The sequence below is a fragment of the Mesorhizobium sp. WSM4848 genome (assembly GCF_055811375.1).
In genome coordinates this window covers 1-195,181 of record NZ_JBVVPX010000007.1, presented here as the reverse complement: position 1 = coordinate 195,181, position 195,181 = coordinate 1, and the positions used below count along the sequence as shown (strand labels likewise).

At 62.7% G+C, this 195,181-nt stretch carries 198 protein-coding genes, 1 tRNA gene, 9 pseudogenes and 1 riboswitch; of the genes and pseudogenes, 71 read left to right on the top strand and 137 right to left on the bottom strand.

Annotation, left to right across the window (positions count from 1 at the left end; genetic code table 11):
• Positions 1-201 precede the first annotated feature (201 nt).
• The 14 genes from AC0L16_RS10150 to AC0L16_RS10085 form a co-directional block, all read right to left on the bottom strand.
• Positions 202-1,002: a 3-methyl-2-oxobutanoate hydroxymethyltransferase gene (locus AC0L16_RS10150; protein WP_473620552.1), complete on the bottom strand. Its 801-nt coding sequence runs from the start codon at positions 1,000-1,002 to the stop codon at positions 202-204.
• 38 nt (positions 1,003-1,040) lie between these two features.
• Entirely contained in the window at positions 1,041-1,355 is a 315-nt protein-coding gene (locus tag AC0L16_RS10145) for a MocE family 2Fe-2S type ferredoxin (protein WP_023798633.1), read from the bottom strand.
• Positions 1,356-1,398: 43 nt separating this feature from the next.
• On the bottom strand, positions 1,399-2,487 hold the full coding sequence (locus AC0L16_RS10140) for a fatty acid desaturase family protein (protein WP_473620550.1): 1,089 nt from the start codon (positions 2,485-2,487) through the stop codon (positions 1,399-1,401).
• A 91-nt stretch (positions 2,488-2,578) separates the two neighbouring features.
• Positions 2,579-3,760 (bottom strand): aldose 1-epimerase family protein, encoded by a 1,182-nt coding sequence (locus AC0L16_RS10135; protein ID WP_473620549.1) that lies wholly within the window; start codon positions 3,758-3,760, stop codon positions 2,579-2,581.
• A 16-nt stretch (positions 3,761-3,776) separates the two neighbouring features.
• On the bottom strand, positions 3,777-4,559 hold the full coding sequence (locus AC0L16_RS10130) for an ATP-binding cassette domain-containing protein (protein WP_167378918.1): 783 nt from the start codon (positions 4,557-4,559) through the stop codon (positions 3,777-3,779).
• Positions 4,556-5,560, bottom strand: coding sequence for an ABC transporter permease (locus AC0L16_RS10125; RefSeq protein ID WP_473620548.1), 1,005 nt, complete (start codon positions 5,558-5,560; stop codon positions 4,556-4,558). The genes AC0L16_RS10130 and AC0L16_RS10125 overlap by 4 nt, the downstream gene beginning before the upstream one ends.
• Before the next feature lie 61 nt (positions 5,561-5,621).
• Entirely contained in the window at positions 5,622-6,563 is a 942-nt protein-coding gene (locus AC0L16_RS10120; RefSeq protein WP_473620546.1) for a sugar ABC transporter substrate-binding protein, read from the bottom strand.
• 25 nt (positions 6,564-6,588) lie between these two features.
• A complete protein-coding gene (locus AC0L16_RS10115) occupies positions 6,589-7,503 on the bottom strand; it encodes a sugar phosphate isomerase/epimerase family protein (protein ID WP_473620544.1) in 915 nt (304 codons plus the stop codon).
• Positions 7,504-7,529: 26 nt separating this feature from the next.
• The gene (locus AC0L16_RS10110; RefSeq protein WP_473620542.1) at positions 7,530-8,642 is read right to left on the bottom strand and encodes a Gfo/Idh/MocA family protein; all 1,113 of its coding nucleotides are present in this window, start codon (positions 8,640-8,642) and stop codon (positions 7,530-7,532) included.
• Positions 8,643-8,677: 35 nt separating this feature from the next.
• Positions 8,678-9,757, bottom strand: coding sequence for an ABC transporter ATP-binding protein (locus tag AC0L16_RS10105; protein ID WP_473620541.1), 1,080 nt, complete (start codon positions 9,755-9,757; stop codon positions 8,678-8,680).
• Positions 9,758-9,957: 200 nt separating this feature from the next.
• Positions 9,958-11,046 carry an ABC transporter ATP-binding protein gene (locus tag AC0L16_RS10100; protein WP_473620539.1) on the bottom strand — a complete coding sequence of 363 codons (1,089 nt, stop codon included), beginning with the start codon at positions 11,044-11,046 and terminating at the stop codon, positions 9,958-9,960.
• Positions 11,043-12,011 (bottom strand): carbohydrate ABC transporter permease, encoded by a 969-nt coding sequence (locus AC0L16_RS10095; protein ID WP_473620537.1) that lies wholly within the window; start codon positions 12,009-12,011, stop codon positions 11,043-11,045. Before AC0L16_RS10095 ends, AC0L16_RS10100 begins: the two co-directional genes overlap by 4 nt.
• Entirely contained in the window at positions 12,008-12,868 is an 861-nt protein-coding gene (locus AC0L16_RS10090; RefSeq protein ID WP_473620536.1) for a carbohydrate ABC transporter permease, read from the bottom strand. Before AC0L16_RS10090 ends, AC0L16_RS10095 begins: the two co-directional genes overlap by 4 nt.
• 78 nt (positions 12,869-12,946) lie before the next feature.
• Positions 12,947-14,560: an extracellular solute-binding protein gene (locus AC0L16_RS10085; RefSeq protein WP_473620534.1), complete on the bottom strand. Its 1,614-nt coding sequence runs from the start codon at positions 14,558-14,560 to the stop codon at positions 12,947-12,949.
• Positions 14,561-14,929: 369 nt separating this feature from the next.
• Here AC0L16_RS10085 and AC0L16_RS10080 point away from each other — a divergent pair, with 369 nt between their 5' ends.
• The gene (locus AC0L16_RS10080) at positions 14,930-15,961 is read left to right on the top strand and encodes a LacI family DNA-binding transcriptional regulator (RefSeq protein ID WP_473620532.1); all 1,032 of its coding nucleotides are present in this window, start codon (positions 14,930-14,932) and stop codon (positions 15,959-15,961) included.
• A gap of 27 nt (positions 15,962-15,988) precedes the next feature.
• Here the strand turns inward: AC0L16_RS10080 and AC0L16_RS10075 are convergent, their stop codons facing one another.
• The 9 genes from AC0L16_RS10075 to AC0L16_RS10035 form a co-directional block, all read right to left on the bottom strand.
• Positions 15,989-16,420 carry an aconitase X swivel domain-containing protein gene (locus tag AC0L16_RS10075; RefSeq protein ID WP_473620530.1) on the bottom strand — a complete coding sequence of 144 codons (432 nt, stop codon included), beginning with the start codon at positions 16,418-16,420 and terminating at the stop codon, positions 15,989-15,991.
• Complete coding sequence (locus tag AC0L16_RS10070) at positions 16,417-17,664, bottom strand: aconitase X (protein WP_473620529.1); 1,248 nt, start codon at positions 17,662-17,664, stop codon at positions 16,417-16,419. Before AC0L16_RS10070 ends, AC0L16_RS10075 begins: the two co-directional genes overlap by 4 nt.
• Before the next feature lie 69 nt (positions 17,665-17,733).
• Positions 17,734-18,798: an ABC transporter ATP-binding protein gene (locus AC0L16_RS10065; protein WP_473620528.1), complete on the bottom strand. Its 1,065-nt coding sequence runs from the start codon at positions 18,796-18,798 to the stop codon at positions 17,734-17,736.
• Complete coding sequence (locus tag AC0L16_RS10060) at positions 18,798-19,586, bottom strand: ABC transporter permease (RefSeq protein WP_473620570.1); 789 nt, start codon at positions 19,584-19,586, stop codon at positions 18,798-18,800. The genes AC0L16_RS10065 and AC0L16_RS10060 overlap by 1 nt, the downstream gene beginning before the upstream one ends.
• The gene (locus AC0L16_RS10055) at positions 19,586-20,455 is read right to left on the bottom strand and encodes an ABC transporter permease (RefSeq protein WP_473620527.1); all 870 of its coding nucleotides are present in this window, start codon (positions 20,453-20,455) and stop codon (positions 19,586-19,588) included. The genes AC0L16_RS10060 and AC0L16_RS10055 overlap by 1 nt, the downstream gene beginning before the upstream one ends.
• 72 nt (positions 20,456-20,527) lie before the next feature.
• Positions 20,528-21,583, bottom strand: a complete 1,056-nt coding sequence (locus AC0L16_RS10050; protein ID WP_473620526.1) for an ABC transporter substrate-binding protein — start codon at positions 21,581-21,583, stop codon at positions 20,528-20,530.
• 44 nt (positions 21,584-21,627) lie between these two features.
• The gene (locus AC0L16_RS10045; RefSeq protein WP_473620525.1) at positions 21,628-22,578 is read right to left on the bottom strand and encodes a PfkB family carbohydrate kinase; all 951 of its coding nucleotides are present in this window, start codon (positions 22,576-22,578) and stop codon (positions 21,628-21,630) included.
• A 38-nt stretch (positions 22,579-22,616) separates the two neighbouring features.
• Positions 22,617-23,669, bottom strand: a complete 1,053-nt coding sequence (locus tag AC0L16_RS10040; protein ID WP_473620524.1) for an ADP-ribosylglycohydrolase family protein — start codon at positions 23,667-23,669, stop codon at positions 22,617-22,619.
• Between the two features lie 2 nt (positions 23,670-23,671).
• The gene (locus tag AC0L16_RS10035) at positions 23,672-24,391 is read right to left on the bottom strand and encodes a GntR family transcriptional regulator (RefSeq protein ID WP_473620522.1); all 720 of its coding nucleotides are present in this window, start codon (positions 24,389-24,391) and stop codon (positions 23,672-23,674) included.
• 229 nt (positions 24,392-24,620) lie between these two features.
• Between AC0L16_RS10035 and AC0L16_RS10030 the strand changes: the two genes are divergently transcribed.
• A complete protein-coding gene (locus AC0L16_RS10030; RefSeq protein ID WP_473620520.1) occupies positions 24,621-24,965 on the top strand; it encodes a hypothetical protein in 345 nt (114 codons plus the stop codon).
• 228 nt (positions 24,966-25,193) lie between these two features.
• Here the strand turns inward: AC0L16_RS10030 and AC0L16_RS10025 are convergent, their stop codons facing one another.
• The 4 genes from AC0L16_RS10025 to AC0L16_RS10010 form a co-directional block, all read right to left on the bottom strand.
• Positions 25,194-25,472 (bottom strand): DUF2934 domain-containing protein, encoded by a 279-nt coding sequence (locus AC0L16_RS10025; RefSeq protein WP_473620519.1) that lies wholly within the window; start codon positions 25,470-25,472, stop codon positions 25,194-25,196.
• 37 nt (positions 25,473-25,509) lie between these two features.
• The gene (locus tag AC0L16_RS10020) at positions 25,510-25,776 is read right to left on the bottom strand and encodes a hypothetical protein (RefSeq protein ID WP_244555166.1); all 267 of its coding nucleotides are present in this window, start codon (positions 25,774-25,776) and stop codon (positions 25,510-25,512) included.
• Between the two features lie 102 nt (positions 25,777-25,878).
• Positions 25,879-26,178 (bottom strand): DUF1236 domain-containing protein, encoded by a 300-nt coding sequence (locus AC0L16_RS10015; protein ID WP_473620517.1) that lies wholly within the window; start codon positions 26,176-26,178, stop codon positions 25,879-25,881.
• A 354-nt stretch (positions 26,179-26,532) separates the two neighbouring features.
• Entirely contained in the window at positions 26,533-26,853 is a 321-nt protein-coding gene (locus AC0L16_RS10010) for a hypothetical protein (protein WP_473620515.1), read from the bottom strand.
• Positions 26,854-27,005: 152 nt separating this feature from the next.
• Here AC0L16_RS10010 and AC0L16_RS10005 point away from each other — a divergent pair, with 152 nt between their 5' ends.
• A complete protein-coding gene (locus AC0L16_RS10005; RefSeq protein ID WP_077382845.1) occupies positions 27,006-27,152 on the top strand; it encodes a hypothetical protein in 147 nt (48 codons plus the stop codon).
• Between the two features lie 296 nt (positions 27,153-27,448).
• Here the strand turns inward: AC0L16_RS10005 and AC0L16_RS10000 are convergent, their stop codons facing one another.
• The 8 genes and pseudogenes from AC0L16_RS10000 to AC0L16_RS09965 form a co-directional block, all read right to left on the bottom strand.
• On the bottom strand, positions 27,449-27,742 hold the full coding sequence (locus AC0L16_RS10000) for a hypothetical protein (RefSeq protein ID WP_473620513.1): 294 nt from the start codon (positions 27,740-27,742) through the stop codon (positions 27,449-27,451).
• Between the two features lie 165 nt (positions 27,743-27,907).
• Positions 27,908-28,248, bottom strand: a pseudogene (locus AC0L16_RS09995) (hypothetical protein).
• Positions 28,249-28,564: 316 nt separating this feature from the next.
• Complete coding sequence (locus AC0L16_RS09990) at positions 28,565-28,855, bottom strand: hypothetical protein (protein ID WP_473620512.1); 291 nt, start codon at positions 28,853-28,855, stop codon at positions 28,565-28,567.
• Between the two features lie 164 nt (positions 28,856-29,019).
• A pseudogene (locus tag AC0L16_RS09985) lies at positions 29,020-29,360 on the bottom strand (hypothetical protein).
• Complete coding sequence (locus AC0L16_RS09980; RefSeq protein WP_473620511.1) at positions 29,339-29,560, bottom strand: hypothetical protein; 222 nt, start codon at positions 29,558-29,560, stop codon at positions 29,339-29,341. Before AC0L16_RS09980 ends, AC0L16_RS09985 begins: the two are co-directional and overlap by 22 nt.
• The gene (locus tag AC0L16_RS09975; RefSeq protein WP_473620509.1) at positions 29,545-29,757 is read right to left on the bottom strand and encodes a hypothetical protein; all 213 of its coding nucleotides are present in this window, start codon (positions 29,755-29,757) and stop codon (positions 29,545-29,547) included. The genes AC0L16_RS09980 and AC0L16_RS09975 overlap by 16 nt, the downstream gene beginning before the upstream one ends.
• Before the next feature lie 38 nt (positions 29,758-29,795).
• Positions 29,796-30,014 (bottom strand): hypothetical protein, encoded by a 219-nt coding sequence (locus AC0L16_RS09970; RefSeq protein ID WP_473620508.1) that lies wholly within the window; start codon positions 30,012-30,014, stop codon positions 29,796-29,798.
• Positions 30,011-30,802, bottom strand: a complete 792-nt coding sequence (locus tag AC0L16_RS09965; protein ID WP_473620506.1) for an N-acetylmuramidase family protein — start codon at positions 30,800-30,802, stop codon at positions 30,011-30,013. The genes AC0L16_RS09970 and AC0L16_RS09965 overlap by 4 nt, the downstream gene beginning before the upstream one ends.
• 114 nt (positions 30,803-30,916) lie before the next feature.
• On the opposite strand from AC0L16_RS09965, the gene AC0L16_RS09960 reads away from it, so the two are divergent.
• The 4 genes from AC0L16_RS09960 (at position 30,917) to AC0L16_RS09945 (ending at position 33,015) form a co-directional block, all read left to right on the top strand.
• Positions 30,917-31,096, top strand: a complete 180-nt coding sequence (locus tag AC0L16_RS09960) for a hypothetical protein (protein ID WP_473620504.1) — start codon at positions 30,917-30,919, stop codon at positions 31,094-31,096.
• Positions 31,097-31,511: 415 nt separating this feature from the next.
• Entirely contained in the window at positions 31,512-31,676 is a 165-nt protein-coding gene (locus AC0L16_RS09955) for a hypothetical protein (protein WP_473620503.1), read from the top strand.
• 168 nt (positions 31,677-31,844) lie between these two features.
• A complete protein-coding gene (locus AC0L16_RS09950; RefSeq protein WP_292555098.1) occupies positions 31,845-32,015 on the top strand; it encodes a hypothetical protein in 171 nt (56 codons plus the stop codon).
• A 448-nt stretch (positions 32,016-32,463) separates the two neighbouring features.
• On the top strand, positions 32,464-33,015 hold the full coding sequence (locus tag AC0L16_RS09945; RefSeq protein ID WP_473620502.1) for an acyltransferase: 552 nt from the start codon (positions 32,464-32,466) through the stop codon (positions 33,013-33,015).
• On the opposite strand, the gene AC0L16_RS09940 is transcribed toward AC0L16_RS09945, so the two are convergent.
• A complete protein-coding gene (locus AC0L16_RS09940; protein ID WP_473620501.1) occupies positions 33,004-33,717 on the bottom strand; it encodes a class I SAM-dependent methyltransferase in 714 nt (237 codons plus the stop codon). The two genes, AC0L16_RS09945 and AC0L16_RS09940, sit on opposite strands and share 12 nt — an antisense overlap.
• 71 nt (positions 33,718-33,788) lie before the next feature.
• Positions 33,789-36,320, bottom strand: coding sequence for an SGNH/GDSL hydrolase family protein (locus AC0L16_RS09935; protein ID WP_473620499.1), 2,532 nt, complete (start codon positions 36,318-36,320; stop codon positions 33,789-33,791).
• Positions 36,321-36,386: 66 nt separating this feature from the next.
• On the opposite strand from AC0L16_RS09935, the gene AC0L16_RS09930 reads away from it, so the two are divergent.
• Positions 36,387-36,635 carry a hypothetical protein gene (locus AC0L16_RS09930; protein ID WP_473620497.1) on the top strand — a complete coding sequence of 83 codons (249 nt, stop codon included), beginning with the start codon at positions 36,387-36,389 and terminating at the stop codon, positions 36,633-36,635.
• A gap of 68 nt (positions 36,636-36,703) precedes the next feature.
• Here the strand turns inward: AC0L16_RS09930 and AC0L16_RS09925 are convergent, their stop codons facing one another.
• The 11 genes from AC0L16_RS09925 to AC0L16_RS09875 form a co-directional block, all read right to left on the bottom strand.
• On the bottom strand, positions 36,704-37,120 hold the full coding sequence (locus tag AC0L16_RS09925; protein ID WP_473620496.1) for a hypothetical protein: 417 nt from the start codon (positions 37,118-37,120) through the stop codon (positions 36,704-36,706).
• Between the two features lie 399 nt (positions 37,121-37,519).
• Positions 37,520-37,885, bottom strand: a complete 366-nt coding sequence (locus AC0L16_RS09920) for a VanZ family protein (protein ID WP_473620494.1) — start codon at positions 37,883-37,885, stop codon at positions 37,520-37,522.
• A 299-nt stretch (positions 37,886-38,184) separates the two neighbouring features.
• Complete coding sequence (locus AC0L16_RS09915) at positions 38,185-39,042, bottom strand: hypothetical protein (RefSeq protein ID WP_473620493.1); 858 nt, start codon at positions 39,040-39,042, stop codon at positions 38,185-38,187.
• On the bottom strand, positions 39,042-39,533 hold the full coding sequence (locus tag AC0L16_RS09910; RefSeq protein ID WP_473620491.1) for a hypothetical protein: 492 nt from the start codon (positions 39,531-39,533) through the stop codon (positions 39,042-39,044). The genes AC0L16_RS09915 and AC0L16_RS09910 overlap by 1 nt, the downstream gene beginning before the upstream one ends.
• A 2-nt stretch (positions 39,534-39,535) precedes the next feature.
• Positions 39,536-40,195, bottom strand: a complete 660-nt coding sequence (locus tag AC0L16_RS09905) for a hypothetical protein (RefSeq protein WP_473620489.1) — start codon at positions 40,193-40,195, stop codon at positions 39,536-39,538.
• Between the two features lie 129 nt (positions 40,196-40,324).
• Positions 40,325-42,766 carry a phage tail protein gene (locus AC0L16_RS09900; RefSeq protein ID WP_473620488.1) on the bottom strand — a complete coding sequence of 814 codons (2,442 nt, stop codon included), beginning with the start codon at positions 42,764-42,766 and terminating at the stop codon, positions 40,325-40,327.
• On the bottom strand, positions 42,766-43,125 hold the full coding sequence (locus AC0L16_RS09895) for a phage connector family protein (RefSeq protein WP_473620486.1): 360 nt from the start codon (positions 43,123-43,125) through the stop codon (positions 42,766-42,768). The genes AC0L16_RS09900 and AC0L16_RS09895 overlap by 1 nt, the downstream gene beginning before the upstream one ends.
• Complete coding sequence (locus AC0L16_RS09890) at positions 43,098-43,361, bottom strand: hypothetical protein (RefSeq protein WP_473620485.1); 264 nt, start codon at positions 43,359-43,361, stop codon at positions 43,098-43,100. Before AC0L16_RS09890 ends, AC0L16_RS09895 begins: the two co-directional genes overlap by 28 nt.
• A 520-nt stretch (positions 43,362-43,881) precedes the next feature.
• Positions 43,882-44,115, bottom strand: a complete 234-nt coding sequence (locus tag AC0L16_RS09885) for a hypothetical protein (RefSeq protein ID WP_473620483.1) — start codon at positions 44,113-44,115, stop codon at positions 43,882-43,884.
• 193 nt (positions 44,116-44,308) lie between these two features.
• A complete protein-coding gene (locus AC0L16_RS09880) occupies positions 44,309-45,298 on the bottom strand; it encodes a Coat protein (RefSeq protein ID WP_473620481.1) in 990 nt (329 codons plus the stop codon).
• A gap of 219 nt (positions 45,299-45,517) precedes the next feature.
• A complete protein-coding gene (locus tag AC0L16_RS09875; protein WP_473620480.1) occupies positions 45,518-46,450 on the bottom strand; it encodes a hypothetical protein in 933 nt (310 codons plus the stop codon).
• 326 nt (positions 46,451-46,776) lie between these two features.
• On the opposite strand from AC0L16_RS09875, the gene AC0L16_RS09870 reads away from it, so the two are divergent.
• Positions 46,777-47,091, top strand: coding sequence for a YMGG-like glycine zipper-containing protein (locus AC0L16_RS09870; RefSeq protein WP_077382798.1), 315 nt, complete (start codon positions 46,777-46,779; stop codon positions 47,089-47,091).
• 187 nt (positions 47,092-47,278) lie between these two features.
• On the opposite strand, the gene AC0L16_RS09865 is transcribed toward AC0L16_RS09870, so the two are convergent.
• The gene (locus AC0L16_RS09865) at positions 47,279-47,602 is read right to left on the bottom strand and encodes a Bbp19 family protein (RefSeq protein WP_473620478.1); all 324 of its coding nucleotides are present in this window, start codon (positions 47,600-47,602) and stop codon (positions 47,279-47,281) included.
• Positions 47,599-49,317, bottom strand: coding sequence for a portal protein (locus tag AC0L16_RS09860; protein WP_473620476.1), 1,719 nt, complete (start codon positions 49,315-49,317; stop codon positions 47,599-47,601). The genes AC0L16_RS09865 and AC0L16_RS09860 overlap by 4 nt, the downstream gene beginning before the upstream one ends.
• Before the next feature lie 126 nt (positions 49,318-49,443).
• Between AC0L16_RS09860 and AC0L16_RS09855 the strand changes: the two genes are divergently transcribed.
• A complete protein-coding gene (locus AC0L16_RS09855; protein WP_473620568.1) occupies positions 49,444-50,061 on the top strand; it encodes a class I SAM-dependent methyltransferase in 618 nt (205 codons plus the stop codon).
• Between the two features lie 370 nt (positions 50,062-50,431).
• On the opposite strand, the gene AC0L16_RS09850 is transcribed toward AC0L16_RS09855, so the two are convergent.
• The 8 genes from AC0L16_RS09850 to AC0L16_RS09815 form a co-directional block, all read right to left on the bottom strand.
• Complete coding sequence (locus AC0L16_RS09850) at positions 50,432-51,001, bottom strand: hypothetical protein (protein WP_473620474.1); 570 nt, start codon at positions 50,999-51,001, stop codon at positions 50,432-50,434.
• Positions 51,002-51,513: 512 nt separating this feature from the next.
• A complete protein-coding gene (locus AC0L16_RS09845; RefSeq protein WP_473620472.1) occupies positions 51,514-52,092 on the bottom strand; it encodes a hypothetical protein in 579 nt (192 codons plus the stop codon).
• Positions 52,079-52,672 (bottom strand): hypothetical protein, encoded by a 594-nt coding sequence (locus AC0L16_RS09840; RefSeq protein ID WP_473620470.1) that lies wholly within the window; start codon positions 52,670-52,672, stop codon positions 52,079-52,081. Before AC0L16_RS09840 ends, AC0L16_RS09845 begins: the two co-directional genes overlap by 14 nt.
• Complete coding sequence (locus tag AC0L16_RS09835; RefSeq protein WP_473620469.1) at positions 52,669-53,424, bottom strand: hypothetical protein; 756 nt, start codon at positions 53,422-53,424, stop codon at positions 52,669-52,671. The genes AC0L16_RS09840 and AC0L16_RS09835 overlap by 4 nt, the downstream gene beginning before the upstream one ends.
• 267 nt (positions 53,425-53,691) lie before the next feature.
• A complete protein-coding gene (locus AC0L16_RS09830; protein WP_091599009.1) occupies positions 53,692-54,447 on the bottom strand; it encodes a phage terminase large subunit family protein in 756 nt (251 codons plus the stop codon).
• Between the two features lie 69 nt (positions 54,448-54,516).
• Positions 54,517-54,852 (bottom strand): DUF3592 domain-containing protein, encoded by a 336-nt coding sequence (locus AC0L16_RS09825; protein WP_473620566.1) that lies wholly within the window; start codon positions 54,850-54,852, stop codon positions 54,517-54,519.
• A gap of 131 nt (positions 54,853-54,983) precedes the next feature.
• Complete coding sequence (locus tag AC0L16_RS09820; protein WP_473620467.1) at positions 54,984-55,538, bottom strand: terminase large subunit domain-containing protein; 555 nt, start codon at positions 55,536-55,538, stop codon at positions 54,984-54,986.
• Between the two features lie 79 nt (positions 55,539-55,617).
• On the bottom strand, positions 55,618-56,058 hold the full coding sequence (locus AC0L16_RS09815; RefSeq protein ID WP_473620465.1) for a hypothetical protein: 441 nt from the start codon (positions 56,056-56,058) through the stop codon (positions 55,618-55,620).
• 389 nt (positions 56,059-56,447) lie between these two features.
• Between AC0L16_RS09815 and AC0L16_RS09810 the strand changes: the two genes are divergently transcribed.
• Positions 56,448-57,047, top strand: coding sequence for an addiction module antidote protein (locus AC0L16_RS09810; protein WP_473620464.1), 600 nt, complete (start codon positions 56,448-56,450; stop codon positions 57,045-57,047).
• A gap of 285 nt (positions 57,048-57,332) precedes the next feature.
• Positions 57,333-57,638: a hypothetical protein gene (locus tag AC0L16_RS09805; RefSeq protein ID WP_023803842.1), complete on the top strand. Its 306-nt coding sequence runs from the start codon at positions 57,333-57,335 to the stop codon at positions 57,636-57,638.
• A gap of 53 nt (positions 57,639-57,691) precedes the next feature.
• Here the strand turns inward: AC0L16_RS09805 and AC0L16_RS09800 are convergent, their stop codons facing one another.
• From AC0L16_RS09800 to AC0L16_RS09790, 3 genes are all read right to left on the bottom strand, one after another.
• Complete coding sequence (locus AC0L16_RS09800; protein ID WP_473620462.1) at positions 57,692-58,126, bottom strand: DoxX family protein; 435 nt, start codon at positions 58,124-58,126, stop codon at positions 57,692-57,694.
• 346 nt (positions 58,127-58,472) lie between these two features.
• Positions 58,473-59,225: a tryptophan 2,3-dioxygenase family protein gene (locus tag AC0L16_RS09795; protein ID WP_473620460.1), complete on the bottom strand. Its 753-nt coding sequence runs from the start codon at positions 59,223-59,225 to the stop codon at positions 58,473-58,475.
• A gap of 396 nt (positions 59,226-59,621) precedes the next feature.
• Positions 59,622-60,008: an ester cyclase gene (locus AC0L16_RS09790; RefSeq protein WP_473620459.1), complete on the bottom strand. Its 387-nt coding sequence runs from the start codon at positions 60,006-60,008 to the stop codon at positions 59,622-59,624.
• 196 nt (positions 60,009-60,204) lie between these two features.
• Between AC0L16_RS09790 and AC0L16_RS09785 the strand changes: the two genes are divergently transcribed.
• The 3 genes from AC0L16_RS09785 (at position 60,205) to AC0L16_RS09775 (ending at position 61,726) form a co-directional block, all read left to right on the top strand.
• Positions 60,205-60,278, top strand: a tRNA-Gln gene (locus AC0L16_RS09785).
• A gap of 155 nt (positions 60,279-60,433) precedes the next feature.
• Positions 60,434-60,847 (top strand): hypothetical protein, encoded by a 414-nt coding sequence (locus AC0L16_RS09780; RefSeq protein ID WP_473620457.1) that lies wholly within the window; start codon positions 60,434-60,436, stop codon positions 60,845-60,847.
• Between the two features lie 528 nt (positions 60,848-61,375).
• Positions 61,376-61,726, top strand: coding sequence for a hypothetical protein (locus tag AC0L16_RS09775; protein WP_473620456.1), 351 nt, complete (start codon positions 61,376-61,378; stop codon positions 61,724-61,726).
• 262 nt (positions 61,727-61,988) lie between these two features.
• On the opposite strand, the gene AC0L16_RS09770 is transcribed toward AC0L16_RS09775, so the two are convergent.
• Complete coding sequence (locus AC0L16_RS09770) at positions 61,989-63,209, bottom strand: tetratricopeptide repeat protein (protein ID WP_473620454.1); 1,221 nt, start codon at positions 63,207-63,209, stop codon at positions 61,989-61,991.
• 31 nt (positions 63,210-63,240) lie between these two features.
• Between AC0L16_RS09770 and AC0L16_RS09765 the strand changes: the two genes are divergently transcribed.
• Positions 63,241-63,504: a helix-turn-helix domain-containing protein gene (locus tag AC0L16_RS09765; protein WP_473620564.1), complete on the top strand. Its 264-nt coding sequence runs from the start codon at positions 63,241-63,243 to the stop codon at positions 63,502-63,504.
• A gap of 211 nt (positions 63,505-63,715) precedes the next feature.
• On the opposite strand, the gene AC0L16_RS09760 is transcribed toward AC0L16_RS09765, so the two are convergent.
• Complete coding sequence (locus AC0L16_RS09760; RefSeq protein ID WP_473620453.1) at positions 63,716-64,009, bottom strand: hypothetical protein; 294 nt, start codon at positions 64,007-64,009, stop codon at positions 63,716-63,718.
• 266 nt (positions 64,010-64,275) lie between these two features.
• Here AC0L16_RS09760 and AC0L16_RS09755 point away from each other — a divergent pair, with 266 nt between their 5' ends.
• Positions 64,276-64,578, top strand: a complete 303-nt coding sequence (locus AC0L16_RS09755; RefSeq protein ID WP_473620452.1) for a hypothetical protein — start codon at positions 64,276-64,278, stop codon at positions 64,576-64,578.
• Between the two features lie 359 nt (positions 64,579-64,937).
• On the opposite strand, the gene AC0L16_RS09750 is transcribed toward AC0L16_RS09755, so the two are convergent.
• A complete protein-coding gene (locus AC0L16_RS09750; protein WP_473620451.1) occupies positions 64,938-65,801 on the bottom strand; it encodes an ATP-dependent DNA ligase in 864 nt (287 codons plus the stop codon).
• A gap of 322 nt (positions 65,802-66,123) precedes the next feature.
• Here AC0L16_RS09750 and AC0L16_RS09745 point away from each other — a divergent pair, with 322 nt between their 5' ends.
• Positions 66,124-66,318 (top strand): hypothetical protein, encoded by a 195-nt coding sequence (locus AC0L16_RS09745; protein WP_473620449.1) that lies wholly within the window; start codon positions 66,124-66,126, stop codon positions 66,316-66,318.
• Positions 66,319-66,557: 239 nt separating this feature from the next.
• Positions 66,558-67,706, top strand: a complete 1,149-nt coding sequence (locus AC0L16_RS09740; protein WP_473620447.1) for a thermonuclease family protein — start codon at positions 66,558-66,560, stop codon at positions 67,704-67,706.
• Between the two features lie 612 nt (positions 67,707-68,318).
• On the opposite strand, the gene AC0L16_RS09735 is transcribed toward AC0L16_RS09740, so the two are convergent.
• A complete protein-coding gene (locus AC0L16_RS09735) occupies positions 68,319-68,531 on the bottom strand; it encodes a KTSC domain-containing protein (protein ID WP_473620446.1) in 213 nt (70 codons plus the stop codon).
• A 247-nt stretch (positions 68,532-68,778) separates the two neighbouring features.
• Between AC0L16_RS09735 and AC0L16_RS09730 the strand changes: the two genes are divergently transcribed.
• Positions 68,779-69,147 (top strand): DUF2934 domain-containing protein, encoded by a 369-nt coding sequence (locus tag AC0L16_RS09730; RefSeq protein WP_473620444.1) that lies wholly within the window; start codon positions 68,779-68,781, stop codon positions 69,145-69,147.
• A 154-nt stretch (positions 69,148-69,301) separates the two neighbouring features.
• Here the strand turns inward: AC0L16_RS09730 and AC0L16_RS09725 are convergent, their stop codons facing one another.
• Positions 69,302-70,198, bottom strand: a complete 897-nt coding sequence (locus tag AC0L16_RS09725) for a hypothetical protein (protein WP_473620443.1) — start codon at positions 70,196-70,198, stop codon at positions 69,302-69,304.
• A gap of 1,421 nt (positions 70,199-71,619) precedes the next feature.
• On the opposite strand from AC0L16_RS09725, the gene AC0L16_RS09720 reads away from it, so the two are divergent.
• The gene (locus tag AC0L16_RS09720) at positions 71,620-74,241 is read left to right on the top strand and encodes a trypsin-like peptidase domain-containing protein (RefSeq protein ID WP_473620442.1); all 2,622 of its coding nucleotides are present in this window, start codon (positions 71,620-71,622) and stop codon (positions 74,239-74,241) included.
• Positions 74,242-74,631: 390 nt separating this feature from the next.
• Here the strand turns inward: AC0L16_RS09720 and AC0L16_RS09715 are convergent, their stop codons facing one another.
• On the bottom strand, positions 74,632-75,024 hold the full coding sequence (locus AC0L16_RS09715) for a hypothetical protein (RefSeq protein WP_473620440.1): 393 nt from the start codon (positions 75,022-75,024) through the stop codon (positions 74,632-74,634).
• A gap of 630 nt (positions 75,025-75,654) precedes the next feature.
• On the opposite strand from AC0L16_RS09715, the gene AC0L16_RS09710 reads away from it, so the two are divergent.
• Positions 75,655-75,972: a hypothetical protein gene (locus AC0L16_RS09710; RefSeq protein ID WP_473620439.1), complete on the top strand. Its 318-nt coding sequence runs from the start codon at positions 75,655-75,657 to the stop codon at positions 75,970-75,972.
• 234 nt (positions 75,973-76,206) lie between these two features.
• On the opposite strand, the gene AC0L16_RS09705 is transcribed toward AC0L16_RS09710, so the two are convergent.
• Positions 76,207-76,461, bottom strand: a complete 255-nt coding sequence (locus AC0L16_RS09705) for a hypothetical protein (RefSeq protein WP_473620438.1) — start codon at positions 76,459-76,461, stop codon at positions 76,207-76,209.
• A gap of 366 nt (positions 76,462-76,827) precedes the next feature.
• Here AC0L16_RS09705 and AC0L16_RS09700 point away from each other — a divergent pair, with 366 nt between their 5' ends.
• From AC0L16_RS09700 to AC0L16_RS09680, 5 genes are read left to right on the top strand one after another with little or no spacing between them, the layout of a single operon-like run.
• Positions 76,828-78,750, top strand: coding sequence for a trypsin-like serine protease (locus AC0L16_RS09700; RefSeq protein ID WP_473620436.1), 1,923 nt, complete (start codon positions 76,828-76,830; stop codon positions 78,748-78,750).
• On the top strand, positions 78,747-79,685 hold the full coding sequence (locus AC0L16_RS09695) for a S1 family peptidase (RefSeq protein WP_473620434.1): 939 nt from the start codon (positions 78,747-78,749) through the stop codon (positions 79,683-79,685). The genes AC0L16_RS09700 and AC0L16_RS09695 overlap by 4 nt, the downstream gene beginning before the upstream one ends.
• An 11-nt stretch (positions 79,686-79,696) precedes the next feature.
• Complete coding sequence (locus AC0L16_RS09690; RefSeq protein WP_473620433.1) at positions 79,697-80,857, top strand: trypsin-like peptidase domain-containing protein; 1,161 nt, start codon at positions 79,697-79,699, stop codon at positions 80,855-80,857.
• Positions 80,851-82,179, top strand: coding sequence for a hypothetical protein (locus AC0L16_RS09685; protein WP_473620432.1), 1,329 nt, complete (start codon positions 80,851-80,853; stop codon positions 82,177-82,179). Before AC0L16_RS09690 ends, AC0L16_RS09685 begins: the two co-directional genes overlap by 7 nt.
• Positions 82,170-84,053, top strand: coding sequence for a peptidoglycan-binding protein (locus AC0L16_RS09680; protein ID WP_473620430.1), 1,884 nt, complete (start codon positions 82,170-82,172; stop codon positions 84,051-84,053). Before AC0L16_RS09685 ends, AC0L16_RS09680 begins: the two co-directional genes overlap by 10 nt.
• A gap of 408 nt (positions 84,054-84,461) precedes the next feature.
• On the opposite strand, the gene AC0L16_RS09675 is transcribed toward AC0L16_RS09680, so the two are convergent.
• The 5 genes from AC0L16_RS09675 to AC0L16_RS09655 all read right to left on the bottom strand — a co-directional run bounded on the left by AC0L16_RS09675 (position 84,462) and on the right by AC0L16_RS09655 (position 91,129).
• The gene (locus AC0L16_RS09675; protein WP_473620428.1) at positions 84,462-84,749 is read right to left on the bottom strand and encodes a hypothetical protein; all 288 of its coding nucleotides are present in this window, start codon (positions 84,747-84,749) and stop codon (positions 84,462-84,464) included.
• Positions 84,746-85,345 (bottom strand): DNA/RNA non-specific endonuclease, encoded by a 600-nt coding sequence (locus AC0L16_RS09670; RefSeq protein WP_473620427.1) that lies wholly within the window; start codon positions 85,343-85,345, stop codon positions 84,746-84,748. The genes AC0L16_RS09675 and AC0L16_RS09670 overlap by 4 nt, the downstream gene beginning before the upstream one ends.
• A gap of 702 nt (positions 85,346-86,047) precedes the next feature.
• Positions 86,048-87,001 (bottom strand): PGAP1-like alpha/beta domain-containing protein, encoded by a 954-nt coding sequence (locus AC0L16_RS09665; RefSeq protein WP_473620425.1) that lies wholly within the window; start codon positions 86,999-87,001, stop codon positions 86,048-86,050.
• 7 nt (positions 87,002-87,008) lie between these two features.
• Positions 87,009-88,808 (bottom strand): caspase family protein, encoded by a 1,800-nt coding sequence (locus AC0L16_RS09660; protein WP_473620423.1) that lies wholly within the window; start codon positions 88,806-88,808, stop codon positions 87,009-87,011.
• 1,382 nt (positions 88,809-90,190) lie between these two features.
• The gene (locus AC0L16_RS09655; RefSeq protein WP_473620421.1) at positions 90,191-91,129 is read right to left on the bottom strand and encodes a hypothetical protein; all 939 of its coding nucleotides are present in this window, start codon (positions 91,127-91,129) and stop codon (positions 90,191-90,193) included.
• A 77-nt stretch (positions 91,130-91,206) separates the two neighbouring features.
• On the opposite strand from AC0L16_RS09655, the gene AC0L16_RS09650 reads away from it, so the two are divergent.
• Entirely contained in the window at positions 91,207-91,419 is a 213-nt protein-coding gene (locus AC0L16_RS09650; protein ID WP_473620419.1) for a helix-turn-helix domain-containing protein, read from the top strand.
• A gap of 786 nt (positions 91,420-92,205) precedes the next feature.
• Here AC0L16_RS09650 and AC0L16_RS09645 read toward each other — a convergent pair.
• Positions 92,206-92,550, bottom strand: coding sequence for a hypothetical protein (locus tag AC0L16_RS09645; RefSeq protein WP_473620418.1), 345 nt, complete (start codon positions 92,548-92,550; stop codon positions 92,206-92,208).
• Positions 92,550-92,640, bottom strand: a riboswitch (SAM-I-IV-variant riboswitch). (Overlaps the previous gene by 1 nt.)
• Positions 92,641-93,517: 877 nt before the next feature.
• On the opposite strand from AC0L16_RS09645, the gene AC0L16_RS09640 reads away from it, so the two are divergent.
• Positions 93,518-94,246, top strand: coding sequence for a hypothetical protein (locus tag AC0L16_RS09640; protein WP_473620416.1), 729 nt, complete (start codon positions 93,518-93,520; stop codon positions 94,244-94,246).
• A gap of 16 nt (positions 94,247-94,262) precedes the next feature.
• Here AC0L16_RS09640 and AC0L16_RS09635 read toward each other — a convergent pair whose 3' ends face one another.
• The 5 genes from AC0L16_RS09635 to AC0L16_RS09615 form a co-directional block, all read right to left on the bottom strand.
• Positions 94,263-94,883 carry a helix-turn-helix domain-containing protein gene (locus AC0L16_RS09635; protein WP_473620414.1) on the bottom strand — a complete coding sequence of 207 codons (621 nt, stop codon included), beginning with the start codon at positions 94,881-94,883 and terminating at the stop codon, positions 94,263-94,265.
• Between the two features lie 251 nt (positions 94,884-95,134).
• Positions 95,135-95,731: a hypothetical protein gene (locus AC0L16_RS09630; protein WP_473620413.1), complete on the bottom strand. Its 597-nt coding sequence runs from the start codon at positions 95,729-95,731 to the stop codon at positions 95,135-95,137.
• 298 nt (positions 95,732-96,029) lie between these two features.
• Complete coding sequence (locus AC0L16_RS09625) at positions 96,030-98,801, bottom strand: PriCT-2 domain-containing protein (RefSeq protein WP_473620411.1); 2,772 nt, start codon at positions 98,799-98,801, stop codon at positions 96,030-96,032.
• A gap of 744 nt (positions 98,802-99,545) precedes the next feature.
• Positions 99,546-99,761 carry a hypothetical protein gene (locus AC0L16_RS09620; protein WP_473620410.1) on the bottom strand — a complete coding sequence of 72 codons (216 nt, stop codon included), beginning with the start codon at positions 99,759-99,761 and terminating at the stop codon, positions 99,546-99,548.
• Positions 99,762-99,879: 118 nt separating this feature from the next.
• Complete coding sequence (locus AC0L16_RS09615) at positions 99,880-101,268, bottom strand: tyrosine-type recombinase/integrase (protein WP_473620408.1); 1,389 nt, start codon at positions 101,266-101,268, stop codon at positions 99,880-99,882.
• A gap of 333 nt (positions 101,269-101,601) precedes the next feature.
• On the opposite strand from AC0L16_RS09615, the gene AC0L16_RS09610 reads away from it, so the two are divergent.
• The 4 genes from AC0L16_RS09610 (at position 101,602) to AC0L16_RS09595 (ending at position 103,105) form a co-directional block, all read left to right on the top strand.
• The gene (locus AC0L16_RS09610; protein ID WP_473620406.1) at positions 101,602-101,784 is read left to right on the top strand and encodes a DUF3606 domain-containing protein; all 183 of its coding nucleotides are present in this window, start codon (positions 101,602-101,604) and stop codon (positions 101,782-101,784) included.
• 138 nt (positions 101,785-101,922) lie between these two features.
• Complete coding sequence (locus AC0L16_RS09605) at positions 101,923-102,219, top strand: type II toxin-antitoxin system HigB family toxin (RefSeq protein WP_473620562.1); 297 nt, start codon at positions 101,923-101,925, stop codon at positions 102,217-102,219.
• The gene (locus tag AC0L16_RS09600) at positions 102,219-102,638 is read left to right on the top strand and encodes a helix-turn-helix domain-containing protein (protein WP_473620404.1); all 420 of its coding nucleotides are present in this window, start codon (positions 102,219-102,221) and stop codon (positions 102,636-102,638) included. The genes AC0L16_RS09605 and AC0L16_RS09600 overlap by 1 nt, the downstream gene beginning before the upstream one ends.
• 137 nt (positions 102,639-102,775) lie before the next feature.
• Complete coding sequence (locus AC0L16_RS09595; protein WP_202366865.1) at positions 102,776-103,105, top strand: GYD domain-containing protein; 330 nt, start codon at positions 102,776-102,778, stop codon at positions 103,103-103,105.
• Positions 103,106-103,173: 68 nt separating this feature from the next.
• Here the strand turns inward: AC0L16_RS09595 and AC0L16_RS09590 are convergent, their stop codons facing one another.
• The 3 genes from AC0L16_RS09590 to AC0L16_RS09580 form a co-directional block, all read right to left on the bottom strand.
• On the bottom strand, positions 103,174-105,294 hold the full coding sequence (locus AC0L16_RS09590) for an EAL domain-containing protein (protein ID WP_473620403.1): 2,121 nt from the start codon (positions 105,292-105,294) through the stop codon (positions 103,174-103,176).
• A 195-nt stretch (positions 105,295-105,489) separates the two neighbouring features.
• Positions 105,490-106,089, bottom strand: coding sequence for a YdeI/OmpD-associated family protein (locus tag AC0L16_RS09585; RefSeq protein WP_473620401.1), 600 nt, complete (start codon positions 106,087-106,089; stop codon positions 105,490-105,492).
• A gap of 354 nt (positions 106,090-106,443) precedes the next feature.
• Complete coding sequence (locus tag AC0L16_RS09580; protein WP_473620399.1) at positions 106,444-107,346, bottom strand: S1C family serine protease; 903 nt, start codon at positions 107,344-107,346, stop codon at positions 106,444-106,446.
• Between the two features lie 219 nt (positions 107,347-107,565).
• Between AC0L16_RS09580 and yghU the strand changes: the two genes are divergently transcribed.
• Positions 107,566-108,432, top strand: a complete 867-nt coding sequence (gene yghU / locus AC0L16_RS09575) for a glutathione-dependent disulfide-bond oxidoreductase (RefSeq protein ID WP_473620397.1) — start codon at positions 107,566-107,568, stop codon at positions 108,430-108,432.
• Positions 108,433-108,685: 253 nt separating this feature from the next.
• On the opposite strand, the gene AC0L16_RS09570 is transcribed toward yghU, so the two are convergent.
• The 5 genes from AC0L16_RS09570 to AC0L16_RS09550 all read right to left on the bottom strand — a co-directional run bounded on the left by AC0L16_RS09570 (position 108,686) and on the right by AC0L16_RS09550 (position 111,666).
• Positions 108,686-108,850 carry an exopolysaccharide production repressor protein gene (locus AC0L16_RS09570; RefSeq protein WP_473620561.1) on the bottom strand — a complete coding sequence of 55 codons (165 nt, stop codon included), beginning with the start codon at positions 108,848-108,850 and terminating at the stop codon, positions 108,686-108,688.
• Between the two features lie 250 nt (positions 108,851-109,100).
• Complete coding sequence (gene minE, locus AC0L16_RS09565; RefSeq protein ID WP_023803855.1) at positions 109,101-109,373, bottom strand: cell division topological specificity factor MinE; 273 nt, start codon at positions 109,371-109,373, stop codon at positions 109,101-109,103.
• Positions 109,370-110,185 carry a septum site-determining protein MinD gene (gene minD, locus AC0L16_RS09560; RefSeq protein WP_023803856.1) on the bottom strand — a complete coding sequence of 272 codons (816 nt, stop codon included), beginning with the start codon at positions 110,183-110,185 and terminating at the stop codon, positions 109,370-109,372. Before minD ends, minE begins: the two co-directional genes overlap by 4 nt.
• Positions 110,186-110,290: 105 nt before the next feature.
• Positions 110,291-111,088 (bottom strand): septum site-determining protein MinC, encoded by a 798-nt coding sequence (gene minC / locus AC0L16_RS09555; RefSeq protein ID WP_473620395.1) that lies wholly within the window; start codon positions 111,086-111,088, stop codon positions 110,291-110,293.
• 140 nt (positions 111,089-111,228) lie between these two features.
• Entirely contained in the window at positions 111,229-111,666 is a 438-nt protein-coding gene (locus AC0L16_RS09550; protein ID WP_473620393.1) for a hypothetical protein, read from the bottom strand.
• 281 nt (positions 111,667-111,947) lie between these two features.
• On the opposite strand from AC0L16_RS09550, the gene AC0L16_RS09545 reads away from it, so the two are divergent.
• Entirely contained in the window at positions 111,948-112,661 is a 714-nt protein-coding gene (locus tag AC0L16_RS09545) for an SOS response-associated peptidase (RefSeq protein ID WP_473620391.1), read from the top strand.
• Here the strand turns inward: AC0L16_RS09545 and AC0L16_RS09540 are convergent.
• On the bottom strand, positions 112,658-112,918 hold the full coding sequence (locus AC0L16_RS09540; RefSeq protein ID WP_473620390.1) for a hypothetical protein: 261 nt from the start codon (positions 112,916-112,918) through the stop codon (positions 112,658-112,660). The genes AC0L16_RS09545 and AC0L16_RS09540 overlap by 4 nt on opposite strands.
• 3 nt (positions 112,919-112,921) lie before the next feature.
• Positions 112,922-113,320, bottom strand: a complete 399-nt coding sequence (locus AC0L16_RS09535) for a hypothetical protein (protein ID WP_473620388.1) — start codon at positions 113,318-113,320, stop codon at positions 112,922-112,924.
• Here AC0L16_RS09535 and AC0L16_RS09530 point away from each other — a divergent pair.
• Positions 113,319-113,498 (top strand): hypothetical protein, encoded by a 180-nt coding sequence (locus tag AC0L16_RS09530; RefSeq protein ID WP_473620387.1) that lies wholly within the window; start codon positions 113,319-113,321, stop codon positions 113,496-113,498. The genes AC0L16_RS09535 and AC0L16_RS09530 overlap by 2 nt on opposite strands.
• 322 nt (positions 113,499-113,820) lie before the next feature.
• Positions 113,821-114,963, top strand: a complete 1,143-nt coding sequence (locus AC0L16_RS09525) for an MFS transporter (RefSeq protein ID WP_473620559.1) — start codon at positions 113,821-113,823, stop codon at positions 114,961-114,963.
• Positions 114,964-115,214: 251 nt separating this feature from the next.
• Here the strand turns inward: AC0L16_RS09525 and AC0L16_RS09520 are convergent, their stop codons facing one another.
• Positions 115,215-115,886 carry a VOC family protein gene (locus AC0L16_RS09520; RefSeq protein ID WP_473620385.1) on the bottom strand — a complete coding sequence of 224 codons (672 nt, stop codon included), beginning with the start codon at positions 115,884-115,886 and terminating at the stop codon, positions 115,215-115,217.
• A 927-nt stretch (positions 115,887-116,813) separates the two neighbouring features.
• Here AC0L16_RS09520 and AC0L16_RS09515 point away from each other — a divergent pair.
• Both AC0L16_RS09515 and AC0L16_RS09510 read left to right on the top strand, forming a co-directional pair.
• On the top strand, positions 116,814-117,164 hold the full coding sequence (locus AC0L16_RS09515; RefSeq protein WP_023797731.1) for a YciI family protein: 351 nt from the start codon (positions 116,814-116,816) through the stop codon (positions 117,162-117,164).
• 31 nt (positions 117,165-117,195) lie between these two features.
• Positions 117,196-118,470: an RNA polymerase sigma factor gene (locus tag AC0L16_RS09510; RefSeq protein ID WP_473620384.1), complete on the top strand. Its 1,275-nt coding sequence runs from the start codon at positions 117,196-117,198 to the stop codon at positions 118,468-118,470.
• A 373-nt stretch (positions 118,471-118,843) separates the two neighbouring features.
• Here the strand turns inward: AC0L16_RS09510 and AC0L16_RS09505 are convergent, their stop codons facing one another.
• Positions 118,844-119,272 (bottom strand): YybH family protein, encoded by a 429-nt coding sequence (locus tag AC0L16_RS09505; RefSeq protein WP_473620382.1) that lies wholly within the window; start codon positions 119,270-119,272, stop codon positions 118,844-118,846.
• Between the two features lie 771 nt (positions 119,273-120,043).
• On the opposite strand from AC0L16_RS09505, the gene AC0L16_RS09500 reads away from it, so the two are divergent.
• The gene (locus AC0L16_RS09500; RefSeq protein ID WP_473620557.1) at positions 120,044-120,448 is read left to right on the top strand and encodes a tetratricopeptide repeat protein; all 405 of its coding nucleotides are present in this window, start codon (positions 120,044-120,046) and stop codon (positions 120,446-120,448) included.
• Positions 120,449-120,851: 403 nt separating this feature from the next.
• Here the strand turns inward: AC0L16_RS09500 and AC0L16_RS09495 are convergent.
• From AC0L16_RS09495 to AC0L16_RS09460, 8 genes and pseudogenes are all read right to left on the bottom strand, one after another.
• A pseudogene (locus AC0L16_RS09495) lies at positions 120,852-121,349 on the bottom strand (adenylate/guanylate cyclase domain-containing protein); the annotation flags it as partial.
• Positions 121,350-121,465: 116 nt separating this feature from the next.
• Positions 121,466-121,615, bottom strand: coding sequence for a hypothetical protein (locus AC0L16_RS09490; protein WP_473620381.1), 150 nt, complete (start codon positions 121,613-121,615; stop codon positions 121,466-121,468).
• A gap of 3 nt (positions 121,616-121,618) precedes the next feature.
• The gene (locus AC0L16_RS09485; protein WP_473620379.1) at positions 121,619-121,948 is read right to left on the bottom strand and encodes a DUF2934 domain-containing protein; all 330 of its coding nucleotides are present in this window, start codon (positions 121,946-121,948) and stop codon (positions 121,619-121,621) included.
• Positions 121,949-122,074: 126 nt separating this feature from the next.
• On the bottom strand, positions 122,075-122,818 hold the full coding sequence (locus AC0L16_RS09480) for a BA14K family protein (protein WP_473620377.1): 744 nt from the start codon (positions 122,816-122,818) through the stop codon (positions 122,075-122,077).
• Positions 122,819-122,979: 161 nt separating this feature from the next.
• Positions 122,980-124,098, bottom strand: a complete 1,119-nt coding sequence (locus AC0L16_RS09475; protein WP_473620376.1) for a KamA family radical SAM protein — start codon at positions 124,096-124,098, stop codon at positions 122,980-122,982.
• Positions 124,099-124,310: 212 nt separating this feature from the next.
• Entirely contained in the window at positions 124,311-125,615 is a 1,305-nt protein-coding gene (locus tag AC0L16_RS09470; RefSeq protein WP_473620375.1) for a mechanosensitive ion channel family protein, read from the bottom strand.
• Positions 125,616-125,998: 383 nt separating this feature from the next.
• Positions 125,999-127,621 carry an ABC-F family ATP-binding cassette domain-containing protein gene (locus AC0L16_RS09465; protein ID WP_473620373.1) on the bottom strand — a complete coding sequence of 541 codons (1,623 nt, stop codon included), beginning with the start codon at positions 127,619-127,621 and terminating at the stop codon, positions 125,999-126,001.
• A gap of 124 nt (positions 127,622-127,745) precedes the next feature.
• Positions 127,746-128,063 carry a hypothetical protein gene (locus AC0L16_RS09460; protein WP_473620372.1) on the bottom strand — a complete coding sequence of 106 codons (318 nt, stop codon included), beginning with the start codon at positions 128,061-128,063 and terminating at the stop codon, positions 127,746-127,748.
• A gap of 279 nt (positions 128,064-128,342) precedes the next feature.
• Between AC0L16_RS09460 and AC0L16_RS09455 the strand changes: the two genes are divergently transcribed.
• Positions 128,343-128,672 carry a hypothetical protein gene (locus tag AC0L16_RS09455; protein WP_473620370.1) on the top strand — a complete coding sequence of 110 codons (330 nt, stop codon included), beginning with the start codon at positions 128,343-128,345 and terminating at the stop codon, positions 128,670-128,672.
• A gap of 58 nt (positions 128,673-128,730) precedes the next feature.
• Here the strand turns inward: AC0L16_RS09455 and AC0L16_RS09450 are convergent, their stop codons facing one another.
• The 3 genes from AC0L16_RS09450 to AC0L16_RS09440 all read right to left on the bottom strand — a co-directional run bounded on the left by AC0L16_RS09450 (position 128,731) and on the right by AC0L16_RS09440 (position 133,613).
• The gene (locus AC0L16_RS09450; protein WP_473620369.1) at positions 128,731-130,740 is read right to left on the bottom strand and encodes an amidase; all 2,010 of its coding nucleotides are present in this window, start codon (positions 130,738-130,740) and stop codon (positions 128,731-128,733) included.
• 26 nt (positions 130,741-130,766) lie between these two features.
• Positions 130,767-132,041, bottom strand: coding sequence for a tetratricopeptide repeat protein (locus AC0L16_RS09445; RefSeq protein ID WP_473620367.1), 1,275 nt, complete (start codon positions 132,039-132,041; stop codon positions 130,767-130,769).
• Between the two features lie 81 nt (positions 132,042-132,122).
• Positions 132,123-133,613 (bottom strand): WD40 repeat domain-containing protein, encoded by a 1,491-nt coding sequence (locus AC0L16_RS09440; protein ID WP_473620365.1) that lies wholly within the window; start codon positions 133,611-133,613, stop codon positions 132,123-132,125.
• 221 nt (positions 133,614-133,834) lie between these two features.
• On the opposite strand from AC0L16_RS09440, the gene AC0L16_RS09435 reads away from it, so the two are divergent.
• Complete coding sequence (locus tag AC0L16_RS09435) at positions 133,835-134,299, top strand: GFA family protein (RefSeq protein ID WP_473620363.1); 465 nt, start codon at positions 133,835-133,837, stop codon at positions 134,297-134,299.
• 157 nt (positions 134,300-134,456) lie between these two features.
• On the opposite strand, the gene AC0L16_RS09430 is transcribed toward AC0L16_RS09435, so the two are convergent.
• The 6 genes from AC0L16_RS09430 to AC0L16_RS09405 form a co-directional block, all read right to left on the bottom strand.
• Positions 134,457-135,227, bottom strand: a complete 771-nt coding sequence (locus tag AC0L16_RS09430; RefSeq protein WP_473620360.1) for an exodeoxyribonuclease III — start codon at positions 135,225-135,227, stop codon at positions 134,457-134,459.
• Between the two features lie 9 nt (positions 135,228-135,236).
• Complete coding sequence (locus AC0L16_RS09425; protein ID WP_473620358.1) at positions 135,237-135,881, bottom strand: alpha/beta hydrolase family protein; 645 nt, start codon at positions 135,879-135,881, stop codon at positions 135,237-135,239.
• Positions 135,882-136,063: 182 nt separating this feature from the next.
• Positions 136,064-137,167: a tetratricopeptide repeat protein gene (locus AC0L16_RS09420; RefSeq protein ID WP_473620356.1), complete on the bottom strand. Its 1,104-nt coding sequence runs from the start codon at positions 137,165-137,167 to the stop codon at positions 136,064-136,066.
• Positions 137,164-138,078: a non-homologous end joining protein Ku gene (gene ku / locus AC0L16_RS09415; RefSeq protein WP_473620355.1), complete on the bottom strand. Its 915-nt coding sequence runs from the start codon at positions 138,076-138,078 to the stop codon at positions 137,164-137,166. Before ku ends, AC0L16_RS09420 begins: the two co-directional genes overlap by 4 nt.
• An 89-nt stretch (positions 138,079-138,167) precedes the next feature.
• Positions 138,168-140,654 carry a DNA ligase D gene (gene ligD / locus AC0L16_RS09410; RefSeq protein ID WP_473620354.1) on the bottom strand — a complete coding sequence of 829 codons (2,487 nt, stop codon included), beginning with the start codon at positions 140,652-140,654 and terminating at the stop codon, positions 138,168-138,170.
• Positions 140,655-141,026: 372 nt separating this feature from the next.
• The gene (locus AC0L16_RS09405; protein ID WP_473620352.1) at positions 141,027-141,251 is read right to left on the bottom strand and encodes a hypothetical protein; all 225 of its coding nucleotides are present in this window, start codon (positions 141,249-141,251) and stop codon (positions 141,027-141,029) included.
• Positions 141,252-141,480: 229 nt separating this feature from the next.
• Here AC0L16_RS09405 and AC0L16_RS09400 point away from each other — a divergent pair, with 229 nt between their 5' ends.
• Positions 141,481-142,488, top strand: a complete 1,008-nt coding sequence (locus tag AC0L16_RS09400) for an aldo/keto reductase (protein ID WP_473620351.1) — start codon at positions 141,481-141,483, stop codon at positions 142,486-142,488.
• 7 nt (positions 142,489-142,495) lie between these two features.
• Here the strand turns inward: AC0L16_RS09400 and AC0L16_RS09395 are convergent, their stop codons facing one another.
• Positions 142,496-143,935, bottom strand: a complete 1,440-nt coding sequence (locus AC0L16_RS09395; RefSeq protein WP_473620349.1) for a LuxR C-terminal-related transcriptional regulator — start codon at positions 143,933-143,935, stop codon at positions 142,496-142,498.
• Positions 143,936-144,167: 232 nt separating this feature from the next.
• On the opposite strand from AC0L16_RS09395, the gene AC0L16_RS09390 reads away from it, so the two are divergent.
• The 6 genes and pseudogenes from AC0L16_RS09390 to AC0L16_RS09365 form a co-directional block, all read left to right on the top strand.
• The gene (locus tag AC0L16_RS09390) at positions 144,168-144,374 is read left to right on the top strand and encodes a hypothetical protein (protein WP_128171069.1); all 207 of its coding nucleotides are present in this window, start codon (positions 144,168-144,170) and stop codon (positions 144,372-144,374) included.
• A 48-nt stretch (positions 144,375-144,422) separates the two neighbouring features.
• A complete protein-coding gene (locus AC0L16_RS09385; RefSeq protein WP_473620347.1) occupies positions 144,423-145,304 on the top strand; it encodes a DMT family transporter in 882 nt (293 codons plus the stop codon).
• Positions 145,305-145,590: 286 nt separating this feature from the next.
• Positions 145,591-146,541: a substrate-binding domain-containing protein gene (locus tag AC0L16_RS09380; RefSeq protein WP_473620555.1), complete on the top strand. Its 951-nt coding sequence runs from the start codon at positions 145,591-145,593 to the stop codon at positions 146,539-146,541.
• Positions 146,542-146,776: 235 nt separating this feature from the next.
• Complete coding sequence (locus AC0L16_RS09375) at positions 146,777-148,348, top strand: sugar ABC transporter ATP-binding protein (RefSeq protein ID WP_473620345.1); 1,572 nt, start codon at positions 146,777-146,779, stop codon at positions 148,346-148,348.
• Positions 148,345-149,361 (top strand): ABC transporter permease, encoded by a 1,017-nt coding sequence (locus AC0L16_RS09370; RefSeq protein ID WP_473620344.1) that lies wholly within the window; start codon positions 148,345-148,347, stop codon positions 149,359-149,361. Before AC0L16_RS09375 ends, AC0L16_RS09370 begins: the two co-directional genes overlap by 4 nt.
• A 147-nt stretch (positions 149,362-149,508) precedes the next feature.
• A pseudogene (locus AC0L16_RS09365) lies at positions 149,509-149,610 on the top strand (DUF559 domain-containing protein); the annotation flags it as partial.
• 118 nt (positions 149,611-149,728) lie between these two features.
• Here the strand turns inward: AC0L16_RS09365 and groL are convergent.
• On the bottom strand, positions 149,729-151,360 hold the full coding sequence (gene groL, locus AC0L16_RS09360) for a chaperonin GroEL (protein ID WP_473620342.1): 1,632 nt from the start codon (positions 151,358-151,360) through the stop codon (positions 149,729-149,731).
• A gap of 54 nt (positions 151,361-151,414) precedes the next feature.
• Complete coding sequence (locus AC0L16_RS09355) at positions 151,415-151,729, bottom strand: co-chaperone GroES (protein ID WP_473620340.1); 315 nt, start codon at positions 151,727-151,729, stop codon at positions 151,415-151,417.
• 367 nt (positions 151,730-152,096) lie between these two features.
• Between AC0L16_RS09355 and AC0L16_RS09350 the strand changes: the two genes are divergently transcribed.
• Complete coding sequence (locus tag AC0L16_RS09350) at positions 152,097-152,384, top strand: usg protein (RefSeq protein ID WP_473620338.1); 288 nt, start codon at positions 152,097-152,099, stop codon at positions 152,382-152,384.
• A gap of 113 nt (positions 152,385-152,497) precedes the next feature.
• Here AC0L16_RS09350 and AC0L16_RS09345 read toward each other — a convergent pair whose 3' ends face one another.
• Both AC0L16_RS09345 and AC0L16_RS09340 read right to left on the bottom strand, forming a co-directional pair.
• Entirely contained in the window at positions 152,498-152,755 is a 258-nt protein-coding gene (locus AC0L16_RS09345; RefSeq protein ID WP_258123241.1) for a DUF982 domain-containing protein, read from the bottom strand.
• Positions 152,756-152,887: 132 nt separating this feature from the next.
• Complete coding sequence (locus AC0L16_RS09340; protein WP_473620337.1) at positions 152,888-153,106, bottom strand: hypothetical protein; 219 nt, start codon at positions 153,104-153,106, stop codon at positions 152,888-152,890.
• A 232-nt stretch (positions 153,107-153,338) separates the two neighbouring features.
• On the opposite strand from AC0L16_RS09340, the gene AC0L16_RS09335 reads away from it, so the two are divergent.
• Together AC0L16_RS09335 and AC0L16_RS09330 are read left to right on the top strand one after the other, a co-directional pair.
• Positions 153,339-153,803 (top strand): Hsp20 family protein, encoded by a 465-nt coding sequence (locus AC0L16_RS09335; RefSeq protein WP_473620335.1) that lies wholly within the window; start codon positions 153,339-153,341, stop codon positions 153,801-153,803.
• A 58-nt stretch (positions 153,804-153,861) separates the two neighbouring features.
• Positions 153,862-154,398 carry an Hsp20/alpha crystallin family protein gene (locus AC0L16_RS09330; RefSeq protein WP_473620334.1) on the top strand — a complete coding sequence of 179 codons (537 nt, stop codon included), beginning with the start codon at positions 153,862-153,864 and terminating at the stop codon, positions 154,396-154,398.
• Between the two features lie 137 nt (positions 154,399-154,535).
• Here AC0L16_RS09330 and AC0L16_RS09325 read toward each other — a convergent pair whose 3' ends face one another.
• From AC0L16_RS09325 to AC0L16_RS09275, 11 genes are all read right to left on the bottom strand, one after another.
• Positions 154,536-154,940, bottom strand: a complete 405-nt coding sequence (locus AC0L16_RS09325; protein WP_473620333.1) for a periplasmic heavy metal sensor — start codon at positions 154,938-154,940, stop codon at positions 154,536-154,538.
• Complete coding sequence (locus tag AC0L16_RS09320) at positions 154,937-155,473, bottom strand: hypothetical protein (RefSeq protein WP_473620332.1); 537 nt, start codon at positions 155,471-155,473, stop codon at positions 154,937-154,939. Before AC0L16_RS09320 ends, AC0L16_RS09325 begins: the two co-directional genes overlap by 4 nt.
• The gene (locus tag AC0L16_RS09315) at positions 155,470-156,078 is read right to left on the bottom strand and encodes an RNA polymerase sigma factor (RefSeq protein ID WP_473620553.1); all 609 of its coding nucleotides are present in this window, start codon (positions 156,076-156,078) and stop codon (positions 155,470-155,472) included. Before AC0L16_RS09315 ends, AC0L16_RS09320 begins: the two co-directional genes overlap by 4 nt.
• Before the next feature lie 22 nt (positions 156,079-156,100).
• On the bottom strand, positions 156,101-156,484 hold the full coding sequence (locus AC0L16_RS09310) for a hypothetical protein (RefSeq protein ID WP_473620330.1): 384 nt from the start codon (positions 156,482-156,484) through the stop codon (positions 156,101-156,103).
• A 69-nt stretch (positions 156,485-156,553) separates the two neighbouring features.
• Positions 156,554-157,003: an EF-hand domain-containing protein gene (locus AC0L16_RS09305; protein ID WP_473620329.1), complete on the bottom strand. Its 450-nt coding sequence runs from the start codon at positions 157,001-157,003 to the stop codon at positions 156,554-156,556.
• Between the two features lie 432 nt (positions 157,004-157,435).
• On the bottom strand, positions 157,436-158,326 hold the full coding sequence (locus AC0L16_RS09300) for a ribokinase (RefSeq protein WP_473620328.1): 891 nt from the start codon (positions 158,324-158,326) through the stop codon (positions 157,436-157,438).
• Positions 158,323-159,198 (bottom strand): MurR/RpiR family transcriptional regulator, encoded by an 876-nt coding sequence (locus tag AC0L16_RS09295; RefSeq protein WP_473620327.1) that lies wholly within the window; start codon positions 159,196-159,198, stop codon positions 158,323-158,325. Before AC0L16_RS09295 ends, AC0L16_RS09300 begins: the two co-directional genes overlap by 4 nt.
• The gene (locus AC0L16_RS09290) at positions 159,195-160,172 is read right to left on the bottom strand and encodes an ABC transporter permease (RefSeq protein WP_473620325.1); all 978 of its coding nucleotides are present in this window, start codon (positions 160,170-160,172) and stop codon (positions 159,195-159,197) included. The genes AC0L16_RS09295 and AC0L16_RS09290 overlap by 4 nt, the downstream gene beginning before the upstream one ends.
• Positions 160,169-161,728 carry a sugar ABC transporter ATP-binding protein gene (locus tag AC0L16_RS09285; RefSeq protein ID WP_473620324.1) on the bottom strand — a complete coding sequence of 520 codons (1,560 nt, stop codon included), beginning with the start codon at positions 161,726-161,728 and terminating at the stop codon, positions 160,169-160,171. Before AC0L16_RS09285 ends, AC0L16_RS09290 begins: the two co-directional genes overlap by 4 nt.
• A gap of 47 nt (positions 161,729-161,775) precedes the next feature.
• Positions 161,776-162,834: a sugar ABC transporter substrate-binding protein gene (locus AC0L16_RS09280; RefSeq protein WP_473620323.1), complete on the bottom strand. Its 1,059-nt coding sequence runs from the start codon at positions 162,832-162,834 to the stop codon at positions 161,776-161,778.
• 39 nt (positions 162,835-162,873) lie between these two features.
• Positions 162,874-163,863, bottom strand: a complete 990-nt coding sequence (locus tag AC0L16_RS09275) for a TIM barrel protein (RefSeq protein ID WP_473620321.1) — start codon at positions 163,861-163,863, stop codon at positions 162,874-162,876.
• 147 nt (positions 163,864-164,010) lie between these two features.
• On the opposite strand from AC0L16_RS09275, the gene AC0L16_RS09270 reads away from it, so the two are divergent.
• From AC0L16_RS09270 to AC0L16_RS09235, 8 genes and pseudogenes are all read left to right on the top strand, one after another.
• On the top strand, positions 164,011-165,729 hold the full coding sequence (locus AC0L16_RS09270; RefSeq protein ID WP_473620320.1) for a bifunctional AfsR/SARP family transcriptional regulator/alpha/beta hydrolase: 1,719 nt from the start codon (positions 164,011-164,013) through the stop codon (positions 165,727-165,729).
• Between the two features lie 138 nt (positions 165,730-165,867).
• Positions 165,868-166,701, top strand: coding sequence for an alpha/beta fold hydrolase (locus AC0L16_RS09265; protein WP_473620318.1), 834 nt, complete (start codon positions 165,868-165,870; stop codon positions 166,699-166,701).
• 269 nt (positions 166,702-166,970) lie between these two features.
• On the top strand, positions 166,971-167,573 hold the full coding sequence (locus AC0L16_RS09260; RefSeq protein WP_473620317.1) for a CDP-alcohol phosphatidyltransferase family protein: 603 nt from the start codon (positions 166,971-166,973) through the stop codon (positions 167,571-167,573).
• A 30-nt stretch (positions 167,574-167,603) separates the two neighbouring features.
• A complete protein-coding gene (locus AC0L16_RS09255; RefSeq protein ID WP_473620316.1) occupies positions 167,604-169,385 on the top strand; it encodes a bifunctional alpha/beta hydrolase/class I SAM-dependent methyltransferase in 1,782 nt (593 codons plus the stop codon).
• A 2-nt stretch (positions 169,386-169,387) separates the two neighbouring features.
• Entirely contained in the window at positions 169,388-170,722 is a 1,335-nt protein-coding gene (locus AC0L16_RS09250) for a phosphatase PAP2/dual specificity phosphatase family protein (RefSeq protein ID WP_473620314.1), read from the top strand.
• Positions 170,719-171,147 carry a hypothetical protein gene (locus tag AC0L16_RS09245; protein ID WP_473620313.1) on the top strand — a complete coding sequence of 143 codons (429 nt, stop codon included), beginning with the start codon at positions 170,719-170,721 and terminating at the stop codon, positions 171,145-171,147. The genes AC0L16_RS09250 and AC0L16_RS09245 overlap by 4 nt, the downstream gene beginning before the upstream one ends.
• An 8-nt stretch (positions 171,148-171,155) precedes the next feature.
• A pseudogene (locus AC0L16_RS09240) lies at positions 171,156-171,815 on the top strand (lysophospholipid acyltransferase family protein); the annotation flags it as partial.
• 177 nt (positions 171,816-171,992) lie between these two features.
• Positions 171,993-172,922: a phosphatidate cytidylyltransferase gene (locus AC0L16_RS09235; RefSeq protein WP_473620312.1), complete on the top strand. Its 930-nt coding sequence runs from the start codon at positions 171,993-171,995 to the stop codon at positions 172,920-172,922.
• 23 nt (positions 172,923-172,945) lie between these two features.
• Here AC0L16_RS09235 and AC0L16_RS09230 read toward each other — a convergent pair whose 3' ends face one another.
• Together AC0L16_RS09230 and AC0L16_RS09225 are read right to left on the bottom strand one after the other, a co-directional pair.
• On the bottom strand, positions 172,946-174,943 hold the full coding sequence (locus tag AC0L16_RS09230) for an AI-2E family transporter (RefSeq protein ID WP_473620310.1): 1,998 nt from the start codon (positions 174,941-174,943) through the stop codon (positions 172,946-172,948).
• Positions 174,944-175,130: 187 nt separating this feature from the next.
• The gene (locus AC0L16_RS09225) at positions 175,131-176,066 is read right to left on the bottom strand and encodes a hypothetical protein (protein ID WP_473620308.1); all 936 of its coding nucleotides are present in this window, start codon (positions 176,064-176,066) and stop codon (positions 175,131-175,133) included.
• A 318-nt stretch (positions 176,067-176,384) separates the two neighbouring features.
• On the opposite strand from AC0L16_RS09225, the gene AC0L16_RS09220 reads away from it, so the two are divergent.
• On the top strand, positions 176,385-176,648 hold the full coding sequence (locus tag AC0L16_RS09220) for a hypothetical protein (protein ID WP_473620306.1): 264 nt from the start codon (positions 176,385-176,387) through the stop codon (positions 176,646-176,648).
• 259 nt (positions 176,649-176,907) lie between these two features.
• On the top strand, positions 176,908-177,138 hold the full coding sequence (locus AC0L16_RS09215) for a hypothetical protein (protein WP_473620305.1): 231 nt from the start codon (positions 176,908-176,910) through the stop codon (positions 177,136-177,138).
• Positions 177,139-177,312: 174 nt separating this feature from the next.
• Here the strand turns inward: AC0L16_RS09215 and AC0L16_RS09210 are convergent, their stop codons facing one another.
• Entirely contained in the window at positions 177,313-177,666 is a 354-nt protein-coding gene (locus AC0L16_RS09210) for a cupin domain-containing protein (RefSeq protein WP_258123208.1), read from the bottom strand.
• Positions 177,667-177,855: 189 nt separating this feature from the next.
• On the opposite strand from AC0L16_RS09210, the gene AC0L16_RS09205 reads away from it, so the two are divergent.
• The 5 genes and pseudogenes from AC0L16_RS09205 to AC0L16_RS09185 all read left to right on the top strand — a co-directional run bounded on the left by AC0L16_RS09205 (position 177,856) and on the right by AC0L16_RS09185 (position 183,614).
• Complete coding sequence (locus AC0L16_RS09205; protein ID WP_027154286.1) at positions 177,856-178,077, top strand: alkylphosphonate utilization protein; 222 nt, start codon at positions 177,856-177,858, stop codon at positions 178,075-178,077.
• A 138-nt stretch (positions 178,078-178,215) separates the two neighbouring features.
• A complete protein-coding gene (locus AC0L16_RS09200; RefSeq protein WP_473620303.1) occupies positions 178,216-178,578 on the top strand; it encodes an SPW repeat protein in 363 nt (120 codons plus the stop codon).
• 518 nt (positions 178,579-179,096) lie between these two features.
• Positions 179,097-181,070 (top strand): acyltransferase family protein, encoded by a 1,974-nt coding sequence (locus AC0L16_RS09195; protein WP_473620302.1) that lies wholly within the window; start codon positions 179,097-179,099, stop codon positions 181,068-181,070.
• 48 nt (positions 181,071-181,118) lie between these two features.
• Positions 181,119-181,328 (top strand): annotated as a pseudogene (locus AC0L16_RS09190) (SPW repeat protein); the annotation flags it as partial.
• 315 nt (positions 181,329-181,643) lie between these two features.
• Positions 181,644-183,614: an acyltransferase family protein gene (locus AC0L16_RS09185; protein WP_473620300.1), complete on the top strand. Its 1,971-nt coding sequence runs from the start codon at positions 181,644-181,646 to the stop codon at positions 183,612-183,614.
• Between the two features lie 34 nt (positions 183,615-183,648).
• Here AC0L16_RS09185 and AC0L16_RS09180 read toward each other — a convergent pair.
• From AC0L16_RS09180 to msuE, 5 genes and pseudogenes are all read right to left on the bottom strand, one after another.
• Positions 183,649-184,411: pseudogene (locus AC0L16_RS09180) on the bottom strand (ABC transporter ATP-binding protein).
• Between the two features lie 13 nt (positions 184,412-184,424).
• Positions 184,425-185,423 (bottom strand): ABC transporter substrate-binding protein, encoded by a 999-nt coding sequence (locus tag AC0L16_RS09175; RefSeq protein WP_473620299.1) that lies wholly within the window; start codon positions 185,421-185,423, stop codon positions 184,425-184,427.
• Between the two features lie 57 nt (positions 185,424-185,480).
• Positions 185,481-186,217 (bottom strand): annotated as a pseudogene (locus AC0L16_RS09170) (ABC transporter permease).
• Between the two features lie 26 nt (positions 186,218-186,243).
• Positions 186,244-187,609: pseudogene (locus tag AC0L16_RS09165) on the bottom strand (LLM class flavin-dependent oxidoreductase).
• 58 nt (positions 187,610-187,667) lie between these two features.
• The gene (gene msuE, locus AC0L16_RS09160; protein ID WP_473620297.1) at positions 187,668-188,219 is read right to left on the bottom strand and encodes an FMN reductase; all 552 of its coding nucleotides are present in this window, start codon (positions 188,217-188,219) and stop codon (positions 187,668-187,670) included.
• A 254-nt stretch (positions 188,220-188,473) separates the two neighbouring features.
• Between msuE and AC0L16_RS09155 the strand changes: the two genes are divergently transcribed.
• A complete protein-coding gene (locus AC0L16_RS09155) occupies positions 188,474-189,070 on the top strand; it encodes a DUF922 domain-containing Zn-dependent protease (protein WP_473620295.1) in 597 nt (198 codons plus the stop codon).
• A gap of 428 nt (positions 189,071-189,498) precedes the next feature.
• Here the strand turns inward: AC0L16_RS09155 and epmA are convergent, their stop codons facing one another.
• Entirely contained in the window at positions 189,499-190,542 is a 1,044-nt protein-coding gene (epmA, locus tag AC0L16_RS09150; protein ID WP_473620294.1) for an EF-P lysine aminoacylase EpmA, read from the bottom strand.
• Positions 190,543-190,671: 129 nt separating this feature from the next.
• Between epmA and efp the strand changes: the two genes are divergently transcribed.
• A complete protein-coding gene (efp, locus tag AC0L16_RS09145; protein WP_128170705.1) occupies positions 190,672-191,238 on the top strand; it encodes an elongation factor P in 567 nt (188 codons plus the stop codon).
• 291 nt (positions 191,239-191,529) lie between these two features.
• On the opposite strand, the gene AC0L16_RS09140 is transcribed toward efp, so the two are convergent.
• From AC0L16_RS09140 to AC0L16_RS09130, 3 genes are all read right to left on the bottom strand, one after another.
• On the bottom strand, positions 191,530-191,802 hold the full coding sequence (locus AC0L16_RS09140) for a hypothetical protein (protein ID WP_473620292.1): 273 nt from the start codon (positions 191,800-191,802) through the stop codon (positions 191,530-191,532).
• Positions 191,803-191,935: 133 nt separating this feature from the next.
• The gene (locus AC0L16_RS09135; protein ID WP_473620290.1) at positions 191,936-192,541 is read right to left on the bottom strand and encodes a DUF6456 domain-containing protein; all 606 of its coding nucleotides are present in this window, start codon (positions 192,539-192,541) and stop codon (positions 191,936-191,938) included.
• A gap of 112 nt (positions 192,542-192,653) precedes the next feature.
• On the bottom strand, positions 192,654-193,046 hold the full coding sequence (locus AC0L16_RS09130) for a hypothetical protein (RefSeq protein WP_473620288.1): 393 nt from the start codon (positions 193,044-193,046) through the stop codon (positions 192,654-192,656).
• A gap of 348 nt (positions 193,047-193,394) precedes the next feature.
• On the opposite strand from AC0L16_RS09130, the gene AC0L16_RS09125 reads away from it, so the two are divergent.
• A complete protein-coding gene (locus tag AC0L16_RS09125; protein ID WP_473620286.1) occupies positions 193,395-194,090 on the top strand; it encodes an XRE family transcriptional regulator in 696 nt (231 codons plus the stop codon).
• A gap of 48 nt (positions 194,091-194,138) precedes the next feature.
• On the opposite strand, the gene AC0L16_RS09120 is transcribed toward AC0L16_RS09125, so the two are convergent.
• The gene (locus AC0L16_RS09120) at positions 194,139-194,441 is read right to left on the bottom strand and encodes a hypothetical protein (RefSeq protein ID WP_473620285.1); all 303 of its coding nucleotides are present in this window, start codon (positions 194,439-194,441) and stop codon (positions 194,139-194,141) included.
• Between the two features lie 192 nt (positions 194,442-194,633).
• Between AC0L16_RS09120 and AC0L16_RS09115 the strand changes: the two genes are divergently transcribed.
• Positions 194,634-195,002 carry a hypothetical protein gene (locus tag AC0L16_RS09115; protein ID WP_473620283.1) on the top strand — a complete coding sequence of 123 codons (369 nt, stop codon included), beginning with the start codon at positions 194,634-194,636 and terminating at the stop codon, positions 195,000-195,002.
• Positions 195,003-195,181: the final 179 nt, after the last annotated feature.

Genomic DNA, 195,181 nt, shown 5'->3' with positions numbered 1-195,181 from the left:
ACCAATACATTCAACGACCTACCAAACCAGAAAATCTTCAATTTCGTCTTATCCACAGCCGAATCGGCGAAGACGGGCTAAAATTCCCAAATTTTTTCTCGCCGCGTTTCTTCCAGCACCCCTCATCCGTCTCGGCGCTACGCGCCGATCCACCTTCTCCCACAAGGGGAGAAGGTCACAGCAGGTCCTGGCCGGCGCGTCTCATCCGGCGTCGATCTTCTCCATGAACAGACGGAGATGGTCCGGGTCCATATGCACAACATGCCTGTCCTCGGGATAGGCCAGGCTGTTCACGTCGGCGACATATTCGGAAAAAGCGGCGATGCGTTCCGCCTGCAGGCGGTCATATTCGGCGGCAAAATTGCGGTAGACCTTGGAATGGCGGGGCATGTGGCCGCGGTTCTGGCCAAGGATATCGTCGGCGAATAGATATTGCGCATCGCAGCCGGTGCCCGCCCCCATTGACAGCATGATTAGCGAGGTGCGTTCCGAGATCGCCTTGGCCACCTCGACCGGCACCACTTCGATCTCGGCGCCGGCCGCGCCGGCCGCCTCGTACTGCTTGACCGCCTCGAAAATCTGCATGGCGCTGTCGGCGGTCTTGCCGACGGCCTTGAAGCCGCCGGTCCAGGTGGCGCGCGACGGGATCAGTCCGACATGGCCGATCACCGGGATATTGTCATCGGCTAGCCGTTTGACAGTTGCAAAGCCGGCACTGCAATAAACCGCGTCGGCGCTCGCCTTGTAGAGCCGGAACGCCCAGCGGACGAAATCGTCGGCTGTGCCGATCTCGTAGAAATTGTCGCCCGGCATGGTGAACAGGCTGGGTGCGGCATCGCGGTATTGCGGATTGAGCACCAATTCCGGAGGCACCGAGACGATGTCGATCCCGGCTCGTTCAGCGGCCTCGGCCTCGTCCATCGTCAGCACCCGCAGCATGGTCAATTGCCGCTTGCCCTTCATGGCGCGCAGGTCTGCCACCGTCGGTCTTTTCCGGCTCATCGATTCTGGTCCCCTTTGTTACGTGAACGGAAAGCCCGTCAGGCGATCTGGATCATCACCTTGCCAGCTTCGACCTTCACCGGATAGGTCTGCAGATTGACGCAGACCGGCGCGCCCTTGGCCTGGCCGGTCTTGTAGTTGAAGCGGCCATTGTGCTTGGGGCATTCGATGATGTCGTCCATGACAAGCCCATCGGCCAGATGCGCCTTTTCATGTGTGCAAAAGCCGTCGGTGGCGAAGAATTCGTCATCCGGCGAACGGTAGATTGCGAAGCTGCGGCCGCCATGATCGAAGCGGATGACATCCTCTTCGTCGACATCGTCCACAGCGCACGCCTCGACCCAATCGGCCATCTCTATTTTCTCCCGAAATTTCGCCTTGCTGTGCTGCGCAGTGCTATTCCGCTGCTGCCGACATGTTCACTTCGTGGAACTCGCCACGATAGGGCCGCGCCGTCGGCGGCAGCTCGCGCTTGAGGAAATAGTCCTCGTATTTGAGCTGCCTGAGCAGGACCGGCCAAACCTCGCGATAGGCATGCCACATCGACGGGTTCGGCTCCGGCAGATCGTGCTTGATCAATTGGTGCAGCCTGGGCAGCGCGTGATAGGGCACCATGGGGAACATGTGATGCTCGACGTGGTAGTTCATGTTCCAGTAGATGAACCGGCTGATCGGGTTCATGTAGACGGTGCGGCTGTTGAGCCGATGATCGACCACATTGTCGGCCAGGCCGATGTGCTGCAGCAGGCCGGTCAGCACCATGTGCCAGGTGCCGTAGAGGCGCGGCCCGCCAATCAGCACCAGCGGTATCCACGACTGCATGAAAACCGCGAGCGCGATTGTGACGATGTAGATGGCGACATGCCAGCGCGCGGCGATGACTGCCTTGTGCTGTTCCATCTCGGGCACGTAGCTTTTCTCGTCCGGCGTCAGCTTGCCGAACGCCTGACGCGCCAGTGCCGGAAGCGAATAGCGAAAGTCGAGGATACCGGTGAAGACGAGTGCGGTGCGCAGCAGATCCGGCGGGCGCATCACGGCGATCTCGGCATCGCGCCCGACAATGATTGTATCGGTGTGGTGCCTGGCATGGCTCCAGCGCCAGGTCACCGGGTTGCGCATCAGCATGAAGCTGGCAATCTGGTAGACGACATCATTCATCCAGCGCGTGCGGAAAGCCGTGCCGTGGCCGCATTCGTGCCAGCGCGAATCGCTGGCCGAGGCATAGAGCACGCCATAGACGAAGAAGAACGGCACGCACCACCAGGTGCCCCAGAAATAAATGCCGCCGGCAGCGGAAGCCAGGATGGCGAAGATCCAGATGATCGTATCGCGGATCGCCGGACCGTCGGAACGCTGCATCAATTCCTTCATCGCCTTGCGGGAGACGTCGGTGTGGTACCATTCGGCCGAGGCCAGCCCCGTTTCGATCGCCCTGCGCGTGCTTTCGCCGACCAGGCTGTAGTCGCGCTTCATTGTGCCAGCCATTGTGACCTCCAAATCCTGATGGGCCGCGAGCCCTCCCCGCTCAGGCCGGGGCCAGCCTTCCAACTGGTGTTTCGCGTCGCCTTCGCCATTGTCACGACCTGCCTCCGAGAACAGGAAAATGACCCGATGGCCGCGGATAATCCTCCCGCGGCTGCCTGGCAATCGCTGCGATCCGGCTCTCGGCGGCGGCGATCTCGCCGGCGCCGTCGAGAACCCGGAACACCGCATTGTAGGAGCGGCTTTCGCCGTGCTCCAGCCAGATCATCTCGCCGCGCTCGCGCGCTGCCAGATTGCCCAGCACATGATGCGTCGACGGCTCGATGCCGAGCGCATAATGCCCAGCCTGGAAATTCTGCCACTCATAGGCGCAAGGCAACTGGTGCTTGCGGGTGAGGACTTCGAGACCGAGGCCGAGACGGTCGTTGACCACCGCCACCGGCACGCCGCCGTTGGCGTCGGCGCCGAGTTCGTGCTGCCAGACCTGTTCCGTGAAGCCCAGTTGCGGTGCCGGCGCCGTGCGGTAGCCGACCTTCTGCGCTTCATAGCGCTCGCCGGCATGGCCCGCCCAGACGACGTCGCGGATCGGCGCCAGGTAGCGCGAGCCCTCGTCGAGCACCGGATGGCTGACATTGATGTGATAAAAGTACATATGCGGCGTGCGGCTAAAACCGTGATTGACGACGCGGTCCGAAAGCCGGATCTCGTTGCCGCCGACATCGGCCTCGATCCGCCGCAGCAGATGCAGATCCTCGCCGAACACCGTCGACTGCTGAACGATGCCTTCGGCCCACAGCACGCAGCGGTCGCCGTCCCATGTCTCGCCATAGCCGGTCAATCGCGCCGGGATGGTGCTGACGCGGCCATGCAGCGAATGGCGCACCGTCTTCTTCGGCGGATAATTGTAGCTGTCGGCGGGGACCTCGTTCATGAACAATATGTGGTCAAGGCCGCAGGTCAGCAGCAGGCCGGAAAACGACCGCGCCCAGGCCAGCCCCTCCTCGCCTTCATATTCGTGCAGGCCGGGATGGCGAAAGCCGCTCGGCGAATGCCAGCCGATCGCCTGGCCCCTAAAATCGCAATCGGCGATGTCGAGCGCCCGGTCGACCAGCGCGGTGAAGCGCAGGCCGGAGCCGGTGCGGAATTCGAGCATGCGTATGCCGCGCTCCACCCCGTCGCCAAGCATCATCAACCGCACACCGGCGAACTGCGACAGCATGCCGGACCGCTCCGAGACCTGCCGGCGCGAAAGCGTCTTGCCGTAAAGCTCTACCATGTGACGGCCAGTTCCTTCACTTTGCCCTCGTCTCCTTGAGCAGCGCCGACATGTCGGCGCCGGTGATGATGCTCTCCACCGTCAGCAGGTCGGTATCGGCGACCGTCTGCTCGGCGACGATCTCGCCGCGGCGCATGACGATGATGCGGTCGGCGACCTGAAAGACGTGATGGATGTTGTGGGTGATCAAAAGCACCGAATGGCCGGCGGCGCGCACCTCCTTGACGAAGCGCAGCACGCCGTGTGTTTCCTCGACGCCGAGATTGTTGGTCGGCTCGTCGAGGATGATGACCTTGGCGGCGAACTGCATGGCGCGCGAAATGGCAATCGACTGGCGCTCACCGCCCGACAGCGTGCTGACCAGCGCATCGGCATCGAGCTTTTTCGAGATGCCGACCCGCTTCAAAAGTGCCGCGGCGGCATCGCGCAGCTTGGCGAGGTCGAGCGGCGCGAACACGCCCAGCCATTTCAGATTGACCGGCTCGCGGCCGAGAAAGAGGTTGCGCGCAATGCTGAGGTCCGGCGCCAGCGACGTATCCTGGTGAATGGTCTCGATGCCGAGATCCATGGCGTCGCGCGTCGAGCGGATCGAGACCTTCTGGCCGCGCACATAGATGTCGCCGCGGTCGACGGGAAAAACACCGGAGATCGCCTTGATCAACGTCGATTTGCCGGCGCCGTTGTCGCCGAGCAGGGCCACCACCTCGCCCTCGTTGAGCGTGAAGGAGGCGCTCTTCAGCGCGCGCACGCTGCCGAAGGATTTTTGCAGATTGTGCAGCCGGAGCACTTCCATGGTCAGCTCCTGGCGGCGTTCTTCTGCAGCAAAGCGTGCAGGATGAGCATGGCGAGGATGATGACGCCGACGAAGATGTTGTAGGCGAGGCCGGGCACGCCTATCAGCACGATGCCGTTGCGGATGCTGCGCAGCATCAGCGCGCCGACGATGGTGCCCAGGATGGTGCCGCGCCCGCCGGTCAGCGCCGTGCCGCCGACCACCACCATGGCGATCACTTCGAGCTCGTATCCGGTGCCGGCCACCGGCGAGGCGGCCGAGATGCGGAAGGCGCTGATCATGCCGGCAAGACCGGCAAGCACCGAGGTCAGGATGAACAGCCAGACCTTGACCGCATCGGCCGGCACGCCGCGCGCCACCGCAGCGTTGCGGTTCGAACCGATGGCGCTGATCCAGTTGCCGAGCTTGGCGTAGTGCAGCACGTAGATCGCCAGCAGCAACAGGGCGATGAACCACCACAGCGAGGTATAGAAACGGAACGTTCCGATATTGAAGCTGCCGGCCAGCAGTGTCACGAAAAAGCCAGGGTGGTCCCAGGATTTCAGCGGAAAGCCTTGCGTGATGTAGAGCGCCGCCCCTCGCACCACGAGCAGCATCGACAGCGTCACCAGGAAGGAGGAGATTCCAATCTTGGTGACGATCAGCCCGTTGATGGCGCCGATCGCCACGCACAGCAATAGCCCGGCCAGCAGCGCCACGCCGATATCAACCTGGCCGTTCTGCACCAGCAGCATGACTACGACCGGCGCGAGGCCGAACACGGCACCGACCGAAAGGTCGAACTCGCCCGCCGTGAGAAGCAGCGTCATGCCGAGCGCTATGATGCCGAGTTCGGGCAGGAACGCTATCATGTTGGAGATGTTGAGCGGCGACATGAAGTTCGCATCGGCGATCGCGAACACCGCAAGTAGGACAATCAGGATGACGAGCGAAGAGAATTGCGGCGAGCGGATCAGGCTCGACCTGCGTTTGGAGCGCGGCATTTCCTGTTCTGCGGCGATAGTCATGACTGCTTGGACCATATCTCGGGGTGACGCCCGCCGCCTGCGCAGCGGGCGTCAGTTTCAATCACTTGTCGTAGAGTTTCAGGATCGGTTCGACGCTCGATGCATCGTAGAGGCTGAAAGTGTGGATATCGTAGCCGATCGGTTCGCCCGCGGCGGCAAGCCCGAGCAGCGCCACCGGCATGAAGCCCTGCGCTGACGGGAACTGCCAGGCGGCGGCGTTGACGAACCCGGCCTTGACGGCTTCGGCGGTTTCCCTGGAATTGCCCCAGCCGACGACAGGGATCTTGCCGGCTGGCACGCTGGCGCCGTCGAACACCCGCTTGACGCTGGCCGCCACGGAATCGCCGAGCGCGATGATTGCCGGCGGATTGTTGGCGACCATGTAGTCGGTCATCTTGGCGATGATGCCGGCCGGATCGGTGCCGCAATCGACCACGTCGTACTTGATGCCGAGCGGATCGAAGACGCTGGCGATGCCTTCGGTCTCGAGCTGCTGATAGCTGGCGCCCGGCACTTCGACCGGCAGGAACACCTTGTCGCCCTGCTTCACCATCTTGTGGTCGACCAGATATTTCGCCCAGATGACGCCGGCTTCCCTGAGGTCGGCGCCGACATAGGCCTGCCGGCCGGTCGCCGGATCGTCGGTATTGAAGAACACGATCGGGATGCCAGCCGCCTTGGCTGCCTTGACCTCCTCGGTCCATAGGCCGGGCTGCGCGGAGGTGGTGGCGATGCCGTCCGGTTTGGCGGCAAGTGCGGAGTTGAAGGCCTCGTTCTGCGCCGCCATGTCGCCGCCGCTGAACGAGATCTTGCAGGTGACCTTGAGCTGGTCGCAGGCCTTGGTCGCGCCGGCATTCCAGTCGATCCAGAAGGCGTCCGACGGCCCGCCATGCGACAGCAGGTAGAAAATCTTCTGAGCATCCTGCGCCAGCGCCGGTGCAGCCAGTGCAACACCGGCGAACACGGTCGCCGCAGCCGCGACTTTCGATACGAATCTCAACATTCTCTTCCTCCCTTTTTCGTGGCCGTCACAGTCCGTTGGCGCGGAATTTCTCGTCGAGGAATTTCTTGGCGCGTGGCACGTCGTCTTCCGAAAGGTGCTCGATGATGACCGGGATGTTCGGGTGCTTTTCGGCAAGCCGCTGCAGATAGAGATCGTAGTTCAGCGAACCGAGACCGGGCGCCGGCAACTCGATCTCGCCAACGCCGCGGAAAGTATGGCTCTCCAGCGCGTCCTCGTCGCCGATGTCGGCGTGCTTCTCCGACTTATCGCCGCCCGAGCGCTTGACGTCCTTGGCGTGGGCTATTTTGATCTTATCGGTCAGCGTGTCGAAGACCTGATTGAGGATCTGGTCCATCCTGTCGATGTTGTGCGTCTCAAAATAGTTGGTCGGGTCCATCAAAAGGCCGAGGCCGGGATGGTCGACCTGCGCGAACATCTTCACCGTTTCCTCGACCGACCCCACGACATTGTTGACATAGGTTTCGAGCAGGAACACCGCGCCGTGGTCGTAGGCGGTCTGGGCAAGATCGGCGATGACGTTGCGACATTCCTCAAAACCTTCCTCGGTCTTGTTCTTGGGGTGATGCACCCAGTCGGATTCGGTGTTGTAGGTGCCGGTTTCCGAGATCACGTAAGGCGAGCCGAATTCGCGGGCATTGCGGATGATCTCCTTGAGATAGCCGACACGCTTCTCGCGCTCCGCTCTGTCCGGATGGATGATGTTGGTGTAGCCCGACAGGCAGCACACCGGCAGGTTGTGGTCGCGGAAGGTGTCGCGAACCGTCCTGGCCTTTTCCTTGGTGATCTGCCCGGCCGACAGGTCGATATCCCTGAAATGCAGGTCGATCTGCACCGTGTTGAAATCGAGCGCGCGGATCTTCTGCGCGGTTTCCTTCAGGCCGTACGGGAAATAGCCCGTGAAGATACCTGCCTGCATCATGATGTGAAATCCTCCCTGTAAGCGATTCAGTTGATTGGGTTTATCGAGATTTCGGACAGCTTGACCGTGCGACCCTCATCGATCGAACGATAGCCGGCTTCGATCAGCGCCATGGTCTTGACGTTGTCGGCGACTGAAAGTGCCGGCGGCTCACCCGTCTTCACCGCGTGCTGGAGTTGCTCCATCACGCCGATGAAGGCATGCGGGAACCACATTGTCTCCCAGTTGGGTGTCACCCATTCGCCGCCTGTGGTCTCGGTCGAGGCATAGGTCAGCGTCGAGGCAGAACCCGTCGGCCAGCCGATCGTGCCTTTGGCGACGCCTTTGTTACCGTCGACGCGCCAGTTGATGTGCTGGTCGTCCTTGTAGCCGTCCTGGCGCGGGCCGGACCAGACATCCTCCAGCGACACGGCGAGCACGCCGGACGGAAATCGCAGCGTCGAAACGGTGATGCCGTCCGAATGGTCGAACTGAGTGCGCGGATCCTTGCGGGTCAACGTGGTGATCTCGTCGGGATCGCCGAACAGGAAGCGCAGCACGTCGAGATGGTGGACGCTCATATTGGCAAGCGTCAGCCGGTCATAGTCCTCGAGAAATGTCTGCCAGTGCGGGATCGCATGCATGTCAATCTGCGCGAAGACGATGTCGCCGAGCGCGCCGCTGTCCATGATCTGCTTCAGCACGCGCATCGACTGGTCGTAGCGCATGTTCTGGTTGACCGAGAGGATCTTGCCGGCCCTGGCCGCCTCGTCGCGCAACTCGATCGCATCCTTGAGCGACAGCGCCAGCGGCTTCTGCGCCAGGATCGCCTTGATATGCGTCTGCTTCAGCGCATGGCGGATCAGCGCCGGCTGCTGGTCGGGCGGAAAGGCAAGGTCGATGATCTCGACATTTTCGTCCTCGATCAACGGTTCCGGCGTATCGTGGACGGTCGGGATCTCCCAGCGCCTGGCGACCTTCTCGGCGCTGGCCTTGGTCCGCGAGGCGATCGCCACCACGGGAAACCCAGCTTCGTGATAGGCGGCAAGATGGCACTCGGCCATGATCATGCCGGCGCCGACGCAGCCGATCCTGAATTCCCTGGTGCGGACTTTAACGTCCGGCTCGAAGCCCTTGCCCGCTATTTCTTCGCCAGCCATATGTTCCTCCCGAAGCTCGTTCCTTGCAGCCGCCGTCATCTTGCCAGCGCTCCCCCGCTTTGCCCGAAATAATGCACCCTGCCCGGCTCGCAGGATATCGCCACCATCGCGTCCGGCATGATATCGGGCTGGCCGCGTAGCAGTGCCCGCAGACGCGCCTGCCCGGCGGCGAGTGTCACGACGGTATAGCCGCCAAGCGGCTCGACCTCGAACACTCGCGCCGGGCGCCCCGCACGCCCATCCGACGTTCCATCCCGATCCAGCCAGGGCCGGACCTTGATGTCTTCAGGCCTGAGCCCGATCTCGACGGCATCGGCCGGCGCGGCCTTGTCCGCGATGCGGATCGTGCCTTCGGCTGCCTCGACGCCGCCCTCGCCGCGTAGCAACTTCAAGATGTTCATCATCGGCGAACCGAGCAGCCGCGCCACATAGGTGCTGGCCGGCCGGTCATAGATCTCGGCCGGCGCGCCGATCTGCCTGATCTTGCCGTTCTCCAGAATGGCGATGCGGTCGGCGACCGACATCGCCTCTTCCTGGTCGTGCGTGACATAGATCAGCGTCTTGCCAAGCTCGCGCTGGATGCGCTTCAGCTCGACGCGCGTCTCCTCGCGCAGCCTGGCGTCGAGCGCCGAGATCGGATCGTCCATTAGATAGGCATTGGGGTCGCGCACCAGCGCCCGAGCGATCGCCACGCGCTGCCGCTCGCCGCCCGAAAGCTGCGCCGGCGGCTTGTGCAGGATGTGACCGATATGCAGCTTGGCCGCGACGTCGGCGACACGCTTTTGGATATCGGCCTCGGCGATCCGGCGTTCGACCAGGGGAAAGCGGACATTGTCGCGCGCGCTCATATGCGGAAACAGCGCCAGGTTCTGGAACACCATGGCGACATTACGCTCGGCTGGCGACACCGTATTGACCGGCCTGCCGCCGATCAGGATCTCGCCGCTATCGGGGGTCTCCAGTCCGAGCACCAGGCGCAGTATCGTCGATTTGCCGGATAGCGGCGGGCCGAAGAAGCAGAAGAACTCATTGTCGTTGACCGTGAACGAGGCGTCGTCGACGGCGAGCGTGTCGCCATAGCGTTTCGTCACATTGCGGAAGACGATATCGGCCATGGTCTCAGCCCGCTCCACTGGTTGCGGACAAACAATCGGCGTTGGCGCTGCCCCTCATCCCCCTGCCGGGACCTTCTCCCCGTATAGAGACGGGGAGAAGGGTGAAGCTCCAACGCCGGCGCCCCCCTCTCCCCGTCACTTTACGGGGAGAGGGTAAGGGTGAGGGGCGGCGCCGACGTAGAGATATTTGCACGAGCATCTCAGACTCCCGCCCTGATGGCGCGACCAGTGCCAGCGTCGAAGACGCGCACCGACTGAGCGGCCGGCGCAACAACTGCTGCCTGCCCGATCGCCAGCCCGACATCATTGTCGAACACCGCCTTTACCGCGTTCTCGCCCTGGCCGAAATGGACGATGGTGCGCGCGCCGATGCGCTCGACGAACGTTACCGGCATCGACAGGCCGCGGTCCGAGAGAATCACCTGCTCAGGCCGAAAGCCGTAGAGCACCTCTCCGCGCGCGGCCCTCACCGCCGGGGCGAGATTGTCCGGCAGCGGCGGCGTGACACCGAGCGGCCCGAGATCGATGACCAGGCCACGGTCGCTTTCCGCCGGCCTGCCCTTGAGCAGGTTCATGCCCGGCGCACCGATGAAGCGGGCGACAAAGACATTGGCCGGATCGTTGTAGACCTCGAGCGGCGTGCCGACCTGCTGCAGCACGCCATGGTCCATCACCGCGATGCGATCGGCCATGGTCATCGCTTCGAGCTGGTCGTGGGTGACATAGACCATGGTCTGCCGGAACTGACGCTGCAGCTGTTTCAATTCGGTCCGCATCACAGCCCGGAAGGCGGCGTCAACATTGGACAGCGGCTCGTCGAGCAGGAAGATCGCCGGCTCCATGATCGCTGAACGGCCGATCGCCACGCGCTGCAATATGTTGACCGACAGCCGGTCGGCCTTGCGGTCGAGCAGCGGCGTCAGCTGCAGCATCTCGGCAATGGCGCCGACGCGGCGGCCGATCTCGGCTTTTGTCGCGCCGCGCATTTTGGGGCCATAGGCGAGGTTCTGCCGCACGCTCATATGGGTGAAGATCGCATAGTTCTGGAAGACGAAGCCGACGCCGCGGCGCCCCATCGGCACGCCTTCCATGTCGTGCTCGCCGAACAGGATCTTGCCGCTGGTCGGCTCCTCCATGCCGGCGATCATGTTCATCGTCGTCGACTTGCCGCAGCCCGATGGTCCGAGCAGCGCCATGAACTCGCCGTCGGCGATGGCAAGATCCATCGTCTTCAGCGCGGTGAAGTCGCCGAACTTCTTGACCAGGTTCTGCAAATGGATGGCGCTCATGCCGGTACCTCCCGCGCTCGCGCCATGCGCTTCATGGCAAACACCGCGGTGATGGACAAAACGATCAGGATGGCCAGCGCGATCGCCGCGACATAGCCCCAGATCAGATCCTGGGTGGTGAGCTTGTAGATGTAGACGGAGATGGTTTCGGTGGCGACGCCGGGACCGCCGCCGGTCATGATGTAGAGCGTGTCGAAGATCTTGAAATTCTCGATCACCCGGATCGCCAGCGCGATGATGATGATCGTCTTCATCTTCGGCAGCACGATGGTGACGAAGCGCTGCCAGGGATTGGCGCCGAGCAGCGTCGCCGCCTTGATCTGGTCCTCGGGCACGCCGACCAGGCCGGCAAGCAGGATGAGGAACATCAGCGGCGTCCATTGCCAGATGTCGGCGACCATGACGGCGATGAGCGCCAGCGTCGGGTCCGACAACCAGGCGATGGTGACGGGAAAGCCTGATAGCGCCGACAGGATGTCGTTGACCGGGCCGCCCGACTGGAACAGCATGAAGAACATGTAGCCGGCCACCGCCGGCACCACCATCATCGGCATCAGCAGGATTGAATAAAAGATCCGCTTGCCCGGAAACTCGTCGGCAAACAGCGTGGCGAGTGCCAGGCCGAGCAGGAATTCCGCCGGCACGCAGACGATCATGACGATGGCCGTGCGCTTCAGCGCGCTCCAGAAGCGCGCGTCGGCGGCCAAGTCGGTGTAGTTGGCAAAATTGTTCCACAGCGACCAGGCGCTCCACCAGCCGAGGCCGGACAGCGGCGACCAGTCGGTCAGGCTGATATAGAGCTGCATCAAGAGCGGGAAGAGCGCGATGAACAGCACCAGGATCTGCGCCGGCAAGGTCAGCCGGAAACCGAGCTTTGCTCCTTCGTCCGGCAATACCGGCTTTGCCTGGACCGGGTCGCTGTTGTCTTCCAAAATGGAGGAAATCGTGGCGCTGACCGGGCTCATTGCTTGAGCGCCCCGAAGGTCAGTCCGCGCACCAGATGGCGCTGGATGGCGATACCCATGATCACAGGCGGCACCGCGGCGATCAGGCCGAGTGCCGCTTTGGCGCCATAGAGCTGTCCGGTCATCGAGGAGGACAGCGAGGCCATGTAGACGGGTACCGTTACCCATTCGCGCGTCGTCAAAAGCAGCGCGATCAGATAGTCCGACCAGTTGAGGATGAAGACGAACAGCGCAGCGCTGGCCAGCGGTGCGCGCATCATCGGCAGCGTGATGCGGGTGAAGACGCGCAGCCGCGAGCAGCCCTCGACCAGCGCCGCTTCTTCGATCTCGCGCGGCATGTCGTCGAAGAAGGTCTTCATCAGCCAGAACGCAAAGGGCAGCGTGACGATGCCGTAGATCAGCGACAGCCCCCACCAGCTGTCGGTGAAGTTGAGGAAGGCCCACATGATCATGACAGGGGTCATCACCGCCATCGGCGGAAACAGGCGGAGCTGGATCAGCGCCAGCGGCAGGTTCTGGCCCGAGCCGAAGCGCGACAGCCCGTAGGCCGCCGCGGTGCCCGCCGACATGGCAATCGCCGTTCCGAACGTGGACGACAGCAGCGACGACAGGATCGGTTTTAGGGCGGTGCGATCGAGCGCGACGATCAGGTTGTTGGTCGATTCGCCGAAGACGAAGCGGAAATTGCTGAGCGTCGGATCCTTCGGCCACCAGGTCAGCTCGGCGCCGGTCGCCGACCATTCGGCGATCGGCTTGAAGGCCATCGACGCCATCCACAGGATCGGCACCAGCGTCACCGCGATGGCCGCGAGGATCGCTGCATAGCGGAATATTTCGAAGGGAACGGGACGCTTCATCTTGCAGCTTTGCTGGTCCATCGTTTGCGGAGGCGAAGCGCCAACTCCTCGCCTCCATTTTGGATCCGGGGATTAGGATCAGCTGACCGGATCGAGAACGGTCGGCCAGGCCTCCTTATTGGCCTTGACGGCTTCGAGAAGCTTCTCCTCGCCGGTACGGCGGGCGATTTTCTTCCATTCGGCCTCGGTGTCGGCCATCGCCTGCTCGGCGGTCTTGGCCTTGGTCAGCGCGGCGACGAGGTTCTCGTCCAGCGCGTTGTGGAAGGCGGTGGCGCCGGGATGGTTGATGGTCGGGACGGTGCGGGCGACCGTCTCGCGCACCACATCCATGTGATAGGCGTGATAGGTCTGGCGGACCAGCGGGTCGGAGAAATCCGACAGCCGGAACGGATCGAAATAGCCGCCCGGATTGGCGGTCATCCAGGCATAGATGCGGCTCGATCCCAGCCACTGCAGGAACAGGTAACAGGCCTCCGGATTGTTGGCCTGCGAGGAGACCGAAGCCGACAAATTGAGCCACAACACCGAGCGGCTGATCAGCTTGCCGTCGATCTCGCGGCCGGGCGGCAGCATCGAGCCGATCTTGCCGGTGACAGCTGAATCCTTGTTGCCGGCATTGTCCAAAAATTTCGGCAGGTTGGAGAAGGCGCAGGTCATGGCGGCGCCGCCCTTGGCGAAATTGCCGTACTGCTCCGGCCAGCCCCACGAGATGGCGTCCGGCGAATGATGGGCCAGCGATGCGATGTACTCGTTGGTCGCCGCGATACCTTGCTGCGAATTGATCAGCGGCTTGCCGCTGTCGTCGAACAGGAACTGATTGGGAGAAGCCATTGAGACATAACGCTGATACCAGTTGGTGTAGCCCCAGCCCTGGTTGCGCAGATCGGTCGAGCCGAACAGACCCTTGTCCGGGCGCTGGAAAAAGGCGGCGATCTCGTCATGCTGCTTCCAGGTCTTCGGCGGCGCCAGCTCGTAGCCATGCTTGTCGGAGAAGGCTTTCTTCTCAGCCGCGTCGCCGAACAGATCGGTACGATAGACCCAGGTCTGGAAATCGCCGTCCAGCGACACGCCATAGGTCGAGCCGCGATACTGGTTGAGCAGCGAGACGCCCTTGGCGCCGTCGACGTAGCCGCGCTCGGGGTCGTCCCATTCCGGCTTGTACTGGGCGACAAAGTCGTCGAGCTTCAGGATGCCGCCGGTTTCAGCGAGATCGCCGAGACGGTTCCATTCGACCGCGTAGATGTCATAGGCCCCACCCTTGGTGGAGATGTCCTGCATCGTCTTGGTGAATTCCTGGCCGTTCGGCACACCGACGATTTCGAGCGGAATGCCGGTTTCCTTTTCCCACAGATCCTTGATCGAAGGTGCGCCGGCGGGAAACGGCTGCGTCAGCTGGCCGATCGATCCGTCGGACAGGCCGAGCACAATCTTGGCCGGCGCCTTGCCGGCGCCCTTCATCGCCTTGGCCGCCTCGATGGCGCGGCCTTCCGGCGTGTCGGGACCATACTGATAGCGCTCCGAGCCGTCGAAGCCCGTCGGGCCGCCGATCATGCCCGGTGCCAGCGCGTCGGCCGCATAGGCGCGGCTGGGACGGATGAATTTCGGTGCGATACCTGCGGCGGCAACAAGCACGGCCGCCTTTCCACCGGACGCCAGCAGACGGCGCCGCGACATGCGGATCATATCAGACATTGGAACTCCTCCCTCGGGGCCTTGTTCCTCAACGGCCCTCATGATGGATATTGACGGCACCGGGGAAGCCTGTCAACATCATAAATAATCAAAACACATCACAACATCGCAAATGGAGGAAAAATGCAGTCGACCAAGATCATCACATCGCAATCGCTGCTTGAATTTGAGGGGCTTGAGGGCATCGTACGAAGCACCGGCCGTTTTCGGCGCGGCTCGACGATTTGGTGTAGCCCCGGCTTGCGCATCGGCTAAGGCCGGATACATCATTTCCCATCAGAATCGCGGATGGCATGAAGCGCCGGCATTCGAACCGTTGAAGGCGCGATTTTGATGCGCCTGTAGCGCACTAGCATGAGGTGATCGACTGTGCGGTCCACCCTGACAGACATAGCCCGGGAAGCTGGCGTTTCAGCCGCGACGGTCGATCGTGTGCTCAACAACCGCGCCGGGGTCAGGGCGCGCACCCGCGAAGTCGTGCTGGAGACGGCGCAGCGGCTTGGCTACATCGCTGAAAATTCGAACAGCCCGACCCCGCGCCACGCACCGCCCGGCGATGTCATACGGCTCGACTTCGCCCTGCCCGCCGGCACCAATTCCTTCATCAAGATGCTGCACCGGCATATCGAGGCGCAGGCGCAATTGCGGCCAGACCTCGATGTGCGCGTCGCCACGATCGAAGGCTTCAATCCCGACCGACTTGCCCGCCTGCTGCAGGAATTGCGCGGCCAGACGCAAGGCGTCGGCGTCATCGCGCTCGACCATCCGACGGTCCGCGAGGCGATCCGCTCGCTATCGGCCAGCGGCGTCAAGGTCGTCACCATCGCGTCCGACATCCTGCATGTGCCGAGGGTCGCCTATATCGGCATCGACAACCGCGCCGCCGGCCGGCTCGCCGGCTACCTGCTCAACCGCTTCATGGCCGCCGATCGTCCGGGCAAGGTCGCGTTGTTCGCCGGCTCGCTCTCCTATCGCGGCCATGAGGAGCGCGAGATGGGCTTCCGCCACATATTGACGGAAGACTCGCCCAATCTGCAGATCGTCGAGATGCGCGAGATGCTCGACGACCGGGAAAAGGCCTATTTGGAGGCCTCCGCTCTGCTGGACCGGCACCCGGACCTGGCCGCGATCTACAATGTCGGCGCCGGCAACACCGGCATCGCTCGCGCACTCAAGGAGCGAGGCCGGGCGCTGTCGACCGTGTTTCTCGGCCATGAGGTGACGGAAGGCACCAAGGACCTCTTGCTCGACGGCACACTCGATGCGGTCATCGACCAGAACCCGCGCGTCGAGGCCCGCGAAGCGCTCAACACCTTGGCCCACGCGATCAGGGGCTTGCCCTACGAACTGCACCAGCCGAGGCTGCAGGTGATCTTCAGGGAGAGCATCCCGGAGATCTGAACGGCCTGTGGCACTGTCAACACGGCCCTAGAGCTTGCTCACGATCGCTTGCGCACCCTCGCCGAGGCCGATCGCGATCCGGTCGCCGGAGACAATGCCTGATATGTCGCAGACGACCAGCGGCATGCTGATTTCATAGAGGAACTCGGCGACGATGGCGCCGACGGCCAGGATCGGATCGGGCCGCTCCAGGATGATGCCGGCCGGCGCCGTGCCCCGGCGGATCGCCTCTGCCAGAACCGACGACGAGGACGACGACCCCCGCCCGGATGCCATCACCAGGATCTTGCCGGCGACGTTGCCGCCCGGGTGCGAACGGTCGATGATGTCGCCCGTTTCGGCATCGACGCCGCCCCAGAAGCTGAGTGCATGCGACAGTACCAGCGCCGATCCTTGCGCCTTGCCGGCAAGCTGGAACGTGCCAACTCTGTTCAGCGCTCGACTGTCCTGTTGGCTCATCGCGCGCCTCGCACGACGCGCCCGGCAGCGGCCGAGCGAACGCAGTCTTCCAGGTCGCCGAAGGCCACCGACACGCTGATATTCCCGGGCGCATAATGCGCCCATTTGCCGGAATTGGTCATCACCACGCCGTCGAGACGCTCGATAATCGAGGTGACATAGGTGCAGGTATCCGTAACCGGAATGAGGTTGAACTTTTCCGCATCGTCCAGTTCGCCCTCGTCCTGCAATCTCTTGAAAGTGGCGCGCCCGGTGTTGACGTAGATCGGGATGCCCCTGGCCGGCGCGACCTCGCGCAGCATCGGCAGCAGGCGCGTCCACTCGTCGTGGGAGAAATGCGGCGTGCCGAGCGATACGGCCGCAAGCGGCGCGCCGTCGGGGACGCTCGACAGTTTTGCCAGCGCCTGGTCGATGTCGGCCCGGCAGATCCGGATCGTCGCCTCCGGCACCATGCCGCGAAATGCCTCGTCGAGCGTCCTTGCTTCCGGTGTGATGCCGACCGCATGAAACAGCGCCACCGCACCCGTCGTTGCCGCCGCCGCGCCAAGCGCCTTCAACTGATCCTCGTCGCGCGGCTGCGGCAGGCCCGATATCACCGGAATGCGGTCGTCGCTCCGTTGCCCGACAATAAGCCCGACGCCGACGAACAGGGCATCGGCAGGTTCGAAAGAACCGGTCAGCTCGAACAGCATCTGGCCGCGCCGATTATTGGTCAAATGCAGCCCCCAGGCCGGCGCGCGCCCGGTCATCGCGCAGCACAGATCGATGAAATCGCCATAGCGGTTGGTCCGCGCACCGATCACCGAATTGGCAAAGACGATGGCGTTGGACTCGCCCCAGGCGATCTGCTCGCCAAAGACCGGCCGGAACCGCGTCTGATAGGGCGCGCAGGTGAAGGTCGCCTGGCAGCCGAGCTCCAGATGCGCCTTCATCAGCCGCCGCGCCGGCACTTCCTCCGCCGCCGGCATCTTCACCAGCCCGGGATGGATAAGGTCGAAGGAACCGACATTGAGTGTCGTCGGTACCCCAACGCGGCCGCCGCCCTCGACCAGCCTTTCGACGAAATCGAGGCTGGCCTGGCCGTGATAGAGGCAGCCATCGATATGCGCCCCGGCAATGTCCAACAATTTGCGCGCGCCGACTGCGTTGGAAAAGGCGACCAGTATTTTCATCGCGGCGGCCACGGCCGGGCCGTGCTCGCCGTCGAGCATCGACTGGTCTTCGGCCGTCAATTCCAGCATCATCGGCATGCTCCGGCGCCCCATTTTTGCTCGAACGATAGCGGGACAGGTAGGACGGATCGCCAGCTTTTACTAGCCGGCCGCGATCAGCACCGTGCTCTCCGGCGACCAGCGCAGCACCACTTCTTGCCCCTCCGCCAACCTTTCAACGCCTGTGTTCTGCACGATGACCTTGAGCGTTTGCCCGTCGCGTTCGACGAAATAGGTGCTGTTGTTGCCGGCGAAGATGCGCTTGGAAACCTGGCCCCGGAGCATATTGGCGTTCGGATCAGACGTCCCTGAATCGGTGCCAATGCGGATGCGTTCGGGCCGCACCGCGCAGCTGGCCTTGGCGCCGGCGGCAAGCGCCGCGCCTGCCCCGGCGGCGATCGCCGTGCCGTCGGGCAAGCGGATGCCGGTGCCGGTGGTCTCGCCGCGAAAGATGTTGGCGTCGCCGAGGAAGGTGGCGGCGAACTCGCTCTTCGGGCTGTCGTAGATCTCCTCCGGCGGTCCTTCCTGCACCAGCCGACCGTCGCGCAGGATGCCGATGCGGTCGCTCATCGTCAGCGCTTCTTCCTGGTCGTGGGTGACGAAGATGGTGGTGATGCCGATCTCGCGCTGGATGCGTTTCAGCTCGATCTGCATGTCGACGCGCAGCGCCTTGTCGAGCGCGCCGAGCGGCTCGTCGAGCAGAAGCACGCGCGGCTTGGTGACGATGGCGCGGGCGAGCGCCACCCGTTGGCGCTGGCCGCCGGACAGCTGGTGCGGGCGCCGGGCGCCGAGCTTGCCGAGCTGCACCAGGTCGAGCGCGCGCTGCACCTCGCTTTCTATCGTTGGCTTGGCTTGCCCGCGCACCGACAGGCCGAAGCCGACATTGTCGGCGACGCTCATATTGGGAAACAGCGCATAGTTCTGGAACACCATGCCGATGCGCCGCCTCTCGACCGGCACCCGCTCGACGCTCTCGCCGCCGATGGCGATGCGGCCGGAGTCGGGGAAATCGAAGCCGGCGATCTGGCGCAAGAGCGTGGTCTTGCCGCTGCCCGACGGCCCGAGCAGTGCGTAGAAGCCGCCATCGGCGAAATCGATCGAGACATCATCCAGTGCCTTGTGCGCGCCAAAACTGCGCGACAAATTCGCTACCTGCACGCCGGCCATTATTTCTCTCCGCCGAATTTGAAGAACCGTGCCGTGAGCAGCATCAGCGCCATCGAGACGACGATGATGATCGTCGAGACGGCATTGATCTCCGGCGAAAAACCCTTGCGGATCGCGGCGTAGATCTCGACCGGCAAGGTCGTCTGGCCCGGCGTCGACAGGAAGTAGGAGACCACGAACTGGTCGAACGACACGGCAAAGGCGAACAGCCCGCCGGCGATGACGCCCGGCATGATCCAGGGCAGAGTCACGCGCGAAGTCACCTGCCACTGGTTGGCGCCGAGCGAACGCGCCGCTTCCTCCAGCTCCGGCGCAAAGGTCTGCAGGCGGGCCGAGACGACGACGATGACATAGGGCAGCGCCAGCGCCACATGGCCGAGCAGGATCGCGAACAGCCCGCGCCCGATGCCGATGCCGAAGAAGAAGATCAGCATCGCCGTGCCGGTGATCAGCCACGGAATGGCGATCGGTGGAAACAGCAGCGCTTGCAAAACTTTCTTGCCGCGAAATTCATGGCGATAGAGCGCCAGCGATGCCGCCGAGCCGAGCACCGTGGCGATGATGGTGGTGATGATGGCGATCTCCATGCTGTTCCAGGTGGCCGAGATCAGTTGATCGTTCTGCCGCAACGAAACGTACCACTCGGTCGTCCATTCGAACGGCAACTGGTAGAAGGGCGAGACGTTGAACGACATCAGCGCCATGATGATGACAGGCAGGTAGAGGAAGGCGAGCAGCAGCCAGATGTAGAGGCGCCCACACCATTCCAGGATACGCGTCGTCGCCATCATGCGGCCCTCTTCAGCACCGGCGACGCCAGCGCCAGGATGACCAGAACGACGGCCAGCAGGATGAAGGACAGCGCCGCACCAAGCGGCCAGTTGAACACGGCGACGAACTGGTCCTCGATGACCGTCCCGTAAAAAGTGCCGGTGCGGCCGCCGAGGATACGCGGTTCCATGAACGAGCCGACGACGGGAACGAAGATCAGCGCCGCACCGGCGACCAGCCCCGGCATCGACAGCGGAATGATCACCCGTTTCAGCATCTGCAGCCGCGAGGCGCCGAGCGAGCGTCCCGCCTCGATCAGCGAATCGTCGATGGCCTGCAGCGTCAGGTAACAGGTCAGCACCATATAGGGCACGTAGGAGTGCACCAGGCCGATGATGACGGCCGGATAGGAATACATCAGGTCGATGTTGATCTTGAACGGCAGCACGGCGTTGAGCGCGGTGTCGAGAATGCCGCCTTCGCGCAGCACCATCGCCCAGGAGAAGATGCGCACCAGGCCGTTCGACCAGAACGGCAGGATGACGAGCAGGAAGATCGCCTCGCGGCTGCGTCCCCTGAACACCTTGGCCAGCACATAGGCCGCGGGATAGCCGATGACGACGCACCACAGCGTCACCTCGAGCCCGAGCCGGAGCGAGGCCAGCAGCAGCGTCAGATACAGCGGCTGCGAGAAGAAGCTGGCGTAGTTGTCCAGCGTGAACGACCACGCCGCTCCCGACAGCGGCAGCTCGGTCATGAAGGAGAAGAACACCATGGCCGACAGCGGCAAGAAGATCGCCACCGTCAGCCAGAGATAGGCCGGCACAAGCAGGGGCAAAGCCGATCGCAATCCGCGCCTCGAACCGGTCGCGACCTGTCCTGTCATAGGCTCCTCCCGAAAAGCTTGCCGCTATTTCACCCGGCCGTTACTTCACCCAGCCGCCACTTCACCCAGCCGTTACTTCACATTGACCTTGAGCTCCTGCCACAGCGCCAGATAAGCCTCGCGCTGCGCGTCGCTGATCGGCGCCTGGAACTGGATGCGCTTGGCGACATCAGGGTCGCCCATCACCTTGCGGTTGAAGGCATCTTCGGGAAGGGCGGCCACCGCCTTGGTGTTGGCCGACACCGGCGCGCCGACCTTGGTGACCCATTCGACGTAGAATTTCGGGTCGATCATGTAGTTGATGAAGGCCTCGGCGCCGGCGACGTTTTTGGAACCGACCGGGATGGAGAAGGCGTCGAGCCAGGCGACGGCGCCTTCTCCGGGGATGACCAGCGAGACCGGCAGCTTGAAATGCGTCTTGGCGCGGTCGGCCGAGCCGCTCCAATAGGTGCCGATGTCGATCTGGTTGGAGGCGACCATCTGGTTCCAGTCGTTTTCCGAGCTCCAGAACGTCTTGATCTGCGGCATCAGCGAGGTCAGCTTCGCCTTGACCGCTTCCATGTCTTTGATGTCGTTGATGTTCTGGCCGGTGGCGATGGCGCCGAACTGGACCGCTTCGACAGCATCGTCGCGAATGGTGACGCGGCCCTTGTGCGCCTCGTTCCACATCTCGGCGATGCTGGTCGGCGGCGTCTCGAAGGCTTTCTCGTTGATGGCGAGCGCGGTCAAGCCCCACACCCATGGCACGCCATAGACCTTGCCGTCGCGGGCGAGCATCGGCGAGCCTGCCTTGTCCGGGCTGATGTCGGCATAGTTGGGGATTTTCGAGACATCGATCGGCTGGATCAGTTTTTCCGCCATCGCCTGGTCGTTGAAGGCGGCGTTGATCATGACGACGTCGTAGAGGCCGGGATTGGTCCTCAGCTTGGTCAGCATTTCCTGTTCGGAATTGAAGAAGTCGTTGACGACCTTGTTGCCGGTCGCCTTCTCGAAGGCGGCGATGGCCCAGGGCTCGTCGGCGCCGTAGCCCTTCCAGTTGAGCACATGCACCTCGTCGGCGCTGGCGACCAGTGCGGAAGCGAAGACGGCGGTTGCCGTCACAAAAGCAGTCAGTTTGGGCATGCGCATGTTCGTTCCTCTCATTGTTTGCCTGGTTGGCGAGCTTGTTTAAGTCATTCAGGCTGTCGGTAATGGGCCTCTTGGCTGAGGAATGTCTGGATCTCGTGGGCGGTCGGCGCCGACGACCCGCCATGGCGGGTGACCGAGAGCGCTGCCGCCGCATTGGCGTAGCCCGCCGCTGCGAAGGGCGGCACGCCGCGTGACAGTGCGCTGACGAAGGCGCCGATATGGGTGTCGCCGGCGCCGTTGGTATCGACGGCGGCGACGTTGAAACTGGGCATCGCAATGGCGCCGCCATCCGCCAGCCGCACGAAGCAGCCTTTTGCCCCGGCGCGGATGACGACCCCCTCGGCGCTCGGGCAGTGGCTGGCCAGCAGCCGGGCGGCAACGGCCTCGACATCGCCGGGGCCGGCAATCTCGGCCGCTTCGGCGGTGTTGCAGCTCAGCCAGCTGGTGCGCGCCAGCACCCGGTCGAGAATGGCGCGCGGAATGTCTGATACGACAGGCGTCGGATCGAAGACGAAGGGAATTTCCGCCGGCAGCGTCTCGATCCAGTCGGCCAGCGCGTCGCGGCTGCCGACATAGCTCAGCGTATAGCCGGAGGCGAACACCCAATCCCCCCGCACAACCCGGACGGGCGCCATCATGCCGAGGCTGAGCACGCTCTCGGCGCCAGGCCATGACACGAAGGTGCGCTCGGCGTCGCCGCTGATCATGGCGACGCAATTGCCGCTGTCCATCACCGGCGATGGCGGGGTCAGCGTAGCGATGCCTTCGGCGGCAAAGGCGGCGCGAAGGAAGTCGCCGTTCGGCCCACTGCCGAGCTGGCCGCCGAAGACGACGTTCATGCCGGTGCGGCTGGCCGCAACCATCATGTTGAAGCCGCCGCCGGCGACCTGGGCATAGCTCGATGCGGTCTTTTCGCTTCCGGGCTCAGGCAGGGCGTCGATGCGGTAGACATGGTCGACCACCGCGCTGCCGATATGGACAAGGCGCCCGCTCATGCCAGGCTGAGCTCCGCTCATGTCAGGCTGAGCTCCGCTCATGCCGCCGCGTCCTTGCCGGAGCGGCCGCTTTTCGCCATCCGCGCCGCGACCAGGTCGGCAGCGAGCGCGCGCACCTCACCCATGTCGAGGCCCTTGAGCCGGGCGACGTGTTCGCTTGGCAATCGGCAAAAGCCGACGCAGGCGCCCGCCATCCCGGCGGCAATGGCGCCGATCGTGTCGGTGTCGCCGCCGAGATTGGCGCTGATGACGGCCGCCCGCCAGGGATCGCCACCGGCGATTTCCAGCACCGCGAAGGCCGCCGGAACCGATTCCTGGCTGGCGACGCCGGTGCCGACCAGGTCGACGATCAGCCGGATGCCGTCGGTGACAGCCTTGCCGCGAACCAGGCCCCTCGCCCAGTCGATGCGCGCGGCGATGTCGCCGCCGGTCGTCCAGTGACCGCGTTCTGCGCCTTGTCTGGCCGCCACGACCGCGCGATCCGAGGCGGCGCGCCAATCGCCGCCGGCAACGCCACAGCTGACCGCGGCGGCAACGGCAGCCGCCGAGGCAATGGCGATCGAGGTGTTGTGCGTCGCCCGGCAGGTTTCCGCAGCCTTGGCGACCAGCCCGCCGAGCGGCTCCAGCGGCATCATGATGCCGACCGGCGCGATGCGCATCGCCGCGCCATTGGTGTCGCCGCTGCGCCCCGCCTCCGCGGCCGGCACGCCGTCATTGATGGCGTCGATGGCGCGCTTGGTCGACGGTCCGAGCAGATCGTAGCTGCCGCGCGCCTTGACCTCGCGCTCCCAGTCGAGCAGCGCCTTGACCCAGCGCGTGTGGTCGAAACCATCGCCTGAAGCAACCAGGATGCGGCCGAGCAGCAGCGCCTGTTCGGTGTCGTCGGTGACAGTGCCTGCGGCCAGGCCCTTCGACACCGGATGGTCGGCGGCGGGCGCGACGAAATCCTCGACAGGACCGTAAAGCTCGGCAATGCGGGCCGGCGACAAAAGCTGCGTCGGCATGCCGAGCGCATCGCCCAGCGCCCCGCCGACAAGCGCACCCATCGCCCGATCGATCGCCTCGGCGCTGTCCACGCTCAGCGTTTCCATACTCAAAACTCCAGGTGAAGCGCGAAATGCGCCGGATTGAGCAGGCTGGTGACATATTCGATGGCGCGGCCGTCGGCGGCCCGCGTCAGGCGCCGCGTGCGCAGGAACGGCGCGCCGGGCGCGCAATCAAGAATGGCTGCGTCCTCCGCGCTCAGCATCTCGATATCGGCCCACTCCTCGCCGTGATCGGGGACAAGCCCCGCCGCGCGCAGCGTCCGGTGCAGCGAGCCCTCGCGCAGGCCGCGCAGCGGCACGTCCTCCAGTTCGGGCGACAGCGGCAGGCGGCTGCGCTCGATCGAGATGGCGTGGCCGTCATCGGCGTTTGAGCGCACCCGGTCGACGGCGATGAAGAACGGGCTTTCGACGCCGAGCCTGGCGGCGAGCTCGGCATCCTGCATGATCTCGAGCCTGAGCGTCCGCGTGTCGGCGTTGGCGCCGGCATTGGCCAGCGCCCGCGACCAGCCGACGGCGTCGTCGACCGGCATGCCGTCGAAGGTGACGAACGAGCCGATGCCGACCTTGGTGGTGATGAGCCCGCGGCTCGACAGTTCCTCGAGACCCTTGCGGACGGTGTTGCGGCTGACGGAGAAGCGCTGGACAAGCTCGTTCTCGCTCTGCAGGCGGTCGCCGAAGCCGAGCACGCCGGAGCGGATCTCGTGCTCGAGGACGGTGGCGATCCGTTCGGGCTTGCCGGTTCCGGGAGACGACATGCGACGCGCCATGGAATACCTGTTCAGTAAACCTGTATAGTCCTGTTCAATACCGTCACATGGCAGTCATGTCAACGGCTCGTCGCCGGTCGGCTTTTTTTCGCCGAGCAAGTTTGCCCTGCTGATCACGATGGTTCGTCGCAGGCTGGAATTTTATGGGAACTTTCACCCCCTCCGAGCGGTTTTTTCTGTAGTCGCGATGCGGCGACAACTGAAATATGGAGACAAATGGAGGCAAATCATGCTTACCAAATTACTCGCAGCGTCGGTGCTCGCCGCTGGCCTGGCCACGTCTGCGATGGCCCAGAATGCCAGCGATCCCGACCCAACCGCTGACATGGCTACCGGCAGCAACAGAAGCGTCGTCATCGACCCGGCGCCCACTGATCCGAACTTGGCCGATCCGAACCTGGGCGAGCGGGTCGATCCCGGGATCACCGGCAGCATTATTGCAGGCCCCGACGGCACGAATTCCAATGCCGACCGGAACTGCCCGCCAAGCCCGCAGGGTGCGATGCCTGATGCAACGCACAAGGCTCCCGGCACGGTTTCACCGACCGTCAACGACAGGCACTGCGGCATGTAGCCGAGATCGATTTCGCTTTCGGCCGCGGCACGAACAGAGCCGCGGCCGAAGCATTATTTGCCGAAGCGCTAAGATCACGACTTCGTCATCCCAGGGCAAGCAAGGAGCGAAGCGACGCGGCGCAGACGTCGGATCCATGCCGTTACCTCAGAGCGTCACGACGGTGCAGAACCCTTGATGGGGGAGATGTCCGGCAGGACAGAGGGGGGCGCGAAGGATCACTACAGATCAGCATTTGGCGCCCGGCCAACATCCCACAGTCGCTTTCGAAGAACCAGATCCTCCGGGCAGAAGACTAGCTCGCTGAGCCCTTGCGCGGTCGGGCAGCCTTGGGCTCCTTGCCAGCGCCGGCCTCTTGGCCAGCTTGGCTTTCGGCCGGCTCTCCTCACCGTCGATCTCGGCGGCGGCCTGGTCCCAGTGCTGCTGATGTGCGCCGTCGGGCCGGCCAGCCTGTTCCCAGATCGCGTGAGCCCGCCGGCGAATGCGTTCCTGCCTGTTATCCGTCACAGTTGCCTCCTCGGCTCAAATCGGTGAGCGACAACTTCTAGCTGAATTTTCGACCGGCGTCTCGGGGGCTTCGGCCCAAATCGGGTGCCGAGTCGGGTCGGCCCAGATCGGACAGAACCGCAACGCCGAGGAGTGCCGCCTTTTTGGTGATCAGCCCCGCCAGATCCGCGTCTGAGCGCTCCGTTCCGGTTTGCTCACGCACGGCTGCAATCAACGCCTTCATCGACAACAGGGTAGTGCCCCGTTCAGCAAGCAGCTTGTCGACGGATGCGGCCACATTGCGTGACTCGACATGCGGCAACATAGGAGCTCCTTTCCGTCCCGCCCCGAAGACGATCAACGGCCGGCTGCCTGCCGGCGAGCCCCCGCTCTTCCCGCGTCTTGCCGGGAGAGCGGCGGGTGAAGGTCAGTCGATGACCTTTACGATCCTGCGGGTGCCGGGATCGACCAGAACGGTGCGATCGTCGACAACCACGTATCTGTATTCGACGTCGGGAACCTCGTGAAGTTCAACCGTGTCGGGCAAAGTGGAACCGACGTTGAGTTCCACGCCTAAGAGGCTGATCGACGCCAGCGGGTGCCTCTCCACATATTGGCGGACGACCGTCTGCTGCTCGGGCGTGACAATCACCTGGTCTGCGGTGGCGACGCCGACACCGGCCAGCAGAGCCAGCCCGGCGGCGGCAGGAACAAGGTGGATTTTCATCGTCTTCTCCTGTCTGGTTTGCGGGCTTTGCCTTCCACGGGTGGCAATATTAGATCACAATCGGGACGGCGGGCCCTCTCTGGAAACGCTCACGCAACCTTCTTGTTCCGTGAGCGGCGGCTAATCGATCGCCGTATTGGCGCCGCTCTGGCGTTCCCGCGAGCCGCCGCATTGGCCCGCGTTCCTTTCGCAGGCACGCGGGCCGATCGGTTTTGCCCGATCAGCAGCGATACCGGAGGGGGTGATATCGACTGCTTCGAGAACAACATTTAGCCATAACTAATGTTCCACCCTACGGCAAAAATCCCTGCCGGCGCCGGTACCGTCAGGCGCAAGACCGGCAATGCCCCCAATCTATGGTTTCGGCGGCTGCGGCGGCACCTCGCCGGGCTTGAGCACCGGTGTCCTGCCCTCGTCCGGCGGCGGTGCGGCCATGCCGCGATCACCGGTCGGCGGCGGCAGCAGCACGCCGTTGCAGGGATCAAGCATTTCAGTCAGGCTGTCGCCGGCGCCGTTGTTGGCGGGCGGCTGCTGCTGCTGGCCATTCTGCGGCTGGGCCTGGCAGTGGCCGGCAGGCGCCTGGTCTTGTGTCTCGTTATCCGTCTGGGCAGCAACCGGCGCCGCCAACGCCAGTGCGCCGAGCAGCGTGATTGGCAAGAATGCGAAAGGTTTCATGTCGAACTCCTCCGCGCGAACGATCGCCCCTCCTTGCCAAAGCAGGTTGGCGGCGATTGGTTCCCGCCTGCAGCAAGCCGCCCGGCTCCATGCGGGTGGGCGCGGCGCGGCATGTTGGGGAATCGTTAATCAGCGATTGCTACTATGGCGGAATGACCAAGAACCTCGGAAATGCCGAAAGAAGCGCCCCAAACGAGCCGGCAAGGAGCTCCGCTCTAAGCCGGCTGGCGCCAGCCCTGTTTCCCCTGGTGGTTGTCGCGCTTGGCTATCTGGTCGGCTGGCAGTTCTTCGGTTTCTAGGGCGGGGCCTCTGGCCTGCAACCGCCAATCTCCAGCGCTGGCGATTAGCCGCAAGCCCCTCCACCTTCGTCATCCTAGAGCAAGCAAGGAGCGAAGCGACGCGGCGCAGACCCTAGGATGACGAAGTGGAGGGGTGTCTCAGCTCATCCTAGAGGCTGCAATTGCCACTGAGATTCCCTGCTGGTCGGCAGCCAAATCTCCAACGCTGGCGATTGGCATAAGCCACCACGCCTTCGTCATCCCAGGCCGCGCCGCGTCGCTCCTTGCTCCGCCCTGGGATGACGAAATGGAGGGAACTAGTCCGGGAAAAAGAACACCGGCTCGTCGCATCGGTGGACCCGGCATTGACCGTCAAGCGTCCTGACATAGGCGGCGACAGGCACTTCGGGCCAGTCGCATTCATTGCCGTAACGGCGGACATAGCGGTCATAGGTGTTGCGGCCGGTGGTCAGCACCACCGCGCGCCGGCTCTGGATCAGAAACTGCGTCTGTTCGCATGTCATGGCGCGCGTATCCGGCCGGGCGTAAGCCATGCTTGTGGCGGCGATCAGGATCGCTGCGGCTGTCGGGACGATTGGGCGAGCTGGCATGCTGCATCCTCACAAAAGGTCGTGCCTAACGCGCAGCTTCGCCCGTGGTTCCGCACTTCACCCCCACCTTTACCAGCATCTCCCGCAAGAGTGTTACTGCGGCATGAAAGCAACAACTAAAGCGCGTCGCCCGGTCGAACGCGACGCGCTTTAAGACAGCCGCGATCACTCCTCCCTGCCCGGCTTGAACCGCCTCACCACCACCTCGAAGACGATGTCCGAGATCCACATCGCCGAGACGCCGATGAGGAACGCCGCGGCCAGCGTCGTGGTGTCGTCGTTCGCTGGAATCGCCAGGCCTGTGGCGCGGAAGTAATGCACCACTGGCAATGTCAGGTAGGCCGCCGCCAGCGCGCCGCAGATCGGCGACGCCAGCATCTCGCGGACCTTGTAGCGGTGGCGTGACAAGGCGCGCAATATCCCGCCGGAAAGGCCGGCGACCACCACCGGCGCCTTGATGCCGGAGCATCGAGAAACTCCTGTATCATGGCTTCCACCCGCACCATCTGGCGCCCTTCGCGTTGTATGCGTTCACCTCGTCGAGCTCGGGCCGCGTCATGGCGGCAATGGCGACGAGCTCCGACGAGCTCGTGGAAGGCGCGAAAAAACCGCCCCCGTTTCCGGGGTGGGCGCAGCATGTTGGGAATCGTTAATCAGCGATTGCTACTATATTGGACATGACCAAGAATCTCGGAAACGCCGTCAGGAATGCCAACGCTGGCGATTAGCCATACGCTACTACACCTTCGTCATCCCTGGGGCGAAGCAAGGAGCGAAGCGACGCGGCGCAGCCGGTGTTTGATCCCGGACTTTAATGGCGCGTCATCGCAATCCGAGAACCGGTTCCTCGCATCGATGGACCCGACATTGACCGTCAAGCGTCCTGATGTAGGAGGTGACGGGCGCTTCGGGCCAGTCGCACTCATTGCCGTATTGGCGGACATATCGATCATAGGTGTTGCGGCCGGTGGACAGGACGACCGCGCGCCGGCTCTGGATCAGCTGCTGCGTCTGTTCGCATGTCATGGCGCGCGTATCCGGTCGGGCGTAAGCCATGCTTGTGGCGGCGATCAGGATCGCTGCGGCTATTGGGGCGATTGGGCGAGCTGGCATGCTGCATCCTCGCAAAGGTCGTGCCTAACGCGCAGCTTCGCCCGTGGTTCCGCGCCTTCACCCCACCTTACCAGCATCTCCCGCAAGAGTGTTACTGCGGCATGAAAGCAACAATCTAAAGCGCGTCGCCCGGTCGAACGCGACGCGCTTTAAGACAGCCGCGATCACTCCTCCCTGCCCGGCTTGAACCGCCTGACCACCACCTCGAAGACGATGTCCGAGATCCACATCGCCGAGACGCCGATGAGGAACGCCGCGGCCAGCGTTTGGTGTCGTCGTTCGCTGGAATCGCCAGGCCTGTGGCGCGGAAATAATGCACCACGGGAAGCGTCAGGTAGGCCGCCGCCAGCGCGCCGCAGATCGGCGACGCCAGCATCTCGCGAACCTTGTAGCGGTGGCGTGACAAGGCGCGCAATATCCCGCCGGAAAGGCCGGCGACCACCACCGGCGCCTTGATGCCGAGCGCATCAAGAAACTCCTGTATCATGGCTTCCACCCGCACCATCTGGCGCCCTTGCCGTTGTAGGCATTGATCTCGTCGAGCTCGGGCCGCGTCATGGCGGCGACGACGACGGCGGACGCACGGCGCGGCTGGTTGTGGTCGCACCAGACCCGGCGCGCCGGCGAAACCGGCGTTGCGCATCCGGCTAGCAGCAGGCCCCCAAACAGCAGGCTCTTGGGCAACAAAATCAGCGCTTTGCCCATCGCATCGCCTCCCGCCGTGCGGCTTCGTCCGGCAGATCGCGCGCCGCGCGTTCGGCATCGGTCGCCTCGCGGTCCATTTCGAGGCGCTCCTCGACGGCGGCGAGTCTTTCCGCGGCTCGCCTGGCCGCATCCTTGTTGGCCCGACCGCCGGCGACAAACAGGCCGATGCCGCCGACGAGCGCGGCAAAAATCGCCATGATCGTCGAGCGCGCCCAGCATGGAAAGCAACCACATCTCAATTGCCCTCCACGGCAGGCTGGTTTCTGACGAGGCCGGCGATGCCGTCGCGCACGACATTGATCAGGATCTTGAGCAGGGCCAGCACCCCGGTGATTTTTAGCGCCAGGGCGGCGTCGATGCCGAACAGCGTCCAGTCGAAGCCGACCAGGCCGGTGAGCAGCAGGATCAGCACATTGATCAGATTGTGCGCGGCGTTGGTATTGAACCAGTTCATGGCTTTACCTTTCGAAACAGGGAGAGGATTGCGGCGACCAACGGAGCCAGCACTGCGGCCCATAATCCGGACAGCGGTCCGCGCCCCGCCTCGCCCGGCTCGTGCTTTGGCCCTGAAGGCGCAAGAACGTTCGGTTGCGGCGGGATCGGAACCGGCGCCGAAGGCTGCACTGGGGCGGCGGGCGGCGACGGCGAGTCCTTGATCCCGTTCCATTTGCGGAACGCCGCGGCAAGCCGGATATCGTAGGCGTTCTTCCGATAGGATGCGCCGTTGTAGCCCTTGGCGAAGCCGGCCCAGTCATGAGCGCGCAATTTGCCGTCGAGCCGGTTGGCGGCGATGAAATTGACCGCCGCCGCCAGCTGCAGCGCCTCGTCCGCCATCATGGTTTCGACCATCGCCTGCACGGTGGGGAAGCCGGCCGCCCTGAAATTCTCGCCGAGCACCTGGCCGAGCCCCCATGACGCCGATCTGAGCGCCGCCGTCTCGTCGATGGCGCAGGCGGCTTTCAGGCGCGGATAGCTGTCGCGGGGATAAGGCTTTTCGCCCCATTTGGCATAGGCAAGGCCGGCCGCTACCGCCTTGGCCCGAGCTGCGCCCGCCAGATTGCGATAAAAGACATGCGGCTCGAACAGGATGATCGGCCGGCCCTGGGCGTCGAAGCCGCGCCCGCTGGTTTCGACATCGAGAAAGGCGTGGATCTCGTCTTCGCCGACGCCGATCCTGGCGCCGAGTTTTGGCAGATCGAGGTCGTCCAGGCGCCTGGCGGCGCCCTTGAACGTCATGTCCATGGTGTTGTCCTTTCCCAGGTTGATGCTTGCAGGCGCCAGGTTGATGTCTGCAGGCGCCAGCTTGATGTTTGCAGTAGATTGTGTGAAATGACCCCGAACTGTGGGGATTTGCCGATGTCGCAAGACGAAGGAACGGCGCGCTGGACGGTGAAGGCCGAGCTCTGCGCGGTCGGCCGCGACAAGCCGCTGCTTGTGGCGTTGGCGGTGATCCTGTGCCTCTATTGCGGACTGATCGCCGGGCCAATTATCTATGCGTTCCTGGCCTTCCAGGGCATGGCGGATTTCTTCAAGTGACGGCATCGCCCGGTTGAGAACAGCTCGATCCGTCTTGCCACCTGGTCCGAAATGGCTTGGCCGGGATGAAACTGCTGCCACGAACCGTTTGTGTCTTGTGGAGGCGGGAGGGCACGTGACGATAAGGATCAGGCTTCCGGGCGGGATGTTGAAGATCAAGACGAGGGACGAGCTGCGCCGCCGCGAGCAGAAGCGCCAAGTCCCGGCCTGGCAGGTCGGAAAGTACTTCATCATCTGGTGGCCGAGCAGCGTGTCGGATCGACCGTCCGGACGCCCGCCAAGGTGACGATCGCGAGCCTGCGCCCGGACCGTTCTGAAACCGGTCCCGGAGGGTAGTCCCTGAAACGATGCCTGGCCCTTGACTCTTCCGCAACGGAAGCTCTCTGGTGCTGCATTGCACAATGGGGTTGGGCTGATGGCGTTGCGTATCAAGTTGCCGGGTGGCACCTTGAAGTTGAAGGTGTACCGGGAGTTGCGCGAGCGCGAGCGTAGCCGGCGCGTCCCGGTTCTGAAGCTGGGCTCGCTGTATTTCAAGCTGCCGGCCGCGTCCGTTGAACGACCAGCCGGGCGACGATCCTGACCGATCTCAGGCAATGTCTTGACGGCCCGAAAATCCTCGAGCGGCGGTGCTCGAACCCTTCCGGAACAGCCAAGAAACGCGCCCATCGGCGGTTGACTCTTCGGCTGGGGAAGTTCTCTAGTTGCTGCATCGCACATCATCATTGAATTGCACAGCGGAGTTGAACCGATGGCCGTGCGCATCAAACTGCCGGGCGGCACCTTGAAGGTAAAAGTCTATCGCGAATTGCGGGGGCGCGAACGCGAGCGCCGCGTGCCGGTCATGAAGGTGGGTTCGCTGTATTTTGTCTGGTGGTCGAACAGCCAGCCGCACAACAAGCCGCAAGACAGCCATCATTAGCCGCGGCCATTCGCCTGCGCAGCGGCGCGGGCTACGGCATGTCCTTCGGACGGGTAGGCCAGCCAACCGACGCCGAATTATCGACCCACCAGATCGCTCGGTACAAGTCATCTGCGATTGCGAAATGCTACTTGCAATAGCTCGTTGCAAGAGGCCGTGTCGAGCCGAACGAATTAGAGCGTGAACACCTCACGATCAGGCTTGCAAAGCGCTGCCTCTTGCAGCAAATCATGGCGATGGCACATTCAAGGCCTGCGACAAACACCGACCTGCCAAACGTTTTTCGGTCCAGGCGATCGACCCGTGCCGATAGCTATGGTGCAAGCCAATAATGATCATTGGCGTTTGATGATTTGTGCGCTTACTTCGACTGGAGGCGTCTTATGCTCTGCGACGAGATGGAGGCGGTCATCGCTCGCCCGGTACTGAGACAGTTCGGAAAGCACTGATGCCATTCGTTCCGCTACTCCTTTGCCGCCTATTTGGGATCAGTGCCGGCGCCGGTACGAAGATGAGTATCCAAAGCGTCCGCACCGCACGGCGTGGCGATCACTCGATCAGCGACGAATGTATCCTCCACTGCGCTTTCTCTTTTGACCGGTCTGACGCAAAGATCATCGTCGGACAGCGTTCCTACATCGGCAAGAGCCACCTCGTCGCGGCCGAACGCATCGAAATCGGCAATGATGTGATCATAAGCTGGGGCACCACAATCGTAGATCACAACTCGCACGCGACAGGATGGCAGTATCGAAAGACCGATGTCGCCGACTGGCATCAGGGAAAGAAGGACTGGTCGAATATCACCATCGCGCCAGTGAGAATTGAAGACAATGTCTTTATTGGCTTCAATGTCATTATCCTCAAGGGCGTGACGATCGGCAAGGGCGCAGTCGTCGGCGCAGGATCCGTCGTGACGAAAGACGTGGCGCCTTTCACCATGGTCGGCGGGAACCCTGCCAGGCAAATCGGCGAAGCCGCTGCTCGATCAGTGGCTTGAGCACAGAGCTCCGGCCATGTAAGTGATACTGCGCATTGCGGTTTTAGGCATAATTTTCAGGAACTCGGTCCGCACCTTGTACTTCAGCCATCCTTTTGTACGACCTGCCAGGTGTTGCTCATAGGCGAGATCGTGAGGAAAGACCTTAACCCGCTCGACCGTCAGCCCGGAGGTCTTGAGCAGGTTTTCGAACGATAGGATTGTATAGAAGTTGATATGCCCATACGGCCCCGACATGCGGATAGCGCGGTCTAACCTTCGCGTATGCTCTAGTGGCACCTCTATATAGAGCTTTTTGCAGACCCTCCCCGCCTCTGCCAAGAACATGCGCTCGTGCTCAACATGCTCGACGACGTGGATTGCCAATCCTAAATCGAACGACTTGTCGGCGTGCGGAAGGTGGTAGCCATCAAATTGCTCCACGCTTTCAAGATTGGAAATCTTCCGAGCTTTTATCGCCTTGATGCCAGACGAAGATATCTCGACAGCGGCGAGGCTCTTGCCGAGACGGCGCTTGTTCAGCTTGTCCAGCACGGCCCCCTCGCCGGCACCGATATCCAAGACTCTTTCGAAGGCCTCGCCTTGAATTATCGTGTCGATATGGCCCACAGATTGAACAGAAGCGATCTCGCGTTTGGGATGCACAGTGTCGCCAGCATAGTATTCGTCGTACATTGACATAATGCTATCGGCGCCAGCCATCGGGACATCCTTTTGGTTCACGGTGGGACGACCGTGCCACAGCCATCCCGACGCCGTCCAGTAATTTTTGCCTAGACGCTCACCAGCGGTGCAATAGTGGCCGCCCATTCCGCTGACCCGACATCGTTTGGATGGACGCCGTCGCCGATTGATGCGTTGCTATTGGTGGTCAACGACAGACCGTTGATCAGGATGTTGTTCGCATCGGCCAACTCGGTCAGTGCGTCGGCCGTGGCCTGTCGATAGTCGGCGATCTTGAACGTCAGCTCATCCCGACCGGCCGAGATCCAATTCGAAGTGATCACATAGAGCTTGGTCGTCGGCTTGAGTGCCCTGAAATTGTTGATCAGCGCCTTGTAATTGTTCTTGTAGGTGAGCAGCGGAACTTGGTCGGTGCGATCGTTGTAGTCGTAAATCGAAAAAGCGACGTTCGGATTGGCCTGCCCAAGCACGGTGCGATCCGCAGCGCTGGTGTTGAGGCGCCTGCTGCCATTGGCCAGGTTGACGTGCTGCCAGCCCTTGGCACGGCAAAGCAGTTCGAACCAATGGTATCGAGCAGCAGATGCCTGGAAGCCATGCCCCCTGCTGTCGCCAATGATCACCGCGCGAGGCAGTGTTAAACGCTTTGCCGGTGCCGTGATCGTTGCCCCGTTTGGGATTGTGACACCCAAGAAACGGGTGCTCATACCATAGGGCATGACAACCTCGATGTGCCGATCGGCGACCGAAGTAAAGGTGACCGGCACGAACGTTTTGCCGACAGCCGAGCCGATCGTGAACGACTGGAAGAAAGCACCGTCGACATAGATGGCGCCGACGCCGTTGGTTGACGCCCCAGACAGGCCAGGATTGAAGACGTGGAGCGTGAGTTCCCGCGCTCTGGTGTTGAAATGCCGACGCCAGCCTGGGGTCGTGTGTTGATAGTTGCTGCTGACGATCGGCCGCACCAGGCTCGCCTCGGCGGCCGAAAGCGACAGGGCGCCGTAATAGTCGCTGTCTTCGATCCGGCTGTCGTTCGGCGCGATGTTGATCGTCGGCTCGTTGCCTGGCCAGCCGAAGGCCGTAACGTTGAGGATTTCAGCGTCAGCCGAAGCGCGCGGAACGACAATGATCTCCTCGATCCATCCACCCAGCGGGGTCAGGCCAGGGGGACCCATCGAGCCGAAGCGCAAGATCGAGACGGCGGGCTCGGTGAAGACGGTATCGGTGGTGCCCAACGTACCATCCATGCCAAAGCCGGCAGCGCCGGCAGTCACGCTGGCCATGGTCCGGTGACGAATGTCGGGATCGCCAGCCCCGGCCAGGATGTTCATCTGCAGAACATTGGCATTGAACATCTGCAAGGCGCCGACGGTGATCGACGAGAGCATTGCCATGATGCGATTGTTGGCCGTGCCGTCATCCAGGCACCAAATGCCACGCGTCGCGGTATTGGTCGCTTCGGTCGAGACAACGGCATAAACACTGAATGTCGAGAAATCGCCGGGCAACGCCGAGGTCGGCATGGTGATGACATCCGCCGCCCGTGCAAACGCGGCAGTAGTTGTCGGCATCGGCGACGACGCGTAGGTGACGGAGCCCGGCTCGTTCTGAACGCAATCGATAGCGATCGCATCACCCGACGTCGCGAGCTTGAACATCACCGTCGGATTGGCAAGCGTCTGGTTGGGGATAGCAAGCCGCGCCCACCGAGCGGTCGGCGCGATGACGGTCCACGTCGCTCCCGCATCCATTGACATCGAGACAGCGCCGCTGCCGGTCACGCGCTTGACATAGGCGTCCTGTGCGCGGGGAAATGAGGCTTGCGTGATCGCTTGGGAAACTGTCGCATCGGCAGCTGTGGCCGTCAGCAATGATGCGGAATTGGCGACACCGTCGATGCCGACCTGGCTCTGCGCCACGGTCATGTTCGTTGCGACCCAGACCAGGGCTGACGACGAGATCGTCTTTGTCGCGCCGCTTGTCGCGCCGGTAAGCGTCCCGGTCATGGCGCCAGCGCCACCCGAAAGTGCAAAGATGCTCGACGTCGAATTTGCTGCGCGATAGATGCCGGTGCCACCACCGGAAGCCGTAACCGTCTCACCATCAACGAAGGTGCCGGCTCCGCCGGTGACGGTTAGCTGGTGAGTGATGCTGAGGGACCTGCTCTGCAGAACGACATTGGAGCGGGCGCTTTCGACGCGAAGCCCCTTACGAGAGAGCGTGACCGGGTCGTGGTCGAAGCGCAGCATATTGGCTGGGACAGCTTCCATGAAGCCGAGCGCGTTAAAGCGGTAGGTGACCCCGGCGTTCGAAACGGCGATCTTTGAGGCTACCGGCCCAAGGAAGCGCTTGGCCGCGTTCTCGGAGTCCTTGATCAGAACGGCCGGTGTGCTTTCCGCAAACAGGAACGCAGCGCCACTGTCCTCGTAGGCTAGGCGGCTGGCGAGCCGATCCGCGACGGCGGCATCAATGGTCGGCAGAGACCTGCCGCCGGTATCCGTCGCCGCAGGCCCAGCCGTCACATTGTGCAGTCCAAGCACGCCGGTCGAAACTTCGGTCCAGAAATACTCGCCGACGTCGACATTCCTGCCGAGCACGACCGCCGCCGCCGCGCCCGCCAATCCCGCCGATGCCGCGAAGCTGAAGGTCGGCGCCGCCGTGTAGGAGCCCGGCGCGGTGATCAGGATTTGCGTCAGCGCGCCGCCGGTGACGACGAAGCGGCCGGCCGCGCCCGAGCCGGCGCCGCCGGTAAACGCCAGGTCGAAGGTGCCATTCGCGCCGCCAGAGCCCGCCGTGATCGCGCCGCTGCCGACGACGCCAAGGCCGATTGCCGCCGCGATGGTCGGAAAGATGCCCTTGCCAAACAGAGACGCATCGCGCGCGGCCTGGGCGCCGGCCAGGTTGGCCGCAGTGGTGACGACGTCGGCGGCGGTTAGTCCGGCATTGGCGGCGGAGGTGGACGCGCTGGCCGCGGCCTGGCCGGCACTGGCCGCGGTGGCATGCTTCAGCCCTGTGTTTCATCGCGCAGCGATTCCACCGCACCGACCACCTGCGAAATGTCGGGCGGCACGAACGGCGCAATGGTAATGGCATCGCTGCCGACCACCGGCGCGTCGGCGCTGAATTCAAACACCCGGCCGGCATTGACCGACCCGATCTGGGTGTGGACCGTCGTTCCCTTCTGCAAGGTGCGGGCGGTGCGGGCGTCGGCGGCGCGGAACCATTCGCCTTCGCTCACCGTGTAGATGCCGTTCTGTCTTTGGTCGGCCTGGTCCTTGACCAGCACGCGGTCCCCGACCTCGCACGGCACGCCGTCGATGGCCTGCAGGCCATGAAGCAGGATGTTGGCCGTAGTCGCCAGGCGCACGGGTTCGCGTTCGCCGGTCAGAAGTCGAACGGCGGCAGTTGCGGGTCGGGCCATCAGGCTTGCTCCATGAAAAAAGCCCCGCAAAAGCGAGGCTTGAAAGTGCTCTATGATTTCAGCGGGCGCGGGACGCGCGGTCTATGGCACATCGGCGGTTTGGGTAACTTCCGGCCTCGGAGAGCGTTGCTGCGGTGCAGAACCTTTGATCGCCGAGGGACAGCGCCCCCCTCTGTCCTGCCGGACATCTCCCCCACTTGGGGGGAGATCGGCAGCTTCGCCTGCAGCGCCTTTTCTGCAACGTTGAGGATTGGCGAAAGTGGTCGCGACAGCCGATCTCCCCCCAAGTGGTCCCAAGTGGGGGAGATGTCCGGCAGGACAGAGGGGGGCGCGAAGGATCGCTACGGAGGGCTTTTGTTCTGAGCCGTTGCCTTCTTCGGCTGATGTAACGGCATGACCCTACGGCAATCCGCCGACGCGCCCGACAACGCGCCTCTTTGTCCAGCCGGCGATTGTCAGTCCGCACGCCATGCCGGCGCAGTCGGCAACCCAGTCCAACCCATCCAGATCGCGCCCTATCAGTTGCGAGCCCTGAAGAACCTCGATCGCCGCGCCGGTAAAGGCGAGGACAAAAATCAGCTTTGCCTTGTGTTCCGGCCAGCCGAGGCTTCCCAGGGCCGCCAGCACCGCGAAGGCGATGGCGTGGTGCAGCTTGTCATCGTAAAGCGTGACGGCCGTGCCGAAATCCGGCAAGAACCGCGCCGGCAGAAGCGTGAGCAGGAGAACGCCGGCCAACGTGACCGGAAAAACGATCCTTGCCAGCATCGGATAAGACTCTAAGCGCAACAAGATAGGGTCAGTCCTTCATCTGATAGCCTGGACGGGCCAGGTGGATTTCCGTTCCAATGATCGCATCAGCGCTTGGGAATTTCAAATCCAGAACCACAAGCCTGTGTCGTAAGAAAGGCTGCCGTCGCTCTTATCACTATGGATAACGACCACATACCTGCGTGCATTGCCAGCGGCGATTTCAGGGACTTTGGGTTTTCCCATGAAAAAGCCTGCAGTTGATGCAACAGGGGCAGGTAACGAGAAAATCCAGCCCGGCCGCCTGGTTGCGGACATCAGTTTTGCGCCACCGAGGCGCCGGCCAGCCGGGCGAGCGCAGCCCTGTCGTCGGGCCTGAGATCAGCAAGGCGGTCATCGCCCGAAGCGGGCGAATTCGTCGCCGACAGATCAGTGCCTTCAGCGCCTGTGGTTTCACCGTCACCGGCCTGCGCGGCAGGCGCGGCGCCAAGCAGTTCAACAGCGCGGCCCGGATCCTTGGCGATCATCGCCTGGGCGAGCGCCTTTGCCGTGTTGCTGCGCCACGCAGTTTCGGCCGCTTGCCTGGCGACCGGGTTGCCCATCTTGGCGATGAAGTCGAACCCGCTCCGCCTGATCGCCTCGAACATTGCGGTGTCGTCCGGATTACTCTGCGCGATGGCATTGAGTTCCGCAGCCTGCGCCTTGGACCATTCGGCCTGCTCGTAGTCCTGGCGGCGCGCATATTGCTGTGCTGCCATGCGCGCCGAGCCGGCCAGCCTCAAAGCCTCTTTTTGCCTGATGAAGCTGGCGCGTTCGCTTTCCGGCATTTTCGGCACGGTGCTGTCAAAAATCTTGTCGAACAGGCCGGGCTTGACGACACCGTTGCGCGGGTCGACCTGGCCATACATGGCGTCGTGCAGCCCGCGGCCGTCGGCCGGCGCATTCTGGATCGCTTCTTTCTCGGCCTGGGCAATCTGCCCGTTCAGCTCGCGGCCAATGACCTCGGCGTCGAACGCATCCTGCTGCTGCTTCTGCTGCCGGAAACGCTCGGCGACGGCCGAGAGCTCGTCGCCAAAGCCCTGCATGGCGGCGCCGACCGGCGAGCTGTTGGGATAGGAAACTGCGTTGCCGGTGTCGAGCCGGCGCTGGGCGAGTTGAAGGGGGATGGTCGCCATCAGTAAAGCCCTCCGCCCGGCGCCGGCTGAAAGGCGCTGTTGCCGAACGTCACCGCTCTGCTCGGGTCGTACAGCCCGGAAAGGCCGGACACGAGATTGCCGCCTGCCCTGAAGATCGAGGCAGCCGCCGCCTGCCTGCCGGAAAAGCGCGAGATCGCGGCCTGCGTGGTCAAATTGTTCTGGCGCAGCTGCGAGCCGTACTGGATCGCCTTGATGTCGAGCTGGCCCTGCCTTGCATTGGCGGCGAGCACCTCGGTCGGCGAGCCCGACAGGGCGACGCCCGAGGCGCCGGCCCGGGCGCGCGCCTGCGACAGCAACAGATCCTGCTTGTGGCGTTCCTGGCCCTGCTCGAAGGCGGCGGCTTGCGCGTCGGCCCGCGCCTGCTGCTCATAGGCCCTGGCCTGGTAGTCGGCCATCTGCCGCGACTGCTGGCCCCCGACCAGCGCGCCGCCGACCGAGAGAGCCGTGCCGATAAGGGCAAGTGTGCACATGGTCAGCCGCGGCCCCGGCCACGCAGCGAAAATCTGGCCGCGATGCCTCCGACCGGCGCGCCGAGCGCCGGTCGCGGGTCGAGCGCGCCGCCGGGGCTGAGCAGCGACAGCAGCAGTCTGTCGGCCTGGATCGCTGCCGCGCTGAGACGAGCCGGGGCTGTCGCGTGCCGCTCGGTCATGGCGGCGCGCCGGATGGCGGTCGGGTTGATTTTCAGGTTGGCGACGCCGGCGGCGTCGAGCTGGCTGTTGGCGGTGGCGACGGCGCGGCGCAAGGCATCGGCGTCGAACAATTGCTGGCGCAGCTGCTCGACCAGCCATTGCGCCATGCGCCAGCGCTCGTCGAGGGCAGCGGCGTTTGCCCTGATCTCGTCGACGAGTGCGGCGATGTCGACGCAGGCTTCACTTTGCGCGGCGGCGCGGCGCTTGTTCGCCGCCTCACGGGTTTTCTCCAGCAGCGCAACGACGGCGTTGGCCTCGGAGAGCGCAGCGCGCGCCGTCGCCAGGTCGCCACGGCCGAACATCGCACGCCCCTTGGCCTTTTCCAGTTCCAGTTTGCGGGCGGCAGCATTTTTGAGGTCGGTGTCGAGCAAGGCGATGACGGCAGCAAAATCAGCAGCCGTCCGCGCTTTGCCGAGCGCTTCGGCATGGGGGGATGGGGTCATGGAGGTTGGGTCCTTTTTCGGAGAGTGAATTAGCCAAGGTCGGCGGGACAGCACCCCCCTCTGTCCTGCCGGACTGTCCGACAGGACTGAGGGGGGTGGGCGGGAACTCTACGGTTGGTGTTGAGGGCCCTAGGCCTCGGCGTCGAACACCGGCGTGAACGCCCGAATGGTGCACGGCGTCGGGTTGGTGTGGCGGATCTTCACCCGCCCCTGCCCTTCCCAACTATCATCGATCGGCACCTCCACGTTCCCGGTGAACAGGTTTGCCGAACTGCCAGGCGTCACGACCGAGGGAATGCGAACCGGCTCCCACCGACCACGCTGCATCGACGTGATCTCCAGCCCTGTGGTGTCCGTCTCAAACAGCGATAGAATGACCTTGCTGACCTTCTTTCGACGCCCGACGATCGAGCCGTCCCTGCCGCCAACATCTAGCTCCAGCGTATCGGCGCCGGCCTCATAGGGCAGGCCAACCTGCCATTTGGCAGCAGTCGCACCCCCAGGCAGGGAAACCGCCCCAGCGGCCACGGTAAGGTCATGATAGACTATACCATCCGCCAGGGCGTCGACGGTTTCGCCGTTGAGATGATCGAGCCCTGTGACCGTGGCTGTGGCCACGCCATCATAGGTCAGGCCGCAATCGACCTCGAAGGCGTCGGCCACCTCGCCATATTCGAACGGCACCGACTTGATTTCGATAGTGCGCCTGGTGGCGCCGCCGATGGTGCGCTTGACGATCAGCCACAGATCGTCATTGCCGTCCTGCCCCGGCGTCACCACGGCACTTTCAACGACGCCCCATAGCGAACCGGAGAACGCGCCGGCGATGCGATGCCGGTGCATGCCGCGGACTTCCTGCGAGGGCTGGTGCGTGTATCCCCCCAACTCCCCGTTATCCAGCGGGAACCACAGCACCGGGTCCGGATCGGTCTGGAACGCCAGTTCGACAACGCCCTGTTTCGGGATATGCTCGGAGACCTGGCCGACATCCTCCGAGGTGAATTTGCCGGTCGCGCTCTGGGTCAGTTCGGCAATCGATTTGCGCGACCTTGTGACGAACAGGAACGATTGCCCGGCGTCGACTGGGCGCAGCGGCGCGCAGCCGAAGGTGCGCGAGCGGCGGTTCTTGAACGATGACGGCGTCAGCGCTTCATCGATGCCCGAGCCGGACAGCGCCCGGATGCCGCCCAGTGTGCCAATGATCAGCGCCCCGTCGGATTCGGCAATCCAGGTGATATCGTTGGCCTGGCCGCCGCCGGCCTGGACGAACTCCAGCGCGGCGTCGTCCTTTTCGCCGGTGGCGAAATTGTCGAAGTCGCCGGTTGCCGAGGCATAGACCGAGAATTTTCGGCTGAAGGCCAGGCGCTCCTCGTACAGCGAACCGCTTTCGACGTATTTTCCGGGAACGAAGGTGCCGAGGCGCCAGCGGGCGATCGGGCTGAGATTGGGCAGCGCATGCCCATAGAGCCTGACTTTGACCACGGTCGCGCTGCTGCGGCTGGTGATGCGCGCCCAGCGCCAGACAGCATCCGAGCCGAGCAAGCGAATGGTCCGGCCGACATCGCTGGTCTGGAAGCCGGTGCCGCCATTGATGCCGACGATCGAGGATGCCGTGAGGTCGAACGGCGTCTGGCTGTCGCCGCCTTCGTGCCAGCCCATTTCGGCGATGTCGAGGTTGCTGTCGTCCTCCGATCCCGAAATAGTCAGCCGATAGGCCTGATAGGCGGTCTCGTTCTGGAACTCATAAAACCGCACCTCGCCGCGCGACCAGCCGGTTTCCGCCGTCCGGCTGTCAAGCGAGATCCAGTTGGTGCCGTCAAAGCCCTGGAAATCCCAGGCCACCGCTGCCCGAGGATTGCCGCTTGCTCTCGCCCTTAGCCAGTAAGCGTCGCAGACCTTGGTCGTGGCGCCTGCAAAATCATAGGATACGTCGCCGGTGGTCGCGCCAAAGCTGAGGTTTGTTCCGTTGTCGCGGTCGAACGCATGCCAGGCGGTGCCGGCGGTTGCAGCAGCGGTCCCGGTTGGCAGCGTATCGCTGGTCATTTGGGGATGGACAGCACCTGTCTCGGCGGGCGTCAGCGTGGTCGCGCTTGTGTTGATGTCGTCATAGGGGCCGTCGAGAAAGACGAACTCGGCCAGTGTCCAAGTGGTGTGCCCCGTGCGGGTGAGAACCTGCGGCAGGTGGTTTTTGTGGGTGATCCACATCTGGTCGGCGGACTGGACGAATTGCAGGTCGAACAGATCGGCTTCGAGATAGGGTGTCGCCACTTCCACCGTGCCGACGCGGGCGCCATAGGCATGGACGCGGATGTAGAGATCGCCGAATTCGAGCGCATAGGCCTGATCCGCCGAGAAGATGAACGGGATCAGCCGCGTCGCTTTGGCAGAATCCTTCGCCTCGGCGCAGAAATAGGTGCCGCCGCGCTTGCGAATGCCACCATGCGGGAGCGTCAAAAAGTTTTCGCAGCGGGAGAGTGCACCCCGGTAAAGATCGAGCGAGGCGCGGGCGTGCAATCGCGGACTGATTTCGCCACGGACGAAGGTGTCCTGGATGGGATAGAGCATCGTCATCAGGCGCGCCAGTAGCCGCCGCGCTGGATCGCCCAGGACGACGTTGAAAACCTGCCGCCACGCTGGATGGCGTTGGCGTGGAACGCCGCGTCCAGCGCCGCGCTATAGGCACCGCGGGCGATGTCGATCATGCCCGCCTTGTGGGTCAGCGGATGCGCGATCTTGACGGCAAGCGCTGCAACCAGCACTTCGGTGAACGTCGCGTCCCAGTCGTTCGGATCGGTGAGGTTGGCGATATAGCGGATGATGCGAGGGGAAGGCTGGTCGCAATAGATCAGCCCGGCTTCCTGGCGCCACGCGATCGGCACGCCATCCGGCTCGCCATTGTGGGTCAGCGGCAAAACCCGCAGGCAGTCCACGGGCAATCATAGGCAAAGTTCAGCGTGCCGGCGCCACTGCCGGTATCGGACCCGGCGACGGCAGCCGCCAGGATTGCGAACACCCAGGCATGTTTCATCAGCTCCGCCTCGCGGGTCAGGTCGAAATGCAGGTTGAGCAGGCGGGCCGGTTTGACATCCTGGTCAAGGCTGTCGACCGTCGCCTCGTCGAGAACGCCGAGCGCCATGTTGGCGATGTCGAGCGGGGTGATGGCCATGGTTTTGGCCTCCATCAGTGTGGATCGGGAAAAGGGCGTTGTCGGTGAAGCTGCCAATCTCCCCACCCGTGGGGGAGATGCCAAATTTTGGCAAAGAGAGGGCAGGACAGAGGGGGGCGCCACAGAACGCCACCGCAGGAAACTGGCAGCGTGCGCCACCTGACAGTATGCAGTTTCACAATATCGCTGTGTGGATCGGAAAAGCCGCTCCGGTTGGGGTGGGATTGTGAGGAAGGTCGCGTTCCGTGGCGCCCCCCTCTGTCCTGCCGGACATCTCCCCCACTTGGGGGGAGATCGGCGGTTTTAGCGCCCCGCTAGTCCTGCAATGTTGAAGGTTGGCGAAAGCGGCAGTGACAGCCAATCTCCCCACCCGTGGGGGAGATGCCAATTTCTTGCCTAAGAGGGGCAGGACAGAGGGGGCGCCACAGAACGCGACCGCAGAAAACTCGCAGCGTGCGCAACCTGATAATATGCAGTTTCCCAACATCGCCGCGCAACGCGGCGATGACATCCTGCGGCGTCAGCCGAAGTGTACGCTCGTCGGCCGCCCGCGCGACTTGGCAAAGGCGCTTGCTGGCAATTTTTCGGCGCCTCTCGCCATCGCCAAGCCCCTGTCGAGGGCTTCCTGAAGACTTGTCGTGTAGTAGGCGGTGTTTTCCAGGCCGCTGAAGAAGTTGATGCGGTGGAGTTCGCCCTTTTTGCTTATGACAATGCCCGCTTTTCGAAGCACATCCTGAACCGCCTTGTAGGTCATATCCATGGCCACCCTCCCATTGCAAAGACATGACAGCATCGCCCTCTTGTGTAACCGTTTGGTGGCGGCAATTGATCAATGTGCAACAACAACAATTTTGGGGCAGCACGGCGCGTGAATTGGGATTCGCCACATCGGCCGACCGGATGTCCAGAAGGGCGGGACCTCTGACGCCCCGCCCCTTCCGGTCCGCTCAGGCTTCCGTCGTCTTCAGCGCGATGAACGTCATGTGCTTGACGCTCGACGCCGTGCGGTCCCAGTTCGCCGCCAATGCCAGTTCGGCATCGGTCGCAAACTCACCCGCCGTCGACGCGTCGAGGAAGCGGGTGCCGGGCACATGCGGAACAAAGTGCCGGCGGGCGACCATTTCGGTGACGCCGCCGCCATGGCCCTGGCGCGGCTTGCGGTCGAACTCCAGCGGCCCGCCTTCGGTATTGACCGGCAGCTCGTTCCACAGGATTGCCTTGTCCTTGAACATGAACGCCGTGTAGACGCCCGACGCCACCGGGATGTCGTCGTCGATGACCGCCCGCAGCCCCATGTAATAGGGGATCAGCGGCCCGCCCTGCTCGGACGGCGGCACATAGTCGATGAGGTCGGCGAGCTTCAACGCCTTCATCTGCTTGGAGTGCATCCAGATCGTCTTGAACTTGTCGGCGCGGTCGCCCATCAGATAGGCGGCCTCGATGATGTCGGTGTCGACGATGGAGGCGCCGGTGATGCGGACGAGGTCGCCGGCATCATTGGCGACGTTGTCGGCCAGCACCCCTTTCAGGATGCCGAGCAGCGTCAGCTTGTTGGCACGCTGCCAGTAGTCGGTCTGGCGGCGCACGATCAGCTTCTGCGGGTCGTCGCCGGCCAGGATCGAGGTCAGGTCCGGAATGCCCCACGCCTGGGCGCGGACATTGCGGGCGGCGACCTCGCGGCGCGCGCCGATCTTCTTCATCTCGATCGAGTCGGCCGGATCGTCATTGACCGGCTCGGACGGATCGCTGCCGAGATCCTTCCAGCCGGGCATGTCGACGGAACGCCCGCCCATGGAGAGCTTCGAGGCGATGGCCGGGTCGGAAAACAGGATCCCGGCCTGGTAGATCTCGAGCGACTGGACGTGCTCCTCGAACGAGTATTGTGCATAGACGGACGGAACGATCGCGTCCGCGATGCGGGTATAGGCGTCTGCCATTTTTTCTTTCCTTCAGGGGTTGATTAACGGCTGCGCCCCCTCACCCAGCCTCCGCTTCGCTCGGCTGACCTCTCCCCGCGGGGGAGAGGAGACTTGCAACGTCGGCGCCAGCCTCTTCTCCCCACCGGGGAGAAGGTGGCCGCCCACGGGTCTTGCCTCCGGCAAGCCCGAGGACAGGCTCCGCGGCCGGATGAGGGGGCTTCGGATGTATGCCCTGTCTCACAAGGGGTTATTTTGTATCCACAGATCGGGGTTTTCGCCGGCCTCGCGTGCCAGCCGGCGGGCGCGGACGGGGTCGCTTCTGACGAGGGCCGAGATATCGGTCAGGTTGCGTTCGCCGGCGGCGTTGCGCTTGAACGGATTGCCTCCGCTCAAAGCCGCGCCGCCGTCGATCGTGTCTTCCCGGAACATCGCCTCGCCGACCGCGTGGAACGCCTTGGCGATCTGCGGATCGGTCAAGGCGCCGTCAGGCAGGAGGATGCCCTTCGCCTTGTAGGCTTCGACCAGGCCGAGCTTCTTCATCGCCCGGTTGGCGACCTCCAGTCGCTGGCGAAAGCCGTCGCTGTCGGTCGGTCCCCAGTCCCGGACCAGGTCGTCGTGAGTGGCCTCGACCGAACGGGCAAGGGCGATCTGCTGCGCCTTGGCCTGTTCGGCCATGTAGCCGACGAAGCGGTCGTGATAGGCCTGCGCCACCTTCGGCGTGGCGCCGGCCTCGACCGCCCACGCCTTCGACGCGTTGGCGAGTTCGTCCGAATAGGCGAAGTGTTCGGGAAGCCCGTCGGGGCGCCTGTACTCGACCTTGTCGGGCGATGTCAGCGGGCGCATCGCCTCAGGCAGCCGGGCATGGAACCTGTCCCAGTCTTCCGCAGTGGCGTCCGCTGCGGGAATGCGCAGGCTTTCGCCCTGCAGCCGTTCCAGCTCGGCATAGGATGTGAGAACCCGGTCGAGGCTTTCAGGCCTGGTCCAGCCCTTGGTTTCAGCGAGCTTGCGGTTGCCTTCGGAAAGACCGTCAAACCAGCTGTTGCCGGCCGGCGGGGCGGACCCGTTGTCCCCGGCGGCCAGTGGGCCTGCCAAAGGGTCTGCAAGTGGCCCTGCAAGGTTGCCCGCCGGTGGCGACGCCACCACGGACCCGGCGTCTGCCAGATCTGTCATGAGAAAGATTCCTTCTTGTTGTTTGCAAATGGAAACGAGCACTGGCCAGTTCAGACAGGCGTGTTATTGGATTGTTCAGGGATCGGCTGGACCCGGCGGAATCGTTGCGGCCGCAGCCTGATTCCTTTCGACAGAGCCTGGCTCTATCGTCTTGTTCGAGTACGATCTTTCAGAGCCGGAGGCACGCACCGTCAAGACGAAAGAAACCATGTCGCATTTCGTGACAAGCGGTTGCCGCGGTTCCGCCGCAATGCAACCGCACTTGGCAAACACTTGGCAAAACCAGCCAGTGTATTAGTTCATAGGCTTCAACGGAGTATCAGACGATGACCATGTACAAAGCCATTGCCGCCCTGCTTGTGACTGCCGCGCTGGCAGGATGTGCACAGACCGAAGGGCAGCAAAGAGCCACCACAGGGGCCCTGGTCGGCGGTGCTGGCGGCGCTCTCGTCGGTCAGGCCCTGGGCCGCGACACCAAGAGCACGGTTATCGGCGCAGCCAGCGGCGCCCTGCTGGGGGCGGTCGTCGGCAGCGCGACAACGCCACAGCGGCGCGGCGAACAGCTTTGCCGCTATCAGGATCGCTACGGCCGCATCTACACCGCACCATGCGACGACCGCTACTACCGCGGCAATTATTGAGACGTTTGCGCTGGTCTTCCCTTCTCCCCTTGTGGGAGAAGGTGGCCGCGAAGCGGCCGGATGAGGGGTGTTCCAGAGACTACCGACGCCTCATTTCTTCCAGCACCCCTCATCCGTCTCGGCGCTTCGCGCCGATCCACCTTCTCCCACAAGGGGAGAAGGTGTCACCAACGCCGGTGCCTTACCCCTACCTCACCTCCAGCCGCGCCGCCTTCTCCAGCGCCGCCAGTTGCGCTTCGTCCAGCGTCAAAAACCCCATGATGTGCTGCACCACTTCGGCGCGCGCGTTGCTCAGCGCGCTGTGCAGCTCGAAGCCGTTCGGCGTCCTGGTCTTGGCCAGCCACTCGCCATAGGACGGGCGGCGGTAATAGCCGGTCGCCGCCGTCAGGTCGGCCAGCACCATCTCGCCGTCCTGGCCCGAAAACACCCTGAGATAGGCCCTGGTCAGCGCATCCTGCGCCTTGGCCGGGCCGCCGGCCTGGCGCGAATGGGCGAAGCCTTTGCCGCTCATGCGCCGCCCTCCTGCGGCATCAGCCCGCCAAAACTGTCGAGCAGGCCGCTGTCGCGGGCCTGAACCGCCGCCGGCACGGCATCCCTGGCAACCTTGCCGGCGGTGGCGATCGCCGCCATCCCGGCCTGCGCTTGTTGAGCCTTGGCTCTGGCGTCGCGAATCCCCGCCACCTCGTCCTGGCGGCGAAAGATGCGCTGCGGGCTGCGGCCGGCGCTCTGCACGATCTTCAGCGCCTCGTCGCCGTCGATATTGTCCATCACGTCGGGGTCGAACTGCGCCATCTGCATGGCCGTGGTCACCACCTGGATGGTATCGCGCGCCTCGGCCGAGCGGCGCAGCACGTCGAGCGGGCCGGTGAAGGTCGGCCGTACCGCCTTGCCGGCGAGGCTCGCCGGCGGCAGGAACCGGCTGTCTTCCTCATAAAGTCCTTTGTCCTCGAGGATAGCGAACTCGCGGTCGAGATTGGCGGCAAAGCCGGCCTGGATGATCGAGCCGGAGGGCCCGAGCAGCGCGCCCTTCTCCTCCTGCCGGATCAAGGCTTCAGTGGCCGTCATCTGCGGGTTCTGCACCAGCGTCTGGAACAGGTTGACGAACATCATGTCGCGGATCTCCTCGGCCCGGCTTTCCGCGTAGTTGAACGCATGGGTCGGGTTCTGTCCGGTGACGATCGGCGCAATCAGCGGCCGGCCATTGTCGTCGATCAGGCCCGGATAATTCTCGCCGGGATTGAGCACCGGCACATAGTCGAGCCGTGCCTTCGACGCGGTCGCCGGATCGGTGATCTGCTGCAGCGCCCTGAGGCCCGAGCGGCGCACGGCGTTTTCCTCGCGCACCGTGGTCAGCGCCTCGATGGTCGGCGAGATGCCATAGGGATCGCCCTCATAGCGGCGCCAGTTGAAGCACGATACCGGGAAGGAACGGAAACCGCTCTCCCTGACGATGACCTCCTCGTCTTCGACGACGTGATAGGAGGCGAACGCCGTGTCGAGATACTGGTAGGATCCGCCCAACCGGTACATCTTGGGCTCGTCGCGCGGCTGGATGCACTGGATCAGCGAAATTTTGGTCTCGCACTTGGCCGGATCGTCGACCAGCATTCTGATCCGCGCCGGCAGCTTGTCATAGCCAAGCAGCTGCGCCGCCTGCCGTGCCGTCCGCTCATAGCGGCGGTGGAAAATGTCGACCTGGCCCCAGCGGTTGCGGCAGAGATAGCCCTCGACCACCGGGATCGAGGCATAGCGGATCAGCGTGCCGCCAAAGCCCTCCTCGGCGTAGAGATAGGCCGGGCCGTAGCGCACGACGTTGCGCAGGCAGGCCTGCGTCGCCGGCACGAAGTTCGAATTGGCCGAATAGCGCAGCGCAAACAGGAAATCGCGAAGCGCTTCCGCCCATTCCTTCTCCTCCTCGCTCTCCTCGTCGTTCACAGCGGCGGTCGACAGCCCGTGCCATTTTTCCGACTGCGGGATGATCAGGCTTTCCAGCCCGGCAGCCAGCCGGTTGGCGGCCGAGTTGATGGTGTTGGCGTAGACACGGGCGCCGCGCCGCTCGTGCCGCTCGGCCTGCGGTTCCGCGCCCCGGCGCCCACTCCAGACATCGGGCGCGTCGGGGTCGCAGAATTCCGACACCGCCTCCCAGACAGCCTCATACCGGCTGCGCTCGCTCTCCAGTTCCGCCTGTCGCGACAGGATATCGTGGGCACGGGAATCGCTCGCCATGGCATTTCCTTGTTCGGTGGTATCAGCTTGTTCGAAGCCCAGATATTGCCAAGGCCAGGTCGAATTTTGCTCGCTTTTGCGATGTTCAAGGGGGCGCAGCGGCGACTCAAGGAGATCGATTTGACAATGACGGAAAGCCTACCCGGCGCCCTGAAGAGGCGAAGCAAGCAGGTTGCAAAGCGGCTGATCGGCTACGATTCCCGCAACTGGCTGCGCATCAGGCAGATCGAGGCGTTCACCGCGTTTCTTGAGGCCGACGGCCACAAATCCTCAGACGTGATCGAGATCTCGCCCGGCTGGAACCGCCATTGGAAGACGATGTGCTCGAACTATGCATCGGTCGATTTTCCCGAATTCGACATCTGCCAGGACCGCACCGACCGGCAATATTCCGTCGTCATCGCCGACCAGGTGCTGGAGCATGTGCAGCGCCCGTTTGCCGCGGCACAGAATATCCACGCCATGACCCGGCCGGGCGGCTGGGCGATGGTGGCGACGCCGTTCCTGTTCAGGGTGCATGCCAGGCCGCACGACTACAACCGCTGGACCCCCGCCGGCCTGAAGCAGCTGCTGGTCGAAGGCGGCTTCCCGGAATCCGGGATAGAAGTGTTCAGCTGGGGCAACAGAGCCTGCGCAAAGGCCCATATCGGCGGCCCGGTGCGCGCCTACGGCCTATGGCGCGACCTCAGCAACGACGAGGAATATCCGCTGATGGTCTGGGCGTTCGCGCACAAGCCGGGGTGAGCGCTGAAGAGCCTTGCCTTCTCCCCTTGTGGGAGAAGGTGGCCTCGCGAAGCGAGGTCGGATGAGGGGTGTTCCAGCTTGGCAATAGCGCAGAAATCCACTGCCTCATTTCTTCCAGCACCCCTCATCCGTCTCGGCGCTAACGCGCCGATCCACCTTCTCCCACAAGGGGCGAAGGGGTGCTCTTCACCCTTGCCGCGTCACCAATTTCGCATGCCGGCGCCAATACCACCGGCCAGCACGCGACTACGAAACGAGCGTCTCCTCCCACCCACATCACACCCCCAGCAGCACGCGGCGCCGGCCGGTGAGTTCGCTCGGCGACAGATCGGTCTTGACGGTGCTCGGCGTTCCCTGGCGCTGCTCGAGTTCAGCCCGAAGGGCTGCTTCGCGCGCCTGAACGTCCTTGTCGGCAATGGTCGGTGCCGGTGGCAACGGCTTCGGCGCCGGCGGCTTTTGGAAGAGGCACATGGTTCCAGCTTTCTCTTGTCCAGTCGTAGAGCAAAAAATCCTCGCCGTTGCGGCCGTAGCACGGCAGGCGGCAGCGTTGCGTGGCGCCAAGCTGGGCCAGCCAGCGCAGCGCCAATTCATTGGTGGCCAGCGCCCGCGCCTCGACCCGCCAGGCGCCGTGCGCGGCAACCTGCGGACCGAGCACGGCGTGAAAGAACTCGGTAATGCCAGGCACGCAGCGCTTCATGCGGCGCGTGCCCCAGCTCCAGGCGATCCATAAGCCGCCGCGCTGCTCGGCGGCGCCAAAACCGGCCTCCGGATTGCCGTTCAGCTCGGCGACATAGGCAAACCCCTGCAGCGCCGTCAGCGCCAGCAGCGCCGGCGACCATTCGTCGAACTGGCAGTCGATCTCCGTCAGGTCCTGGGGCCGCAGATTGGCGGCGATGTAGCTGAGGTCGCGCAGGGTGGCAGGGATGACGCGGCTTGGCATATCGGTTCACTGCCCCAGTCCGCTTACGGTACAGCCACTTCACTAGGTAGCGGCTGGAGCGGGTGACCTCAGTCCTGACTGGGCTTTCCGGACATGCGGTTGTCCATGTCGGTCAGCTTGGTCAGGATGCCTTCCTGCGCTCGCCATCGCCTGCTGAACGCGGATCAGTTTGAACGTGAGCCAGATCGTTACCCAAAGCTGCGGTACGAGATAAATCAGCATGGGTATCCACGAAATGACGGTCCCAAGAAGTGAGTTTTCCGGTTCCATAGTGCCCCCAGACCTACTGTTGCGGCGATATCTATTGCCGTTGGGCACCTATGAACGCAAGCTGCACGCTTGCGGTATTACCGTGCTCGTTCGTTGTCTCGTCCCTCACCTGAACGCCCAGTGGACCGCTCTGTCCTTTCGCCCGCCCCTCGCCGCCTTGAACTCCGCTGGGTCCACTGCCGCTTCCTGAGCATCATAACGCCATAACGTGTCGCCGCCATCAGCGGCACTGAGCCCTGGATCTAATCGGGTGCCGGTGGCGCGTCTAAGGGAATTGCCTCCAGGAATGCTCTGTGAGGTTCATCGCAAGCACAGATGTGCTTTTTTGGTCCTGCCGATTTTCGCCAAAGTGCGTCGACAATCTCCGTTCTTCGTGCGCTCTTTGGCGGATTTTTTTCGAGCTTGGCCTTCTCTCTCAACACGATGTGTGAGTGCGCATTTTCGCCAAGCTCTGGCGCGTTCTCAGCGTAAACCTCGTATATGTCATTAGCGGCGGCCATCGCGGCGGCAACGGCGATATCGTAGTATCCTAGATAGTGGACCGTATCCTGAAGCGGAACTATCGTCTGGCCCTTAGCTTTCGCCTCTTCAGCCTTACGTTCATTGCTATTTGCCGCGGTTCTGCAGCCGTAGGCGTGCACGTCGGGGTCGCTGGAGAGTTTGGCTCGCCAACCCACTGAAAGCAGCCAAGTCTTGGGTATCGTCTTTACCTTCGGCTCTCTGAAATAAATGAGCTTATCAGAGGCGAATGAGTTGCGAATCCCTTCGGTGGAAAATTGGGGGAAAATAGCACATCTCGCAACAATTTCATTGCTGCCCAACAAACTCGAGTCCGCCGCCATACTCCCCCGCCATTTTCAGAAGCCCCACGATCGAAGACTCGTGCAGAGATGAATGCTCCAAGATCTCGCTTTTCGAAGAGCTTGTCCGAAGCAAGGAGGCGACCCCTTCCGAGACAGTCATATACTGCCGTTCGGAGCCGCGCGCCCAACTGAACGTCACCGATTCTGAGTCGTGTGAAAAGACCTTCGGCACAGCAATCCCCGTAATATACAGGAGAGAAAGCGCAAAATGGGCGCCTTCTGCCGCCAAAACGTCGATGTGGTAATCCTCCTCAGCCGGGATCGCCGCCAGCGCTTCGATCGCGCTGTGAAGGTCAACGTACGCGGCACGGCGAAGCATGTCGGTAAAACTTCCGTTTGTCGACGTTGCTCCCGAATGATGAACTATCTTCGGTGTGACATAAAACGGAAGAGCAGCCGACGAGGGGGTCGTACTCGCGAGTACTGCGGCGGCAACCGAACCCCAGATCATAGCGGAGCTTGCAGTAGCGAACTGGTGGCCACTCTGACTATCGATCGGGTAGCCGCCTGCTCGGAAAAAAGGCGTAGCACCACTCATTTGACGTCTCCTAGGGTCTCGAACGCAACGCATCGGTCCACAACGCTTCCCAGTTTTTCCAGCACCGAAATTTGCCCGGCTGCGTCAAATGACTTCCCACTGGGACTGGGAACGGTATTTATATCTATAACATAGGACACAAAGTGGGCTAAGCCAACAACAGCTCCCACAGGCATGCCTTGCGCCGCTGGATTCAAGGAGACTTGCTGAACCTGCGCAACTTCAGCGCTCCACCGAAGGACTCGATTTATGTCGTACTGGCCAAGCTTAATTGCCTTATTCATCTGGAAAATGAAGTCGGCGGCACCGCTCAAATTGTGATCTACACCAAGGATTTTCCGGAACTCATCTCCAAAGCTCGACGCGTTTGGAAGACGCTTCGCAATCTTCACAACGAATGACTGGCGATATGTAGATGATCCAGTGAACTGGCAAAAAGCCTTTGCCTTTAAGAGACTGCTTTGAATTATGGCAAAGTCACTGAAAAACGGGAAATGAACGGGGTCTCTAGAGACAGGCTCAATGAACAAGTCCACGCGTCCCGGCACGGCTTGAATTCTGAATTGTGTCGCGTTCTCGATGGCTGAGGCGACAAGGATCGGGATAGGAGTCGCCGGAGGACGCTGTCTCTGTACCTGGTCCGGAACGATTCCTATGGCGTTCTGGAAAGTGGCTTCGATGTCCTTCGTAGCCTTCTCTTCAGGGGTAAACCACGCAAATTGCAGCGAATGGATTTCGTCAAAGGCCGTCAAAGAAATCCCCCACGCCATTTCCTCAGGCTAGCTTGGTCCTATTACATCAGGGTCGCCTTAGCAAATGATGAGTTTCAAGACCAGAAATTGACGTATTAGGCCAGCATCCGCAATAGCGATGCCAGCGTCGGCCGTAATTACCCAACAATTGGTCGGATGCCCGCGATCGCCAGCCCGCCCAGCACCCCGCGCTCAATGTTGCGGCGATAGGCCCGATGCCTTTCCTGATGCCGGCCCGATCATCACCCGGTTGGCAATGTCAGACCCTCACCTGAAAGCCCCCAGCGGATCGCTCTGCCCTGCCTTTCGCCGTGCCGTCTTGAACTCCGCCGGGTCGACCACCGCTTCCCTCAGCATCATCACGCCGTAGCGGGTCGCCGCCATCAGATCGTCGCGCAGTTTTACCACCTGGCCGTCCTTGCGGTGGTAGAGCCGAAACTCCTCGAACCAGGGCAGAAGCGTCGAAAACACCTTGAAGCGGCCGCTCTGCATGCGGTCGAGCATCTCCATCAGCCCGGCCTCGACCGACACCGAACCGTCGGCGAACTGCGCATGGCTGGAAAGCATGTTCAGCCCATGCGCGGCATACTGCCGGGCAAGTGCCACGCCTGCACCTTCCAGCGTTTCGCGGCGGCCGTCGCGCGGCCATGCCCAGGGCAACCATTCGCCCCACGGTTTTAAGGTCAGCGCCTGCATGGCCGGCGTTTGCTGCGAGGCGCGGCAGGCTTTTGCGACATAGACGACGTCGGCCTCCGTATCCCAGGCGAGCTCGACCGCTGCCGACGGATGATCCCAGCCGAAATCCAGCGCGCCGAGCCGCGGCCAATAGCGCGGCAGCCGGAACGGTTCGCAGGCAATCAGCTCCTCCGCCACCGGAAAGATGCGGCCGGAACCCAGCACCGGAATGCCCCTGGCCCGCGCCTCCCGCTCATGCGCCGGATAGGCTGATATGATCGCGGCGCGCTGCTGCGGCGTGTAATGCTCGGCATCGTCGATGGTCATGAAGGTGACGTGGCGGGTCATCGACATGCCCTCCCTGTTTTAGCATCAGAGCGCCAAAACTGGGGCCAATCTCTGCGTGTCATACTTGTTTTAAGAGAATAAAACCGACGATGCGGGATTTTCGGGATTCACCTTTATAGAGACGACATCCCCCACGTACTTGTCTGTGGTGCTCATTTCAAAGAAATTTCTGGCAACGCTTAAATACTCTACTCCGTTGAAATCGTATCTCACTTTTAAGTTGTACGTTGTTGGGTCGTTACTGACACATATTCTCTCGACTATCACAGACTTTACCACTGGCCAATATTCCGCCTCACGTGCAAACTTTCTTTGCTGCCACGTCGCTAAGATAAACCCAAAAAAGAAAAACAATAAAAACCCAAAAAAGACAATTTCAAACCAGAGCGGTACCTTTGGCGCCATAGGGCAAAATAACTCACCATGTCGGTGGGTGCAAGAAAACCAGGATTGCGGTAACCGCCAAAAATGACGCTCACTGCTCATCCGGCCGGCGCCCGCTCTTGGTGCTATCCGATTCTGCGCGTAGAGCAACGCTACTCACCTCCCATCCCCTCCACCTCTTCCGCCGACAGAAACAACAACACCACTTCAGACATGCCGAGCAACGGCGTGAAGGTGACGATGGTGATGCCGCCGGTGGCGTTGGTGCGGGTCAGGCCTTCGGAATAGATGTCGAGCGGCGGTTCCTCGTCGAACCAGACGCCGTGCAGCGTTTCGCCCTGCCACCTTTCGCGGCCCTTCTCAAAACTCTTGAACGACAGCACCGATTCGTCGGCCTGCACATCGCCGCCGCCGCCATGGCGCACGACGACGCTGTCCAGACCATGCGGCGCGCCGCGCCCCATGATGGTGCTGACAATGGCGTCGGCCGGGATCATGCCGGTGCCCCACGCCGCCGGCTGCTGCGGCGGGCCGACCAGAATGCGCTGCGGGTTGTCGCGCGTGCCCTCGGCGGTGACGCCGGCCGCCCACAACCGCACGGCCGTGTCAAAAACCTTGCCTTGCCACCACTCGGGATAGCGGCCGGTGAGATGCATCGCCCATTCGGCGCCGCCGGCCCTTGTCTTGCCGAGCTGGTTGCCGGCCATGAACAGGCGTTCTCGGTTGATAGCACCGGCCGCATGGAACTCGGCCTGTCGCGGGTAAGGCCGGTAGGCGGCAAGCTGGTTAGTGCGCCGCCTCCGGTCCAATTCCCTGAGCAGGCTTAGATATTCGGTCTTCGCCGTCGCGGCCCGGCTTTGCGAGGCCTGGTTTTGCGAGGCCCGGTCTTGCGAGCCCCTGTCTTGCGACGCCGGACTTTTCGAGAAACGGCCGCAGGACGGCTTCGAGGCCGCGGATGCGCTGCCTGATTTCGTCATCGCTCAGTGCTTCCAGACTGTTGATGTTGACGTGCAGGTCCTTGGGCAGCATCGACAGCACGATCTTCAGATACTGATCGGGCTTTTCGGTGCGGACCTCGGCGATGACACCGGCGCCATGCGCCCGGAAATCGGCGCGGATGGCTTCCAGAAAACCATCGGCCAGCGTTTTTTTCGATCGCTTCGGCCGGCCGGACGGCCTGGGTTCGGTCACATCAGCCGGTTCGTCGTCGAAAGGATTCTCGGCCATGCCCTACCCCGCCGTCCGGCCGACATCGCCGGCTTCGCTGTTTTCTTGGCCGGCCGCGCAGGTTTCTTGCGCGCCCGCTTGCCGGGCTTTGCCTTTGGCTTCCGCAACCGACGGCCACACGCGTCGCGTTCCGTCGCGCCCCCGCTGTCCCGCCGACATCTGAGTATCGGCAACACAGGCACAAACGTTCGAGAAGGCTTGATATAAAAAAACCTGCCTCGGTGGGGCGGGTCGTTGGCGCAAATCAGCACCTTGAATATATTCCTAGCATAGCTGCCGTCACAAAGCAAGCGAAATCTCGCGGGCGGCCTAAAATTCGGCCGCGCGCCGCGCTTTGGCAGCCGCTTAATGTGAATTATTTTTCACAGCCACGTTGATTTTTCCGACCTGTGAACTATAATTCGCATGTGCTGGTCGTTCAACAAACCGCTGCGTTCCGCGACTGGCTCAACGGCCTGAACGACACACGCGCCGTCGAGCGGCTTGCCATCCGCATCGCCCGCGTTCAGTCCGGACTGATGGGCGACGTGAAGTTCTTCGCCGGCATCGGCGAGCTTCGGATAGACCACGGCCCTGGCTATCGGCTGTACTTCGTCAAGCGCGGCAACGCGCTCATATCATCCTGCTTTGCGGCGGCGACAAGTCCTCGCAGAAGCGCGATATCAAAAAGGCCATCGAAATGGCCAAGGAGGTTTGAAGTGCCCGTCGAGACAATCCCTTTCGACCCTGCCGAACATCTGGAACGTACAGAGGCTCAAGCCGAACTGCTTGCCGACGCCTTCGCCACAGGCGACACCGGCTACATCGCGAATGCTCTCGGCATAGTTGCCCGCGCCCGTGGCATGTCCAAAGTGGCAAGGGATGCCGGCGTCACCAGGGAAGCGCTGTACAAGGCGCTGAGCCCTGACGGCGACCCGCGCCTGTCGACGCTACTGGGCGTCGTCAAGGCATTGGGAGTGAAGCTTACCGCCGAAAAGACCGAAGCCTGATGCATGCCACATGCGTCGCGTTCCTTCGCGCCCCCCTCTGTCCCGCCGACATTCAATCCAAGCAAGCGAAGATCCGAAAACAAAAAACCCGCCTCGGTGGGCGGGGCGGGCGGGTCGTCGGCGCCACTCAGCACCATGACTATATTCCTAGCATAGCTGCCGTCACAAAGCAAGCGAAATCTTGCGGATCGGCCTAAAATTCGGCCGCCCGCCGCGATATGGTGCAGCTGTCCGGATCGGAACCGCCGCTCGCGCGTTTGCAATTTTGCCAATGGGAGCAAAGCCATGAATGTCGCCAATCTGCAACTCGAGGGCCTGCTGATGGCCGTCGCATCGATCAATCAGGTCCTTGTCCGCAAGGGCGTGCTGACGGTCGAGGAGATAGACATCGCCTTGCGCAAGGCCGAAGCCAGCGAGACCAGCGAGGAGCGCTCCGAAGGCATGTCGGCGTCGAGCCGCGATGCCGTCAACTTCCCGATCCGGCTGCTGGAACTGGCGAACCAGTGTCAGCCGGAGGCGGACATGCCGTCCTTCTCCAAACTGGCGCGCATGGTCGGCCAGATGAAGGAACCCTACAACGACCAGATGTGACGTCGCGATCGCCTCGCGTCCGGTCGGAACGCCGCTTGCCAGCCGAGCTACGATCATCTGGCCGGTGCAGGCTTCCAGGTCAGCACACGGCCCGGGCCATGCACGGCTGCAAACAGCAGCCCGGCCAGGAAGGTAAAATGATCGACGAAAAATCCGAACTCGGCCTGGTTTCCGGCCCAATGCGACGGCCCGTGGAAGGCAAAGGCGAGGAACAGCACATAGGCGCCGGCGACAAGAGCGGCCTGCGAGAAGAAGGCGCCGGTCAGGAAGCACAGCACCAGCACCACTTCGAGCACCGCCGCGCACCAGGCCAGAAACAGCGGGAACGGAAATCCGGCGGCGGCGATGTAGCCCGCGGTGGCGCCCATGTCGATGAATTTGAAGGTCACCGCCATGAGGAAGACGGCCGCGAAGATCAGGCGGCCAATCAGGATTGCCGCGGTCTGCCACGGCGTTTGAGCCGGTGATTGAGCGGGTTCCAACGACATGACGTCCTCCAGGGTTGCGACGGCTTTTCGCCCCAAGGACGTTACAACAGCCGCAAACCCGACATCAGGTTGGAAATAGTTCTGTCTGGGGGAGTGGCAGGCGGCCAGGTATTGCAGGACTTTGGAGCAACGCAGCGATCCTTCGCGCCCCCTCTGTCCTGCCGGACATCTCCCCCACTTGGGCCCACTTGGGGGAGATCGGCTATCCCACCGCTTTCGCCAACCTCCAACGTCGCAGGGCAAGAGGAGCGCTGAAGCTGCCAATCTCCCCCCTCGGGGGGGAAATGTCCGGCAGAACAGAGGGGGCGCTGTCCCGCCGGCATCAAAAAGGTTTCTACACCTGCCCCTACCCTGCCTTCGCCTCCGGGTGGCTGATCGGTGCCCGCACAGTCCCATACTGGCTGCTCCAGCGGTCGGTCATGTCGCAGCGTATGTCCCACAGCTCCGGGAAGAAGCGATGCAGGGCGCCGGCCTGCAGCAGTTCGACCGGCCGGCCCTTGAGCGATTTCGAACCCAGTCCGATCGAACGGTGGATGAGGCAGAGATGATTGGCGCGGAATTTCTGGAACAGCTCGTCGAATTCGATCAGCGCCTCGGCGACGACATAGCTGTCGCCGTGATCATAGCTGACATCGTAGACATCCTCGACCGAAAGCCCGCGACCATCGAGATAGGACGCCTTGAAGGCCCGCCACAGATCCGGCGGCATGCGCAGCAAGAGCTTGAAGCCCGGCGATTCCTGGCCGCTACCATTGCCGAGCTGCAGCCGAATCTCCTGGTATTCCTTGGGCGACATGGTTTCGAGCAGGTCGAGCTGCGCCGTCATCATCCGCATCAGCCGATGCACCCGCCGCATCAGCGTGACGATGCGATGGGTGTTCTGCTGCTCGAGGAAGTCGACGACATCGACCAGCGTGTAGGCAATCAGCTTCATCCACAGCTCCTCGACCTGGTGGACGATCTGGAACTGCAGCTCGTCGGCATTGACCATCTCGGCCAGCGGCTTCTGGCTGGCGAGTAGCTTGTCGCAGCTGAGATAGACGCCATAGTCGCGCATATCGGGTGCTTCGATACGGGCGTAATAATCCGTCTTGTGCATGGCAGCTGCTCCTTTGCCCGGCCGATAGGGCTCCCTGTTCGATCCGAGCCTGCAGTTTAGTCGCTTTTCACTTGCGGGATGGTTCAGGCGCTTAAGGCGTGTAGCCCAGCGCGGCCAGGGCCGACAGCCCTGCGGCCAGGCCAATTGCGATAACAATGCCGAAATGCCGTTCCAGGAATTTGCGCCCCTGCCAGTCGTATCGCATATCTGAAACTCCGCCGCCTAATCTGGGGCAATGTGTTCAGGCGTCAAGGCCGGCCACCACCGCTTGCTCTGTTTCTATTGTTGCTGGAGCTTTTGGCGTGGCTGTTGGCGATAACTCGAGTCTAGCTCAGGACAGATTGTCCTGCAGAGCAAGGATTGCTTTGAGACGAGATATGCCTGAAATTTCTCACACTAAAGCTGAGCTTCGATGGCAGCCTTGTCTATGACAGACCATACTTCTACAATTGTTTCGTTGCGAAATTCATAGATAACATTCTCGGCAAAGGAAACTCTCCTCCCATTTACAGGGAGGCCGAGGAACCTTTCTTTCGGCGCGCAGTCGAACCCTAGCCGGCTCGCTATATAGGGCGGATCGGAAATCAGCATCTGGACGTTGAAGTAAAGGTCCGGAATGTCAGCAAAGTCTCTCTCCAGCATTTTGAGATAGCCTGACAAGCCGAGCCGCCGACCGTTGTGGATCACCTCATCATCAACGAACTGCCCCAGCTTCGGCCAGTCCTGCTTGTTCAGGCAGGCAATGTAGTCTCGGTAGACGTCGGCGAGGTCGGTTTTAGTCACGGCGACTGCTCCTGTCTCTACAAGGCCCCGCTGAAAGGGCGTGTCTCATGCTCCCTGTTTATTTGAAAAGCTGCTCGGTGTCCTCCATCGGCCGGGAACCCGGCAGAGGCTCTCGCGCTGCGCGTCAGACGCTAAAGCAGATGACGGCATGAAGCAGCTTCATGCGCCGATGAGAAAGTGCTAGACAGCGTCACTTTCCCGCTTCGTCTAATGGTAGGACAGCGCCCTTTGAAGGCGTGAATCGTGGTTCGAGTCCATGAGCGGGAACCAGCAGTTTCAATAGCTTAGCTGATTTAATCGCCGGACTGTCCAATATCTGGCCTATATTCTCCGAGGTTGGTGCAGGGGCTCGTACGGTTGCTTTAGTAGGGTTTCCTGCGACTATCGGCGGTCCATGTGGCATGGATGCGACATGAGAGGGGCGGATGGCATATAGCGCGAAACTTCTAAAGGATGTGGTGCGGAAGGAGCGGTCCGTCCTTAAAGAACTGCCGGGACCGTTCCCGTCGCGGGAGGTGGCGGAAGAAGCGGCACAAAACGAAATGGCCAGGCTTCGACTGCCAAGCGATACAATCCGTGCTGACATTTATGAGGATGATGCACTCGTCAGAAGGAATTTAGGACCTCGCCGGGACCACGCCGCGCTGTTCTGCGATGAGTTAGCCGCAATTGGAGCGGCAGAAGATGCGTTGCGGAAGGCATTCGAGGTCACGCGGGCTCGACTACATGAACTTGGAGACAGCGATGCGGCTGTTATCCTTGTTAGACGGGAAGCAAAGCTAAAACAAATTGTGGGCGATCTGCTGACCGTGAGCAAGTTGGCGCGCTACGGGTTTTGAACCCGCCACCGTGAGACCATGCCGCCAACTTGTCGACTGATCAGGGCGCCCCGCCCCGCCTTGGACGATGGCAAAACGTCAAGCAACGCCCTGGCGGGTAAAGTTTTGTGCAGGCCGCGAGGACATAGAAACGCCCCGATAATCTCCATTCAATTAGCGGGCTGTTTCGGGAGGGGTGGCGTGGGTAAAAGACGAAAAGGCAGGGCAGCTAAGAAGGCGCTAGCTAGGTGGCGTTACGCTCAGAGACTTCTGAAGGGGGTCAGGACCGTCATTAGATCGGCTCCACGGTCGAACTATTTGAATCCTGCGTTAGCCAAGTATCGCGAAGGTGCACACTTAGATCCGCCGACTGGCGTGATCATCCGGAATTCCGGCCATCCGACTTCTGAGTCGATTTGGGTCTCCGATACAAACGCCGAATGACTTCCGTCCCGCTTACACTGATCTATGAGCGCGCCGAACTGCTGCCGAGGTAGCTTGCACGATAGCCGGTCCCCTTGCGGATCTGACGCTATTGGAGTTCTGTGCATGCAGGGGGAAATCACCATGCGCAAAAGCAAACTTGTCGCGGCGGCAGGGGCCGCGATCATCCTTTTAAGCGGCTGCTCCGGTTCGGGCCTTGGTATGCCCGGCTCACCGGCTTGGTTTGCCACCACACCGCAGGCGGAACAGGCAACCTATTTCCGGAACAGATGTGTCTCCTACGGCTTCGAGCCAGGGACCCCGGCCATGGCCCAATGCATCCAAAACGAGTCCATTTCGTCTCGCGGCAGGGCCTCTGCCAGGGCGAATTCGGCATTTGCCAACATGCAAAACAGTCAGCCGAAAACGACGACTTGTAACCGCTTCGGTAATGCCGTGAACTGCACCACGTTTTGATTTTGGCCCATATGGCGATCGCAAACCCGTCGGAAAGCTCGCCAGGACCGAATACCAAAAAAGCGCGGTTAGCGCGTCCGGCGCCGGCCACGTCCTTCTGCTCAATTGGCAAGCGCTCCGTTGCGAGGGCGATGCTTGCGCGTTTCAAGTTACTGGCGTCCTCGCGCTTGAAGATCCTGCAGTGAAACTGCCCTGCCGAAGCTCTCTTGTGTGGCGTAGCCTTGGCGCAAAGCCTCGATTTCGCCCTCGCGAAATCGCGAGCCTAAAAAAGTCCCCATAGCCAGTCACTGAAACCCAGGCGGCCGCATTGTTGATAGTTTGTCTTCAAACACCTGTCCGTCGCGTCCTTAGCACGATCGATTTCAGATTGGGACATCAACTCAAACAGACTACGGCGAGTCTCGTCGGCATCATTTGCAAAAACCTCAACAAGCTCTTTTCTATATTTCTGACTGGCGAGAGTGAGCCACATATATCCCAACCGACTGTCCCTCTCGGTGAGCCGACCATTAACGTAGCTCTCTCCGAGCGCCTTCATGGCGTATGGGTCGCCCTTACCCGCGGCTCGGCGGTACAATGTAAAGGCTCGACCTTTGTCCGCTTGGATACCGTCTCCTGCAGCTAGCATATCAGCTAGCGCAGTCATCGCGCTAGCTTCCGACTGGGCAGCTGCCTTTTCGAACCATTTCGCGGCCTCGGCTTTATCGACGGCCACTCCTCGCCCTTCGTAAAGAATCGAACCCAACCTCGATTGCGCCGGCGGATACCCCTGTAAAGCCGCCCTAAGATATAGATCAGCAGCCTTCCGATCATTCGGCTGAAATTCCATCAACCCTGGTACTGTCTTCGACCGGATGCCATCCGGAACGCCGACGGTGTATAACCATCCCAACTCGTGTTGAGCCGCTGCTATGCCTTGATCGGCAAGTCGCGTGAGATCCGAAACTTGGTTTTTATTGCCGAGAACCATTGCCGCCCGCACCTTTTTGCGGTCGGAGTCTTCTCGCCAATGTGCAGCTCTTGCAGTGGCCGTTGCCACGTCATCAGGGCTCATCTGACCTATTAGCATGCTATAAGCGAGGCCGTCCTGGGCTTTTGCTATTATCAGCCATTTCAGGGCCTCTACGTAGTCCACTGGTACAGCAGGCTCTCCAGCTGCATAGGTCGCCCCAAGCATGAATTGCGCTTCGCGATAATCCTGATCTGCCGCGCGACGCAACAGCGCAAGCCCAGCGGACACATCCTTCTGAAGACCTCGACCTGAGAGAAACATCTTGGCGAAATAAGTTTGCGCGCGAGCATCGCCGGAATCAGCTAGCGGACGGATGATAGAGAGCGCTGCGCCGTAGTTGCCCTCCTGAAAAAAACTCGCGGCACGATCTAGAGCTTGATCTCGTTCGTCGACCCGCTCGGCGGAAAACGCAGTTGATGCAAAGATCGCTAAACAGACCAGCCCGCAGGCCAACTTATTAAGCATGGACATGACCTGACTCTGAAGAGGGTTGCCTATCGATATGTGCACTATAGTGCGTCGCACTAAAGTACACAATTCGCCACGCATGCCAGATGGACATGCGTCAGCTCGTTGCCAAGAACGTGAAGCGCTGCCGCACAGCGGCCGGCCTCACCCAGCACGAACTCGCCGCGAGGATGGCCTCGATCGCGCCTATGTCAGCGGGCTAGAGATGGGGAAGCGTAACCCGACCGTGATCATGCTTTGGCGGATCGCTGAGGCAATTGGCGTCAGGCCCGTCGATCTCCTGTCGGAGAATGACTAGTCGCTGGGGTAGCCAGGGCGAGCTTCGAGATGTGAGGTTCCAATATGTTTTGCTTTCGGTCCTGAGCGAGGAAGCTGAAGTTGCTGAAGCGATCCTCGGAGGCGAATGAACATCCATAAGAATGCCCGACTGCCGCCGCATGTTCGAGAGCGGATCGTGACTGAAGTGCTGCGCTGGCCGACGCCGCTTAGGCGGATCTCGAGGCGCTCGCTCATCCCCGGAACCGCTCGGTGGTCCAACGGATCTTGCCGTCGATCTTCATCGGCTTGTGGATCATCAATCGCTTGGGCAGGTGTTCCGGATGCACCTCGAGCAAGGTGATCGTGATCTGCGGCTTGCAACGGCTGCAATCAAACTTGAGCTTCAGCGGGTCGGTGCCGCCGCCATAGACCATCATGAGATCGGCCGAACGGCAGTAGCGGACGTTGCCGCAGCTGCATTCCGCCTTGACGAGCATGTTGTGCCGGGTCGCCTTGCCCAGCGTGTCGATCGGATCGTGCGCCATGAGAACAGAAAAGGAACATTTTCCTCGAACGTCAAGGCCTGCTCTGGAATGTTCCTGCTGGCGGCGCGTTCAACCGTTTCTGTTGGCCCGCGTATGGGCTGGGTACTGGTAGCGGAACGCCCGCATAATAGCCCAAAAGAGCAGCTTGTAGGCACTTGACAAGACTGGTACAGATAGCCTGACAAACAGTAAGCAGGGTATTCGGAACGGTTTCCGGTATAACGAGTTGTTCACACAACTCGCACAAACTGCTTGGGGGGACTGATATGGACATGAATCTGATGAAGCACGCATTCGCGACGATCACTGTATCGCTCCTAGACAGAGAAGATGGTGGACTGCGCGTACAGAGCGATGATTTGCCGGGGCTGATCCTGTCGGGACCAGATCAGAAGCAGGTCATCAATCTGATCGTACCCGCTATGGCGGCCCTCCTGGAGCGTCTGGGCTTCAATGATTTCCATATTCATCCCACGCGCACGGTGGGTGAAATTATGGATTGCGCTAATCCGCAAAAACTGGACATGCACGTTCAACAGTTTGTTGTTGAATACGCTAAAGCGGCGTAATCACCCTTCATGATTGCCGTTCGGCTTTTTTCTCGGGGCGAGATTGTCACCAGACTCGCCCCCTATAAGTGCAGGCACATAGCCGATTTGGGCGACGGCTTGGAGATCTGGGAAACGGGATGGAATTACCCGTTCACCCTCCAATCGCAAGGTGAGCGATATGACGAGTGGCAGTTCAGGCGCATCTTGGCGTCTGTGATTGCCGTCACGATGCCGCCGGAATGGATGACCGAAAACGGCAACGGGGCACATTAGGGTTTAACGGACGCGCGTAGCCGCTCCCCCGCCCCGCCCACTCCAAATTCTGTCGCTCTTGATGCTTTGACTCTGACCTTGGCGGACGCGCATCACAAGCTGGATCAATCATCATCCCAGAAATCCTGCAGCGAGGCGTGCCGAAGGTCCTCCTCGCCGCGCAAGTGCTTCACGCGGGCTTTAATTCCCGGCTTGACCCACTGCGTTGCCGGCCGCTTTGGCATGTCCTTGGGCGGTGGCCCGGCATGTTCCTGGACGCGCTTCCACAGCCGCTCCCGCATCTCGCGATTGACGTTCACGAACGCACTGCCGACATATTTCCGGGTGCCTGGGTCAGCCATCAGAGCAAACGCCGGCTTGCCCCTCTCGCGCTCGACGCCAAGCAGTTCGAACTCGCTTTCGGTGAAGGATTTTGTCTTCAGCCAACTGGTAGTCGGGCCGCTGCGGTATTTAGAGTCCGCGAGCTTCGACACCATGCCCTCAAGCCCTGCTTGCTCAATGAGATGGAACACCGCGTCGGCGGTGCCCGGCAGCGCTTCGCTGAGTTGAATACGGCATCCAGGCTCGACCATGCCGCGCAGTATCTCCCGCCGGTCTTCCAGTGCCATGTCGCGAAGATCATGGCCATTTAGGTGCAGGAGATCGAAAGCGACGAAGTAGAGGTCATGCTGGCGCCTGGTGATGGCCTTGCGCAGCGCGGCAAAATCCGAAAGGCCAGCCTCATTCAAGACGACGACTTCGCCGTCGATGATGGCATTCTCGACGTCCAGCGTTCGCGCCGCTGCAGCTAGCTCGCGGTATTTGGAGGTCCAGTCGAGTCCGCGGCGGGTGAAAATCCGAGCGCCGCCGGCGTCGATGATGATCTGGGAGCGGTAGCCGTCGAATTTGGCTTCATGCATCCAGTCATCGCCTTGGGGCGGCTTTGCTGCCAAGGCGGGCATCATCGGCGGGACAAACTTCAAACGCATGCATTGACTCGCAAAACCGCGATTCAATTAGCATGCTCTTAATTAGTTCCGGAAAATTTTAACGAATCGTTGACCGCGCTGTCCCAGAATAGGACGGCGCGGTCAAACCCCAACCCGGGATTGCGCAGGCGGCTCCGGCAATCCAGCTCCCCCGCCTCACTGTCGGAGCCGCTTCCACACTCCTCTAGAATTACCAGCAACGGTTGAATCAACTGTTACCGCACTTGCTTTCCAGTGCACTTTCCCAGTCGTTAAACTTTGATGGAACAGGGCTCTCGCCTTCACGGTTTGACGCTGAGACAGTCCATCTCAGCGAGGAAGCATGGAAGCCCAAGACAACATCCGCAACGCCTGGGCCGCCCTCAAGCTGGTTCGCATGGCTATTGAACAGACCTGCCCCGCCGGTGTGCTGCCGAGCGAAGAAGCTGTCTTGCTGCTCTATGGTCCCGAGCCGGTCCACGAGGGCGAAGCGCTGGCCAAAGCCATCATTGAGACGGTCAACCGGCTAACCGGATGAACGAAACGGCACGCCCAGAGCCGAAGCCACCGATTTAAGTTTTTGGAGCGCCGCATCGCCCTTTGAGAATTGCGATCTCGGTTTCGTGGTCGCCACCCGACATCGAGGAAACCGGCACGCCTATGAGAAAAACGCCCAATGCGTCCCCACTCACAGCCTTGTTTTGCTGATTTGATACGATAGCCAAACGCTCTCTGTCAGCCTGTGTGCAGGGGCCGGCATTCGGAACTCCCGCAATCTTGTCAGGCGGCGTGGCGCACGCCACCAATCCAGCAAGCATTGAAATCGTCAACGCGAATCGCTTCACAGTCCCCACCCCTTTTACAGCCCGGCGGCAACATCGCGTAGTGGAAGACCGCGTGCAAGCTCGTTCGTCGTCAGATTCGACAACAAAGTGCAAAAGGCGCATGATTCCATCTGGTGTCGGGGGATACCTTCATGCATTGGCGTTTGTATTTCGCCGCCATATCAGCGGTTCTTATTTCGGTGACGCTGCGTTCGGCCGAAAGCCGCTCAGGCGGCGCGATGTGATGATGGGCTTGGACAGGTCTCGCTACGATAATCGGTCTGACCAGTGGCGGAAGCGCACCGGGCCAAAGCGGGATCGTCGGCGATGGTTGTCGGGCGTGCCTGTGCGGCTGGTTTTCGTGCCCGTGGCCGCGGCTTCGGCTTTGGCAACGCAATTCGTCATGCAACACACCGGCTCGCTGCCTGAGATCAATCTACAGAATTTGACCAAGCCGGCTCCGGCCCCGATCTCTGGGGTGGCTTCGGTCATCGACGGCGACACAATTGAAATCCATGGGCAGCGCGTCCGCTTCAATGGCATCGACCCGCCCGAGAGCCACCAATACTGCAACGACGCCAAGGGTTTCGACTATCCGTGCGGGCGCCGCTCTGCCGAAGCACTGGATGGCTTCCTGTCGGCCTCAAAGCCGGTCCGATGCACTTTCATTACGTGGGATGGCTATGACCGCTATGTCGGCGACTGCGGGCGCGCGGACGGCTCCAGTGTCGCCGCCTGGATGGTCGAGCACGGCCAAGCGCTGGATTGGCCGAAATACAGCAATGGTGCCTATGCACGGCAGCAAGCTAAGGCGAAGGCGTCGAAGATCGGTCTTTGGGCAGGGACGTTTCAGGTTCCATGGGACTGGCGAGCGCAGCATAGCGACGACCAGCAAGCGACGCCGGCGCCGCTTTTTGCGATCGGCAACGGCAACTCAGGCTGCAACATCAAAGGCAACATTTCAGCGGACGGCGAACACATCTATCACGTGCCTGGCCAAAAGTATTACAGCGTCACCAAAATCACCGAAGCCAAGGGCGAAAGATGGTTCTGCTCAGAGGCAGAAGCCGTTGCCGCCGGTTGGCGACAATCGAAAAGATAGTCGGTTGGCGGAAGTATGTTCCGTCGGTTTCGCTGATTTCCATGGATTTTCGACACGACTAGCAATCAGCATTCCAGCCAGTCCTGTACGTGGCATGCGCTAATGGCCGTGTTCGTCCTCGGGCCGTTCTGGTCTTAGCCACCATGGACGAATGAAGCCGCGCCCCCACGGGGGGGGGTAAGGACAGGCATCGCGAAACGGATGTGGAGAGAACGTCACATGCAGCAACCGCCGCACATCGTGCCGATGCGGAGGCGCGCATGAGCGCGGCCCTATTGATGCCGCGCGAGCCGGTGCATGGGTGCGTTTGCTTCGGCCAAACTAGCCAGCGCTTGCTCGACTTTTTGAGCTGAGGCGTCAGTGCGCTTGATGTGCCGGATCATTTGCTGCCTCAGCCGCGCGAGCCTTTCGGCGCGATATACATCGCCGTATCTCGCAGTTTCAAGGTGGAGGGTCGCGAGCCTCATGGGCGACGATTCCGATTATCTAGCAGTAGAATTCGCGTATCCGCCTTTCGTTCCGATGTCCGACCTTGCCCTCGCAAAGGCTGGCCGGACGGCCGCGACGAATGAGCCGCATCTCTGCCAAAGAGAGATCGTCCGCTGATGCTGCTCAGTCGACCGCGGGTTCAACCAGACGGTAGCGGAAGTGATTGCGGATGTGGTCGTTGAAGAAGCGGCCCTTGGCAAAGGCGGCTTTGAACGTGGCGAAGGTCTTCGGCGGCACGTCCTCAAACTCGTACCGTTTGCCGCTGGCGACGAACCACACCGAGAGGATTCTGCTGTCGGGATCGTATGCCATTTTTCGTATCGAGGTCGATGGCATGATATGGCTCGATCAAAAGCCTTCAACGATCGGAGAGCCTATCACGTTCCTTCGTGGTGTTGCTCCCGGAGCAGCGCACGAGGATTTGCGCTGGGCCACCTAACGCATCGCGGCATCGCAAACGCGGCAGGCACGGTCTTCCGGAAGCTAGCCTTGCGGGTCTCTCTTTTTTCCGAAATAGGCGTCTAGGGTCGGATCGTTCCGACGCTCCTTCGCGTTGGGTGAGAACCCACAAGGAGGAACGTTCATGGCAGACGACAAACACGAACGCATTCGGCGCCGCGCATATGAGATCTGGGAACGAGAAGGCCAGACGCACGGTCTGCACGAGCGTCATTGGAATCAGGCTACCTTGGAAATCGAGAACGAAGACCGCTCGCTTGGTGCTCGTCCACCGGCAATATCCGGCGCCGACGTACCAGCTCCCGCGCAGGCCCAAAGCCGAGAGAAGCAAGGCAAGCGCGCCGCTGGTCAATCGGATGTTGAGGCAGCGGAAGCGCTGGCGATGAGAACAGGCATCTCCGGCGATCAAGCTCAAGACCTCATCGATCGCCTTGGGGACGATGCGCTGGCACTCGATGAGGCGGCGCGGAGCCTCAGGGCATCCGAAAGGTAACCGCCGGCTTTCTCAGGCAGCCCATCGCTGTACTCGACAGATCACCACAGATTTTCAACTCGGCCCCCCGCCAGCGGACCGCCGCATCGGCCAAACAAATGAAAGCGCGCGCCTCTGGCGGAAAGAGCGGGCCGGTCGGGTCGCGGTCTGAGTTTCACGACATTGGACTGAGACGGCGGTTTCGCCTTCGACGCTCGATGGCGCGCGCGTTTCGACGAGCAATTCTAAGTTCGCCAAGCGTCGGCCGCCACCAGCCGCGGGAGTGCTCCATTTCGCCGGCCTCACGACGAGCGGGCCATGTCCTGATGAGTTCCGTCAGCGTCGCCGAGCACCACGTTCCCCACACGTAGTCGATGTCCGTCCGCGTCGCATGTGGATAGAAGGCGGCCAATACTGGCGGCTCGGCGACTTCGCCTGACACATCGGTAAAGACGACGACGCCGTACTGCTCTGTTGCGACGGGGCGGCCCATCGGAGGCAAGTCTTCAGCCGACAACGGATAGCGTTGGCAGCGGCGTTCCGCATATCGCAACCGTGTGGCTCTTTGAGCCTCCGAGTCCTTCTCCGCCTCTCGTCGTCGCTTCCTTTCCTCGGGTTCGTTACATTTGGCAGCCTCTTCGATTGTCGGCCATCGGTGCCGCAGTTCCTCATAGGACCGAAACGGCACGCGCCACGCGCGGAGTTCATCATCCCAACTTGCCCAGGGAATTTCGTGTAGTTCCCGAAGGATGGTCTTCGAATAGGGTGTTCGAATGCGCAGATCCTCGGCAACCTCGAGATAGGGACTGGAGATGGGGTCGAACGAATAGGCATCCCGCCCCTTCCTATCGCCGTGGATCGCCAGCAATTCGGCCTCGCGCGCCAGCCAAGGGTCGACGCGGCGGGCTGCCGTCTTGCCTGGTACAAACCAGCTCCTGCGCTCGTCGCTCCACCTCGCTCGCGGAAAGGCCGCCCGAAATCGTTCGACAGTCATTCGGTCGTACGGAAAGTTCGCCAAAGCACCGGGCGTGTCTTGTTTCTGCCGCGCAGGCTTATGCTCGGATTTCTCCACGGTCTTGCCGTCAATGGTGTTGGATTCGCAGAGAAACGTCCGCCGGCCTTAACAGTTCACTCGCGAACCAGAACGCGACTGCCCTTCGCGACTGAAGGTCGCCCGCGGGGCGGAGCGCGAAAATCGCGAATGTGGCAGCCGCTAGGCCGCGCGATCTTCGCAGGCGTCCCTTCGGGTCGCAACTCGGCATAAGCTCGAATCACTGCTCCCTTCGCCGCCTTGCGCTTCACCGCCACTGATCATTTGGCCCGCTCCCTTCCGGCCAGCACTGAAACCCCGTGTTAACGTCGTTCGCGGGTGAGAGGATGCGGCCGCAGCTTGAAAGTGTAGGGTACAGCTCGCTGCCAGGCACGGAGGCGGAAATGAAATTGCTTGGGTTTGCGCTCTTGTGCACCGGCATGATCAGCGTAGCAATGCCGGCCGTTCGCGCTGAGGATCAGCTTGTTCCGCCTAACCACGTAGAAGCGCCAGAGCCGGCAGTTCATTGCGAGGGCCAAAACTGCCTCCCACCAGCCGACGACCCTGTCGAGGAATGCAAGGGGCAAGATTGCACGCCGGCTCCGCCGGTTGACCCAGGTCCGCAGATTGAACAGGTCGACTGAACAGCATCAGCCGAACACCCCGACTACGAAGGTGATCGCGGACCCGTGGAGAAGGTTGGATTTCAGGTCATCTCCCTCCGCCAACGCACCTTGCCCCAACAGCGAGCCGAGGCGCGATCGGCCGGCTGGCGGAAGGCAAGGCGATGAAAACAAAGCTGACGAGCGCCGCCGACATGCGCGATCTGTGGGCATTGATCGGAAACTGTTCGGCGAGCACTTCGAAAGACCAACTTTCCCGTGGCACCTTGCGTGGACGGTGGAGATCAACAGCGAAGAGCACGTATCGATGCAGTATGTGCTGGCAATTTTGCTGCCCACACAAGACGAGTCAAACCATTCGGTGACGAGGCTGTTCATGAAGCGCTCGGTTTGGCGCTCCGACAGGTTGAACGTTGCATTGAGGCAAGCTCGATCGGCTCTCACGCGACGTGGCCTTCATTGCCGGCCTGATGGCGCAGCGCGTGCCCTTCATCGCAATCTGCTAGCGAGAGTGCCCGCGCAGAGCTTTTAATAACCGGGAATTTCCAGCGCCAACGATCTCACTATATCGGCCAGGCCCGCACCGGCTTTCTCGCAAACCACCCGCACGAAATCACTGCTCATCGTGCCGGCCCCAGCGAAGTCGAGCTCCGGCTGCTTCGCCGCCATCGCGGACGGTGGCAGCGGGGACGGCTAAGCGAGGGTAACAGAGCGCACTCGCAGCGTCAGGCGCGTCGCGAGGGCGGCTCTCCCTACTAGCAATCCTGCCGCCACATGTTGCACGGGTGCGGATATGCGTATCGCTGGTAAGGCGAGTAGACGCGATATCCTGGACCAGCAATGGGCACCGCCGACGATCGCACCGGCTACGAAGGCGCCCGGCAGCCAGATCCCCGGCCCGTGTCCTCGAAAGCCGCGTCTGTAGAAGCGTGGGCCGCCGAGGCCGCGTCTGTAGAAACGCGGGCCGCCGCGGTAGAGGCGATGGAAACGCCGGTACTGGACTTCCTGCGCCTTTGTGGTCGGCGCTTCGAACGACGCCTTCCAGCACCTCCACAAATCGCTTCAGACCGCACGGTGCTCTCGACGGCAAAACTCCAAATCAGTATCTGCAAACCTGCCGAGCCAACGAAACCCCACCGTATAATATCTCATGGGCCAGGACAGCCGCTTGACGATGCCAATCGAAGCTGGCACGCTCTCGGATCTTCGGCTCATTCGAGAGTGGCACGCCAGCGACGAAAATCCTCGAACATGACGATTTTCCATCAGTCTCGAAATTCGGCAGTCATTTGTCGCGAAGTGCCGGTCGAAAATATTGCCGGGCCGCGGTTGCCCTGGATGGATAAGCTCACCACTGTCTCGTGCCCCCTGATTATCGGAACCGTGCTGTCGTTTTGGCTGACGTCGGCTGCCAGCGCTCAAGTCAGTACGCGCGACGAATTGGCAAAATCGATCGTCTACATCGAATGTGAGGAACTCCCGGTTCACGACCAAACCGACGCTGGTGCGGCAGGGGCCGGAGACCAGAAAAAATTATTTACGCGGGGTACGGGCGTCATAATTTCGAATGCCGGCGATATATTGACAGCAGCTCACGTCGTTCCGAGCGTCGCAGGGAACTACAAGAACACCCGCTGTCGTGGCATCCAAGGGACGGCGGCGACGATGCCGACCAGATATCTCATCATAAGAGACAGGATAGCGAAATATGACGCGATTATATTGAGCTTCGTGCCGGAGCGCGGCGAGACCTTCACGCCGGTCAAGTACATCGACACAAATCAGATTGATGAAACTTATGATGTCTACGCACGCGGGTTTGAAGAGGAAGACGGCGCAACCGGCGAAATGAGCTCACGCCCGGGGCGGATCACGACCGCTACGCCAAATGGCCAAGGCATCGTACGCAGCAGCGAGATCACCGCATGGGGTATGAGCGGTGGTCCGGTGCTGCTGGAAAGCGGTGAGTTGGTGGGCATCATCGTCGCCACAGAATTCAGCAACGCCACGCCGACGAAGTTCGGCGTCCTGGCGGCCCAGGCGATAAGCGCTGCCCATCATCTCGAAAAATCGACGATCACAGATGCGCCAACCGATCCGAAAGAGGGATCGGGGAAGTCAAAGCCGGAGGTCTTGTCGGCGAAAGTGCAAGCCGAGCAACGTGAGGCGAGCGAGAATCAGAAAAAAAGTTCTCCTGCCTTGGAAAAAGAGGGTCCCGACACTCGCGAAAAAATTTCTGATACAACAAAATTCCCGGCGAGTGCCGTTGTTCTTTTGAGCATGGACTTGAATGGAAAGAAATACGTCTGTAGCGGCGCACTTATATCGGAAGACACCGTTCTGACTGCAGGGCACTGCTTATTTAGTAATGGCAAGTGGGTGACTCAGGTTACCGCGATACCGGGCCAGAATGAGCACCTCGCACCATTTGGCAGCTGCAACCAAAGCAAGTTGTTTGCTCTGCAAGAGTGGTTAGACAATCCGGCGGGCACCAGTGGCGCGCAAAATGGGTATAATCTTGGCGCAGTCCGCCTCAATTGCAATATTGGCAGGGTGACTGGTTGGTTTGGCATGCGAGTACTGCCCGAAGGCGCTGCGGAGCCGGGTGTAGAGATGCTAGGATATCCAATGGATAGAGTGCCGACAGGCTCCCAATGGCTGAGCAAAGGAAGCTTGCTAGCCGTCGAGGACCTCCTCGTCAGGCATGATGTTCGCTCGTTCGCCGGTTCCTCCGGCTCTCCTCTATACTCCGACCGCGACCCTCGGATTTTCGCGATTCATGCGTACGGGCTTCACTGGGGAGATGGGGATACTATCGAACCCCGGGCAGCAATAAGGCTTACGATCTCAAATCTGCGGGTAATTCAGAGCTGGCTTAATTCAGATCGTCCTCGTGTCCCGATGAATTCATTGGTACAAATCGAGTGCAGCGACGAAAGCAACGGGACAGTCTCACAAGGAACCGGTCTGATTGTCGGCTCAGACGGATTGGTGGCAACGGCATCGAGCGTCGTCCCGGAAAATGGCGCCTGTACAGGGGCGATCGGTAAGTCCGATGCGGAACGTTTGCGGCTTGAGAGGTTAAAGCAAGCAGATCAGCGCGGGCTGGCATTGCTTCAATTCGAAAAATCCGGCGACGCGGATTTTGAATCAATCGCGCTGGGGGATGCCAAGGCCGCCGCCTTGCAAGAGAACGTTCTTGCCTACGGATTCTCAAGCGGTTTCTTCAGCTCGCCGTCCGTCCGCAAGGGCTATGTTGCAAATTTGACGTCAGACAACAATGGATATCTCGAACTCGAAATGGATTCGACCACCGGCTTGGCGGGCGCTCCCGTCGTCACCGAAACCGGAGCGATAGTCGGCCTGGTAATCGAAATGAACCGTAGTTCAGCCGGCAGTCCGGCTTCGGCGATTGCAATCTCAGCTGGTGCAATCGCCAACGAGATTGGTCGCGGGAACTGAGCTACGCTGGCGACAAAGTCGATTACCTGCGTCGTGACCTAGTCGTACCACATGCATCGTGCGGAAGCCGATTTGGCCGCCCGACTGACTGTTGCCCGTCAAAACGTACTCGTCTCCCTCCAGTTCGACATTTACCGAATCAAGTGCATTGTTAAATTCTCCCCAAACCCCAGCGATGAAGCAGATGCCATCGTTCGCGTGAACACCAAGTTTGACGGGTCCATCTCCCTTCTTCCATGTCGAAACCCTGGCCGCTTAGATCGACGTCACGGGTTCGATGATAACAAGGCAACGCTCTCTGCACGAGGCCGAAGGTCTGCGTATACGGCAGAATTTCGTAAGCCTCGATCGTCCCCCTCTGGTCGAACCTTGCGCCCATGACGATTCCGATTAGCGCGTTGAGATTGCTTGTGACCGGCGCTCCGCCCATGCCGCTGGCGCTCTGTCCATCGGTCTCGATTGAACCGTCCGGGCCAGGGAATACGGTCGAGAGAACGGCCCTCCCGGAAGGGAGGAAGGCCCGTGCTGCCGCCCGTAGGGAGCCCGCCAATAAAACTCTACGACCGACCATCTAGTCCTCAGCGTACAGGACGTCGCAAAGTCATATGCTTTGGACTCCGTGAAGCGAAGCAATGCCGCATCTACGCCAATTTGGATTCGCTGCACGATCAATTTGCGCATGGCATTCGTGTCCGAGACGCCAATCGATCCTCTGCATGTCGACCGTTCATCGAGAGTGACGTGCTTTGCAGTCAGCACATGTCCCTGCGAGCTGACAAGCACTCCTGTACCGTGAGAAATTTGCCCGTCGCTGCCCACGCATTCTAGATAGACGATCGTTTGCTCAACCTGGGTGAAGTCACGAGGGTCGCGCCGACCAAAATGACGGTCAACGGAACTATAAAAAGGAGTTCACGCAGCCTCCAATACCAGTAGCCGATCCGTTCATCCTCCATCGGTCAGCGGAGGCACTGGCGCAAAAACATATTATGGCGTCTTCAAGGAGGCGACCAACTAGATCCGAAAACTGTTACGCGTCTGCTATCTGGGCCCGGAGTCCGCTTCCGTTGTGCGTGGATGTAATTGGCCGCCTCCAAATCATCACTGCTCATCCGGCTAAGCGTTCCACAATTGTCACTTCAAGGTTGCTGGAAATAGGGTTCGGTACGCCAAAGCCCCGCCGCTCATCCGCCAGATGTGCAGTAGCCTTGAAGCAGTTGTCCAGAATCTAGCTGCTGTATTTTACTTCCTTTCCTTTCCCGAGCGGCGCCGCACGATCACCAGCGGAGCCAGCTTTGGAAAGTGTTTACCCGACTGCCGCCCGGATAGTTCCGGCGGAATATAGGACGTTGACCATGGGGGCAGAAAAGCTTAGTTTATTTGATGCTTTCTCAGAGAGGGGACTGGGGTACAATGAAAAGTACTTTCGTGGTTAGCATATCATTGTCGAGTGCACTAATCGTGCTCGCCGCGTGCACGACTCCTAACCAGGGGGGAAGCGCCGCAGACCAGGTCATTGCGGGCACGCGCAGAGTATGCAGCTTCGCACCCACCGCCACATCGATTCTTGCCATCCTGAACGTTCCAGGTGCGCCGACTGCCGACAAGCTCGTTCAGAAGATCTGCGACCAAGTCGAAAGGAGCGCGATGGTGGAGTCCACCGAAGTCGGTGGCACGCTGACCGTTGAAGTAGACGGCAAAGTAGTGAGCGGCGTGTTAGAGAAAAAGTAGGCGAACCACCCTCCATAGACCGCCCGTCCGGTCGCCATGATGGCAATGTCCTGGGGCGTTGCCGACGACATTGTCGATCCGCTTCGGCTTTCGCCCCGGCATAAACGAGGCTAAGCGTTAGAAATCGCAAGAGAAGGGGCCGGCGCCACCCTATCAGAAGGGGGCGGCCGCCGCTTGAGCCAATCTCCAGCTCTTCCCCGGCGCTTGCCTCACCCTCCCGCAAAAATGCCTGCGTCAGCTCTTCCCATTCCTTGGTCGAGCGTCAGGGTCGAGGAGGCGGCGCCGGCGCGGCGACACCAGTATGCGGCGTTGGACGGGTCGCCTTCCTTGCGGTGCAGATAGGCGTGCACGCATGCCCGGCTGGTCGTCGCGCTGCTGCGCGTAGGCATGGGCCTGCTGCCAGTCGCCCCTAGCCTCCCACCACAGCGCCGTCAGCGCTTCGGGCGGCTCGGCTTCGCCAAGCGAAGCGCGGAAGCTCTGCATGCCCATTTGTCTTCATGACCTCGTGACCGCGAGGGGTGATGATACCCGTCCAGACCGCCGACGGGTAGCGGCGGGCAACGCGCAATTGTCGATGCGGTGAGCGAGGTCAGCGTTTGCCGAGATCGAAGCGGCCGCCTCAATAAAGAATAGAACAGATGGTGCATTCGCGTGAAATAGACCGCTCTTCAAGAAGATAGTCTACAACACTATTTTGCACCTGCCGCAGCACATAGCGCGCCGCGACACCGGTATTCTACCCTACTGAAAAAGTACTTTACAATCCTCGCCAAGAGGTATGTATATTATCGGTTTAAGAAATATCATTTTCCGAGGAGGGGTGCAATGTCGCAAGATCATTGCCGGAGAAATGGCTTGTTCTATCAAAGACGTATTGGCCGCTGTCTCGCGCTCTGCACGGTGGCGTTGTGCTCGATGCTGCCGATGGAACCGGCCCGGTCGCAAGAACTCATCACCTTCGAGGAGATCAGGAAAATTTCGCCGAGAGCAAAGCCGGAGCTCGTGCAGGCCATCATCGACGCCGAGGACGAGCTCGACGCGGCCGGCATCAACACGCGCCTCAGGATGGCGCATTTCCTGGCTCAGGTGATGACCGAGACTGGCGGCCTCGATCGTCTCGACGAGAATATGAACTACCGCTACCCGACGCTGCTGCGCGTGTTCTCGCGCCGCACGATCTCCGACGCCAAGGCGCGCGCGCTTGCCGGCAAGCCAAGAGAGATCGCCAATTGGGTCTATGGCGGCCGCGCCGTGGATCTCGGCAACCTCGGCAGGCATACCGAGGACGGCTGGAACTTTCGCGGCTCGGGCTATATCCAACTCACCGGGCGACGCAACTTCACCAGCCGCAGCAAGGAAATCAAGATCGATCTGGTGACCAATCCCGAAGTGGCGCGCCAGGCCAAGACCGGGCTCAAGGCGGCGATCGCCTTCTGGACGGCCAACAACATCAATGCCGCCGCCGACGACAACGATATCCGCCGCGTGCGTATCCGCGTCAACGGCAAGGCCGCGCACGGTCTGCCGCAGGCAAAAACTTGGTTCGTCTCCGCCTGGACGCTTGTTTTCAGGGTGAAAGCCGGGCCGGGCATCGAAATGTCGGGAGAAACGGAAGAGGCATTGCTGGCGGACGATACGCCCCTGTTCGACGAGATGCTGCAGGAGAGCGGACTGCTCTCGGAAGGATTCGAAGCCAGCGGCGATGCCGATCAGCAACGCGCCGAAGCCCTTAAGAGCTTTCAGGAAGAACTCGGGCTGCCGCCAAGCGGCGTGCTCGACGAGGCGACCAGATACGAGCTGCTCGACCCCCGCGAGTGGCGACACGCGGCCGACCCCGGCGAGGGGCAAGGGGAGGAGGCTCCGGGTCTTGATCCGGAGCAGACGGTGGCCTTTGCCGTCGGCGCCGAGACAGGCGAGGAGAACGTGCCGGCGCCGCTGGAGAAGTCGGACGGCACCGGAACCCCGCTCACCAACGGCAACCTGTCGCAGGCGGAAGAAACGGCGCTGGCCGACACACGCGCGATCTATGCCCAATACGAGATGGGCGCCGTCGCAGACCCGACCTTTTTCCAGCCGCATGCGGTGATCGGCAATGACGACCGGCGGCGCATCCAGAGCACCACGACCTTTCCGGAAAGGGCGATCGTGCAGATCGCCTTCGAGTCCCGCGCGGGATCGAAATACATCTGCAGCGGCGCCATGGTCTCGAAAGACACCGTGCTGACCGCGGCGCACTGCCTCCACAGCGGCACGATTTCCGGCAAGCCGTTCCGCAACTTCAAGATCATACCCGGCCGCAACGAGGGCGCCGGTCCGTTCGGCAGCTGCCTGGCGCGCCAAGCCTATGTGCTGGCCGGATGGACGACGGCGCTCAGCCAGACGGAAAGCCGCAACTACGATCTCGGCGCCATCAAGCTCGATTGCGAGATCGGCAATACCACCGGCTGGCTGGGCGTGCGCGTGCTCGCCGACGCCGACAAGGACGTCAAGTCGACGGTGCAGGGTTATGCCGGCGACCGCTCGCCGACCGGCGTGCAATGGGTCAGCGACGACCAGCTGCGCCTGCTGCAGAGCCTCAAGGGTTTTTACGACAACGACACCTATGGCGGCACCAGCGGCGCGCCGGTGTTCGTCACCGGAGCCCTCAACGTCGTCATCGGCGTGCACACCAACGGCGTCGTCGAGGCCGACGACTCGCCGTGGAACAAGCACAACGCCTTCACCCGCATCACGCCAGCCAGGCTGTCGGTGATCAACGACTGGATAACACGCCAATGACCATGATCGAGCGGCCACTCCATGCCCTGCTGGCGGCGGCGCTGCTGAGCGCCGCCCCGCAACCGGCCGGCTCGAGCCCGGCCGCTGAAAAGTCGATGGTCTTCATCGAATGCAGGATCGGCTCCGCACTGCCCTCGCAAGGCACTGGCGTCGTGGTGGACGAGAAGGGCTTCGTGCTGACCGCCAGGCATGTGCTTGGCGTGGGAAAACTGGAGGACCCCATTCCCGACGGCTTGGTCTGCAGGGGGTCAATCGGGGTTGCCAATGCGCCGACGCTCAACCTGATCATACAGCCGCCGAAAAATCCCGGCATCGACGTGGCACTGCTGCGCCTTTCCGACCCCGGTCCCCACGCGTTCACGCCATTCTGCAAGCTGGAAGACTGGATGGTGCGCCGCAAGGTCTTCGCGGCAGGCTTCCCCGGCAGGAGCCAGACGGGCGTGCCCTCGTTCCGCGAAGGCGTGCTGGCGACAACCGTCACCGATGGCAATGGCGTCATCGAATCCGATAGCCAGACCATCAACGGCATGAGCGGCGGACCGGTCTTTTCCAACAACCTTGCGGGGATCGTCGGCCTGGTGGTCGGCGCCCAATATCTGCCGGAGGGCGGGATCAGCTATTACGGCATCCTGTCCGCAGAGGGTGTCAGCGCCGCGGTCCCTGGGCTCACGCCGACGACGGTGGACTGCTACCATCGCGACCGCGAGGTGGAGCTGACCGACGCACAGCGTGTCTGGAGGACGGGAGACGCGGAAAAGAAGCTCGGCGTCAAGTCCGAGGACGGCTTCTGCTTCCTGGAGAGCGTCTGGGGCTTCTTCAATCACGCCCAGGACAAGGTCGGCGTGACGCTGAAGGACGGCGAATACATCATCGACGGCGACGAGCAAAACGCCAGCGAGATCGGAGCGTCGGCACGATGCCTGTGGTACGAGTGATATCTGCAGCAATGATCGGCGGCGCTTGCAAGATGCTGCGCCGGGCGCAGGTGCTGCTCGTGCTGCTCGCGTTCGTTGAACTGGCAGCGGCGCAGGATTCCCGCATCTGGAGCAAGGATGAGTGGCTCCAGGCACGCACTAAGGCCGCCTTCTTCCATGTCGTGGCGGAAGGCACGCTCGCCGGCGGAACGACAGAAAAGCGCAGTGGCAAGGCGTTTGCAGTCGGTCCAAATCTGCTGGTGACAGCGCAGCACGTTGTCGGCGACCAGACCGAATGGGAGAAAAATGAGCAGCAGGAACCGGCCGTCAGGCTGGCAGCGCCGCTCCTGAAGCGTGAGATAAGACTGAACAGGGCGAGCGGCGCGGAAGTGTCGCCTGCGCTGAGCAATCCAATCGTGCTGTCGGCCTCTACGATGAATGCGGCGGGCATCCTCGTCCCGGAGCTCGATCTGACGACGTACTTCAGCCTCGGCGTGAGCGAAATCGAGAAGGGGAGCCGCTATGCCGCGGTCATGGCGGCCGGCGATCCGCTCGCTCCAGCCGCGGTCGACGAACCGGTCGCCGTCGAGCTCACGGCATTGGGATACGAGCCCGCCAGTTTCGGTGGGCTCTACGTGTTCAAGGCGCAGGACACCGACGCGGTGACATGGAACGCCGGGCATGAGGGCTCGCCGATCCTGGATGCGGATGGCTCCGTGGTCGCCGTCGTGTCCGGCCTGATCAGCGGCAACCGCATCCTGGCGACGCCGACACGGACAGCCTCGCCCGGCGCGTCGGAACTGACCGCGTTTGCGATCTGGTCGGTCATGGTACCGCAAGACAAAGGTGAATATTTGGACCCGATAGCACTTCGATATGAGAGTATTTCGGACAGGCCTAATATACAATCGATCGAAGTGGAGTATGAGTTTTGGGGTGTCGAGAAGTACGGCAGGCCGCAGTCGAGGTTATTGAGCGGCAAGACGGACCAGATTCCGCACGGAGACGGATCGGAGGAACGGAATTTCCTTATTCCCCATATCATTGCCGAGGGAAAGCTGCTGGAGCAGCAGCTGAAGGCCAGCAATGAAGGAGGGTATATTCATTCGATACGCCTGTACATTTCGGCCAAGTTGGTTAGCGGCCAGGTGCTCAAGGGCAGGAAGGTTGTCATGAGAGAGATTCAATGGTGAAATTGCCCGGCGGGGCTGCTTGTGCTTCGCGCGAGCCGGTCCTTGCGTCCATGATCGGCCGCGCCTCAAGGATGCTGCGCGTGGCACTGGCGCCGCTGGTTCTACTCGCGCTCGTTCAACCGGCAGCCGCGCAGGACGACCGCATCTGGAGCAAGAAGGACTGGTTCACGGCGCGCACTAAGGCCGCCTTCTTCCATGTCGTGGCGGAAGGCACGCTCGCCGGCGGAACGACAGAAAAGCGCAGCGGCAAGGCCTTCGCGATCGGTCCAACCCTGCTGGTGACGGCGCAGCACATCGTCGGCGACCAGACCGAATGGAAGCTCAAGGAAGACCAGTCACTGCCCGTCAGGCTGGCGGCGCCGCTGCCGGATCGTACGATCAAGCTGAACAGGGCGAGCGACGAGGAAACCTTGCCGGCGCTGAACAGTCCGATCGTGCTGCCGGTGCCGCCCTACACGGTCGATGCCGCGGGCATCCTTGTCCCCAGGCTCGGTCTGACGACCTACTTCCGGCTCAGCATGTGCGCCATCAAGGACGGGGAGCATTATGCCGCGGTCCTGGCGGCCGGCGATCCGCTCGTTCCGGCCGCGGTCGACGAACCGGTCGCCGTCGAGCTCACGGCATGGGGATACGAGCCCGCCAGTTTCGGTGGGCTCTACGTGTTCAAGGCGCAGGACACCGACGCGGTGACATGGAACGCCGGGCATGAGGGCTCGCCGATCCTGGATGCGGATGGCTCCGTGGTCGCCGTCGTGTCCGGCCTGATCGACAACGACCGCATCCTGGCCACGCCGACACAGCCGATCTCGCCGGGTGCGGCAGCACTGCTCGCGCCGGCCGCGGATGCGGGCCAGCCGGCCGACGAAAGCCTGAAATGCTCGCTGGCGGAAACCGTCAAGAAAATCCACTCGGAGGTGGCGCAGCATGCGATCTGGTCGGTCATCGTGCCGCAGGACAGTGCCGGTCGCTATTTGGAAGCCGGTCAGATAGTGCTGCGCTATGAGAGCGTTTCCGACAAGCCGAACATCAAGTCGATCATGGTCGAATATGAATTCTGGGGTGTCGAGAAGGAAGGCAGGCTGGAGTCGCACCTGCAGCGCGGCAAGACGGACGAGATCCCGCATGGCGACGGATCCGGGGAACGGGATTTCGCCATTTCCAAAGGGATCATCAGCGAGGGCAATCTTTTGGCGACGCAGCTGAAGACGCAGGGTGAAAACGGCTTTATCCGCCTGATACGTCTCTACATCACGGCCACGCTGACGAATGGCGACGTGCTCAAGGGCAGGAAGGCCGCGCTCCGAGAGATTCCATGGCGATGAAACGGCCGTCGCGACGACCGCTCCTCATCCGCTTGCCGGCGGCGACCGTCGCTGCGGCCCTGCTTCTTGCGGGCATTGCGGGCGCGCGCGCCCAGGATGGGGCTCCCGACCCGTTCCGGACCCTCTATCTTGCCGCCCCGGCCGACCGGATTTTCCCGGGCGTCGCCAGAACAATCCTGGCGGTCGATCCCGAAGGCACGGAGCTCAGGCTGATCGACACCGGCGGCAGCGGCGAGGCGCGCGCGACGGTAACGCTGCCGGCACCCGTGCTTTCCGTCGCGCCTGTCGGCGAGCGGGGCAGCGTGCTGCCGATAGCCGTCCTGACGGCAGCGCCCGGCGGAACGACCATGATCGAGACGTTGGAGGTCACGGAAGGCGGGATCGCGCTACAACGTTCGGTCGCGACCGATCTCGGCCCAGCCGCCGAGCGACCGGCGATTGCCGGCTTCGTGCAAAACCCGTCGATCCATGTGGTTGCATGGAACCGCGGCGATGCGGAATACCGCACGATGGACGAAACCGGCAGCACTAATCTGATGATGTCAAAGGGCGGTTCGATCCACAGCCTGTTCGGCGTGAACAGCAAGGACTTTCTGCTCGCGCTCGACACACGCGACGAGGTGGCGTCGCTGCTGTTTGTCGAGGGCGGCTATCCCGAAGACACGATCCATATCGACGGCCTGGCATTCCGGGATGCCAATCATTTCGCCACCTTCGCGCCCAAAGCGCAGTACGGCGGAACCGGCGACGTCGTCATCGCCAATACCGGTGCCGGGGAGGAAGGCCAGGGCCTTCTGACGATCGTCTCGATTGCCCGGGAAACCAACCTGCCCAGGCTCGACAGGCCGATCCAGGCGTCGCTCGACGGTTTCGATCCCGAGCCGGGTCGCCGGCTGCTCCTGGCAGCCAGCCGCGACCTGTCATTCATCGTCGTGGGGTCGGCCGACAGCGATCAGCTGCTGTTCTACGGCCGCCTACACGCGGGGCTCGAAAGGCTCGGGACCGGCAAGCTGCCCGTTCCGGTCCGCGACATCGCGGTGATCGAGTCCGGCGATCGCGCCAGCTCCGAAAACTTCGTCTTTCTTAGCGCCGATGGCACAAAGCTGTTCGTGTTCCGGCAACTGGCCACGCTTCTCGAAGATGCCCCGGACGACAGCGACCCGGGTGTCAAGGTATTCACTAGCGTAAGGATGGGTCCCGACGACATCGCCCGGCTGCAGCGCGTGCTCGCCACGCTCGGCTACAACATCGGGGCCATCGACGGCATGCTCGGGCTGAAGACCCTGGCTGCGCTGCAGAAGTTCCAGCTAGACAGACGCCTCAAGCCCACCGGCGCCATCGACCAGCAAACGCTCGATGCGCTCAACGCGGCGGTGGGCGACATCAGGCGGGACAAGAACTACGATGAGATCGCCAAGGACTACAGCGCCTTCCTGGCGCAAAAGGTTCCAGGGGTGGACGCGGAGCGGCTGCTGACGCTCGGCGTTCCGCATGAAAATCCAAGCAGCTCCTGCTTCGGGCGCAACTCGTTGCCGCCCCGCGGCCTCTGGGAAAATTCCGTGCCGCTGGCGCGTGTGCTCGGCGAGCTCGAGCATCAACTGGGCCTGAAGGTCGAGATCGTGTCCGCGTATCGCAATGCGTCCTATGCGCTCTGCAACCGCGGCAGTCCCGCCTCGGTCCACACCCGCTTCCAGGCGCTGGATCTGAGGCTGGAAGATACCCACACCCCGGAAAAGAGCAACGACAGGCTGACCGCGGCACTGAAGCAGCTGCGCGACGCCGGCCTGTTCCGGGGCGCCATCTACCGGTCCGGCCGAACCGCGACGCATTTCGACACCGGCGGCAAGAATGCGGACGCGCCATTGCTGGATTAGCCGGGCGTGGCCGAGGCGCAGCGGCTCAGGGGAGGCTTACTTTTCGAAATAGTACACTTTCGCATCGCGCGGCATCGGGCGGGCCTGCACTCTGCTCTTGGCGCGGCCGGGGCCGACGTCGTCGTCAACTACGCGACCAACCGTGCGGCCCGGAGATCGAGGCGCTCGGCTGCGGGACCGATGGAACCATAAACGTCTTGATTTTTTCCGCTATTACGGCCTGAAAGCGGGTGTGAACTTCAGCCTTGGCTCACACGATGAGTGGTTGACATATGGTGCCCTCAATGTCCTTGCGCCGGAGCAAGTCCAAGAATGTCGAGAAATTCAGGGTCGATGGCGACGTCGGAGACCAGATCGCCGGGTTCTTTGATGGCGGCCAGATAGATCCGGCGTCTAGCGAGACTCCTGTTAGAGGGTGTGTCTTTTAGAGCCTATTGGTCGCGCTTCTTTGGCTTCGGCTGTGCCGGCCTTAGCCGGCCCTCGCCGACGGACCGCTGAACGTGTTCGCTTGAGAATCTTAGGGTTGGCGTCGGCGACCGAAGTCAGCCCCTCCGCTCCTGCGCGAACATCGACATTGCGAAGGCCCCCGATATCCAGCTTGGTGAGACGTTCGCTCTCCGTCACCGTTGTCATGAACTGTGAGACGCGCGCCAGTTCTTTATCGTCGTCGAAGCGCTCCGGCACGCCCTGGGTCATTTTTCGAGCACCGGCTTCTGGTCGGCGAGCAGCGCGATGGCACGGAGCTTTGCGTCTTCTGCCCAGACAGCGATCTTCCAAAACCGCATCGGGATGAGGGCGCCTTCGCGATAGGCGACGTCATAGTCATCATCGAACACTGGCCCCGCAAACACTGAATTCCGCTGGCGCATGGTGAAGGCGTTGCGCAGAATGTAAGTCTCGACGGCCCGCCAGCGCAGCTTCCCTTTCGCGCCCGGCCTGTTCTCCGGGCTGCCCTGGTTGAACAAGCCTAGCTGCGGCGCCGCGTTGGTATAGTAAAAGGTGTCAGCTTCGGCCACGAGCGCCTCAGTCTCCAATCCCCAGGCCGGATCGCCGCGCATGATGATATGTCCCTTCTGGAACATGCGCGCCGTGCGCTCGTTCATGGCTCGGGCATAGGCGCGCCGCTCCTCCGGCGTTGCGTCGGTTCCCGGAAAAACTGGCTTGGCAAAACCTGGCACCTCCTGGTTCTCATAGAATTCCACTGCCATCTGCTCGCCCGGCAACACGCGAGGATCAGGCGAAAAATCGTCACTGCGCTCCGCGCCGAGTGCCTCGATTCCGAGGTCCGTCAATGACGGATTGGGGTTGGTGGTCTTGTCTTCGCGATTGAAGGCCCACGACCCGATCCCCGTCGATGTTGCAGGCGGTGACGGCCGCAAGCCGGCGGTCGGCGTTCAAGATGATCGAAAAGTGATGGTATCTGAGTTCGTGGGGATCTTCGCCAGCGCGGGCATGCAGGTTCGTAGCCCGCATGTAGGAGACCGCTTCGAAACTCGGCAGAGGCACCTGAAATCCGGGAATGAAACCCGGCTCATATCCACCGCGATCTCTGAAATCGGCCCTCTCCCTCGGCGCCCGCTCGGCGCCGTTGTCTCGCAGCGGTGGTGCGATCGGCACTACGACAGCGGGAGGTACGGGTGGGCTGAGCAACGGCGCGCGAACGCTGATCTCGACCGGGAAGCTCCAAGTGAGTGATCCATCGGGGTTCAGCCTCGGTTAGCCAGTCGCGGGGGTCCCTTCGGCAGTGGCGGCGTTTGCCTTTGGCGAAACCGGGCCCCGCCGCGGTGCGGCATCCCAGATAGCAAGAACTTCCCCGACCGCTTGCGCAGGAGCCACTGGCATCTGGGGGATTCGTGCACGCAACGCGCGCACGATTGCGCTGACGCGGACACCCTCATTGATATCCTTGCGCAAGGGTCGACCTTGGGCGTCGGCAAACTCTTTACAAAGGTTGGGAATTATCGCCCCAGCGTACCGGCCGCAATTAACCGCGCTTATGAAAATTGGCTGTGAAGTTTGTCGGCGACCCATGGGTCTCCCAGATATCCAATCGCGCCATGCCGGTTGTCGGTGGAGTTGTCTACCTTTGAAAAATTCTCGACGGGAGGATCTACCGCGAAGTTCGTGCTATCGAGAGGATTGAGCGCTACGACGTCACGCTCATCAAAAGCGTTCCACCAGGACTTGACCGCCGCAGGGAAGCGAACGGGCTGCAGCGGCTCCCTCACCGCGCGTATACCCAGTGGCGATCCGATAGTCAGGAACAGGGGCACCTGTGTGTCCGCGGTGCTTCTGCCGGCTAGAACATTGTAGGCTACGATGGATCCCAGGGAGTGTCCGACAACCACGGTAGGCTCGTCCGTTATCGCCTCTGACACGATGGCGTTGATGGCCTCCCGGACGGGGTCCAGGTACAGATACAGATAGACATCGCGCGTAAGTGCTTCCAAACCGTCTCGGCTCATCCCGCTGCCGTGTTTGTCGATAGCTCTCAAGATCGCCTGGACCCATTCCCAGTTTTGCGGTCCCCGTTCCCTGGGGTTTATGCCATACTCGGCATCCACCTCTTTGTCGGTGATGCCTGCATTCTCCATTATCGCCTCGGCAATACGCGCCTGAAATATCAGGTAGTCGTTCTGCACATCATCACCACGTGAACGGATATCCGCTGTCAAAGGCAGTTTCGATTGGATGACAAAGTCATCGAGTTCCTTAGCGTAGAACGGGAACTCGATCTGGACATAATCCGGAAGACGCAAGCTCTTTTTGAGCAACACTTCCGCCAGGGCGGAAGACCACTGGGCTTTCAGTTCGGCTGGATCAAACGCTTTTTGCGATCGCCCGTGAATGAAGACCAGGCGCTTGGGTGGAGCCGCTAACGCAGCGCCGCCCGCAAATCCACTCACAGCCAGACAGCCAAGTTGCAACAGACGGCGACGATTGATCATGTTTGCGCTAGCCTCGATTAGCAATGAACCGCTTAAGCAGATCAACACCGTCGCTGCTGAACGTAGTCCACAGACCGGGACGCAGGTACGGCCGCAATCTTTGCAACGTGAAACTCTCCACTTCAAGGGGGCGCAAAAGCTCCCATCCCTGAGACAGCATGGGGCAAATAGGAGCCACCCCGAAACCGCCCGGGAAAAACCCGCGCCTCCCGCCCCTGGCCAACATCGCCACGTCAAAAAGCTCTACGCCGAGATCATCGCGCATCAATTCCGCCACTGACTCGGTCTGCTTTCGCTGGCCTGCCTCGAAGTAGGCATAGGCACAATAGATCCCGAGCGTGGGATCGATCGACTTAAGCACGCGGATATCGTCAGCCAAAAACTCCGACTCCCGCGCCCGGGTCAGCCGATCACCTTCAATTCGAAAATCCCCGAGACCCGCCGCGGTGGCGATGATCGCATGCATTTGCTTCAACCGCCCACGTTCAGCCTGATACTCCGGCCAGCGGCGGCTATTCTCGGACGGGACATAACTGATGCTGCTGATAACGCCGTCTCTCACAATCAGATTGGCGATAAAGCCATGCAGGGCCGCAATCACGCCGCAAGTACCATTGCTGAATCGAAGACCCACGGTAGCATGTTGCCCGGCACGAAATTCCAACCGGACCAGACTGTCCGCGAATACATCTGTGTAAGCATTATCGGAGAAGGCTTCGTGGATGTAAGCCCCGTCGACGGAGATGCCGGTCTGCGACTCAAAGCTCGCTGGCAAACTGACCGTAACATTGTCCCGCACCTCGGCGCCGAACTGGATCTTGCGGTCGAGATCCAAGACCAGCTCCAGAGGGGCAGGGACGCGGTCCGAGGTAAAGCTCGCGCCCGCCTCATTCAGCTGCCGGCTAATTAGGTCCTGCAGGTCAGCGGTTTCCGCGGTTACCGAGTCATCCTGGACCGAAGCGCCGAGAGCTCTGCCGATGAAAATATGGTCTTCGCAGTAGATCCTAGCGGAGGGCAGTTGTCTCAGCGTCAACCCGATTTTCTGGGCACGCTTCTTGACGTCGTTCTTCAGATATTTCGCCAGTTTCTTGTTGGGAACAACCTTGCGGCCATCCTCGAGTTGGACAACCATGCTGGCCTCTGGTGCCTGAAAGGCCGACAGCAGGCTCTCCGTAAATATACCCTGTCTTTTTGAGCTCTCGTCGACGGCTGCTTCAAATGCGGGCCGTCCCGGCTGGGCCGCAAAAAACTGATCAACCACCGACTCCTCGTCCGCGTCTATGTTGGGAAAAATCGGACTTCCTGTAATCGCACTAGCCTGGAACGTGGTCGGCACCGATCTGCAGGCGTCAGATATAAAGATGACGTTCGGGATGCGAGACAGCAACGCAAAATAATAGCTCTCGTAGACACTTATCGCATCGTTAGGAACGTAAGGAGCGTCTGACAGCATCCAGAACTCCTTGTTCGGCCCCGATAGAAATCCGTGGCCTGCGAAATAAAGAACCAGCATCTGGTATGTGCCGGCGCTGATGAAGCCGTCTACAGCCTTGAAGACGTCGCTGACGTTAACCTTGCCCGCGCTATCGTCGAGCAGCTTGACATTGAAGGACTCGCCGGCAAGCCAATCCGCCACCTTTTTGGCGCCGGCGGCAGCGGCGAGTGTGGGCATGTCCCTGACCTTGTCGACACCTATGACCACAGCGCCGTGTGTCGTCGAGGACGGTTGTGCAACCGCTCTCCTTGTCGCGAAGGCCGAGGCGAGAGCGCCTCCGAGAATTATAACATCCCTCCGCCTGAGACGCATGTCTCCCTTCCATTTTTATGAGACGACAACTTCTCTGATAGCAAGAGTACTACTTCTAGCAGCCGAATCAGTGCCAGTCGATACCAACCAAGGTCGGCAGCCTATTCTGTAAGTCGAGTTGGGTCTGCGTGCCGTGGCCCCTTCCAAAAAAGCAGCGCGACGACACTGCCGTTTGTGACATAGGCGACACTCCCGTTTGTGACATAGATGGCGCCAACGTCGTTGTGGCCGTGGTCGCGTCGTCGTTGATATGAGCGCCACTGTAGTGGTCAGGTTCGGGGGCGCGGTCGAACAGGTGCTGGCCGAGGAACTGGCGGCGGCTCCCTCGCTGAACTTGGCGCTTTCGACAGGTTCGTTAGTGACCCGCTTGACGCGATCGCGCGCGCTCAGCCGCGACTTCCAGAGCGGTCGCCGGCTATGTCCGCGTCCAGGCGGCGGCAAAGCTGACCTCAACGGCTGACATGAGGCGCATTGCTGACTGCATTCTCAAGAGCGAACTTTCGCTTTTCTGGTCAATGCGCGACATTTGATATGTCCGGCAATCGACCGTTTTCCGTACACGTTTTCAGCCGGTACTCGGCTGATCAAATTCCCTGCGCTAGATTGTCCGGAAAGTATGTCTGGATTTCTATGATGCGGATAATGCTTATCGCCTAGAATCTGCAGTCTGGCGCCTTTGCCTGCGCGGCCAGTTGTCGAGTGCCGTAGCGGCGCGTAGCGCCTGCATCGCCATCGGCCAAGCTTCAGCAACTCCGAGCTCGAAGGCAATCGCAAAAGCGCTCGCCGCGGAATCGGCACTGGCAGCTTCTGGCGTCCCAGAGGTTACGCCGCCAAATGGAAGGTAGGCACTTCTGGCAAACCACAACGCGCAGTTAGCTGCTCGATTCGAATGATAGAGGGCACGGTCGAGAGGGGTAAAATAGCCCTCAAGACCCCCGGCTTTCTTCCGGAGTATCTTCCGAATACGCTCAGCTCGACCACGGGCTTCCTCGAGCGTCGCAGAAGCCGCTAGGATCTTACCCAGGCGGTACTTGCCTTCACTGCGCAGGAGGACGCCAGCGATGTGAATGGCCTGCCAGGCGAAGAATTCATTTCGTGATTGCTGTGTCGCCGGATCGAAATGCCGATGAGAGCCGTGAGCCGCAGTATAAGTTCGTCGCGCGTCTCCTCTTTGGCACTATCGTTGATAACGCGAACGAATGCAGCGATGATGGGACAGACACCCACTGGCCGATCGGTGTGGGGTGCCCCCGACAGCCACGCGACCATCTCTATCGCGCAAGTCCCCTCATCTCTCGATGCATGGCTGCCTGCGCTTAGATGTAATCGCGTTCCGGTCGAGCTGACTGCATCGTCGACTGATTTGGACAAAAGCTGGTCCCCTATTTCCGGAAAGCGTTGTCAAGCCATGACAGGAGCATGCAAAGTATACCGTTCAGATACGCCCATCTGACCAAAGCCTTGAGCTGCTCCTCCAACCCGGCCTTGGAACGCAGGGTCACCCGAGGAATACCTTCCATCGGGGGCAACCCTGCGAACCTGATTTGGGCCGGGATGAAGCGATCGGTCAAACCTCCCCAGTCGGCATTTGGATCGAGTCCGAAGGATTCTATGGCATTGTCGATGACGGTAATTGCGAACTCCGCAATGTGACCCCGGTCGGTGAATTTCTTGATTTCGATCAACGATGGCTCATAGAACAAATTTCTCTCGGTCGAAAAGCACGAGCCCAGCTGATATGCGGTCGCTGCCCAGGCCGTGCCTTCTACAACACGCACCGTAGAGTTCGGAAGAAATGCGACCGGCTGCAGCTCTTCGCCAAGCGGGTTTTTCTCACTAATGAGCGTACCTCTGCCTTTGGCCCCGACTGGCAACTCGGTCCATGTCTGTTGCGCGAGTTGAATCCGTCGTTTTGCAGTGACTACCGCTCGTAGCGCCTTTACTGCGTCGTCGGCGAAGAATGCAAACGTTGGAAGTCGGACGAATTCATCCATTCTCTCGCGCTGCTGCCGATGAAGCACTTGATCGAGTTGATCGAACATCTCCCCAACGGCGCGTTCGCGTTGCTGTTGCTGCTTGTCGACGCCTTTGGGTGACATCACCGAACGAAACATCGTTTGACCGAACTGCACGTCGGCTTCGGCACCTAATGTTAACCGCAGAAAATATCTGAATGTGGAACCGGGGAAGAGAAGCGGCATCCTCTTCGAATTCCAAACCGTCCACATTTCATCGGATGATCCGACCGAGACTTCGAAGAACTTGAGGCTTGTCGCATCCATCAAGTCGACATCGGGCCGCTTGCGTTTTATTCCCCACACTGCGCGCATCCCCCAGATATTTCTAACGTGCACTATAGTGCGTCGCACTATAGTGCACAAAACGGCACGCATGCCAAATGGACATGCGTCAGCTCGTTGCGAAGAACGTGAAACGCTGCCGCATCGCGGCCGGCCTCACGCAGCACGAGGTAGCGGCGAAGATGGGCGTCGATCGCGCCTATGTCAGCGGGCTGGAAATGGGGAAGAGAAACCCGACGGTTATCACGCTCTGGCAGATCGCGGAGGCGATCGGTGTCAGGCCGGTCGATCTACTGGCGGAAGATGATTAGGCGTCGGCCTCAAGGCCAGGCGAGCTCATCAAGATGATATTCTCATAGGTCCAAGAGCGCCGCCTCAGCCTCTGCCGCTGCGTCCATCGCCTTCTCAAACAGTCGGAAGTAAGTTCGCCACCACATGCGCGCCGGCTTCTCCGGAAAGGCTGTGTAGGTACCGAGCGCACCACCTAGCCTTTTTCGTACTTTGTCCGACCGTCGAGCCGCTCGATCCCAAGTGCGTTCCTGCTGGCACCGGTAGGTCAGACGGTGGCAGGTGCCGGCACAGGAAGTAAGTTCCTTTCTTGTAGAGCTTGCCGACCCCGCGGCCGCATCGCCGGCCGTCAACCCCGGCGCGCACGAAGAGAGGCCCTGTCACTTTGGCGGATCGCGGCACGCTTTCAAGTCCGACGGAGTAGTCCACATCCAGAGGGCCAGCGCGGTACGTCAGTCGCAGTCGGCCCGGAAGGGCTTGAATGCTAACCTGGAGGGTGTTCTCGCTGGACATCCGCCAGCTGACGAAAATATGGCGCCCTGGGACGAGGCAGCCAGCCCGGCGGACCCAGTTCACATCAATCGAGGGATACCGCTCGACGGTGTCAGTGCTGAAGCCCGGTGGCCTCCTTACGTGCCAGACGTCCGCCCGGCGCCAGAGGTATTACGGCGAAAGCGAGCAGGCGATAGTGTGCGTGAGATCGCTCGCAACTATAACGTCAGCGCAAGCACGATCAGTCGCCTGAAGGTTTGCTAGCGCGGCACGGATATTAGGCAATCGCGTTAGGCTGCCCCTTAGGCATCGCGCGTTTATCGAGCACTTGCTCTCTGTCGGTCCGCACGTACCTTCAAATTTGAAAATGCCTTAGGAACACGGGGGCAACTGTTGTTCGGAATTTGACGAAATAATTCATCTTGGATTTCAGGGCTCAGCCATCGCTCCACATCATCAATAGACGTCTCAACAGCATCGGACAGATTTTGCGGCGCACCGTGCTCCCTTAAGAAATCAAGCACCAATGTTAGCTCGCCCACAGTAATCATCACACCTTTGGTCTCATCAATTTGCGTGGCCTCGAAGCGTTCGAATGGCTTAGTTGTGCTGACCAGCTGTTGGATAAAATCAGCTATATCTATTTCTCGGATTTTGCGCACTGGGTTGTTCCTTTTGCCGTAGCCGCATCTTCTTTCGCCACCTTTCAGGAGCAGGTTGGCAGGCGACTAGCGCCGTTCTTGATGCAAAAAAATGTTACAACGGATACCGTTAAGTAGCAAGCGAGAAGAGGCTAAAATTCCTATAATTTGCAATAAGTCGTGTTGAGCAATGCGCCACGTATACGCTTTGGGCCAAACATTAGGCGCCCCGGCTGAATCGTCATCTTATCAGCGTCGTCCAAAACAGGCTTGGCGACTGGGTGACACGCCGAGTAAGCCCTTGGGGCCGACATCGACTATGCGATGCTAATCAAGCAGTGCGGCGAGCCGGCAGGCAAGAAGACTCCAGAACGCCTATCGAGCGCCAGTCTTGGGCAGTGTTGCGGCCGAACAACTCGACATATACCGCCGTGGTGTACTAGCAGGCACCACCAAGTTTCGACACCACGCATGGTGCCCTACAAGTACCTTTGAATGGGCGGCCGTTTGGGAGCTTAATATGTGCGATGGCCGCGGGCGCGAATGTTCTAGCTCCAGAATTCGCGACACTATGTACGCTGGTTTGTACGTAAAAGAGCAACAGCCTTGGTTTGCCTATGTAAGCTCAGGGGCGATGTCGGAGGCTCGCTCCGCCTAACTGTCGGCTGAGGCTGGGATGCCAGGGCGTTAGCTGCGGGCATGTTGGAACCCTCGGATGGTACAATTATTGGACAGCGTATCACATTGCCGTTAAGAACTGATTGTTTTGTTACATTTTCTATGTCCGACCGCGTTCAAATTTGCGCCTTATAGGGGCGCACTTGTGCGGTTTTTGGTTAAAGCCCCGGAATTGTTTTTCTGCTAAATCGGCAGTTGTTCGAACTTTCACTCTTGCCTTTGGCTGGTGTCATCGGTCGGACTGCAACGGTAACAAGCACAGCCTCTGCCATGAGGCAGCACGGCGAAAATGCCAAGGAGGAGGCACCGCATGACTACCCTGACCGAAAAAACGCTGACCAGCCTAGCGAGTGAATTCCGCCTCTCTCCTGGCAAACATTCCTCTCCCGCCGAGGGCATGTGTGCCATGGAATTGGTGGCCTTCCTCGATGGTGGCCGTCACACGGATCAACCGCGGTGTACCTGCGAACTCGTCAGTGCTTTCGTGCGCAGCATCAACGACAACATGCCGGACGATGTCCGCCACAAGCTGCTGCCCTATCTGCCGCGTCTGATCGGCACCGTTTCCGAAAACCTCGAGCAGGAGCGGCATGAATACTTCGCCTGGCAGACAATCCGCGTTTTCGCACCGGCCGCACTCCGTGCCCAGGGCTATCGACGATTTGCACGGGTACTACAGAACGCAGAGACGTTGCGGAGCGCGCGAGCCATTGCGGACACCGTGCGGCGTGGGGTCGCCAGGAAGGAAACGGACGATACGCTCACACCCGCAGCGCTCGCGGTCCACCATGCTGGGCGTGCGGCGGGCGCCGCCATGTGGTTCGCCAATCATCAAGACGATTTCCTGAAGGGAGCAAGTTCGATCACGCCCTATTCGGCATGCGCGGAGGCGGCGGCGAGCGCAGCATTCCAAGCGCACCGGGCGGGCACGGCTGAGGTATGGGACAGGGCGCTTGACGTGCTCGCAGGCGTGCTGTCGATCGGTTCAACCGAAAGGGGATCGGCTATGGTTGCGGGGTCTGCAGTCGGCGCTCTTTGAGGGGTTATTCTCCGCATCACCATTCGGAACGCGGGTCGTCGAGAGGCAGCGCCTCGCCGTCGGGCTCTTCCTGCCACGATTGCAGCTCGTCGGGCTCGGGCGGCTGGCCCCGAGCGGCGCGCCGCTCGGAGAGGCGGCTGCGGGGCTCGTCAGGGTCTGGAGGCTCCGGACTAGCTGGAAGTGGCAAACGGTGGCGGGCGGGGCTACTAGGCGGCTCAGCGGGCCTGTCTATCGGGTTGGCGAGGCCGAGCTGCTTCGCAAGCTCCAAAGCTGCTTCGTGCTCGGCTGCGGTGAGGCGGTCGCACTCTCGCCGCTCGTCGGCGGCAAGGGCCAGCTGCCATTCGGTCTGACCCGCCGCGCGGAGCGCCCTTCCTTCAGCAAGCGCGTCTTTGAACTCGGGATAGGCCAGACGCCAGCGGCTCACTGTACGGTCTGTGCAGCCCAGCGCGTTGGCGAGCTCCGAGAGGCTAGCGCCCTGCAACGCAAGCTGCAACGCAGCTTCGCGTGGGTAGGTCGGTGGTCGGCCTAGGTTTCCCTTGGTAAACCAGCCCTTGCCGGTGGTGTTGACGGGCTTGCCCCTCGCGCGCGTAGGCGCGCGCGGATCCGCGCGAGGGCCAACGCCTTTAGGGGCTGTCATATACGTACCGACATAACGGTCAGTTTGCTGTGCTTGCGGTGACGATGGCTTGGGGTGCTTGGCCATCTTTCGCTAAGGCCTCGGGGTGCGGTTTTCAAGCAGCTCCACCACTTCGGCACATAAACGCTGGAGCTCGGCTCGCTGACGAGCTTCTGCAGGATCGGGGGACGTCTTGGGCGGGGCCTGGCGTCGTAGCATCTCCCGGACCTCGGCCCATAGCTGTTCTAATTCATCCTTTGGCGCGGTCATATTCAGCCCCCTTTTCTCAAGCTGCCCGTGGTGGTGGCCAAGGCCGTCGTGGTGGCGGTGACGGTGGCGGTGGTGGTGGTGGGTCGATGTGCTCGACGCGCGGCGGGGCTCGGCGTTTCGGCATACGATCGGACCACACGGTATATGATGCCGGCCAACCCCTGGGCTTGCTTTTTGGAAACACGACCGCGCTCGCGCATGACTTCGACCATCCGGCGTTCGAAGTGGGTCAGCAGGCGATCGCGCTCGGGGTGCCCCAGCCAGTCCAGCAGATCCGACGCGTAGAAATTCCCTTGCCAGGCTCTCGCGTTCCTGCAGCTGGCCAGGCTAATGACGTCAGCGACAGGTAATTCGCGGCGCCTCTCTTTCGTCCGCCCCCACGGCTTGTATCTTTTCTTCTTCGCGGGCGACCTGCCGGGTTTGGCGGGCGGTGTGCTGGGTGCAGCCGAGTGGCGTTTGAGCTCACCGTATTCGTCGGTGCTCCAACGCTTCAGAGCGCGGTACTCTGAACGGCTGACGACGTGAGCCCTGGCCGATGTGAACCGGAAAGCGTCGATGGCCGCTTTGCACTCTAGCTCTTCGAGTTCTTCGGGTGTCATTTAGGGGTCCTCTTAGGCTGTGGCACCATTTGCCTTTAGCGCACAAGTGTCGGTTGGTTCGCAGGGGGCGGCGCAGGGGCGTCGCGAGCGCGCTGCCCAGCTGCAGAGGGTTTGCAGGTGATGCAGGTGTCAGCAGGTATTTTTCCAACCATAAAAATATTGGTGTCAGGTGTGATAGTGGATATACCACTGACAAATCCATGCGTTTGCTTAGAACCATACCTGCTGATACCTGCATCACCTGCAGATTTAGCCGTCTTGCGGGCCTCGTTTGTCCCCTGCCCCTGCTGATAGCGTCTCATGCGGCACCCGGTTTGGTCAGGGACCACAGCTTCTGTACCGCGTGCTTGTCGTCGCCCTTCACGATCTTAAGACCATCTACGACGCGCCCACTCTGCTGCCCGAGCCACTTGCCCAGCCGTAGCGTGTCGATTTCCCCCCGGCCTGGGGCTGCTGCCGCTACCGCGATAAGCGCATCGCGCAATCCGGGATGCTTCAGCTTAAAACCGGCGAGGCCAGTGCCGCCAGTCTCCTTGCCTTCCGCCAGCGTTACCAGCCCGGCTGAGGTAAGCGGGTTGTCCACACCGGCGGCTCCAAACCATGCAGCGATGACCTGTCGAAGTCGGTTCTTTTCAGGGTCGTCGGCCCGCGCGGCATCCATTGTCTCGACAGGGTCGGCGCGGTCGAGCCACACAAGGGCCGAGCGGACCAGCTGTGACCAGTCCCCGAACGAGGCGAGCGCCGGCAGCGTACCTGGGCAGCCGGCCACGATGTAGGCGCGGACAATGGTAAGAGCCGCCGCGATGTAGAGGCCACGGTCGGCCAGGACCATTTCGAACGGGTCGGCCTTGAACTGCCGCAGCTCAGGCCGCTCCATATTAGGGTCTAGCGAGCACATGATCGATCGCCGCACGATATCGCCCACTATCTTGATATTGTTGCCGGTCGCGAACATGGTTGCACGGTTCTCGATGCGGACGTTTTTGGACTGCCCGAGCACCCTGGTTTCGAATACGGGCCTTTCCACAAACTGACACAGAGCGTCGCCGGACAGCTCGCCGTTCAGGTTGTCGATCGAAATCAACGCTTGCCCCTTCATGAGCGCGGCGCCTAGCCGTTTCTCCGTCTCTTCCTCGGTTCTGCCCGCCGCTATGACCGGGCAGCGCTGCCCGCTCGCTATCGCGGACGCGAGGTCGACGATGTAGCTCTTGCCCGAACCGGGCTCAGGGGCGCTGACCACGTGCAGCGGCGCGACTAGTAGCGCGCCACGCACCACCGGCGCGATTAGCCCCGACAGCGCCACCGACTGGCTGGCAGCGGTCCGGAACGGGAACTCCGACAGGAGCCTGTCGAGCGTGCCGAGCGCCGCGAGGGCTTCAGCGCGGCTCGGACGTTCTGGGATTGCAGGCATCGCCGGCGCGTCGATGAGAACCAGCCTTGTCACCGGATCGTAGCCCGGTTTCCTTAGGATGGTTCCGTCGGGCCTCAGTGTCGGCGTCGTAATCACACCGGCTGCACGCGGCAGCCGCCATTCGCCATCACGCGACAGGATCGTCGCGGCTACATCGCGCGGCGGGTCGGCCGGTACGAACTTCTTTGCGCGGGCGTCGTACTTTTCAAACTTCGCAACGCGGCTCAGGTGATCTCTCAGCGTGTCGATCGTGGCTTCTGTAAACCGCGCCACCTTGGTTTTGCGCCCCTTGGACGCGTCGACTTCATCGACTACGGGTCGTTTGATCGTCTCGCCGTGCACGTAGAGTGGCGCACCGGCATCGATCAGCGCCTTCTCGCCCTGTGTGGCGAGGTTGTGCAGCTCACCCGCCGTCACGCGGATGGTTTGGCGACCCTGCGGGCTGGGGAACACGGCTTTCAGCCTTTCGGCTACCTGCCGGCCCTTTTCCGTGGCAAAGAACGACGCCAATCGCACCACATTCTGCTCTATTCTAGCGACCCTGGCGCCCTCCGCGCGTTCACGCCAGCCCGGGACAGCGACGTCCGCGCGTTCACGCCACGACGGGTCGGCTTCGTCGGCCATGCGAAAGATCGTGCCGGCGCCGAGACTGTGCGGCGGCGACCTGCTGATAAGCTCCCAGCGCTCACCTGTGCTTCCCTTGCCATCCGATCCCCGGTAGCTGACCGGGTCTTTACTCGACCACGTGTCGAAGATCTCGAAACCCTCGTAGGAGCCCTCTGTGGCACGGTATATCGCCATCGCCACCTCGTTCCACGGTTCGTAACCCACGGGCACGGAAACCTTTTCGAGTGCGATCGCCAGCACCGCCGGTTCGGCGTGCGGGTCACTACCGGACTTGTGTTTGCCGGTGTCGCCACGCTGAAACGATAGGGTCAGACGAACCCAGCTTGCCGCTTCGAACAGATCGTCGAACGCACCGCAGAGTTCGTTTGGCCGCGCTGCCGGCACCACCGGCAGCTTGTCGGCAGAGGTGTCAGCTGGCGAGCGATCGCGCCACGAGTATTCGGCGGCCACCACCTTGCCGCCTTTGCCGTCGCTCTTGTGCGAATGGGTGCCGTGGACACCTACGTAGCGCGTCCGCTCACCGCCAAGTATTTCGAGCTGAGCTTTGTTCCGCTTCAGGAACGCGGATTTTTCCTCGGCTGGCATCGTGGCAAGCTCTTCCAGGTCCGTGCCCGGCGGCAGCCATATACGCGACCGCAGGGCGTCCAAGCCACCTTCAACGCGGGCCAGTATGGCGAACCTGTGGCCGACGCTGTTACGCTGCAGGAGGTTGTCGTTGATCTCCGGCGCGCGCTTCATGATCATGTCGAACACGAGATCGGCCATCGTTTCGTCGTTGACGTCGCTGTCGATGTTGATCTGCCCGTCGGTGAGGACCAGAGCTGTGCCGCCCCACTTGCGCAACCGCTCTAACTCCAGGATCATATCCGGTGTCAGGTCTGTTTCTTCTTTCTGCCATCCGTATTGCGGTGTCGACTTGTTGTGGATCGGCCTGATGAGGTAACCATTCTCATGCGCCGCGAGGCGAAACAGCGTCTCCCCGCTCATCTTGGTGGCCTTGCCTTCGACCGTCGTGGTGTCGAGAATGTTCATTGCTTTTTCCGTTTTCATCTTAGCGCCGCCTCCGTGATCTTCAGGCCGTGCTAATTCAGGCTCCGCGCCCAGGCCTCGCTGATTTCCCTATCGCTGAGGGCGTCCGGCGCATGCTTTGCAGACGCCGCTGCAAACGCCGACTGGACCGACCTTGACCGGGACTGCAACGACGACGGCGGCGGGCGACGCGCCCTCCCCAAACGTTGCCTCGCAAGTGAGGCAGAGCGGCGCCTTCGGGCTGGCGGCGGACCCCCTGCATCTGCCCAGGTAGCCGACAACGGCGTCCAGTAGGGTGTGGGCTTCGGCGTCGCCTAGTAGCGCACGCGTGGCGACAAGCGGCATCGTCTCGCGATGCACAACGTGCAGCGCCCCCTGGAAAGGACCGCCAGGAAATAAGCGTCCGGAGCTGTCGAATTCCTCGAGCGCTCTCCGATGCGCGGCCTGTAGTTGACGTCGCGCGGTCATGGCGTCACCTCGTGAAGCTGCTGACGCATCTCGTTACGCCTGGCGTACACATCCAAGCGGTTGATTGCCGCCAGGAGCAGTAAGCACACGAGGATGCGAGCGGCCCGCCGTAAAGCCGGTGTCGATGGATGTGGGATTTTGAACATGGGGCTGGCCTTGGGTTAGGCCGCCGCGAGCGCTGGACTTCGGATAGTTTTAGGTATATTTTCCTATGGCGTCTCGCTAAAAAACGCCGCTACCCTAAAGCCCCGTTGCGCCCTGCAGCGGGGGTTTTTCTTTTTACGCGGCTCTGCCGTTGCGCGCTGCTTCACGCTCGCGGACCCATGCAGCTTCTGCCTCGGCGGAGATCCGAACCAGCTTGCCGGCGAGGTACTCGCGAGGTCCGATACCGGCGTCCCTGAAATTATAGTATGAAGATCGGCTGATCTTCTGGCGCTTGCAAAAGCCGTCGATGCTCGGGTCGCGCGGGATAAGAAATTCGACTTCGGTGTTCATGTGAAGTGCATCCTTCGTTCTGGTTCGGTTGGATAGTGATCTACTCAACCCTGACGATGCACTAACCTGCCTTAGAGGATTTCGGGTCCCTTCACATTTCCGTTATAGGATTAGTTTCCTAACGTGAGCCCATCCGCAAAACCTTGCCGCCGCTTTCTGGCGCCGGCATCAACGGGACGATTGCCGCCCGCGCCATCTCCTCCAGGCCGCTCGTGATCCACTTGGCGTAGTGCTTCTCGATCATGGCAACCGAGGTGTCGTGGGCCGCCGCTACCAGTCTGATCGGCAGATTTTGCCGGATGCCGCGCACGATGGACGAATGCCGCAGCGCGTAGGCGATCACATCAGGCATCTGCGCGCGTTCGCGGATCGCCTTCCAAGGCTTGGCTATGTCGCTCGAGGTCTGCCACGGCCCGCGCCCGTCGCGCACCCAGCGGATGGTTCCGGGCACCTGTTTATGTTGCCATCGCTCCAGCAGGGGGGCGTCACCGGCCCGACCCGTCACCACCGGGCGCAAAGCGTCGACCACAGCCGGCTCTACCGGGATCGTGATCGAGCCGCCCTTGCCCCTGCCCTTGCGGCTACTTGGGACCAGTAATCGCGCCTCGGCCAACTGGCAGTCGCGCACTTTCACCCGTGTGATCTGCGAGAACCTAGCGCCCGTGGCGTTCAGCACCACCACTAGCCGGAAGAGGTCACCATCCCAACCGAGCTCGGCATCGATTTCGCGGGCCGCCCTGAGCAGCGAGCCGATCTGGCCGTCCGTCAGAATCTGGTTTTCGCGTGCCTGCGGAACGGCATCGTCGTCGTCGACGTCGCTTTTTAGCCCGTCGCCGACGACCAGCGTCGAGCTCAGTTGCTTTCTCTGGCTGTGGAGCGCGGCCTTGAGGTCGTTGACCAGCCGCTGCTTTGTCGTCTCCTTCAGCGCGGGCGGAAGGCTGGCGCGCCACGAAGACAGATGGTCATCGGTCAGCGCGGCCATTGCGACGCCCGCCAGCGGCGAGGCGGGGACCTCTTCATGCTTGCCGCGCTTGCCCTGCCCCAGGACGTATCGATGCAGCCGGCGGCTTGCGTCTGACCGCACCATGCGCCCCCTGCGGCGACTATCGCGTGCGTCGCGGGCCGCTATGTACGCTTCGACTGCCTCACGGACAGTTGGCAGCGCCTCGGGTGCCGGCTCGGTTGCCGTGTTCTGCTTGGACTGAAATGCCCGAGCCGCGTCCTGTGCCTGCCAGAAATCGAGGGTGCTCTTACCGTCGGCGTCCTGCATGTCGTCGGCGATGCCGATTTTCTGGACGCGATAGCAATCCTTCTTGTCCTCTTGCTCTCCCTCGGCCTTACCCAGATAGAACCGGGCGACCCACACCCCGCCGGTCTTTCCCTTCCGATAACCGACGTGCAGGCGCGGTCCGATGCTCTTGTAGTATGGCTTGCCCCGCGCCTTCAATTTCTCCCGCGCCGTCCTGGTTTCAAGATGCGCGTCCCGTACTCGCTTGGCCATTGCCATGATCCTTGTCCAACGAATTGTCCAATATATCAGGGTGGACGGGGTTGGACAAGCACAGGCGATGTTGCACAAAAGTCAAGCATTTCCCGGTTTTCGCTGTTTCAAGTTGGACACCTTTGGACTGATTATAAGCCCTTTGAAGGCGTGAATCGTGGTTCGAGTCCATGAGCGGGAACCAGCAGCTCCCAATCGGGGCAACCAATCGGTCTTGGTCCGATCAGGCTACGGCAACGCGCCGACACGCGAGATCGGCGTGCCTTGCTTTTCCAAACTGGCAAGCATGGTCGGGCGGACCAGGCAACCCTATAACCACCAGATATGACGGAGGACGACATGGCCGACGACAAATCCAGGAGCAAGCAGGATCGCAAACCGGCCGCCGGCGAGGAGCCTTACGACGTAGCGGCGTTTGCGAAAAAATACGGCCTGCCGCCGAGCGAGGCCGCGACCATCATCAAGCGGTACGGGCCTTCGAGAAAGAAGCTCGACGCACATATGGCGAGCCGCAACGCCTGATCCGCATCCGGCGGCGGCGACCCGGACCGCGGCTTGACCATGCCCGCCTGTTTTCCGGCCGGTTCTGCCGGATGCCCGAAATTTCCCATTTTGGGAATTGCCTCTTGTTCCCGTTTTGGGAACTTGCTATATCAAGGCGTGCAGATCGTCAGCAAAAAGACCCTTGTTGCCTTCTGGACCAGGCACCCGCAGGCGAAGGGACCGCTGACCGCCTGGTATCTGGCGATCGACAAGGTCGACTGGAAAACCTCCGCTGACATCAAGACTCAGTTTGGTGCGAACGTGGACTTCGTTAGGGACAACCGCGCGATTTTCGACATCGCCGGCAATAAATACCGGGTCATCGTTCATGTCAGCTACACATACAAGCGGGTGCTGATCAAATTCGTCGGCACCCATGCCGAATACGACAAGATAGATGCGGAAACAGTTTGATGAAAAACATTCGCCCCCTCAAAACCGAAGCCGACTATGACTGGGCTATCGCTGAGATCACCCGGTATTTCGACAACGAGCCCGAGGTCGGTTCCGCCGACGGCGACCGTTTCGATGTGCTCGCCGATCTCATCGAAGCCTATGAGGCCAGGCATTATCCGATCGAGGCGCCGGACCCTGTCACGGCCATTCGCGCTTACATGGAAATGGCTGGCCTGAAGCAAGTGGCCCTTGCCGAAGTCATCGGCTCGGCTTCGCGGGCCTCGGAAATCTTGAATAGAAAGCGCTTGCTGACGATCGATATGGTGCACCAGATCCACAAGAATTGGCACATTCCAGCGGAAGTGCTTATCCAGCCTTACCACCTTTCAGGTGATGAGAAGGCCGAACGGCGCCGGGTTCGCGCGGCTGCAGGATAGGAGTTGCTCTTACATTAGCTTGAGCGCATATTTTGTCAGCCGGTGAACTAACCAAGCCGGTCAGGCTCGGCGCCAGCCCCTCCCTCGATCCCCTCGACGCCGAGCCGCTGGGGGATCGGCGGCTCTGGAGGCGAACCATGCCCATGTATCTCTCACGATTCAGCTATACGCCCGAGACTTGGGCGCGCCTGATCGAAAACCCCGAGGATAGACGCGAGGCAGCCCGCACCTACATCGAGTCGGTGGGCGGAAAGCTGCACGGGTTCTGGTACGGCTTTGGAGAGCACGATGGCTGGAACCTGTGGGAGGCGCCCGACAACGTTTCGATGGCATCTGTCATGCTCGCCATTGGTGCGGGAGGAGCGCTCAGCTCGTACGAGACCACCGTTCTCCTGAGCGTCGAAGAGACGATGCAAGCCCTTGGCAAGGCGAAGTCGGTCCGCTATCGCCCGCCGGGAAAGCCCTGACCAGTCGCGCATCAAGGCGCCGGAACGGTTTGCGGACTTTTCGCCCGCCTAGCCCGTAGAGATTCGGGCTAGGCTCGCCGTCCGGCTGGTGCCTGCGCGCTCGCCCGTGTCGCGCTCACCCGGGTCGCGCACGCCCGCGCCACGATCGCTTGCAGCGGCTCCGGCCGGTGCAGCAGAAATCCCTGGCCGAAGGCAATGCCCATATCCGCGAGGATGTCGAGCGCATCCTGCGCTTCGATCTTCTCCGCCACCACGGAGCAGCCGAGGCTCCTGGCGATGCCGGATATCGCCAAGACGATTTCGCGGTCGAAGCGGCTATCGGCAATATGCTCGATGAACGCACCGTCGATCTTGATCGTATCGACGGGAAAGCGCCGGAGATATTCGAACGAGCTCATGCCCGCCCCGAAATCGTCGAGGCTGACGCGGCAGCGCCGCTCGCGCGCTTTGCCGACGAACTGTTCGGCAGCTGCGAAATTGGTGACCGCGGCGGTTTCGGTGATCTCGAAGCCGATACCGGAATGCGGCGCCCCGGTCTCAGCGATGACGGCGTCGACGAAATCCCAAAGCTGCGGATCGCTCAGCGTCTGCGCCGACAGGTTGAAGCCGAGCGTCAGCGCCCCTGACTTCAGCGCCGGACCATGAAGCGATAGCGCCGTCCTGATGATCCAGCGGTCGAGCCGCGAGGCGACACCGAACCGCTCCGCCGCCGGGATGAACTCGCCCGGCGGGATCAGCCGCCCGTTGCGGCCAGCGAGCCGCGCCAGGACCTCGACATGGCGGCTTTCTTGCCAGGGTTTGCCGAGCTGGTGGATTTCCTGGCCGAACAGTTTCAGCCTTCCGTCCGCCATGGCGTCGACGGTGTCGGCCGCCAGCCGCGCCGCATTGAGACCGCCGGACCCTGACGTCGTCTCGGGCGAGAACACAGCGAAGCGATTGCGCCCGGCGGCCTTGGCCGCGTAGCAGGCGTCGTCGGCGCAGGCGAGCGCGTCGGCCACCGCGGTATTCGCATCGGCGACAAAGGCGATGCCGATGCTGGCCGCAAGCTTGCGCGACGTCACCGTCGAGCCGAGGTCGGCGTCGCGAACCGCGGCGAGAACGGCGCCGGCGAGACGCTCGGCTTGCGCTGCGTCGCAATCAGGCACCAGCAGCGCGAACTCGTCGCCGCCGAGGCGCGCAGCATGCACCGACGGCGGCAGACAGTTCAAGATGCGCTCGGCGACGCGCTTCAGGGCAAGGTCGCCGGCGGCGTGGCCGGCGAAGTCGTTCAGTGCCTTGAAGTAGTCGAGATCGACGTAGAACACCGCGAGCCGGCGCGCCGTTGCGATGTGCTCGGCCAGCAGCCGGTCGAAAGCGGCGCGGTTCAAAAGGCCGGTCAGCGCGTCATGGCGGGCCGCATGGGCAAGCTCCTGCTCGCGTTGCTTCGCCTCGGTGATGTCACGCACCGTGCCCAGGATCTGGCCCGACGACTGGGCGTCGGCGAACCGTATCAGCGATTCGACATGTCGGATTTCGCCGTCCCGCTTGATGATGCGGTATTGCGCGGCGACGACCTTTTGGGTTTGCAGCGGCGCCAGGTGGGCCCGCTCGGCGTCGGCCCGGTCGTCCGGATGCAGAAAACTGTGCCAGAGGTCTTGCGACACTTCGTCGGTGTCGGCGACAAGCCCGAAGATGTCCCGCGTGCGCTGGTCCCAGTAGCTTTTGCCTGCGGCGAGATCGTGGTGCCAGATGCCGGTGCCGCTGGCCGCCAATGCCAGGCGAAAGCGGACGTTGACCTGTTCGAGCTCTGCTTCCGCTTGCTTCTGCTTGGTGATGTCGGTCTGGACGCCCATCAGTCTGACCGGCCGGCCTTCGGCGTCGCGTTCGACCACTCCGCCGCGATCGAGAACCCATACCCAGTGACCGGATTTGTGCTTCAGCCTGAGCTCGGTCTCGATCGAATCGGTCAGGCCGGCAATGTGGCGTTCGCCGCTGGCCACCGCCCGCTCGCGATCGTCGGGATGCGTCAGTTGCAACCAGAGATCGCTTGTCTCGGCAAGCTCGCCCTCGCCATATCCGAGCATTTGCAACCACATCGCCGAGTAGAAACAGTCGCCGCTCCTCCTGAGATCCCAGTCCCAGACGCCAAGATGCGCGCGTTCGAGTGCCAGCTCCCAGAACTCTCCGTTGCGATCCTTCTTGTCAGCCATGTCCTGGACTTCGCCCGCCTCGTCGCGGCCCCCGCCTCGTCGCGGCCCCGCCTTGTCGCGGCCATTGTGCGGCAAAAGCAAAGAAGAAACCGTTACTGCGCAGCGGCCGGGGTGGACGGCCAATTTCTCTCACCCTGACACCCCGAGGGGCGAACTTTGCGGCAACAGCAGCCACAGCCGCGACGGCGCCAGCTCTCATTTTTTCCCTTGCGGGTAGATTGTCTCACCGTGCTTCAGCATCTCGATGAAGGCGGCGATCTTCTTCTTGCGCCCAGCCTCGGTCTTCATGTTGTGGATGCGGAAGGCGAGCGCGAAGCGGTTCTGCGCGCTGAGCCTTGCCAGCATCGCCTTGGCCTTGGGCTCGGCGTCTATTGCGGCCTGCAGATCCTCGGGGATTTTCATGTCCTTGCCGCTTGCATAGGCACGCGCCCAGCGGCCGTCGGCCTTGGCTGCCTCGACCTGTTTCAACCCATGCTCGGTCATCCGGCCCGCCTCGATCAGCCGGGCGACGTTGTCGACGTTGATCTGGCTCCAGGTGCTATTCCTGCCGCGCGGCGTGTAGCGCTGCAAATAGCTCTTGTCGTCGAGACCCTTGCGCACGGCATCGATCCAGCCCCAGCACAGCACGACGTCGATGGTCTCCTTGGGCGTGATCGAAGGCAGTCCCGAACCGACCTTATGGATCTTGATCCAGATTTCTGTCTCGGTGTCGTGATGCTTGCCGAGCCAGCTGTAGAAGCTTTCGGCGTCGCTGAATTCGCGGACCTTGGCGGGGTCGACCTTGACCGGCGCCATCAGCGGGTTTCGCTTTTTGCGGTCATTATCGTTTCCTCCTCATCGCTGCCTAGCTCCGATCGAATGGAGCAACGGCAACCTCGTTGCAAGGCTGGCGGGACAGCGAAGCTGCCGATCTCCCCCTTGAGGGGCAGATGCCAAGTTTTGGCAAAAAGGGCAGGACAGAGGGGGGGCGCGAAGGATCGCCATCGTCTCGTTACCTCATGACCAACCGAGAATTGACATGAGGTGCAGTTGCAAAGGATTGAAGGCCGGCGGGACAGCGCCCCCCTCTGCCCTGCCGGGCATCTCCCCCACAAGGGGGGATTGGCAGCGTCGCTGTCCCCGCCCGAGAAGGGCCGAGAAGGGGGGGCCTTACTGCAGCTGCGGTTTCCTGAGAAAGCTGTTGCGGTCGGCCGATTTGACGCGCAGCCAGGTTTCGCGGCCGTCGCGCACAACCCGCAACGGAATCTCCGCCCCCGCCGGATTCTGCCACAGCTTGCGGTAGAAATCGGCGAGCCCGTCGACTTCGCCGTCGCGCACATCCGAGATGATGTCGCCCCGGCGCAAGCCGGCTTCGGCGGCGGGGCTGCCTTCGGCGACGCTCATCACCACAACCTCGCCATTGCTTTCGGCGGAGAAGGCGCCGAGCCACGGGCGCGGTGGCCTGGCAACCTGGCCGCGTGTCAAGAGATCGTCGAGAATAGGCGGCAGAAGGTTGATCGGCACCACCATGTTGATATCGGCGATCTCGCCGGCGCGGCTCATCTGCAGGCGCAGCGAACCGATGCCGAGCAGCCTGCCATCCTGCCCGATGAGTGCCGCACCTCCCCATGACGGGTGAGCGGGCGCGGTGAAGATCGCTTCGTCCAGCAGATACTCCCAATAGCCGGCGAATTCCTGCTTGGTGACGATGTGCGCGCTGACCGCCTGGCCAATGCCGTCGGCGAGCACCACGGGGTCGCCGGCCATCGCCCTGGCCGCGTCGCCGAAAGCCACCGCGGGCAGGCCGAGCGGCGCCAGCGCCTGCACCAGGCCGAAGCCCGTTTCCTGATCGTAGGCGAGCGCGTGCGCGGGAACCACGCGCCCGTTGTGGTCGGTCAGCCAGACTTCTTCCGCCTCGGTGATGAGGTAGCCGATGGTGAGCACCAGGCCGTTGTCGCGAATGACCACGCCGCTGCCTTCCCGGCTGGTGCCCAGCGCATTCGCGGTGAAGGCATCATCCGGGATCGAGGCGCGCACCGTCACGATGGACCGCAAAATCGTATCGATGGTCATGCTTTCAATCCTGGCCATAGTCACGACGGGCGTCAGAGGCCCGATCTTTCCTATAGCTATGGCGCACGTGACGAGGCGCAAGGGCCGGACAATCGCGCAGGCAGACCGGCATCGACAATAGTTCAACACAAGTTGAACTTCCCGCAGCCCGCACTATTTGTATCCATGCAAGCTGATCCTCCCCGAGACCCTCCCCGCTCACCTCAAAGGCTTCCCGAGATGAACCAATACACACCGCCGAAAGTATGGACCTGGAACAAGGAAAATGGCGGCGCCTTCGCCAGCATCAACCGGCCGATCGCCGGCCCGACGCATGACAAGGAGTTGCCGGTCGGCAAGCATCCGCTGCAGCTTTACTCGCAGGCGACACCAAACGGCGTGAAGGTGACGATCATGCTGGAGGAGTTGTTGGCGCGCGGCCACAAAGGCGCCGAATATGACGCCTGGCTGATCAGGATCAACGACGGCGACCAGTTCGGCAGCGGCTTCGTCGAGGTCAACCCCAACTCCAAGATCCCGGCGCTGATGGACCGCAGCGGGCCAAAGCCGATCCGCGTCTTCGAATCCGGCTCGATCCTGCTGCATCTGGCCGAGAAATTCGGCGAGTTCCTGCCGACCGAGCAGCCGGCGCGTGCAGAAACCCTGTCGTGGCTGTTTTGGCAAATGGGCTCGGCGCCCTATCTCGGCGGCGGCTTCGGCCATTTCTACGCCTATGCACCGGAAAAGTTCGAATATGCCATCGACCGCTTCGCCATGGAGGTGAAGCGCCAGATGGATGTGCTCGACCGGCGGCTGGCGGTAAGCGAATATCTCGGCGGCGACGCCTACACGATTGCCGATATCGCCGTGTGGCCCTGGTATGGCGGGCTGGCCAAGGGCCGCATGTACAGCGACGCCGGCGAGTTCCTGTCGGTGCAGGAATACAAGCACGTGCAGCGCTGGGCCGACGCGATCGACGCACGGCCGGCGGTGCAGCGCGGCCGCATGGTCAACCGCGCCTTCGGCGAGCCGGCGATGCAACTGCATGAGCGCCACGACGCAAGCGATTTCGACACCAGGACGCAGGACAAGCTGGCGGCGGAGTGATCCGGGCGACGGAGCTGGAGCGGATGACGCGCTGCGCAGTATCACATATGCACTCGGACATATATACTGGTTGACTAAAGTAACGGAACGTCCAATGCACATTCCCAGAACCGAACATGTCCGCTTTCAAGCGGCTTAGACCATACTATCTATCTGATTAACATTATGGTCTAGGCATGTTTATATTTGTGCTGGCCGACCTGAATCTCAAAACCGCATGCCGTCTCGACGGTCCGGTACTCGGGGGTCGCGGTCACCTGTGTGTCTTTCGTTCGGCCCTATAGATCAGCCGGACGACGGACAAAAAATATCCAACCTGCAGAACGATCAAGGTAAGGACCGTCCAGCCCAGCACCTTCCAGATTGAACCCGTTGCCAAAAAAGTCGAGAGCGCCACGACGAATGACGCGGCGGTCATCCCCACCAGGAACTGTGGAAAATTCATCGCTTTTCACGGTCGCCCCGGAGCTTCTAACAGCCGCGACGACCACCCTTGCCCATTTACCCCAAACCAACGTTTTCACCCTTTGGATGGTTGCGCAAGTGGCAAATGGATGGGAAGTGTGCGTATGTTTAGCGCAACCTATGGTTGCAAAAAATAAGAAGATGTCGGCGGGACAGCGGCACCTCTGTCCTGCCGGCGTCAAAAGCTACTACAGGCGCAACGCTCAGGCCGACATGGCCAGCGGCCTTGCGCTCTTGTTGGGGATCTGGATGTCGATCTCCAGCGTCGACATCGTCTCGCCGCGATCCATCGAGACCTGCAGATAATCCTGGTCGATCTGGACGTGCCTGGCGATGACGGCCATGATCTCCTCGCGCAGCACCGAGACGAGATCGGGCTGGCTGCGGTTGCGGCGCTCATAGGCGAGCAGCACCTGCAGCCGCTCGCGCGCCACCGGCGCGCTGCCGCGCCGCTTGAAGAGGTCTAACAGGCTCATGCTGCCCTCCTTCCAAAAAGCCGATCAAGAAAGCCCTTGCGCTCGAACGGCACGACGACCGGCAGGTCCTCGCCCTCGAGCCGTTTGGCCGCCTCGATATAGGCGCGGGCGGCGGAGTTGGTCGGATCGCTGAGTGTTACCGGTGAACCGAGGTTGGAGGCCTTGAGCACGTCCTGGCTCTCGGGAATGATGCCCAGCAGCGGCGTCGACAGGATCTCGAGCACGTCGTCGATCGAGAGCATTTCGCCGCGCGCCGCGCGCGCCGCATCATACCGCGTCACCAGCACATGCTTGGCGATCTGCTCGCCCCGCTCGGCCTTGACGGTCCTGGCGTCGAGCAGGCCGATGATGCGATCGGAATCGCGCACCGAACTGACTTCCGGGTTGGTGACGATGACCGCCTCGTCGGCAAAGCGCATGGCAAGCTGCGCGCCGCGCTCGATGCCGGCCGGGCTGTCGCAGAAGACGTAGTCGAACACCGAGCTCAGCTTTTCGATCACCTCGCCGACGCCCTCCTCGGTCAGCGCATCCTTGTCGCGCGTCTGCGAGGCCGGCAGCAGGAACAGCGTCTCGACCCGCTTGTCGCGGATCAGCGCCTGCGACAGCTTGGCCGTTCCCTGGATGACGTTGACTAGGTCGAACACCACCCGCCGCTCGGCGCCCATGATCAGGTCGAGATTCCTCAAACCCACGTCGAAGTCGACCAGCGCCACCCTCTTGCCGGTTCTCGCGACGGCGGCGCCAAGGGCGGCCGTCGAGGTCGTCTTGCCGACGCCCCCCTTGCCCGAGGTGACCACCACAACTTTGCCCATCTATCCCTCCTTATTGTTGTTGATATTGTTAAGCGTTTGATTTATGCGATGCGCTTAAGTCTTTGTTTTTAATCCAAAACATCTGCGTAATTTCGGGCGACTGCATTAGCTGAACGGCGCGATGCGCAGCGTGTCTTTTTCAAGAAACGCCTGCACCGCTTTTCCGCGCAAGGCCGGCTCCATCTCCTCGGCGGTGCAATACCAGCCGTCGACCGACAGCAGCTCGGCCTCGTTTTTGCGGCAGAAGATGCGCGCCGCCGAATGGCCGAGCACACCCGCCGACGCCCGCCCGCGCAGCGTGCCGTAGACATGGATCGAGCCGGCGGCGACGATCTCGGACCCGGAGGCGACCGAGCCCAGCACGATGACATCGCCATGCGCGTGGAAGATCGACTGGCCCGAGCGGATCGGCGACTTGACCATCAGCGTGGCCGGCGCGTCCGGCACCCTGTCTTCCGGCTGCCTCTCTTCCGACTGCCTGTCTTCCGGCTGCTTGCCCGGTTCCGCCCTGCCTGCTTCCGCCCTGCCCGCCTCTTCCGGCCTGCCGGCGGCCTTTTGCTCGGCCTGCATGAGCAGCCCGGCTGTGGCCTCCTTGGCGCCGATCAGCACAGGCGGCAGACTGGGCTCAAGCACCGTGTTGCCGTCGAGCTCGATGGCATAGATGCGGATGCCGCGCAGGCCAAGCTCGGCAACCAGCGCTTCGATCTGGCTGACCGCGGGCTTCAACGTGTTGAGGTTGAGCACCACCGGGCGGCCGGCAAAATAGCCGGGAGAATTGCCGATCCAGCGATCGAGGCTTTCCAGCCACTCCGAAAGCGGCGTCTCCGGGGTGAGGGTGAAGGCGACGAAGGAGCGGGCGCGAAAGCGAATGGATTTGGTCTCGACGGGGGCGGCGAAGGTCACGGACAGCGATTCCTTACTGATAGGTAAACGCTAGCCAGCCATGGTTAACGAAAGGTTAACGGACGGGTGTTTGCGCATCCGGAAAGCTGTTACTGACGGGCTCGCTGGAAATTGCCTGCCCTTCCTCGACACCTTGCTGGCTAAATGCCCTTCGCTGCGTCCTCGATCAGTTCCGCCAGCAAGGTAGAGAACCGCTCGTCAGCCCTATCCCCGATGTTTCCCACTTCTCTCGCCACTGTCCCGGGCGAAGAGACCGACACTTGTCCACTCAGCTGAACGTTGACCGTGAACGTCCTTCCGACCACCTCCTTTTCCGTTCCCCGCTTCCTGTAGATCCTGAACCGAATAGATGGGGTTGATGCTTTGGTTTGGCGGCGTGGTGCGGTGTCCATCTCGACGGCCACCTCGCCTGCTACGTCAGCCCTGGCCGTTTCCAGCGACGCGACCACGACGTCGTTTAGCCAGGCCCTTGCTTGCGCGCCGAAGTCCACCCCTTCGGCCTTCTCATTGCCGACCTTCCCGTCTTGCTCACGGCGGGCTTCCTTGCCGCGGTCAAGGGCATCTCTAAACTTGGACATCGTGGTTTGCCTCCGATTGTGGGCGCATGAGACCCGCTGTCACATCGCCATGCTCCTCCTAATGGGTAGAACGCGCGCGAGCGCCGTGCGTTGCGTAAGCGGAGCCCGCGGTTCGCCGCGCTGCGCGCGGCAGTATCCTTCTGCCGCGGTCGATCGCCGGGCTGGCGGCGGTGATCGCGGCGCTGTGGTGGTGGCTGGGGTAGTGTCAGCAGCCAGCCGGACAAGAGCTGGAAATTACCTGCCCTTTCCCACAAGATGCCTGAACATCCCTGGGGCTCGACATGTGCAATCTCTACAACATCACCACCAGCCAGGAGGCGATCCGCCAGTGGACCCGCGCCTTGCGCGACAGTCTCGGCAATCTCGAGCCCTCCATCGACATCTACCCCAACCAGCCCGGCCCGGTGGTGCGCAATGCGCCGGACGGTGAGCGGGAACTGGTCAACCTGCTGTGGGGCATGCCGACGCCGATCGAGCGCGTAAAGGGCAAGGCCGACTACGGCACCACCAACATCCGCAACCCGCAATATGGCCACTGGCAGCAATATCTCGGCGTCAAGAACCGCTGCGTGGTGCCGCTCACCAGTTTTGCCGAACCGAGCCCGATGCCGGGCGACAAGGACCCGGATACCGGTATTCAGAAAAACTACTGGTTCGCGCTGAACGAGGAGCGGCCGCTGTTCTTCTTCGCCGGCCTGTGGACGCGCTGGCAAGGCGTGCGCAAGGTCAAGGACGGCCCCGGCGAGTTCGAGCTCTATGGTTTTCTGACCACTAGGCCAAACGCCCTGATCGCGCCGATCCACGAGAAGGCGATGCCCGTCATCCTGACGACGCAGGAGGAAACCGAGACCTGGCTGAGCGCGCCGTGGTCGCAGGCCAGCCACCTGCAGCGCACGGCACCCGACGACGCGCTGGTGATCGTCGACAAGCCGGCGACGCAGATAAAATTTCCGCCGCAGGCGCCACAGGCGCCGCTCCAGGGTTCGCTGTTCTAAAGCTTGAATTTTTGCAGCACCCAGATGTAGCCCTTCGGCGGATGGTCCTGGTCGACGAACTGAGTGCGAACGGTGGTGTCCTTGCGACTGCATCGCTTGCACCTGAACCGGATGGCTTCCAGCGGCTTGTTCCAGCCCACCACCTTGGCCACGTCGTTGGCCCGAAAACGGCCGACATGGTAGCAGTGGCCGCACTCGACGATGATCAGCATATTGGCCTTCGCGGCACGTCCAACGCTGTCCATCGGCCCGGCCATGGCTCATTTCCGAGTCAAATAGTCCTCGGGAAGCGGAAGCAGGCCAAGATCCGGCATCCGAAAATCGGGCTCCTTCTCCGCTACGCTGGCCATCACCGCATGCAGTTTTTCGACAAGCCCGCAAAGCTGCCAAAACAGCTCGCCATGCGCCTTCAGATGCAGTTGCGACGCAAGCACCGTCTTGCGCAGGCTGAGAGCATCGCTGATGATCGCCTCGGCATGCCTCGCCGACAGCCTGTTGAACCGGCTTTTTCGTCTGCCCATCGCGGCTCTCCTGAATTTGTGAGCAACCGCCCCACCTACCGACAAATAGGAAGGCATTCCTCGCCGAGTCAATTCACGCTTGACATTTTTGTTCCCGTTTTGTACAATTTGAACAGAAACGGCTGGAGGCATCGCCATGGACAACATCGTGACGCTGGACAGCCGCCAGGAGGCCGCGCTTCAGGCGGTGGCCGACAAGTTCATTGCCCAGCACAAGGGCGACGCGGTGAAGGCACTGAAGGAAATGATCGTGCTGAACGGGCATTTGCAGGAACGGCTTGATGCCCTGTCGTCACCACGCCGAGCGACGCGCTAAGCTCCCAGAGATGACGGCAGCAGGACGCGTGTTCAATCGTGCCGTTCGAAGGTCGGCTTAGCGCCCCAAGGCTGGCGGGCGGCAATGCGCCCCTTCCTGGACATTACCAAAAGCAAGACCACGGGGAATTCTGACTCACTTCCCGAACGGCATAGTCTTCGCCTCGCTGGAATGTCTAACGCGACTCCGTCATGATCTCCCAGCCCTGTCGATCGACGCTGCCCCAAGCCCGTGGTGCCGACGCAGGTGATGAGGGCAGGCTAGATCAGTGCAGCGGATCCACCCGGCGACTTTCCTTTTTGCGGCTCGAGCCTTGCGAGATATGGGGGACGGGTTCGTGGCCGTTCTGTTGCCGGTCTATCTCCTCGCATTAGGCTTTGCACCTCTGCAGGTCGGCGTCATCGCGACCGCGTCGCTTCTCGGTTCCGCGCTCTTGACCATCGGTTTCGGACTCCTTGGCGCCCGGTACGATCACCGCCAACTCCTGCTTGCCGCCGCAAGTCTGATGGTCGCCACGGGTGCGGCCTTTGCTGTGGTCCACGACTACGCGCTGCTTTTGGTGATCGCGTTCGCAGGCACAATCAACCCATCGGCCGGCAGCGTCAGCGTCTTCGTGCCCTTGGAGCATGCCGCGCTCACACGTGAGGTCACTGACGCCGCGCGGACCAAGATGTTCGCGCGTTACAGCCTTGTGGGTGCGCTCGCAGGCGCCGTTGGCGCGCTCGCTTCGGCAACCCCTGATCTTCTGGCTCCAGTCGGCCTCGACCAACTCACCGGTATCAAGGCGATGTTCGTGCTCTATGCATTGCTCGGCCTGTTCGGGGGCCTCCTTTATGCGCGGATCCCGCGGCGTCGTCCGACGTCGGACGCCGGCACCGCGTCCGCGCTCGGGCCCTCGCGCAATATTGTTTTCAAGCTTGCGGCACTTTTTAGCCTTGATGCTTTCGCCGGCGGCTTTGTCGTCCAGTCGCTGCTTGCTCTATGGCTTTTCGAAAAATTCGACCTGTCGCTCTCGGAAGCGGGCTTTTTCTTCTTTTGGTCGGGCCTACTTTCGGCGTTCTCATTCCCCGTTGCAGCTTGGCTGTCTCGGCACATCGGACTCATCAACACGATGGTGTTCACACATATTCCTTCCAGCATCGCCCTGATGCTGGCGGCGCTTGCGCCGACGCTACCTCTGACACTGGCCCTGCTGCTGGTCCGCGCTGCGCTTTCGCAGATGGACGTCCCGACGCGCTCATCTTACGTCATGGCCGTTGTCACGGAAGCGGAGCGGGCGGCGGCCGCGAGCTTCACATCGGTCCCGCGCAGCCTGGCCGCCGCAGCCAGTCCCGCGCTGGCAGGCGCTCTGTTCGCTGCCTCGTTCCGGGCTTGGCCCCTCCTCATCTGCGGTGCACTGAAGATCGCTTACGATCTGCTGCTGCTGATGCAGTTTCGGCACCTCAAGCCGCCGGAGGAACGGTGATGCAGCCGCACCGGTTTGGGGTGTTTGACCAGGATGGGTCAATCGCGAAGGAAAACGTTGGAAAGGTTGTCGATCACTTCCGGCTGTCGCTGCGCGAAATGTCGCCTCGGACCGAAGCGAGCTTTTCAGTTCCGCACCGCATCTTAAGCGATGTTGATCCGTTGTCGGTTATCGGTCGGCAACTCCGCAGCATGAGCAGTCGCTCAACTCGACACGATCGAGCGGCTGCAAATGACGTCGCAAGCCAATCCTTATAGCGGCAGCTCCTTGCCCGCCTGCTCCGCTACCATGTACGCAGCGTACCAGTCCGGCCAATTCTCATCACGCTGGCCGCCTGTCCGCTTCTCGTGCTCGCCATGGGCTTCCGAAGCACGCCGGAACGCCGCTGCGAGTTCGGTCAACGAGGCGAATGTGATGTTGTCGGCGTCGACACGCCCTGGAAAGCGTTGGGTGACTTCCTGCAACAGCCATTGGTTTCCATCTGGATCGCTGAATGTGGCGTACGAGGTGTAGCTGCGCCGCTCAGGGTCCGGGCCGCTAACACGGCCTTCACGGCCGTCATAGTGGTACACTTCGCTCACGTCGACACCGCGATCGGCGAGTTCGGCGCGCGCAACCCCGATGTCCGACACGACGAGCTCGCCAACGTGTTCAAGGACATCGAGCTCGATCCGGGCATAGGGCCCCGGTGTGACCCCTGAGCCGAAGACTATCGAACACGGGGAGCCCGGCGGCGTAAACTGGATTACATGAAATTCGTCGCCTGTGATGTCGGCGTCGAGCCTCCAACCCAAGCCGCCATAAAATCGCTTGGCGCGATCGACGTTCGAAACGGGGATGACGACGACTTCGAGCTTGATGTCGACCCTTCGCGCTGCCGGGGTCGCGATTGCGGCTTCGCCGCGCTCCTGAATATCGTTCATGACGATCTCCTTGGGTTTTGGATGCGTTGCGTTATCTTCAACGCCACGCGCCCTGTCGGTGCCGGTGGTGGCTGTTCATGCACGCAAGCGGGATTTGAGGCTCGGGCCGCAACTATGCCGCCGAACCTCTTGATGCTCTTCTGGATGTGCACATATCCGGTAACGCGAATTCGCGCCCGCTAACCCGAGATGGATTTGGCAGGCAGACGAAACGCGCCCTACGTTTGGCAGGCTGGTCGCTAATCAGCAAAAATATTGGCGGCTAAGTATCGTAGCATTCCTATTGTATTGCAGCAAATCAACTCGCAAAAAATCAAAGGAAATTTCCTGGATATATTTCACTACCCATATGATTTTTTCCCTAAAACGAACCGGCACAGCTAAGCTCGTTGTCGCTTCGGTTCCAAAAGACACCGACAAATCCTTACGCGTCCTGATCCCGACGTCCTGTTGTCAGTAGTCCAGAATTGCCCTTCGGTCTGACGGAGAGACGTCCTCAGGGTCAAATCCGCTGTTCCCGGTGAGGTCCGATTCCGAGAGCAAATTTGAGCCGGGAATGTCCGACTAAGGTCAATCCTTCCGGTACTCGAACCGGACGGTTGCGCCAGAACTGGCCATTCAGTTGACCCCGCCAACGGCGGGAGTTGACCTCTTAGCGGAAGTTAGAACCACGGCCCCTCAAGAATGCGCAAGCAGCCTTCTAGCCGTCAAAATTGACATGGCAACGCAACTCACGACGCTGGACGAGCTGTCGGCGTTGGATGGGGTTGGTCAATCGAACCTGTTCACTCGCCCATCGTCATTACAGCCTGGGCGTGATTTTATGCAAAGCGCGTGTCGATCCGCCGGGGGCTGGTTCGTCGACTTAATTAGCGAGACTGTTCAGCGGCCATCACGTCCGCGGCTCGCCTCAGGAGGAGTTCTCAAATGCGCTTCATGTCGTTCGTCACTTCCGCCCACGCTGGACCGCCGACGGCGGAACTCATCGAGGCGATGAACAAGCTCGCCGACCGGGAAATCAAGGCCGGTCGCATGGTCGACATGGGCGGACTCACGCCGGTCGCGATGGGCGCGCAGGTGCGCATCGCCGAGGGGAAGCTCAGCGTCATCGACGGTCCGTTCGTCGAGGCGAAGGAAGTCATCGGCGGCTACGCGATCATGGAGTTCCGGAACAAGGAAGAGGCCGTGGCGTCGGCGGTCGAGTTCATGCAGCTCCACAAGGATTTCATGCCGGATTGGGAGGGCACGTGCGAGGTCCGCGCGTTTGCCGGCCCTTGAGGCGACGTTCCTGCAGACGGCGTCGGCGGCCATGACGGTCGCCGACGCCCATCGCACGATCCTCGCCGTGTGGCGGATCGAGCAGCCCCGGCTGATCGCCAGTCTGGCGAGGATGCTGCGCGATGTGCCGTTGGCCGAGGATTTGACGCAGGAAGCCCTGCTGGCCGCCCTTGAGCGGTGGCCGGCCACAGGCGTTCCGGAAAAACCCGGCGCCTGGCTGATGGCGACCGCCAAGCGCCGGGCCCTGGATCATCTGCGCCGCAGCCGGATGCTCGAGCGCAAGCACGACATTATCGCCTGGGACATGGAGGAGGAGCAGCAGGCCATGCCCGACCTCGACTCGGCCCTGGACGACGACATAGGCGATGAACTACTTCGGCTCATCTTCACCGCCTGTCACCCGCGACTGTCGCGCGAGGCGCGCGCGGCGCTGGCACTGCGGATGATCTGCGGCCTGACAACCGAGGAGATCGCCAGGGCCTTCCTGTTGCCGGAGGCGACGATCGCCCAGCGCATCGTGCGGGCGAAGCGGACTCTTTCGGAATCGGGGCTGGCCTACGAGACCCCAAGCGGCGAGGAGCTCTCAAAGCGGCTCTCCTCGGTGCTGGAGGTCGTCTACCTCATCTTCAACGAAGGCTACACCGCGGCGAGCGGCGAGGACTGGCTGCGCCCCCAGCTCTGCAATGAAGCGCTTCGCATGGGCCGCGTGCTCACCTCCATCGTGCCGCACGAGCCCGAAGCCCATGGACTGCTCGCTCTGATGGAGCTGAACGCCTCGCGCACGGCGGCTCGTACTGACGCCGAGGGCGAGCCAATCCTCATGCTGGACCAGAACCGCGCACTCTGGGACCAGCTCCAGATCCGGCGCGGGATGCAGGCGCTCGGGCGAGCGCGCGAATTAGGCGGAGCGGGCGGCATTTACGCCCTACAGGCGGCGATTATCGCCTGCCACGCCCAGGCGAGGACGGCAAGTGATACCGACTGGTCGCGCATCGCCGGACTTTATGCGGAGCTGGCAGCTGTCGTGCGCTCGCCAATCGTCGACCTCAACCGCGCGGTTGCCGTCGGCATGGCCGAGGGCCCAGAAGTGGCGCTGGTGATCGTGGACCGCCTTTCGCGCGAGCCGGCGCTCAAAGGCTATCACCTGCTGCCGACCGTTCGCGGCGACCTGCTCCGCAAACTCGGCCGCTACGAGGAGGCGCGCGCCGCGTTCGAAGCAGCCGCGGCGCTGGCGGGCAACAGGCGGGAACATGCCCTGTTGAGGCGGCGCGCCGCCGAGGCGGCCGACGCAGCGATGTCATCATAATCCCTGATCAGACAAGGACATGATCGACCCCGGATCGACTGCTTCCGGGCTTTTGTCATTTTCCTGTAAGGTCTGACTTGGATATCGCGGAACGTCCGCTGTCCCGCCCGGCCCGAACCCCCAAGGTGAAACGGCAGCTTAGGTCAGAACCGCTGGTCGCGCTCAATGTCCGGTTTTGAGAACGGATATCTGTCCGGTTTTGGGAACGGATATAGGCTCCCGAAAGCTTCTGACATTCCGAGCCCCTAAGCCGCAAGTCCGCCAACGGCCGCAAGGCTGACTGTCAGCAACGCGCCGCCAAATCGACCGTTCACCTACAAACCCTTGCGCGTGAAAGCCGACATCCCTGTTGAGGACGATAGGCGTTCCGGAACTACGGCAAGAGATCCGTCACAGCGCGCCCACTTCCGTCCATTGCCATAGGGAAACTGGCATGTTCGTGGATGATTTTCCAAGAACCGGCGATGCGCCTTAGCACGATGGTTCGCCGGCTCCAGGAGTCGACCTTTGTGCCATCGGTCTTAATGCCAGTCATGCGCGACAGCCCGAAGGCCACTGCAAGATCGCCGTCGATCATGATCTGCGGGTCAGCCATGTGAACGGTGACGCCGTTGCGCCAAGTTGCAAACCAAGCATTTATCCCTTCGATGTCGCGTGCCTGTTCGCCTCGATAGGCAAGCGGCGGCGGCAGATCGAAAACCACGACATCCGGGTCCATGGCATCGACGTTGGCGCGGGCGTCCCCCTTGGCAATTGCGTCTTCCTGGCCCCGGATGACAGACAAGACTTCCTTTTCAGACATGTCGTTGCTCCTTCATTTCTGGAACGACGAGGCCGGGGCGATCAATCCGACATCGACACCATAATAAATATGGCCGGTCCTAGCTGCTGTTGCATCGTGGTATCGAGAGTGATGAGCCCCTCATCTGCCGGACATCGCATCATCGGGGGCTCTAGTGGCCCACCACGAGTGCCAATACGACTAAGAACCCGACCAGCAAGATGGCTGGTCGAACGACATCAACCGCGTTGGGTTGGGGCATGGCTGGTGGCGTCTTTAGTTCCAGCCGGGTTACCAACGCCGCATGAGAATTTCGATCATTGGCTTCACTCGTGCACCGGCAGCATGCCGCGTGGTTCACGAGTTAGTCGGCGTGGATCGCCTCACTTCGACCCATGAAAAGGTAGTTTGGTGCGGTAGAAATCGGCCAATGCCGTTCGGCTAGAATTGGTGGCCTGTGACGTCGTATGATGTGGGCCAATCCAACACATATGGCTTTCGATTCCTCGCCCCGCTCCAGTCATCAAGGCGCCGCACAGCGGTCGTGCTGTTCCTTCGAAGCAGTGGCTGCAGGAGGTTCAATACCGGACCTCGCCCGGTCAGGTGCTCATACGAGGCCGGCTTTGCGAAGGCCATCCACGATCAGCTCGAAATCTTTGGGATCCTTGTAGGGCAACACTTTGCGGCGATGTTCCAGAGAATATTGGGGGTTGACGCGAAACACTTCCTGCCACTCGCGACGGGCTTCTTCGAACCGACCCAGATGGCCGTAGCTCGCCGCCAGGAGCACGCGTGAGACCACTCGACGATCGATATCCTTACGCGCATTGGGCGCTGGGCATCGTCGAATTGTATTCGCGACGCCATGAGGCGGCCATCTGCTCGGCCAAACGCTTGATCGCTCTTGCGCCAAATCTTGCCGAGGGGCACGAAAATCTTGGTTACGCACTGCATTATTCCGGCAAGGCTGAGAACGCACTCCGGTGTTTCGACAGGGCAATGGCCTTGAACCCGTATTATCCGGATGTGTACCTTCACTTCCAGGCGCAAGCGATGTTCCAGTTGTGCAGGTACGAAGAGGCAATTGGGATCCTGAGGCGGCGACTTGTTCGTAACCCTTCCACCGACGAAAGATATCGGTCAGGTTGCGATCGAAGCGCTCCGCCCACAGATGTCCGCCTGTGGTCGCGTCAATAAGCTGCGCGGTGATACGTACCCTGTTGCCGGATTTGCGGACGCTGCCCTCCAGCACGTAATGCACGCCGAGGTTCCGGCCCACCTCCTGAACGTTCACGTTCCTGCCCTTGAAAGTGAAGGACGAATTGCGAGCGATCACAAACAGCTGCGACAGCTTTGAGAGAGCTGTGATGATGTCTTCGGAGATTCCGTCGGCGAAATATTCCTGCTCGGTATCACCGCTCATGTTGGCGAAGGGCAGCACGGCGATCGATAACTGAGGCGGTGCCGCTGTCGAAAGCAGAGCTTCCGACAGTTCGGAGATCACAGGCGCCTTTGCGTGAGCCGCGGTGCCGACTCGGAGTGAATAAACCCGGATCGGCTCGGCAATATTCTTGAGCTGGGTGTCGCCGAGATCACTGACCGAAACGTCTAGTCTCGTCTTGACTTGCCGATAGGCGTCTTCGGACAGGCAGATGGTGCCCGGGGCAGCGACGCCCTCCAGACGCGAGGCGATGTTGACGCCGTCGCCCATCAGGTCGCCGTCGCTTTCTTCGACCACGTCGCCCAAATGTATCCCAATCCGAAACTCGATGCGGCGGTCCTCGGGCACGCCGGCGTTGCGCTCGACCATGCCATTCTGCACTTCTATGGCGCAGCGCACGGCATCTACCACACTGCGGAATTCGACCAACGCACCATCGCCTGTGCGCTTGACCATTCGACCGTTGTAAACGGCGATGGTCGGGTCAATCAGGTCGCTACGAAGTGCCCGCAACCGGGCCAAGGTACGATCTTCATCGGCGCTCGCCAGCCGGCTGTACCCGACCACATCAGCGGCAAGGATCGCGGCTAGCTTGCGGCTCTCGCTCACGGGACAATCTCCTCGTATCCACAATAACACGAAGAGGCAGGGAAACATGAAAGTTCGCTGTCCCCATCAGAGCGGTATCCTGCACTCGCTAGAATTCTACACCCTACGCCGAAGTAAGGCTTCATCCGGCGCGGCTGCCTGGCAAGGGACGGCCATCAACGCCCTTAATGCCTCTTGAAATAATGCACCTCGCGTTCGTGCTTCTCCGCAGCCTCGCGGGTGTCAAACGTCCCGAGATTGCGGCGCTTGCCGGTCTTTTCGTCCTTCTTGCGCGAATAGAGGCGGTATTTTCCGTCTTTGAGTTTTCTGATCATCTGTCACTCCCCGAGCCGCTGCTTCCCCTTGAGGTTGCGCGCGGCTTGTTCGATCGCCGCTCGGTCATTGCCCAGCCTGTCGATCAGTTGCTGCGCCTGTTCGCCCGATATGCCGGTGCGCACCGCCAGGGCCTCCACCGTCAAGACGTCGGAGCTCGCGACCTCGCGGGTTTCCGGCAGGGCATCGCCTGCCGTCAGCGGCAAGGCTGCTTCCCTGTCGATCTCGGCCTCGGCCCGGTGCCAGTGCCGCTCGGGATCGCCATGGATCCCGCCTTCGCGTTCCCAGATCTGGTACGCGCGCTCACGAATCTTGTCTTCCCGGTCGTCGCCCATGTTGATTCCTCCTTTTTGTTTCGGATGAACGCCGCGCCAACCCGAACGATCCAAGAAATCTGCGTGATGGTTGGATGGGTCGCACAGGCGCCATGCACTGCGGCCGCCAGCCCGTCCCGCCCTCGCCTAATGGCACTGCCGGCGTGGGCCGCCGGAATAGGGCTGGTAGGTGTTGTCTTCCGGCCGGTAAGAGCGGTAGCGCCTGAAGCAATATTCGACGTGGTCGGGCGGAAGCCAGGCGCCGGTTTCATCCGCCGGAATGTCGCCATCCATCGACCACGTGTCGGTCGCCTCGACATAGCTGGCGCCATCGTCGGCAGGCTGCGTGGCGCGGTCGGCCGCACCGGCATCGAGATAGGGCGAGATGCAGGGACGCTGCTCGCCGCTATAGGATGTGTAGTGGTCGTCGCTTGGCCTGTAGGAGCGGTAGCGGCTTGCGCACCATTCCACATGGGCGGCGGGCATCGCCTGCTGCTCGTCGGTTGCCGGCGTTGTCGGCTTGATGGAGGCGGTAGCGGTGGTGTCGGGCGACGAAGCTGCGGCATCGGCAGGTTTCGCGGCGCGATCAACTGGGGCCTCATCAAATGGGGCCTGATCAAATGGGGCCTGATCAGCCGGGGCCTCTGCAACCTCTGGAACCGCTGGGACCTCTGCGATCTCTGGGACAGCGCGGGCGGGAAGGCGCTCAAGCTGCTGCGAAGCGGGGTTGACCTTCCGCGGCTCCCTCGGCCACAGTTCGGCAACGCTGGACGTCGGAGCGACCGGCCGCACCGGCTCGGCGGAGAGAATCCAGAGGGCGAAAGCCAACCCGCTGGCGAAAACCGTCAGCGTAAGCACGAAGCCGCCAAGTACCGCCGATAAAGCTTTCACCTTGCGCTCCTTTTGCCCCGTCATATGTTAAAATGCGAGGCATTGGATCCGGTTCCAACCAGCGCGGCAGCATGAACTTCCGTGCGCAAAGGAAGCTCCTCTCCGTCTCGGCTTCGCCGAGCCACTTCTCTCCCCGCTTCGCGGGGCGAGCAACCAAGCTTTCAAGGATCGCGGACAAGCTCGGTATAGGTGCTCAGCGCACCGTCCTGCCCGCGAATGCGCCAGGTGTCGCCGTCCTGCGCCTCGACATGGCACGGGCCGAGCGGCACTTTGCCGCCGCCATCCGGCAGGTCCAGCACGTAGACGGGGTTGCAGATGCCCGACAGGCGCGCCCGCAAGGCGCTGACCAGCGCCCGTCCCTCGGCAATTGTTGTGCGCCGATGCGCCATGCCGCGCGCGAGGTCGCCGTGGTGCAGGTAATAGGGTTTTATGCCGAGGCGGTACATCAGCTCCCGGCACAGCTCCTCCAGCGCCTCGACCGTGTCGTTGACGCCTTTCAGCAGGACGCTCTGGTTGAGCAGCACGAAGCCGCCCTGCCGCAAAGCGCGGCAGGCTTCTTCGGTGGCCGGCGTGATCTCCCGCGCGTGGTTGAAATGGGTGACGACTGTGACCATCAGCCGGCCCTGCAGGGAGCGAACCAGCCCTGATGTGACGCGCGACGGCAGAGCGACGGGCACGCGGGTGTGGATGCGCAAGAGCCGCACATGCGCAACCGCCTCGATGCGGGCGCGGATTTCCGCCAGCGCCTTGTCCGGCAGCGACAGCGGGTCGCCGCCGGTCAGGATCACCTCGCGGATTTCGGGGTGGGCCTCGATATAGGCGAAGGCCGGCTCCAGCGCCTCGCGCGAAAAACCCCGGCCGATCGAGGTCAGCGACTCCTTGCGAAAGCAGAACCGGCAATAGACCGCGCACTGGTAGGTCGCAAACAGCAGAACCCGGTCGGCATGGCGATGCGTCAATCGCGGCACCGGGCCGAAGGCATGGTCGGCGATCGGATCGTCGAGCTCGCCTTCCTGCTCAGCTAGTTCTTCGGGCGACGGGATGACCTGCGCCCGGATCGGGTCGGCGGGGTCGCTCCAGTCGATCAGGTCGAGATAGGCTTTTGGGATGCGAACCTTATGGCGCGTGGCCGCGGCTTGAGCCGCCGCGCGCTCGGCTGGCGACAGCGGCAGCGAATCGAGATCGCGCACCTGCCGCACGCCGGCGCGAACATCGTCCTGCCAGCCGGCGTCGTCGTCGGCAGACACGCCGGCGTCGGGGGTGTCGAGGTGTGAGGTCATCGCAGGCTCCTTGAATTTCGGGCTGGATACAGCATTGGAGCCGGGGTGCGAACCCTTGCCGGATGCACTCGGCGCCGAAGTTGCCAATCTCCCCCCTCGTGAGGGAGATTGGCAGCTTCGGCGCGACCCTGCTGCACGTTCATGGGGCGGATAGGCCGCAATGATTGCTAGATTGGCGGCTTCGGCGCTGGGATCTTGCTGCACCCTACCCTTCAACGCCCGCCTGACTTCCCGGCACGCCCATCCGGCTTCATGATGATCTCGCGATGCGGATAGGGGATGTCGATGCCGTTTTCCCTAAAAGTGTCCCACAGCGCCAGCAGCACCCTGCCGCGCACATTGGTCAGGCCTTGCTGAGGGTCGTGGATCCAGAAGCGCAGGACGAAATTGAGCGAGGATTCGCCGAAGTCGGTGAGCCAGCAGACCGGCCGCCGGTCCGCTTCGACCCGGCCGACGCTCATGGCGGCCTTGATCGCAAGTTCACTGACCTTATGCGGGTCGGCGTCGTAAGAGACGCCGAAATTCACGTCGAGCCGCACGAGGTTGTCGCTGAACGACCAGTTGATGACCCTTTGGGTGATGAAATCCTCGTTCGGGATCAGGTATTCGCGGCCGTCGCGCGTCACCACCGAGACAAATCGCGCCCGCAATTCGCGCACCCAGCCGAAAGTGCCTTCGAGCGAAATGGTGTCGCCCGGCTTGATCGACTTGTCGAGCAGGATGATGATGCCGGAGACGAAATTCGAAACCACCTTCTGCAGACCGAAAGCCAGGCCGACGCCGACGGCGCCGGAGAATATCGTCAGGGCCGTCAGGTCGAGGCCGACGGAAGACAGGGCGATGGCACCCGCCACCAGCACAAGGCCGACCTTTGCGACCTTGCCGACGAGGACGCGGATCGAGGGCGTCAGTTCTTCGGAGATGCGGACGCGCTCGTCGATATACTTGCCGACGACAACAGCAAGCCAAACCGTGGCGATCAGCAGCAGCGCCGCTTTCAGCACCATGAGCGCCGAAAGGCGCACCGCGCCCAAAGGTATTGCGAGGCCGTCCAGGAAAGTCGCGGCGTCGTCATCGATGCCCAGGATGACAAGGGCCGCATAGATCCAGGTCAGCCAGGCGAGTGCCCGCGCGACAAAGCGGTTGCGGACGATGCGCGACAGCACCGACGCAAACAGCCACGCAAGCGATAGCGAGAGCGCGATATAGATGAAGTGGCTCCGGCTTGGCCAGGTGACGGCGCGCAAGAGAATGAGCGCGGCAAGCAGGAAGACCGTGAACAGGATCCAGTCGGTGCGCCGCAAAAGGGCAACGACGACCCTCAACAGTCCGGGATGCCCCTTGATCTGGCGCGCCCGGTTCTCCACGAGCGGTTCGATGCGCTGCGCCGCGAGCTTCGCGACCAGGAAGAGCGTGACGATGATGGCAGCCTGATAGAAAAACCACGGCGTGACGGCGTAGTCGAACCACCGGCTGGCCCAGGCCAGAGATTCATCGATGGCGTTGCGAACATCCATTCCCACACGACCGTTTTGGACTGGCGACCAGCACAATGTCGCCGGCCTGGTGAAGGGTCAAGCCGGCGCTCTGCGCTTCAGCCCGCGCCCCCGGGCGCCTCTTGGCCGATGCGCTCAACTTGTCGGGTATAGCCACCGCCATAGGAGTGACGCGCGCGGCCAGGAAGCGGCCGCCAGAAACATCAACTGATTGGAAACAACAGCTGGAAAATCGCCGACGCGCAACATTGGATCACTGTTACATTAGCTTGCACTTAAATTAGATTAAGCGTATGTATGCAGGTGGCCGGTGATCTACCCCCCCAACCGGTTAGGCTCGGCGCCAGTCCCGCCCCCCTCAGGCCAACGACGCCGGGCCGCTTGGGCGTTGCCCTCGCGGCAGCTCAGCTCCGCAACCCAGGCGCCTCCTGCCCTGTTCTCTCGACATACTCCGTATAGCCCCCGCCATAGGTATGAATCCCCTCGGGCGTCAGTTCCAGAACCCGGTTCGACAGCGCTGCCAGAAAATGCCGATCGTGCGAGACGAACAGCATGGTGCCTTCATACTGCGAAAGTGCCGTGATCAGCATCTCCTTGGTGGCGATGTCGAGGTGGTTGGTCGGCTCGTCCAGCACCAGCAGGTTTGGCGGGTCGAACAGCATCAGCGCCATCACCAGCCGCGCCTTCTCGCCGCCCGACAGCACCCGGCATTTCTTGTCGATCTCGTCGCCGGAAAAGCCGAAGCAGCCGGCAAGCGCCCTGAGCGGCGCCTGGCCTGCCTGCGGAAAGGCGCCCTCCAGCGTCTGGAACACGCTGCGTTCGCCCTCCAGCACTTCCATGGCGTGCTGGGCGAAATAGCCCATCTTGACGCTGGGCCCGCGCGCCACCGTGCCATTGTCCGGCTCGGAAGCGCCGGCGACCAGCTTCAGCAGCGTCGACTTGCCGGCGCCGTTGATGCCCATCACGCACCAGCGCTCGCGGCGGCGCACCTGGAAATCCAGCCCCTGATAGATCGGGCGGCTGCCATAGCCCTTGTGGACGTTCCTCAGCGTCACCACGTCCTCGCCGCAGCGCGGCGCCGGCTGGAAATCGAACGACACCTTTTGGCGGCGCTTGGGCGGCTCGACGCGGTCGATCTTCTCCAGCTTCTTCACCCGGCTCTGCACCTGGGCGGCATGCGACGCCCGCGTCTTGAAGCGCTCGATGAAGGCGATCTCCTTGGCCAGCATCGCCTGCTGGCGCTCGAACTGCGCCTGCTGCTGCCGGTCGGCGATAGCACGCTGCTGCTGGTAGAATTCATAGTTGCCGGAGTAAGCGGTCAGCGAGCCGCCATCGATCTCCACCACCTTGTTGACGATGCGGTTCATGAACTCGCGGTCGTGCGAGGTCATCAGCAGCGCGCCGTCATAGTTGTTCAGGAACTGCTCCAGCCAGATCAGGCTTTCCAGGTCGAGATGGTTGCTCGGCTCGTCAAGCAGCATGGCGTCGGGCCGCATCAGCAGGATCCTGGCCAGCGCCACGCGCATCTTCCAGCCGCCGGAAAGTTTTCCGACGTCGCCGTCCATCATCTCCTGGCTGAAGCCGAGGCCGTCCAGAACCTCGCGGGCGCGGCCATCCAGCGCATAGCCGTCGAGCTCCTCGAAACGCGCCTGCAGGTCGCCGTAGCGGGCGATGATCGCGTCCATCTCGTCGGCGCGATCGGGATCGCCCATGGCCGCTTCGAGCACGCCCATCTCGGCCGCCACTTCGCTCACCGGCCCGGCGCCGTCCATCACTTCCGCAACCGCGCTGCGGCCCGCCATGTCGCCGACATCCTGGCTGAAATAGCCGATGGTGACGCCGCGATCGACCGAGACCTGGCCCTCGTCGGGCTGCTCCTCGCCGTTGATCATGCGAAACAGCGTCGTCTTGCCGGCGCCGTTGGGACCGACCAGGCCGACCTTCTCGCCCTTCTGCAGGGCGGCGGAGGCCTCGATGAAGACGATCTGCCGGCCGTTCTGCTTGCTGATGCTTTCCAGTCGAATCATGCTTTTCACGCGCGCCCAAGGGAGTTTCCCCGCGCCAATACGCGATAGGCGGCGCCTGCGGAAGTCCGCAAAGCATGAAGTTGCGTGCCAAATTGTCCGAACCGGGCCGAGATATATTGGTTGGCTAATCCAGCGGAATGTCCACGCACATTCCGGAGCCATCCGGTCTCGAACCGACAATTCTTCGGTTCGGGTCATGCGCTAGGGTACCAGCTCCATGATCGAGCCAGGTAGTGCGCTCGGAATGGTCATCTTCTGCGGCTTCCGCGTCGAGCCTATTGGCCGCCCAGAGGAGGTAGACAAAGTACCCAAGTTGCAAAACGATCAAGGCAATGACCGTTCCGCTGGTCGCCTTCCAGATTGAATCCGTTGCCCAATAAGTCGAGATCGCCACGATGAACGACATGGTGAGCATGCCCACCAGGAACCGCAGAACATTCATGAACTTTCAAAGCCGTCCGGGAACATACAACAGCCGAGACGCCTTCCCCCAAAACACCCGTTACCCAATACCCGGAACCAGGATCCCATTATTTTAGATGCGGCGCAAGTGCCATGTCGAGCAGCGGCTGCCATGGTGCAACTTATGGTTTACGGGTTACCTGGCTCCGTTCCGGAAGATCCGCTGGACGCTCAGATTCGAAGTTCGAACTGAATTAGCGGAACCTCGGATAGTGCCGGCAGTTTAGAAAGATGACCTCAAACAGCAAAGGAGGATGAGATGAAGACGTTTACCGCTATTTTGCTCGCCACCTCAATGATCGGGCTGACGGCCGGCACGGCAAGCGCCACCTGCCATGACACGACCGCATCGATCGAAACTCAATCAGGCATCGCAAAAGACGGAACGCGTGCACCACTCGAATCTGATGCGAATGCCGGCAGCAGGGTCGAGGGCGGCCCGGCCAACAAGGACGGCAACACCATGCCGCTTGCCAACCAGGAGGGCGGTGGGGATAAAAACCTTGCCACCTCGCAGCAGGATGTCGAGGCGCAGCAGGAGGGCGAGAAGACAGCGGCGGCCAAGGCCGACCCCTGCAAGCCGGATTGATGCGGATTGAAAAGCCGACCGCAGACGGCGCGCCGTAGCACAAGGCGAAGCGCGATGGTTACCCGATCCCGCCGGTCACCATGTAGGCGCCGGCGGCGCGTCCGTCTTCAAGACGCACGATAGCGGTGACGATCGAGCCGTAGGAGCCGCGCCAGACGCTGTGGATCCTCTCGTGCTCTTTGGCCGGCACGACCGCATACCCGGTGCAGCGCGCGCCTGTCCGCTGCATGGTGACAGGCTCGCCGTTGACATGCACCTTCACACGAGTGTCGGTCCCGGCCTCGCCATCGATGTCGAGCGTGATGGTTAACTCGTGCTGATCACCGGCATGGCGCGTCTCGGCGGCAAGCGCGACGGTCAGCGGCGACGCCTCGCCGGGCATGACAGCGTGGTGTCGGGCGAAGAAAACATCGTCGGGAAGTTCCAGCGTGCGCGGCGGGCGGCTGCGGCGCCGGCCAAAACGCTCGAAGTCGCCGGCCAGCCGCAGCAGCCGGGTGTCGTCATAGGCCTTGGCGGCGAAGGTTAGACCGACCGGCATGCCGATATCGGCCATAGTGCCCATCGGCACGCTGACAGTCGGAATACCGAGATGGCGCCACACCAGATTGCCATTGGCGACCCAGGTGCCGTTGCGCCAGGCCAGCGCTGCGGACGCCTCGTTGACATCCGCATCGGCCGGACCGACATCGGCGACGGCGGGAAACACCACTGCGTCGAGCCGTTGCGCGTCGAGCCAATCCTCGAAATCGATGCGCCGCGTCGCCTCCAGCCCTTTCAGGCCGGCCTCCAGCTCGGGAATGGCCAAGAATGGGGTAACGCCGCGCTTGGCCCGCTCGACATAGTCCGCCACCTCAAAACTGTCCTCATAACGGTCCGGCAGCGCGCCCGGCGGCTGCGGAAAGATCTTTGCGCCGTCGACCGACGCGAGATCGGGGATGGCAGGGTCGGCATTGGCGCGCAGGAAATCGTCCCAGGCGAAGACGCACAGGTCCCAGATCTCGCGCTCGGCGAATGCTTCCGGCACCAGCCCGCGATCGACCATGTTTTTTGTTCCCGGCCGGTCGCGCTCGTAGTTGGAGACGACAGGGAAATCGACCTCGGCCACATCAGCGCCGAGCCGCCGCAGATCGGCCGCCGCCTGCTGCCACAGGTCCAGCACCGACGCGCGGGTCTGGATCGCAACGTCCGTATCGCGGCCGATATACATGCGGGGCACGCCGAGCCGCACGCCTTGCAGCGCGCCCTCCAGCCTGAGGCCGGTGTAACGCGGCGGCCGTACGGCCGAGCTCTTCGGCAGCGCCACCCAGGGCTGCGCGCGCCAGAAATCGCCTGTGGTGTCCGGGTCGTCGGCGACGATCACGTCGAGCAGCTCCAGCATATCGGGCACGCTGCGCGTATGCGGCACCACAACGTCCATTGTCGGCACCAGCGGCCAGTTGCCGCGCACCGAAATGACGCCGCGCGACGGTGTGTAGGCGACCAGCGCGTTGTTCGAAGCCGGCGCACGGCCCGACGACCATGTCTCCTCGCCGAGCCCGAATGCGGCGAAGCTGGCGGCGGTCGCGGTGCCGGAACCATTCGACGAGCCCGACGCGAAGGCGGCGGTCAGGTAATCGGCATTGTAGGGGCTTTCCGCCCGGCCGTAGACGCCGCGCTGCATGCCGCCATTGGCCATCGGCGGCATGTTGGTCAGCCCGATCAGCACCGCGCCGCCGGCCCGCAGCCGGCCGATGGTGAAGGCGTCCTCGTTGGCGGTGAGATGCTCGAAGGCCGGCGAACCGGCAGCGACCGTCAGGCCTTTCACCTTGTAGCTGTCCTTGGCGGTGTAGGGGATGCCGTCCAGCGGCCCGAGCGCAGCACCTTTCCTGCGGCGCCAGTCGGACGCGGCGGCCTCCTCGAACATTTTGGGATTGAGCACGGGAAGGGCGTTGAGGGCGATGCCATGGCGATCGTAATAGGCGATGCGCCTGAGATACGCGCCGACCAGCTCGACGCTGGTGACGGTGCCGGCCTCCAGCGCTCGCCGTAGCTGTTCGATCGACGCCTCGACGATGTGGAGATTGGTCACTTTGGGAAGCCAAATATGATCTTCATCTACAATGTCTTGGTGTCCAACAGACCATCTTCCTTCATCACGTCCAGGTAAATCTGGACAGCGGGATGGCCATGGGAAGAAGCCTTGAGCAGCCATTTGGCGGCTTCTTTGTAGTCCGGCTGTCCATTGATGCCGCGATAGTACAGCATCCCAAGACTGGCTTCGGCATCGGCATTTCCCGTTTTCGCGGCAGCCAGCCACCAGAACTCAGCAGATTTGTGGTCTCTGGCGATGCCTTCACCATTGGCATAGGCATATGCCACATGGAGCTGGGCCTGGGTATCTCCCTGCTTTGCGGCCTTGAGCCACCACGAAACCGCGTCCGCCTTGCTTTTGCTGACACCAGCGCCTTTCGAATAGGCGCCCCCCAGGTTCAGTTGCGAACTGACGTCTCCCTGATTGGCCGCCTTGAGCCACCAAGACGCCGCGTCCGCATCGCTTTGGGTAACACCGTTGCCGATTGAATATGCATAGCCAAGCGCGGCTTGTGCCTGGGCGTTGGCCTGTTCGGACGCTTTGCGCCACCAGACCGCAGCCAGACCATGATCATGTTGTACCCCCCAACCCTGTGAATAGGCTTGGCCAACAGCGAATTGAGCGTTGGGGTATCCCTGATCGGCCGCCTTCCTGAACCAGGCAAATGCCTGTGCGTCATCCTTGCCCACGCCTTTTCCCAACGCATATGCAGTTCCAACGGCATATTGTGCATCGGCGAGGCCAGTGGCCGCGGCTTTCATCCACCATTCGAACGCCCTGCGGTCATCCTTCGCCACCGCCCGGCCTTCCGAATAGTGAAATCCAAGGATGTATTGACCATTTGCGTGCCCATTGTCCGCAGCCTTCCGCGCCCACATAAAGGCCAACTGATCGTCCTTTCCGACACCTCTGCCATAATAGTAAGCTTGGCTGAGGCCGGCCGCACCGTTTAGGTTTCCTGCCTCGGCGGTCTTGCGCCAAAAGCTCACTGCCCGCGCGTCATTCTGAGCAACGCCTTGGCCTAACCAATACATCAAACCAATACTGTTCTGCGCATCGGGGTTTCCGGCGTCGGCCACTATCTTCCACTGGCGGAATGCCTCGGCGTAGTCCTTGGCGAGGAATGCCGCTTGCGCCTTCTGGATGGCCGACCACTGAACGTAATAATTGCGAGCTGGCCAAAACAGCACGACAGCAGCCAACACAAGCAAGACTATGGGAAAGATTCTTCTGCGATGTGGCACGGGCAAAATGGACACAGTTCTGTTCGCCTCAAGCGGCCAGTCTTCACTGCTCACGTTCGCCAATCCATTTGTCGATAGCGGTAATCATTAGCGCACGCCGCCTCTTCCCGAAATATCCGCACCTTGAGAATCTAATCAATCTGGCGCGCCCGGAAAAAGCGCCACCGCATCGCCGCCGCCCGCCGGCCAGTCCCGGATGGTGCGGTCATAGCCGCCGGTCAGCACCCTGCCGTCGGCGGCGAATGCCACTACGTAGACCGGTCCAGACCGGCTGTCGAACAGGGCGGGCTCGTTGCCGGTTTCCACGTCCCACAGCCGTGCCGTGCCGTCGAGCGAGCCGGACAGCAGCCGCTTGTCGTCGGCCGACAGCGCCAGCGCATAGACCGTGCCCGAATGGCCCTCGAGGCGGCGGACTTCGCGGCCGGTGTCGAGATCCCAGAGCTTGATCATATAATCGCCGCTGCCGGTGATCAGATGGCGCCCGTCGGCCATGAACAGGACGCCATAGGGGCCGCGCTCATGCCCGTGCCAGCTGCGCAGTTGCTTGCCGGTGCCGATGTCCCATAGCTTCAGCGTGCCCTCGATGCTGCCGCTGATCGCGCGTGTACCGTCGGGCGAGACGGCGACCCCGCTGATCGACCAGTCGTGCCCCGGCATCACATGCAGCACCGAGCCCTTCTCGATATCCCAGACGATGACCCTGCCGGTGTCGTGCCCGCTGACGGCACGTTTGCCGTCGGGGCTGATCGCCAGCTTGTTAACGCCGCCGTTCTGGCCTGACGAGAAGACGTGCAGCACCGCGCCATCGGAGATCTGGCGCAGCACGATCTCGCCGTCGTCGCCCGCCGTCAGCGCCCGCGCCCCATCGGGCAGGAAAAGCGCTGTCCGCGCCATGTCCTTGTGGACGCCGAGGGTGTGGATCAGGCGCTTGCCGTCGATATCCCAGAGCTTGATCGTGCGGTCGGTGCTGGCGCTCATGATCGAGTGGCCGTCGGGCGCCACCGCCAGCCAGACCACGGGCTCGCGGTGGCCGTCGGGCTGGGTCGGCTGCGGCGGCGGAGCCTGCGGCAGCGGCGCGACGGTCTGCGGTGGCGCAGCCGGGACTGGAGCAGGCTCTGGCGGTGAGACAGGTGGGGCCAGCGCGACCTCGGATGTCGAGGCAGGAGCCGGCTGTATGGCTTCCGGTTCCGGGGCCGGTACGCTGGTGACGTCTTGGCCTTCCGGCGCGCTCGGCACGGCTTGCTCGGCGATCAGGCTTTTGCCGGCGCCCTGTGGCTGCCGCGACCAGGGGCCCAGTTGGTCGGCCACCAGAGCGAGCACGGCGAGGAACGGAACGACGGCGAAGAGCCGCCGCAGGCGTGGTCGTCCGCCGGGTTGCGTTTCGGCGCCCCTGCCGAACAGAGGCGTCTTCGGATCGTGCGTCGATCGGCCCGGCAACAGGCCGGCCCAGAACAACAGGGCTGCAAGAGCTGAGACAACACCCGCCGCGCCGAAAAAAGCCAGGCGCGCGAACGCGAAAGCCTCGTCGGCGCCCTCGCCGCCCAGCGCGAAATACACACGTGTGAAGCAGAGCATGCCGATCGCCAGCAGCAGCATTGCCAGCAGCCTGTCGACAAACCTGTTCATCGGGCTTCCCCCTCGCGCCGCTGTTCGCTTTGCCCGCAATGATGCCGGTCGGCGCCGGGCTTGTCGATGCCCGGTTCAATTCCGAAGAGCGAAACAGTGAGCGCAAAACGCTCGCCTGCGCCAAAGCGCACGATATGGCCTGGCGACACTCTCGGTCGCCGCAATGTTGCCCGGTCGCGCGCTAGAATCGTAGGCAGGCAACTCAGCACCGAGGCCAAATGATGGATGATTGGAAATTGCCCTGGGACGGCGGCTGCCTGTGCGGCGGGATACGCTTTCGCATAAGTGCGCCGCCCTTGCTGACCATGGCCTGTCATTGCACCGGCTGCCAGAAGCTGAGCGCGAGTGCTTATTCCCTGACCATGGCGGTGCCAAGCAGCGGCTTCACCGTTACGCAAGGCGAGGCCGTGGTCGGCGGCCTGCATGGCCCGCACCGGCAACTCTATTGCCCGCACTGCAAGAACTGGATGTTCACGCATCCGCACGGCCTGGACTTCTTCGTCAACGTTCGCGCGACCATGCTGGACGAGCACCATTGGTACGTGCCCTTCGTCGAGGTTTTCACGTCGGAAAGGCTGCCCTGGGCAACGACCGCCGCCAGCCACAGCTTCGCCACTCAACCCGACCTTGAGGGGTATGCGCCATTGATCGAGGCCTTCGCCCGCGAAGGCGCGCGACCGATGTGAGGGAGTAAGGTTGGCGAAAACGTCGATGACAGCCAATCTCCCCCCTTGTGGGGGAGATCGGCCGCCATCTTTGATTTCGCCAATCGCCGACCTCGAAAAGAGGCGCTGTCGGCGGAACTCCCCCTTCGTGGCCCTTCGTGGGGGAGATTAGCTCTCCTCACCGCAATTCCACCCACACCGGCGCGTGGTCGCTGGCGCCGGGCTCGCCGCGGACGTCGCGGTCGATGCCTGCCCCGGCCAGCCGGCGCGCCAGTTTCCTGGACAGCAATATATGGTCGAGCCGCAGGCCGGCGTCGCGCTGCCAGCGGTTGCGGCGATAATCCCAGAATGTGTAAAGCGTCTCCTTCGGATGTTTCTTGCGCAGCGCATCTAGCCAGCCCTGGTCGAGCAGCGCTGCGAAGGCGGCGCGGCTTTCCGGCTGCACCAGCGCATTGTCGTCATAGGAGCGGGTCGGATAGATGTCGCGCGGCTCGGGCACGATGTTGTAGTCGCCGGCCAGCACCACCGGCAGGCCGGTGCCGAACAGTTCTTCCGCATGCGCGTTCAGACGTTCGTGCCACGCCAGCTTGTAGGTGAATTTCGGGCCAGGCTGCGGGTTGCCGTTCGGCGCATAGAGGCAGGCGATGACGATGCCGCTGACCGCCGCCTCGATGTAGCGGGCCTGGTTGTCGCTGCCGTCGCCGGGCAGCGCCTCGCGGGTCAGCACCGGCTCCGAGCCGCGCGAAAGAATGGCGACGCCGTTCCAGGTCGGCTGCCCCACCCAAACCGCGCCATAGCCGGCCGCGGCGAGTGCTGTGCGCGGAAACTGCGTCTGCCTTGCCTTCAGTTCCTGCAGGCAGACGATGTCGGGCTTGGCGACAGTCAACCAGGCGAGCAGGTTCTGCAGCCGGCCGTTGATGTTGTTGACGTTGAAGGTGGCGATCTTCATCGGCCTGCTTCAGCGCACGATGCGCTCGGTCCACGCCTTTACCGCATCAGCGAGTGTCTTCAGATGATCGGCAGTGGAGAAGCCGGAGATGCTCTTGCGCGGCTTCAAATCGTGGTCGCCATCCTCCAGCCACCGCATTTCGATGGTGTCGGAAAGATCGTAGGTCGCGACCTCGTCCTTGGTGCCGAATTCGTCGCGTGTGCCCTGGAAGATCAATGTTGGCGTCTTTAGCGCGGCGAGATGTTTGGTGCGCAATTGGGTGGGCTTGGCCGGCGGATGGAAGGGGTAGCCGAGACAAAGCAGCCCCGAAATCTCGCCCTTCGAAAACATCTCGTCGGCGATCATCGAGGCGACGCGGCCGCCCATCGACTTGCCGCCGATGATGAGCGGCCCCTTCACGCCCTTCGCCCTGAGGTCGGCGATCGCCTTGACGTATTCCGGGTTCACCGTCTCGGCGCGCGGCGGCGGCTTGCGGTGGCCGTAGCGGCGGGCCGCCATGTAGTGGAACTCGAAGCGCGCGACGCGAAACCCGGCTTCGGCCAGCGCTTTTGCCGTGGCGGTCATCGAGGCAGAATCCATCGGCGCGCCGGCGCCATGGGCGAGAAGGATGGTGATGGGTGCGGTTTCGGGGCCGTCGAGAAGGAAGGTGGTCATGGGAACTCCAACGTTGACGACCCTTCTCCCCTTGTGGGAGGAGGTGGCCGAGCGAAGCTCGGTCGGATGAGGGGTGTTGGACGGAACGCCAACGCCTCATTTCTTCCAGCACCCCTCATCCGTCTCGGCGCTAACGCGCCGATCCACCTTCTCCCACAAGGGGAGAAGGGAGCGCCATCGCCTCAGCCCGACATCCGCGCCAGCTGCAAATCGATGAACTGAATACCCTTGGCCGCCATGCGCGCCCATTCGGAGTTTTCGTCGAGCTCGAGATAGCGCGCCCAGTTTCGCCGCGCCTCGGCGAGGTTGCCGGCGTCGAACTCCAGCCTCGCCAGGTTGAACACCGCATCGGCATAATTGGCATCGAGCGCGATCGCCTTTTGCAGATGCCGTCGCGCCGAGGCGTCGCGGCCCTCATCGCTCATCAGCCCGGCCAGATTGAACCAGGCCTCGACAAAGCCCGGGTCACACTTGATGGCGCGGGCATAGTTGTGCGCCGCCTCGGCCGCGCGTCCAGCGGCGCGCAGGCAGTTGGCGCGGTTGAAGGCGGCGATGGCGTCGCTCGGGTCGATGGCCAGGCAGCGCTGGTAGAGTACCGCCGCCTGCTCGTGGTCTTCAGCCTCTTCCGCGGCTTCGGCATCAGCGAACAGTTCTTCCAGCGTGTCGTCATCGGGCGATCCCAAATCGAACAGCAACTGGCCGTCGAGTTCGCTCTGTCCGCCTTCGAGGTAGATCGCATTGGCACGACCATGCTGCGAGCCGACATTCAGCGACTTGGCGGTGAGCGAGGCGACCGGACCGGAGCGGTGCACCGAGCGCGCGATCGCCCCCCACGAGGCGCCGCCGGCGATCAGCCCGGCATATTTGCGGGCCAGGATCAAATCGCGAAACGAATAGGGTTCGCAATCATGCTCAAAGGCATCGAAAAGCGACAACAGGTCGAGGTCGGATGCGGCCAATCGCGATTGATCGAGAAGCGACTGCCGCGACAGGGCCGAGGCCTCCGGCGCCTTGATCAGCCCGAGCAGGCGCAAAAAACCGTTTTCGCTGATCAGCTTGCGCCCGGCCGCACGCTCGGCGGCGACGCGGCGCCCGATCTCGGCATCCCCGGCCTTGGCCAGAAGTGTGCGGCCGAACACGACATGGCTGGTGCGCCTGTTAACGCCGCGCCGCAACTGGCCCTGCTGGCGCTCGACTTCACGCGCCGCCAGCCTCAGCGGGAACGCCGCCAGCGCGCCGATGGCGCCGAAGACGCTGCCGGAAATTATACCAATGGGCGCTGTCACCCTTTGCTCTTGCCGACGGCCTTGAACAGATTGGCCTTGAGCGGATTTTCCTTGACCGCGCCGGCCCCGCCCTTGGCGGATTTCGTTGCCGGTTTCGCCGCTTCATCGGCCTTGCTCTTGCTCTTGGCCGGCGGTTTGGCCGATTGCGACAGGCTGGCCTTCAGCGCATCCATCAGATTGATCACGTTGCCTCGTTCGGGCGCGGCCGCAATGATCGGCTTGTGACCCTTGAGCTTCTCGCGGATCATCGCCATCAGCGCGATCTCATAGCGATCCTCATAGTTCTTCGGATCGAAGGTGGTTTCCTTCTGCTTGATCAGCGCTTCGGCGAGCTGCAGCATTTCGGGGTCGGGCTTGCCGGCCGGAATGTTGCCGAAATATTCAGCCGTGCCGCGCACTTCGTTCGGGTTCCTCAATGTGCAGACGAACATGCCGTTCTCGCGGGCGCCGATCGTCACCACGCGCTCGCGGCTGGACAGCACCAGCCGGGCGATCGCCAGCTTGCCGGATTTGCGCATGGCTTCGCGCAGCACGGCGAAAGTCTCCTCGGCCATCGCGCCATCGGGCGCCAGATAGTAGGGCGCGTCCTGATAGATGACGTCGACCGAATGCTCGTCGACAAAGGCCTCGATGTTCATGGTGTGGTTGGATTCGATGCGCACCGCCTCAAGGTCGGCATCATCGATGATGATGTACTGCTTGTCCTCGTATTCGTAGCCCTTGACCAGATCAGAGCGCTCGACCAGCCCGAGCTCGGGGTCGACCGGCTTCATGTTGATGCGGTTGTGGGTGTCCTTGTGCAGCTGGTTGAAGCTGATCCGCTCACTGGCACTCGTCGCCGGATACAGCCGGACCGGACAGCTGACGAGACTGAGCTTGAGGTAACCTTTCCAACTTGCCCTGGGCGCCATGAAAATCTCCTACGCGGCCGTGCACTGTCGAACGTTTCGCAGCGCTTCGTCCAAAGGACGAACGGCGCTGCGCAAAACCTACATCGCCCTCACAATACCGGCAAATCCCTAGCGAAATCTTCCATGTCGGCCCAGGGATCGCCGGAGGTGACCAGAAGGCCCGGCAGCGAAGAATAATTCAAATCTTCCGGAGCGTCGATGGATTCCAGATCGGACCAGCTCACCGGCGTCGAGGCCGGCAGGTTTGTGCGGGCGCGCAGCGAGTAGGGTGCCGCCGAAGTGTGGCCGCGCGCGTTGCGATGGTAGTCGATGAAGATACGCCGCTTGCGGTTGTCCTTGCCCATGGTGGTGGTGAAGGTGTCGGGCGCGGTGGCGGCCAACGCCGAGGAAATGGCGCTGGTCGCCTGGTGCAGCTTCTTCCAGTTCTGTTTTTGTGTCACCGGCACTGATATGTGGATGCCCTTGCCGCCCGATGTTTTGGCAAATGGCACCAGCCCCATCGCCTCCAGCTCGGCGCGGATATGCACCGCCGCCTCGACCACCTCGCGCCAGCTAACCCCCTCGCCCGGATCGAGGTCGAAGACGATCAGGTCCGGTCTGTCGAGCCGCGTGCGGTGGGTGCCCCAGGTGTGGAACTCGACGACGCCGAACTGCGCCAGCGCCAGATAGCCCTTGGCGTCCTCGACCGACAGGTAGGATTTGGTCTCGCCCTCGGAATTGGTCGCCTCGAAAGTCGCCACCGATTTCGGCATGCCGGTGAAGGCATGGCGCTGGAAGAAGCAGTCCTGCGGCTTGCCGGTCGGGCAGCGCACCAGCGACACCGGGCGGCCCAAAATGTGCGGCAGCATGAAGTCGCCGACCAGCGCGTAATAGACGGCGATATCGAGCTTGGTCGGTCCGGTTCTGCCGAACAGCCGCCGCGTCGGGTTGGTCACCCAGATCGTGGCGAGGTCGGCCTCGGCGATCAGCCGCTTGCGCTGGGCCGATACAGGCGTCGACAGGCCGACGTCGCGCAGCCCGCGGAACACGGCATGGCGCAGCGCATTATCGGTGGTCCGGTTGGCATAGTGGATATGGGCCGAAAGCAGCGGCCGCACCCAGTTCATCTCGCGCATGATCTCGCGTGGAACGCCTTCGGGTGCAGACGCGCCGGCGCGCAACGGCTCCAGCCGGGCCAGCAACTCGGTGGCGGTGGCGGCGTCGAAGCCGGTGCCGACCTTGCCGCGATAGTGCAGCTCGCCATCCTCGAATTCGCCGAGCCCGAGTGCGGCCAGCCCCTCGGCTGCAGCGGAGGTGGTGTAGCCGGCGATGACGAAATCGCCGGTCTTCAGCGCCTTGGTCTTGGTCCACGTCTTGGTGCGGCCGCTCTGGTAGATCGCCGTGGCGCGCTTGGAGACGATGCCTTCCAGCCCCATCTCGGAGGCCTGGTCGTAGAGCGCCTGGCCATCGCCTTCGACGTGGTCCGAGAACTGGATGGCGGAGTTGGCGCCCAGGCCGGACAGCAATTGCGACAGCAGCGCCTTGCGCCGGCCGAGCTGCGCTGTTCTCAGGTCCCAGCCGTCGAGATACAACAGGTCGAAGGCATAGAAGTGGAGCTTGTTGCCGGCGCCCTTGGCCAGCGCCTCCTGCAAAAGGGCAAAGCGGCTGATGCCCTTGGCGTCGAGCACAACGACCTCGCCGTCGATGATTGCATCGCGGCACGGCAGCGTGGCAAAGGCGAGCGGCAGGTCGCCATAGCGCCTGGTCCAGTCGAGGCCGGCGCGGGTGATCAATTTGACCGCGCCGTCGGCCAGATGCGCCATGGTGCGGTAGCCGTCGAATTTTATCTCGTGCAGCCAGATTTCGCGCGTTTTTTCGGCAGGGCTTTCGCCGCCCGGGGGCTTCGGAACCTGCGTGGCCAGCTGCGGCTCGATCCGGGAAGGCAGCGGCGCCTTGACCGCACCCGGCAGCGCACCGGGTTTCAATGCCACCGGTGTCGCAGGCCTTGCGGCAGGCTTCGGGGTTGCGACCAGTTCCTCGATGCGGCGGCCGGATTTGACGCTTTCCGGCCGGGCCTCCAGTATGTCGAGCCTGGCGTCGGCGGCGAGGTCGCGCTCCTTGAACAGCAGCCAGTTCTTTTTGCCCTCATCCTGGCCGGGCTTCGGTTTCAGCCTGGTCAGCATCCAGCCGCCATTCAGCTTCTCGCCGGCGAGACGAAATTTGAAGGAGCCGGTGCGCAGGCTCTTTTCGACATCGTCCATCGGCGCCCAGACGCCGGTGTCCCAGACGATCATCGGCCCGCCGCCATATTCGCCCTCGGGAATAACGCCTTCGAAGTCGATATATTCGAGCGGATGGTCCTCGGTCTCGACCGCCAGCCGCTTGTCGGCCGGATTGAGCGACGGGCCGCGAGGCACCGCCCAGCTCTTCAGCACATCGCCGACCTGCAGGCGAAGATCGTAATGGTCGGCAGTGGCCTGGTGCTTGTGGACGACGAAGCGATTGCCTTCGGCGGCAACCGGCCCGCCGGCGGGCTCCGGCGTCTTGCTGAATTCGCGCTTGGCGCGATAGGCCTTGAGTTTTGAAGGAGCTGGCATGGAGCTAGGCGGTGGTGGCGAACGAGCGAGCGTTCGCGCCTTCGACATACCAAGGCGGAGCGAACGCGAAGCGAAGTGCGGGCCCTGGGTCCCATGCCGTGACATCGGCCGAAGAATGCAGCGGTCCAGAACCGATCACCCTCCGTCGAGTTTCTTCACACCCCCCTCTGTCCTGCCGGACATCTCCCCCGCAAGGGGGGAGATTGGATGTCACGAATGCTTTCGCCAACCTCCGACGTTGCCAAGAGGGTGGCCACAGTGACACTGCCGATCTCCCCCCTTGCGGGGGAGATGGCCGGCAGGCCAGAGGGGGGTACTGTCCCGCCTGCGCCCCGAAATATTCCTGGGATGACGAAGGGATGAACGTCACACTCAATCGTCGGTGGCCGGCGTCAGTTCGAGCTCGGCCGGCGACAGACCCTGCTGGAGCTGGCTCAGCCGGAATTCGTCGACCCAATAGGCCTCACCGTCGACGAGGACACGCGCCTTGTAGGCGCCGGCGGAAAAGCTTTGCGCGGTGATGTAGACCTTGTGGCGGTCGAGCGCCTTGCGCACCGCAGCGCGCTTGAAATTCTGGCTGGTGGCGGAACTGGCCATGGACTGCTCATACACACGCCGCCGCAGGACATAGCGGCTGGCATAAGGATGGCCGAGAGCGGGTGTTCTGTCAATTTCCCGGGCACTGGGCAACACTGGGCAAGGCGCTTAGCGGAAAAGCTCACGCGATCGTGCGATCAGCCTCGCCCGAGCGACTGTGGAAACCGAGCGCGCGCTCTATATGGTCCTGACGCCCACGAACCCTGACGCTTATCCGGAGATCTCATCCATGACCTTGAGCACACGCAAGCTGGGCAGCCAAGGGCTGCAGGTATCGGTGATCGGCCTCGGCTGCATGGGCATGAGCCAGTCCTACGGCCCGGCCGACGAGTCGGAATCGATTGCCACACTGCACCGCGCCATCGAGCTCGGCTGCACCTTCTTCGATACGGCGGAAGTCTATGGCCCGCACACCAACGAGGAACTGCTCGGCCGCGCCCTTAAGGGCCGGCGTGACGAAGTGACGATCGCCACCAAATTCGGCTTCCGTATCGAAAACGGCAAGCAGATCGGCACCGACCGCGACAGCCGGCCCGAGCATATCCGCGAGGCGGTCGAAGGCTCGCTCAGCCGGCTCGCCACCGACCATATCGACCTGCTCTACCAGCACCGCGTCGACCCGGCGGTGCCGATCGAGGATGTGGCGGGTGCTGTGAGCAATCTAATCGCTGAAGGCAAGGTGCACTTCTTCGGCCTGTCGGAGGCGGGTGCGGCCAACATCCGCCGGGCGCATGCCGTGCATCCGGTGTCGGCGGTGCAGAGCGAATATTCGCTGTGGGAACGCAATCTGGAACCGGAACTCATCCCGTTGCTCAGCGAACTCGGCATCGGCCTGGTGCCGTTCGCGCCGCTTGGCCGCGGTTTTCTCACCGGCGACGTCAAGCGCGCCGAGGACTATCCGGAAGGCGACTTCCGGCGCGGCGACCCGCGCTACCAGGGCGCCAACTACGACGCCAATGTGCAGGCGGCCGGGATTGTCCGCGACATCGCCACGGCCAAGGGCGTCAAGCCGGGCCAGATCGGGCTGGCCTGGCTGCTGCACAAGGGCAGCGATTTCGGGCTCGACATCGTGCCGATCCCCGGCACCAAGCGTCGAAAATACCTCGAGGAGAATGTCGCCGCCGCCGCGATCGAGCTCGACGCCGCCGCAACGCAGGCGCTCGATGACGCGCTGGCGCCGGGCAAGGTCGCGGGTGAGCGCTACAACGAACGCGTCATGGTGACCATCGACCGGTAGGTGGCGTCTACTGCAGCTTCGCCAGCTCGGCAGCGTTGCGGATGGCAAGCAAGGCGTCCCGGTTGGTCACCGGATAGCCTGCGATGAAGCGTTCGGCCGAAAAGCCTGGAAATTCGGCTCTCAAGCGGGCCGCGGCGCGCGCCGCCTCGCCGGTCTCGCCCATGGCCGCATGCGAAAGTGCCAGGAACATCAGCACGTCCGGCGACTCCGGTGAACTCCTGCCGAGCGCCGCGATAGCTTCCCGATGCCTGCCGGCGGCAAACAGGATGCGGCCTTGCATGCCGAAATACCAGGGCGGGGCCAATGGATTGAGGCGCATGGCGCGCTCGATGAGCGGGATCGCCTCGGCCGGATCGCCGGCGACAAGCGCCTTGCTGCCGGCCAGCAGCGCCAGTATGCCGGCGTGATTGGAGCCGTATTCGAAGGCGCGCCGATGCGCGCGCTCCGCTCCTTCGAGATCACCAAGACATGCCCTGACATTGCCAAGGCATGCGAGAGCGCAGCTGTCCGTCGGGTCGAGGCGCAAGGCGTTTTCGGCCGTGATCCGCCAGTTCTCGATCGACGTCAGTACGTCGTCGCCAAAGCCATTGCAGGCCTCGACCGAATAGGCGTAGGCGAGTTCGGCCCAGCAGTTGGCGAAAGCAGGATCAAGCTCCAGCGCGCGCGAAAACAGGCGGATCGCCTCGGCATTGCCGGCGCGGCTGAACGTGGTGTGCTGTTCGAGGGCAAGCAGATAAAAATCATAGGCCCGCAAGTTGGCCGGCGGCTTGCGGCGAGCCGCATTGCGGCCGACCGTGGCGAGCGTTCCATAACTGCCGGCGAACACGTTGATGATGCTTTCGGTCAGGCTGTCCTGCAGCGCGAAAATGTCCTCGACCGGGCGGTCGTAACGCTCCCTCCACAGGCTGACGCCGTTGCCGGCGTCGGCAAGCTCCATCGTCAAGCGAATCCTCTGGTCGTCCGCACGCAACTGGCCCGACATGAAATAGGTGACGCCGAGCGCCTTGCCGTCCGCCGCGAAATCGGCCGGCTTGCTGCCCAGCGATTTCATCGTGTGGAAGGCGACGACAGGCAAACCCGCGTATCGCGCCAGGTCGATGGTGATGTCCGACGACAGGCCGTCGGCAAAGCGGCGCCAGCGCTCTTCGGAATTCAGGCATTCGATCGGAAATATGGCGAGCACCGGCGGAGCGTCCGGCAGGGATGACAGCCCGTCCGGCCGAGCGCCGGAAGCGCCGGCAAAATACGCCGCGAGCCCGATCTTGGTATGCACGCCAAGTTTTTCGTAGATGGCCGCAAGGTGGGTGCGAACAGTGGTTGGGGCAATGAAAAGTGCATTGCCGATTTCGCGATAGGTCATGCCGGTTGCGAATTTTTCCGCGACCGCGCGCTCGCGACCCGACAAGGCATCGAGCGTCTGCGCTTTCGAAGCGTCATTGACCGTCATGGTGGAACCCGTCCCAGGACAGAATACTACAAATGCAGGAGGCCGAATACTGCATCTGCCCGATTCCGCCGCAGGCGCACAAATTGCAAGCTCGTTTGCCGCAACAAGCTGCAATCCGGGGGAGCTTTCCATGCGTCCTGTTTCGATAATGCTGGCATGCACGATCTTGAGTTTTTCCGCCGCCCAGTCGCCCTCGTTCGCAAGAGGATGCAGGCAGGTGCTGGAATCGGATGTGAAAATCACGAGCATGCGCCTCTATGCCGACATCCTGGCCAATGCCGCCCGCAACGGCTGGGACTACACGCCTGAATCGATCGTCAGCGGCTCAAAGCGGCATTTCGAGGAGATGAAGCTCCAGTTGAACGACGCCGGCTATGAGATCATGCCCGTCGGCGTCCGCCTGTATTGCAAGCGGTGGGACAAGCTCGCCGCCCGCTAGCAACCAGCGATCCGCCCTTTGCGGCGCAAGCTTTGCCGAGACATCGATATGTCGAAGGTGCAGGCCAACTGTCTGCTTCTGCTTGCCGCTGCCTTTTGGGGCTTCGGCAATATTGCGCAGAAGACTGTGCTGGATCATCTCGATCCGCTCAGCGCCGTGGGCATGCGCTGCCTGATCGCGGGGCTCATGGTGGCGCCGCTGACGGTACTCGAATGGAGAAGGAAATTCGGGCCTGGCTACTGGATGAGCCTCGCCAAAGTCAGCGTTCTGTTTTCGATTTCCATCATCATCCAGCAGGTCTCCTATCTAGACACCTCGGTTACCAATGCCAGCTTCCTGGTGAGCACGGCAACGGTGATGACGCCGCTTGCGGCCTGGTTGCTGATTGGCGAGCGCCCGACTGCTGTCGGCGGGCTTGCGGCCGCCATGACAGTGGTCGGTGTCCTGCTGCTGTCCGGAGGCTTGACCGCCAGCTCCAGCCAGGGCGATCTCGCTGCGATACTTTCGGCCGCATGCTACGCGCTTTGGATGGTGGAGCTTGGCCGCCACGTGCAGACCCACGGCGCGCCGGTTGCGGCGGCTGCCGCGCAATTTTTCGGCGCCGCCGTGCTCACCCTGCCGCTCGGCGCCCTCCAGGGTAATCTGTCGCTGGCCGCCATCAGCGATGCCGCCCCGGAACTCGCCGTGCTCGGCATCTTCTCGACCGGGGCCGCCTTCGGCATCCAGACCGTCGCTCAACGCTTCACATCCGCCAGCCATGCCGCGGTGATCGTCAGCGCGGAGAGCGTGTTCGGAGCGATTGGCGCTGCCATATTTCTGGGCGAGCGGCTGTCACCGACCGGAGCAGTCGGTGCTGCGGTCGTATTTGGATCAATCACCTTGCTGTCGCTGACAACCGACAAAATCAGCAAGCCGGCGGTGGCAGACTGAGAGATCATTCCCGGGGCAGTCCGGCGAACCCCGCGAAGCCGCCAAGGAACAAGCCGGGGACCCGACCGGAACCGAATCCCGCCCGTTCTTGCGCAAATCTCCGGCCTTGGCTAGCATCCGCCCGCCGGCGCCGAGCGGAGGAGAACGTCGCGGTGGACCGGCTGGAGCGCCGTTGCGTCCCCTTGGGCGCTCAAAGGACACTCCATTTCTGGATCGACGCAGGAACCTCCGGAAAACCGGAACCGGTTTTCGGGTTCATGCGCTCATGTGGGAGGAGACTAAATTGATCAACAGACGTGAATTCCTGCTGTCGTCCGTGGCGATGGGCACATTGGCCCTGGCCGCTCCGCAACTGGCGGTCGCCCAGGACAAGCTGACCATCCTTGGTTCGGTACCGAGCCTCGGCTTTCCGTTCTTCGTGCACATGCTGAACCAGATCAAGGCGGAAGCTCAGGCGCAGGGCGTCAACCTTGTCGAAAGCGACGGCCAGAACTCGGCGCCCAAGCAGACCGCCGATATCGAGGCAGCGCTCGTGCAGAAAGTCAACGCCATCGTCATCTCGCCACTCGACGTCAACGCGCTGGCCCCGGCCATCGAGCAAGCGATCCAGGCCGGCGTCCCCGTCGTCACCATCGACCGCCGCGTCGACGGGGTCGAAGGCATCCTCGCCCATGTCGGCGCCGACAACGTCAAGGGCGGCGAGGCCGAAGCGCAGGCCATGGTGGCGGCTTTCCCGAACGGCGCCAAGATCTTCCATCTGCAGGGCCAGCCAGGTGCCGGGCCCGCGATCGACCGCAACAAGGGCGTGCACAACGTCCTCGACCCGATGAAGGACAAGTACCAGATCATCTTCGAGCAGACCGCCAATTTCGCCCGCGCCGAGGCGCTCTCCGTCACCGAGGCCGGCCTTGCCGCCAACGGCAAGCCCGACGCGATCATCTGCGCCAATGACGACATGGCGCTGGGCGCGGTCGAAGCCTGCGCAGCGCGCAACTTCACCGACGTCAAGATCTACGGCTTCGATGCGCTTCCCGAAGCGCTGGTCGCCGTGCGCGACGGCAAGCTGGCCGGCACCGTCGAACAGTTCCCCGGCGAGCAGTCGCGCACCGCGGTGCAGATCGCCGTCGCCTATGCCAGGGACAAGACCGAGCCCAAGGAAAAGCTCGTGCTGCTGACGCCGATCGTCATCGGCAAGGACAATCTCGACAAGGCGGAAAGGCTGGGCGAGACCAAGTAGGCGGGCCTAGGGCGCGCGGTGGCAAAAGTAGCGTTCTGTCGCGCCCCCCTCTGTCCTGCCGGACATCTCCCCCACTTGGGGGGAGATTGGCAGCTTCGACGCCGGCTCTCCCTCTGCAACGTTGGTGATTGGCGAAACCAGTGATGAAGGCGCAATCTCACCCCTTGTGGGGGAGATGTCCGGCAGGACAGAGGGGGGCGCTGTCCCGCGGCCAATCGCAATCAGGGAGAAACCTTTGCCCACAGCTGAAGCCATCGCGCCATCTCCCCCCCTCCTCGCCGTCGAAGGCGTGACCAAGCGCTTTGCCGGCGTCACCGCGCTCAGCGATGTCTCGCTCGAGGTTCGGCCCGGCGAAATCCTCGGCCTGCTCGGCGAGAACGGCGCCGGCAAGTCGACGCTGCTCAAGATCCTGTCCGGCGTGATGCCGCCCTCCAGCGGCCGCATCGTCTTCGACGGCGTCGAATTCAATCCGCACAATCCGCAGGACGCCAAGCGCCTCGGCATCGTCACCATCTACCAGGAATTGAGCCTGATCCCGACGCTGACCGTGGCGGAGAACATTTTTATCGGCCGCGCGCCGCTCGGGCGCTTCGGCCTGGTCAGCTGGCGGAAGATGGAGAAGGACTCGCGCGCGATCATCGCCCGCGTCGGCCTGGACCTCGACCCGGCGACGCCGGTGTCGGCGCTGTCGGTAGCCGAGCAGCAACTGGTCGAGATCGCCCGCGCGCTGTCGCTGAAGAGCCGTCTCATCATCATGGACGAGCCGACCTCGGCGCTGACCGAAACCGAAGTGCAAAAACTGATGTCGATCATGGGCCGGCTGCGCAAGGACGGCGTCGCCATCATGTTCGTCACCCACCGGCTGGAAGAGGCCTCTGCGATCTGCGACCGCATGACGGTGCTGCGCGACGGCAGGCTGGCCGGCCATCTCGACCGCGATGGCGGGCCGATCAAGCTGCCGAAAATCATCGAAAAAATGGTCGGCCGCGCCGCGTCCGAGCTCTATGCCAGGCCGACGCTGCGCGACGTCGCCGGCGACGTCAGGCTATCCGTGCGCGGCCTGCGCACAGTGCGCGACCCGCAGGCGCCGCACGCCATCGTGCTCGAAGGCGTCGATCTCGACCTCAAGGCGGGCGAGATCCTCGGCGTCGCCGGCCTCGTCGGCTCCGGCCGCACCGAGCTGGCCCGCGCCATCTTCGGCGCCGACCGCATCGCCGCCGGCACCATCACCCTCGACGGCAAGACGATCGCGCCTGAAACACCCGCCGACGCCATCGCGCTCGGCATCGGCCTGGTTCCGGAAGACCGCAAGCATCAGGCGATCTTCGCCGCGCTCGGCATCCTCACCAACTTTTCCGTCGCCGCACTCGGCCGCTACTCCAACGCTCTCGGCTTCATGGCCGAGCGCCGCGAGCGCGAGGCTCTGGCCAGCTACAGAAAAACGCTGTCGATCCGCATGGCCTCGCCCGAGCAGCCTATCGAGGGGCTGTCCGGCGGCAACCAGCAGAAGGTCATCCTCGCCCGCTGGCTGGCGCGCGACCCCAAGGTGCTGATCGTCGACGAACCGACACGCGGCGTCGATGTCGGCGCCAAGGCGGAGGTGCACCAGATCCTGGTGCAGCTCGCCGGGCGCGGCATCGCCATCATGATGATCTCGTCGGAATTGCCCGAAGTGCTTGCGGTGTCGGACAGGATCGTCACCATGCGGCGCGGCCGCATCACCGGCGAGATGCCAGGCATCGAGGCGACCGAGGAAAAACTGATGGAACTGATGGCGCTCGATCAAACGCAGGAAGCGACGCAATGACCAGCACGACCGAACAGAGCGAGCGCAGCGGCATCAATATCGCGCGCCTGCTGATGAGTTTTGGCCCGCTGATGTTCCTGGCGCTGCTGATCGTCGTCTTTACCGTGCTGAAGCCGAGCTTCATCGACCCCATCAACATCTTCAACATCATGCGGCAAATCTCGATCACCGGGCTGATCGCGCTCGGCATGACCTTCGTCATCCTCACTGCCGGCATCGACCTGTCGGTCGGTTCGCTGCTGGCCTTCTGCGGCATGGTCGCGGCGGTAGTGGCCAAGGGCGGCACCGCCAACACACTGTCGCTGTCGACGTCCGGCGCACAAGGCTATGGCTGGTTCGCCGCCCTTCTGGCCGCCGTCGTCGTCGGCGCCCTGGCCGGCGGCGTCCAGGGCTTTGCCATCACCCGGCTGAAAGTGCCGCCCTTCGTCGTCACGCTTGGCGGCCTCACCGTCTTTCGCGGCCTGACGCTGACGATCTCCAACGGCGGCCCGATCTCCGGCTTCGACGCTTCGATGCGCTGGTTCGGCACCGGCCTGATCGGCCCGGTCCCGGTGCCGGCGATCATCTTCGCGGCGGCAGCGATCCTCTGCCACATCGTCTTGCGCTACACGCGCTACGGTCGCGCCGTCTACGCCGTCGGCGGCAATGCCGAGGCGGCGCGGCTCTCCGGCCTGCGCGTCGACCGCATCCTGATCTCGGTCTACATCATCGTCGGCTTCTTCGCCGGCCTTGCCGCTTTCGTGCTGTCGGCCAGGCTCAATTCCTCGGAAGCCGTCGCCGGCATCGGCTACGAGCTGACCGTGATCTCGGCGGTGGTCATCGGCGGCACCTCGCTGTTCGGCGGCATCGGCTCGGTCGGCGGCACGGTGGTGGGTGCAGCACTGATCGGCGTGCTGCAGAACGGGCTGCAGTTCAACAACGTCTCGTCCTACACGCAAAGCATCGTCATCGGCCTGATCCTGATCCTCGCCGTGGCCTTCGACCGCTGGCTGAAATCGCGGGTAAGGCGGTGAAGCTGCCAATCTTCCCCCTTGTGGGGGAGATGCCCGGCAGGGCAGAGGGGGGCGCCGTAGAGCGCCGACCTCTATAGTTTTCCAACATTGCAAATTTTCCCAACATAGCGGGAGATACTGACGATGCCGCACACGCCATTGCCTTCAAAGCGCCTGCAACGGGACGGCTGGATCGTCCTGCGCTTCTGGAATGACGACGTCATTCGCGATATTGACAATGTCTGCCAGCACATTCTCGTCGAGTCTGGCTGGCACACCCTAGGGGGTGGTAGGCGAACATGGCGGCATGGCCGGCGCTCTACGGCGCCCCCCTCTGTCCTGCCGGACATCTCCCCCACGAGGGGGGAGATTGGCTGTCATCACTGCGTCAGTAGTCCATGCCGCCACCGCCGGGCATTGCCGGTGCGGCAGCTTCTTTCTTCGGCTTCTCGGCCACCATCGCCTCGGTGGTGACGAGCAGGCCGGCGACCGACGCAGCGTCCTGGAGAGCGGCGCGCACCACCTTGGCCGGGTCGATCACGCCTTGCGCGTAGAGATCACCGAACTCATTGGTCTGGGCGTTCCAGCCATAGCCGAATTCGGTCTTCTCGCGCAGCTTGCCGACGATGATCGAACCTTCCGCACCGGCATTCTCGGCGATCTGGCGCACCGGCTGTTCGACGGCGCGACGGACGATCTCGACGCCGGTCTTCTGGTCGGGATTGTCGACGGCGACATTGTCGAGCGCCTTCGCCGCCCTGAGCAGCGCCACGCCGCCGCCGGGCAGTATGCCTTCCTCGACCGCAGCGCGGGTGGCGTGCATGGCGTCGTCGACGCGGTCCTTGCGCTCCTTGACCTCGACCTCGGTCGAGCCGCCGACGCGGATGACGGCGACGCCGCCGGCGAGCTTGGCCAGCCGCTCCTGCAGCTTCTCGCGGTCATAGTCGGAGGTGGTCTCCTCGATCTGCGCCTTGATCTGGGTGATGCGGCCCTGGATCTCGTCCTTGCGGCCGGCGCCGTCGACGATGGTTGTATTCTCCTTCTCGATCAGCACCTTCTTGGCTCGGCCGAGCATCTCCAGCGTGACGTTCTCGAGCTTGATGCCGAGATCCTCGCTGATTGCCGTGCCGCCGGTCAGGATGGCAATGTCTTCCAGCATCGCCTTGCGGCGATCACCAAAACCCGGCGCCTTGACGGCTGCAACCTTCAGGCCGCCGCGCAGCTTGTTGACGACCAGCGTCGCCAGCGCCTCGCCTTCGACATCCTCGGCGATGATCAGCAGCGGCTTGCTCGATTGCACTGCGGCTTCGAGCACCGGCAGCATGGCCTGCAGGTTGGACAGCTTCTTCTCGTGGATCAGCACATAGGGCTCTTCGAGCTCGACGCGCATCTTGTCCTGGTTGGTGATGAAATAGGGACTGAGATAGCCGCGGTCGAACTGCATGCCCTCGACCACTTCCAGTTCGGTCTCGGCGGTCTTGGCCTCCTCGACTGTGATGACGCCCTCATTGCCGACCTTTTCCATCGCTTCGGCGAGGAAGCGGCCGATCTCGGCATCGCCATTGGCCGAGATGGCGCCGACCTGGGCGATCTCGTCGTTCCTGGTCACCTTGCGGGCATTGGACTTGAGTTCGGCGACGATGGCGTCGACCGCCTTGTCGATGCCGCGCTTCAGGTCCATCGGGTTCATGCCGGCGGCAACCGCCTTGGCGCCTTCCTGGACGATCGACTGCGCCAGAACGGTCGCGGTCGTGGTGCCGTCGCCGGCGATGTCGCTGGTCTTCGAAGCGACTTCGCGGACCATCTGCGCGCCCATGTTCTCGAACTTGTCCTCTAGCTCGATTTCCTTGGCGACGGTGACGCCGTCCTTGGTGATGCGCGGGGCGCCGAACGACTTGTCGAGGACGACATTGCGGCCCTTGGGACCGAGCGTCACCTTCACCGCGTCGGCGAGGATGTTGACACCGCGCAACATCTTCTCGCGGGCTTCGGTATGGAATTTCACATCCTTGGCAGCCATTGGATAACTCCTTCAAATAGGCAGCTTACGTTGACTGGGTTGTTGCGGCCCCGCTCAGGCGGCCTTCTGCATCTTGTCGGTCGTTTCAATCACGCCCAGCACATCGCTTTCCTTCATGATGAGCAGGTCCTCGCCGTTGAGCTTGATCTCGGTGCCCGACCATTTGCCGAACAGGATGCGGTCGCCGACCTTGACGTCGAGCGGCTGCAACTGGCCGCTATCGTCACGCGCCCCGGGCCCGGCGGCGATGACCTCGCCTTCCTGCGGCTTCTCCTTGGCTGTGTCAGGAATGATGATGCCGCCCGCGGTCTTCTCGTCGACCTCGATGCGGCGGACCAGGATACGGTCATGCAATGGACGGAACGCCATGTCGTTCTCCTCATAGGACAAACAGATTTCTTGGACCTCCCTTCGCAGCCGACCGGTGCAAGGGTCGATGCGACGGTGCGCGACCCCTCCTCAGGCATCGCGCGCCTATCGAATTAGTCTGCCGGATCAGCCTTTCAAGAGGACGCCGAAAAAATTTTAGCACTCGCCGTGGTCGAGTGCCAACGCACTGTAATAACGCACTGTAATAATGGCGCTATTCCAGGATTTGAAACGACGGATGCGGCTTGAAATCGGGGCGCAACTTTCCGACCTCGGCGCCGCCTGCCGGTGGCCGGAACCGATGAGGACGTGGAAGCGTTTTTCCCCGCGGATGATGGACGCCTGATCGTTCGGAAATGAGACAGGCATGGTCGGTAATGAGTTCCAGGTCAGCAACGAGTTCCGGCTCCAGATGCAGGGTTTTGGCTTGACGACGGCGGAGATCCATTATCGTCTTCCCGACTATCGGGACCTGCTGCAGCTCTTCATCTGGCAGGAATACGACATCGCCCCGGATTTCCCGACGCTGAAGCATTTCCTCGACTATTGGGAACGTGAGATCGAGGGCCCGCTGCATTCCGTGCGCGTAGCCCATCACCGTCTGATCCAGCCCTCCGACTGGCGGGCGGTGGACGGCATCATTACGCTGCAGTGAAATAGAAGAAAGGCGGCGCATTTCATGAAGGTGCCGCCTCTTCAGCACAGCGCGTCGGCGTCGATTTCAGCTGGGCCGATTTCAGCTGAGCCGATTTTCAGGTAGATTGGCGTTCAGGTGGATTTACGTCCCGTGACTAGCAGTCCGGCGGTGCGCGCCGCCTTGACGAAGGCGGTTCGAGCCTCACCGGCGGTGCGCCAGCCGTCGAGCGCGTCGCGGCAAGCGCGATAGGCTGCGCGCCAGCTCCGGCCGCGCGCCCTGTCCGGCCATTGCTGCATGCATTCGATGGCTTCCCAGCTGCTGGCGACCTTGCGCTCTCCGACGGATTGGAGCTTGAGCGTGATCGGCTCGGAGAATGGGACGTCGTTCATCACTTCCTCCTTTTTTCTTTTTGAGAATAACCAGGAAGGCGACCCGATCGGCGCTCGACTGACGAGATGGTTCGTCTGGCTGCGTGCTTCAAGACCTCCCCCGTCTCCCAGCCTACTTGCCGAAACCCGACGCTATATGTCGTCGTCCGGCGGTTCGAGAAGCCCGATCAGCGTCGCCACCCTTGCCGACGGCAGCGGGCGGCCCTCGTTGACCAGCGCCTCATCGCCGCCGACCCAGGCAAAGGCCTCGCGCAACTCTTCGATCGTCGCGCCGGTCGAGGCGATGTCGGCGATGACGGCCTCATCGACCGGGCCCAGCACCGAAATGATGTCGTCGCGTGTCAAGGTCATGATATCCTCCATACGACGTGCCGGCGCGACCCTCAAACGACGGTTGAAACCGGCATTGCAGTACAATCTGGCAACAAAAAAATTCTGGCTGCGGGACAGAATCTGGGTCTTGATTTCGGCCTGACAATAACCAAATCCAAATTGCCGGTTGCCGAATGGGACCGGCAGAACCCAGGGAGCGCCAAGCTCTTTGGCGTCCCTCGTACTATGTTGCTCCATGGAGGATGTAGCTATGAGAACCGCATTCGACTTTTCCCCGCTCTATCGGTCGAGCATCGGTTTCGACCGAATCTTCAACCTGCTGGAAAACGCGCCTCAGGCAGCCGAAACCTGGCCGCCCTATGACATCGAGCGAAGCGACGAGAACAGCTATCGCGTGACGATCGCCGTCGCCGGCTTTTCCGAGGACGATCTCGACATCAGCCACGAGCCGAACCTTCTCATCGTCTCGGGCGAGCGCAAGAAGCAGGACGAGGTGGAATATCTCCATCGCGGCCTTCCGGTGCGACCGTTCACACGGCGCTTCGAGCTCGCCGATCACATGACGGTCACCGGCGCCTCGCTCAACAACGGCCTGCTGACGATCGATCTCGTGCGCCAAGTGCCCGAGGAGATGAAGCCGCATCGCATCACGATCGCCAAGCAAGATGGCGCGCGCAAGGCCGGACAGGTCGAGAAGCCGAAGCAGGCCGCCTGAGCGAAGGCGATTTCTGGCGTTCGCCTTTGACACAACCAGTCGAGAAAGGAGAACAGCAATGGCTATTCGTGATCTCATTCCCTGGGGCCGAGAGAACAGTCCGGTTCCCAGCTTCTATCGTGACGAGGACCGCGACCCGTTCATGGCGTTGCATCGCGAGATGAACCGCATGATCGACGACGCCTTCCGCGGTTTCGAAACGCGCATGCCGATGCTCAGCGGATTTTCGTCGCCACGCGCCAATTGGCCGAGCGTCGAAATCTCCGACAGCGAGAAGGAGATCCGCGTGACCGCGGAAATCCCCGGCATGGACGAGAAGGACATCGAGGTGCTGCTCGACGACGGCGTGCTGACATTGCGCGGCGAGAAACGCTCCGAGACCGAGGACAAGGATAGGCACTTCTCCGAGCGGTTCTACGGCCGCTTCGAGCGCCGCATCCCGCTCGGCTACGAAGTCGAGGAGGACAAGGTGAACGCCGCCTTCCATAACGGCGTGCTCAGCGTGACGCTGCCCAAGACCCAGCGCGCTCAGACGAAGGCCAAGCGCATCGCCATCGGTGGCAGTGCCGCCAGCCCCGGCAAGAGCAAGCACTGACGACATCGGCAGCCGGACGCGCAAGCGCCGGCTGCGCTCATTCGGTGGATACGCCACCAGTTCCTGCTTGCAACTAGCCGTCCGCCGGCCGCCCGATACCTTGGAAGGGTCCGATACCTTGGAAGTCCAACCCAGCATCAACTTCCGGCGGCAGGCTTGGCCTTGACGTTCTTCAGCGCGGTCAACAGATAGTCCTGCATCGTCGCCTGAAGGTTTGTCGTGGCGATGCGTACTGCCGCCATCGCCTCCTTCACCGCCGCTTCGTCGAAGGGTGAAACCTGCTGCGCCGTCGCCAGATTTGCCCGCGCCATGCGCAGCTCGCGCAGTGCCGCCAAGGTGCGCGGACGGTTTGCGCGGCGGATGCTGCGGAACTCCTTCCTCACCTCGGGCGAGTAGGCGCCGGCGATCTCGGTGATCAGCCCGCCCGCCGCCGATCCTTGGCGCAAGCCATGAGCCGCATAGCCGAGCAGGAAGAAGTTGCCGGCAAGCGAAAGGCCGAGCAGCACCAGCGTCGCCGTCCATAACAGGGAACGCCTCGTCAAAGCGAATCCTCCCCTGATGCGGGATCGGCGGCAATGCCGGACATGCCATCGCCAGACATACCATCGCCAGACAGGCCATCGCCAGACAGGCCATCGCCAGACAGGCCATTGTCGGACAGGCCATTGTCGGACAGCCGCGCGCCGGAAGCCAGCGCCAGAAGCTCCGAATCCGGCAGATCATCCTGCAGCCGCGCCACCTGGTAGCCTGCCAGCGTCATGGCTACGAGCATGGCCGCAGCGCAAGCCGCCAGTCCGGCCGGCTCAAGCAAGAACCTCGGCAGGAATGACGACCACGTTGACCTCCGGCCGGCATTGATGCGGGCCAGCACCTTGCGTGTCAGCGCCTGTTCGTCGCTGGCCATCAGCGCCGCCTCGAGCACGAGGCGATCGAGCGCGCGATCCGGATCGTCTTGCGGCGATCGGTCCGTTTCGCCCGTGATAAAGGCCCGTGCTTCCTGCCGGAAGGGAGCAGGCCAGGCGCCGACATCGTCGCCGAAGCAACGCTTGTTTCGTTCGAACTCGTCCCGTGTCATGAGGACTTCCTTTCCAGGCCTTCTGCCGCCATTGCCAAATGATCCCGCAAATGGTCCCTTAGCGCCCGCCGCCCGCGAACCAGCAATTGCTCCGCCGAGCCGGCGCTGCCGCCCATCACCTCGGCGATGGCCGTGATATCGAGATCGCCGACGGCCCGCAGCAGCACGGCCATGCGCTGCCGCTCCGGCAGGCGCGACAGGCCGTCGCGGACGATCGCAAGCTCCTGTCGCGCGGCGGTCGTCGCTTCGGCACCCGGCTCTTGCGAGGCCACCTCATCCCGGACATCGTCGAGCCCGATGAAGGTCCGCAGCGCCCGGCGCCGGCGCTGGTCGATGCAGCGATTGGCGGTGATCCTGTACAGCCACGTCGAGGCGCGTCCCCTGGCGGGGTCGAACCGTGCAGCCTGTTTCCAGATGGTCACGAACACCTCCTGCACCACATCCTCGGCGTCGCCGGCATTGCCGAGATAGCGCGCCGCAAACACCCGCAAGCCGCGGCCATGGCGGGCGATGAGCTCAGACAGCGCGCCCTGGTTGCCCGCCGCCACCCGTGCCAGCAGTTCGTCGTCCTCACGCGGCTTCTCATGCTGCACGGCGGCGGGCACCAACTGGCGAGGCTCCTGAACGTCAACGGCGCCAGCGCCGGGACCCGAAAACCGTGTTGCCGTCCGGGCCGGTGAAGCTGCCGGCCGAGCGGCCACGGAACGGCCCACGCGCCGACACCCGCTTGCCGGAGAAGGACTGCCCGTCCGGCCCGGTGCCAGAGTAGCTTCTGGCGCAGCGGTCAACAACGCCCGCCACGCATTTGGAACTCGACGTATAGCTGCCGCCATTGGGGCCGATGCGCGTGGTCGAGCCGGTGTGGACGCCGCCCTCCCGACTGACGCTGCGGCTGATCTCGCCACCATGCACCGTCGGCCGTTGCCATTCCTCGGCCGCGGCCGGCACGGCAGCCGCCGCGACAAGCATCGCGCCGAGGCAAAACAGATGAACTTTCGCTGAAGAAGGCATTTCTTACTCCTTGATTGTGTTGAAAAAAGACTGGATCTATCTAGTTGAACACGGAACGTGATGGGATCGTCAGCCGGCGCGATCGGCAAAGAGCTTGCGAACGGCGGCGATCTCGTCCGCCGACAGCGTGCCGTCGCCATTGCGGTCGGCGAGGTCGAACAGCGGCATGCGGTTGCGGAACTCGTCCTCCGAGACCTTGCCGTCGCCGTTCGTGTCCATGCGCCGCCAGCGGTTGCCGAGCCTGGCTTGCGCCGCGTCGGCGCGGTCCATGATGGTGTCGCGGGCGCCTTCGATCTCCTTCTCGTCGATGACGCCGTCGTCATTGCGATCGAGCTTCGTGAACATGCGCTCGCGCGCCGCAAGCATCTCGTCCTTTGAAATCGCGCCGTCACCATTGGTGTCGACCCGTTGCAGGATGCGCTTGCCCGGCATGTCCTTTCCCGAAATGTCTTGCCCGTGCGCGGCGGAAAGCGGTACGAGCCCCAGAAGCAGGGTCGCAAAGAGTGCTGAACGTTGCATGGTGATGGTCCTTTCGCTGTCATTCGTCGCAAGCGGCGACTGCTGACCGATACGCAGGAGGGACGCTTCCCCTACGCTTGCCGGCGAAAAATTCTCACCCGCAGCCTGAGCAGCGGAACCTCCGGGTTCCTGCTGCGGATCGGGCGGCAACCCGATCGGACCCGCGCTCTCCGCCAGAGGCGCGGGCTTCATCTGTTCGGCCGATGCGCCAGACGGCGCGAAGGCCGAATATTGAGTATCTACGGAGCATTGAGTAGCAGCGTCGCTACCGTGGCGTTCCTGGCATCCAGGCGACGGAGCCCGCCATCCCTTGGGTTGGCGGGCTTTCGTTTCAATTGTCGAACTTTATCGGCCTGTCGGAGCCGAGCGAAAAGTCCTCGCCATCCGCTTCTTGTCGCCTGTTGCAACAGCGGGCGGACGCAGCCACCCGTCTCAGATCGCCTCGCGCTCCCGTTCCGGCGTGGCGACCAGCAAGGCCGCAGCGGCGTTGGCGGCAGCAAGTGCGGCCTCGACCTGATGGCCGCGGGCAAGGCCTGCCGCGAACGCGCCGACGAACTCGTCGCCGGCGCCATGGGTGCTGACGACCTTCACCGGAATGGCCGCCATTGCAAATGCCTCACCGTCGCGGCCGCAATAGGCAATGCCCTCCCCGCCGGCCGTGACGATCGCGGCCGGGTAAAAATCGACCAGCATGCGTGCCGCCTTGGCAGCACCCTCAAGCGTATCGACCACCGCAACGCCGGCCAGAAATTCCGCCTCGATGGCGTTGACGATGACGATGTCGGTGAGTGCTATCAATTCGCCGGACAGTTTGCGGGCGGGAGCCGCATTGAGCACGAGGCGGCCGCCATGCGCCTTCACCGCCCGCGCTGCGGCAATATTGGCGGCTTCCGGCACCTCGTTCTGCAGCAGCAGCACCGCCGTTTGCGCAACCATTTCGGTCGCGGCCGCGATGTCCTTCTCACCCAAGGTGAGATTGCTGCCCGAGACGATCACCGCGCCATAATCGCCGCCGGCGTCGAAAATCGCCACGCTCATGCCTGAGCCGGCGCCAGCCGCGACCCGCACGAAGCGGCGGTCGACGCCGCGGCGCGCGAGATTGTCGACAAGCGCGCGGCCGAAATCGTCATCACCGACGGCGCCAATCATTGCCGAGCGCACGCCGGCCCGCGCCGCTGAGACCGCCTGGTTGCCGCCCTTGCCGCCGCATTTCGGCTGCCAGGCACGGCCGGTCACGGTTTCGCCCTTGCGCGGGCGATCGGGCGCCTCGACCATGATGTCGTAATGCAGGCTGCCGAACACTGTGACCAGCGGAGTTGTCATGTACCCCTGTCCCGGCGTTTCGACGTCACCGCCGACATCGTGCGGCCGAGATTACGCTCAGCCGCCTGGTAGTCGCGCTGCGCCACCGCGACGAACAGCGCGTCGAGAATGTTGAGCTGGGCGATGCGCGCCGCCGCGTTCTCGCCCATCAGCGGCGAGCCCTGCGCCGTCGAGCACAGCACGATGTCGGCGACGGCGGCCAGCGGCGAGTTGTCGTAATTGGTGATCGCCAGCGTCCGCGCGCCGCTCTTGCGGGCGAGATGGATGGCATCGATGACGGCGCTGGTGTTGCCGGAATGCGAGAAGCCAACGGCGATGTCGTCGGCGCCGAGCAGTGAGGCCGACATCAGCATCATGTGCGAATCGTCGTAGACTGATGCGCGGATGCCGATGCGCAGGAATTTGTGCGAGACGTCGCGCGCGATCTGCGCCGAACCGCCGACGCCATAGAAATCGCGGTTCCTGGCGCGGTACAAAAGATCGGCGGCGCGGTCGAAATCGTCCATGTCGAGGATCGCCAGCGTTTCCTCCAGCGCCTGGATCGAGGTGCGGAACACTTTTTGGACGATCTCGGCCGAACTGTCGTCGACCGACAGCTCCTGATGCATTTCGGCGGTCGGCAGGCGGCTGTATTCATAGACCGCGGTGCGGAAGTCGCGATAGCCGGAAAAACCCAGCTTCTTGGCGATCTTGACCACCATCGCCTCCGACACGCCGGCCTCCTCGGCGATCTGCCTGAGCGGAATGGTGTCGTCGAAGCCGCGCCGTCCGAAGACGGTTTCCACCACCTTCGCCTCGAGCGGCGTCAAATGCGGCATCATCATGCGGATGCGCGGTCCTACTGCTTTCAGATCCAGGCTGGTCAAGGTCATCCACGTCCCCTCGTCACGCGATCGATGAGCATCGCGGCGAGGATTATAAGGCCAGTTGCCAGGAGCTGATAGAAGGACTGGACATTCATCAGCGTCAGGCCGTTGCGCATGGTGCCGAGGATGACGGCGCCCAGGATGGTGCCGACCACGCTGCCCTTGCCGCCCATCAGCGAGGCGCCGCCGATGGCCGCCGCGGCGATCGCGTCGAGCTCCCATAGATTGCCGAGGATGGGTTCGGCGGCACCCAGCCGGCCGATCAGGATCTGCGCGGCAAGGGCCGCCAGCAGGCCCGAGATCATGTAGGCGGCGATCTTGGTGCGGGCGATCGGCACGCCGGCTATGTAGGCGGCCTCCTCATTGCCGCCGACGGCGAGCAGATATTCGCCGAACGGGGTCTTCTTGAGGATGATCCAGGCGATCAGCGCGACCACGGCCACGATGATGACCGCCAATGGCAGCCCGAACAGCGAGCCGTTGAAGATGGCGCGGAAGCCGGCGGGCAGGCCGAGCACCGGATTGCCGCCTGTATAGATCAGCGCCAGCGCCCGGTAGGTGCTGAGCGTTCCCAGCGTGACGATGAAAGGCTGCAGCCCGACATAGGCGACGAGCACGCCGTTGAGCAGGCCGCAGACGAGGCCGATGGCGAAGCCGGCGGCGATGGCCAGCGGAAACGGCACACCGGCAACCAGCATCGAGGCCGAGATGACGGCCGAAAGCGCTGCCGTCGGTCCGACGGACAGATCGATGCCGCCCGAGATGATCACCAGCGTCATGCCCAACGCCAGGCAGGCGTTGATGCTCGACTGCTGCAGGATGTTGATCAAATTGCGCTCGGCAAAGAAGCCCGGGACCAGCGCGCCGAAGACGGCGAGAATCACGACCAGGCCGATCAGCGTGCCGGCATCGCGCACGGAAAACCGGTGCAGGAATTCAGCCCGTGGGCGCGCTGCTGTGTGTTCGGTTACATCAGTCATCTGCTCGTCCTGTCCGTTATGCACCGGCCCGATGGCCCTGCGCCTTGCCGGCCTTGAGTCTCCGATTGGGGTATGGCGTGCGCCGCGATCGCCTGTTCGCTGAGATCTGCCCGGTCGAGTTCGGCGGCGAGCGTGCCGTCGCGCATGACAAGCACGCGGTCGGCGAGCCGGATCACCTCGGGAAGCTCGGACGACACGACGATGACCGAATGGCCTTCGGCGGCGAGCTCCTCGATCAAATGGTAGATCTCCGCCTTGGCGCCGACATCGATGCCGCGCGTCGGCTCGTCGAACAAAAGGATGCGCGTTCCCGCCGCCAGCCAGCGGCCGATGATCGCCTTCTGCTGGTTGCCGCCGCTGAACAGCCGGATCGGCCGGTCGAGCAGGAACGGGCGCAAATTGACCCGCTTCATCTTCTCGGCCGCGACCCGTTTCAGTCTGGTGTGATCGACGACGCCGCGCGGTGCGAACACGCCCATCGACGCCAGCGCCATATTGCTGGAGATCGACCGCAACGGCACGATGCCTTCGCGCTTGCGCTCCTCCGGCACCAGGCCGATGCCGGCGGCGATGGCGTCGCGCGGATTGGAAAGTTTGATCGCCTTGCCGTCGATCTCGACCCTGCCTGACGAGGCGCGGTCGGCGCCGGCCAGCAGCCGCAGCAGTTCGGTGCGGCCCGAGCCGACCAGGCCGGCAATGCCCAGCACCTCGCCGCGATGCAGCTCGAACGAGACGTCATGGACCTTGGTTGCCGAGGCGAGGCCACGCACGCTCAGCCTGACCTCGCTGGAGGCGTGCGAGCGGTGCTGTTCCTGGGCAAGCTCGCGGCCGACCATCATCGAAACGACGGCTTTTTCCGACACCTGCGCGAGATCGACGGATCCGACCACGGCGCCGTCGCGCATGATTGTGGCGCGTTGGCAGATGCCGAACACCTCGTCCAGCTTGTGCGAGACATAAACGACCGCGACGCCGTCGCGGGCAAGGCCGGCAATGACCTCGGCCAGGCGTTCGAACTCGTTCGGCGTCAGGCTCGATGTCGGCTCGTCCATCGCTACGATGCGCGCCCGATCGAGCAGCGCCCGGGCGATCTCGACGATCTGCCGCTGCGCGACCTTCAGGCTGCCGAGCGGGACTGCCGGATCGATGGTCGGATCGAGGGCGGCAAGGGCTTCCGCAGCGCGGCGTTCCTGCTCGCGCCGTGCGACGAAGATGCCGCCGCGCGTCAGCGGATGGCCGAGGAACATGTTCTGGGCGACGCTGAGCTGCGGCACCTGCTGCAATTCCTGATGGATCATGGCGACGCCGGAGGCGCGCGCGGCGACCGGATTGTTCAGCGTCACCGGTCTGCCGTCGATCAGCACGCTTCCGGCCGTCGGCCGGTAGACGCCCGACAGGATGCGCAGCAGCGTCGATTTGCCGGCGCCGTTCTCGCCGAGCAGGCCATGGATTTCGCCGGCACCGACCGAAAAGGACACACCGCTCAGCGCCCGCACGGCCGGAAACGCCTTGGAAATGCCCTCGAATTGCAGCCGCGGGACAGACGTTGGTTCCATTCTCCAGGCAACGGGCGTCAGCCGAAGGGCCGGCACCCGCCTTGTCCCTAGTTGCCCGCTGCCGCGTCCTCGAGCAGCGCCTTGCGCACGGCGTCGCCGGCGCCGGAGTAACGGTCGGCATTGTCCTTGGTGATCAACGCCTGCGGCGTGGCGACGACGCGCGGCAGCTCCTGCCCGGCCACCAGTCGCAGCGCCGATTCCAGCGCCACCTCGCCGGTCAGCACCGGGAAACTATCGACGGTGCCGGTCAGCTCGCCGGCACGAATCGAGGCATAGGCGTCGGAGATGCCGTCGGTGCCGAAGACGGCGACCTTGTCCTGCAGCCCGGCGGCCTTGACCGCCTCGACGATGCCCAGCGCCATGCCGTCATTGTTGGCATAGAAGCCGATCAGGTCGGGGTGCTGCTGCAGGATGTTGGTGGCCGCGTCGTAGGATGTCTGGCGATCCCAGTTGCCGGGCACGCTGGCGACGACCTCGAACTTGCCGGCTTCGGTGATCGTGGTCTGGAAGCCGTCGGTGCGCTGGACGGCGGCATAGACTCCGGCCTGGCCTTCGACGATGGCGACCTTGCCGCCATCCGGCCGGTTCTTGATGAACCATTTGGCGACGCGCACGCCATTGTCGCGCTGGACGTTGCCGACATAGTGCTCGGCCTGCGGGATGACTGCGTCATTGACATTGACCACCGGCACGTTGGCGGCCTTGGCCTGTTCCATGATCGGCTGCAGGTTGGAGTCGGTCTGCGGCGAGACGAGCAGCACGTTGTAGCCTTGAGTGACCAGGCCTTCGGCGATTGTCAGCTGGCCGAGCTGGTCGCCCTCGCTCTGCGCCGCCTGGTAGACGACCGGAACGCCGACGCGATCGCCCAACGACTTGTAGCCCTCACCCAGCGAGCGCCAGTATTCGTTGGTCAGCGTCTTGGAGACGGCGCCCGCCTTGGTGCCGTCGGGCAGCTTGGGAAACGCGCCGAACTTGGCCTCGAGCTGCGACCAGTCGATGCGGTCCTTCTCGGTGTCGGAATTGAGCGGCGCGAGGTCGGTCGAAAAGGCGGAGCCGATGGACAGCGCCATCAGCGCAGCGGTGGCGGTGGCAAGCAGAAATTTCATGGTCTTTCCTCCCTTGTTGAACGATTTTGAGGCCGAGCCTCAGCTGTCCGGCCCGAGCATGGCTTCCTGGATGATGGCTTGCGACGCGACCGCGTCCTGGCGGTCGATGGCGGTGGACAGGCGGTTGTCCCTTTCCAGTCGATCGACGACGCGCAGCATGCGCTTGACGGTGGCGATGTTGACTTCGCATTCGTGGACCGGATCGAGCCCGGTCATGTCGGGGAAGGTGTCGAAATAGATGGCGCCGACGTAGCCGTCGCGGCGGATCTGGCGGAGCAGCTCGATCGTCTGCAGCGTGTGCACTGCGCCGACCATCAGGCCGTCGTCGCGCTTGGCGTAGCCGTCGTTGAGATGCACGCCCAAGAGCTTGCTGTGGCGCGCCACCAGTGCTGCGGCAAAAGCCGGCTGCTCGTCGGCATAGAGCACATGGGCGAAATCGAGCGTCACGCCGAGATTGGGCAGGCCGATCTCGCGGATCGCCAGCAATGTCGTCGCCGCGTCGGGCATCAGGCTGTAGGAACGCGGCTCGTTGGGCTTGTATTCCAGGCTGATCTGGCAGTCGGCATCATGCCCTGCCACTTCACGAATCCCATCAATTTCGTGTTGCCACAGTGTCGCGTAATCAGCTTGGAAGGCATAGTCGAAGCCATCCTGCCCGAGCCACAGCGTCATCAGATTGGCGCCCGCCTCACGCGCGGCGTCGATACCGGCCTTGGTCAGGTCGATGGCTTCGCGGCGAACTGCCGGATCCGGATTGGTGAAGGCGCCGAGCTTGAAGGCCGGATTGGAGTAGTAGCGCATGGCGAAGCCATTGATGGAAAGCCCGCGATCACCGAGCTTTTGCGCCATTTCCGCAGGTTTTTCATCGACATGATCGGGAAAATTGAGGTCGAGGTCGGTCAGCCCCGCAACCTTCGCCGCACGCGCCGCCATCTGCAGCATGGACGGCTTGCCGACAAGATCCGGCCATTCGGCCTGTGGCCGCGAGGCAAAGGAATTGAGGCGTGTGGCGAAACGATTGGCTGTCATGGATGACCCTTTGGTGGACATAACTTCACATACTTTAGAATATTTGTAAAGTTCTTATTTTAACGTGAGTCCCGGGCTCAGCCGGACTGAACGCACCGAAAGCGGATTTCATGGCCGGCCCGGCCGTGTGCCTCAAATGATGCCGCCATGGCGGGCGGCAGTCGGGAGATCGAACTGGCGGACTTGGTGACGAGAGGTCGACCGCCAGTCGAACTGGCAGCCGACATGCGCCGACTATCAAGTAAATTTACACAGAGCAGTATCGCGGGTAAAATTGCTTGCAAGCGATCGGCGTCCCAAATGAAGGGCCCACTGACGATCAAGGTGCTCGGCGAATTGGTGGTCCTGCGGGACGCCCGGGAAATCGCGCTGCCACAGTCGAAGAAAACGCGCGCGCTGCTCGCCTATCTAGTGGTGACCAACCGGCGCCAGCGGCGCGACCATCTGTGCCAGATGTTCTGGGAGGTGCCAGACGATCCAAGGGCTTCGCTGCGATGGAGCCTATCGAAGCTAAGGCACAGCATCGACCAGGACGGTGATAGGGACTGCCTGAAGGCTGATCGAGACAGCGTGTGTTTCGACACCGCCAAGCTTGATGTCGATTTGCTACAAGTCGCCCACATGACGGCGAACGAAGTGCGCTTGCTCGACATTTCACGCCTGGAAACCTTGGCCACCGTGTTCCGGGGGCGGTTCCTCGAGGACCTCGAACTGCCTCGTTGCCCCGTGTTCGAGGCTTGGCGCATATTCCACGGTGACGCGTTGGATCGCACCAGATCGATGATCCTGCAGGCGCTTGTCGAGCGGCTACGCAGCGAACCTGAACGGGCCCTTTCATATGCCCAAACGCTGCAATCTCTGGACGCGACCAATAAGCAAGTTTCATTGGAGATGAGATCACTCGCCGCTTCGGCTCTACAGCGGGCAACGCGACCGCGATCGGCGAGCGAGGAACTTGGGGAACAATTATCAGATGAAGATGGCCTTCCCGCTCCTCCCGGTGGTGGCCAAAATGAGCACCGGCGTTTCCAGGAGATACATTATTGCAGCAGCCCAGACGGCGTCCGGATCGCCTACGCGGTTTCGGGTGAGGGCCCGCCGATTCTTCGCGCCGCGCACTGGATGTCGCATCTGCAATATGAATGGGAAAGCCCAGTGTGGCGGCACTGGATCGATTCGCTTTCGAGCAGGAACACGTTGATCCGATACGATGAGCGCGGCAACGGTCTCTCCGACTGGAATGTCAGCGACTTTTCCTTTGACGCCATGGTCACGGATCTGGAAAGCGTTGCCGACGCAAGCGGCATGAACCGGTTCCCGCTGCTCGGCGTCTCGCAAAGCTGCGCAATATCGATCGCCTACGTCGTCCGCCACCCCGAGCGCGTGTCGCGCCTCATTCTCTACGGAGGCTATGCAAGGGGCCGGCGAAAGCGCGGCGACACCCACCAACTCGATACCCATGAAGCTATGACCACGCTGATCCGTGAAGGATGGGGCAAGGACAATGCCGCGTTCCGCCAACTGTTCACCGAGGCATTCATTCCGGGTGCCAGCCGCGAGCAGATGGCCTGGTTCAACGATCTCCAGAGGCAGACCACATCGCCGCTCAACGCCAGCCTGCTTCACTCCACTTTCGGCGACATAGACGTTTCGGCGATGCTTGCGCAGGTCACCATTCCGACGCTGGTGCTGCATGCCAGGAACGATGCCGTGGTCCCATTCGACGAAGGCAAGGTGCTCGCGGCCGGCATACCGGGGGCGCGCTTCGTCGACCTCAACAGCGCAAATCATATCCTCCTCGACAACGAGCCTGCCTTCGCCGATTTCCTGCGCGAAGTCAGGTCCTTCATGGCCGGGCCCGAGTGACGGATCGGCTCGGCGGGTTCTTCTCTCCAGCCAGCAAATTTCAACGCTTCGGCCGCCCTTTTCTAACGACCGCAACAACACTCCTTCCAACGCAAACCGGTGACCATCGGCGCCGTGGTCGGCAAATGGAGGATCGAGATGAAGATTCATTCTGTGATCGGCGGCGGCGACGTGAAGCTGCATGTGCGCGAATGGGGCAAAGCTGATGCTCCAGCCATCCTCTTCATCCACGGGTGGTCGCAGAACCACCTTTGCTGGCGCAAGCAGTACGAGAGTGTGCTTGCGGACGCGTTTCGCCTCGTCGCCTTCGATCTTCGCGGCCATGGCATGTCGGAAGCGCCCGAGGCACAGCAGCAGTACACGGAGCCCAGGCCATGGGCGGACGATATTGCGGCCATCGTCGGCCAGCTCGGCCTGAACCGGCCCGTTCTCGTTGGGTGGTCTTATGCGGGCTTCATCATCTGTGACTATGTCCGCGCTTACGGCCAGGATGCGATTGCCGGGGTCAACTTCGTGGGTGCGGCTGTAACGCTTGACAGGGCCGCGTTCGGCGTTTTGATCGGCCCCGGCTTTCTCGATCACGTGCCGGGCGCGACCGCAGGCGACTTCCTCTCCAACGTCCAGGCCATTCGCGAATTCGTGCAGGGCTGCACCGCGCGACCGCTACCGAGAGACGAATACGAGGTGGCCCTGTGCTGGAATATCGTTGTGGCCCCAACAGTCCGGGCTGCGCTTGTCACGCGCGCGATCAACTCCGACGACGTTCTGACCATGTTAGAGAGACCTGTCCTCATGACTCAGGGCCGCAGCGACACGGTGATCCTCCCAGCAATGGGCGATCACATCCTCAAGACATGTCCGACGAGCACCGCTTCCTGGTACCCCGAGACGGGGCACGCACCCTTCATCGAGGACTCCTCCCGTTTCAACCGCGAACTCGCCGACTTCGTGCGCAAAGCGGCGACATCATAGCTGACGATAGAGGACATTTCGCGCCAAGGCTTGTGCTCAATCGGACCAGGCCGTCATGTCTGCTATTGGCGGCGCATTGCGGACGCAAGGGCTCGACGCAGCGAATTTCCGTCCGGGTTATGAACGCGGCCTGCGTATCAGCACCACACCTCCCACTAGAACGTCGAGCCCGCCGTCAACAGCTTGGTCACGCTCGCTACCCTTGCTTCTTGCGCGCCAATTGATCATCCTTGCCGACGTTAGTTGCAACGCGGCCGGGGGGTTCGCACATGCCGACGCTTTATGCGCTGAAACCGGCCTTCCAGGCCAGGCTGCGGCCGCTTGCCGACCGGCTGGCCGCGGCCGGCGTCACCGCCAACCAGATCACGCTGCTGGCTGCCGCCCTGTCGGTTGCCACCGGCGTTGTGGTCGCGGCGCTTGCCGGCCATCGCGCGGTCTTCCTGCTGATGCCGGTGGTGCTGTTTGCGCGCATGGCGCTCAACGCCATCGACGGGATGCTTGCGCGCGAACATGGCCAGGCCTCAAAACTCGGCATGTATCTCAACGAGCTCTGCGACGCCGTCTCCGACCTGGCGCTGATCCTGGCCTTTGCCGTCATCTTCCCGGCCTGGGGCGTCGTCGCCTTTGCCGTCACAGCAGTGCTGGTGGAGTTCGCCGGCGTGCTCGGCATCGCGGCAGGCACCGGGCGCAATTATGCCGGGCCGTTCGGCAAGAGCGATCGGGCGCTGGCGCTCGGCATCGTCGCCGTTCTCGTCGCCTGCGACCTGTGGGTGGAAGCGATCACGCCGTTTGTGTTTCCGGCAATGGCTACACTCTCGCTGGTGACCGCCATCAACCGGATACGCAGCGGCCTTAACGGGAGCGGCGACTGAAATTCCGGTCGCATCCGCCTGGGGAAAAACATGCTTCATGAACCAACGATTGCTGCTTCCGCAGTTGAGGAGCGGGTGGCGCAGGAGCGCACCTTCCGCACCCATGACGGCACCGAGATCTTCTACCGCTACTGGCCGGCGGTCGGGCAACCCGCCAGGGGCGCGGTCGTGCTGTTCCACCGCGGCCACGAGCATGGCGGCCGCATGGCGCATCTGGTCGACGAACTCGATATGCCCGGCCATGCCTTCTACGCCTGGGACGCGCGCGGCAATGGCCGCTCGTCCGGCGAGCGCGGCTATGCGCCGTCCTTTGCCGCACTTGTGCGCGACATCGATTGTTTGGTGCGCGAGATCGGTAGGGACGGTTTTTCCCAGCGCGACATCGCGCTGATTGCGCAATCTTTCGGCGCGGTGCTCGCCGCCGCCTGGGTGCATGATTATGCACCCGACATCCGCGCACTGGTGCTGGCCTCGCCGGCCTTCTCGGTCAAGCTCTACGTGCCCTTCGCCAAGCAAGGCATTGCGCTGTGGCAGAAGATCAAGGGCCGCTTCTTCGTCAATTCCTACGTCAAGGCCAAGTTCCTGACGCATGATCCCGAGCGCATCGCCTCCTTCGAGGCCGATCCGCTGATCACGCGGCCGATCGCTTCCAACATCCTGGTCGAGCTCTACGACCACGCCACCCGCATCGTGACGGATGCCCGCGCCATCACCGTGCCGACGCAATTGCTGATCTCCGGCAGCGACTGGGTTGTGCGGCATGGACCGCAGCACGAATTCTTCGTCAATCTCGCCAGCCCGGCCAAGGAGCGGCATGTGCTGCCCGGCTTCTTCCACGACACGCTGGGCGAGCGCGACCGCCTCAAGGCACTCGACCTGATCAAGCCGTTCCTCGAAAGACAGTTCTCGACGTCGGAGAAGCCGGTCGACCTGACTGCGGCCGACCGCGCCGGCTACACACGCGACGAGGCCGACCGGCTGGCCTCGCCGCTCGCTTTGCTATCGCCGAAAGGCCTCTACTGGGCAATGAGCCGCGCCTCGATCCGCGCGGGCGCCTGGCTGTCGTCAGGCATGAAGACCGGGATTGCAACCGGCTTCGATTCCGGCTCGACGCTCGACTATGTCTACGAGAACCAGGCGCAGGGCGCCGGTCCGCTCGGCCGTATGATCGATCGCACCTTTCTCGACGCCATCGGCTGGCGCGGCATCCGCCAGCGCAAGCTGCATCTCGAAGAGCTGATCGGCAGCGCCACTGGGACGCTGAAGGCCGCCGGCCGCACCGTCCATATCATCGATATCGCCGCCGGCCACGGCCGCTACGTGCTCGACGCCGTCGCCAAATGCACCGAGCCGCCGGCCAGCGTGCGGCTGCAGGATTTTTCCGAGCTCAACGTTTCGCTCGGCTGCAGGCTGATCACCGAGCGGCGCCTGCCGACCAGCGTCTCGTTCCACCAGGCCGACGCCTTCGACGCCGAGATGCTTGCCCGGCTCGAGCCGGCGCCGGACCTGGCCATCGTCTCCGGGCTTTACGAATTGTTTGCCGACAACGCCATGGTCGTCCGCTCGCTCGGCGGGCTGGCCAGGGCGATGCAGCCCGGCAGCCTGCTTGTCTACACCAACCAGCCCTGGCATCCGCAGCTCGAAATGATCGCCCGCAGCCTGACCTCGCATCGCGGCGGCCAGGCCTGGGTGATGCGCCGGCGCACGCAAGGCGAGATGGACCAGTTGGTGGCGGCGGCCGGCTTCGAGAAGCTCGACCAGCGCATCGACCAGTGGGGCATCTTCACCGTATCCGTCGCGCGGCGCGTCTGAGCATGATCTTGCCTGTCCTTGGCCCTGCCGCCCCTTCTGGCCCTGCGCGCGAGCCGTACGCTGGAATCGTGCTGCGGGCGGCACTGTGGCTCGCATTCCTGGCGCCGTTCTTCTACGCGAGCTACGGCTTCGCCAACTGGCTGGCGTCGCAACGCGACGATGTCGGCAGCATCGTATTCACCTGGGAGCGCAACATCCCGTTCATCGCCTGGACGATCGTGCCCTACTGGTCGATCAATCTGTTTTACGGCCTGTCGCTGCTGCTCAACGATACCAAGCGCGGCGTCGATCGTCTCGCCGGCCGTTATCTCACGGCGCAGATCGTCGCCGTCGCCTGTTTCATCCTGTTCCCGCTGACGGCGACCTTCGTGCGGCCGCAGACATCAGGCCTGCCAGGCTTCATGTTCGCGGTGCTCGGCGGTTTCGACAAGCCGTTCAACCAGGCGCCGTCACTGCACATCGCGCTGCTGGTCATTATCTGGGATCATTGGCGCTATCGGCTCAAAGGCATTTCAGTCGTCTGGCATGCCTGGTGTTTGCTGATCGGCGCCTCGGTGCTGACGACGTGGCAGCACCATGTCATCGACATCCCGACCGGCGCTTTGCTCGGCTTTTTCGCCCTGTGGCTGTTTCCGCGCCACGGCGAATTGCCGTTCGCCGGCTTCCGGCTGACCGCTGATGCCAGCGCGCGGCGGCTGGCGCTGTTCTACGCGCTGGTCGCAGCGCTAGTGCTGGCCGGCGCCGCTGCCGGCGCCTTCGTTTCGGCGCTGTGGCTCATCTTGCTGTGGCCGGCGCTGGCGCTGGCCATCGTTGCCTTCGCCTATGCCGGAGCCGGCGCCAAAGTGTTCCAGAAAACGGCCGACGGCAGCGTCTCGCTAGCCAGCCGCGTTTTGCTGCTGCCCCACCGGCTTGGCGCCAGGATCAATGCATGGACATGGACGCGCAAGCTGCCGCCGCATGTCGCCATTGCCGACGGTGTCTTCCTCGGCCGCTTTCCCACCGTCGCCGAGGCCGGCGCCTTCGGCGCGGTGATCGACCTTGCCGGCGAGTTGGAGCGGCCGCGCGGCGTCACCTGCCGCTGGACGGCTGTCGCCATGGTCGATCTTTTGCTGCCCTCGCCAACGGCGCGGGCGCAAGCGGTGGCGGCGATCGAGGACGCGCGCAGCCACGGCACCGTGCTGGTCTGCTGCGCGCTCGGCTTCCAGCGCAGCGCCGGCGCCGTCGCCGAATGGCTGGTTGCCAGCGGCCGCTCGCCAACGCCGGCGCAGGCGCATAGGCAACTCGCGGCATCGGGCCGGCCGGTGCATCTTCGGATCGCGGCGGACGAGTCGGCATGAGTGCCCATCGAGACAAAGCCGAGGCCTTCGCCGCCAGCTTGATGACGCAGGCGGTGTGGCCGCTGCTGCTGGTGCTCGCCGCGTTGGTGGCCGCGCCGGTCATTGCCGTGGCGGCGCAGCCGCAGACAACGATGCTGGCGGCAGCGGCCTGGCTGGTCGCGGCAGCGAGCGGCGTGGTCACTCTCGCCGTCTCGGCCCTGCTTGTCTTCGACGCGTTGCTGTTCTGGCTGATGGCGAGCCACATCAGCGAGGCCGCCGGCGGTGCCTCGGTCGACGACGTGCTGGCGCGCATGCGCGTCAAACCGGCCGCTGCCGGCATCCGCTCGCTCGACCGGCGCATCGCGGGCACGCAACGCCTGCTGATGAAGCAGCGCATCGCGCTCGGCCTGTTCGTGACGGCAACCGCTGTCGCCTTGTCCTTCTGAGCCGGACGATGAGCAAGCTCGGCACAAGGACCTTCACCCTGCTGCAGACCGTGACCTCGGTCGGCCTGTCGGCGCTTGCCTGGGCGGTAACCGGCGTGCGGCCGATCTGGAACGGCAGCCAGCCGTCGGACCGGCAGCGCATCTACTTCGCCAATCATGCCAGCCACGGCGACTTCATCCTGTTGTCGGCCTGCCTCAGCGAGAAGCAGCGCGCCCGCACCCATGCGGTCGCTGCCGCCGACTATTGGGGAAAATCGCGGCTGCGCCGGTTCATCGCGCAGGACATGCTGTCCTCCGTGCTCATCCACCGGCAGTGGACGGATGAGGCGCAGAATCCGATCTCGATCATGCTGTCGGTGCTCGACGAAGGCCATTCGCTGATCATCTTCCCCGAAGGCACGCGCAACATGACCGACCAGCCGCTGCTGCCGTTCCGCTCCGGCCTCTACAATCTGTCGATGGCGCGGCCCGACGTCGAACTCATCCCGTGCTGGATCGAGAACATGTCGCGGGTGCTGCCCAAGGGCCAGTTCGTGCCGGTGCCGCTGCTCTGCCGCGTCGTCTTCGGCGCGCCGATTGCCATTGCGCCCGGCGAGGAACGCCGCGCCTTTCTCGACCGCGCCCGCCAAACACTGCTGGCGCTGAACCCCCGCCCGCCAACGCATGATGCGGAAAAGTGGAATCCGGTTTTCCGAAAAACATCATGCGACCAAAACAGCGTAGAGCCCAAAGAGCGTAGAGCCCAAAGAGCTGGAGATCGTGCCGGATCCGGTATCCGGCACGATGCTGCAAGAAGCGATGCTCCCAGACACGATGCTCCAAGAAACGACTAGAACAACATGCCAATGCACGAGACCCTTATTCTAATTGTCGGCCTCACTGCGGTGCTGACCACGGCAAGCCTGGTCGCTGGCATTCTGTCGTGGCGCGCGCCGAAGCCGCTGTCCTCGACGCTGCTCAACCTCAACCAGCGCATCAACGCCTGGTGGGTGATGGTGGTGGCGATCACCGTCGCCTTCTTCTTCGGCCGCGCCGGCATGACCATCCTGTTCGCGCTGATCTCGTTTGCGGCCTTGCGCGAATTCGTGACGCTGACGCACAGCCGCCGCAGCGACCATTGGGTGCTGCTCGGCATGTTCGGCATCATCATCCCGTTCCAGTACTGGCTGGTGTGGACCGCCTGGTACGGCCTGTTCACCATCTTCATCCCGGTCTACTGTTTCCTGCTGATGCCGGCGATCACCGCGCTGCACGGCGACACCGAGCGCTTTCTCGAGCGCGTCTCGGCGCAGCAATGGGCCGTCATGATCTCGGTCTACTGCGTCAGCCACGTGCCGGCGCTGCTGACGCTCGACGTGCCCGGCTTCGAAGGCCGCAACTTGTTGCTGATCGCTTTCCTGATCATCACCGTGCAAGGCAGCGATGTGCTGCAATACATCTTCGGCAAGCTGTTCGGCAGGCACCTGATGTCGCCGAAGGTTTCGCCGTCGAAGACCTGGGAAGGGCTGGTCGGCGGGCTGGCGACGTCGAGCCTGCTTGGCGCGCTGCTGTCGTTCCTGACGCCGTTTTCGCCGCTCCAGGCGGCGGCCGTCGCCTTCATCGCCTGCCTGATGGGATTCCTCGGCGGGCTGGTCGCCTCCGCCATCAAGCGCGACCAGGGGGTGAAGGACTGGGGCCATCTGATCGAGGGCCATGGCGGCATGATGGACCGCGCCGACAGCCTGGTCTTCGCCGCCCCGATTTTCTTTCACACGGTGCGCTATTTCTGGACGTGAGGGCGAGCTGCGGTCACAGCCTCTCACTTTGCAGCGGCAAGCGGCGCCTTCCTGGCCGGGCGCGGCCGGCGGCGCATGCGGCGCTTGGCAGCGACCTTCAGCGCAACCGGGGGGTCGCTCGACAATGCGCCCAGAACGGCTTCGACCATGCCAAACGCCACAAAATCGGCGTTGATGTCATTGGCCAATTCGACTTCTGTCTTTTTGTCGTCGCCGTCCTTCGACCAGAACACGACGCCTACCCGCAGCGCCGACTTGGCACGTTTCAGCCGACGAACAAGGAAACGGGCGTGCTTGACGGAGTCGCGGTTCAGGAATCCGACCACAACGGTGTCGACAGCGTCGAGCTCGAGCCGGCGAATGCCAGTCGGATCCATATCGGCAAAGCTCGCCTTCGAGACCGTCGCCCCTTGCACTTCGAGCACCTGCGCCAGCATGGCGGCGGCGGCATCGTCGAGTTCGCCGCGGCCGCCGGCACACAGCACCGAGATGTCCGTGCCATCCGGCAGCTCAGTGTCGTCCTCGCCCTCCGCTTGAGCCTGCTTTTCCTTGTCCTTGTCCGCCGTGGCAGGCTCGACTGTGGCCGGATCATCGTCCTCCTCTGCTTCCTCCCGGGCGCTGTCGTCGAGGTTCGCCACCAGCATCTGCGCGCTGGCCGCCACCCGCCGTCTTTGCTCGTCGCCCATGACGCCCCGCACGCGATCCTGCTCGCCGAGCAGCAGTGCGGGAATGGCGACCTTGTCATAGAATTCGAACAGGTATTTTTCCTCCAACATCTCCTCGGCGTGATCTGTGGCTTCGTCTGGATCGCCGGCCAGCAGCCGTTGGTAGAGCCGAGCGTGGGGTTCGAGCACCGGTTCGTTGCCGAACAGAACGTCGAGGAATTCGAACTGCGGCACGTGCCTGCCGAGCACGACGAGGCAGACCGTGAGCGGCGTCGACAGGACCAGGCCCAGCGGGCCCCAGAGCCAGGTCCAGAAGATAGCCGCAACGATGATGGCCAATGGCGAAAGCCCGGTGCGTGAACCGTAGAGCCACGGTTCGACGACGTTGCCGGTTATCATTTCCATGGCCACGAACAGTCCGGCGGTCCACAGCACGAGCGACCAGCCGGGCGCCACGGCAAGCGCCAGGAACAGCGGCAGCAGCGCACCAATGATCGGGCCGATATAGGGAACAAAGCGCAACGCCAGCGCCAGCAATCCCCACAGCAGTGCATTGGGTATGCCGAGAATCCAAAGCCCTGCTGTAACCGGTATGGCATAGACGATATTCACGACCAATTGCATGAGAAGATACCGGCCGACCCGCTTGCCGGCATCCTGGAGCGCCTCGGTGGTCCGATGAAGGTCGCCGTAGCCGACGAGGCGTATGAAACGATCGCGCAGGTCCTCGCGCTCGAGCAGCATGAATATGACGACGACGACGATCAGACCGGCCGATGCCAGCGGGCTGATCAGCGGTCCGATCAGGTTCTGCAGAACCTGGAGCGGCCTTTCGCGTGCGATGATCTCGACAGGCACCGGCTCGCGCCGTGGCTGATCCGCGGCGGGCGGTGAGGTTTCCTGCCTGTCGAGTTCCTGGCCAACGCGTTCGATCGCCTCGCTCAGCCTGGCGATGACGCCGCCGCCGACGCCGGTCTCCTTCAGGGATCGGACTTTGGTCAGGATATTTGACTGGTAAAGCGGGATGTTCTGCGCCAGTTCGCTGACCTGCGTGGCGACAATGAAGGAGAACAGCGCAAGGACCGTGAATGCGCCCAGCACACTGGCGATGACCGCGGGCAGACGGGGAATGCCGACCCGTTTGAGTGCCGAAACCAAGGGTGCAAGCGCAAAGGTCAGCAACAGAGCGATTGCGATCGGCAGGAAAACCTCGCGCCCGAAATACAGGGCCGCAACCGCCGCCACGACGGTCGCGACGGTGGGCAGCGACATGCGCGGCAGGGCCATGGCAGCGGAAACCACGCCCACCAGCCCGGGCTCCGACGGGTGCATGCCGTTTCGCCGATTGGCCGCCACTTGATGCCTCCCACCCTGCCAATCACCATGATCAGGCATATTGAGCCGGCGCGCAACTTGGCTTCCTTCGCGCCGGCGAGCTCCAAGACGCGAGCGGGCGCTGGCGGCCCAACTGGACCGGACGGCGCTTTGGTCGCCGGACACAACAACTGACGTAGTGATCGGTTCCGCACAGGCAGAAGACGAGTCAGGCCTGACCCGAATGACGCAGCCAATGACGGTCGAACACGTCGAGAATGGACCGGAATTCGGCCGGCGGAATCTCGTTGGCGCCGCCGTCGCTGTCTCCGGCGAGGAATTGCGCCAACTGCCGGTCCACCGATTCCGTCTGCTCGACGGAGAGGCCAAGCGACGCCAAATCCCTAGCGATCGACCCGTCGGACGGCAGATATCCGCCCCATGTCGTGGGGGCCGGGTTGCGCAAGCGGATCATCAGGATCCTGGTGAGCGACGGCTGCGGCTCCGGGCCGATGATGGAGGTGCCGCACAGATAGCCACCAAGCACGGTTCCGGGCCGCGAGTGCGGAAACAGGCAGAAGAAGAATTGGGCCTCGCCGCTGGTTTCCTTCAGATGGGCATAAAGGCCGCGTTTTGCCGGCGTGATCAGCCCACCGAGCAAGAGCTGCCCGGTCGGCAATGCCTCGCGATAGGCGGCAGTCAGGCCGTGCGCCCCCGGCCCGGCTTCTATCGACAGACTGCCCCTGATCAACTGGCCGCGATAATAGGGCGACAAGGCGCGCGAATAACAGGCGTAGGTTCCGACAAGGGCCAATCCAAGGCTTCGCTCCTCATGCCCGGACGCCGCTTCGAAATGCGCACCGGCGCGACGTTCCAGTTCGGCCCTCTCGACGCCGTGGCGGGCGCAGATCGCCGCCGTGAACCCTGGCAGGTCGCTCTCGGCGATCCAGGCGCCGGGCTGCTCCAGCTTGAGAAGCTTCGACCAGTCGTCGTAGACGCTGAGCTCACGTGGCTGGGCGCGGCCCTGCAGCCATTTGTCGGCGCGGCCGAGATCGAACGCCGTGTTCGGGTTGACCGCCCGGAACGCCGCCGCAAGGTCCTTGCGGGCGACGGTTCCCAGCAGGGCCGCAGTCAACCGTAATTTCTGCGCGATATGCTGTGCCATCCCCGCCCGCCCCGTTATGCCACCGCAAGGCATAACATGTGCCAGCCCTTGCGCCCACCGCATTCATGGCGAGCCGGACCTCTCCTAAAGTCCATATTCCAGGAAATCCGCAGAATTCCACGCCGCTCCACGCGTCTGCCCTTTTCGCCCCGCCGGGCGGCGCTAAGGTCGCGCAGGGCAAGGGCAAGTTATGAAACTCACGCCATCTAGGGTTGAATGCCAACACCCTTCCTCAGTCATTTGAACGACGGCGAAGCCTAGCTCTCGCAACAGCACAAACCAGCGTAGATGCCGCCTGAACAAGGAAGGAATGATTCGATGTCCTGGATTGCCTCCCGCAAAATCCCTTTCACCGCGGTTGCGGCTGGATCCGCTGCACTGCTGCTGCTGACCTTCGGGCCGGATGGACCGTCGCGTGCCGCTGCCGGCTCGCGCGCGGCAGCGACATATGGCAAGGCGGCTCCTGCGGCGCCGGTCATCGATCCTACGCGCATCGAAGTCGACGGCGGCGCGCACGTGATACGCTTTTTCATCGACGGCAAGCAGGTCGCCCTGCTCGACTCGAACGGCTTCAGGGATTGATCTTCACACCAGCGTTGGCCGCGACATTGAGCGGCCAAGCGCGACTGGATGTCTGGGTTCGGTCGCGGCCGCTCCAGGCTTCGGCCTGATGCGGCTGCAAGCCTGCACGTGCCGGCACCTGCTCCGTTCCCCCCCGCGGCCGCACTTTCCACAAGCCATATTCCAGGAATTCCAGAGAATTCCACGCCTTTCCACACTGCTGCGGTGTTTGGGCCGGCGGCTGGGGTTAACCTAACGTTAACCATTGAGGGACGCCGTCATGAAACTTGCTCTATCTGCACTTCTCGCGGTGCTCGCCCTTTCGCAAACCGTCGAGACTAAAACGAAAGTCGTCGCCACCGATGCGAAAGCGGCCACAGCCGAGAAAAGCCGGCCGCAGCTCGACAATAAGTCCACAGGCGGGATCACCGCGTCGTCCGGTGCAATAGCGGCGCCGGTCGACAAGAATGTGTCCAGTCCGTATCCGCCGGCGATGTATTTCGATTTCTAGAGTTTCATCCATCCCTGATGGAGGGGCTCTATCTCTTCATTTCGACCGCACCGCGCTTGCGGTGCCCGGGATCGGCAGGCCCGGGGGATCGACAAGCCCGATCGGCAGGCCTCGGGATCAACAGACTTGGCGGCGCGCCAGGCCGTGATAGCATTGTTCCGTTCGCCTCCGGCCTCAGCCGACCCTGACGACGAAATGCTTCGTCACCGGCTCGATGATTTTCCACGTTCCCTTGAAATCGGCTTCAACCACGAAGGCGTCGCCGGGGCCGACTTCGACGGGCGCGCCGCCATCGGGCGTGATGACGATGCGCCCAGCGATCATGTGCACGAATTCATAGTCGCTGTAGGTTGCGTGGTAGGTACCGGGGGTGGCCTGCCAGGTTCCCGACATGACTTTGCCGTCCGCTGTGGTGTGCTGGACGGCAGTCTTCATGGTCGGGTTGCCATCGACCACGACCCAGCCGGCGAGATCGCCCGCCTCGGCGTTTTCGACCGCGCCGAATTTGAGGATGGTCTTCTCTGTCATGGTCGGGCTCCGTCTGGAACTGTGCCGGCATTGGCAGTTGGTCAATAGCCGAAGCACCTGAGATGAGCAACGCGGGTGCCCTGTCCGGTTCACGAGCAAGCGATGGCACGGTTTGCCACGTGCCATGGCTTGACCTTGCCGCCATCCGCCGGGTAGTCCGTTGTCCTGCTTCGATGAAAAGACCCTGATATGACAGACGCGATCGTAAGAGACAGCAACGGCGCCCAGTTGAACGAGGGCGATTCCGTCACCCTGATCAAGGATTTGAAGGTCAAGGGCACGTCGGAGACGATCAAGCGCGGCACGCTGGTGAAGAACATCCGCCTCACCGGCAATCCCGGCGAGATCGAGTGCAGCACCAAGCAGGTCAAGGGCCTGGTGCTGAAGACCGAGTTCCTGAAAAAGGCGTGATCGCGCCCGGCACTCAGTGCGTAACCGGCCGCCCTGGAGCCACTCCTTGAAAGCCGCCGAAAGTGCGATATATCAATGACTAAGCGTGCGTTGCACGCGACGTAGTGCTTTGGTCAAGCTTCATCTGTGGAGGTTGTCATGGCAAACGATCTGATGGAAGGAAAGAAGGCCCAGGATTGGATCAACCTGATCCTTGCGGCATGCCTGTTCATCTCACCCTGGGTTATCGGCTTCGCTGCTGAAACCGCTGCTGCCTGGAACGCCTGGCTTGCCGCGGTCGTGCTCGGCGCCCTGGCTCTCGCGGCGCTTTCAGTATTCGCCGAATGGGAAGAGTGGGTGAACCTTGTCGTCGGGCTCTGGCTGATCGCCTCGCCCTGGCTGCTCGGCTTCGTGGCAAACGCCAACGCAATGGCGACCCACGTGGTCCTCGGCTTGCTGGTGGTTGCGGCATCTGCTTGGGCAGTCTGGGACTCCCGTCACCATCCGCCAGCGCATGCGTGATCGGTGACGACTAATGCATGTCGCCCAAAAGTGCGCAGCGGTTTTGGGGTAACGACATGCATAGAAACAAAGACTTAAAGCGCGTTGATTTCCTTTCGAACGCGAGGCGCTTTAAGGGGCGGAGCCCGGCGCGCGAGCGGCGGGCTCCTTCTAAAGCCTGAGATCGGGCCCGCTAGAGTATTTTTGCAGCCAAGTGGAATCACTTGGCGTTGCAGAAATGCGGCTAAAACGAACAGATAGAGCGGGCGCCAGTCAAATTCGCACGCCTCCCGCCCGCCGTATCCCGGCCAAATTGTCTTTTTGTGCTCCAAAATCCCGCCGCCCAAAATCCGCCGCCGCAGCGGATGCGGATGGCAGCGCTGGCGCGGCGTTTGCCGAGGTCACGCCGACGAGCATGCCGCGCTGCTCCCCGCACTTCCACTTATGTTGCACTGCGTTAGATTTGTTGCATTGCAATATCAATGCATTGCGTCGAGTCTTCGCACGGGTGGCTTTCAACGACTTCGCGAGGTTTTGCCGTGTCAGCATCGTTTCGGCCTGATATCGAAGGGCTGCGTGCGTTGGCGGTGTCCGGCGTCGTCGCGTTCCATTTTGGTCTGTCGGACCTGCCCGGCGGCTTCACTGGCGTCGACATCTTCTTCGTCATCTCCGGCTATCTGATCACCGGCCAGCTGCTGCGGGAAATCGCCGAGGACGGCAGGCTGGACCTGTGGCGGTTCTATGCAAGGCGCGCCCGGCGCCTGTTGCCGGCCTCGCTGTTCGTCATCTTCGCGACGCTGGTCGCCGGCTACTTCATCCTGTCGCCGGACGAACAGTCGCTCTATTCGAAAGGCGCCATGTATGCCTCGGCCTATGCGATCAATTTCTGGCTGATCCGCTGGTCGTTCGACTATTTCGCCGCCGATGCGGCGAACAACCCGTTCATCCATTTCTGGTCGCTCTCGGTCGAGGAGCAGTTCTATTTCGTATGGCCGGGGCTGCTTCTGCTGGCCGCATGGCTGCGCCCGGGCAAGCGCACTGCGATCCTGGTGATCGGCCTCACCGGCGCGGTGTCGTTCGCCGTCTGCGCCTGGCTCACCACCGTGGCGCAGCCGTGGGCCTTCTATTTCTCGCCGCTCAGGGCCTGGGAATTCGCCGCCGGCGGCCTGGCGACGATGGCGCCGGCAAAATTCTGGCGAGAGCGCCCGCAAATGGGCGCAGCACTGGCATGGCTTGGCCTGGCGCTGATCGCCGGTGCCTATCTGACCTTCAGCGAGCAGGACACCCCCTTCCCCGGCTTCGCGGCGGTGGTGCCGGTGGCCGGCACCGTGCTCCTGCTGCTCAGCGGCTCCGGCAATGTCCAAAGCGGGCCGAGCGCCATGCTGGCGCTGCCGCCTTTGCAATGGCTGGGGAAACTTTCCTACTCGCTCTATCTCTGGCACTGGCCGGTCATCGTCTATGCGACGATGATGGTGCCCGACCTCTCGTGGCCCGGGCGGCTTGCCTGCGTGGCATTGACGCTGGCGCTGTCGCTCTTCACCTATAATTTCATCGAAAACCCGATCCGTCGCAATAGCTGGCTGATGGCGAGCGCGGCGCGCGCGCTAATCCCCGCCGCAATGCTGACCGGCGCCGGCGTCATGGCGACTTACGCCAATGCGCGCCTTGCCGTGGACGGCCTCGATCCCTCGCAACGCATCATTGCCGAAACTGCCGCGCAGCCCTCCACCGCGCGCGCCAGGGTAGGCTGCGTTGTCGACTACGAGACCGTGACGCCGAAGGCCTGCGAGTTCGGCGCCAAGAATGCCGAGCGCTCGATCGCGCTGTTCGGCGATTCGCATGCCGATCACTGGTCGACGCCGCTGATCGAGGCGGCGAAGAAGAACGACTACAAGGTCGTCACCTGGCTCAAAGCCGCCTGCCGGGCGTCGCGGCTGACGGTCTGGAGCTCGAAGCTGAAGCGCGACTACACCGAGTGCGATCAATGGCGCGAGCAATCGATCAAGGAAATCATCGCCCTGCGCCCGAGCCTGGTGGTGATCTCGGAGATCTCGCTGACCAGTTCGCGCAAACTGTCGCCCGACGCCCAGCAATCCGACAGCCTGAATCAGGACTGGCAGGCCGGCCTGCGCGCAACGCTGGAGGCGTTCAGCCAGGCCGGGCTGAAAGTCGCCTTCATCCGCGATGTGCCGTTCAACACCATGTTTGTCGACACTTGCGTGGCCCGCGCGCTGTGGCGTGGACAGACGCCATCGGTATGTGACGCGCCGCGAACCGACGCCGCCAACGACGCCATGGCCGCGGTGGAGCGTGACATCGTGCGCGCCGTGCCCAACGCGACCTACATCGACATGACCGACCGGTTCTGCGACGCCAAGACCTGCCGTGTCTTCATCGACGGCAAGCTCGCCTACCGCGACCGCCACCACATGGCGACGCCCTTTGCGCAAACACTGGAGCCGCCGGTCGAGCGCGCGCTGTTCTCCAACACGGTGACCACAACCGTAAAGTAAGGCGGGAGGCGAATGCCCGCTCAGGCAGGTCTTCGTCGTCCGGCGCCTCTGGCTATCGCCACGCTTTCGGCATTCGCCGAATGGGAAGGGTGGGCGAACCTTGTTGTCGGGCTATTGCTGATCGTTTCGCCCTGGCTGCTTGGCTTTACGGCGAACGTCAACGCGATGGGAACCCAAGTGGTTCTCGGCGTGCTGGTGGTCGCGGCGTCGGTCTGGACAGTCTGGGACCACCGTCGTCGTCCGCCAGCGCATGCGTGATGGTGACGACTTAGGGGGGCCCTCCGCGCGAGCGGCAGGCTCCTCTAAAGCCTGAGATCGGTGCGCAGGCCCGCTCGCCGGCCAATCACTCCTGTGTCAAAAATCGGCCGTCGCGTGGGTTCAGGCTGGCGCTGGCGCTGCGCTTCCTGACGTGCAAATCGCGGCTGCAGTCCGCGAACTTCCACTTATGTTGCACTGCGTTAGATTTTTTGCTTATGTTGCACTGCCTTAGATTTTTGCAGTGCATATCGGCGCATCGCGTTGAGTCTTCGAAACGGGTAGCTTTTTTCAACGACTCTACGCGAGGTAATCGCCGTGTCGCCATCGTTCCGGCCGGATATCGAGGGCTTACGCGCGCTGGCGGTGTCAGGCGTCGTCGCGTTCCATTTCGGTCTGTCGGACCTGCCGGGCGGCTTCACCGGCGTCGACATCTTCTTCGTCATCTCCGGCTATCTGATCACCGGCCAGCTGCTGCGGGAGATTGCCGAGGATGGCAGGCTGGACCTGTGGCGGTTCTACGCAAGGCGCGCCCGGCGCCTGTTGCCGGCCTCGCTGTTCGTCATCTTCGCGACGCTGGTCGCCGGCTACTTCATCCTGTCGCCGGACGAACAGTCGCTCTATTCGAAAGGCGCCATGTATGCCTCGGCCTATGCGATCAATTTCTGGCTGATCCGCTGGTCGTTCGACTATTTCGCCGCCGATGCGGCGAACAACCCGTTCATCCATTTCTGGTCGCTCTCGGTCGAGGAGCAGTTCTATTTCGTATGGCCGGGGCTGCTTCTGCTGGCCGCATGGCTGCGCCCGGGCAAGCGCACTGCGATCCTGGTGATCGGCCTCACCGGCGCGGTGTCGTTCGCCGTCTGCGCCTGGCTCACCACCGTGGCGCAGCCGTGGGCCTTCTATTTCTCGCCGCTCAGGGCCTGGGAATTCGCCGCCGGCGGCCTGGCGACGATGGCGCCGGCAAAATTCTGGCGAGAGCGCCCGCAAATGGGCGCAGCACTGGCATGGCTTGGCCTGGCGCTGATCGCCGGTGCCTATCTGACCTTCAGCGAGCAGGACACCCCCTTCCCCGGCTTCGCGGCGGTGGTGCCGGTGGCCGGCACCGTGCTCCTGCTGCTCAGCGGCTCCGGCAATGTCCAAAGCGGGCCGAGCGCCATGCTGGCGCTGCCGCCTTTGCAATGGCTGGGGAAACTTTCCTACTCGCTCTATCTCTGGCACTGGCCGGTCATCGTCTATGCGACGATGATGGTGCCCGACCTCTCGTGGCCCGGGCGGCTTGCCTGCGTGGCATTGACGCTGGCGCTGTCGCTCTTCACCTATAATTTCATCGAAAACCCGATCCGTCGCAATAGCTGGCTGATGGCGAGCGCGGCGCGCGCGCTCGTTCCCGCTGTCGTGCTGACCGGTGCGGGCGTGGTCGTGGCCTATGGCAATGCGCGCTTTGCCGAGCACAATCTCAGCCCCGAACAGCGCGTCATCGCAAGCAGCGCGGCGCAGAGTTCCACGGTGCGCGCGACCAACGCCGGCTGCGTGCTCGATCTGGAAACCATCAAGCCGAACCCTTGCGTGTTTGGCGCGAAAGATGCCGAGCACTCGGTGGTGCTATTCGGCGATTCGCATGCCGACCACTGGTCGACGCCGCTGATCGAGGCGGCCAGCAAGAACAACTACCGGGTCGTCACCTATCTGAAATCCTCCTGCCACGCCTCGCGGGTGACGACCTGGAACTCGCGGCTGAAGCGCGACTACAGCGAATGCGACCAATGGCGCGAGCAGTCGATCAGGGACATCATTGCCTTGCATCCGAGTCTGGTGGTGATCTCGGAATTCTCGATCGGTAATATGATGCGGGAATCGCCCGATGAATTGAAGCACGCCAATTGGAACGAGGAGTGGCGGAGCGGCCTGCGCTGGACCCTGGGGGCGTTCAGTCAGGCCGGGATCAGGGTCGCGGTCATCAGAGACGTGCCCTTCAATAGCAGCTTTGCCGACAAATGTGTGGCACGCGCCCTGTGGCGCGGCCAGACGCCGGCCGCATGCGGCACGCAGAGGGTGATGGCCGCCAATGACGACATCGCCAAGGAAGAGCGCGACATCGTGCGCGGCATTCCGAACGCCACCTATCTCGACATGACGAACCGCTTTTGCGATCAGACCACTTGCCATGTGTTCATCGACGGCATGCTGGCCTTCCGCGACCGCCACCACCTTGCAACGCCCTTTGCGGCAACGCTGGAGCCGCCGATCGAGCGCGCGCTGTTCTCGAAGGTGGCGGCGGAGATGTAAGGGCGGCGCAAGACGCGCTTTTTCACCCGACATCTCAGTGCAAGCCAAACTCGCGCAGCAGTTCTTCGCGGTAGCGCACGAACCGGCTCTCGCTGCGATCGCGGGGGCGCGGCAGGTCAACCTCGACCAGCCGCGCTGAGCCGCCCTTCTCCCTGGGCAGGATCAGCACCCTGTCGGCAAGATAGATCGCTTCTTCCAGATCATGGGTGACCATGACCATGGTGACGTTCTCCTCGCTCCAGATGCGCGCCAGTTCCTCCTGCATGCCGATCTTGGTCATGGCGTCGAGCGCGCCTAGCGGCTCGTCGAGCAGCAGGATTTCAGGTTGCACGGTCAAGGCCCGGGCGATGCCGACGCGCTGCGCCATGCCGCCCGAAAGCTGCCTGGGATAGGCATCGCTGAATTCGGCCAGACCGACGAGCGCGGTATAGAAGCGGGCCTTGTCCTCGGCCTCCGCCTTGGGCACGCCCCGCACTTCGAGGCCAAAGGCGATGTTGCCGAGCACCGTCAGCCAGGGCAGCAGGCGCGGTTCCTGGAAGATGACAGCGCGCTCGGCGCCGACGCCATGGACCGGCCTGCCGTCGATCGCGACACCGCCGCTGTCGGCGGCCTCCAGCCCAGCAAGAATGCGCAGCAGCGTGGTCTTGCCCGATCCGCTGGCGCCGACTATGACGAGACATTCGCCGGAGTGGATGGCGAGGTTTGAGCGCCCTCAGCACGGCAAGCGGGCGCCCGCCGAGGGTGAAGGATTTGGAGAGGTCGCGTATCGTGACCTCGCCGCCGCTTGTGCTGGCCATGGCCGTCTCCCGATCAATTGGTTTTCGTTTCGCCGCGTTGGTAAAGGATGTCAGCGGCTTTCAGCCTGCCCTTGGGCAGCCGGCCGTCGCGCTCGAGCACGCCGACCCAGAAGTCTATGTCGCGGTCGTCAGCCTTCGCCCCTTCGCGCAGGCCGAAGCCGGTCCAGTAGCGCGCCAGCTCGCCATTTTCGCCGCGCTTGTCGAGGATGTCCGCGAGCACCTTGCGCGCCTCGTCCGGGTTCTGGCGCGACCAGTCGGCGGCGCGGGCCGACTGGGCTACGAAATTGCGGGCGCCATCCGGATGCGCCGTGATGAAGTCGCGCCGCAGGACAATGAAGCCGCCGGCCAGTTCGCCCAGCACGTCGGTGTCGTTGAACACGCCGCGCACGCCGCCCTTGTCGACTAGCGCGCCGGCAAACGTCGCCTGCCAGTAGCCCAGTGCCGCGATATCGACCTGGCGTGACCGCAATGTCTGTTCAAGCTGCGGCCCGGGCACGACGACGAGGTTGGCGGCATCCGGCGGCAGGCCGACGCCGTGCAGCGCCTCGCGCACGGTGTAGTCGAGATGGGCGCCGAGCGTGTTGACCGCAATGGTCTTGCCGGCGATGTCGGCGATCGATTTGATCGGACTGTCTTCCAGCACGTAAAACACGCTACGCACTCGGCCGTTGATGCCGTTGCTTGGATAGGCGGCGACGAAGTCGTTGCCGCCGGAGATCGAATTGATCACCGCAGCGGTTGCGGCCGAGCCGAGATCGACGCTGCCGGAGGCGAGCGCGAACAGCGATTCCGGGCCGCCGCTGGAGTAACCGACATTCTCAAGCTTGACGCCGACCTCCTTGAAATAGCCGAGCGCGCCCGCCAGTTCATGCGGCGAGATGCTGCCGCGGCTGGCGAGGTAGCGCAACGTGACCGGCGCGGCTTGCGCAACGGCAAAGCGAGGCAGGCCGGAGGCGATGATGCCGGCGGCAAAGGGAACACCCGCAAGCAGGGATCGGCGAGTGATTGGCATGGTCCGGTCTTTCCTGTTGGAGAATGGTGCCTGTTGGAGAGGATGGTTGAAATCTGGTCAGTCGATGGGATTGCTCCAGCGGCAGATCCGCCGCTGCAGGCTGACCAGCGCCTGATTGGCGATCAGGCCGAGGCCGGCAAGGATGACGATCGCTGCAAACATCAGGGGGATCTGGAAGTTGTACTGCGCGTTCATCACCTGGAAGCCGATGCCCTTGTTGGCGCCGATCATTTCGGAAGCGATTAGCAACAAGAGCGCCGTGGTCGCACTCAACCTCAGCCCGACGAAGATCGACGGGACGGCCCCTGGAAGCACGACCCGGCGAAACGCGGTGAGCCGCGTGGCGCCTCCCCCAGCCCGAGCAGCAGGATGAACACCGGGTAGAGTGCCAGCGCCGAGGTCTGCCGGAAAACCTGCAGGATCGGGTCAAGCGCGGTTTCGATGGCGCGCACCTGGCCCATGAACAGACCGAGCGGGATGGCAACCGCCACAGCCGCCGCGAAGGCGAGGCCGGCGCGCTGCAGGCTGATGGCGATGTCGCCGAGCAAGGTGCCGCCGGCCAGACCGTTCCACAATGCGAAGACGATCGTGTCGATCGGCGGCAGCACCGCGGCGTTGACCCATCCCGCGCGGCTTGACACCTGCCAGATCGCGAGGAAGGCGATCAGGATGCCGTAACGGGACAGGAAGCGGATGACAGTGCGGTTGGCCAGGCGCGGGAAATCGGCGCCAAGGCCGGTTCTGCCGTCATGTGCATCGATCGTGACCCGCTGCTCGATGTGTTGCAAACTCATCGTCTTGCCCTTTGCTTCAAGGGAATCTATTCGGCGGCCAGCACCTTGGAGCGGCCGGCGGTCCAGGGATTTTCCGGCCGCCGGAGGCCGAGATTCTCGCGCAGCGTCCTGCCTTCGTAGGCGGTGCGGAACAGGCCGCGACGCTGCAGCTCGGGGATCACCAGGTCGACGAAATCTTCGAGCGCGCCAGGCAGCCACGGCGGTAGGATGTTGAAGCCGTCGGCGGCCTCGTTGCCGAACCATTCCTCCAACTGATCGGCGACCTGCGCCGCGCTGCCGATGATGGTGTAGTGGCCGCGCGCCGTCGCCACCCACTGGTAGAGCTGGCGGATGGGTGAAGTTGTGCTCGTCGGCAATCTGGCGGATCAGCGCCTGGCGGCTCTTCATGCCTTCGGTTTCCTTGCTCGGCGGCAGCGGTCCGTCGAGCGGGTAGCCCCTGATGTCGAGCGTCTGGCCGGCCAGCCCATTGAGCAGGGCCACGCCATCCTCGGGCAGGATCAGCTCGTTCAACTGCCGGTACTTGGCGCGGGCTTCCTCTTCGGTGCGACCGACGAAGGGGGCTACGCCCGGCATGATCAGCACCTGACCGGGATCGCGGCCGACCGCCGCCACGCGCGCCTTGATGTCGCGGTAGAATTCTTGCGCCGAGGCCAGATTCTGGTGGGCGGTGAAGATGACCTCAGCCGACTGGGCGGCGAGCTTGCGTCCGTCCTCCGACTGCCCGGCCTGCACCATCACGGCATGGCCCTGCACCGGGCGTGGCACATTGAGCGGGCCTTTGACGCTGAAATGCCGGCCCTTGTGGTCGATGTCGTGAAGCTGGTCCTTGTCGTAGAAGCGCCCCGACTTTTTGTCGCGGATAAAGGCATCGTCTTCCCAGCTGTCCCACAGCGCCTTGACCGTCACGACATGCTCATGCGCCCGGGCATAGCGCTCGGCGTGGGCAGGCTGCGTCTCGCGATTGAAGTTGCGCGCGGTCTCGTCGCCCGCCGAGGTCACGACATTCCAGCCGGCCCGGCCGTTCGACAGCAGGTCGAGCGAGGCGAACTTGCGGGCGAGCGTATAGGGCTCCTCATAGGTGGTGGAGGCGGTGGCGATGAAGCCCAGATGCGTGGTGAGCGGCGCCAATGCGGCAAACAGCGTCACCGGCTCGAACCCGGCGATCTTGGCATTGCCGCCTTCGCGGGCGCCGAGGCCGACGGTCAGATTGTCGGCGAGGAAATAGGCATCGAACAGGCCGCGTTCGGCGGTCAGCGCGAGCTGCCTGTGGAACTCGAAATTCGTCGCGCCGTCGGCCGGCGCGTCAGGATGGCGCCAGGCAGCGATATGCTGTCCGCCACCGGGCAGGAAGGCACCAAGCTTGATCTGCCTGGCCTTGCTGGGTCTGGTCATTGCGGGCTCCTTCTGAGCTGTGCGGGAAGGGAATTGAGGACGCGGGCCGGTGGCGTGTTCAGGCGGCAAGACCAACGCTGCGTGGCACCGCCCGACATGCTTCGGCGACCGCTTGCCTGGCGCGAGCATGGATGGCTTCGGACACCAGCACGCCGTTGGCGAAGTCCTTGTCGGAGGCATAGATCGCGGTCGGCAGGGTCAGCGCCTCGAAGAAGCCGAACAGCGGCCACAGCTGATGTTCGACCACCAGCGAATGACGATCGCCGCCGCCGGTCGCAGCAAGGATGACCGGCTTTCCCCGCAGGGACGACGGGTCGAGCAGGTCGAAGAAATGTTTGAAAAGCCCGGTGTAGCTACCTTTGAAAGTCGGCGAGCCAACCACCAGGACGTCGGCGCCCAGCAATCGCTCGACGATGTTCCTGGCCAATGGATCCAGGTCGCCAATGCGCCTTGCCAGCGGAAAGGACCGACCGAGATCCTCGATGTCGAAAACGGTCGAGGCTGCGCCGGTGCTGCTCGCCACCTCCGCAACGATGTGGCTGATGAACGCCTTGGTCTTCGACGGACGGGTCAGGTTGCCCGACAGCCCCACCACCAGATTTTTCGACATTTGGGCTCCTCGCAAAACACTTGTGTGCATTAACTCTACTAAGTTTATAGAGTTTGATGAGAGAGAAGATTTCAAAACGAGCCCGCCAAGCGGATTGAGTTTGCGGCACATCGCCGTTGATTGGTTCTTTCAACGCGAAATGCGAACGGCGAGTTTGGCAAGGGTGCCTTGACCGCATTCCGGCCATGCGTTGATGATCTCAGCGCACCAAAGGCATCGCCCCCCCGGGGATTCGCATGAAAACAGGGATTCGCATGAAAACAGCCGTTCTGACGTACCTGCTCCTGGCCATTTTGCTGGCATCGCCAGCCCAGGCGGGCTGGAAGCCGGTCGAAAAGGTCGAGACCTACGCCGTTTCAGGGCAGACCGGTCCCCAGCTCCATGCCTCGATGGGCGAGCGCGGTCCGACGATCGGCAAAAGCAGGGTCCGCGCCATGGCCTATACCAATTTCAAGCTGACCTGGGTCAGGGACTATCAGCAGCAAGGCAATTCCTGCGTGCTGGTGTCGGCGCGCCCAAAACTCATCATAACCTACACCTTGCCCAAATCGTCCGGGCCGGTGCCGGCCGCCGTGCAGAAGAGCTGGGACGTTTTCGCCGCTGGCCTCGCCGCCCACGAAAAGGTGCATGGCGACATCATCATCGACATGGTCCGCAAGATCGAGACGGCGACCATCGGCCTGTCCGTCCCCGACGATCCCGGCTGCAAAAAGATCAGGACCGAAATGACCAGGCGGCTTGCCGAACTCTCCCAGGCGCAGCGGCAGGCAAGCCGCGATTTCGACCGGGTAGAATTCGCCCCACGCGGCAATCTGCAGCAGCTCATCGTCGCTTTGCTGATGGGGCGGTAGTATTGTGAGGACTGAGCGAGGCACCCCCTCTGCCCTGCCGGGCATCTCCCCCTCAAGGGGGGAGATCGGCTGACCGCAACGCCGCACCTCGTCCTTCAACATCTGCGATTGAGGCCGGAGCGACGCGAAGGCGTAATCTCCCCCCTTGAGCAGGGCTGTCCGGGGAAAGTTCTTGTGCAACTCGGACGAGTCTTTGGGCGCTGCATTGCAATCCCCGAATGGTATGGCCCGCGTCCGTTTCGTCGTTCGACCGGTGCGCATACGGAAAGAGAAGCACCGCTCGGGGTCCAAAAGTCGAAAAATGCAATCAATGCGAGTCTTCCGCAGCCCGGTATGCAACCGAAAAACTTTCCCCGGACAGCCCTGCCCCTTGAGGGGGGAGATGTCCGGCAGGACAGAGGGGGGCGCCGTAGAGCGCAGGCCTCGCCTCACCCCGCCACCGGCGTCCACATCACATCCTCGACCCTGCCCGCCCCCGTCGCCAGCATCACCAGCCGGTCGAAGCCGAGCGCGGCGCCGCTCGCCTGCGGCATGATGGTCAGTGCGGCGAGGAAATCCTCGTCGATCGGATAGCGCTCGCCATAGATGCGCTGCTTCTCGTCCATCTCAAGGATGAAGCGCCGGCGCTGCTCGGCGGCGTCGGTCAGCTCGCCGAACGCATTGACCAGCTCGACGCCGCAGCAATAGAGCTCGAAGCGCTCGGCGGTCCTCGGGTCATCGGCGTTCGGCTGGGCAAGGGCGGCCTGCGAAATCGGATAGCCGTAAAGAATGGTGGCGCGCCCCTGCCCCAGCCCCGGCTCGATCTTTTCCACCATCACCCGGCTGAACAGATCGGCCCAATTGTCGTCGGGCGCGGTGCGCAAGCCCGCCTGGACCAGAGCCGCGTGCAGCGCCTCGCGATCGGTGCTGCCGTCGGCGGCGACCGTGGCCAGCAGGTCGATGCCGGCATAGCGCGCAAAAGCCTCGGCGACGCTCAACCGCTCCGGCTCGGCGAACGGATCGGCCTCGCGGCCGCGAAAGGCGAAGCGTTTCGTGCCGGCGCGCTCGGCGGCCAGCGCGACAAGCCCGGCGCAGTCGCGCATCAGGCTGTCGTAGGTCTCATCGGCCCGGTACCATTCGAGCATGGTGAAGGACGGATGGTGCAATGCGCCGCGCTCGCGGTTGCGATAGACCGCACTCAGGCTGAAGATGCGTTTCTCGCCGGCGGCGAGCAGCTTCTTGCAGGCGAATTCCGGCGAGGTGTGCAAATAAAGCGGCAGGTGCCGCCCGTCCGGGCCGATCGCCTCGGTGGCGAAGGCCGACAGATGCGCCTCGTTGCCGGGCGAGACCTGCAGCGCCGCCGTCTCGACCTCGATGAAGTCGCGATGGGCAAACCAGTCGCGCAGGGCCACAGTGATGGCATTGCGCAGGATCAGCCGCGGCCGCCGGTCGGCGTGAACATCAGGCGTCCACCAGGGCGAGGCGGCGGTCATGACGACAGGATTTGCATCGAGGACTGGCGATTGCCGCCAAGATGCGCTAGGCCGCACCGGACGGCTCCCGCAGCCGATTTGCGCCGGTCGGCGCTCCCAGGCCAGTCAACGCTGTTAGGAATAAAGCCCGTGAAGGTCATCGCCAGTTCCCTACGCAAAGGCAATGTCGTCGAAAAGGACGGCAAGCTCTATGTGATCCTCTTTGCCGAAAACATCCATCCGGGCAAGGGCACGCCGGTGACCCAGCTAGACATGCGCCGCATCTCCGACGGGGTGAAGGTTTCGGAGCGCTACCGCACCACCGAGCAGGTCGAGCGCGCCTATGTCGAGGAGCGCGAACATACCTTCCTCTACCACGATGCCGAAGGCTATCATTTCATGAACCCGGAAAGCTACGACCAGGTCGCGGTGCCGGAAAGCGTGGTCGGCGAGATGGCGCCCTATCTCAAGGAAGGCATGGCGGTGCAGATCTCCCAGTATAACGGCATCGCCATCTCGCTTGTGCTGCCGCAGCGCGCCACCTTCGAGGTGGTCGAAACCGAGCCGGTGACCAAGGGCCAGACCGCGTCCTCGTCCTACAAGCCGGCGACGCTGTCCAACGGCGTGCGCACGCTGGTGCCGCCGCACATCACCGCCGGCACCCGCGTGGTGGTGATGACTGCCGATGGCGCCTATGTGGAGCGCGCCAAGGACTGAGAGGCAGGATCGCTTTTGTCGTCGCTGCCGGTGTCCCGCGCGATGAACGCCTAGGTTAAGCCGCAACTCACGCCGGTGCCACCATGCGTGCCGTCTCCTTCACTGAACAGTGCAGCTTCAGCCAAGGATGAAACCCGCTACCAGAACTGTAAGGATCATCGACAGCGGGACGGCAAGCAGGCAGCATGCCTCCAAGGTGTTGATTCGCCAAGAGTTCATCGGGCGCTTCCCAGTTGGTTTCCTATCTAAACGGGCAGACTGGGATGGCAGTTCCACGAAAAATCTCCGGCGTCATTCCGTGCCGCTATCATGCCGATCGACACGAACCCCGGTCATCCAGCGGGCACGCGCCAGATGCGTCGCCCAGGCGCGGAATGCCCGCTCCGGCTCCTGCTCCGGGTCAATGTGCAGGACGCTGTGGGCGACCTCGCGCCAATCGGCGCCGTCCGCCGAAGCATCGAGCAGCCGCATGTAAGTCAGCATGCAGTGCTCGTCATACGCGGTCAGCACCGAAGACGTCGGCGCCGTATCTGCGAAATGAGGATTTAGCGGCATCTTTGGCATAGTGACCTACCAGCAATGGCGCAGCGTAACAGGCGGTCGGGAAACCCGCGCCCTTCAATTGGAGGATGCTGGCGGATCGAGCTTCGCCTCCAGCCTGATCACCCATCGGTGCGGCGCCCCATCCGTTGGCGCCCTACCCCCGCGGCCGCCGCATCAGCATCATTCCGTAATGCACCGCCAGCAAGTCCAGCCCGATTTTGAGCAGTTTCGACAGCACATCCCGCGGCTCGCCGGTCTGTTCGGCGAGGCTCTTCACCGTTTCGCCATGGCAGCAGACTTTTTGCACCACGACCGACACCTCCCAATGCGCTAGCGCCCTGGTGGCGTCGGCATAGGCGCGGCCGGCGGACAGGATGCGGTCGGCAACGCCGCCGCCGATACGTCCGCCGTCGACGCGCTCGGTCAGCGCCATCGGCCTGACGCCGTCCTGTGCCGAGACGCGAAAATCCTCGCGGTAGCGCATGCCCGCCTCGCGCTGCTGGCGCGACAGCGAGGTGATGCCGGTCAGCGGGTCAACGTTGCGCACGCGCACGATGCCGCCAGTCGCGGTGTGGCCGCTATTGGACACTTCATAGACGCGCCTCGCCTCCAGCGTGCCGGTCGCCAGACGCTTGCGGCCAAAGGCATCGTCCTTCAGCGCGAAATCATGACCGACCTGCTTGCGGATGCGCACCTGCTCGGCCTCGCCCGTGGGTAATTTGGGCGGTTTGGGTTTGGCCTTTTGGGCAGTCTTGCTCATGGACAGTCTCCTCGTTTGATTTGCTGCCTTCGCAGAACCTGGGATCCTCCGCGCAGCGGGGGCGAGGAACCGGGCCGCCGTGCTTGGCGAGAAGACTCTCGACCGATGCTGCTCACGCTGCGACCGCGAGGGCCGTACGGCGACGATCGCAGAACCGCGCCGCGTGATAGGCGCAGTAGCTTTTCAGCGGCCGCGTGCGCAGGCCGCAGCACAGCATCTCCAGTCCCGGCCGGCTGCCGGGCGCATCGTTTTCGGGGTCTTGCTCGAGCGTCAGATCGAGCGGTGCGCGGCAGCGGTTGAACAGGCAGTCGATGAAGCGCATGGCCGCGACATGCGGCTGGCGCCCGACGGCGGCTGCGGGGCGCGGCGACGGCACCTTGAGGGCCTCGCCGTCGGGCCCGTGGATCTCGCGCACGAACGGGCTCTGCGGCAGCCAGACCGGCGGCGCCAGCCTGGCCGGGGTGCGGGCGATGCTTTGCAATTTTGTGTCGGTAAAGGCGGGCATGGCGTTGGTCCATTGAAAGGTTGCGTAGATGCCGAAGCTGCGCCCTCTCCCCGTTCCCGGGGAGAGGATGCCGGCAGGCAGGTGAGGGGCAGCGCGGCGGCGCCGAAATTCGGGGCCGGAGCCGTGGGGGACGGCTCCGGCCGTTCCGGTCGCCGCCGCTGACGGCAGGGCGACCGGATCCGAGGCGCGAGCCTCGGGCTTCGTCCCGGCCGGGGAGGAGGACAGCCGGGACGGATGGGAAAGCGAGATGGAGCGTGGCTTGTGCATGGCTATATATAAGCATAACTCAAGAATTGTGCAAGCCATTCTTTCATGGACGAAACCGATTCTTATGTTTCAGATGGCGCCATGGCGAAAACCTCATTGTCGATCAAGGTCGGGGCGGCGATCCGCAAGGCGCGCAAGCAGCGCGGCCTGGTGATGCGCCATATTGCCGAGCATAATGACACCGACGTCGCCGCTGTCGGCAATTGGGAAACCGGCCGCAACCTGCCAAAAACCGAGAACCTTTTGAAGACCGCTGCGTTCCTGCGCGTCGACCCGGTGGCGCTCGGCAAGGGCGAGGTCGTCTTCCTCGACGACGCCGACACTGTCGCCGACGCCGAGATCGTCACCGACGCCGCCCCCCTGCCCGCCGGCCCGATGGACATCGAGCTTCTGGGTGCGGCGGTCGGCGGCGACGACGGCGACTTCACCTTCAACGGCGAGGTCGCCGGCTATGTCCAACGCCCGCCCGGCATCGCCCATCTGCGCAAAGTGTTCGCGCTGCACGTGCTCTCCGACTCGATGGTGCCGCGCTACGAGCCCGGCGAGATGCTCTATTGCGGCGGCCGCGATGCCGTGCCCGGCGACCACGTGGTGATCGAGATATTTCCCGAGGAAAACGAGCGAAACGGCAAGGCCTTCATCAAAAAGCTGGTCAAGCGGACCGCCGCCGAGCTGGTCGTCGAGCAGTACAATCCGCCGAAGACGCTGACCTTCAACCGCTACGCGATAAAACACGTCTGGCGCGTCATCCCGCTCAAGGAACTATTGGGGTATTGAGGCGGAGCGCGCCTTCCCCCCTGTGGGAGAAGGTAGATCGCCACACACTCAAGCCCGCATGGATCTCTCCAGTGGAACCTCGCGCTCGCCAAGCATCCGCGCCTCGGCGCGGCGCTGCTGCCGCTCGTCGACGAACGCCGCCTGGATCGAGACCGCCGCGCCCGGCAGGCCATCGGCGCGACAGGCCGAACAGCGAAGCCGCCCCGACAGCGCCGCCAGCGGCGTCTGCGCGGTCACCCCGAAACGCCTCAGCTCCGCCGGCTTCCACCATCTGTTTCGACCGCAATCGATACACTCGACCGCGATCGACACGACCTCGGCGATCGTTGCTTCCTTGCCCGGCAATGCCATCGTCCCTGATGCCTCAGTTCCTATTTTGTTCACATCATTAGGGGTTTTTCCCGAAGAGTCGAGTCGGTTCCGCTCAACCCATGCAAAAGTTTAACTTGTGCATTTTTTGAGTTATGCTTATATCCGATACCCCAGACGAATGGGCGGCGGGACACGGTTTCCGTCGCGCCGCCGCCAGCCAAGGAGACGAAGATGGACGCCCTCTCCGCCCAGTTCGCCCGTGATTGCGGCTATACCGGCGACGGCCCGGCCATGCTCGCCGCCTTCGCCGCTATCCGCCTCGACGGCATAGGCCGGGCGCGCCTCGGCCATGGCCAGCGCAAGGCGCTGGTCGACCGGTTGAAGCTCGGCGAGGCCTTGTTCCTGGCGGCGATCCGCCCGGCGCAATCGGCTGAGGAGGCGCTCGAGGACGCCGCCCGCTTCATTGCCCGTTATCGCAACATGCCACGCTGGCGCCAGGAAAGGCGCGGCGCCGATCTCGCCCGCGCCAGGCAGCAGCGGCTGCTGGCGCGCTTCTTCCGCCGCTACGGCCACCGCCTCTGGGCGCGGCAGGCGGCGTAAGCCGGAGGGTCGGCGCTTGCGCCAGCAGCATTGGTAGTTAGTGAAAGCCGAAGCGGCATTCGCAGCTTCATTCCAGCTTGGGTTCCTCGCCCCCACGAGAGTGGGGGAGAGGTGGCTCGGCGAAGCCGAGACGGAGAGGGGGACTGCGCCCTACGAAAGCCCCCTCTCCGGGCGCGGGG

Coding starts and splice junctions, on each gene's coding strand:
- AC0L16_RS09430 (WP_473620360.1), bottom strand. CDS start 135,227: ATGAAGATCGCCACCTTCAACGTCAACAACATCAACGGCCGGCTGCAG.
- AC0L16_RS09385 (WP_473620347.1), top strand. CDS start 144,423: ATGTCGAAGGTGCAGGCCAACTGTCTGCTTCTGCTTGCCGCTGCCTTT.
- AC0L16_RS09435 (WP_473620363.1), top strand. CDS start 133,835: ATGGATGATTGGAAATTGCCCTGGGACGGCGGCTGCCTGTGCGGCGGG.
- AC0L16_RS09865 (WP_473620478.1), bottom strand. CDS start 47,602: ATGAGCGGCAAAGGCTTCGCCCATTCGCGCCAGGCCGGCGGCCCGGCC.
- AC0L16_RS09210 (WP_258123208.1), bottom strand. CDS start 177,666: ATGACAGAGAAGACCATCCTCAAATTCGGCGCGGTCGAAAACGCCGAG.
- AC0L16_RS09440 (WP_473620365.1), bottom strand. CDS start 133,613: ATGAACAGGTTTGTCGACAGGCTGCTGGCAATGCTGCTGCTGGCGATC.
- AC0L16_RS09960 (WP_473620504.1), top strand. CDS start 30,917: ATGTCGCAAGACGAAGGAACGGCGCGCTGGACGGTGAAGGCCGAGCTC.
- AC0L16_RS09120 (WP_473620285.1), bottom strand. CDS start 194,441: ATGGCATTGCCGGGCAAGGAAGCAACGATCGCCGAGGTCGTGTCGATC.
- AC0L16_RS09955 (WP_473620503.1), top strand. CDS start 31,512: ATGGCGTTGCGTATCAAGTTGCCGGGTGGCACCTTGAAGTTGAAGGTG.
- AC0L16_RS09720 (WP_473620442.1), top strand. CDS start 71,620: ATGGGCACCGCCGACGATCGCACCGGCTACGAAGGCGCCCGGCAGCCA.
- AC0L16_RS09540 (WP_473620390.1), bottom strand. CDS start 112,918: ATGGCCGGGCCGATGGACAGCGTTGGACGTGCCGCGAAGGCCAATATG.
- AC0L16_RS09130 (WP_473620288.1), bottom strand. CDS start 193,046: ATGCCCGCCTTTACCGACACAAAATTGCAAAGCATCGCCCGCACCCCG.
- AC0L16_RS09710 (WP_473620439.1), top strand. CDS start 75,655: ATGAAAAGTACTTTCGTGGTTAGCATATCATTGTCGAGTGCACTAATC.
- AC0L16_RS09600 (WP_473620404.1), top strand. CDS start 102,219: ATGAAAAACATTCGCCCCCTCAAAACCGAAGCCGACTATGACTGGGCT.
- AC0L16_RS10010 (WP_473620515.1), bottom strand. CDS start 26,853: ATGAAACCTTTCGCATTCTTGCCAATCACGCTGCTCGGCGCACTGGCG.
- AC0L16_RS10120 (WP_473620546.1), bottom strand. CDS start 6,563: ATGTTGAGATTCGTATCGAAAGTCGCGGCTGCGGCGACCGTGTTCGCC.
- AC0L16_RS09980 (WP_473620511.1), bottom strand. CDS start 29,560: ATGGGCAAAGCGCTGATTTTGTTGCCCAAGAGCCTGCTGTTTGGGGGC.
- ligD (WP_473620354.1), bottom strand. CDS start 140,654: ATGCCAGCTCCTTCAAAACTCAAGGCCTATCGCGCCAAGCGCGAATTC.
- AC0L16_RS09640 (WP_473620416.1), top strand. CDS start 93,518: ATGACTACCCTGACCGAAAAAACGCTGACCAGCCTAGCGAGTGAATTC.
- AC0L16_RS09760 (WP_473620453.1), bottom strand. CDS start 64,009: ATGGCGCACGATCCGATCGACACGCTGGGCAAGGCGACCCGGCACAAC.
- AC0L16_RS09285 (WP_473620324.1), bottom strand. CDS start 161,728: ATGGAACCAACGTCTGTCCCGCGGCTGCAATTCGAGGGCATTTCCAAG.
- AC0L16_RS09690 (WP_473620433.1), top strand. CDS start 79,697: ATGATCGGCGGCGCTTGCAAGATGCTGCGCCGGGCGCAGGTGCTGCTC.
- AC0L16_RS09320 (WP_473620332.1), bottom strand. CDS start 155,473: ATGACACGGGACGAGTTCGAACGAAACAAGCGTTGCTTCGGCGACGAT.
- AC0L16_RS09815 (WP_473620465.1), bottom strand. CDS start 56,058: ATGGCCGAGAATCCTTTCGACGACGAACCGGCTGATGTGACCGAACCC.
- ku (WP_473620355.1), bottom strand. CDS start 138,078: ATGGCGCCCAGGGCAAGTTGGAAAGGTTACCTCAAGCTCAGTCTCGTC.
- AC0L16_RS09530 (WP_473620387.1), top strand. CDS start 113,319: ATGGACAACATCGTGACGCTGGACAGCCGCCAGGAGGCCGCGCTTCAG.
- AC0L16_RS10150 (WP_473620552.1), bottom strand. CDS start 1,002: ATGAGCCGGAAAAGACCGACGGTGGCAGACCTGCGCGCCATGAAGGGC.
- AC0L16_RS09970 (WP_473620508.1), bottom strand. CDS start 30,014: ATGAACTGGTTCAATACCAACGCCGCGCACAATCTGATCAATGTGCTG.
- AC0L16_RS09255 (WP_473620316.1), top strand. CDS start 167,604: ATGCTTCATGAACCAACGATTGCTGCTTCCGCAGTTGAGGAGCGGGTG.
- AC0L16_RS09460 (WP_473620372.1), bottom strand. CDS start 128,063: ATGAATGTTCTGCGGTTCCTGGTGGGCATGCTCACCATGTCGTTCATC.
- AC0L16_RS09215 (WP_473620305.1), top strand. CDS start 176,908: ATGAAACTTGCTCTATCTGCACTTCTCGCGGTGCTCGCCCTTTCGCAA.
- AC0L16_RS09915 (WP_473620493.1), bottom strand. CDS start 39,042: ATGGCGACCATCCCCCTTCAACTCGCCCAGCGCCGGCTCGACACCGGC.
- AC0L16_RS09890 (WP_473620485.1), bottom strand. CDS start 43,361: ATGGCCATCACCCCGCTCGACATCGCCAACATGGCGCTCGGCGTTCTC.
- AC0L16_RS10070 (WP_473620529.1), bottom strand. CDS start 17,664: ATGATGCTGGAATTGACGGCCGAAGACCAGTCGATGCTCGACGGCGAG.
- AC0L16_RS09635 (WP_473620414.1), bottom strand. CDS start 94,883: ATGACAGCCCCTAAAGGCGTTGGCCCTCGCGCGGATCCGCGCGCGCCT.
- AC0L16_RS09425 (WP_473620358.1), bottom strand. CDS start 135,881: ATGACCACCTTCCTTCTCGACGGCCCCGAAACCGCACCCATCACCATC.
- AC0L16_RS09525 (WP_473620559.1), top strand. CDS start 113,821: ATGGGGGACGGGTTCGTGGCCGTTCTGTTGCCGGTCTATCTCCTCGCA.
- AC0L16_RS09805 (WP_023803842.1), top strand. CDS start 57,333: ATGAATGTCGCCAATCTGCAACTCGAGGGCCTGCTGATGGCCGTCGCA.
- AC0L16_RS09825 (WP_473620566.1), bottom strand. CDS start 54,852: ATGGCGCCAAAGGTACCGCTCTGGTTTGAAATTGTCTTTTTTGGGTTT.
- AC0L16_RS09620 (WP_473620410.1), bottom strand. CDS start 99,761: ATGAACACCGAAGTCGAATTTCTTATCCCGCGCGACCCGAGCATCGAC.
- AC0L16_RS09220 (WP_473620306.1), top strand. CDS start 176,385: ATGTCCTGGATTGCCTCCCGCAAAATCCCTTTCACCGCGGTTGCGGCT.
- AC0L16_RS09855 (WP_473620568.1), top strand. CDS start 49,444: ATGACGGAAAGCCTACCCGGCGCCCTGAAGAGGCGAAGCAAGCAGGTT.
- AC0L16_RS09355 (WP_473620340.1), bottom strand. CDS start 151,729: ATGGCGTTCCGTCCATTGCATGACCGTATCCTGGTCCGCCGCATCGAG.
- AC0L16_RS09595 (WP_202366865.1), top strand. CDS start 102,776: ATGCCCATGTATCTCTCACGATTCAGCTATACGCCCGAGACTTGGGCG.
- AC0L16_RS10105 (WP_473620541.1), bottom strand. CDS start 9,757: ATGGCCGATATCGTCTTCCGCAATGTGACGAAACGCTATGGCGACACG.
- AC0L16_RS09730 (WP_473620444.1), top strand. CDS start 68,779: ATGGCAGACGACAAACACGAACGCATTCGGCGCCGCGCATATGAGATC.
- AC0L16_RS09305 (WP_473620329.1), bottom strand. CDS start 157,003: ATGCAACGTTCAGCACTCTTTGCGACCCTGCTTCTGGGGCTCGTACCG.
- AC0L16_RS09350 (WP_473620338.1), top strand. CDS start 152,097: ATGGTCGGTAATGAGTTCCAGGTCAGCAACGAGTTCCGGCTCCAGATG.
- AC0L16_RS09780 (WP_473620457.1), top strand. CDS start 60,434: ATGGCATATAGCGCGAAACTTCTAAAGGATGTGGTGCGGAAGGAGCGG.
- AC0L16_RS09910 (WP_473620491.1), bottom strand. CDS start 39,533: ATGTGCACACTTGCCCTTATCGGCACGGCTCTCTCGGTCGGCGGCGCG.
- AC0L16_RS09680 (WP_473620430.1), top strand. CDS start 82,170: ATGGCGATGAAACGGCCGTCGCGACGACCGCTCCTCATCCGCTTGCCG.
- AC0L16_RS09750 (WP_473620451.1), bottom strand. CDS start 65,801: ATGCGTTTGAAGTTTGTCCCGCCGATGATGCCCGCCTTGGCAGCAAAG.
- AC0L16_RS10005 (WP_077382845.1), top strand. CDS start 27,006: ATGACCAAGAACCTCGGAAATGCCGAAAGAAGCGCCCCAAACGAGCCG.
- AC0L16_RS09950 (WP_292555098.1), top strand. CDS start 31,845: ATGGCCGTGCGCATCAAACTGCCGGGCGGCACCTTGAAGGTAAAAGTC.
- AC0L16_RS09905 (WP_473620489.1), bottom strand. CDS start 40,195: ATGACCCCATCCCCCCATGCCGAAGCGCTCGGCAAAGCGCGGACGGCT.
- AC0L16_RS10140 (WP_473620550.1), bottom strand. CDS start 2,487: ATGGCTGGCACAATGAAGCGCGACTACAGCCTGGTCGGCGAAAGCACG.
- AC0L16_RS09820 (WP_473620467.1), bottom strand. CDS start 55,538: ATGGCCGGCAACCAGCTCGGCAAGACAAGGGCCGGCGGCGCCGAATGG.
- AC0L16_RS09705 (WP_473620438.1), bottom strand. CDS start 76,461: ATGGGCATGCAGAGCTTCCGCGCTTCGCTTGGCGAAGCCGAGCCGCCC.
- AC0L16_RS09465 (WP_473620373.1), bottom strand. CDS start 127,621: ATGATTCGACTGGAAAGCATCAGCAAGCAGAACGGCCGGCAGATCGTC.
- AC0L16_RS10055 (WP_473620527.1), bottom strand. CDS start 20,455: ATGACAGGACAGGTCGCGACCGGTTCGAGGCGCGGATTGCGATCGGCT.
- AC0L16_RS09270 (WP_473620320.1), top strand. CDS start 164,011: ATGGCGGGCGGCAGTCGGGAGATCGAACTGGCGGACTTGGTGACGAGA.
- AC0L16_RS09225 (WP_473620308.1), bottom strand. CDS start 176,066: ATGGCACAGCATATCGCGCAGAAATTACGGTTGACTGCGGCCCTGCTG.
- AC0L16_RS09405 (WP_473620352.1), bottom strand. CDS start 141,251: ATGGCCAGTTCCGCCACCAGCCAGAATTTCAAGCGCGCTGCGGTGCGC.
- AC0L16_RS09475 (WP_473620376.1), bottom strand. CDS start 124,098: ATGACCTCACACCTCGACACCCCCGACGCCGGCGTGTCTGCCGACGAC.
- AC0L16_RS10090 (WP_473620536.1), bottom strand. CDS start 12,868: ATGAAGCGTCCCGTTCCCTTCGAAATATTCCGCTATGCAGCGATCCTC.
- AC0L16_RS09520 (WP_473620385.1), bottom strand. CDS start 115,886: ATGAACGATATTCAGGAGCGCGGCGAAGCCGCAATCGCGACCCCGGCA.
- AC0L16_RS09735 (WP_473620446.1), bottom strand. CDS start 68,531: ATGCCATCGACCTCGATACGAAAAATGGCATACGATCCCGACAGCAGA.
- AC0L16_RS09485 (WP_473620379.1), bottom strand. CDS start 121,948: ATGGGCGACGACCGGGAAGACAAGATTCGTGAGCGCGCGTACCAGATC.
- AC0L16_RS09345 (WP_258123241.1), bottom strand. CDS start 152,755: ATGAACGACGTCCCATTCTCCGAGCCGATCACGCTCAAGCTCCAATCC.
- AC0L16_RS09295 (WP_473620327.1), bottom strand. CDS start 159,198: ATGACCTTGACCAGCCTGGATCTGAAAGCAGTAGGACCGCGCATCCGC.
- AC0L16_RS10110 (WP_473620542.1), bottom strand. CDS start 8,642: ATGGCTGGCGAAGAAATAGCGGGCAAGGGCTTCGAGCCGGACGTTAAA.
- AC0L16_RS09830 (WP_091599009.1), bottom strand. CDS start 54,447: ATGACCCGCCACGTCACCTTCATGACCATCGACGATGCCGAGCATTAC.
- AC0L16_RS09330 (WP_473620334.1), top strand. CDS start 153,862: ATGGCTATTCGTGATCTCATTCCCTGGGGCCGAGAGAACAGTCCGGTT.
- AC0L16_RS10100 (WP_473620539.1), bottom strand. CDS start 11,046: ATGAGCGCCATCCATTTGCAGAACCTGGTCAAGAAGTTCGGCGACTTC.
- AC0L16_RS10085 (WP_473620534.1), bottom strand. CDS start 14,560: ATGTCTGATATGATCCGCATGTCGCGGCGCCGTCTGCTGGCGTCCGGT.
- AC0L16_RS09570 (WP_473620561.1), bottom strand. CDS start 108,850: ATGACCGCCGCGTCATTCGTCGTGGCGCTCTCGACTTTTTTGGCAACG.
- AC0L16_RS09580 (WP_473620399.1), bottom strand. CDS start 107,346: ATGACCATCGATACGATTTTGCGGTCCATCGTGACGGTGCGCGCCTCG.
- AC0L16_RS09615 (WP_473620408.1), bottom strand. CDS start 101,268: ATGGCAATGGCCAAGCGAGTACGGGACGCGCATCTTGAAACCAGGACG.
- AC0L16_RS09335 (WP_473620335.1), top strand. CDS start 153,339: ATGAGAACCGCATTCGACTTTTCCCCGCTCTATCGGTCGAGCATCGGT.
- AC0L16_RS09245 (WP_473620313.1), top strand. CDS start 170,719: ATGAGTGCCCATCGAGACAAAGCCGAGGCCTTCGCCGCCAGCTTGATG.
- AC0L16_RS09800 (WP_473620462.1), bottom strand. CDS start 58,126: ATGTCGTTGGAACCCGCTCAATCACCGGCTCAAACGCCGTGGCAGACC.
- AC0L16_RS09945 (WP_473620502.1), top strand. CDS start 32,464: ATGCCATTCGTTCCGCTACTCCTTTGCCGCCTATTTGGGATCAGTGCC.
- AC0L16_RS09535 (WP_473620388.1), bottom strand. CDS start 113,320: ATGGCGATGCCTCCAGCCGTTTCTGTTCAAATTGTACAAAACGGGAAC.
- AC0L16_RS09175 (WP_473620299.1), bottom strand. CDS start 185,423: ATGCCAATCACTCGCCGATCCCTGCTTGCGGGTGTTCCCTTTGCCGCC.
- AC0L16_RS09235 (WP_473620312.1), top strand. CDS start 171,993: ATGCACGAGACCCTTATTCTAATTGTCGGCCTCACTGCGGTGCTGACC.
- AC0L16_RS09585 (WP_473620401.1), bottom strand. CDS start 106,089: ATGGCGCCGGTCAAGGTCGACCCCGCCAAGGTCCGCGAATTCAGCGAC.
- AC0L16_RS10050 (WP_473620526.1), bottom strand. CDS start 21,583: ATGCGCATGCCCAAACTGACTGCTTTTGTGACGGCAACCGCCGTCTTC.
- AC0L16_RS09140 (WP_473620292.1), bottom strand. CDS start 191,802: ATGCCAAAGATGCCGCTAAATCCTCATTTCGCAGATACGGCGCCGACG.
- AC0L16_RS09205 (WP_027154286.1), top strand. CDS start 177,856: ATGACAGACGCGATCGTAAGAGACAGCAACGGCGCCCAGTTGAACGAG.
- AC0L16_RS09155 (WP_473620295.1), top strand. CDS start 188,474: ATGAAAACAGCCGTTCTGACGTACCTGCTCCTGGCCATTTTGCTGGCA.
- minE (WP_023803855.1), bottom strand. CDS start 109,373: ATGAGCCTGTTAGACCTCTTCAAGCGGCGCGGCAGCGCGCCGGTGGCG.
- AC0L16_RS09550 (WP_473620393.1), bottom strand. CDS start 111,666: ATGTCCAAGTTTAGAGATGCCCTTGACCGCGGCAAGGAAGCCCGCCGT.
- AC0L16_RS09395 (WP_473620349.1), bottom strand. CDS start 143,935: ATGACGGTCAATGACGCTTCGAAAGCGCAGACGCTCGATGCCTTGTCG.
- AC0L16_RS10035 (WP_473620522.1), bottom strand. CDS start 24,391: ATGGCGCGTCGCATGTCGTCTCCCGGAACCGGCAAGCCCGAACGGATC.
- AC0L16_RS09340 (WP_473620337.1), bottom strand. CDS start 153,106: ATGACCTTGACACGCGACGACATCATTTCGGTGCTGGGCCCGGTCGAT.
- AC0L16_RS09630 (WP_473620413.1), bottom strand. CDS start 95,731: ATGACACCCGAAGAACTCGAAGAGCTAGAGTGCAAAGCGGCCATCGAC.
- AC0L16_RS09400 (WP_473620351.1), top strand. CDS start 141,481: ATGACCTTGAGCACACGCAAGCTGGGCAGCCAAGGGCTGCAGGTATCG.
- AC0L16_RS09940 (WP_473620501.1), bottom strand. CDS start 33,717: ATGGCTGGCGCCGATAGCATTATGTCAATGTACGACGAATACTATGCT.
- msuE (WP_473620297.1), bottom strand. CDS start 188,219: ATGTCGAAAAATCTGGTGGTGGGGCTGTCGGGCAACCTGACCCGTCCG.
- AC0L16_RS09135 (WP_473620290.1), bottom strand. CDS start 192,541: ATGAGCAAGACTGCCCAAAAGGCCAAACCCAAACCGCCCAAATTACCC.
- AC0L16_RS09625 (WP_473620411.1), bottom strand. CDS start 98,801: ATGAACATTCTCGACACCACGACGGTCGAAGGCAAGGCCACCAAGATG.
- AC0L16_RS09650 (WP_473620419.1), top strand. CDS start 91,207: ATGGACATGCGTCAGCTCGTTGCGAAGAACGTGAAACGCTGCCGCATC.
- AC0L16_RS10015 (WP_473620517.1), bottom strand. CDS start 26,178: ATGAAAATCCACCTTGTTCCTGCCGCCGCCGGGCTGGCTCTGCTGGCC.
- AC0L16_RS10060 (WP_473620570.1), bottom strand. CDS start 19,586: ATGGCGACGACGCGTATCCTGGAATGGTGTGGGCGCCTCTACATCTGG.
- groL (WP_473620342.1), bottom strand. CDS start 151,360: ATGGCTGCCAAGGATGTGAAATTCCATACCGAAGCCCGCGAGAAGATG.
- AC0L16_RS09125 (WP_473620286.1), top strand. CDS start 193,395: ATGGCGAAAACCTCATTGTCGATCAAGGTCGGGGCGGCGATCCGCAAG.
- AC0L16_RS09765 (WP_473620564.1), top strand. CDS start 63,241: ATGTGCACTATAGTGCGTCGCACTAAAGTACACAATTCGCCACGCATG.
- AC0L16_RS09275 (WP_473620321.1), bottom strand. CDS start 163,863: ATGACAGCCAATCGTTTCGCCACACGCCTCAATTCCTTTGCCTCGCGG.
- AC0L16_RS09300 (WP_473620328.1), bottom strand. CDS start 158,326: ATGACAACTCCGCTGGTCACAGTGTTCGGCAGCCTGCATTACGACATC.
- AC0L16_RS09590 (WP_473620403.1), bottom strand. CDS start 105,294: ATGGCTGACAAGAAGGATCGCAACGGAGAGTTCTGGGAGCTGGCACTC.
- AC0L16_RS09280 (WP_473620323.1), bottom strand. CDS start 162,834: ATGAAATTTCTGCTTGCCACCGCCACCGCTGCGCTGATGGCGCTGTCC.
- AC0L16_RS10135 (WP_473620549.1), bottom strand. CDS start 3,760: ATGGTAGAGCTTTACGGCAAGACGCTTTCGCGCCGGCAGGTCTCGGAG.
- AC0L16_RS10095 (WP_473620537.1), bottom strand. CDS start 12,011: ATGAGCCCGGTCAGCGCCACGATTTCCTCCATTTTGGAAGACAACAGC.
- AC0L16_RS09505 (WP_473620382.1), bottom strand. CDS start 119,272: ATGTCTGAAAAGGAAGTCTTGTCTGTCATCCGGGGCCAGGAAGACGCA.
- AC0L16_RS09115 (WP_473620283.1), top strand. CDS start 194,634: ATGGACGCCCTCTCCGCCCAGTTCGCCCGTGATTGCGGCTATACCGGC.
- AC0L16_RS09770 (WP_473620454.1), bottom strand. CDS start 63,209: ATGTCCATGCTTAATAAGTTGGCCTGCGGGCTGGTCTGTTTAGCGATC.
- AC0L16_RS10030 (WP_473620520.1), top strand. CDS start 24,621: ATGCTTACCAAATTACTCGCAGCGTCGGTGCTCGCCGCTGGCCTGGCC.
- AC0L16_RS10075 (WP_473620530.1), bottom strand. CDS start 16,420: ATGAGCCAACAGGACAGTCGAGCGCTGAACAGAGTTGGCACGTTCCAG.
- AC0L16_RS09200 (WP_473620303.1), top strand. CDS start 178,216: ATGGCAAACGATCTGATGGAAGGAAAGAAGGCCCAGGATTGGATCAAC.
- AC0L16_RS09695 (WP_473620434.1), top strand. CDS start 78,747: ATGACCATGATCGAGCGGCCACTCCATGCCCTGCTGGCGGCGGCGCTG.
- AC0L16_RS09920 (WP_473620494.1), bottom strand. CDS start 37,885: ATGCTGGCAAGGATCGTTTTTCCGGTCACGTTGGCCGGCGTTCTCCTG.
- AC0L16_RS09610 (WP_473620406.1), top strand. CDS start 101,602: ATGGCCGACGACAAATCCAGGAGCAAGCAGGATCGCAAACCGGCCGCC.
- AC0L16_RS09795 (WP_473620460.1), bottom strand. CDS start 59,225: ATGCACAAGACGGATTATTACGCCCGTATCGAAGCACCCGATATGCGC.
- AC0L16_RS10020 (WP_244555166.1), bottom strand. CDS start 25,776: ATGTTGCCGCATGTCGAGTCACGCAATGTGGCCGCATCCGTCGACAAG.
- AC0L16_RS10065 (WP_473620528.1), bottom strand. CDS start 18,798: ATGGCCGGCGTGCAGGTAGCGAATTTGTCGCGCAGTTTTGGCGCGCAC.
- AC0L16_RS09510 (WP_473620384.1), top strand. CDS start 117,196: ATGACGGTCGCCGACGCCCATCGCACGATCCTCGCCGTGTGGCGGATC.
- AC0L16_RS10125 (WP_473620548.1), bottom strand. CDS start 5,560: ATGACTATCGCCGCAGAACAGGAAATGCCGCGCTCCAAACGCAGGTCG.
- AC0L16_RS09545 (WP_473620391.1), top strand. CDS start 111,948: ATGTGCAATCTCTACAACATCACCACCAGCCAGGAGGCGATCCGCCAG.
- AC0L16_RS10115 (WP_473620544.1), bottom strand. CDS start 7,503: ATGATGCAGGCAGGTATCTTCACGGGCTATTTCCCGTACGGCCTGAAG.
- AC0L16_RS09850 (WP_473620474.1), bottom strand. CDS start 51,001: ATGCCAAGCCGCGTCATCCCTGCCACCCTGCGCGACCTCAGCTACATC.
- minD (WP_023803856.1), bottom strand. CDS start 110,185: ATGGGCAAAGTTGTGGTGGTCACCTCGGGCAAGGGGGGCGTCGGCAAG.
- AC0L16_RS09490 (WP_473620381.1), bottom strand. CDS start 121,615: ATGATCAGAAAACTCAAAGACGGAAAATACCGCCTCTATTCGCGCAAG.
- AC0L16_RS09515 (WP_023797731.1), top strand. CDS start 116,814: ATGCGCTTCATGTCGTTCGTCACTTCCGCCCACGCTGGACCGCCGACG.
- AC0L16_RS09775 (WP_473620456.1), top strand. CDS start 61,376: ATGCAGGGGGAAATCACCATGCGCAAAAGCAAACTTGTCGCGGCGGCA.
- AC0L16_RS09455 (WP_473620370.1), top strand. CDS start 128,343: ATGAAGACGTTTACCGCTATTTTGCTCGCCACCTCAATGATCGGGCTG.
- AC0L16_RS09975 (WP_473620509.1), bottom strand. CDS start 29,757: ATGGCGATTTTTGCCGCGCTCGTCGGCGGCATCGGCCTGTTTGTCGCC.
- AC0L16_RS09745 (WP_473620449.1), top strand. CDS start 66,124: ATGGAAGCCCAAGACAACATCCGCAACGCCTGGGCCGCCCTCAAGCTG.
- epmA (WP_473620294.1), bottom strand. CDS start 190,542: ATGACCGCCGCCTCGCCCTGGTGGACGCCTGATGTTCACGCCGACCGG.
- AC0L16_RS09990 (WP_473620512.1), bottom strand. CDS start 28,855: ATGCCAGCTCGCCCAATCGCCCCAATAGCCGCAGCGATCCTGATCGCC.
- AC0L16_RS09665 (WP_473620425.1), bottom strand. CDS start 87,001: ATGATCAATCGTCGCCGTCTGTTGCAACTTGGCTGTCTGGCTGTGAGT.
- AC0L16_RS09755 (WP_473620452.1), top strand. CDS start 64,276: ATGGACATGAATCTGATGAAGCACGCATTCGCGACGATCACTGTATCG.
- AC0L16_RS10045 (WP_473620525.1), bottom strand. CDS start 22,578: ATGAGCGGGCGCCTTGTCCATATCGGCAGCGCGGTGGTCGACCATGTC.
- AC0L16_RS09265 (WP_473620318.1), top strand. CDS start 165,868: ATGAAGATTCATTCTGTGATCGGCGGCGGCGACGTGAAGCTGCATGTG.
- AC0L16_RS10000 (WP_473620513.1), bottom strand. CDS start 27,742: ATGCCAGCTCGCCCAATCGTCCCGACAGCCGCAGCGATCCTGATCGCC.
- AC0L16_RS09860 (WP_473620476.1), bottom strand. CDS start 49,317: ATGGCGAGCGATTCCCGTGCCCACGATATCCTGTCGCGACAGGCGGAA.
- AC0L16_RS09685 (WP_473620432.1), top strand. CDS start 80,851: ATGGTGAAATTGCCCGGCGGGGCTGCTTGTGCTTCGCGCGAGCCGGTC.
- AC0L16_RS09370 (WP_473620344.1), top strand. CDS start 148,345: ATGACCAGCACGACCGAACAGAGCGAGCGCAGCGGCATCAATATCGCG.
- AC0L16_RS09470 (WP_473620375.1), bottom strand. CDS start 125,615: ATGGATGTTCGCAACGCCATCGATGAATCTCTGGCCTGGGCCAGCCGG.
- AC0L16_RS09900 (WP_473620488.1), bottom strand. CDS start 42,766: ATGACGATGCTCTATCCCATCCAGGACACCTTCGTCCGTGGCGAAATC.
- AC0L16_RS09290 (WP_473620325.1), bottom strand. CDS start 160,172: ATGACTGATGTAACCGAACACACAGCAGCGCGCCCACGGGCTGAATTC.
- AC0L16_RS09880 (WP_473620481.1), bottom strand. CDS start 45,298: ATGGCAGACGCCTATACCCGCATCGCGGACGCGATCGTTCCGTCCGTC.
- AC0L16_RS09885 (WP_473620483.1), bottom strand. CDS start 44,115: ATGACCTACAAGGCGGTTCAGGATGTGCTTCGAAAAGCGGGCATTGTC.
- AC0L16_RS09250 (WP_473620314.1), top strand. CDS start 169,388: ATGATCTTGCCTGTCCTTGGCCCTGCCGCCCCTTCTGGCCCTGCGCGC.
- AC0L16_RS09840 (WP_473620470.1), bottom strand. CDS start 52,672: ATGAGTGGTGCTACGCCTTTTTTCCGAGCAGGCGGCTACCCGATCGAT.
- AC0L16_RS09675 (WP_473620428.1), bottom strand. CDS start 84,749: ATGACCCAGGGCGTGCCGGAGCGCTTCGACGACGATAAAGAACTGGCG.
- AC0L16_RS09660 (WP_473620423.1), bottom strand. CDS start 88,808: ATGCGTCTCAGGCGGAGGGATGTTATAATTCTCGGAGGCGCTCTCGCC.
- AC0L16_RS09925 (WP_473620496.1), bottom strand. CDS start 37,120: ATGGCCCGACCCGCAACTGCCGCCGTTCGACTTCTGACCGGCGAACGC.
- yghU (WP_473620397.1), top strand. CDS start 107,566: ATGAACCAATACACACCGCCGAAAGTATGGACCTGGAACAAGGAAAAT.
- AC0L16_RS09870 (WP_077382798.1), top strand. CDS start 46,777: ATGACCATGTACAAAGCCATTGCCGCCCTGCTTGTGACTGCCGCGCTG.
- AC0L16_RS09965 (WP_473620506.1), bottom strand. CDS start 30,802: ATGGACATGACGTTCAAGGGCGCCGCCAGGCGCCTGGACGACCTCGAT.
- AC0L16_RS10040 (WP_473620524.1), bottom strand. CDS start 23,669: ATGGAAACGCTGAGCGTGGACAGCGCCGAGGCGATCGATCGGGCGATG.
- AC0L16_RS09875 (WP_473620480.1), bottom strand. CDS start 46,450: ATGACAGATCTGGCAGACGCCGGGTCCGTGGTGGCGTCGCCACCGGCG.
- AC0L16_RS09310 (WP_473620330.1), bottom strand. CDS start 156,484: ATGCCTTCTTCAGCGAAAGTTCATCTGTTTTGCCTCGGCGCGATGCTT.
- AC0L16_RS10145 (WP_023798633.1), bottom strand. CDS start 1,355: ATGGCCGATTGGGTCGAGGCGTGCGCTGTGGACGATGTCGACGAAGAG.
- AC0L16_RS09260 (WP_473620317.1), top strand. CDS start 166,971: ATGCCGACGCTTTATGCGCTGAAACCGGCCTTCCAGGCCAGGCTGCGG.